217 protein-coding genes and 4 tRNA genes (1 of these 221 running past the window's edge) are annotated in these 224,596 nt (G+C 65.0%); 113 read left to right on the forward strand and 108 right to left on the reverse strand.

Annotated elements, in window-relative coordinates; translation table 11 throughout:
* Nucleotides 1-40: 40 nt before the first annotated feature.
* The 3 genes from kduI to QOL79_RS03720 all read left to right on the forward strand — a co-directional run bounded on the left by kduI (nt 41) and on the right by QOL79_RS03720 (nt 2,810).
* A complete protein-coding gene (gene kduI, locus QOL79_RS03710) occupies nt 41-883 on the forward strand; it encodes a 5-dehydro-4-deoxy-D-glucuronate isomerase (RefSeq protein WP_283418660.1) in 843 nt (280 codons plus the stop codon).
* Between the two features lie 139 nt (nt 884-1,022).
* Nucleotides 1,023-1,790 (forward strand): 2-dehydro-3-deoxy-D-gluconate 5-dehydrogenase KduD, encoded by a 768-nt coding sequence (gene kduD / locus QOL79_RS03715; RefSeq protein WP_204993950.1) that lies wholly within the window; start codon nt 1,023-1,025, stop codon nt 1,788-1,790.
* 9 nt (nt 1,791-1,799) lie between these two features.
* On the forward strand, nt 1,800-2,810 hold the full coding sequence (locus QOL79_RS03720) for a sugar kinase (RefSeq protein ID WP_283418661.1): 1,011 nt from the start codon (nt 1,800-1,802) through the stop codon (nt 2,808-2,810).
* 6 nt (nt 2,811-2,816) lie between these two features.
* On the opposite strand, the gene QOL79_RS03725 is transcribed toward QOL79_RS03720, so the two are convergent.
* A complete protein-coding gene (locus tag QOL79_RS03725; RefSeq protein WP_283418662.1) occupies nt 2,817-3,869 on the reverse strand; it encodes a LacI family DNA-binding transcriptional regulator in 1,053 nt (350 codons plus the stop codon).
* Between the two features lie 170 nt (nt 3,870-4,039).
* Between QOL79_RS03725 and QOL79_RS03730 the strand changes: the two genes are divergently transcribed.
* The 4 genes from QOL79_RS03730 to QOL79_RS03745 are packed head-to-tail and all read left to right on the forward strand — an operon-like array spanning nt 4,040 to nt 8,882.
* Entirely contained in the window at nt 4,040-4,828 is a 789-nt protein-coding gene (locus QOL79_RS03730; protein WP_349306413.1) for a 2-keto-4-pentenoate hydratase, read from the forward strand.
* Nucleotides 4,829-4,852: 24 nt separating this feature from the next.
* On the forward strand, nt 4,853-6,160 hold the full coding sequence (locus tag QOL79_RS03735; protein ID WP_283418663.1) for an MFS transporter: 1,308 nt from the start codon (nt 4,853-4,855) through the stop codon (nt 6,158-6,160).
* Nucleotides 6,157-7,569: a glucuronate isomerase gene (gene uxaC, locus QOL79_RS03740; protein WP_282947152.1), complete on the forward strand. Its 1,413-nt coding sequence runs from the start codon at nt 6,157-6,159 to the stop codon at nt 7,567-7,569. Before QOL79_RS03735 ends, uxaC begins: the two co-directional genes overlap by 4 nt.
* The gene (locus tag QOL79_RS03745) at nt 7,566-8,882 is read left to right on the forward strand and encodes a mannitol dehydrogenase family protein (RefSeq protein WP_283418664.1); all 1,317 of its coding nucleotides are present in this window, start codon (nt 7,566-7,568) and stop codon (nt 8,880-8,882) included. The genes uxaC and QOL79_RS03745 overlap by 4 nt, the downstream gene beginning before the upstream one ends.
* A 262-nt stretch (nt 8,883-9,144) precedes the next feature.
* On the opposite strand, the gene QOL79_RS03750 is transcribed toward QOL79_RS03745, so the two are convergent.
* The 12 genes from QOL79_RS03750 to QOL79_RS03805 form a co-directional block, all read right to left on the reverse strand.
* The gene (locus QOL79_RS03750) at nt 9,145-10,485 is read right to left on the reverse strand and encodes a dicarboxylate/amino acid:cation symporter (RefSeq protein ID WP_502957467.1); all 1,341 of its coding nucleotides are present in this window, start codon (nt 10,483-10,485) and stop codon (nt 9,145-9,147) included.
* Between the two features lie 118 nt (nt 10,486-10,603).
* Entirely contained in the window at nt 10,604-11,986 is a 1,383-nt protein-coding gene (gene pgmG / locus QOL79_RS03755; RefSeq protein WP_283418665.1) for a phosphoglucomutase/phosphomannomutase PgmG, read from the reverse strand.
* Nucleotides 11,987-12,183: 197 nt separating this feature from the next.
* Nucleotides 12,184-14,295 carry a prolyl oligopeptidase family serine peptidase gene (locus tag QOL79_RS03760; protein ID WP_283418666.1) on the reverse strand — a complete coding sequence of 704 codons (2,112 nt, stop codon included), beginning with the start codon at nt 14,293-14,295 and terminating at the stop codon, nt 12,184-12,186.
* Between the two features lie 90 nt (nt 14,296-14,385).
* Entirely contained in the window at nt 14,386-14,808 is a 423-nt protein-coding gene (locus tag QOL79_RS03765) for a DUF4112 domain-containing protein (RefSeq protein ID WP_282947162.1), read from the reverse strand.
* Between the two features lie 42 nt (nt 14,809-14,850).
* Entirely contained in the window at nt 14,851-16,344 is a 1,494-nt protein-coding gene (locus tag QOL79_RS03770; RefSeq protein ID WP_283418667.1) for an ABC transporter substrate-binding protein, read from the reverse strand.
* 146 nt (nt 16,345-16,490) lie between these two features.
* Nucleotides 16,491-16,615: transfer RNA gene (locus tag QOL79_RS03775), tRNA-Leu, on the reverse strand.
* A 270-nt stretch (nt 16,616-16,885) separates the two neighbouring features.
* On the reverse strand, nt 16,886-21,706 hold the full coding sequence (locus QOL79_RS03780) for a thermonuclease family protein (protein WP_283418668.1): 4,821 nt from the start codon (nt 21,704-21,706) through the stop codon (nt 16,886-16,888).
* Nucleotides 21,703-22,560, reverse strand: coding sequence for a hypothetical protein (locus QOL79_RS03785; protein WP_283418669.1), 858 nt, complete (start codon nt 22,558-22,560; stop codon nt 21,703-21,705). Before QOL79_RS03785 ends, QOL79_RS03780 begins: the two co-directional genes overlap by 4 nt.
* Before the next feature lie 296 nt (nt 22,561-22,856).
* Nucleotides 22,857-23,309: a hypothetical protein gene (locus QOL79_RS03790; RefSeq protein ID WP_283418670.1), complete on the reverse strand. Its 453-nt coding sequence runs from the start codon at nt 23,307-23,309 to the stop codon at nt 22,857-22,859.
* Nucleotides 23,291-24,400: a hypothetical protein gene (locus tag QOL79_RS03795; protein ID WP_283418671.1), complete on the reverse strand. Its 1,110-nt coding sequence runs from the start codon at nt 24,398-24,400 to the stop codon at nt 23,291-23,293. The genes QOL79_RS03790 and QOL79_RS03795 overlap by 19 nt, the downstream gene beginning before the upstream one ends.
* 107 nt (nt 24,401-24,507) lie before the next feature.
* Nucleotides 24,508-24,750 carry a hypothetical protein gene (locus tag QOL79_RS03800; protein WP_283418672.1) on the reverse strand — a complete coding sequence of 81 codons (243 nt, stop codon included), beginning with the start codon at nt 24,748-24,750 and terminating at the stop codon, nt 24,508-24,510.
* Between the two features lie 758 nt (nt 24,751-25,508).
* Nucleotides 25,509-25,835, reverse strand: coding sequence for a hypothetical protein (locus tag QOL79_RS03805; RefSeq protein ID WP_283418673.1), 327 nt, complete (start codon nt 25,833-25,835; stop codon nt 25,509-25,511).
* Between the two features lie 179 nt (nt 25,836-26,014).
* Between QOL79_RS03805 and QOL79_RS03810 the strand changes: the two genes are divergently transcribed.
* The 3 genes from QOL79_RS03810 (at nt 26,015) to QOL79_RS03820 (ending at nt 27,586) form a co-directional block, all read left to right on the forward strand.
* On the forward strand, nt 26,015-26,689 hold the full coding sequence (locus QOL79_RS03810) for a hypothetical protein (protein WP_283418674.1): 675 nt from the start codon (nt 26,015-26,017) through the stop codon (nt 26,687-26,689).
* A gap of 112 nt (nt 26,690-26,801) precedes the next feature.
* The gene (locus QOL79_RS03815) at nt 26,802-27,215 is read left to right on the forward strand and encodes a hypothetical protein (protein ID WP_283418675.1); all 414 of its coding nucleotides are present in this window, start codon (nt 26,802-26,804) and stop codon (nt 27,213-27,215) included.
* Nucleotides 27,212-27,586, forward strand: coding sequence for a hypothetical protein (locus QOL79_RS03820; RefSeq protein ID WP_283418676.1), 375 nt, complete (start codon nt 27,212-27,214; stop codon nt 27,584-27,586). The genes QOL79_RS03815 and QOL79_RS03820 overlap by 4 nt, the downstream gene beginning before the upstream one ends.
* A 486-nt stretch (nt 27,587-28,072) precedes the next feature.
* On the opposite strand, the gene QOL79_RS03830 is transcribed toward QOL79_RS03820, so the two are convergent.
* The 9 genes from QOL79_RS03830 to QOL79_RS03870 form a co-directional block, all read right to left on the reverse strand.
* Complete coding sequence (locus QOL79_RS03830; protein ID WP_283418678.1) at nt 28,073-28,489, reverse strand: type II toxin-antitoxin system PemK/MazF family toxin; 417 nt, start codon at nt 28,487-28,489, stop codon at nt 28,073-28,075.
* A 101-nt stretch (nt 28,490-28,590) separates the two neighbouring features.
* A complete protein-coding gene (locus tag QOL79_RS03835) occupies nt 28,591-28,926 on the reverse strand; it encodes a hypothetical protein (protein WP_283418679.1) in 336 nt (111 codons plus the stop codon).
* 195 nt (nt 28,927-29,121) lie between these two features.
* Nucleotides 29,122-29,295, reverse strand: a complete 174-nt coding sequence (locus QOL79_RS03840) for a hypothetical protein (RefSeq protein WP_283418680.1) — start codon at nt 29,293-29,295, stop codon at nt 29,122-29,124.
* Complete coding sequence (locus QOL79_RS03845) at nt 29,292-29,495, reverse strand: hypothetical protein (protein WP_283418681.1); 204 nt, start codon at nt 29,493-29,495, stop codon at nt 29,292-29,294. The genes QOL79_RS03840 and QOL79_RS03845 overlap by 4 nt, the downstream gene beginning before the upstream one ends.
* On the reverse strand, nt 29,488-29,679 hold the full coding sequence (locus QOL79_RS03850; RefSeq protein WP_283418682.1) for a hypothetical protein: 192 nt from the start codon (nt 29,677-29,679) through the stop codon (nt 29,488-29,490). The genes QOL79_RS03845 and QOL79_RS03850 overlap by 8 nt, the downstream gene beginning before the upstream one ends.
* A 10-nt stretch (nt 29,680-29,689) precedes the next feature.
* Nucleotides 29,690-30,055 (reverse strand): hypothetical protein, encoded by a 366-nt coding sequence (locus QOL79_RS03855; protein ID WP_283418683.1) that lies wholly within the window; start codon nt 30,053-30,055, stop codon nt 29,690-29,692.
* Nucleotides 30,048-30,236 (reverse strand): hypothetical protein, encoded by a 189-nt coding sequence (locus QOL79_RS03860; RefSeq protein WP_283418684.1) that lies wholly within the window; start codon nt 30,234-30,236, stop codon nt 30,048-30,050. Before QOL79_RS03860 ends, QOL79_RS03855 begins: the two co-directional genes overlap by 8 nt.
* Complete coding sequence (locus QOL79_RS03865; RefSeq protein ID WP_283418685.1) at nt 30,233-30,433, reverse strand: hypothetical protein; 201 nt, start codon at nt 30,431-30,433, stop codon at nt 30,233-30,235. Before QOL79_RS03865 ends, QOL79_RS03860 begins: the two co-directional genes overlap by 4 nt.
* Before the next feature lie 272 nt (nt 30,434-30,705).
* A complete protein-coding gene (locus QOL79_RS03870; RefSeq protein ID WP_283418686.1) occupies nt 30,706-30,951 on the reverse strand; it encodes a DNA-binding protein in 246 nt (81 codons plus the stop codon).
* A 148-nt stretch (nt 30,952-31,099) separates the two neighbouring features.
* Here QOL79_RS03870 and QOL79_RS03875 point away from each other — a divergent pair, with 148 nt between their 5' ends.
* Together QOL79_RS03875 and QOL79_RS03880 are read left to right on the forward strand one after the other, a co-directional pair.
* On the forward strand, nt 31,100-31,912 hold the full coding sequence (locus QOL79_RS03875) for a hypothetical protein (RefSeq protein WP_283418687.1): 813 nt from the start codon (nt 31,100-31,102) through the stop codon (nt 31,910-31,912).
* Nucleotides 31,912-33,126, forward strand: a complete 1,215-nt coding sequence (locus QOL79_RS03880) for a tyrosine-type recombinase/integrase (RefSeq protein WP_283418688.1) — start codon at nt 31,912-31,914, stop codon at nt 33,124-33,126. Before QOL79_RS03875 ends, QOL79_RS03880 begins: the two co-directional genes overlap by 1 nt.
* Nucleotides 33,127-33,155: 29 nt before the next feature.
* Here QOL79_RS03880 and QOL79_RS03885 read toward each other — a convergent pair.
* Nucleotides 33,156-33,241 (reverse strand) — tRNA-Leu (locus tag QOL79_RS03885).
* Between the two features lie 89 nt (nt 33,242-33,330).
* Here QOL79_RS03885 and QOL79_RS03890 point away from each other — a divergent pair.
* The gene (locus QOL79_RS03890) at nt 33,331-34,275 is read left to right on the forward strand and encodes an ABC transporter ATP-binding protein (protein ID WP_283418689.1); all 945 of its coding nucleotides are present in this window, start codon (nt 33,331-33,333) and stop codon (nt 34,273-34,275) included.
* On the forward strand, nt 34,272-35,039 hold the full coding sequence (locus QOL79_RS03895; protein WP_058454099.1) for an ABC transporter permease: 768 nt from the start codon (nt 34,272-34,274) through the stop codon (nt 35,037-35,039). The genes QOL79_RS03890 and QOL79_RS03895 overlap by 4 nt, the downstream gene beginning before the upstream one ends.
* A gap of 133 nt (nt 35,040-35,172) precedes the next feature.
* Here QOL79_RS03895 and QOL79_RS03900 read toward each other — a convergent pair whose 3' ends face one another.
* Entirely contained in the window at nt 35,173-35,451 is a 279-nt protein-coding gene (locus QOL79_RS03900) for an integration host factor subunit beta (RefSeq protein ID WP_204993938.1), read from the reverse strand.
* Nucleotides 35,452-35,659: 208 nt separating this feature from the next.
* On the reverse strand, nt 35,660-37,375 hold the full coding sequence (gene rpsA, locus QOL79_RS03905) for a 30S ribosomal protein S1 (RefSeq protein ID WP_058454098.1): 1,716 nt from the start codon (nt 37,373-37,375) through the stop codon (nt 35,660-35,662).
* Nucleotides 37,376-37,808: 433 nt separating this feature from the next.
* Between rpsA and QOL79_RS03910 the strand changes: the two genes are divergently transcribed.
* On the forward strand, nt 37,809-39,095 hold the full coding sequence (locus QOL79_RS03910; RefSeq protein ID WP_283418690.1) for an adenylate/guanylate cyclase domain-containing protein: 1,287 nt from the start codon (nt 37,809-37,811) through the stop codon (nt 39,093-39,095).
* On the opposite strand, the gene QOL79_RS03915 is transcribed toward QOL79_RS03910, so the two are convergent.
* On the reverse strand, nt 39,079-39,708 hold the full coding sequence (locus tag QOL79_RS03915; protein WP_283418691.1) for a (d)CMP kinase: 630 nt from the start codon (nt 39,706-39,708) through the stop codon (nt 39,079-39,081). The genes QOL79_RS03910 and QOL79_RS03915 overlap by 17 nt on opposite strands.
* Nucleotides 39,705-41,033, reverse strand: a complete 1,329-nt coding sequence (gene aroA / locus QOL79_RS03920) for a 3-phosphoshikimate 1-carboxyvinyltransferase (protein WP_283418692.1) — start codon at nt 41,031-41,033, stop codon at nt 39,705-39,707. The genes QOL79_RS03915 and aroA overlap by 4 nt, the downstream gene beginning before the upstream one ends.
* Nucleotides 41,034-41,158: 125 nt before the next feature.
* Between aroA and QOL79_RS03925 the strand changes: the two genes are divergently transcribed.
* Together QOL79_RS03925 and QOL79_RS03930 are read left to right on the forward strand one after the other, a co-directional pair.
* Entirely contained in the window at nt 41,159-41,482 is a 324-nt protein-coding gene (locus QOL79_RS03925) for an FYDLN acid domain-containing protein (RefSeq protein WP_282947180.1), read from the forward strand.
* Nucleotides 41,483-41,625: 143 nt separating this feature from the next.
* Nucleotides 41,626-41,701, forward strand: a tRNA-Ala gene (locus QOL79_RS03930).
* Nucleotides 41,702-41,752: 51 nt separating this feature from the next.
* Here QOL79_RS03930 and QOL79_RS03935 read toward each other — a convergent pair.
* Nucleotides 41,753-42,199: an RrF2 family transcriptional regulator gene (locus tag QOL79_RS03935; protein ID WP_283418693.1), complete on the reverse strand. Its 447-nt coding sequence runs from the start codon at nt 42,197-42,199 to the stop codon at nt 41,753-41,755.
* Between the two features lie 146 nt (nt 42,200-42,345).
* Between QOL79_RS03935 and QOL79_RS03940 the strand changes: the two genes are divergently transcribed.
* The 3 genes from QOL79_RS03940 to QOL79_RS03950 are packed head-to-tail and all read left to right on the forward strand — an operon-like array spanning nt 42,346 to nt 44,248.
* Nucleotides 42,346-42,912, forward strand: coding sequence for a hypothetical protein (locus QOL79_RS03940; protein WP_283418694.1), 567 nt, complete (start codon nt 42,346-42,348; stop codon nt 42,910-42,912).
* Nucleotides 42,896-43,612 carry a COG3904 family protein gene (locus QOL79_RS03945; protein ID WP_058454091.1) on the forward strand — a complete coding sequence of 239 codons (717 nt, stop codon included), beginning with the start codon at nt 42,896-42,898 and terminating at the stop codon, nt 43,610-43,612. The genes QOL79_RS03940 and QOL79_RS03945 overlap by 17 nt, the downstream gene beginning before the upstream one ends.
* Nucleotides 43,613-43,645: 33 nt before the next feature.
* Complete coding sequence (locus tag QOL79_RS03950) at nt 43,646-44,248, forward strand: HD domain-containing protein (RefSeq protein ID WP_283418695.1); 603 nt, start codon at nt 43,646-43,648, stop codon at nt 44,246-44,248.
* A gap of 59 nt (nt 44,249-44,307) precedes the next feature.
* Here QOL79_RS03950 and QOL79_RS03955 read toward each other — a convergent pair whose 3' ends face one another.
* Nucleotides 44,308-45,114 carry an enoyl-CoA hydratase-related protein gene (locus QOL79_RS03955; protein WP_204993932.1) on the reverse strand — a complete coding sequence of 269 codons (807 nt, stop codon included), beginning with the start codon at nt 45,112-45,114 and terminating at the stop codon, nt 44,308-44,310.
* Nucleotides 45,115-45,386: 272 nt separating this feature from the next.
* Between QOL79_RS03955 and QOL79_RS03960 the strand changes: the two genes are divergently transcribed.
* The 3 genes from QOL79_RS03960 (at nt 45,387) to QOL79_RS03970 (ending at nt 48,562) form a co-directional block, all read left to right on the forward strand.
* Nucleotides 45,387-46,742: a phosphotransferase gene (locus QOL79_RS03960; protein ID WP_283418696.1), complete on the forward strand. Its 1,356-nt coding sequence runs from the start codon at nt 45,387-45,389 to the stop codon at nt 46,740-46,742.
* 19 nt (nt 46,743-46,761) lie between these two features.
* Nucleotides 46,762-48,051, forward strand: coding sequence for an acyl-CoA dehydrogenase family protein (locus QOL79_RS03965; protein WP_283418697.1), 1,290 nt, complete (start codon nt 46,762-46,764; stop codon nt 48,049-48,051).
* A gap of 202 nt (nt 48,052-48,253) precedes the next feature.
* Nucleotides 48,254-48,562, forward strand: coding sequence for a helix-turn-helix domain-containing protein (locus QOL79_RS03970; protein WP_283418698.1), 309 nt, complete (start codon nt 48,254-48,256; stop codon nt 48,560-48,562).
* A 27-nt stretch (nt 48,563-48,589) separates the two neighbouring features.
* Here QOL79_RS03970 and QOL79_RS03975 read toward each other — a convergent pair whose 3' ends face one another.
* Nucleotides 48,590-49,261: an OmpW/AlkL family protein gene (locus QOL79_RS03975; protein WP_058454086.1), complete on the reverse strand. Its 672-nt coding sequence runs from the start codon at nt 49,259-49,261 to the stop codon at nt 48,590-48,592.
* A gap of 166 nt (nt 49,262-49,427) precedes the next feature.
* Here QOL79_RS03975 and ccoN point away from each other — a divergent pair, with 166 nt between their 5' ends.
* From ccoN to hemN, 10 genes are read left to right on the forward strand one after another with little or no spacing between them, the layout of a single operon-like run.
* Entirely contained in the window at nt 49,428-51,086 is a 1,659-nt protein-coding gene (gene ccoN / locus QOL79_RS03980; protein ID WP_283418699.1) for a cytochrome-c oxidase, cbb3-type subunit I, read from the forward strand.
* 12 nt (nt 51,087-51,098) lie between these two features.
* The gene (gene ccoO, locus QOL79_RS03985) at nt 51,099-51,860 is read left to right on the forward strand and encodes a cytochrome-c oxidase, cbb3-type subunit II (protein ID WP_058454085.1); all 762 of its coding nucleotides are present in this window, start codon (nt 51,099-51,101) and stop codon (nt 51,858-51,860) included.
* Entirely contained in the window at nt 51,857-52,015 is a 159-nt protein-coding gene (locus QOL79_RS03990; protein ID WP_283418700.1) for a cbb3-type cytochrome c oxidase subunit 3, read from the forward strand. The genes ccoO and QOL79_RS03990 overlap by 4 nt, the downstream gene beginning before the upstream one ends.
* On the forward strand, nt 52,008-52,931 hold the full coding sequence (gene ccoP / locus QOL79_RS03995) for a cytochrome-c oxidase, cbb3-type subunit III (protein ID WP_283418701.1): 924 nt from the start codon (nt 52,008-52,010) through the stop codon (nt 52,929-52,931). The genes QOL79_RS03990 and ccoP overlap by 8 nt, the downstream gene beginning before the upstream one ends.
* The gene (ccoG, locus tag QOL79_RS04000; protein WP_283418702.1) at nt 52,918-54,375 is read left to right on the forward strand and encodes a cytochrome c oxidase accessory protein CcoG; all 1,458 of its coding nucleotides are present in this window, start codon (nt 52,918-52,920) and stop codon (nt 54,373-54,375) included. Before ccoP ends, ccoG begins: the two co-directional genes overlap by 14 nt.
* The gene (locus QOL79_RS04005; RefSeq protein ID WP_282947203.1) at nt 54,372-54,842 is read left to right on the forward strand and encodes a FixH family protein; all 471 of its coding nucleotides are present in this window, start codon (nt 54,372-54,374) and stop codon (nt 54,840-54,842) included. Before ccoG ends, QOL79_RS04005 begins: the two co-directional genes overlap by 4 nt.
* Nucleotides 54,839-56,953 carry a heavy metal translocating P-type ATPase gene (locus tag QOL79_RS04010; RefSeq protein WP_283418703.1) on the forward strand — a complete coding sequence of 705 codons (2,115 nt, stop codon included), beginning with the start codon at nt 54,839-54,841 and terminating at the stop codon, nt 56,951-56,953. Before QOL79_RS04005 ends, QOL79_RS04010 begins: the two co-directional genes overlap by 4 nt.
* The gene (gene ccoS / locus QOL79_RS04015; RefSeq protein WP_283418704.1) at nt 56,950-57,102 is read left to right on the forward strand and encodes a cbb3-type cytochrome oxidase assembly protein CcoS; all 153 of its coding nucleotides are present in this window, start codon (nt 56,950-56,952) and stop codon (nt 57,100-57,102) included. The genes QOL79_RS04010 and ccoS overlap by 4 nt, the downstream gene beginning before the upstream one ends.
* Nucleotides 57,099-57,329, forward strand: coding sequence for a hypothetical protein (locus QOL79_RS04020; protein ID WP_058454078.1), 231 nt, complete (start codon nt 57,099-57,101; stop codon nt 57,327-57,329). Before ccoS ends, QOL79_RS04020 begins: the two co-directional genes overlap by 4 nt.
* A 58-nt stretch (nt 57,330-57,387) precedes the next feature.
* On the forward strand, nt 57,388-58,680 hold the full coding sequence (gene hemN / locus QOL79_RS04025; protein WP_283418705.1) for an oxygen-independent coproporphyrinogen III oxidase: 1,293 nt from the start codon (nt 57,388-57,390) through the stop codon (nt 58,678-58,680).
* A gap of 152 nt (nt 58,681-58,832) precedes the next feature.
* Here hemN and lysA read toward each other — a convergent pair whose 3' ends face one another.
* Genes lysA through QOL79_RS04045 form a run of 4 tightly spaced genes read right to left on the reverse strand, consistent with a single transcriptional unit; the run spans nt 58,833 to nt 61,191 of the window.
* Nucleotides 58,833-60,116, reverse strand: a complete 1,284-nt coding sequence (gene lysA, locus QOL79_RS04030; protein ID WP_283418706.1) for a diaminopimelate decarboxylase — start codon at nt 60,114-60,116, stop codon at nt 58,833-58,835.
* Nucleotides 60,117-60,143: 27 nt separating this feature from the next.
* The gene (locus QOL79_RS04035) at nt 60,144-60,404 is read right to left on the reverse strand and encodes a hypothetical protein (RefSeq protein WP_282947214.1); all 261 of its coding nucleotides are present in this window, start codon (nt 60,402-60,404) and stop codon (nt 60,144-60,146) included.
* A complete protein-coding gene (locus tag QOL79_RS04040; RefSeq protein ID WP_283418707.1) occupies nt 60,401-60,913 on the reverse strand; it encodes an SAM-dependent methyltransferase in 513 nt (170 codons plus the stop codon). The genes QOL79_RS04035 and QOL79_RS04040 overlap by 4 nt, the downstream gene beginning before the upstream one ends.
* An 11-nt stretch (nt 60,914-60,924) precedes the next feature.
* On the reverse strand, nt 60,925-61,191 hold the full coding sequence (locus QOL79_RS04045; RefSeq protein ID WP_283418708.1) for a hypothetical protein: 267 nt from the start codon (nt 61,189-61,191) through the stop codon (nt 60,925-60,927).
* Nucleotides 61,192-61,751: 560 nt separating this feature from the next.
* Between QOL79_RS04045 and QOL79_RS04050 the strand changes: the two genes are divergently transcribed.
* The 7 genes from QOL79_RS04050 to QOL79_RS04080 all read left to right on the forward strand — a co-directional run bounded on the left by QOL79_RS04050 (nt 61,752) and on the right by QOL79_RS04080 (nt 69,850).
* Nucleotides 61,752-61,841 carry a potassium-transporting ATPase subunit F gene (locus QOL79_RS04050; protein ID WP_283418709.1) on the forward strand — a complete coding sequence of 30 codons (90 nt, stop codon included), beginning with the start codon at nt 61,752-61,754 and terminating at the stop codon, nt 61,839-61,841.
* A 12-nt stretch (nt 61,842-61,853) separates the two neighbouring features.
* Complete coding sequence (gene kdpA, locus QOL79_RS04055; RefSeq protein ID WP_283418710.1) at nt 61,854-63,557, forward strand: potassium-transporting ATPase subunit KdpA; 1,704 nt, start codon at nt 61,854-61,856, stop codon at nt 63,555-63,557.
* 12 nt (nt 63,558-63,569) lie between these two features.
* Nucleotides 63,570-65,606: a potassium-transporting ATPase subunit KdpB gene (gene kdpB / locus QOL79_RS04060; RefSeq protein ID WP_283418711.1), complete on the forward strand. Its 2,037-nt coding sequence runs from the start codon at nt 63,570-63,572 to the stop codon at nt 65,604-65,606.
* 10 nt (nt 65,607-65,616) lie between these two features.
* Nucleotides 65,617-66,207 (forward strand): potassium-transporting ATPase subunit KdpC, encoded by a 591-nt coding sequence (gene kdpC / locus QOL79_RS04065; protein WP_283418712.1) that lies wholly within the window; start codon nt 65,617-65,619, stop codon nt 66,205-66,207.
* The gene (locus QOL79_RS04070; protein ID WP_282947227.1) at nt 66,204-68,873 is read left to right on the forward strand and encodes a DUF4118 domain-containing protein; all 2,670 of its coding nucleotides are present in this window, start codon (nt 66,204-66,206) and stop codon (nt 68,871-68,873) included. The genes kdpC and QOL79_RS04070 overlap by 4 nt, the downstream gene beginning before the upstream one ends.
* Nucleotides 68,870-69,607, forward strand: a complete 738-nt coding sequence (locus QOL79_RS04075) for a response regulator (RefSeq protein ID WP_058454070.1) — start codon at nt 68,870-68,872, stop codon at nt 69,605-69,607. The genes QOL79_RS04070 and QOL79_RS04075 overlap by 4 nt, the downstream gene beginning before the upstream one ends.
* A 99-nt stretch (nt 69,608-69,706) precedes the next feature.
* Nucleotides 69,707-69,850, forward strand: a complete 144-nt coding sequence (locus tag QOL79_RS04080) for a hypothetical protein (RefSeq protein WP_156416547.1) — start codon at nt 69,707-69,709, stop codon at nt 69,848-69,850.
* A 3-nt stretch (nt 69,851-69,853) separates the two neighbouring features.
* Here the strand turns inward: QOL79_RS04080 and QOL79_RS04085 are convergent, their stop codons facing one another.
* Nucleotides 69,854-71,755, reverse strand: coding sequence for a potassium transporter Kup (locus QOL79_RS04085; RefSeq protein ID WP_283418713.1), 1,902 nt, complete (start codon nt 71,753-71,755; stop codon nt 69,854-69,856).
* A 220-nt stretch (nt 71,756-71,975) separates the two neighbouring features.
* Between QOL79_RS04085 and QOL79_RS04090 the strand changes: the two genes are divergently transcribed.
* Together QOL79_RS04090 and QOL79_RS04095 are read left to right on the forward strand one after the other, a co-directional pair.
* Nucleotides 71,976-72,278, forward strand: coding sequence for a hypothetical protein (locus QOL79_RS04090; RefSeq protein WP_283418714.1), 303 nt, complete (start codon nt 71,976-71,978; stop codon nt 72,276-72,278).
* 153 nt (nt 72,279-72,431) lie between these two features.
* Complete coding sequence (locus tag QOL79_RS04095) at nt 72,432-73,250, forward strand: TorF family putative porin (protein WP_283418715.1); 819 nt, start codon at nt 72,432-72,434, stop codon at nt 73,248-73,250.
* A 137-nt stretch (nt 73,251-73,387) separates the two neighbouring features.
* On the opposite strand, the gene QOL79_RS04100 is transcribed toward QOL79_RS04095, so the two are convergent.
* From QOL79_RS04100 to QOL79_RS04115, 4 genes are read right to left on the reverse strand one after another with little or no spacing between them, the layout of a single operon-like run.
* Nucleotides 73,388-74,638 carry an acetyl-CoA C-acetyltransferase gene (locus tag QOL79_RS04100; RefSeq protein ID WP_283418716.1) on the reverse strand — a complete coding sequence of 417 codons (1,251 nt, stop codon included), beginning with the start codon at nt 74,636-74,638 and terminating at the stop codon, nt 73,388-73,390.
* A 17-nt stretch (nt 74,639-74,655) separates the two neighbouring features.
* Entirely contained in the window at nt 74,656-75,861 is a 1,206-nt protein-coding gene (locus QOL79_RS04105) for an acyl-CoA dehydrogenase family protein (RefSeq protein ID WP_283418717.1), read from the reverse strand.
* Nucleotides 75,858-76,952, reverse strand: coding sequence for an acyl-CoA dehydrogenase family protein (locus QOL79_RS04110; protein WP_283418718.1), 1,095 nt, complete (start codon nt 76,950-76,952; stop codon nt 75,858-75,860). Before QOL79_RS04110 ends, QOL79_RS04105 begins: the two co-directional genes overlap by 4 nt.
* Nucleotides 76,953-77,010: 58 nt before the next feature.
* On the reverse strand, nt 77,011-77,811 hold the full coding sequence (locus QOL79_RS04115; RefSeq protein ID WP_283418719.1) for an enoyl-CoA hydratase/isomerase family protein: 801 nt from the start codon (nt 77,809-77,811) through the stop codon (nt 77,011-77,013).
* A 90-nt stretch (nt 77,812-77,901) separates the two neighbouring features.
* Here QOL79_RS04115 and QOL79_RS04120 point away from each other — a divergent pair, with 90 nt between their 5' ends.
* Together QOL79_RS04120 and QOL79_RS04125 are read left to right on the forward strand one after the other, a co-directional pair.
* Nucleotides 77,902-78,993, forward strand: coding sequence for an acyl-CoA dehydrogenase family protein (locus QOL79_RS04120; protein WP_283418720.1), 1,092 nt, complete (start codon nt 77,902-77,904; stop codon nt 78,991-78,993).
* A gap of 1 nt (nt 78,994) precedes the next feature.
* A complete protein-coding gene (locus QOL79_RS04125) occupies nt 78,995-80,218 on the forward strand; it encodes an acyl-CoA dehydrogenase family protein (protein WP_204993910.1) in 1,224 nt (407 codons plus the stop codon).
* Nucleotides 80,219-80,250: 32 nt separating this feature from the next.
* Here QOL79_RS04125 and QOL79_RS04130 read toward each other — a convergent pair whose 3' ends face one another.
* Nucleotides 80,251-81,738 (reverse strand): class I adenylate-forming enzyme family protein, encoded by a 1,488-nt coding sequence (locus QOL79_RS04130; protein WP_283418721.1) that lies wholly within the window; start codon nt 81,736-81,738, stop codon nt 80,251-80,253.
* Between the two features lie 75 nt (nt 81,739-81,813).
* On the opposite strand from QOL79_RS04130, the gene QOL79_RS04135 reads away from it, so the two are divergent.
* The 3 genes from QOL79_RS04135 to QOL79_RS04145 are packed head-to-tail and all read left to right on the forward strand — an operon-like array spanning nt 81,814 to nt 84,731.
* Nucleotides 81,814-83,100, forward strand: coding sequence for an FAS1-like dehydratase domain-containing protein (locus QOL79_RS04135; RefSeq protein ID WP_283418722.1), 1,287 nt, complete (start codon nt 81,814-81,816; stop codon nt 83,098-83,100).
* A 46-nt stretch (nt 83,101-83,146) separates the two neighbouring features.
* Nucleotides 83,147-83,941, forward strand: a complete 795-nt coding sequence (locus QOL79_RS04140) for an enoyl-CoA hydratase-related protein (RefSeq protein ID WP_283418723.1) — start codon at nt 83,147-83,149, stop codon at nt 83,939-83,941.
* Nucleotides 83,934-84,731, forward strand: a complete 798-nt coding sequence (locus tag QOL79_RS04145) for an enoyl-CoA hydratase/isomerase family protein (protein ID WP_283418724.1) — start codon at nt 83,934-83,936, stop codon at nt 84,729-84,731. The genes QOL79_RS04140 and QOL79_RS04145 overlap by 8 nt, the downstream gene beginning before the upstream one ends.
* 2 nt (nt 84,732-84,733) lie before the next feature.
* Here QOL79_RS04145 and QOL79_RS04150 read toward each other — a convergent pair whose 3' ends face one another.
* Nucleotides 84,734-85,525, reverse strand: coding sequence for an acyl-CoA thioesterase domain-containing protein (locus QOL79_RS04150; protein ID WP_283418725.1), 792 nt, complete (start codon nt 85,523-85,525; stop codon nt 84,734-84,736).
* 97 nt (nt 85,526-85,622) lie between these two features.
* Between QOL79_RS04150 and QOL79_RS04155 the strand changes: the two genes are divergently transcribed.
* Genes QOL79_RS04155 through QOL79_RS04175 form a run of 5 tightly spaced genes read left to right on the forward strand, consistent with a single transcriptional unit; the run spans nt 85,623 to nt 91,188 of the window.
* Nucleotides 85,623-86,834: an acyl-CoA dehydrogenase family protein gene (locus QOL79_RS04155; protein ID WP_283418726.1), complete on the forward strand. Its 1,212-nt coding sequence runs from the start codon at nt 85,623-85,625 to the stop codon at nt 86,832-86,834.
* A gap of 3 nt (nt 86,835-86,837) precedes the next feature.
* Nucleotides 86,838-87,824, forward strand: coding sequence for an acyl-CoA dehydrogenase family protein (locus QOL79_RS04160; protein WP_283418727.1), 987 nt, complete (start codon nt 86,838-86,840; stop codon nt 87,822-87,824).
* Between the two features lie 3 nt (nt 87,825-87,827).
* Complete coding sequence (locus QOL79_RS04165) at nt 87,828-89,198, forward strand: wax ester/triacylglycerol synthase domain-containing protein (protein ID WP_283418728.1); 1,371 nt, start codon at nt 87,828-87,830, stop codon at nt 89,196-89,198.
* The gene (locus QOL79_RS04170) at nt 89,195-90,253 is read left to right on the forward strand and encodes a DUF7064 domain-containing protein (RefSeq protein WP_283418729.1); all 1,059 of its coding nucleotides are present in this window, start codon (nt 89,195-89,197) and stop codon (nt 90,251-90,253) included. Before QOL79_RS04165 ends, QOL79_RS04170 begins: the two co-directional genes overlap by 4 nt.
* Nucleotides 90,254-90,258: 5 nt before the next feature.
* Nucleotides 90,259-91,188, forward strand: coding sequence for an NAD(P)H-dependent flavin oxidoreductase (locus QOL79_RS04175; RefSeq protein WP_283419038.1), 930 nt, complete (start codon nt 90,259-90,261; stop codon nt 91,186-91,188).
* Here the strand turns inward: QOL79_RS04175 and QOL79_RS04180 are convergent.
* Nucleotides 91,185-92,183 carry an NADPH:quinone oxidoreductase family protein gene (locus QOL79_RS04180; protein WP_283418730.1) on the reverse strand — a complete coding sequence of 333 codons (999 nt, stop codon included), beginning with the start codon at nt 92,181-92,183 and terminating at the stop codon, nt 91,185-91,187. The genes QOL79_RS04175 and QOL79_RS04180 overlap by 4 nt on opposite strands.
* A 69-nt stretch (nt 92,184-92,252) precedes the next feature.
* On the opposite strand from QOL79_RS04180, the gene QOL79_RS04185 reads away from it, so the two are divergent.
* Nucleotides 92,253-93,233, forward strand: coding sequence for an NAD(P)H-dependent flavin oxidoreductase (locus QOL79_RS04185; RefSeq protein ID WP_283418731.1), 981 nt, complete (start codon nt 92,253-92,255; stop codon nt 93,231-93,233).
* A 61-nt stretch (nt 93,234-93,294) separates the two neighbouring features.
* On the opposite strand, the gene QOL79_RS04190 is transcribed toward QOL79_RS04185, so the two are convergent.
* From QOL79_RS04190 to QOL79_RS04215, 6 genes are read right to left on the reverse strand one after another with little or no spacing between them, the layout of a single operon-like run.
* Nucleotides 93,295-94,041, reverse strand: a complete 747-nt coding sequence (locus QOL79_RS04190) for an SDR family NAD(P)-dependent oxidoreductase (RefSeq protein ID WP_058454048.1) — start codon at nt 94,039-94,041, stop codon at nt 93,295-93,297.
* The gene (locus QOL79_RS04195) at nt 94,038-95,318 is read right to left on the reverse strand and encodes an acyl-CoA dehydrogenase family protein (RefSeq protein ID WP_283418732.1); all 1,281 of its coding nucleotides are present in this window, start codon (nt 95,316-95,318) and stop codon (nt 94,038-94,040) included. The genes QOL79_RS04190 and QOL79_RS04195 overlap by 4 nt, the downstream gene beginning before the upstream one ends.
* 13 nt (nt 95,319-95,331) lie before the next feature.
* Nucleotides 95,332-96,399, reverse strand: coding sequence for a phosphotransferase family protein (locus QOL79_RS04200; RefSeq protein ID WP_283418733.1), 1,068 nt, complete (start codon nt 96,397-96,399; stop codon nt 95,332-95,334).
* A complete protein-coding gene (locus QOL79_RS04205; protein WP_283418734.1) occupies nt 96,396-96,857 on the reverse strand; it encodes a MarR family winged helix-turn-helix transcriptional regulator in 462 nt (153 codons plus the stop codon). The genes QOL79_RS04200 and QOL79_RS04205 overlap by 4 nt, the downstream gene beginning before the upstream one ends.
* 42 nt (nt 96,858-96,899) lie before the next feature.
* On the reverse strand, nt 96,900-97,322 hold the full coding sequence (locus QOL79_RS04210) for a nuclear transport factor 2 family protein (protein WP_283418735.1): 423 nt from the start codon (nt 97,320-97,322) through the stop codon (nt 96,900-96,902).
* Nucleotides 97,315-98,175 carry an SMP-30/gluconolactonase/LRE family protein gene (locus QOL79_RS04215; protein ID WP_283418736.1) on the reverse strand — a complete coding sequence of 287 codons (861 nt, stop codon included), beginning with the start codon at nt 98,173-98,175 and terminating at the stop codon, nt 97,315-97,317. Before QOL79_RS04215 ends, QOL79_RS04210 begins: the two co-directional genes overlap by 8 nt.
* Nucleotides 98,176-98,259: 84 nt before the next feature.
* Between QOL79_RS04215 and QOL79_RS04220 the strand changes: the two genes are divergently transcribed.
* The 5 genes from QOL79_RS04220 (at nt 98,260) to QOL79_RS04240 (ending at nt 102,875) form a co-directional block, all read left to right on the forward strand.
* Nucleotides 98,260-99,141: an SDR family oxidoreductase gene (locus QOL79_RS04220; protein WP_283418737.1), complete on the forward strand. Its 882-nt coding sequence runs from the start codon at nt 98,260-98,262 to the stop codon at nt 99,139-99,141.
* Entirely contained in the window at nt 99,138-99,641 is a 504-nt protein-coding gene (locus QOL79_RS04225) for a Rossmann-fold NAD(P)-binding domain-containing protein (protein ID WP_283418738.1), read from the forward strand. The genes QOL79_RS04220 and QOL79_RS04225 overlap by 4 nt, the downstream gene beginning before the upstream one ends.
* The gene (locus QOL79_RS04230; RefSeq protein ID WP_283418739.1) at nt 99,634-100,494 is read left to right on the forward strand and encodes an SDR family NAD(P)-dependent oxidoreductase; all 861 of its coding nucleotides are present in this window, start codon (nt 99,634-99,636) and stop codon (nt 100,492-100,494) included. The genes QOL79_RS04225 and QOL79_RS04230 overlap by 8 nt, the downstream gene beginning before the upstream one ends.
* A gap of 123 nt (nt 100,495-100,617) precedes the next feature.
* Nucleotides 100,618-101,373, forward strand: coding sequence for a FadR/GntR family transcriptional regulator (locus QOL79_RS04235; protein ID WP_167541751.1), 756 nt, complete (start codon nt 100,618-100,620; stop codon nt 101,371-101,373).
* A gap of 14 nt (nt 101,374-101,387) precedes the next feature.
* Complete coding sequence (locus QOL79_RS04240) at nt 101,388-102,875, forward strand: AMP-binding protein (RefSeq protein ID WP_283418740.1); 1,488 nt, start codon at nt 101,388-101,390, stop codon at nt 102,873-102,875.
* On the opposite strand, the gene QOL79_RS04245 is transcribed toward QOL79_RS04240, so the two are convergent.
* From QOL79_RS04245 to QOL79_RS04260, 4 genes are read right to left on the reverse strand one after another with little or no spacing between them, the layout of a single operon-like run.
* Entirely contained in the window at nt 102,872-103,666 is a 795-nt protein-coding gene (locus QOL79_RS04245) for an SDR family oxidoreductase (protein WP_283418741.1), read from the reverse strand. The genes QOL79_RS04240 and QOL79_RS04245 overlap by 4 nt on opposite strands.
* On the reverse strand, nt 103,663-105,147 hold the full coding sequence (locus QOL79_RS04250) for an aldehyde dehydrogenase family protein (protein ID WP_282947293.1): 1,485 nt from the start codon (nt 105,145-105,147) through the stop codon (nt 103,663-103,665). Before QOL79_RS04250 ends, QOL79_RS04245 begins: the two co-directional genes overlap by 4 nt.
* A gap of 23 nt (nt 105,148-105,170) precedes the next feature.
* On the reverse strand, nt 105,171-105,605 hold the full coding sequence (locus QOL79_RS04255; protein ID WP_283418742.1) for a VOC family protein: 435 nt from the start codon (nt 105,603-105,605) through the stop codon (nt 105,171-105,173).
* 4 nt (nt 105,606-105,609) lie between these two features.
* On the reverse strand, nt 105,610-106,797 hold the full coding sequence (locus QOL79_RS04260; RefSeq protein ID WP_283418743.1) for a cytochrome P450: 1,188 nt from the start codon (nt 106,795-106,797) through the stop codon (nt 105,610-105,612).
* Between the two features lie 62 nt (nt 106,798-106,859).
* Between QOL79_RS04260 and QOL79_RS04265 the strand changes: the two genes are divergently transcribed.
* Nucleotides 106,860-107,423: a TetR/AcrR family transcriptional regulator gene (locus tag QOL79_RS04265; protein ID WP_283418744.1), complete on the forward strand. Its 564-nt coding sequence runs from the start codon at nt 106,860-106,862 to the stop codon at nt 107,421-107,423.
* Nucleotides 107,424-107,447: 24 nt separating this feature from the next.
* On the opposite strand, the gene QOL79_RS04270 is transcribed toward QOL79_RS04265, so the two are convergent.
* From QOL79_RS04270 to QOL79_RS04295, 6 genes are read right to left on the reverse strand one after another with little or no spacing between them, the layout of a single operon-like run.
* Nucleotides 107,448-108,491 (reverse strand): NAD(P)-dependent alcohol dehydrogenase, encoded by a 1,044-nt coding sequence (locus QOL79_RS04270; protein WP_283418745.1) that lies wholly within the window; start codon nt 108,489-108,491, stop codon nt 107,448-107,450.
* A complete protein-coding gene (locus tag QOL79_RS04275) occupies nt 108,488-109,390 on the reverse strand; it encodes an acyl-CoA dehydrogenase family protein (RefSeq protein WP_283418746.1) in 903 nt (300 codons plus the stop codon). The genes QOL79_RS04270 and QOL79_RS04275 overlap by 4 nt, the downstream gene beginning before the upstream one ends.
* A 4-nt stretch (nt 109,391-109,394) precedes the next feature.
* Complete coding sequence (locus QOL79_RS04280) at nt 109,395-110,546, reverse strand: acyl-CoA dehydrogenase family protein (RefSeq protein ID WP_283418747.1); 1,152 nt, start codon at nt 110,544-110,546, stop codon at nt 109,395-109,397.
* Nucleotides 110,546-111,301, reverse strand: a complete 756-nt coding sequence (locus tag QOL79_RS04285; protein ID WP_204993879.1) for an enoyl-CoA hydratase/isomerase family protein — start codon at nt 111,299-111,301, stop codon at nt 110,546-110,548. The genes QOL79_RS04280 and QOL79_RS04285 overlap by 1 nt, the downstream gene beginning before the upstream one ends.
* Nucleotides 111,298-112,209 (reverse strand): SDR family oxidoreductase, encoded by a 912-nt coding sequence (locus QOL79_RS04290; RefSeq protein WP_204993878.1) that lies wholly within the window; start codon nt 112,207-112,209, stop codon nt 111,298-111,300. Before QOL79_RS04290 ends, QOL79_RS04285 begins: the two co-directional genes overlap by 4 nt.
* The gene (locus QOL79_RS04295) at nt 112,210-112,989 is read right to left on the reverse strand and encodes an enoyl-CoA hydratase/isomerase family protein (RefSeq protein WP_282947310.1); all 780 of its coding nucleotides are present in this window, start codon (nt 112,987-112,989) and stop codon (nt 112,210-112,212) included.
* Between the two features lie 95 nt (nt 112,990-113,084).
* Here QOL79_RS04295 and QOL79_RS04300 point away from each other — a divergent pair, with 95 nt between their 5' ends.
* The 8 genes from QOL79_RS04300 (at nt 113,085) to QOL79_RS04335 (ending at nt 122,723) form a co-directional block, all read left to right on the forward strand.
* Complete coding sequence (locus tag QOL79_RS04300; RefSeq protein ID WP_283418748.1) at nt 113,085-113,843, forward strand: SDR family NAD(P)-dependent oxidoreductase; 759 nt, start codon at nt 113,085-113,087, stop codon at nt 113,841-113,843.
* Between the two features lie 8 nt (nt 113,844-113,851).
* Nucleotides 113,852-115,342 carry a class I adenylate-forming enzyme family protein gene (locus QOL79_RS04305; protein ID WP_283418749.1) on the forward strand — a complete coding sequence of 497 codons (1,491 nt, stop codon included), beginning with the start codon at nt 113,852-113,854 and terminating at the stop codon, nt 115,340-115,342.
* On the forward strand, nt 115,342-116,160 hold the full coding sequence (locus QOL79_RS04310) for an SDR family NAD(P)-dependent oxidoreductase (protein WP_283418750.1): 819 nt from the start codon (nt 115,342-115,344) through the stop codon (nt 116,158-116,160). Before QOL79_RS04305 ends, QOL79_RS04310 begins: the two co-directional genes overlap by 1 nt.
* Nucleotides 116,160-116,951 (forward strand): SDR family oxidoreductase, encoded by a 792-nt coding sequence (locus QOL79_RS04315; RefSeq protein ID WP_283418751.1) that lies wholly within the window; start codon nt 116,160-116,162, stop codon nt 116,949-116,951. Before QOL79_RS04310 ends, QOL79_RS04315 begins: the two co-directional genes overlap by 1 nt.
* Nucleotides 116,952-116,977: 26 nt before the next feature.
* Nucleotides 116,978-117,772 (forward strand): SDR family oxidoreductase, encoded by a 795-nt coding sequence (locus tag QOL79_RS04320; protein WP_283418752.1) that lies wholly within the window; start codon nt 116,978-116,980, stop codon nt 117,770-117,772.
* 142 nt (nt 117,773-117,914) lie between these two features.
* Nucleotides 117,915-118,802: a DUF2889 domain-containing protein gene (locus QOL79_RS04325; protein WP_282947321.1), complete on the forward strand. Its 888-nt coding sequence runs from the start codon at nt 117,915-117,917 to the stop codon at nt 118,800-118,802.
* A gap of 119 nt (nt 118,803-118,921) precedes the next feature.
* Nucleotides 118,922-121,390 carry a TonB-dependent receptor gene (locus QOL79_RS04330; protein ID WP_283418753.1) on the forward strand — a complete coding sequence of 823 codons (2,469 nt, stop codon included), beginning with the start codon at nt 118,922-118,924 and terminating at the stop codon, nt 121,388-121,390.
* A gap of 82 nt (nt 121,391-121,472) precedes the next feature.
* Nucleotides 121,473-122,723, forward strand: a complete 1,251-nt coding sequence (locus QOL79_RS04335) for an MFS transporter (protein WP_282947325.1) — start codon at nt 121,473-121,475, stop codon at nt 122,721-122,723.
* Between the two features lie 143 nt (nt 122,724-122,866).
* Here QOL79_RS04335 and QOL79_RS04340 read toward each other — a convergent pair whose 3' ends face one another.
* Nucleotides 122,867-123,982 carry an amidohydrolase family protein gene (locus tag QOL79_RS04340; protein WP_282947327.1) on the reverse strand — a complete coding sequence of 372 codons (1,116 nt, stop codon included), beginning with the start codon at nt 123,980-123,982 and terminating at the stop codon, nt 122,867-122,869.
* A 130-nt stretch (nt 123,983-124,112) separates the two neighbouring features.
* On the opposite strand from QOL79_RS04340, the gene QOL79_RS04345 reads away from it, so the two are divergent.
* The 7 genes from QOL79_RS04345 (at nt 124,113) to QOL79_RS04375 (ending at nt 132,212) form a co-directional block, all read left to right on the forward strand.
* A complete protein-coding gene (locus QOL79_RS04345) occupies nt 124,113-124,823 on the forward strand; it encodes a FadR/GntR family transcriptional regulator (protein ID WP_282947329.1) in 711 nt (236 codons plus the stop codon).
* On the forward strand, nt 124,820-126,046 hold the full coding sequence (locus QOL79_RS04350) for an alpha/beta fold hydrolase (protein WP_282947331.1): 1,227 nt from the start codon (nt 124,820-124,822) through the stop codon (nt 126,044-126,046). Before QOL79_RS04345 ends, QOL79_RS04350 begins: the two co-directional genes overlap by 4 nt.
* Before the next feature lie 67 nt (nt 126,047-126,113).
* Nucleotides 126,114-127,331, forward strand: a complete 1,218-nt coding sequence (locus tag QOL79_RS04355; RefSeq protein WP_283418754.1) for a thiolase C-terminal domain-containing protein — start codon at nt 126,114-126,116, stop codon at nt 127,329-127,331.
* A 5-nt stretch (nt 127,332-127,336) separates the two neighbouring features.
* Nucleotides 127,337-127,765, forward strand: coding sequence for a Zn-ribbon domain-containing OB-fold protein (locus QOL79_RS04360; protein WP_283418755.1), 429 nt, complete (start codon nt 127,337-127,339; stop codon nt 127,763-127,765).
* Nucleotides 127,766-127,768: 3 nt separating this feature from the next.
* Complete coding sequence (locus QOL79_RS04365) at nt 127,769-129,976, forward strand: CoA transferase (protein ID WP_283418756.1); 2,208 nt, start codon at nt 127,769-127,771, stop codon at nt 129,974-129,976.
* On the forward strand, nt 129,976-131,349 hold the full coding sequence (locus QOL79_RS04370) for a phosphotransferase family protein (protein WP_283418757.1): 1,374 nt from the start codon (nt 129,976-129,978) through the stop codon (nt 131,347-131,349). Before QOL79_RS04365 ends, QOL79_RS04370 begins: the two co-directional genes overlap by 1 nt.
* 35 nt (nt 131,350-131,384) lie before the next feature.
* Entirely contained in the window at nt 131,385-132,212 is an 828-nt protein-coding gene (locus QOL79_RS04375; RefSeq protein ID WP_204993862.1) for a coniferyl-alcohol dehydrogenase, read from the forward strand.
* A gap of 139 nt (nt 132,213-132,351) precedes the next feature.
* Here QOL79_RS04375 and QOL79_RS04380 read toward each other — a convergent pair whose 3' ends face one another.
* Complete coding sequence (locus QOL79_RS04380) at nt 132,352-133,014, reverse strand: TetR/AcrR family transcriptional regulator (RefSeq protein ID WP_283418758.1); 663 nt, start codon at nt 133,012-133,014, stop codon at nt 132,352-132,354.
* Between the two features lie 118 nt (nt 133,015-133,132).
* Between QOL79_RS04380 and QOL79_RS04385 the strand changes: the two genes are divergently transcribed.
* From QOL79_RS04385 to QOL79_RS04400, 4 genes are read left to right on the forward strand one after another with little or no spacing between them, the layout of a single operon-like run.
* Nucleotides 133,133-133,915 (forward strand): SDR family oxidoreductase, encoded by a 783-nt coding sequence (locus QOL79_RS04385; protein WP_283418759.1) that lies wholly within the window; start codon nt 133,133-133,135, stop codon nt 133,913-133,915.
* A 1-nt stretch (nt 133,916) separates the two neighbouring features.
* On the forward strand, nt 133,917-135,317 hold the full coding sequence (locus tag QOL79_RS04390; RefSeq protein WP_283418760.1) for an MFS transporter: 1,401 nt from the start codon (nt 133,917-133,919) through the stop codon (nt 135,315-135,317).
* Nucleotides 135,314-135,709 (forward strand): Zn-ribbon domain-containing OB-fold protein, encoded by a 396-nt coding sequence (locus QOL79_RS04395; RefSeq protein ID WP_283418761.1) that lies wholly within the window; start codon nt 135,314-135,316, stop codon nt 135,707-135,709. Before QOL79_RS04390 ends, QOL79_RS04395 begins: the two co-directional genes overlap by 4 nt.
* Complete coding sequence (locus tag QOL79_RS04400) at nt 135,706-136,875, forward strand: thiolase family protein (protein WP_283418762.1); 1,170 nt, start codon at nt 135,706-135,708, stop codon at nt 136,873-136,875. The genes QOL79_RS04395 and QOL79_RS04400 overlap by 4 nt, the downstream gene beginning before the upstream one ends.
* Here QOL79_RS04400 and QOL79_RS04405 read toward each other — a convergent pair.
* The 5 genes from QOL79_RS04405 to QOL79_RS04425 are packed head-to-tail and all read right to left on the reverse strand — an operon-like array spanning nt 136,872 to nt 143,332.
* Nucleotides 136,872-137,990, reverse strand: coding sequence for a Gfo/Idh/MocA family protein (locus tag QOL79_RS04405; RefSeq protein ID WP_283418763.1), 1,119 nt, complete (start codon nt 137,988-137,990; stop codon nt 136,872-136,874). The two genes, QOL79_RS04400 and QOL79_RS04405, sit on opposite strands and share 4 nt — an antisense overlap.
* 14 nt (nt 137,991-138,004) lie before the next feature.
* Nucleotides 138,005-139,237, reverse strand: a complete 1,233-nt coding sequence (locus QOL79_RS04410) for a CaiB/BaiF CoA transferase family protein (protein WP_283418764.1) — start codon at nt 139,235-139,237, stop codon at nt 138,005-138,007.
* A gap of 11 nt (nt 139,238-139,248) precedes the next feature.
* Nucleotides 139,249-140,724, reverse strand: coding sequence for an aldehyde dehydrogenase family protein (locus QOL79_RS04415; RefSeq protein WP_283418765.1), 1,476 nt, complete (start codon nt 140,722-140,724; stop codon nt 139,249-139,251).
* Nucleotides 140,725-140,746: 22 nt separating this feature from the next.
* On the reverse strand, nt 140,747-142,015 hold the full coding sequence (locus tag QOL79_RS04420) for a cytochrome P450 (protein WP_283418766.1): 1,269 nt from the start codon (nt 142,013-142,015) through the stop codon (nt 140,747-140,749).
* Nucleotides 142,016-142,018: 3 nt separating this feature from the next.
* Nucleotides 142,019-143,332: an amidohydrolase family protein gene (locus QOL79_RS04425; protein ID WP_058454004.1), complete on the reverse strand. Its 1,314-nt coding sequence runs from the start codon at nt 143,330-143,332 to the stop codon at nt 142,019-142,021.
* Nucleotides 143,333-143,439: 107 nt separating this feature from the next.
* On the opposite strand from QOL79_RS04425, the gene QOL79_RS04430 reads away from it, so the two are divergent.
* Both QOL79_RS04430 and QOL79_RS04435 read left to right on the forward strand, forming a co-directional pair.
* Nucleotides 143,440-143,853 (forward strand): Zn-ribbon domain-containing OB-fold protein, encoded by a 414-nt coding sequence (locus QOL79_RS04430; protein WP_283418767.1) that lies wholly within the window; start codon nt 143,440-143,442, stop codon nt 143,851-143,853.
* On the forward strand, nt 143,850-145,034 hold the full coding sequence (locus QOL79_RS04435; RefSeq protein WP_283418768.1) for a thiolase family protein: 1,185 nt from the start codon (nt 143,850-143,852) through the stop codon (nt 145,032-145,034). Before QOL79_RS04430 ends, QOL79_RS04435 begins: the two co-directional genes overlap by 4 nt.
* On the opposite strand, the gene QOL79_RS04440 is transcribed toward QOL79_RS04435, so the two are convergent.
* From QOL79_RS04440 to QOL79_RS04460, 5 genes are read right to left on the reverse strand one after another with little or no spacing between them, the layout of a single operon-like run.
* Complete coding sequence (locus QOL79_RS04440; protein WP_283418769.1) at nt 145,031-146,365, reverse strand: amidohydrolase family protein; 1,335 nt, start codon at nt 146,363-146,365, stop codon at nt 145,031-145,033. The two genes, QOL79_RS04435 and QOL79_RS04440, sit on opposite strands and share 4 nt — an antisense overlap.
* On the reverse strand, nt 146,362-147,327 hold the full coding sequence (locus tag QOL79_RS04445) for a CoA transferase (protein WP_283418770.1): 966 nt from the start codon (nt 147,325-147,327) through the stop codon (nt 146,362-146,364). Before QOL79_RS04445 ends, QOL79_RS04440 begins: the two co-directional genes overlap by 4 nt.
* Nucleotides 147,324-148,316, reverse strand: a complete 993-nt coding sequence (locus tag QOL79_RS04450; protein ID WP_283418771.1) for an enoyl-CoA hydratase/isomerase family protein — start codon at nt 148,314-148,316, stop codon at nt 147,324-147,326. The genes QOL79_RS04445 and QOL79_RS04450 overlap by 4 nt, the downstream gene beginning before the upstream one ends.
* A 9-nt stretch (nt 148,317-148,325) precedes the next feature.
* Nucleotides 148,326-149,831, reverse strand: a complete 1,506-nt coding sequence (locus tag QOL79_RS04455; protein WP_283418772.1) for a class I adenylate-forming enzyme family protein — start codon at nt 149,829-149,831, stop codon at nt 148,326-148,328.
* A 5-nt stretch (nt 149,832-149,836) separates the two neighbouring features.
* On the reverse strand, nt 149,837-150,145 hold the full coding sequence (locus QOL79_RS04460) for a hypothetical protein (RefSeq protein WP_058453997.1): 309 nt from the start codon (nt 150,143-150,145) through the stop codon (nt 149,837-149,839).
* A 133-nt stretch (nt 150,146-150,278) separates the two neighbouring features.
* On the opposite strand from QOL79_RS04460, the gene QOL79_RS04465 reads away from it, so the two are divergent.
* Together QOL79_RS04465 and QOL79_RS04470 are read left to right on the forward strand one after the other, a co-directional pair.
* Nucleotides 150,279-151,829 (forward strand): acyl-CoA synthetase, encoded by a 1,551-nt coding sequence (locus tag QOL79_RS04465; protein ID WP_283418773.1) that lies wholly within the window; start codon nt 150,279-150,281, stop codon nt 151,827-151,829.
* Between the two features lie 66 nt (nt 151,830-151,895).
* Nucleotides 151,896-152,657, forward strand: a complete 762-nt coding sequence (locus tag QOL79_RS04470; protein ID WP_204993844.1) for a crotonase/enoyl-CoA hydratase family protein — start codon at nt 151,896-151,898, stop codon at nt 152,655-152,657.
* A gap of 93 nt (nt 152,658-152,750) precedes the next feature.
* Here the strand turns inward: QOL79_RS04470 and QOL79_RS04475 are convergent, their stop codons facing one another.
* On the reverse strand, nt 152,751-153,077 hold the full coding sequence (locus QOL79_RS04475; RefSeq protein ID WP_283418774.1) for a hypothetical protein: 327 nt from the start codon (nt 153,075-153,077) through the stop codon (nt 152,751-152,753).
* Nucleotides 153,078-153,416: 339 nt separating this feature from the next.
* Here QOL79_RS04475 and QOL79_RS19570 point away from each other — a divergent pair, with 339 nt between their 5' ends.
* The 3 genes from QOL79_RS19570 to QOL79_RS04495 all read left to right on the forward strand — a co-directional run bounded on the left by QOL79_RS19570 (nt 153,417) and on the right by QOL79_RS04495 (nt 155,744).
* The gene (locus QOL79_RS19570; RefSeq protein ID WP_283418775.1) at nt 153,417-153,809 is read left to right on the forward strand and encodes a type IV toxin-antitoxin system AbiEi family antitoxin domain-containing protein; all 393 of its coding nucleotides are present in this window, start codon (nt 153,417-153,419) and stop codon (nt 153,807-153,809) included.
* 111 nt (nt 153,810-153,920) lie between these two features.
* A complete protein-coding gene (locus QOL79_RS04485) occupies nt 153,921-154,184 on the forward strand; it encodes a hypothetical protein (RefSeq protein WP_204994454.1) in 264 nt (87 codons plus the stop codon).
* Nucleotides 154,185-155,048: 864 nt separating this feature from the next.
* Nucleotides 155,049-155,744 carry an RNA polymerase sigma factor gene (locus QOL79_RS04495; RefSeq protein ID WP_283418776.1) on the forward strand — a complete coding sequence of 232 codons (696 nt, stop codon included), beginning with the start codon at nt 155,049-155,051 and terminating at the stop codon, nt 155,742-155,744.
* Nucleotides 155,745-155,782: 38 nt separating this feature from the next.
* On the opposite strand, the gene folE is transcribed toward QOL79_RS04495, so the two are convergent.
* Nucleotides 155,783-156,430, reverse strand: a complete 648-nt coding sequence (gene folE / locus QOL79_RS04500) for a GTP cyclohydrolase I FolE (protein ID WP_283418777.1) — start codon at nt 156,428-156,430, stop codon at nt 155,783-155,785.
* A 163-nt stretch (nt 156,431-156,593) separates the two neighbouring features.
* Between folE and QOL79_RS04505 the strand changes: the two genes are divergently transcribed.
* The 3 genes from QOL79_RS04505 to QOL79_RS04515 all read left to right on the forward strand — a co-directional run bounded on the left by QOL79_RS04505 (nt 156,594) and on the right by QOL79_RS04515 (nt 159,101).
* Nucleotides 156,594-157,181, forward strand: a complete 588-nt coding sequence (locus tag QOL79_RS04505) for a ferritin-like domain-containing protein (protein WP_283418778.1) — start codon at nt 156,594-156,596, stop codon at nt 157,179-157,181.
* A 69-nt stretch (nt 157,182-157,250) separates the two neighbouring features.
* A complete protein-coding gene (locus QOL79_RS04510; protein ID WP_283419040.1) occupies nt 157,251-157,613 on the forward strand; it encodes a c-type cytochrome in 363 nt (120 codons plus the stop codon).
* Between the two features lie 228 nt (nt 157,614-157,841).
* Entirely contained in the window at nt 157,842-159,101 is a 1,260-nt protein-coding gene (locus QOL79_RS04515) for a Glu/Leu/Phe/Val family dehydrogenase (protein ID WP_283418779.1), read from the forward strand.
* A 450-nt stretch (nt 159,102-159,551) separates the two neighbouring features.
* On the opposite strand, the gene QOL79_RS04520 is transcribed toward QOL79_RS04515, so the two are convergent.
* The 4 genes from QOL79_RS04520 to QOL79_RS04535 form a co-directional block, all read right to left on the reverse strand.
* A complete protein-coding gene (locus QOL79_RS04520) occupies nt 159,552-160,133 on the reverse strand; it encodes a LysE family translocator (RefSeq protein ID WP_283418780.1) in 582 nt (193 codons plus the stop codon).
* A gap of 45 nt (nt 160,134-160,178) precedes the next feature.
* A complete protein-coding gene (locus tag QOL79_RS04525; RefSeq protein WP_058454216.1) occupies nt 160,179-160,871 on the reverse strand; it encodes a VIT1/CCC1 transporter family protein in 693 nt (230 codons plus the stop codon).
* The gene (locus QOL79_RS04530; RefSeq protein ID WP_283418781.1) at nt 160,868-161,347 is read right to left on the reverse strand and encodes a helix-turn-helix transcriptional regulator; all 480 of its coding nucleotides are present in this window, start codon (nt 161,345-161,347) and stop codon (nt 160,868-160,870) included. The genes QOL79_RS04525 and QOL79_RS04530 overlap by 4 nt, the downstream gene beginning before the upstream one ends.
* 63 nt (nt 161,348-161,410) lie before the next feature.
* The gene (locus QOL79_RS04535) at nt 161,411-162,085 is read right to left on the reverse strand and encodes a cytochrome b/b6 domain-containing protein (protein WP_283418782.1); all 675 of its coding nucleotides are present in this window, start codon (nt 162,083-162,085) and stop codon (nt 161,411-161,413) included.
* Nucleotides 162,086-162,306: 221 nt separating this feature from the next.
* Between QOL79_RS04535 and gntA the strand changes: the two genes are divergently transcribed.
* From gntA to QOL79_RS04550, 3 genes are read left to right on the forward strand one after another with little or no spacing between them, the layout of a single operon-like run.
* On the forward strand, nt 162,307-162,966 hold the full coding sequence (gntA, locus tag QOL79_RS04540; protein ID WP_204994386.1) for a guanitoxin biosynthesis heme-dependent pre-guanitoxin N-hydroxylase GntA: 660 nt from the start codon (nt 162,307-162,309) through the stop codon (nt 162,964-162,966).
* Nucleotides 162,963-163,553 (forward strand): DUF1989 domain-containing protein, encoded by a 591-nt coding sequence (locus tag QOL79_RS04545; protein WP_082657583.1) that lies wholly within the window; start codon nt 162,963-162,965, stop codon nt 163,551-163,553. Before gntA ends, QOL79_RS04545 begins: the two co-directional genes overlap by 4 nt.
* On the forward strand, nt 163,540-164,409 hold the full coding sequence (locus tag QOL79_RS04550) for an ATP-grasp fold amidoligase family protein (RefSeq protein ID WP_283418783.1): 870 nt from the start codon (nt 163,540-163,542) through the stop codon (nt 164,407-164,409). The genes QOL79_RS04545 and QOL79_RS04550 overlap by 14 nt, the downstream gene beginning before the upstream one ends.
* A gap of 109 nt (nt 164,410-164,518) precedes the next feature.
* On the opposite strand, the gene QOL79_RS04555 is transcribed toward QOL79_RS04550, so the two are convergent.
* The 8 genes from QOL79_RS04555 to QOL79_RS04590 all read right to left on the reverse strand — a co-directional run bounded on the left by QOL79_RS04555 (nt 164,519) and on the right by QOL79_RS04590 (nt 172,997).
* A complete protein-coding gene (locus QOL79_RS04555; RefSeq protein WP_283418784.1) occupies nt 164,519-166,813 on the reverse strand; it encodes a TonB-dependent receptor in 2,295 nt (764 codons plus the stop codon).
* Complete coding sequence (locus QOL79_RS04560; RefSeq protein WP_283418785.1) at nt 166,779-167,717, reverse strand: FecR family protein; 939 nt, start codon at nt 167,715-167,717, stop codon at nt 166,779-166,781. Before QOL79_RS04560 ends, QOL79_RS04555 begins: the two co-directional genes overlap by 35 nt.
* Before the next feature lie 8 nt (nt 167,718-167,725).
* Complete coding sequence (locus QOL79_RS04565) at nt 167,726-168,322, reverse strand: RNA polymerase sigma factor (protein WP_283418786.1); 597 nt, start codon at nt 168,320-168,322, stop codon at nt 167,726-167,728.
* A gap of 40 nt (nt 168,323-168,362) precedes the next feature.
* Nucleotides 168,363-168,977 (reverse strand): class I SAM-dependent methyltransferase, encoded by a 615-nt coding sequence (locus QOL79_RS04570; RefSeq protein WP_283418787.1) that lies wholly within the window; start codon nt 168,975-168,977, stop codon nt 168,363-168,365.
* A gap of 4 nt (nt 168,978-168,981) precedes the next feature.
* Entirely contained in the window at nt 168,982-169,626 is a 645-nt protein-coding gene (locus QOL79_RS04575) for a tetratricopeptide repeat protein (RefSeq protein ID WP_058454209.1), read from the reverse strand.
* Between the two features lie 21 nt (nt 169,627-169,647).
* On the reverse strand, nt 169,648-170,403 hold the full coding sequence (locus QOL79_RS04580; protein WP_283418788.1) for an SDR family NAD(P)-dependent oxidoreductase: 756 nt from the start codon (nt 170,401-170,403) through the stop codon (nt 169,648-169,650).
* Complete coding sequence (locus tag QOL79_RS04585) at nt 170,390-172,315, reverse strand: AMP-binding protein (protein ID WP_283418789.1); 1,926 nt, start codon at nt 172,313-172,315, stop codon at nt 170,390-170,392. Before QOL79_RS04585 ends, QOL79_RS04580 begins: the two co-directional genes overlap by 14 nt.
* 130 nt (nt 172,316-172,445) lie before the next feature.
* Nucleotides 172,446-172,997 carry a thermostable hemolysin gene (locus tag QOL79_RS04590; protein ID WP_204994374.1) on the reverse strand — a complete coding sequence of 184 codons (552 nt, stop codon included), beginning with the start codon at nt 172,995-172,997 and terminating at the stop codon, nt 172,446-172,448.
* Nucleotides 172,998-173,218: 221 nt separating this feature from the next.
* Between QOL79_RS04590 and QOL79_RS04595 the strand changes: the two genes are divergently transcribed.
* On the forward strand, nt 173,219-173,758 hold the full coding sequence (locus QOL79_RS04595) for a phosphatase PAP2 family protein (protein ID WP_283418790.1): 540 nt from the start codon (nt 173,219-173,221) through the stop codon (nt 173,756-173,758).
* Between the two features lie 303 nt (nt 173,759-174,061).
* On the opposite strand, the gene QOL79_RS04600 is transcribed toward QOL79_RS04595, so the two are convergent.
* Nucleotides 174,062-174,148: transfer RNA gene (locus QOL79_RS04600), tRNA-Leu, on the reverse strand.
* 306 nt (nt 174,149-174,454) lie between these two features.
* Here QOL79_RS04600 and QOL79_RS04605 point away from each other — a divergent pair.
* The 15 genes from QOL79_RS04605 (at nt 174,455) to QOL79_RS04675 (ending at nt 191,039) form a co-directional block, all read left to right on the forward strand.
* Complete coding sequence (locus tag QOL79_RS04605; protein WP_058800345.1) at nt 174,455-176,083, forward strand: beta-helix domain-containing protein; 1,629 nt, start codon at nt 174,455-174,457, stop codon at nt 176,081-176,083.
* Between the two features lie 89 nt (nt 176,084-176,172).
* Nucleotides 176,173-178,965, forward strand: a complete 2,793-nt coding sequence (locus QOL79_RS04610; protein WP_058457355.1) for a TonB-dependent receptor domain-containing protein — start codon at nt 176,173-176,175, stop codon at nt 178,963-178,965.
* A 174-nt stretch (nt 178,966-179,139) separates the two neighbouring features.
* Nucleotides 179,140-180,021, forward strand: coding sequence for a type II secretion system protein N (locus QOL79_RS04615; RefSeq protein WP_283418791.1), 882 nt, complete (start codon nt 179,140-179,142; stop codon nt 180,019-180,021).
* An 8-nt stretch (nt 180,022-180,029) separates the two neighbouring features.
* Nucleotides 180,030-182,240: a type II secretion system secretin GspD gene (gene gspD, locus QOL79_RS04620; protein WP_283418792.1), complete on the forward strand. Its 2,211-nt coding sequence runs from the start codon at nt 180,030-180,032 to the stop codon at nt 182,238-182,240.
* Nucleotides 182,237-183,730: a type II secretion system ATPase GspE gene (gene gspE, locus QOL79_RS04625; protein WP_058457327.1), complete on the forward strand. Its 1,494-nt coding sequence runs from the start codon at nt 182,237-182,239 to the stop codon at nt 183,728-183,730. The genes gspD and gspE overlap by 4 nt, the downstream gene beginning before the upstream one ends.
* A complete protein-coding gene (gspF, locus tag QOL79_RS04630; protein WP_058457357.1) occupies nt 183,723-184,940 on the forward strand; it encodes a type II secretion system inner membrane protein GspF in 1,218 nt (405 codons plus the stop codon). The genes gspE and gspF overlap by 8 nt, the downstream gene beginning before the upstream one ends.
* Nucleotides 184,941-184,952: 12 nt before the next feature.
* Nucleotides 184,953-185,432, forward strand: a complete 480-nt coding sequence (gene gspG, locus QOL79_RS04635; protein ID WP_167541772.1) for a type II secretion system major pseudopilin GspG — start codon at nt 184,953-184,955, stop codon at nt 185,430-185,432.
* Between the two features lie 7 nt (nt 185,433-185,439).
* Entirely contained in the window at nt 185,440-185,949 is a 510-nt protein-coding gene (gene gspH, locus QOL79_RS04640; protein WP_283418793.1) for a type II secretion system minor pseudopilin GspH, read from the forward strand.
* Nucleotides 185,939-186,316 (forward strand): type II secretion system minor pseudopilin GspI, encoded by a 378-nt coding sequence (gspI, locus tag QOL79_RS04645; protein ID WP_283418794.1) that lies wholly within the window; start codon nt 185,939-185,941, stop codon nt 186,314-186,316. The genes gspH and gspI overlap by 11 nt, the downstream gene beginning before the upstream one ends.
* Nucleotides 186,313-186,924 (forward strand): type II secretion system minor pseudopilin GspJ, encoded by a 612-nt coding sequence (gene gspJ, locus QOL79_RS04650; RefSeq protein ID WP_283418795.1) that lies wholly within the window; start codon nt 186,313-186,315, stop codon nt 186,922-186,924. Before gspI ends, gspJ begins: the two co-directional genes overlap by 4 nt.
* Nucleotides 186,921-187,928 (forward strand): type II secretion system minor pseudopilin GspK, encoded by a 1,008-nt coding sequence (gene gspK / locus QOL79_RS04655; protein WP_283418796.1) that lies wholly within the window; start codon nt 186,921-186,923, stop codon nt 187,926-187,928. Before gspJ ends, gspK begins: the two co-directional genes overlap by 4 nt.
* A 1-nt stretch (nt 187,929) precedes the next feature.
* Nucleotides 187,930-189,075, forward strand: a complete 1,146-nt coding sequence (gene gspL, locus QOL79_RS04660) for a type II secretion system protein GspL (RefSeq protein WP_283418797.1) — start codon at nt 187,930-187,932, stop codon at nt 189,073-189,075.
* Between the two features lie 8 nt (nt 189,076-189,083).
* Nucleotides 189,084-189,554, forward strand: coding sequence for a type II secretion system protein M (locus tag QOL79_RS04665; RefSeq protein ID WP_283418798.1), 471 nt, complete (start codon nt 189,084-189,086; stop codon nt 189,552-189,554).
* Nucleotides 189,551-190,267 carry a type II secretion system protein N gene (gene gspN, locus QOL79_RS04670; protein ID WP_283418799.1) on the forward strand — a complete coding sequence of 239 codons (717 nt, stop codon included), beginning with the start codon at nt 189,551-189,553 and terminating at the stop codon, nt 190,265-190,267. The genes QOL79_RS04665 and gspN overlap by 4 nt, the downstream gene beginning before the upstream one ends.
* A gap of 1 nt (nt 190,268) precedes the next feature.
* The gene (locus QOL79_RS04675) at nt 190,269-191,039 is read left to right on the forward strand and encodes a prepilin peptidase (RefSeq protein WP_156416636.1); all 771 of its coding nucleotides are present in this window, start codon (nt 190,269-190,271) and stop codon (nt 191,037-191,039) included.
* On the opposite strand, the gene pal is transcribed toward QOL79_RS04675, so the two are convergent.
* The 15 genes from pal to QOL79_RS04750 form a co-directional block, all read right to left on the reverse strand.
* On the reverse strand, nt 191,026-191,544 hold the full coding sequence (gene pal, locus QOL79_RS04680) for a peptidoglycan-associated lipoprotein Pal (protein ID WP_282949988.1): 519 nt from the start codon (nt 191,542-191,544) through the stop codon (nt 191,026-191,028). The genes QOL79_RS04675 and pal overlap by 14 nt on opposite strands.
* Before the next feature lie 96 nt (nt 191,545-191,640).
* Nucleotides 191,641-193,014 carry a Tol-Pal system beta propeller repeat protein TolB gene (gene tolB / locus QOL79_RS04685; protein WP_058457335.1) on the reverse strand — a complete coding sequence of 458 codons (1,374 nt, stop codon included), beginning with the start codon at nt 193,012-193,014 and terminating at the stop codon, nt 191,641-191,643.
* Nucleotides 193,014-193,850 (reverse strand): cell envelope integrity protein TolA, encoded by an 837-nt coding sequence (tolA, locus tag QOL79_RS04690; RefSeq protein WP_283418800.1) that lies wholly within the window; start codon nt 193,848-193,850, stop codon nt 193,014-193,016. Before tolA ends, tolB begins: the two co-directional genes overlap by 1 nt.
* 6 nt (nt 193,851-193,856) lie before the next feature.
* Nucleotides 193,857-194,357, reverse strand: a complete 501-nt coding sequence (locus tag QOL79_RS04695; RefSeq protein WP_204991533.1) for an ExbD/TolR family protein — start codon at nt 194,355-194,357, stop codon at nt 193,857-193,859.
* The gene (gene tolQ, locus QOL79_RS04700) at nt 194,357-195,055 is read right to left on the reverse strand and encodes a protein TolQ (protein WP_058457337.1); all 699 of its coding nucleotides are present in this window, start codon (nt 195,053-195,055) and stop codon (nt 194,357-194,359) included. Before tolQ ends, QOL79_RS04695 begins: the two co-directional genes overlap by 1 nt.
* Entirely contained in the window at nt 195,049-195,528 is a 480-nt protein-coding gene (locus QOL79_RS04705) for a YbgC/FadM family acyl-CoA thioesterase (protein WP_283418801.1), read from the reverse strand. The genes tolQ and QOL79_RS04705 overlap by 7 nt, the downstream gene beginning before the upstream one ends.
* Nucleotides 195,529-195,630: 102 nt before the next feature.
* Nucleotides 195,631-196,659, reverse strand: coding sequence for a Holliday junction branch migration DNA helicase RuvB (gene ruvB, locus QOL79_RS04710; RefSeq protein ID WP_283418802.1), 1,029 nt, complete (start codon nt 196,657-196,659; stop codon nt 195,631-195,633).
* Nucleotides 196,656-197,057, reverse strand: a complete 402-nt coding sequence (locus QOL79_RS04715) for a GFA family protein (protein WP_058457340.1) — start codon at nt 197,055-197,057, stop codon at nt 196,656-196,658. The genes ruvB and QOL79_RS04715 overlap by 4 nt, the downstream gene beginning before the upstream one ends.
* Complete coding sequence (locus tag QOL79_RS04720) at nt 197,054-197,797, reverse strand: ParA family protein (protein ID WP_283418803.1); 744 nt, start codon at nt 197,795-197,797, stop codon at nt 197,054-197,056. The genes QOL79_RS04715 and QOL79_RS04720 overlap by 4 nt, the downstream gene beginning before the upstream one ends.
* Nucleotides 197,794-198,393: a Holliday junction branch migration protein RuvA gene (ruvA, locus tag QOL79_RS04725; RefSeq protein ID WP_283418804.1), complete on the reverse strand. Its 600-nt coding sequence runs from the start codon at nt 198,391-198,393 to the stop codon at nt 197,794-197,796. Before ruvA ends, QOL79_RS04720 begins: the two co-directional genes overlap by 4 nt.
* Before the next feature lie 126 nt (nt 198,394-198,519).
* Nucleotides 198,520-198,993, reverse strand: coding sequence for a crossover junction endodeoxyribonuclease RuvC (gene ruvC / locus QOL79_RS04730; RefSeq protein WP_283418805.1), 474 nt, complete (start codon nt 198,991-198,993; stop codon nt 198,520-198,522).
* 148 nt (nt 198,994-199,141) lie between these two features.
* Nucleotides 199,142-199,888: a YebC/PmpR family DNA-binding transcriptional regulator gene (locus tag QOL79_RS04735; protein WP_204991526.1), complete on the reverse strand. Its 747-nt coding sequence runs from the start codon at nt 199,886-199,888 to the stop codon at nt 199,142-199,144.
* 55 nt (nt 199,889-199,943) lie between these two features.
* A complete protein-coding gene (locus QOL79_RS04740; RefSeq protein ID WP_283418806.1) occupies nt 199,944-200,261 on the reverse strand; it encodes a YbjQ family protein in 318 nt (105 codons plus the stop codon).
* Between the two features lie 48 nt (nt 200,262-200,309).
* Entirely contained in the window at nt 200,310-200,552 is a 243-nt protein-coding gene (locus tag QOL79_RS04745; protein ID WP_003039223.1) for a DUF2312 domain-containing protein, read from the reverse strand.
* Between the two features lie 63 nt (nt 200,553-200,615).
* Complete coding sequence (locus tag QOL79_RS04750; protein ID WP_058457346.1) at nt 200,616-200,936, reverse strand: DUF1244 domain-containing protein; 321 nt, start codon at nt 200,934-200,936, stop codon at nt 200,616-200,618.
* 108 nt (nt 200,937-201,044) lie between these two features.
* Here QOL79_RS04750 and pyk point away from each other — a divergent pair, with 108 nt between their 5' ends.
* The 6 genes from pyk to QOL79_RS04780 all read left to right on the forward strand — a co-directional run bounded on the left by pyk (nt 201,045) and on the right by QOL79_RS04780 (nt 209,932).
* Nucleotides 201,045-202,499 carry a pyruvate kinase gene (pyk, locus tag QOL79_RS04755; protein ID WP_283418807.1) on the forward strand — a complete coding sequence of 485 codons (1,455 nt, stop codon included), beginning with the start codon at nt 201,045-201,047 and terminating at the stop codon, nt 202,497-202,499.
* A gap of 283 nt (nt 202,500-202,782) precedes the next feature.
* Nucleotides 202,783-203,556 carry an arginyltransferase gene (locus QOL79_RS04760; RefSeq protein ID WP_058457348.1) on the forward strand — a complete coding sequence of 258 codons (774 nt, stop codon included), beginning with the start codon at nt 202,783-202,785 and terminating at the stop codon, nt 203,554-203,556.
* 222 nt (nt 203,557-203,778) lie between these two features.
* Nucleotides 203,779-206,214 carry a cyclic nucleotide-binding domain-containing protein gene (locus QOL79_RS04765; protein WP_058457349.1) on the forward strand — a complete coding sequence of 812 codons (2,436 nt, stop codon included), beginning with the start codon at nt 203,779-203,781 and terminating at the stop codon, nt 206,212-206,214.
* Nucleotides 206,214-207,095: a hypothetical protein gene (locus tag QOL79_RS04770; RefSeq protein WP_283418808.1), complete on the forward strand. Its 882-nt coding sequence runs from the start codon at nt 206,214-206,216 to the stop codon at nt 207,093-207,095. Before QOL79_RS04765 ends, QOL79_RS04770 begins: the two co-directional genes overlap by 1 nt.
* Nucleotides 207,096-207,105: 10 nt before the next feature.
* Nucleotides 207,106-209,043, forward strand: coding sequence for a cytochrome c3 family protein (locus QOL79_RS04775; RefSeq protein ID WP_283418809.1), 1,938 nt, complete (start codon nt 207,106-207,108; stop codon nt 209,041-209,043).
* Nucleotides 209,044-209,083: 40 nt separating this feature from the next.
* Nucleotides 209,084-209,932, forward strand: a complete 849-nt coding sequence (locus QOL79_RS04780) for a phosphodiesterase (RefSeq protein ID WP_283418810.1) — start codon at nt 209,084-209,086, stop codon at nt 209,930-209,932.
* Here QOL79_RS04780 and QOL79_RS04785 read toward each other — a convergent pair.
* From QOL79_RS04785 to QOL79_RS04820, 8 genes are all read right to left on the reverse strand, one after another.
* Nucleotides 209,929-210,687, reverse strand: a complete 759-nt coding sequence (locus QOL79_RS04785) for a haloacid dehalogenase type II (protein WP_283418811.1) — start codon at nt 210,685-210,687, stop codon at nt 209,929-209,931. The two genes, QOL79_RS04780 and QOL79_RS04785, sit on opposite strands and share 4 nt — an antisense overlap.
* A 76-nt stretch (nt 210,688-210,763) precedes the next feature.
* Nucleotides 210,764-211,708, reverse strand: coding sequence for a D-2-hydroxyacid dehydrogenase (locus tag QOL79_RS04790; protein ID WP_283418812.1), 945 nt, complete (start codon nt 211,706-211,708; stop codon nt 210,764-210,766).
* Nucleotides 211,705-212,199, reverse strand: a complete 495-nt coding sequence (locus QOL79_RS04795; RefSeq protein ID WP_349306414.1) for an endonuclease domain-containing protein — start codon at nt 212,197-212,199, stop codon at nt 211,705-211,707. Before QOL79_RS04795 ends, QOL79_RS04790 begins: the two co-directional genes overlap by 4 nt.
* Nucleotides 212,200-212,288: 89 nt before the next feature.
* Entirely contained in the window at nt 212,289-213,755 is a 1,467-nt protein-coding gene (cysS, locus tag QOL79_RS04800; RefSeq protein WP_502957468.1) for a cysteine--tRNA ligase, read from the reverse strand.
* Between the two features lie 34 nt (nt 213,756-213,789).
* The gene (locus tag QOL79_RS04805) at nt 213,790-221,700 is read right to left on the reverse strand and encodes an autotransporter outer membrane beta-barrel domain-containing protein (protein WP_283418814.1); all 7,911 of its coding nucleotides are present in this window, start codon (nt 221,698-221,700) and stop codon (nt 213,790-213,792) included.
* 29 nt (nt 221,701-221,729) lie between these two features.
* Nucleotides 221,730-223,553 carry a ShlB/FhaC/HecB family hemolysin secretion/activation protein gene (locus QOL79_RS04810; protein WP_283418815.1) on the reverse strand — a complete coding sequence of 608 codons (1,824 nt, stop codon included), beginning with the start codon at nt 223,551-223,553 and terminating at the stop codon, nt 221,730-221,732.
* 180 nt (nt 223,554-223,733) lie between these two features.
* Nucleotides 223,734-224,498, reverse strand: a complete 765-nt coding sequence (locus QOL79_RS04815) for a hypothetical protein (RefSeq protein ID WP_058457537.1) — start codon at nt 224,496-224,498, stop codon at nt 223,734-223,736.
* Nucleotides 224,485-224,596, reverse strand: the end of a protein-coding gene (locus QOL79_RS04820) for an adenylate/guanylate cyclase domain-containing protein (RefSeq protein WP_283418816.1). The gene runs 1,964 nt beyond the window's last position; only the last 112 of its 2,076 coding nucleotides appear in the window; the start codon falls outside the window, past its right edge; the stop codon is at nt 224,485-224,487. Before QOL79_RS04820 ends, QOL79_RS04815 begins: the two co-directional genes overlap by 14 nt.

The raw sequence follows: 224,596 nt of genomic DNA on the forward strand, positions 1-224,596 counted from the left end.
CTATTCCTGTCGCAAACCAATCTCATTCGAGGATGCCGCCATGTTCGATCGCACCTATTACGCCACCCATCCCGTGATGATGGAGGACGTATCGAACGCGGAGCTTCGCGACCGCTATCTGATCCGGAGTTTGTTCCGGACCGGCGAGTGCGTTCTCAACTACACCCACGCCGACCGCTTCGTGATCGGCGGGGTTGCCGTCGGCGGCGCGCCGGTCAAGCTGCCGGCGCAGACCGAGCCGCCGTCGGCGGCCGGGCACCCGTTTCTCGAGCGGCGCGAGCTCGCGATCGTCAACATTTCGTCTGTGGAAGGCACCATCACCGTCGACGGTGAGGTCTTCACGCTCGGCAACAAGGATTGCCTCTATGTGACGATGGGCGCGAAGGACGTCGAGTTCGCGGGGCAGGGTGCGCGCTACTATCTGGCGTCGTGCCCGGCGCACAAGGCGTTCACGACGCGCAAGCTCGGCATCGCCGACGCCAATGCGCTCGACCGCGGGAGCCTCGCCGAATCGAACGAACGCACGATCTACCAGCTCGTCATTCCCGGCGTTTGCGACAGCGCGCAGCTCGTCATGGGGCTTACCGTGCTAAAGGAAGGCAGTGTCTGGAACACGATGCCGCCGCATATCCACGAGCGCCGCAGCGAGATCTATTTCTATTTCGAACTCGACAATGTCGAGACCGACCGCGTGATGCATTTCATGGGCGAGGGCGAGGCGACGCGCCACATCGTCATGCAGAATGAGGAAGCGGTGATCTCGCCGCCCTGGTCGATCCACATGGGGGCGGGTACGAAATCCTATGCCTTCATCTGGGCGATGGCGGGCGAGAATCAGGATTATACGGACATGAACGTCCTCGACATCTGTCAGCTATCGTAAGGAAACTCCCTATACTCCTCGTCACCCTGAACTTGTTTCAGGGTCCAGGGCCGGACCCTTCCCAAGTTGCCGCGCCGGATGAGGGGACCGACCATGGATGCTGAAACAGGTTCAGCATGACGAGAGGATGAGACAACCGATGTCATTGTTCGACCTAAACGGAAAAGTCGCCCTGGTCACCGGCGCCAACGCCGGCATCGGACAGGGGATCGCGGTGGCGCTCGCCGAGGCGGGGGCCGACATTGCCGCTGCGGGCCGCACGCCCGCTGACGAGACCGTCGGCAAGGTGCGCGGACTCGGACGGAAGGGCGAAAATTTTGCCGCCGACCTGTCGAGCGTCGGCGCGGTGCAGCCGCTCGTCGATGCGGTGCTCGCCGAATTCGGCCGCATCGACATTCTCGTCAACAATGCCGGCATCATCCGCCGCGCCGACGCGGTCGATTTCACCGAAGAGGATTGGGACGCGGTGATGGACACCAATCTCAAGACGCTCTTCTTCCTGTGTCAGAGCGTGGGTCGCCACATGATTGCGCGTATCGAGAAGGAGGGGGGCTCGGGCAAGATCATCAACATCGCCTCGATGCTCACCTTTCAGGGCGGCATCCGCGTGCCGAGCTATACCGCGTCCAAATCGGGGGTCGGTGGGCTCACCAAGCTGCTCGCCAACGAATGGGCTGCGAAGGGCGTGCAGGTCAATGCGATCGCCCCGGGCTATATCGCGACGAACAACACCGCCGCGCTGCAGGCCGACGAGACGCGCAATCGCCAGATTATGGAACGTATTCCGGCGGGGCGCTGGGGCGATCCCGCCGACATCGGCGGTGCCGCGGTGTTCCTCGCTTCCTCGGCGTCGGACTATGTGCAGGGCCATATCCTCGCCGTCGACGGCGGCTGGCTCGCGCGCTAGCATCGCGCCATGACCGCCCGCCTTGTCTTCTTCGGCGAACTGCTGATCCGCCTGACCGCGCCGGGCAACGAGCTGCTGATGCAGTCGCCCGCACTTTCGCTTCATGTCGGCGGCGCCGAAGCGAATGTCGCGATCGGCCTCGCGCATCTCGGCCACGACTGCGCGATGGTCAGCTCCATCCCACCCAACGCGCTGGGTCGCGGAGCGGTGGCGGCGGTACGCGGCGCTGGTGTCGATTGTACCGCCGTCACCAGTCATCCCGGGCGGATGGGCCTCTATTTCCTGAGCGTCGGCGCCGGGCTGCGCGCGTCGGAAATCGTGTACGACCGTGCGGGATCGAGCTTCGCGGCGACCGGCCCCGACGATTATGATTTCGACCGATTGCTGGCGGGGGCGGGGCTGCTGCACCTGTCGGGGATCACCCCCGCGCTCGGGCCACGCTCGGCCGAAGCTGCGCTGGCGGCGGCTCGCGCGGCGAAGCGGCTGGGCGTGCCGGTCAGCTTCGACGGCAACTATCGTGCCATGCTGTGGGACGCGTGGGGCAGCGATCCGCGTGCGATCCTGTCGGAGCTGATCGGCACCGCGGAAATCCTGTTCGGCAACCACCGCGACCTGTCGCTGGTGCTTGAGCGCGCGTTCGGCGGCGAGGGAGAGGATCGGCGACGGGAAGCGGCCGACGCGGGTTTTGCGGCCTTTCCGAACCTCAGACTGATCGCATCGACCGCGCGGCACACCGTCACCGCCGACCATCATCGCATCGCGGCACGCATCGACCTGCGCGACGCAAGCCACCAGACGGCCGACGTCGATGTGACGGGCATCGTCGACCGCATCGGTGCCGGTGACGCCTTCGCAGCGGGGGTGCTTCATGCGCATCTGTCGGGCGGCGATGCGCGCGCGATGGCGGAAAGCGGACTCGCGCTCGCCTGCCTCAAACATTCGCTGCCGGGCGATGCCAGCCGCTTTGGGCAAAGCGACATCGACGCCTTCCATTCCGGTGCGCTCGACGTCCGGCGATAGGGCAGGTCAGCCGCGCGGCGGCGCGACCGACTGGCGTTCGATGAAGGTCGACGGCATCACCGGATTTTCATCGTCGGCGGCCTTGGCGCTGGAGCCGAGGAAATCGGCAACGAGCGTGCGCGCGGCACGCGATCCCATCTCGCGGATCGGCCAGCGCACCGTGCTGAGCGCAGGCCAGATATGCGTCGCGGTTGGCGAATCGTCGAAACCGATGATCGACAGGTCTGCGGGAACCGACAGACCCTTGCCATGCGCAACGCTCATCACGCCTGCTGCCATTTCGTCGTTCGACACGAAAACGGCGGTCGGCGGTTCCTTGAGCGACAGCATCGCCTCGCCCGCCTCGACTCCTGCGGTGTAGCGATAGTTGCCGGGCGCGTAGAGTTCGTCGGGAAGCGACAGGCCCGCCGCGGCGAGCGCCGCGCGGAATCCCTCTTCGCGTTCGGCGGCCGAGCGGAAGCCGGCGGGGCCGCGCACGAAGCCGATGCGGCGGTGGCCAAGCGCGATCAGCTTGCCGACCGCCTCGGCGACGACCTCGCGATCGTTCGACGATACGCAATGCCTTGCATCGTCGAGCGGCGCCGATCCGACCCGCACATAGCGCACGCCCAGATCCTCGCAGAGTTTCGCAAGATCGTCATTCTCCGAAATCGGCGGCAGCAGCATCGCACCGATCGGGCGCTGCTTTTCGAGGAACAGGCGCACGTCGTCGAGCAGCTTGTCCGAGCCGCGATCGACCGGGCGGACGAGCAGCGCCAGATCGCTGTCCTTGATCGCGTCGAGAACGCCCTGCTGGAAATTGAGCACCGTCTGCGCGTTCGGATTGTCGTGGAGCAGCGCGATGAGGAAATTGCGGCGAAAGGCGAGCGCACGCGCCTGCGGATTGGGAACGAAGCCGAGCGTTTCGATCGCCTGCTGCACCGACTTGCGGGTTTTTTCGCTGATGAACTCGGACCGGTTGATGACGCGGCTGACCGTCTTTTTCGAAACCCCCGCGAGCGCCGCGACATCGTTGATCGTCGGTTGCTTGCCACCTTGTCCGCCCGCGCGTGCCGCCATGATAACGCTTTCTCTCCACCGCGCCGCGCACCTGAAGCGCCAAGCCCAGTTTTCGGCCGGTACCGTCCCTAGTGAAGGCTTGGCCGCGCAAAATCAACCACGGCCACGGCTATTCGCTTGCTTTTGACACCGGTGTCTTTTAGAACATTCTGCGGAAGAGGGATATCGCAATGATGCCGGCAACGAACGAACAGCAGAATATCGCCAAGGCGTTTCTCGCGGCGCGTCAAAAAAAGACACCGCTTACCTTGTATCCCGGCACGATGCCCGCGAGCATGGCGGAGGCCTATGCGATCCAGGATGCGGCGATCGCGTCCGACGGGCGCCGTGTCGGCGGCTGGAAGGTCGGCCGCATCGCCGCCGAACTGGTCGGCACCTATGGCGACAACCGCTTGACCGGCCCCATTTTCAGCGACGAGATTTTCGACGGCAGTGCGGGGCAGCGCCCCGCAATGCCGGTCTATGCCGACGGTTTCGCGGCGGCCGAGGCCGAAGTCCTGCTGCGTCTGGGTGATGTCGGTACGCGCGATCATGACATGGATTCGGTGAAGGATTGCATCATCGAGGTGCGCACCGGCATCGAGATCGCAAGCTCGCCCTTTCGCGCGATCAACCAGCATGGCCCGGCGGTCACGGCCTCCGACTATGGCAATAACAAGGGGCTGATCCTCGGCCCCGCGATCCCCGGCTGGCGCGATGCCGACCTGATCCGCATGCCCGTCGAATTTTTCGTCGATGATGCACCGGTCGGCGCCGCGACGATGGAGACGATGCTCGACGGTCCGTTCGGATCGGCGCTTTTCCTGATCCGCATCTTGCGCGCGCGCGGTATCGCGATCACCCCCGGCACCTGGGTGTCGACCGGGGCGATCACCGGAATCCATGAAATCCGGCCCGGCCAGCGGGGCGATGCGCTCTTTGGCGGAGAAATCCGCGTCGGCTGTGCAATTACAGGATAAGAGACAGACCAGCGGGAGAGATATATGGCACAGGCAATCGCGGACGAAGGCGCTGTACCGCGGACGGGTCGCTATCGCTGGCTGATCGTGGCGGTGCTCTTTGCCGCGACGACGGTCAACTATATCGACCGCACCATGCTCGGCCTGCTCGCGCCGACGCTCGGCGACGAGCTCGGGTGGAGCGAGAACGACTATGGCAACATCGTCACCGCCTTCCAGGCCGCCTATGCGCTCGGCTTCCTGCTCATGGGCTGGCTGATCGACCGCTTCGGGCCGAAGATCGGCTATGGAATCGCGATCGCGATCTGGACGATCGGCCATGTCGCGCACGGCTTCGCGTCATCGGTGGTCTCCTTCATGATGGCGCGCGTGATCCTGGGGGTCGGCGAGGCGGGGCATTTCCCCGCGGTCGTCCGCGCGTCGAGCGAGTGGTTTCCGCAAAAGGAGCGGTCCTACGCGATCGGCTGGGTCAACAGCGCGACGACGATCGGCGTGATCCTGACCGCCCCGACGATCGCGCTCTTCATGCGTATCCTCGGCTTCGACTGGCGTGAAACCTTCATCGTCACCGGTGTGTTCGGCGTCGTCCTGCTGCTCCTGTGGCTCTGGCTCTACAGCAATCCGCGCGAGAGCGGGAAGGTCAGCGCCGCCGAACTGGCGTGGATCGAGCATGATCCGCCGGAGAAGATCGAGCGGCTCGGCTGGGGCGCGGTCGTCACCAAGCGCGAGGCATGGGCCTATGCTCTGGGCAAGTTCCTGACGGACCCGGTCTGGTTCCTGATGCTCTTCTGGTTGCCGAAATATTTCAGCACGACCTATGACGTCGACCTGAAGGTCGTGCTGCTGCCGATGGTCGTCATGTACCTGCTGTCGGACGCCGGCAGCATCCTGGGGGGCTGGGTGTCGTCGAAGTTGATCCAGACGGGGCACAGCGTCAATTTCGCGCGCAAGGCGACGATGCTGGGCGCGGGATGCTGCGTGCTGCCGCTGCTGTTCGTCTCGGGGCTCGACAATATGTGGCTCGCGGTTCTCCTCATCGGGATCGCGCTGGCGGGGCATCAGGCCTTTTCGTCGACGATCCTGTCGATCCCGCCCGACATGTTCCCGAAACGCGCAGTCGGTTCGGTGGTCGGGCTCGGCGGTTTCGCGGGCGGTATCGGCGGAATGATCATGGCAAAGTCGACCGGGCTGGTGCTCGATGCGACGGGGGGCAATTACACCATCATCTTCGCTGCCTGCACGGTGGTCTATTTCCTCGCGGTGCTGGCAATCCACCTGCTCACCCCGCGCCTTGCGCCCGTTGCAATAGAGAGCGAAGCTGCCGCGGCATGACGCGTCCGCTGACCCTGCATCCCGACCGCCTCTTTCCGTCCGATCCGGGGCAGCGCGACATTGCGCGCCGATTGTACGCGGAGGTGGCCAGCCTTCCGATCATCAGCCCGCACGGGCACACCGACCCAAGCTGGTTCGCGGATAACGCGCCCTTCGGCAATGCGGCGGAGCTGCTGCTGCATCCCGACCATTATCTGTTCCGGATGCTCTATTCGCAGGGCATATCGCTCGATGCGCTCGGCATCGGCAATCGCGACGCCGATCCGCGCGAAAGCTGGCGGTTGTTCGCCCGCAACTATCATCTTTTCCGCGGCACCCCTTCGCGAATGTGGATGGACTGGGTGTTCGCCGAGGTTTTCGGTTTCGACGTACAATTTTCGGCCGAGACGTCGGACCTTTATTACGACCGCATCACCGAGGCGCTGGCGACCGACCCCTTTCGCCCGCGCGCGCTGTTCGACCGCTTCGGGATCGAGGTGATCGCGACGACCGAAAGCCCGCTCGATACGCTGGATCATCACGCCGCGATCCGCGCCGCCAATGCGAGCGGCGAATGGAGCGGGCGTATCATTACCGCCTATCGCCCCGATCCGGTGGTCGATCCCGAGTTCGAGCGCTTCCGCGACAATCTTGCGCGCTTCTCCGAGCTGTCGGGCGAAGATGCCTTTAGTTACGCCGGTTATCTTGCCGCGCACCGCAATCGCCGCGCCTATTTTGCGGCGATGGGTGCGACCTCGACCGACCATGGCCACCCGACTGCAGCGACCGCCGACCTGTCGGACGCCGAGGCCGAGGCGCTGTTCGCGCGCGTTACGGGCGCCGAGGTCAGCCCCGCCGATGCCGAGCTGTTCCGTGCCCATATGCTGACGGTGATGGCGGGGATGAGCCTCGATGACGGGCTCGTCATGCAGATACACCCCGGCGCGTTCCGCAATCACAACTCTTGGCTGTTCGAGCATTATGGCCGCGACAAGGGCGCCGATATCCCGACGGGCACCGATTATGTCCATGCGCTGCGTCCGCTGCTCGGCCGCTATGGCAATGAGGCGGGGCTCACGATCATTCTCTTCACCCTCGACGAGACAAGTTACGCGCGGGAGCTGGCGCCGCTCGCGGGCCATTATCCGGCGCTGAAGCTCGGCCCGGCGTGGTGGTTCCACGACAGCCCCGAGGGGATGCGCCGGTTCCGCAGCCAGACGACCGAGACGGCGGGGTTCTACAATTTGGTGGGCTTCAACGACGACACGCGGGCTTTCCTGTCGATCCCGGCGCGCCACGATGTCGCGCGGCGTATCGATTGCGGCTTCCTTGCCGGACTCGTCGCCGAGCACCGGATGGAAGAATGGGAGGCGGCCGAGCTTGCGATCGACCTGAGCTACAATCTCGCCAAGGCCGCGTACAAGCTGTGAGGCTGTCGGCGCAGACGCCGCTCCCTGTGTCGGTGCAGGTGCCGGACTATGACCGCGCGGATCAGAAGCCGGGAATCGTCCATATCGGCATCGGCGCGTTCCACCGCGCGCATCAGGCACTCTATACCGACGCTGCGATGGGGACCGGCGACCGCGACTGGGGCATTATCGGCGTATCGCTGCGCTCGGGCGACGTCGCCGCACAGCTGAACCCGCAGGACGGGCTCTATACGGTGAGCAGGCGCAGCGCCGCAGGAACCGCCCTGCGCCTGATCGGTGCGGTGCAAAAGGTGATCGTTGCGGCCGATGATCCGCAGGCGGTTGTCGATGCCATTGCCGCGCCAACGACGCACATCGTCAGCCTTACCGTCACCGAGAAAGGCTACATGCGCCGCCCCGGCGGTTCGCTCGATCTGGACGCTGCTCGGGGGTCATCGAGCCTCTACCGCTTCGCCGGCGCCGGTCTGGCGGCACGCAAGGCGGCTGGCCTGACCGGCCTGACCCTGCTCAGCTGCGACAATCTCACGGGCAATGGTGCGGCCTTGCAGACACTGATGCGCCAGTATCTCGCCGCCGAACATCCCGATCTGATCGATTGGTTCGACCGCGAATGCCGTTGCCCCGCGACAATGGTCGACCGCATCGTTCCCGCGACAACCGACGCCGATCGTGCCGCCGTCGAAGCGGCGCTCGGCGTCCGTGACGAGGGCGCGGTCATCGCGGAAGACTTCAGCCAGTGGGTGATCGAGGATGATTTTGCCGGCCCGCGCCCGCGCTGGGAAGCTGTCGGCGCCGAACTGGTCGCCGACGCCGTGCCCTATGAGACCGCAAAGCTGCGGATGCTCAACGGCGCCCATTCGGCGCTCGCCTATATCGGGCTGGGTAGTGGGCATGAATTCGTCCATCGGGCGATCGCCGACCCCGCGATTCGCCCGGTCATCGAACGGCTGATGCGCGTCGAAGCCGCACCGACGATCGACGCGGCGCGGGGGCAGGATCTTGGCGCCTATGCCGATGCGCTTCTCGATCGTTTCGCCAATCCGGCGTTGCATCACCGGCTGATCCAGATCGCGATGGACGGCAGTCAGAAGATTCCGCAGCGCTGGCTCGAAACGCTGGCGTGGCATCAGGCGCGGGGCGGGCGTTGCCCGGCGCTGGAGACGGCGGTCGCCGCGTGGATCGACCTTCTGCGGAGCGACCGCCCGATCGACGATCCGCTCGCCGCGCCGCTCAAGGCAGCGGCAGCCGGCGCCGATGCGGTACAGCGGATATTCGGGCCGTCTGGACTGATCGCCTCGCCCTGGCGGCCCTAGGGTCAGGACCCCTTCATTCCACGTTCGAGGCGTCGAAATGGCGAAGATATCGGGCCTGGGCGGGTGCAGCGGGTAGCATCGCTACCCGCAAGGTCGCGCGAGCCTGAGATCGAAGCCATTTCGGCGTCCCTGCGGGATTTGACCGATTTTGCCCATGGCTTCGTCGAAAAGTCTCGAAATATTGACATATTCCTTCGCCTTTTCTCCTCGCCCTGAGCAAAATCGCTTCAAACCTCGAACGTGGAATGAATGGGCCCTGACCCTAATCCATGTCTTGCTCGGTTGGCGCCGCCGCAAGCGTCGAAGGGGGATTGCCATCGAGCGCCCGCCGCAGCCGGTCGCGGTCGAGCGCATTGTCCCAGCGTGCGACGACGACGGTCGCGACGGCGTTGCCGATGAAATTCGTGAGGCTGCGGCATTCCGACATGAAGCGGTCGACGCCGAGGATCAGCGCCATGCCGGCGACCGGGACCGACGGCACGATCGACAGCGTCGCGGCCAGCGTGATGAAGCCCGCGCCGGTGACGCCCGCGGCGCCCTTCGACGAAATCATCGCGATCAGCAGCAGCGCGATCTGGTCGCCGAGCGACAGGTCGACGTTGCACGCCTGCGCGATGAACAGCGCGGCGAGCGTCATATAGATGTTGGTGCCGTCGAGATTGAACGAATAGCCGGTCGGCACGACCAGCCCGACGACCGACTTTGCGCAGCCCGCGCGCTCCATCTTCTCCATCAGGCTCGGCAGCGCGCTTTCGGACGACGAGGTGCCGAGCACCAGCAGCAGTTCGGCCTTGAGGTAGCGGATCAGCTTCAGGAGCGAGAAACCCGCGAGCCGCGCCGCGGCGCCGAGCACGACGAGCACGAAGATCAACGAGGTCAGGTAGAAGGTCGCGACCAGCCCGGCGAGATTGGCGAGCGATTCGATGCCATATTTGCCGATCGTGAAAGCCATCGCGCCGAACGCGCCGATCGGCGCCGCGCGCATCAATATCCCGACGAGCTTGAAGACCACCAGCCCGACGCGTTCGAACAGGTCGCGCACGGGAGCGGCCGGTTCGCCGACCATCGACAGCGCGATGCCGAACAGGATCGACACCAGCAGCACCTGCAGCAGCGATTCCCCCGTCAGCGCCGAGATCAGCGTGGTCGGGATGATCGCCATCAGGAAATCGACGATGCTGTTGTGCGCCGCCTTCTCGACATAGCCGCTCACCCCCGCGGTATCGAGCGTCGCGGGGTCGACATTCATGCCGGCGCCCGGCTGGACCGTATTGGCGACCACCAGCCCGACGATCAACGCGAGTGTCGAAAAGAAGAGGAAATAGATGAAGGCCTTACCCGCGACGCGGCCGACCGAACGCAGTTCGCTCATCCCCGCGATACCGGTGACGAGGGTCAGGAAGATCACCGGCGCGATGATCATCTTCACCAGCTTGATGAAGGCGTCGCCGAGGGGCTTCAGCGCTTCGCCTGTCGCCGGCCAGAAATGACCGATCAGCGCGCCGAAAAAGATCGCGGCGAGCACCTGAACATAGAGGTGACGGTAAAAAGGCTTGGCCTCGACCGGCGGCTGCCCGGTTTGATCGATCGTAATAGCGGCCACGCGTGATACCCTCCCGAGCGCGGCACTTTGCCGCCGCTGCACATCCCGCGCAAGACGCGCCATGATCAGGCCGCGCGCTGCCCGATCGAGCCGGAACCAGACGGTACGGAAGCGTTGGTCAGTGCGCTGCTTGCGGGCCGCGCACGACACCCGACTGTTCAAGCTGGTCGTCGATCGCCGCGATCAGCCGTTCGAGCGCCGCTTCGTCCTTCGCCTCGGCACGCGCGACGAGAACGTCCTGCGTGTTCGACGCACGAAGCAGCCACCAGCCGTCATTCGTCATAACGCGCGCGCCGTCGGTGCGGTCGACATTGGCCCCGGACGAGGTGAGCCGCGCGAGAACCTCGTCCACAATGGCGAACTTGCGTACCTCGTCGACCTGGAAGCGCATTTCGGGGGTATTGACCATCGCCGGCATGTCGCCGCGCAGTTCGGTAACGCTCTTGCCCAGCTTGTGCGCCGCCTCGATCAGCCGCACCGCGGCATAGGGCGCGTCGTCATAACCGTAATAGCGGTCGGCGAAGAAGATGTGCCCGCTCATCTCGCCCGCCAGCGGACTGCCGGTTTCCTTCATCTTCGCCTTGATCAGGCTGTGGCCGGTCTTCCACATCAACGGCTTGCCGCCCATTTCGGCGATGCGGTCGAACAGCGCCTGACTCGCTTTCACGTCGGCGATGATCGTCGCGCCGGGAATCTCCTGCAGTGCGGCCTCGGCATAGATCTGGAGCAGCTGGTCGCCCCAGATTACGCGGCCCTGACCGTCGATCGCGCCGATGCGGTCGCCGTCTCCATCGAAAGCGACGCCGAAATCGAGGCTCTTCTCCGCGACCAGCTTGCGCAGGTCGGCCAGATTGGCCTCGACCGTGGGATCGGGATGGTGGTTGGGGAAATGGCCGTCGATGTCGGTAAAAAGAAGATGATGCTCGCCCGGAAGCCGCGCCGCGAGCTTTTCGATCACCGTGCCCGCCGCGCCGTTGCCGGCGTCCCAGCCGATGCGGAAGGTGCCGCCGGCGAAGCCTTCGACGAGGCGGTCGACATAGGCGTCGACGATGTCGATGCTCTCCGACGTGCCTTCGCCGCCCTCCCAGTCGCCGGCGGCGGCGATTTCGCCGATCCGCTGGATGTCGGCGCCGAAAAAGGGACGCCCCTGAAACACCATCTTGAAGCCGTTATAGTCGGGGGGATTGTGGCTGCCGGTTATCTGTATGCCGCCGTCCACATCCTCGGTTGAGGCGGCGTAATAGAGCATCGGCGTGGGGCCGAGCCCGACGCGCAGCGCGTCGATGCCCGCCGCGTTGATCCCCTCGACCAGGGCAGCCTCGAGCATCGGCGACGACAGGCGCCCGTCATAGCCCACGGCGATCCGCTTGCCCCCCGCACGCTTGATCAGCGTCGCGAAGCTGCGCCCGATCGCATAGGCGTCGGCCGCCGACAGCGTGTCGCCGACCACCCCGCGGATGTCATATTCGCGGAGCATCGAGGCGTGAAATATATGGGTCATCGGGTTTTGGCTCGCTGGCTTGTTTCGGTAATCGCCGGATTGCCTGCCATCGCGACAGGTCGATGACAAGTCACTGCCAAAGTATGCGGCGGGCGAAACCCCAAATTCCTGCGGGTGGAGGCAATCTGCGATGGGACTGCGGCGGGCCGCGCGCAGCGCCACCCAGCCAATGACGGTGCCCGCCGCAGGGGCCGACCCTATTTCTTCCCGGCGAGTTCCATCGTCAGGAAGGCGTGGAGCATCGCCGCGCGCACCGCGTCCTCGGCATGATCGGCGCCGACCGAATGGCCGCCCTCCAGATATTCGTGGTAATAGACCGTGTTGCCATATTCGGTCAGTCGCGCGGCAAATTTGCGCGCGTGGCCGGGATGGACACGATCGTCCTTGGTCGAGAGATAGAGGAAGATCGGCGGATATTTCACGCCCTTGCGGATGTTCTGATAGGGCGAATATCTGGACATGAACGTCCAGTCGTCGGGGTTGTCGGGATCGCCATATTCGGCAACCCACGACGCGCCCGCGAGCAGCTTGTTGTAGCGGCGCATGTCCTTGAGCGGCGAGCCCGAGATGACGGCGCCGTAAAGGTCCGGCCGCTGCTCCATCGCCGCGCCGACGAGGACGCCGCCGTTCGAACGGCCCGAGATCGCGATCTTGCCCTTCGCGCTGACGCCGGTCGCGACGAGATCCTCGGCGACGGCATGGAGGTCGTCGAAGCTGTTCTGACGCTTCTCGCGCAGCGCCGCCTGGTGCCATGCCGGGCCATATTCGCCGCCGCCGCGGATGTTCGCGAGCACATAGGCGTTGCCGTCCTCGACCCAGAACAGGCCGAGCGGGCCGGCGCGATAGGGCTGGCCGGTGAGGTAGCCCGGCGTCTGCGCAGCGCGGAAGCCGCCATAGGCGTGGACAAGCGCGGGGACCGGGCCGGTCGCGCCTGTCTTGCTGACGAGGAAATAGGGTATTTTGGTGCCGTCCTTCGAGGTCGCGAAGCGCTTTTCGACGCGCATGTCCTTCGCATCGAAGGTCGCGGGGAGGCTCTGCACCACCTGCGGCGCGCCGCTCTCGCCTACGGCATAGAGCGTCGGCGGCATCAGCATCGTCTCGGCGGTGACAAAGGCGAGGTCGCGGTCGTCGACGGTTCCGGCAATGCTCATCGTTGCATTGGCGGCGACCGGCACTTCCGTCTGGCTCCAGCGGCCGTTCGGCTGGTCGCGGCGCAGCGCGAAGAGCTTGCCCTCGACATCGTCGAGTGCCTTCACCCACAGGACATTCTTGCTCGCGGCGACATTTTCGATCGCCTGCGATTTCGTCGGCGTCATCACCGGCACGAAGGGCACCTGACCGCCGCTGGCGAGGATATCGAGCGGCAGCGCGAGGAGCGAGCCCGCGGGGAAATCGGCGTAGGGCTCGTTGAGGAAGATGATCACCTGACCGTCGATGACCGCGCGGATGTCGGCGGTGTCGGGGATGACGCTGCGGTCGAAATCGCCGTCGCCGGGGTGCGGCAACAGGATGTCGCTGGTGTAGAAGGTCTTGTTGCGGCTGATCATCGTCCAGCGCTTGTCGCCGTCCATGAAGGCGAAGACGTTGATGCCGACGTCCGCGGGTTCGCCCTCGGCGACCGTCACGGCGGCCGAGAGCGGCGTGCCCCGCTTCCAGCGCTTGACGATCCGCGGATAGCCCGATGCGGTCATGCTGCCTGCGCCATAGTCGGTCGCGACGAGCAAGGTGTCGGCATTCTCCCATGTCACGCTGCTCTTCGCCTGCGGCAGGGTGAAGCCGTCCGCGACGAAGCTTTTTGTCGTGCGGTCCCACTCGCGGACGATATCGGCGTCGGTGCCGCCGGGGCTGATCGAGACGAGGCAGCGCTTGTAGTCGGGGGCGAGGCAATCGGCGCCGTGCCAGACCCAGCTCTGCTTCTCGGCCTTGCCGAGCGCGTCGACGTCGATCAGCGTCGTCCAGACGGGCTTGCCCGCAAGATAGGCGTCGAGCGGGCTCTGGCGCCAGATACCGCGCGGATTGGTGGCATCGCGCCAGAAGCTGGTGATCGCGTCGCCCATCACCTCGCCCGGTTCGGCGATCTGGCGGTCGTCGTCGAGGATCGCCTTCGCGCGTTCGCGGTCCTTCTCGAAACCGGGGCGGCCGCGGATCAGCTTGTCGGTGGCGGCATTTTCCTTTTTGACCCAGTCGAGAGCCTTTTGCCCTTCGATATCCTCGAGCCAGAGATAGGGATCTTGGGTGTCCTGTGCCGCCGCGGCGGCCGCGAGGAGGGAGGAGCCGAGGGCAAGCGCGGCGAGGGTAGCGCGGATCATGTCTTGGAATTCTCCCCTGGGGTATGGCGGCGCGTATGGCAGCGCTGTGCTAGCACCACCAGACACCCAAGGGGAAGGGGGAGGGCGACCCTATTGATCGATGATGATCGTGCCCGGATGATGCTTGTCGAGATGCTTCTTGATGATCTTGAGGTTGCGCGTGTTCGAGCGGAACAGGAAGTCGAAAGCATCGCCGACGAGCGGCACCGCGCCGAGCGCGGTATCGACGCCCAGATTGCCCACCATCCGCCAGATCTGCCATTTCGACATGCCGAGATTGCGCGCCTCCCAGATCAGATAAGCGCCCATCGTCGCGGTGATCACATCGCCGACGACGGGAACCAGGCCGACGATCGCGTCGAGGCCGACTGGGCGGTTGATGCCGGGAATGACGAAGCTGCGTTCGAGCAGCATTTCCAGCGTCTCGACCCGCTTGCGCAGCGAAGCGGGATCGCGCCGGTTCTGAATCAGCGCGTCGAAAATGGCGTCGGGATTGGGAGTCGAAGGGGCCATGCGGGTCCTTTCAAAAGCGCTCGGGGGTGAAGCGCCACCACATTAATTGGGGGGCGTAATCAGGCGATTCAATGGGTGCGCGCCGCGCGCGTTCGGGCGCAGGCCGGTCAGCCGCTGCGAGGCGACCGACCAGCGGAGCGGCGCGGCGAGCGCGATGAAGGGGGTATAGCGCGCGAGCACCGCTTCGGCTTCGCTGACCTGTTCGGCCCGCTGGCCCGCGTCGATGTTCGCCATCGCCTGGTCGATCAGTTCCTGCGCCTCGCGATTGCACAGCGTGTCGCGCTGGCACGACAGGCGGCGCAGCGCCCACAGCGCGTCGTCGTTCGGCGCGACCTCGTCGATCAGGCGAAGGTCGGATGTCGAGGCCATGTTGACGCGCCGCGTCTCGATCCCCAGCCGCGCGATATCTGCCGCGACATAGGCGTAGAGGATGCGGCCGCCCGGCGTGTCGGGAACCGCGATGCGCAGCGGATCGATCGCACGTCCCCCGCTGCGCCAGGCGTTGACCACGCGCTGCGCCTGCACGAGGCGCGAGGGATCGTCATAATCGTTCCAGGCCGGCGGGATCGGTGCCGGGCCGCCGTCGCGGCGGTGCGCGGTGGGGCGCATCGCGACCTGCGATTGCCATTCGGCGAGCCCGAAGGCGTCGACCAGCCGCTCGCGCCGAATGACGCGCGACAGCGCGTCGCGGTTAGCATCGATTGCGAGAAATCCTTCGGCGCGGGTGAAGACCAGTCCGAACAGCCCCGGCGCGGGATCGACGACCAGCCGCGACCGGCCGATGTCCGAGGCGATGAAATAGGGGAGGGTCGAAAAGCGCCCGCCGAGGACGCCGTCGGCATAGCCGTTCTTGAACCGCGCGAGCGCGCCCTCCGGCGAGGTACCGACAAGTTCGATCGACGCCTTGGGATCGTTCGCCGCCGCCTCCGCCGCGTCGGGATCTTCGGCGAGCGGGTCGGGAACGGGCGACAGCAGCACGGCGCGGCCGATCCGCTTCGCGCGCATGGGCCCCCAGCCCATCCCCTTGTAGACGATCGCCATCGTCGGCTGCGCGAGCAATTCCAGCATGTTCGGCTGCGGCACGGTCAGGCGGATTTCGATTACGCTGTCGGTCATCGCCTTGATCGTGTCGATCTCGGGAAAATCATCCTTGAGCAGGTTGCGGCTGGCGGGCGCGAGATAAGAGCGCAGCGTCGCCGCGACATCCTCCGCCATCACCTTGCGCCCGTTCGTCCATTTGGCCTCGCGGATGCGGAAGATATAGCTGCGCCCGTCGGCGGTGACCGTCCAGCGATCGGCGAGCCCGACGTCGATCTGGCCATCGCCGTCGAAACCGACGAGCCCTTGCGCCGACGCGTCGAGCAAGGCGGCATTGGCGGCCGAGAGTTCCCCGCTCAGCGGCGTGGAAGCGGGGTTGAGCGATCCGATCGCCGCGATCTTCACGGGCCCGCGCGACCCGAACAGCCCGCAACTCGCGAGCGCGAGCGAGGTGGAGGCGGCGAGCAGAAGGGCGACAGCAGAACGAATTGGGCGCATTATGGCCTTATCCTAGGACGGCACCGGAGCGAAGACCACGGCTTTGTCGTATCCGTGGTGGCCGCTCTGTCGGCCGGCGGATCCGGATCGAGCGCGTCAGGCGAGCCGAAACGCGGCCGCGGCGATTCGACCTCCCGATATGACTTTGGTGCGGACGGCGGGACTTGAACCCGCATGTCACTAGGACGGCAGATTTTAAGTCTATCATGGAGACTGTCTGGCTCGTTCTATGTTCACCCCATTGGCAGGCAAACTCACGAGTCGCACCCGCCGATGGGGTGCTGGAACATTCCCGAAACGTCTGTGTAATTCCCGGCGCGATTACACACGGATTGCACCGGGCGCTTTGAGCCACGGCCGGGGTCGCAATGTATCTTATCGAGAATAACGATTGAATTGCGCTCATTAATCGACTTCATCAATGAGAAGGTTTCAGCTATAGGGTTGGGCAGGGGAAGCGAGCGCCGACCGAAGAAGGCCCCCGCTGGATTATCGGCTCAGCCGATCCACTCCGCCAGATCGTCGCGCCGCTTCCCTCAACTCATTGCGCAATCTGGAACCCTTCGGGGATCGGAGGCAAAACAGCCGGGGCATTGCGTCGGCCTTTCTTCGTCGGGCGCTCCGTCGCCAGCGGCTCACCACCGAGGACATGAGCGCGCGCGGCCTTGCGGGCAGCGGTCATCGCTTTTTCTATTGCTTCGGCCTGATCGTCGCTCGGCATCGCCTGATATTCGGGGCTATTGATGACGTCGCCCACCCAGCGGCGTGCGAGCTGGCCGGTGACTTGCTGGTATCGGTCGTAAACCGGCCCGCTCAGCTTTTCGCCCCCGACAGTTCGCGAAGGCGGGGAGACGGTGGCACCCACCCGCAGCGCCTCGTCGGTGATCGCGTCTTTGCGGTCGGTACTGGTCCAGATCGGCGAAATGATATCGGGGCCGACGCCGCCTTCGTTGACGATAGGCTGGCCCCATACATCCCGCTTGGGCAGGAGATTGTCAGACAGGCCGGGGATGCGCGACTGGATATAGCTGAGCGCGTCGGGAGTTTCACGAGCCGTAGGATCGAGCGTGCGCGCAACTTGTGCAACGCCGGTAGGAACAACCGTGCCGAGCGTCCGGTTGACGAACGTGCCCGCGCTCCGGTCAGGGTCTTCCAGCGCCTCGACCAAGCTCGAAATCCCTGAGAGCCACGTCTTGTCCGAAAGCTGCCCCATGATCGAGGCCACGACGCGAGACGCGCCCATTTCGCGCTGCGTGTCCGTCATGCCGTCCTGCAAGGTGGCGAGGTCGGCGGCCGCGCCAATAGTCAGAGCGAAAGGATCAAGCCGCTTGTAAGAATAAAATTTGTCGCCAATCTTGATCGAGTAGGGTTGCCAGCCATCGGCATATTTCAGGCCCTTGGCGTTGCGATCCGAGGGGGCCGCCCCGGTGATCAGACCTTTCCCGGCAAGCTCCGCAACGACCGCCCCGACCGACGAGCCGACAATCGCCCTGGCAATCGCTGTGTCGCGCCGCGCTCCCCCGGCAGCAAAGTCCTTTCGCCATTCGCGCAGCAGGGGCGCCAAAGGCGAACGCTCGACCGAGAATTTCATAAGGTTGGTAGGCGTGCGGACGAACGGCAGGATCAGTTTCAGGACCGGCATGTCATTGGTCATGGCCGACACCTTGGACGCAACCGGGCCAAGCGGGCGCTGAAACGTCAGATAGCGGGCGTAATCCAGAACATCGGCCATCATCTCGTCGCTCGGATTGAAGATCAATTCGGCAGCGCGGTCTTTCGCCTGTTGCCCCTTGAGCCCTTCCTGCCTCGCCTTGCGCATGGCAAGAACATGAAGCTCGGAACGGCGGGCCATAGCCTTGAAAAATTCATCTTCTGCGGTGAGCGCCGAGGAGGGGAGGCGGGCAATCTTCCCCTTGACCCCGCTAATGGCGTGCTGCCCCTGTCCTTCGACTTTGGTAATCATGTCCGAAGGCTCAACGTCGGCAACAGCGTTGCCCCAGCGCTTTGCGGTAGCCCACAGGCCAGAGGGGTCGCCGTCCTGCTTTCGGAACCGCTTGGCGATTTCAATCAAGCCCTCTTTCGCACCCTGCAACATGCCAGTCGCGCGCGCGCCGACTTCTGAGAAGGTGACGCGATCCGCCACCTCGCGCGAGATGGCGCGGCGCGCAGCCCCGACGCTGGCGGCAACAGCGGTTTCGGGAAGCTGACCGATCGACGTGAGGGTATTGGATAGCATATTGACGGCATGGGTTTGCGGGCCGCTCAGGAGCCAATTGTAATATAGCTCAATCGCCTTGTCCCGAAACCGCGGCTTGCTCGCTTTCTCGACGAACAGGTTGAGACTGGCAGGGTCGCGCTCCAGATCAATAATGGCGTCGGCGAGGTCGGCAACACGCTGGCTGCCGCCGTGCCGGTTAACCAGCGCCTCAAGGACGCGGCCGGGGATTTCCTTACTATCGGCGACCATCTTGAATTGAGCCAGCGCGCGCCCAGCTTCCGCCCTGATCGCTGCCCCATGTTCCATAATGGCTGCGTGACGCATGACCGCCTGCATAAATCCGGCTTTCGCCTCAGCGCCGGGATCATCGCCCATGCGCTTTAGGCGCTTCGCCATCTTCACCAGTTCATCAGACGACTTCGCTTCGAGCAGGCGAGCGGCGTAGGCATCTTCGGCATTGTAGGCCTGTCCTTTGCGCCGGGTCAGCAGTTCCTCGACCGTAAGGCCGCGACTCTGTGCGAGCGCCCGCGTTTCGGCTTGAGCGATCCGACCCCTCGTTGCGGCATCGAAACCGCCAGCCACTCGGCGGGCCGATTCAATGGCCCGCTGAATGTCCTCGGACGAATTGAGCTTATCGACGCGAATGTTGCCGACCTTGCCCGCGACGGCATTGCCCCAATCCGCAAACTCGGTGGCGGGCGGGGTGTTGGCAATAATGTCATCAAGGGTTGCAGGCTGGCCCATGTCCTCAGCCAGCGGCGCGCCTTCCTGCCGCGACCGCTCGACTGCAAGCCGCTGATCGCGGGCTGCGTTGAAGGCGTCGATCTCGGCGAAGTCGTCGGGCCGGAACGTGCGATTGACCCCGCGATATGTGTCCCCCAAGGCCGTGACAAATTCGTCAATCGTCGGGCGCGTGGCGTGATCGGGGAAATATCCCGCTTCCCATGCCCGCTGTGCCATATCGTCAAGCGTGCTGCCGCTCTCGTCGTTCAGGAGCGGGCCTAGACGATTCTCGCCCCCGGCAAAGTCATCGCCCTTGCGTGGAGCGTTCGACAGCCCAGCGGCCTTTAGCTCGCCCCGGAAGTCCGCAACGCCCCCTTGCGAACGTACATAGGCCGCCAGATCAAGCGGGCCTTTCCGGTTCAGCATGTTGTCAGGGTTCGCGCGCGAGGGGAATTGCCGCGTCTCAAGATAGTCACGCTCGCGGGCGGGCTTCACTTCGGGGTAAGGCCCTTGGCCAAGCTGCGCGGCCTCTTCGGGGGTTAGCTCATCGCGGGGGCGCGGCAGTACGTCGTTAGGACGCACGTCCGCCGCATTCGCCCGCAACATCGCGTCCGTCGGCCCGTCGAGCAGGCGCGTGGTGCGATTGGCGTTGACGTCGATCACATCGGGCAGGCGGGGGCCGTTGAGGACCGGGGCGCTCTCGGCTGCCATATCTGCCCGCATGATCGGGCTAGCGGGCGAAGGGGTCTCGACTTGGAACCCCGGAGGAATGGGCGGGAGATCGTTCGCCGCCTCTGGTAGCGCTCGCCGGGTAAATTGGCCCACAGCCTTGCCAAGAACGGGTGCGGCAAGATCGATACCCTTGCCGATAGCGGCGCCGCCGATGCCGCCGCCTATCGCGTTCAGGGGCACGTTCATCAGGCGAGTGCCTAGACTGCCGTCGCCCGAGCCGAACCCGTAGATACCGCCCTCGATTGCGCCAGCCTTCGCGAACCCGGAAGCCCCACGAACCCCAGCCGAACCGGGGATGAAAATCCCGCCGACAATCTGGCCACCGAGACGGGCATAGGGGTGCCGCGTCTCGTCATAATCAAGGATCGATTCGTTCTGGCGCCAGTTGTTGTTCACGATGTCCAGAAAGGGCCGGTCGCTGTTGTAGATCGTTTCGCGGTGCTTGAAGCCCTCAGACCCTCCAGAAACGCTCTGTGCCGCTTCCTGCATCCATTGCGGGGCAACCGTATCCACCAGCCCGCCGACCTCGCCAGCAATGCCCAGCGTGTCGATGAACCCGCGACCGGCAGCACCGCCCGCGCCGTCTCCGGGGTTGATGATCGGGATCGGGATGTTCGGGTTGCCGCCTTTGGCCTTCGCTTCCACGAACGCGCGCAGGTCGCGGGGATCAAACGTCATCCCGTACTGCTCGCCCCACTTCTGAATTGCCTCAGGGCTAGTTGCCGATTGCAGGAACGAATTATACTCCTCCCGAATCTCGGGGCGCATCCCGGCAAAGGCGCCTTCCATCTTGAAATCGCGAAGGGTCTGCGCATCCCAGCTCGAATAGTCGAGCGCGCCATATCTCTCGCCGTTGCGGATGCTCTCGATGAACTTTTCATCGGCGGGTGTGGAGCCCTGATAGCCCTTGGCTTTCCAATAGGCATCAAGATCGGCCTGGCTGAAATTCTTGTCGCCTGCCTTACTGGCTAGGAAGCCGTAAAACTCCTGTTCCTGCTCGTTAGTCAGGCGCTTGAAGTCGGGCCGGAAGTCGGGAAGATCGCTGTTGAACTGGACTTCCTCGTCAGGTCGCAGCTTGAGATTCCATCGATCGGCAAGCCGATTGGCGCGGGGGGTGATGGTTTGCGCGCCGTGACCGCCTTGCAGATTGAGACGGCCTAGGCGCTCGCTTTCCATGTACGCCGCACGGCGCTGGGGATCGTCTTTTAGATACTCAGGCGCGGCCAAGCCTTGCCCGCCCATCAGGAGCGAGTTGACCGGATCGACCCCGTTATTCTGGAGGGACACAACAGGGCGGCCATAAGTCTCGCGGCCAATCCCGAAAACCGAAGTCTTGGGAGTAATGAGCCCATCCAGCGCCGTCGTTGATTGCTGGCCTATCGCGATAGGGCCGCGACCGGGGCGATAGCCGAATTGCCCGCTCTCCCAAGCATCATAGCCGAGCACGCGCGCGTTACGTTGCGGCGTGCCATTGGACGGCGCAAGCCGGAGCGTGTCGCCGTCCACAACCTCGCCGGTCGCCTCAAGGCGAAACCCGTTCGGGATAGGCGGAAGCTGGCCATTGGTCGCCGGGCCGAGATCCACGATATCGGAACCCGGATTGTAATCATCCAAGCGCATCTTGCGCGGCTTCGGATTTGGCTGGCGCTCAATCTGGAAACCCGGAGGAAGCGGGGGGAGGTCGCTCACTGAGCGTCAACCCACTTGCCACCGCGAACCACTTGGCGCTTGCCGCCGGGGCCGACGATAACGGTTTCGCCCGGAACGATCTTCGCGCCCCGACCAGCGCCGGAAGGCCGGGGGTGCGTATCGCGGAAGGTCGGGGAGCGACGAAGCGACATGCGGTTGCCCTGCCGTACGCCCTCGATACCGATCCGGTTTTGCTGGCGGACGCCCTCAAGGCCAATCCTGTTCGTCTGCCGGTTGTCCTCTTCCTGCATCGCGTTCGCGGTCGCTGTGGGGCCGCTGTGGCGAAGCACATAGTCGGCCATCAGGGTTTCATATTCCTGCGTCCCCGGCTCTGCCCCGAGCGCAGCCGCATAGTCCTGCGCCTCGCTAGGAGCGACGTAGAGCGTCTGAGATTCCCCGGTGGCCGGATTGTAAGCGAAACGCCGATTGCCCACCGTGGCGTAATCCGGCTGGCTATTCCGATACTGCCATTCCTGCTGCTGTTCGGCGAGGCGGCGTTGGTGATCCGCCATCGCCTGATTTTCCTTGATCCGCGTCATGGCATAGAGCGGCTGTTGCCCGTTGAGGCCTAGCAGGGCATCGCCCACGATCCCGGCGACCATGCGCCAGTCAAAGCCCTTCTTGCCCTTGCCGTTCGCGTCCATCGGGAGCGTGGCACCGTTGGCGATCTTTTCCGACATGGGCAGGCTGGCAGCGTTCCCGAACATGCCGAGCGGGCGATTAGGAGAACCGAGCATCCCGGCGCGCATGGGCGGGGCAGGCAACAGCGGCGCCGTTTGAAGGGGCTGCGTAGTGTCGCCATTGGCAACCCGCGTGCTGTTGCGTGCCAGCGTCTTGGGAAGCTGAGCCATCATGTCGGGGCCAAGGGTCTGTTGCCAATCGGCCGGCGGCGGCGGGGCTTGATCGATCGACGGCGGGGCATTCGGATCGGAAACAGCGGGAGAGGGCGTCAGCGTTCCGGCATATTGCGGCGGCAGGCTCGCACCGGCACGGCTCGGCGCCATCGCATAGGGACGGCGGACAGCGGACCCGAACAGGCCTCGCGAACGGGTCATCGTGGGGAAGGACAGCAGGCCCAGAGGGTCAAGCATGGCAGCTTCATGCGGGGTCTGCGGCTGGCGTGCGGTCATCTTGCTTTAGTCCTTTGCTGTCATTCGAAGGCGGGCGCCCAGTTGGCGCGCTGAATTGCGGCAATTGCCATTGTTTCCGGGTTGGCAGCGCAAGCCGCTGTCGTGAGGCTCGCCATGATCGAATCGGATTCAGCGGGGGGCAGCGCGTCCGTCGCGAGGTCCGCGAGCGCGAAGGCTTCGGCGCGGTAGGCGTTGGCAAGGCCTACGCAATCGGCGGCGTCGAGTATGTCGGCCAGCCGTCCGCAGATCGAGACGACAGCCCCGACGCCTTTCATGTCCCCGGTTGCTGCGACGACGCGGGCCAAGGCCAAAGCCTCAACTGTGGCAATCAATGGGTCGCTCTCGCCGCTGTCGGCTATCGACAGGCAATGATAGACGAGGGTCAAGGCAGCGTGCATGTCACCGGATGACATGCGCTTAAGCCACTCGATTTCGTGCGGGGCGCAGTCCTCCGTCATCGTGCCGGAACCCACTTGCCGCCGCTCAGCACCATCCGTTCCCCAGTCGTCGGGTTGACGATTGTCGCCGCGCCGACCTTTGACCCCTTGCCACGCTTCCCCTTCTTGCCCCCGCCAGTCCCGGCGGCGATGCGGCGTTCGCGCTCAGCAGCCTGAGCGGTGCGCGCATCGCGGTTGGCAATCAGGTTGTCGGTGTTGCGATCCTGCCGCTCGTTATCGGCTTCCATGTCTTCTACGTGGGCCTCTGCCTCGAAGCGTCGGTCGATTGCCGCAAGCTGCTCCTGCGCTTCCATCGCCTGCATCAGAAGCTGTCGGGTGCCTTCGGGGCCGGGATAGTTGGCTGGCACCGTCTCGCGAATGTTGACGCCCAGCGGCGCCAGCAAGGCATCCACCTGCTGCAACGTCTGCTGATAACCGGCCTCGTCCTTCACCAAGGGCAGGCGGGCAACGGCGAAGCGATAGGCCTTGTTTGCATCCTCCAGCCGATCCAGCGCGGCGTCCCGCATTTCGCTATCGATCTTCATTGCTGCCATCGGGTCGATCTTGAGCATCGCCTGAAACGCCCGGTTGCGGGTTTCCATGTTCGGGCTCTGCGCCGCAGTCGCGATTGCGGCTGGCATTGTTGCCGGGGCGGGTGCAGCAGTGGGGGCGGGCGCAGCGCCAAGGTCCGAACTGGGATCAATGCTCTGCAAAGGCTGGCCGCCGAACGAAGGCGTCACAGGGCCGGTTTCGGGCATCCCGTTGGCCCCGCCCGATGCTGTCGACGTCAGCGCTTTCATGGCTTCGGGGCCAAGCCGAGCTTGCCAATCCGAAGGGGGCGGGGGCGCGGCGCTGATCGGAGGAGCGCCGTCGCTCCCGGCAACGCCCTGCGGGACCGCGCTGAGGGTTGCGCTGTCACGCGGCATCAACGCATTGATCGGCCCGAACGTTGACACGTAGGAGGCCTGTGCGTCCCGATATTGCACGTCGCGTTGGCGGTCCTGCTGCTTTTGCTGGAGCTGGAGCAACGCAACGGCCTTGTCGGGCGCGACCTTGGCAAGGGCATTGATTTGCGCGCTCGCCCCGTTGGGGTCTTGCAGGAGTGCGTTCAGCGCCTCGCCCGTCATCGCCTTGGCACGGCGGGCTTCGCCCTGCTCCCAGCCTTTCAGAAAGGCGGCGCCAGCATCGACAGGCTGTAGCAGTCCCCAATTGATTTCGGACATTCGTGAGGCTCCTAATGGATTGTGGGGAGAAGCGCCGTCCCGTCCTCAACCCCGAGAGACGAGGCGAGGTAGAAGGCGACAGCCGTCAGACCCTGAGGATTGCGGGCGTTCTCGATGATGGAAGCGGGCGCGGTCTCGATTTCGTCGAGAACGTCGCAGGCCGATAGGTCGTAGTGATCGGCAATCACCCCGGCGAAATGGAACAGCGCCAGATTGTCCCAGTGCCGGTTTTGCATCTCGGCCTGCTCGATCATTGCCCGAAACATGCGGGCAAGGGGGCCGTCAGTGGGGATAGCCTGCAAGATTCGCCTCCCGGATGAATAGGCGCCGACCAGCGAGCGCGGGGCATGGAACAAGGGGCGGGTGGCGTCGTACCCCTTGCCAATAATCTTTGATTTCGCTGATCGACGCCATGCCGGGAAAGGTATCATAATACCGCCGACTGTCAAGGAATCGGCACGCCATATGCCACTAAAATCCTAGGTTTTCTGCCGCGCTGGCTAAGGTATCGCGCGCGTTTCTATATATTAGAGAAGGGACGCTTGCCGGTCGGATAATCGCCCCCGCTTGCCAGGCGCCGGGGTCCAGGCGCATAAGGCTTCCATGAGGGGAATTGGGATCACCGTTGCAATCATGGTTGCGGTCGCAGGCTGTAGCGAAGCGCCCGCATCCAAGGACACGCATCGCCGCGTAAGCGAGAACGTCGTAAAGGTGATGTGCGACAGCGATCCAGAAGAACGGGCGCAGGCCCTTTCCCGCGTTGTCGAGTTGACGAAAGACGTCGGAGATTCGCCCGAACAGGCGGTTTATGATGAGGCGTCAACCTACGCTGACGACGGCTGCCCTAACGCGCCGTCACTTTGATCTAGCCGCGCGCTCGATGCTCCAAAGTGGACTAAAGCCCCGAGCCAACGCCCCCACACGTCGCGGCCTGCTGCGGTCAACGGCGCGGGTCGCGAGCGCCGTTCCCCCCGACAGCACGGCAGATTGATTCAATAGGTTTGCGCGCCGGTCAAGAGCCGCCGACGTCATGCTTGAGCTTGAGCGCGTCGTCGATCTCGACAACGGCGCGGATCGCGAGCGCCTCATCAGGCGAACAGTCGGGGTCATTGAGTAGCTGACGGCAAATTGTGACCAGCTCGTCCCCCATAAACTTGCCGCGCCAATCCTCGAATTTCGGATGGTCCACAACGGACGCGTCATTCACGCGGTTGAACAGCGCCCACAGCGCCGCAGCGGCAGCATCAGCCGCCGCCCTCGCTGCTGAACCGGGATCGGTGGCGCGGGCTTTGAGATTGCGGCGGTAGCGGGCCTGCCGCTCAGCGTTCGATAAAACCATGACCGTTACATAACGGAGCGGAGCAGTCGGCGCAATAGCGTTACGTAACAGGGTTGACTGCTATCGTTAATGGCGTTACGTAACGAACTGCCAAGGCCAGAATCCGAGGCGGGCCGAGGAACGGACGGCAATCCGAACCCCAGCCCTATCGCAAACCCTGACCTAGAGGGAATGACGACATGAAAGCTGATAGCACCAGTGCGCCCGAACGCGCCACCACGTTAAGCACGAAAGAAGCATGGGACGCGGCGTTCGCAGCATGGGAGGCCGCCAAAGCCGCCTACGACGCAGCCGCGAAACTCCACGATGACGACTTCGCCGCCGCAAAGGCGCAGGGCCGCCCGTTTGACGATGACCTCGCCAAACAATGCGACGACGCTGGCACCGTCGAGAGCAACGCACGCTTTGCCCTGATCCAGACCCCCGCGCCTGACTTCCGCGCGCTGCTCCACAAGACCAAGCTGCTCTGGGCGCGAGAGGATGCGACTGGCGAGCGCGAGGAGCATACCGAAGGCTGGCACCGCAAATACCCTGACGCGGTGATTGCCGACATGGTGCGGCTGCAAGCCGAATATGCGGAGGCATGGCTGGCACCGTGGGAACGGGACGGCGGCGTTGCCCTCGTTTGCCCTGACGGCAAGCTGCATCTGTCCTTCCCGACCTATGAGCTTTCGCCCCGCTATGTCGCGCCCGCTGATCACATGGACGAGAGGTTCGCACAGGACTTCATCAGCACAAACGCCCAGCACTACCATTCGACCATGAACGCGCGTGTCGATGCGCTCAAGGCCGTTCCGGGCGGCGTCGATATGGTCAAGGCCCACATCGCTGCCAAGCGGAGCATTTGGGCATGAGCGCGCGCCGGGAAGCCGAGAGCCCGTTGATGACGGCAAAGGCATGGGCGGCCTGTCTGTTCGTCTCATGGCTGGCAATGCAGACCGTCGATCTTGCTTTCTCGGTGCTGCAATGAGCGCGCTGTCCATTCGTATCGGTCGGGGGGCTTCGCGGCTCCCCGCCGACATCGCCCTTGCGCTCATCCCGTCGCTGCCGCGACCGCACCTCGAGCGACTGGTTCAATCCCTCATCGATCGCATGGACGAAGCCGACGGCGATCCTGACCTTGAGGACGCGCTCGACAGCGAGGACGACGTGCCCACCGAGCTTGCGCTTGCTGTAGCCAGTGACGGGCCGGGGTGCGCCATTTCGGACAGCTACGGCATTGACGACGAGGACGGTTGCAACATGCCGTCGTCATATGCCCACGCCGAACGTGGCCCCGGCTGCACAATCAGCGATCCCGACAGGGGCGCGGACGATGACGGGGAACTGACCGGCGACGAGAGCGAGCGGGACGTGACCCCCGCAGGGCGGTTCGGATGAGCGCCGCCGTCGTGAAGCTGCCCACGGCAGCACCGCGCAAGGTCGATAATGGCCGATGGGCGCAGCAGCGGCGCGCGGGCATGGCGATGCGCGAGCAGCAGGGGGTTTTTCACTTCCCGCTCCACCACGACCGCGAAGCCGTCATCAAGGCCGAGCGGCTGGCGGACTTCATGGAAGCCAATCTGCCCTTGCGCGCCGAAATGGCCGTGATCCTTGGGCTGGTCCAGATACTCTCCCCGGATCAGCTAGAGCGCCTTGTCAGTCACGTTATGTCCAGCGCTGACGCTTTGACACTGGTCGAGCTGGCGCGCGCAGATCAATGCACCAGGCATCTGGTTTGGGCCGTAATGCAGCGCCGGGGGCTGGTATGATCGGGGACGGCGCACCCGCACCCGGCCTTAACGCGGGCCTCGTCAAGCGCATCAACGCCTTCTTGCGGGAAGCGGATATGCCGCCGAGCGTCTTTGGCCGGTCCGTGGATCGAGACCCGCGATTGGTCAGTGACCTTCGCAACGGGCGCGAAGCCGGTCCTTCCCTTGTTCGGCGCGTCGATGTTTTCATGCACGATTGGCGCAGAGCCTATGAGGCGGGGCAGGTCTACCGCGCCGGGGACCGCCGATGCAGGAGGGAGGCGGCTTAACAATCTCACGCCAGCGTGAGGTTTCAGGGCAGCGGGTTTCGGCTCGCTGCCCTTTTTTCGTCTGTGATGTGACAAAGCCCCAGCCATCTCTGGCCGGGGCTTTTTGACAAAAAGGCCAACAGCTTGTCATCGCCAGATGGCCCCGCCTAGCAAGCTAGGACTTAAGCCTGATGCCGCGAGGCAGCGCAGGAACGACGTCAATATAAGGTTGATTCGGTTAATTTTCAACGTCGAACCCAAGGGCGCGCCGGACGCAGTTTCTAACCTCTTCTAAATCCTCAGGGTTCAGCCGCATGGAAATGAATTTCCGTCCGCTATCATATGCAACGCGCTGCTCGTATGGCATTGTTAGCCTAGAAAATGCCACTGTAGCGAGCATGTCGCATTTCGCCCACTTTTCTCGGCCCTCATATTTGGGAATGTCGCGGGGCAAGGTTACGAGATGGTGATACTCTTCCACGGGTTGCGGAGGTGTCGTCGACAGCGGCACGACAGTGCAAAGATTATCACGACGCTTCAAGCGCGGCGACACCACGACACAAAGACGTATTTTGGTCATCTCGGGCGCGCGAAACCCGCTGTCGTAGTTGCAAATCAACACCGTCCCGATCTCGGGATGAACCGTAAGAGCCACCTGATAATCCCCTGTCGCCTATTCACTTAATGGGGACAACCTAAAGCATCCGCAACATTTCGGCACTTTAACGATTTCTGGCTCAATTACGGCGCGGTTGCTCACGCGCGAGGGACTTCGTCGCCTTTCGAAGCCAGATAGCTGGCAAGAGGCACCCACGTCGCCCGCCATGCCTTGAACGCGGCTTCATCGGCCGGTGCATGTCCGGCATCGCGCAGAGCCTTTCCGCGAGCAGCGATCCGCGCCTGTAGATCGTTGTCGGCTTCCTGCGCAGCTTCGAGGCTGGCAAACGTCTCTTCGTTGATGTTTTCAGGATCGGCGGTGATGAAGCGCATCAGCTCGCCGTAGGCCCAAGCCTGATTGCGAAACTCGTCCAGCAGAGCGCGGTCGGTGGGATCGTCGCTGGCGATGATGTAATCAACCCATCCTGTCATCATCGCGGGATATCAAGGGCGGCCTAGGAGTGCATCAGGAGATGGAACCAGCGCGGTCCCTTTTACGGTGTCAAAAAATTTAGCGCCGCGGCGCATCGCAATACGCTTCCGAGATACGGCGCACCCCTTTTTATGGTGTCCGAAAATTCTGCGCCGTGGCGGGTGCAACGCGCTTCCGAGACACGCCACGCCCCCTTTTTAGGGCCTGCAAAAATTCCATCCGATGCGTTCGGTGATCAACTGCAACCCCAGTTCGACAGGCGGCGGCCCATCGCGCTTTACCGCCTCGTTGAATTGCGCGCGCGTCATGCCCCGCAGGCGCTCCATCGTCCACACGCCAGCCGGAGCCGCGCCCAATTCAGATTCGTTCATGGCTTCGCCCCTTCGATGTAGCCCGCCCGTGTTTCGCACCATCGGACAATATCCCGGCAGAGCCTCCGACGCTGGCGCAGTTGCTTCGCCTCCCGCTTCGTCTTTGCCGCCGCAATCTGTTCGTCGAGCTTCGGGATCATGGCGCGGCAATCTTGAGCCATCGCATACCCATGCTGGCGGTCTCTCGTGTTGTCAGCCATGCGATGCTCCCTTGTGCTGCGTCTGATCGACGACGGGAAAGCCGGTGGCCTCTGCCAACAGGTGCGCCGTGTCGAACGCGCCCCGGTGGCTGGTGTATGTCGAAGGGCGGACGAACGAGGGCGGCAGGGCATCTACCGGATCGACCCCGACCCGGTAGAAGCTCCCCGCGCGTGAGATGGTCACGCGGCCCACGTTATGCCGCCTGCTCGAACAGATCGCGCTGGCCGTCCTCGACGGGCGGACGCAGGGCAATGTCTTTCCAGACCGTGACCGTCACGCCATGCCCGCCATCGCGGCGACCATCACCGAAGATCAGGCCTTTCTTGTGCAGGCCAGCGAGGCGGGCGCGGATGATGTACAGCTCGATGCCAGTAGCTTCCGCGACTTCATCGCTGGTTGCACCGACAGCGCCGCGCTCCCGTATGAAATCCATGCAGAGGCCTTCCTGCGTGGGCTTTTTGGGATTGGCCGCTCTGGCGCCATCCTTTGACGCCTCGCTGTGTCGCTGAAAGCCGACGCCCTCGTCGGGATAGTCGGGCAGATCGTCGTCATCATGCATGGCGGCCAACCTTTCCTGCCTTGTCGATCGCTCGCGACGTAATGCGGTCGATCCACGCCATCTGCGCTGCCGAAGGGCGCTCGATCCGGCACATTTCGCCCAGGAATTTCCGTTCCTTCGGGCCGAGGGTTGCAGCGAGGGCCATCAGCCAGCGCGCGGTTTGCTGGTGCGGGGCGGTCATGCGTCCACCTCCGCGCCGATCCCCGCCCTCTCGGTCAAGGTCTTGAGCCAGTCCGATTGAGCAGGAGACAGGGGCCGGTCGGGCAGGCCGACGACTTGGCCAAGGAACTGTGCGGCTTTCCATGAAAGCCCGTCGTTCCGGTTCCAGAGGATTTCCTTTGCCGCATCACGCGGCGACAGTTTCGTTGCGACGTTCATTTGCGATATTCCCTTGAGGATGCAGGGCGAACGGGAAGGCTGGCCGCATCGCGGTCAGAGTATCGGCGCCCATGTCGGTTTGAATCGGCCCACGCATCGCGGGCCATCAACAATGCGTTGCCCCACCGACGTGCGTCCTCTAGATGAGTCGGGTCGAGAGGGAGATTGCTGCCGAGCAAAGTCTGTTCGACAAGGGGATTGCGTGAGGTCAAGGTCACGCGATCCCCTAGACGTTTATGGGCCGTCGCCCTTTCGTTGCCACCCATGACGCATTACGCCGCTCTGGCGAGAGGCTTGATCGGGACTTCGCCCCGCGCCATCGCCTGACATTCGGCAAAATTGTGGAAGATGCGCCCGCCAACCGAAATCGGCTGCGGCCCCCACCCCTTTGACGCCCACATGGTGACTGTCTTGGTCGTGCGGTTCACCATTTTCGCCCAATCAGCCCGCGTAATGCGGTTGTCGGGGAAGAGGCGGACATTAACCCGCTCGACGCCAATAGCGCTTTCATTGTCCATACTGTGCTCCTCGACCGGCAGCGGGCCGGTATGCCGGTATCAATGTCTAGGTATGCCCGCATAGCGCTTTATAGTTCTAGGTTGGGTTGCGGACAAGCTGCACGCGTGATATTGGCATATCGGTTTAATCACGGTGGCAGGATTGAAGATGAGCGAATCAAAGAGAGGGCGGCCCGCGCTGCCCGTCGAGCAAAAGCGCCAGCAGATCGGCGTGAGAACGTCCCCCGCTTTGAAGGGCAATCTGGAGCAGGCGGCCAAGGCGAACGGGCGTAGCGTCGCGCAGGAGGCTGAGTTTCGCCTGCTCCAATCTTTCGATGATGAGCGCAGAGCTGGCGGGGAACATACCGACCGGCTGTTGCGTCAGGTCGCCGCAGAAATCGAGGAGATCGAGGCCGTAACGAAAAAGCGTTGGTCGAAAGATTTGACGACTTGGGCGGCAGTCGCTCGCATGTTCGAACGCGGCCCCGTGCGTCGTGCAAGACCGGACAGAACCAGCGACGACGAAATCATTATGGAGGCCTTCGGGCGCTTGCATCAAGCAGAGCAAGAAAAGCGCGAGCTATGTGCGGTTTTAGGCGCGCATCACATCTACGCCCTTGCGGACCTCCCAGAAGATCAGGCTCCACTCAGACGCGCGGCCGGCGGCATTTTTGGCAGCACGATAAACGCGCTGGCGGTCGGGACCGTACCCCCAGGACCACCCGACAGAAGTCGGGAACGCAAGGCGTTGGCAGCGATGGTGGACGACAAGGACACCGCTGCCGAGTTGTCTAAAGTGATCGACCGGATCGAGGAACTGGACGAGATACACAGAAAAGCGAAGGCCGAATGGGAAGCGGCCCGCGAGCCTTACGACCGGGCCGAGGCGGCGGGCCGAGAGCTTTATCGCCAGATGTGGCAGCGGCGAGCGCAAGAGCTTTTCCAGCAGGGTGATTACAGCCTTATGGGCGAGGCATTCTAATGGCACTCCGGTTCCAGCGTCTCACGCGGCCCGCTATCCGAGCGCTCGACAAGGGGCAGCGCATCAACGAGCATGGCATAACTGCCGAACGCATGGGCAACGGCGATGTCCGGTTCTCGGTCAACATCATGGCCGACGGGGTGCGCGTTCACCGCGTTATCGGTCGCGAGAGCGAGGGCGTGACCCGTGAACAGGCGGAGCGCGCCATTGAAGCCCTGCGGACCAAGGCAAGGGAAGGGAGGCTAGACCTACCAACCGGGCGCAAGGTGCATCGCCTGTTCCGCGAGGTCGCGACTGACTATCTTACCCGCCTCACCGACACGCTAGGCCCGAACGACAAGGGGTTTCGCGATCTGCCGAACAAAAAGCGGCACATTGAGCAGCACCTTATCCCATATTTCGGCAACACACGCGCCGACAAGCTCAAGGACTTCGCGATCAAGCACTATGCCCGGCACCGGGAAGAGCAGGGGGTGAAGCAGGCGACCATCAACCGGGAGCTATCGACGCTCAGCCACATGCTGCGTCGCGCGATCCAGTGGAAATGGATCAAGGCCGAGGACCGCCCGGCCATCACCAAGGGCAAAGAGGCAAAAAAGCCCATCACCGTCCTGACCGCGAAGCAGCAAGCGGCATTGATGAAAGCCGCAGTTGCCGATCAAGACCCCACGACATGGCTGTTCGTCGCGTTCGGCCTCAATGCCGCCATGCGCCACGGCGAGATATTGCGGGTGCGCTGGGCCGATGTCGATTTCGCACAGCGCCGCATCCACATCACCGAGGCGAAAGCGGGGGAGCGGTGGCAACCGATCACTGCCAGCCTGACCGCCATGCTGGAGCGCGAGCGCGGGCAGCGCAACGATTCGGATGTCTATATCTTCCCGACGACCCGGAGCGATGCGAAGCGCCCCCACCGATGCAGCATGGCGAAGCAGTTTGCCCGTGCGGTCAAGAACGCTGGCCTCAGCACAAAGAAGGTGACACCGCACGTCATGCGACACACGGCCATCACGGCGCTGGTTGCCGCCAAGGTGGACTTGCCGACCGTGCAGCGGATCAGCGGCCATAAGACTATGCAGATGGTCCTCAACTACACGCACATCTCTGACAGCCATGTTGATGCCGCCATCGACGCCATCGACACCGGGAATCTTGACGCGGTTACACCAGAACTACACACGGCGCCGAAAAGGGCCGCGAACAACGCCGCATAGGGGAGGCCATTTCTCCCCTATTATCAATCTGGTGCGGACGGCGGGACTTGAACCCGCATGTCACTAGGACGGCAGATTTTAAGTCTGCTGCGTCTACCGATTTCGCCACGTCCGCTTGGCTTGCGGGTCAAGCCGATGGTCCGGTGGAGGTCAAGCGATGTTTGCGGCTTCCCGCTGCGCGGCCGCTCGGCTAGACGCGATGGCATGACTGCCGTCCTCGACATTTCCGGCCTCGGAAAGACTTACAAGAGCGGGCACCAGGCGCTGGCCGGTGTCGACCTTACCATCAACAAGGGCGAGATTTTCGCGCTGCTCGGGCCGAACGGCGCGGGCAAGACGACGCTGATCAGCATCGTCTGCGGCATCGTCACGCCGAGCGCGGGGACGGTGACCGTGGGCGGGCACGATCATGCGCGCGATTATCGCGCCGCGCGCTCGATGATCGGGCTGGTGCCGCAGGAACTGCATACCGACGCGTTCGAGAAGGTAATCACGACGGTGACCTTTTCGCGCGGGCTGTTCGGCAAGCCCAGCGATCCGGCCTTCATCGAGCAGTTGCTCAAGGATCTGTCGCTCTGGGACAAGCGCAATGCGAAGATCATGGAGCTGTCGGGCGGCATGAAGCGCCGCGTGATGATCGCGAAGGCGCTGAGCCACGAGCCCGATATCCTGTTTCTCGACGAACCCACCGCGGGTGTCGACGTCGAGCTGCGCCGCGACATGTGGAACATGGTGCGCGGTCTTCGCGAGCGCGGCGTCACGATCATCCTGACCACCCACTATATCGAAGAGGCCGAGGAGATGGCCGACCGCGTGGGGGTGATCAGCAAGGGCAGGCTGATCCTTGTCGAGGAGAAGGAGGCGCTGATCAAAAAGCTGGGGCGCAAGACGCTGACCCTCAACCTCGCCGACCCGCTGGATGCGGTGCCCGCCGAACTGGCCCAGTGGAATCTGGTGCTCGCCGGCGAGGGACATGAGCTGGTCTATGAATTCGACAGCCAGGCCGAGGCGACGGGCGTGCCGTCGCTGCTGCGGCGGCTGAGCGACCTCGGCATCCAGTTCAAGGATCTCCACACCGAACAGAGTTCGCTCGAGGATATCTTCGTCGGGCTGGTACATGAGACGAAGACCGAGGAACGCGCCGCATGATCAAGAATTTACGCGGCATTCGTGCCATCTATCTGTTCGAAATGGCGCGCTTCGGGCGTACGTTCTGGACCAGCCTGATGCTGCCCGTGATCACGACGACACTCTATTTCGTTGTCTTCGGCTCGGCGATCGGCAGCCGGATGAGCGACGTCAGCACCGTGCCCTATGGCGCGTTCATCGTGCCGGGCCTGATGATGCTGACGATGTTCACCGAAAGCATCAGCAACGCGAGCTTCGGCATCTATATGCCCAAATGGACGGGGACGATCTACGAGATGCTATCCTCGCCGATGTCGCCGCTCGAACTGCTGATCGCCTATGTCGGCGCGGCGGCGACGAAATCGGTGATCATCGGTGCGATCATCTTTGCGACCGCGCATTTCTTCGTCGATGTGCAGGTGGCGCACCCGCTGCTGATGGTCGCCTTCATGATCCTGATGGCGGTGACTTTCTGCCTGTTCGGCTTCATCATCGGTATCTGGGCGCAGAGTTTCGAGCAGTTGCAGGTGATCCCGCTGCTCGTCGTCTATCCGCTGACCTTTCTGGGCGGTGCTTTCTATTCGCTCGACATGCTGCCCGCGGCGTGGCGTGCGGTCACGCTGTTCAATCCCGTCGTCTATCTGATCAGCGGCTTTCGCTGGACCTTCTTCGGGCAGGGAGATGTCGGGATCGAAGTCAGCATGGGGGCGGTTGCGCTGTTCCTGGCGCTATGCCTGGCGGTGATCTTCTGGGTGTTTCGAACGGGTTACCGCCTCAAGAATTGAGACTGCGATCCTGCCTCTTCCGCGGCATTGCCAGGCGCGAAGCGATGCGTCGATCCACGGTGTGCGCTCACCGTTCGGGTTGCTTCGCCCGGCTTTCGCCGGGTTCGCAATGACGAAGGTTTGAGACGCGCGATCAGTCGTTCAGACGCTCGCGCATTTCCTTGCCCGGCTTGAAATAAGGGACTGCCTTGGCTTTCACAGCCACCGGAGCGCCGGTGCGCGGGTTGCGGCCGGTGCGCGATTCGCGGGAGCGGGTCGAGAAGGCCCCGAAGCCGCGGAGTTCGACGCGGCCGCCTGCGGCCAGTTGATCCACGATCGAATCAAAAAAGGCGTCGACGATGCGTTCGACCTCTTCAAGGCGCAAGTCGCTGTTTTCGCTCGCGATCTTTTGAACCAGTTCCGACCGGATCATTTGCTTCCCCTTGACATATCACGCGCACCCCGCGGGATGCAGGCCATCCGGTCTTTGCCGGTTCGGATTGCGTGAGGACCCCTCCCAACGCGGGCTGGAGAGTATCATGAATCACTGTTCGGTCAAAATATATCACTGAAAGAAAAAGGCCCGCGAAGGGACACTTCGCGGGCCTTTTCTGTTGCCTGACGGCAGAGGGACGAAATTATCAGTCCTTCTTGCCAGCCTTCAGCGCTTCGCCGAGGATGTCGCCGAGCGATGCACCCGAGTCCGACGAGCCGTACTGCGCGACGGCTTCCTTCTCTTCGGCGATCTGCATTGCCTTGACCGAGAAGCTGGGCTTCTTCGAACGGTCGAAGCCGGTGACCATTGCGTCGAACTTCTGCCCGACCTGATAGCGCTCGGGGCGCTGTTCGTCGCGGTCGCGGCCGAGGTCGGCGCGCTTGATGAAGCCGGTGGCGCCATCTTCGCCAGCCTGCACTTCGAGGCCGTTGTCGCGGACTTCGAGGACCGACACGGTGACGACGTCGTTCTTCTTCAGCGAGCCCGAACCGGCAGTGTTGGCGCCGCCAACGGCCGGAGCGCCCTTTTCAAGCTGCTTGATGCCGAGGCTGATGCGTTCCTTCTCGACATCGACGTCGAGCACGACGACCTGCACATTCTCGCCCTTGCGGTGGAGGTGCAGCGCTTCTTCGCCCGAGATGCCCCAAGCGATGTCCGACATGTGAACCATGCCGTCGACGTCGCCCGGAAGGCCGATGAACAGGCCGAACTCGGTAGCGTTCTTGACTTCGCCTTCGACGACCGAACCGACCGGGTGAGCCTCGGCAAAGGCGCCCCAGGGGTTCGACTGGGCCTGCTTGAGGCCGAGCGAGATGCGGCGCTTGTCGCTGTCGACTTCGAGAACGATGACATCGACTTCCTGGCTGGTCGAAACGATCTTGCCGGGGTGGACGTTCTTCTTGACCCACGACATTTCGCTGACGTGGACCAGGCCCTCGATGCCGGGTTCGAGTTCGACGAACGCACCATAGTCGGTGATGTTCGTGACCGTGCCCGACAGCTTCGCACCGACCGGGTACTTGGCGGCGACGCCTTCCCACGGATCGCTTTCGAGCTGCTTCATGCCGAGGCTGATGCGCTGCGTGTCGCGGTTGATGCGGATGATCTGGACGCGGACGGTGTCACCGATGTTGATGACTTCGCTCGGGTGGTTGACGCGCTTGTAGCTCATGTCGGTGACATGGAGCAGGCCGTCGATGCCGCCCAAATCGACGAACGCACCATAGTCGGTGATGTTCTTGACCGCGCCTTCGATGATCTGGCCCTCTTCGAGGTTCTGGATCAGGCCCGAACGCTGCTCGGCGCGGGTTTCCTCGAGGATGGCGCGGCGCGACACGACGATGTTGCCGCGGCGGCGATCCATCTTGAGGATCTGGAAGGGCTGCGGAAGGTCCATGAGCGGGCCAACGTCGCGCACGGGGCGGATGTCGACCTGGCTGCCGGGAAGGAACGCGACGGCGCCGCCGAGATCGACGGTGAAGCCGCCCTTGACGCGGCCGAAGATAACGCCTTCGACGCGGGCTTCCTTGTTGAATTCTTCTTCCAGGCGGTCCCAGGCGGCTTCGCGGCGAGCGCGGTCGCGCGACAGCATGGTTTCGCCATTGGCGTTTTCGACGCGGTCGACATAGACTTCGACTTCGTCACCGACCTTGAGGTCGGCCTTCTGGCCCGGCATCGCGAATTCGCGAAGCGGCACGCGGCCTTCGCTCTTCAGGCCGATGTCGATCACTGCCAGGTCATTTTCGATCGCGGTCACGGTGCCCTTGACGACGCGGCCTTCAAAGCCGCCATCAGCACCACCCAGCGATTCGTCGAGCATCGCGGCGAAATCGTCGCGCGACGGAAAAGCCGTAGAGGCCATATGGGTTCTTCCTTACTTCATCTGTTCCGGCCAAGCGGTTGGTTCCGCTGGTCTTTTGGCCGATCTGTCCTGCCCGCCGGATGCGATGCAGGACATCCTTCCAGCCTTTGCCAATCGGGGCAGGAGCAAAGCAAAAAGGGCGCGACGAGTGCATCCCGTCACGCCCGACGCTCATGTTCGAAGAGCGGCGGTTTGTCCGTGCCTCGACCGGCCAAAGCCTGTCGGACGGCGGGCATATATGGCGGAGGGTGCGCAAAAGCAAGGCGAAACCTTGCTTTCATCGTCACCCCGGACTTGATCCGGGGTCCATGCCCTCGCCGCTGGAATCGACCCCGGGTCAAGTCAAAGGCGACGAGGAGGGGCGCGCGCCGAAGGTAAACTCCATCGTAAGACCTTGCTTATAGATTATCCCACGCAATCGAGAGGGGTCTCCATGCAGGTGATGTCGCACGGCCAGTTCGCCGATCCGGCGGTCGAGGCGCGATTCCAGGAAACGGCGCGCACGCTGCGCCTGCCGTTCGTGCGCATCTATGGCGTGTTGTTCATGCTGGTGGCGCTGGCCTACACGATCGTCAATCCGCTGCTGGTCAATCCGGTCGATACGGCGAAGCTGGCGGTGCTGTTCGGGGCGATGATCGCGCTCGCGGGCGCCTATATCGCGTCGACCTTCTGGTCGGGCTATATCGCGCGGCCGGGGTTGGATTTTGCGGCCCTGCTCGGGATCGTCTTCCTGCTCGGCCATATCAACCTGATCCTGTTCGACGAACTGATCGACATGCAGGAGGAGATGCACGCGGTCGGGGTGATGAACCGGCTCGGGGTCAGCGCCTTTGCCGCCGTCGTGCTGGCGGGCCGCCCGCGACTCTTCCTGTTGTGGCTCGGGCTCGACCTGTTCGTCTTTCTCGCAACCGTGCTGCCGGTGCAGAGCCATGACGCGGGGATGTGGTACGCGCTGCTCAGCTATTCGAGCGGGGCCGTCATCATGCTGGCGATCAACGTCGCCATCGACCGGTCGAGCTGCGGCGCCTTCGCGCTCGCCGAGGCGCTCGAGGCCGAGCGCCGGAAGAATGAGGAACTCGTCTATAACATGCTGCCGCCCGCCGCGGTCGAGCGCATCCGCGATGGACGGATGGTCGCCGACGCCTATGCCGACGCGAGCGTGATCTTCATCGACATGGTCGGCTTCACCAAACTCGCGAAGCGCGTGTCGCCGGGGCATCTGGTCGAAGTGCTCAATGCCTTCTTCAACCATGCCGACGCCTGCGCGGCAAAGCATGGGGTCGAGAAGGTCAAGACGATCGGCGATGCGTATCTCGCGATCGCGGGTGGCAATGTGACGAGCGGGAACAGCGCCGATTCCGCCATCGCCTTCGCGCGCGATGTGCTGGCGGGCGTCGCCGAGTTGCAAGCAGTGGCGGGCACCGACGTCGGCCTGCGCGTCGGCATCCACAGCGGGCCGGTCGTCGGCGGCGTCATCGGCGCGACGCGGATGGCCTATGATTATTGGGGCGAGACCGTGAACATGGCGGCGCGGCTGGAAGGCACGGCGCCGGTCAACGGTATCGCGATTTCGGAAAGCACCTGGCTGCGCGCCAAGGATCGCGCCGCTTTCGGGCCGCCGCACAACGAGATGCTGAAGGGCATGGGCGAGACTTGCGTCTATCACGCCGGGCCTGCCCCCGAGCGTCAAACGCTGCCCGAGATCAGCTGGGTCGCCTGACCCTTTCCTCGACGAAGGCGATCGCCGCCGCGATCGCTTCGTTGATATCCATATCGCTGTTGTCGAGCAGCAGCGCGTCGTCGGCGCGGAGCAGCGGTGCGTCGGCGCGGCCGGTGTCGCGCGCGTCGCGGGCGTGGACGTCGGCGAGGACCGCGTCATAGGTCGCATCGACCCCGCGCGCGCGCATTTCGGCATGACGACGGCGCGCGCGTTCTTCGGGCGAGGCGGTGACGAACAGCTTGGCGTCGGCGTGCGGCGCGATGACCGTGCCGATATCGCGCCCGTCGAGCACCGCGCCGCCGGGCTGGTTCGCGAAATCGACCTGCCGCTGGAACAGCGCCTTGCGTACCGCCGGGTGGATCGACACGCGGCTCGCGAGGCCGCCGGTGCTTTCGTAGCGGAGTGCGGGATCGTCGAGCAGCGTGTCGGGGAAGTGGCAGGCGGCGAGTGCGTCGGCGGCGTTGTCGGGATCGCCGTGGCCGAGCTGCGTCTGATAGCCGACCGCGCGATAGAGCAGCCCGGTGTCGAGTACGGGCAGGCCGAAATGGGCGGCCAGCGCGCGCGCAATCGTGCCCTTGCCCGACGCGGTGGGGCCGTCGACGGCGATGATCACGCCTGCAGCCCTTCGAGCAAAGCCTCGAAATTCGGGAAGCTGGTCGCGACGGGCGCCATGTCGTCGATTTCGACCGGCGCCTTGCTGACGAGCCCCGCGACCGCAAAGCTCATGCAGATGCGGTGGTCGAGATGGCCGGCGATGGTGGCCCCGCCGGGCACCGGGTCGCCGCCGGTGCCGTCGATGATCAAGCCGTCCTCGCTTTCTTCAACCCGCGCGCCGATGGCCTGCAGACCCGCCGCCATGACGGCAAGGCGGTCGCTTTCCTTGACGCGCAGTTCGTCGAGGCCGGTCGTGACGGTGCGACCCTCGGCAAGCGCAGCGGCGATAAAGAGGATCGGGAATTCGTCGACCATGCTCGGCACGACGGCCGGGTCGATCTCGATACCTTTCAAGGCACTGTGGCGGACGCGAAGGTCGGCAACGGGCTCTCCGCCGACTTCGCGCGCGTCGAGCAGGGCGATATCGCCGCCCATCGCCTGCAGCACCTCGACGAGGCCCGCGCGCGTCGGGTTGAGCCCGACATTCGCGATGGTGACGTCCGATCCGGGGACGATCAGCGCGGCGACGATGAAGAAGGCGGCCGACGAGGGGTCGCCAGGCACGACGATCGTCTGCGGCTTGAGTTCGGCCTCGCCGCGGATGCGGATGTGGCGCGTGCCGTCGGTGTCGGTCTCGACGGTCAGGTCGGCGCCGAAGCCCCGCAGCATCCGTTCGCTGTGATCGCGCGTCGGGACGGGCTCGATCACTTCGGTGATGCCGGGGGTGCTGAGGCCGGCGAGCAGCACCGCGCTCTTCACCTGCGCCGACGCCATCGGGAGACGGTAGGAGAGAGGAACGGCCGGCGCGAGGCCTCGCACCATCAGCGGCAGGCGGCCGCCCGGCGACGCGCCGATATCGGCGCCCATCTGTGACAGCGGATCGATCACGCGGCCCATCGGGCGGCCCGACAGGCTGGCGTCGCCGATAAAGGTGGTGGTGATCGGGTGGCTCGCGACCAGGCCCATCAGCAGACGGGTCGAGGTGCCGCTGTTCCCCATGTCGAGCGCTTTGCGTGGCTGGAGCAGCCCGCCGACCCCTACGCCGTCGATGACCCATTCGCCATCGCCCCGCCGCTCGATGCCCGCGCCCATCGCGCGCATCGCGGCGGCGGTTGCCAGAACATCGTGACCTTCGAGGAGCCCGGTGACGCGACTGGTTCCGACCGCGAGCGCCGACAGCATCAGCGAACGGTGCGAGATGCTCTTGTCACCGGGAATCGCGATCCTACCTTTGAGCGGAGCGGAGGCGGAAAAGCGGCGCGGGCGGGCGGTCTGGTCTGTCATGGCGTGCGGCTTTTGACAGCGGGCAAACAATCTGGCAAGGCGCACGCCAATTTGGCGGATGGCCCTGTCGGCGCTGTCTCTCTTCCGAAATTCCTATCCTTTCTTCAGAGGTTTACGAGGCTGTTATGGTAAAGGCTGAATGGGGCGCGAAGCGCAGCTGCCCGAAATGTGCCACCCGATTCTATGATCTGACCAAGGACGATCCGGTCACCTGCATCAACTGCGGTTATGCATGGCTGCCGGAATCGGTCCTGAAATCGAAGCAGCCGATGCCGTTCGAGGAAGTCGAAAAGCCGGGCAAGGTCGCGGCCGAACCGGCGGCGGATGACGATCTGGATCTGGACGTCGATGTCGATGAGGACACCGATTCGCCCGATAACGACGTCGATCTGGGCGGCGACGACGATCTGGGCGTCGCGACCGGCGACGACGAGGACGAAGAAGGCTGATCTTCTGGAGTTCGATACGCAGGGGATCAAAAAAGCGTCCTCGAACGCATTTGGCCCCTTGCATAACGGACGCGCGCTGGTAAAGGCGGCGTCCCGGTCGCACTAGCCAAGAATATTGGCCAGGGCGATCCTGAAAATGGCACGGGGCCTTAGCTCAGCTGGGAGAGCGCTACAATGGCATTGTAGAGGTCAGCGGTTCGATCCCGCTAGGCTCCACCATTACAAAAGGCCCGCGAAAGCGGGCCTTTTTTGTTGCGTTGACTGGAGCGGCTATTCCGCCGCCTCGTCCTTCTCGAACAAAGGTTCGAGCTCGATCGGGTCGGCGAGGGTAATGCGGTCGAGGATCGAGGCGGTGTCGTCGCGGACCTTCAGCATCAGGCTGCGCAGCCGGCATTCGGCTTCCGGCAGGCAGTTCTTGCAATGCTCGTGCGCGTTGCGCGCGGCACAGGGGACGAGCGCGAGCGAGCCGCGCGTCAGGCGGACGAGGTCGCCATAGCTGATGTCGATCGGCGGCAGCGCGAGCTGGTAGCCGCCGTCGCGCCCGCGCTGCGAGATGAGCAACCCCTCGCGCGCCATTTCGGACAGGATCACGGTCAGGAATTTGGGCGGGATATTCTGCGCTTCCGCAATATCCGCGAGCTGGACCTGCCCCTTGCCCCAGTGATCGGCAAGATGCTGGAACGCGCGGATCGTATAACGGGTCTTTTGCGAAAGCATGGGGCGTTACTGTGACATATTCAGCCTTAATTCAACCTGTCTGCATGACATTTCGCCGGTTGTTGATGAAAATCACAGCAGATGGCATGAATTGATGCGACAGGGGTCGCGAGTTGCCCGATAAGGGTGCGGTGAGGGACGGTTCGATGAAGCACAGATTATGGGGTGCCCCGGCCATGATGGCGGCCTGCATACTCGCCGTGGCTCCGGCGCAGGCGCAGTTCGGCAGCATCTTGCGCAAGGTGACGACGCCGAGCCCGGCGCCGACGTCCAGCGACAGCGACAATGGCGGCTGTCCGAAGGGCAAGAAGGGAAGCGGTGCGGGCCGTGCGATCATCGGCGGCGTACTCGACAGCGCGATCGGCAGCGCGGCGAGCAAGGCCGGCGTCTACAGCTATGTTCCGATCGCCGAGGTCAGCGGCACGCTGACCAACGCCATCGCCTGCAAGCTCGACCCGAAGGAGCAGGTGCAGGCGGCAGCCGCGACCGAGCAGGTGACGCGCAGCGGCGACGTCGGAGAAACCGCAAACTGGACCAGCACGACGCGCGAGAATGTCAGCGGATCGTCGACCGTCGCGTCGAAGAACCAGCTCGCCGACGGCACCAGTTGCATGAACGTTACCGACGTGGTGATCGTCGAGGGCGAGGAAACGCGGGTTTCCAAGAAAATGTGCCGCGGTCCGGGACAGTCGCGCTATGTCCTTGCGGCCTAGGATCGCGCGCGTCGCGCTGGCGGCCGCCTGCCTCGCTAGCCTGACCGGCGCAGCGAAGGTCAAGATGGACCCTGCGAACCCGACCTGTCCGGCCGCGCCCGGCTGGTCGGCGAATCCGACGATGACCTTCACGCCGGCGACCAAGGGCGGCACGAAGGTGCTGCTCGCCGAGGGGCGGATCGATGCCGGCGCCCCCGACCGGCTCAAAAAGGCGCTCGAGGCCAATCCCGATGTCGGCGAAGTCTGGCTGAGCTCGCCCGGCGGCGATGCGCGCGCGGGCAACGCGGCGGGGCGCATCATCCGCTCGAACTTCGGGTTGATGACGCGAATTCCGGCGGGATGGGCGTGTTTCAGCGCGTGCAACTTCATCTTCATGGGCGGACAGCCGCGCGTGATCGATCCCGGCGGGCTGTTCATCGTCCATATGTTCACGCGTACCGGCGATCGCCAGTCGATCGACATGAGCGTAGCGATGGGGACCGACGCGACCAAGGAGCTGATCGGCGACATCGAACAGGATGCCGCACTGCTGGCGAGCGAGGACAATGATTTCCTGATCCGCATGGGGGTGTCGCGCAAGCTGCTGACCGAGGTGATGTACCGGCAGAAGGCGATCGCCAATGCCGAGGACAAGTCGACGCGCCGCTGCCTGACCCAGGCCGAGGTCAAGACCTATAACGTTGCAAATAACAACGAATAGGATAGGCTCTCCGCCAATTCAGGAGAGGCTGCCATGGCCGACATGACGCACGAGCATGCGACGTTCCGCTCGATGATCGACGGAACGCAGGAAGACTGGGACATCATCGCGCGCGAGCAGAAGGAATTCGCGCCGAACAACGGCACCCGCATCCTCGAGCATCTGAAGCTGCTCGGCGGCGATTACGGCGGCTTTCCGGTCGACCGTCTCGAACATTGCCTGCAAACCGCGACCAGAGCACACCGCGACGGCCGCGACGAGGAATATGTCGTGATGGCGTTGCTCCACGATATCGGCGACACGCTGGGCGCGTTCAACCATCCCGATGTCGCGGCGGCGATCCTAAAGCCTTTTCTGTCGGAAGAGAATCTCTGGATCGTCCAGCATCACGGCATCTTCCAGGGCCATTATTTCTTCCACTATATCGGCCTCGATCGCGACATGCGCGACCAGTTCGCCGACAGTCCCTATGCGGCCGCCTGCGCCGAATTCTGCGAGAAATATGACGCGCCGGCGTTCGACCCCGACTACGACACCCTGCCGCTCGAGTTCTTCGAGCCGATGGTAAAGCGCCTCTGCTCTTATCCGCGCACGAGCATCTACAAGAAAGTGATGGTCGAAGAAGCGGCGGAGTAAAATCCGTGCACCCCGGCGAAAGCCGGGGACCACAGGCATTTGCGCCGATGCGCCCCGGCTTACTTGCCCTTGAACTCGGTCTTGCGTTTCTGCTGGAACGCCAGGATGCCCTCGGCGGCATCGGCGGTGCCCCCCGCGATGAACTGGCCCCTGGCTTCGGCGTCGAGCGTGGTCGCGAAATCCTGCGTCAGCCCGTCGCGCAGTATCTTGCGCATCGTGCCGAGGGCGATCGTCGGGCCGTTGGCAAGGCGTGTTGCCAGCGCCTTGGCTTCCGCCAGCAGATCGGCATCCTCGACGCATTTGTAAATCATGCCCCAGTCGGCCGCCTGATCGCCCGTAATCTTCTCGCCCAGCATCATCATCTGCAGCGCGCGCGGCACGCCGACCAGGCGTGGGAGAAGCCACGACGAGCCGCCGTCGGGAACCAGGCCGATGTTGACGAAGGCCTGCAGGAAATAGGCGCTTTTGCCCGCGATCGTGAAATCGCCCGAGAGGGCGAAGCTGCAGCCGACACCGGCCGCCGGGCCATTGACCGCGACGACGACCGGGATGTCGAGATTCGCGAGCGCGAGCAGCATCGGGTTGTAATGCCCACGCAGCGCGTTGCGGCTCCGCGCTCCCCCGCCGACCGCGCCACCACCCGACCGGTCATCCGCCAGATCGGCGCCCGAACAGAAGCCGCGTCCTTCACCCGTGATCAGCAACGCGCGCGCACCGAGGCTCGGCAGATGATCGAGCGCGGCGCGAATATCGTCGGCCATCGCGGGCGGCATCGAATTCAGCCGATCGGGGCGGTTGAGCGTGATCGTCGCGACAGTGTCGGCGATTTCGAGCTTGATGCTGTCGAAGCTGGGGACGTCGGTCATGGGGAAGAAATCCTCTCGGCTGTTCGCTGGTCTTTACCTTTACGTTCACGTAAAGTTGTGGCTTAATTGGCGGACGAACGCAAGGGGTGTTGGATGGCGATGTCCGCGCGGTCTGCTGCGGCCGAAGGGATGCCTCTCGCAGGGTACCGGTGTACGAAAAGCGTCCGGATCTGCGGAATGATACCTCCGGCCCTTGCATCGGTCGGCCGGCGGGGTTTGTTTAATCGTGATGCCAAGTAAAGATCGATGGGGGGGATGCGACGGTGGGGGCGATGGCTGATCTGCACGAGAAGCTCGGCACATTCATGACCCGTATTCTCGGCCGGGGCGCACTGTCGGGCCTGGTTCGGTTGTCGGGCGGTGCGAATATGGAAAGCTGGTCGTTTGACTGGTCGGGCCCGGCGGGATCGGCGGGCTATGTCCTGCGTCGCGCACCGTCGGCGGACTATATGGCGGGCCGGCCCTATGGCCATGCCGACGAGGCCGCGCTGGTGATCGCGGCGCACGCGGCGGGGGTGAAGGCGCCCGAAGTCGTCGGCGTGCTGTCCGATGCCGACGGCATGGGCACCGGCTATGTGATGCGCCGCATCGTCGCCGAGGTGAGCCCGGCGAAGATATTGGCGGACCCGCCGCCGTCCCTGCTCGCCGACCTCGGCCGCGAGCTCGCGCGCATCCACGCGATCCCGCGCGCGGCGATTCCCGCCGCAATCCCGCTGATGGACACCGCCGAGGCGCTCGCGGAGCTCAAGGCGCGGTTCCTGTCCTATGGCGGCGATCGTCCGGCGATCGCGCTCGCGATCCGCTGGTGCGAGGATCATCTGCCCGCGCCTGCCGAGCCCGTGCTCGTCCATGGCGACTATCGCATGGGCAATGTGATGGTCGATCTCGCGAAGGATGGGGGCGGCCTCGCCGCGGTGCTCGACTGGGAGCTCGCGCATCTGGGCGACGCGCACGAGGATCTCGCCTTCGGCTGCATGGCGGTGTGGCGCTTTGGCCGGATCGAGCGGCCCGCCTTCGGCCTCGGCAGTCTCGAGGATTATTTCGCCGCCTATCGGGCGGCGGGTGGCCGCCCGGTCGATTCGGCGCGGTTCCGCTTCTGGCTTGTCTATCGCACGCTCTGGTGGGCGCTCGGCTGCCTGCAGATGGGGCAGGCGTGGCGGAACGGAGCCGACCCGACGGTCGAGCGCGTCGTCATCGGGCGGCGAACGGCGGAGCAGGAACTCGACCTGGTCGAACTCATCGGGGTGGATGCACCCGAAGCGGAGAGGGCGCGGGTGCTGCCGCCGTCGCCCCCGGCCATGTCCGTGCCGTTCGGCGAGCCGACGAACCGCGAGATGGTGCAGGCGGTGCGCGACTGGATCGAGGGTGCGGTCAAGCCGAAGTCCGAAGGCCATGACAAATTCGAAGCGGTGGTCGCAATGAACGCGCTCGGCATCGTGATGCGCGATCTCGATGCCGGCGTGCGCGCGGAGGACAAGGCGCTGTCCGACGCGCTGATGTCGGGCGAGCGAACGCTGGCGGAACCGGGCCTGCTCGCGCGCCTGCGCCGCGCGGCGCTCGACAAATGCACCGTCGACAGCCCGAAATATGCCGCGCTGGCGGCGGCGCGCGCCGCGTGGAACGGATAGGATAAGCGGGAGAGAAACGATGGATTTTGCGGTTCCGGCCGATTTGCAGGCCTATCTGGACGAACTCGACGCCTTTATCGAAGCCGAGATCAGGCCGCTCGAGAATGCCGACGACAATATCCGCTTCTTCGACCACCGGCGCGAGCATAGCCGCACCGACTGGGACAATCAGGGCCTGCCACGGCACGAGTGGGAGCAGCTTTTGCGCCAGGCGACGCGGCTGGCCGATGCCGCGGGCCACTGGCGTTTTTCGGCGCCGAAGAAATATGGCGGCAAGGACGGCAGCAATCTGTGGATGGCGGTGATCCGCGAGCATTTTGCCGCAAAGGGCCTCGGCCTCCACAACGACCTGCAGAACGAGCATAGCATCGTCGGCAACTTCCCCTTCGTCGAGATGTTCGAACAGTTCGCGACGAGCGAGGAACAGAAGCAGGAATTCATCCTCGGCGGCTTCGAGGGCAAGCGGCGCACCGCCTTCGGCCTGACCGAACCCGACCATGGATCGGACGCCACGCATATGGAGACACGCGCGGTGCGCGAAACCCGCGATGGCGTCGACGGCTGGCTGATCAACGGCCGCAAGATGTGGATCACCGGCATGCATGTCGCGACCCACTGCGCGACCTTCTGCCGCACCGACGGACAGGATGGCGATGCGCAAGGCATCACATGTCTGCTCGTGCCGACGGGCACCGAAGGCATGACGGTCGACGAATATATGTGGACCTTCAACATGCCGACCGATCATCCGCGGATGACCTTCAGCGGCGTCTGGGTGCCCGACAGCGCGCGGCTGGGCCCGGTCGGCGGCGGGCTGTCGATCGCACAGAGCTTCGTCCACCAGAACCGCATCCGGCAGGCGGCGTCATCGTTGGGCGCGGCGGTCTACTGCATCGAGGAAAGCGTGCGTTATGCGCGGTCACGCAAGCCGTTCGGCGAAGCCCTCGCGAAAAACCAGGCGATCCAGTTCCCGCTCGTCGAACTCGCGACGCAGGCCGAAATGCTGCGCCTGCTGATCCGCAAGACCGCGTGGGAGATGGACCGCACGCCGCACAAGGAGATCGAGCGAACGCTCTCCGACAAGGTCAGCATGTGCAATTACTGGGCGAACCGCCTCGTCTGCGAAGCCGCCGACCGCGCGATGCAGGTCCACGGCGGCATCGGTTATTCGCGGCACAAGCCGTTCGAACATATCTATCGCCACCACCGCCGCTACCGCATCACCGAAGGCGCGGAGGAAATCCAGATGCGGAAAGTCGCCGCCTATCTGTTCGGCTATATGGGGCCGCGCAAGGGAACGCTGGGGTAACCCACCGAAATTTGCTCAGGAGACCTCGAAGCACCCGGAACTGCAACGCCGATTATCATTGCGAGAGCGTACAATCGATCTGGCGAAACGGAGCGAATTTCCGGACGAAAGATTTGGAGGCCATCGGCGTTCCCGGGCAATATCCTCCCATGTTGTGCAGCGAAGGGCTTGCTATTCGAGTTGGCTACAATTGCTCCGCCGCATGCTCGATGAACGCGACCGCGCACGGCATTGGATGATGCTGCTTGGACGCAAGTCCGCGTCGGAGAAGGTGGCGTCCTTCCTGCTTGAGATGTCGGAACGATTATCGGGGCAGGGGTGTCATGCCTACACGCAGGCCGGGGTCGAACTGCCCTTCGGCCGCCAGCAGATCGCCGACATATTGGGCCTGACGATCGCGACGACGAGCCGTCAATTCACCAAAATGGGCGCCGACGGCCTGCTCGGCCTGCCATCTCGCCGCGAAATCGTGATCAACGACCGCGCGGCGATGGAAATGACGGCGGGCTGACCGGCCGCCGGCGCCAGTTCGGGGGAACTAGAAGCGGAACGCGACGCCGGCGCTGATCACCCAGGGGTCAAGCCTGTGCCGCGTCTTGATCACCTCGGTCGTGCCCGCATACCAGGTTGCGGTCGGGCGCAGGAAATAGCGCTTGGCGTCGAAGGACAGCGCGAGCCCGTGGTCGTTTACCGGAATGTCGATCCCTGCCTGCAACGCCGCGCCCACCTTGTCCCCCATCTTCTGGCGCGTCGCGCCGAGCGAGCGGGTCGTGGCGCCGGGCTTTTCGTCGATGAAGATGAAATAGCTCGGCCCCGCGCCGATATAGGGGCGGATGCCGCCATCCTTGCCGAAATGATATTTGAGGGTGAGCGTTGCCGGGACGATCTTGGCGTTGGAGACGAGCGTTGCGCCATCGAGCGCGCCGCGGCCGTCGACGTCATGCTGCGTCACGCCGGCGATCGTCTCGACCGAGACGGCGTCGGACACGAAATATTCGATCGCGACCGTCGGCGTCACATTGTCGTCGGCCTTGGCCTGAGTTCCGGCCGGCAGGCCGATCCGGTCGGTCTTGACGTCGGTGATCTTGCCGTCGGGCGCCACGTAGGTGGCGAAGATCTTGAACTGCACGTCGCCCGCCTTCGCAGCCGCCTGACCGGGAACGGCGGCCATGGTCGCCAGCGCGAGCAGGGAGAGATAGTCTTTTTTCATAGGTAGGTTCCTCCGTTGACGGGCGGTCTCTGCGCCCGTTGCGGTCGGTTCACATTGATGTGGCGCAACCTTTTCTTTGATCCCGATCAATGTTTTCGGGCGCCACCACGCCCAGAGCGGTTCCGAACCGCGCGGCTTTCGACCGCGCTCGATGGGGACTTGCGATATGGACGGTCTGGTAACGAAAGCGGGCGGCTGGCTGGCGCTTGCCCTGTTGGCGCTGGTGGCGGCGGCGGTTGCGGTCGATGCGCCCTTCGCCGTGCATATGGTGATCGTCGCGCTCGCCTGTCTGATCGCGTTATGGGCGACGGTATCACGTGCCGATTTCGACGGCATCGCGCGCGGGATACTGAAAATGCCCGCCGATCAGGGCGTCTATGACGATGACCCGATCCGCTGGGGCGTCATCGCGACCTTGTTCTGGGGCATCGCGGGGATGGCGGCGGGGCTTTATATCGCGCTGCAACTCGCCTTTCCCGCACTTAACCTGGGGTTCGAATATACCACCTTCGGACGTCTGCGCCCGCTGCACACGTCGGCGGTGATCTTCGCGTTCGGCGGCAATGCGCTGATCGCGACGAGCTTCTACGTCGTGCAGCGTACCTGCCGCGCGCGGCTCGCCTTTCCGACGCTCGCGCGCTTTGTCTTTTGGGGCTATCAGCTCTTCATCGTACTCGCCGCGACCGGCTATCTGATGGGCGTGACCGAGGCAAAGGAATATGCCGAGCCCGAATGGTATGTCGACCTCTGGCTGACCATCGTCTGGGTCGCCTATCTGGTTGTGTTCGCCGGTACGATCGTCAAGCGCCGCGAGCCGCACATCTATGTCGCGAACTGGTTTTACCTGAGCTTCATCATCACCATCGCGATGCTGCACCTCGTCAACAATCTGTCGATGCCCGCCAGCATCTTCGGGTCGAAGAGCTACGCCGCTTTCGCCGGCGTCCAGGATGCGCTGACGCAGTGGTGGTACGGGCATAATGCGGTCGGCTTCTTCCTGACCGCGGGCTTTCTCGCGATGATGTATTATTTCGTGCCGAAGCAGGCCGAACGGCCGGTCTATTCCTACCGCCTGTCGATCATCCACTTCTGGTCGCTGATCTTCCTCTACATCTGGGCGGGGCCGCACCACCTTCATTACACCGCGCTGCCCGACTGGGCGCAGACGCTGGGCATGGTCTTTTCGATCATCCTGTGGATGCCGAGCTGGGGCGGCATGATCAACGGCCTGATGACGCTCAACGGTGCGTGGGACAAGATCCGCACCGACCCCATTATCCGCATGATGGTGATGGCGCTCGCCTTCTACGGGATGAGCACCTTCGAGGGCCCGATGATGTCGATCAAATGGGTCAACTCGATGTCGCACTACACCGACTGGACGATCGGCCATGTGCACAGCGGCGCGCTCGGCTGGAACGGCATGATCACCTTTGCCTGCGTCTATTATCTGGTGCCGCGCCTGTGGGGCCGTCCGCGGCTGTACAGCCTGCGCATGGTCAACTGGCACTTCTGGCTCGCGACCGTCGGCATCGTTTTTTACGCCGCGTCGATGTGGGTCGCGGGCATCATGCAGGGGCTGATGTGGCGCGAATATGGGGCGGACGGCTACCTCGTCTACAGCTTTGCCGAAAGCGTCGCCGCGATGCATCCGATGTATCTGATCCGCGCGACGGGCGGGGCCATGTATCTCGCGGGCTTCCTGATCATGATCGCAAACGTCTGGGCAACGCTCGGCGGGAAGGTCCGCGCTGAAAAGCCGATGACCGAAACCCCCTACAACGCCGCGGCGGACCGTCCGCTCGTGCCCGTTCCCGCCGAATAAGGAATCCGGACCATGGCCACCAAACCCGCCGAAAAGGGCTTCAGTCACAAGAAAGTCGAACGAAATGTGACGCTGCTCGGCGCGCTAGCGCTGCTCACCGTCGCGATCGGCGGCATCGTCGAGATCGCGCCGCTCTTCTGGATCGACAACACGGTCGAGAAGGTGGAGGGGATGCGGCCCTATACCCCGCTCGAGCTCGCCGGGCGCAATATCTACATGCGCGAGGGCTGCTATACCTGCCACAGCCAGATGATCCGTCCGTTCCGCGACGAGGTTGAGCGTTACGGTCACTACAGCCTCGCTGCCGAGAGCATGTACGACCACCCCTTTCAATGGGGATCGAAGCGCACCGGCCCCGACCTCGCGCGCGTTGGCGGCCGCTATTCGGACGAATGGCACAAGGCGCATCTGATCGACCCTCGCAGCGTGGTGCCCGAATCGATCATGCCGCCGTACGCCTTCCTTGCGGATCGCGACCTCGATACGGGCGACATGGCGAACCACCTGACTGCGCTCTATCGCGTCGGGGTTCCCTATACCAAGGCTGACATTGCGAAGGCGAACGATGATCTTGCGGCGCAGGTCGATCCAGCCGCCGGACTGGACCTGCAAAAACGCTATCCGAAAGCGCAGGTCCGCGACTTCGACGGCGACCCCGACCGGCTCACCGAAATGGACGCGCTGATCGCCTATCTCCAGATGCTCGGCACGCTCGTCGACGTCGAAAAGGCCGCGCCGCAGGAGCGGCCGTCCGAAACGGAAGTGGCGCAATGACTTATAACGACCTCCGCCATTTCGCCGACAGCTGGGGGCTGCTCGCGATGGCGCTGCTGTTCCTCACCCTCATCGCCTGGCCGTTTCGGCCAAGCGCCCGCGCGCGCAACGAAGAGGCCGCGAACATGATCTTCAAGGACGACGAGCATGGCTGAGCACAAGCGTATCGACGAAGCCACCGGGACGACCACGGTCGGTCACGAATGGGACGGGATCGAGGAGCTCAACACGCCGTTGCCGCGCTGGTGGCTCTGGACTTTCTACGCGACGATCGTCTGGGGGCTGGCCTATGTCGTCCTCTATCCGGCGTGGCCGATGGTGAACCGCGCGACCGAGGGCGTGCTCGGCTGGTCGAGCCGAGGGGACCTTGCGAAGGAAATGGCGGCCGACGCCAAGCGCCGCGCGCCGACAATGAACGCGATCGCCGCGACTGCGCTCGCCGACCTGCCGGCGAAACCCGAATTGATGCAGGCGGCGGTGCAAGGCGGCGGCGCGGCGTTTCGCGTCCATTGCGTCCAGTGCCACGGCGCGGGCGGCGCGGGGGTGAAAAACCTCTACCCCAGCCTGACCGACGACGACTGGCTGTGGGGCGGCGACCTCGCGAGCATCGAATATACGGTGACGCACGGCATCCGGAACCCCGATCACAAGGACACGCGCACCAGCCTGATGCCCGCCTTCGGCCGCGACGGCATTCTCGACGCGGCACAGATCGGCGACGTCGTCAGCTTTGTGCGGGTTATCAGCCGGCAGGAAAAGGCGAGCGCCGCGTCGGCGCGCGGCGCGGCGCTGTTTGCGGACAATTGCGCGGTCTGCCACGGCGCGGGCGGCCAGGGCGGACGCCAGTTCGGCGCGCCGAAACTGACCGACGCGATCTGGCTTTATGGCGGCGACCGCGACAGCCTGACCGCGACGGTCAACCAGCCGCGCAACGGCGTGATGCCGCGCTGGGGCGGCCGGCTCGATCCCGTGACGATCAAGATGCTGTCGGCCTATGTCTATTCGCTGGGCGGCGGCGAAAAGGGACTGGCGCCCGTCGCCGAAGGGACGGGAGCCGATGGCCAGCCCTGAGGATCTCTCCGGCCAGTCGGCGCCGCTCTACGCGGCGCGGAAGGGCATTTACCCGAAGGCGGTGAACGGCCCCTTTCGCCGCTTCAAATGGGCGATCATGGCGGTGACCCTCGCGATCTATTATGCGACGCCGTGGATCCGCTGGGATCGCGGGCCCTATGCGCCCGACCAGGCGGTGCTCGTCGATCTGGCGAACCGGCGTTTTTACATGTTCCAGATCGAAATCTGGCCGCATGAATTCTATTATGTCGCGGGCCTGCTCATCATGGCAGGGATCGGCCTGTTCCTCGTCACCAGCGCCGTGGGGCGTGCCTGGTGCGGCTATACCTGTCCGCAAACGGTGTGGACCGACCTGTTCCAGCATGTCGACCGGCTGGTCGACGGTGATCGCAACGCGCAGGTGCGATTGGCGAACGGTCCGTGGACCTTCGAAAAGCTGTCAAAGCGGACGGTCAAATATCTGATCTATCTAACGATCGCTTTCTGGACCGGCGGCGCCTGGATCATGTATTTCGCCGACGCGCCGACGCTGACGGTGGATTTCTGGACCGGGCAGGCGGCGCCGATCGCCTATGGCACCGTCGCTGTCCTCACCGCCACGACCTTCATCCTCGGCGGCTTCATGCGCGAGCAGGTGTGCATCTATATGTGCCCCTGGCCGCGCATCCAGACCGCGATGATGGACGAAAAATCGCTGCTGGTGACCTACAAGGACTGGCGCGGCGAGCCGCGCGGCAGCGTCAAGAAAGCACAGGCGCATCCCGGCGCCTTCGGCGACTGCATCGACTGCAACCAGTGCGTCGCGGTCTGCCCGACCGGGATCGACATTCGCGAAGGGCCGCAGATCGGCTGTATCACCTGCGCGCTCTGCATCGATGCGTGCGACGGGGTGATGGCACAGGTCGGGCGGGCGCGCGGCCTCATCGACTATTGCACGCTCGACGATGCGGCGAGCGAAAAGGCGGGCGGCGCGGGGCGGCCGATCCGCAAGACGCTGCTGCGCCCGCGCACCTTGCTCTATTTCGGCGTCTGGAGCGCGATCGGCGCGGCGATGCTCTTCTCGCTCGGCCAGCGCACGCGTCTCGACCTTGCGGTCCAGCACGATCGCAGCCCGCTCTACGTCCAGCTCTCCGACGGCCAGATCCGCAACAATTACACGCTGAAGCTGCGTAATATGGAAACGCGGCCGCGCCGGGTCGCGGTCACCGTCAGCGGGCTTCCCGGCGCGGTGCTGTGGACGAATGCCGGCATGCGCGAAAATGCGGCGCAGCGGATCGAGTTGGCGCTGCCCGCCGACAGCGTCACGAGCATCAAGCTCTTCATCGCCGCGCCCGGCGCCGGTCCGGCGCGGCAGGATTTCACGATCGCAACGCGCGGGCTCGACGGCGATCCGCGCGGCGACAGCGACACCATCCAGTTCGACCGGCCGGAGGCAGGACAATGACCGACACATCGACACCCCGGCGTTTCACCGGCCGGCATATGGCGGCGATCCTCGTCGCTTTCTTTGCGGTCGTGATCGCGGTCAATGTCACCATGGCGCGGTTCGCCATGTCGACTTTTGGCGGCACGGTGGTCGAGAACAGCTATGTCGCGAGCCAGAACTACAACCGGTGGCTTGAACGCGCCGACGCGCAGGCCCGGCTGGGATGGGATACGGGGGTGACGCTCGACGCGGGCCGGCATGTCCTGCTGACCATCCGCAAGGAGGGCCGGTCGCTGGAGGGGGTTCGGGCCTCCGCGACCGTCAATCACCCCGTTGGGCGCACCGCGTCCGTCGCGCTTCGTTTCGAGCCGGCGGCGGGCGGGGGGTTGCGCTCGGTCGAGCCGCTGGCGATGGGGCGCTGGCGGCTCGACCTCATTGTCCGACGCGGCGCCGATGAGGCCCGCTATCGCGAGGATCTGCAATGAGCGCTGCCGCTCTCGTCGAACGCGACTTTGCCGTGCCCGACATCCGCTGTGCCGGATGCATCGCCAAGCTGGAGCAGGGGCTGGTGCGCGACAAGCGCATCGCCGCGGCGCGCGTCAATTTTACCGAAAAGCGCGTGCATCTGTCCTATCTGCCCGACACTGACATGCCCGCCCTGATCGGCGCCTTTTCCCACCTGGGTTTCGAGGCGCATCCAATCGGGACCGGTCCAGACGAAGCCGACGCCGAAGCCGAAACGAGCCGCGAACTGCTGCGCGCCGTTGCGGTGTCTGGCTTTGCGATGATGAACATCATGCTGCTGTCGGTGTCGGTCTGGTCGGGGGCGGCGGGGGCGACGCGCGACCTGTTCCACTGGCTGTCAGCAGCGATCGCGCTGCCGACCGTCGCCTATGCCGGGCGGTCCTTCTTCCGCTCGGCGTGGCGGGCGCTCCGCCACGGCCAGACCAATATGGACGTGCCGATCAGCATCGGCGTCGCGCTCGTCTGCGCGATCAGCTTGTATGAGACCGCGACCGGCGGCCAGCACGCCTATTTCGACGGCGCGGTCATGCTGCTCTTCTTCCTGCTTTGCGGCCGCTGGCTCGACAGCGTGATGCGCGACCGCGCGCGCGGCGGCGTGACGGCGCTGCTGCGCAACATGGGAAGCGGCGCGACGGTACTCGGCGACGACGGCCGCAGCCGCTGGGTCGACGCGACCGCGCTCGAGCCCGACATGGTCATGCTCGTCGCGGCTGGCGAGCGGCTGGCGGCCGACGGTGTCGTGGTCGGCGGAGCCAGCCAGCTCGATCTCTCGCTACTCACGGGCGAGAGCGCGCCGCAATCGGTCCACCCCGACGAGAGGGTTCATGCCGGCACGTTGAACCTCGACGCACCGATCCGCGTGCGCGTGACGGCGGCGGGCGCCGACACCGCCATCGCCGACATAGCGCGGTTGATGGGCGAAGCGGCGCAGGGCAAATCGCGCTATGTCCGCATCGCCGACCGCGCGGCGCGGCTTTATGCGCCGGCGGTCCATTGCCTTGCGCTGATGGCATTTGCTGGCTGGATGGTCGCGGGAGCGGGCTGGCACGACAGCCTGCTGATCGCCGCCGCCGTGCTCATCATCACCTGTCCCTGTGCGCTCGGCCTTGCGGTGCCCGCGGCGCAGATCGTCGCGGCGGGCGCGCTGATGCGCGCGGGCGTACTCGTCAAGGACGGCTCGGCGCTCGAACGGCTGGCCGAAGTCGATCTTGCGTTCGTCGACAAGACCGGCACGCTGACGCTCGGGCGCCCCGAGGCCATCGGCCTCGATCGGTTCGACATCGGCGTGAAGTCGCTGATTCTCGCGCTGTCGCAGGCGAGCCGACACCCGCTAAGCGAGGCGTTGACCCGCGGGCTGCGGCGTTTTGACGTGCGTCCCGCCGAAGTGACATCGATGGCGGAGACCCCCGGCTTCGGCATCGAGGCGCGATGGGCAGGCAGCACCGTCAAACTTGGGCGGCCGCAGTGCGGCGATCTGGGCGACGCGCTTGCGACCGAGCTGTCGGTCGATGGTAAGGCGGTCGCGACGATCCGCTTCGCCGACCGGCTGCGGCCCGACGCCGGCGAAGCCATCGGCGCATTGGCACGCGAAGGCGTCGAAGCGATGATCCTCTCGGGGGACCGGGCCGAGGCCGTTGCGCCGGTGGCACGCCAGCTCGGCCTGACCGCGCAGACGGGGATGAGCCCGCAGGACAAGCTGGACGCGATCGAACGCCAGGCCGCGCTCGGCCGCAAGGTGCTGATGGTCGGCGACGGCCTCAACGACGGCCCCGCGCTTGCCGCAGGTCATGCGTCGATCGCGCCGGGATCGGCGAGCGACGTCGGCAAGAACGCGGCCGACTGCATCTTCCTTGGCGACCGGGTGATGCCGGTGGTGCAGGCGGTGCGAATGGCGCGGCGAACACAGGCGGTGGTGCGACAGAATTTCCTCCTCGCCATCGGCTATAACGCCGTGGCGGTGCCGCTCGCCTTCATGGGGCTCGTCACGCCGCTCGTCGCCGCTATCGCGATGTCGGGATCGTCGCTGATTGTCGTGGGCAACGCGCTGCGACTGAAGGGGGCGATCCGGTGAACGGGCTGGTATTCCTCATCCCGATCGCGCTCGGCCTGGGGCTGCTCGGTCTCGCCGCCTTCTTCTGGTCGCTCCGTATGGGGCAATTCGACGATCTCGACGGCGCCGCTCTGCGTATATTCGTCGAGGAGGAAGAAGAGTCGGTATGAACATCCGCAACATCTTTGTCGCGATGGGCGCGGCCGCGCTCATGCAGCCGCCGATTGCGGTCGAGGCGCATATCCTGACTGTGCCGTCGTGCGGCGGCGCGGCGCGACGGATGATCGTCCCCGGCGATCCCGCCGACCCCGATAACCGCCGCGACTGTGCCAAGGCGTGCCACGCAGTCGCCGACCGGCGGAGCAAATCGGACGGCGTCAAAAAGCGCTGCTGTTGATTCGTCTGTGTTGATCCCGGTCAATGACCGGGCGCGGGCACGGGCCTAGCAGGTCCATATGTGGTCCTATCACCCCGATCTGCTCGCCAAGCCGGTGCCGCGTTACACCAGCTATCCCACCGCCATGGAATTTACCGGCGATGTCGGCGCCGCCCATTATGCGCGCGCGCTCGACGCGATCGAGGCGGCGACCCCGATCTCGCTCTACGTCCATATCCCCTTTTGCGAGCAGATATGCTGGTATTGCGGCTGCAACACCGGGGCGGCGGGGCGGAAGCAGAGACTGGCCGACTATCTCGTCGCGCTCCGCGCGGAGATTGCCCTCGTCGCGAAAAGGCTGGGCGGGCGCGGACGCGTCCAGCGCATCGCGTTCGGCGGCGGCAGCCCGAACGCGATCGCGCCGGTAGAGTTGGTACGCCTGCTCGACCGCATCCTCACGGTCTTCGACGCGCACCGGCCAGACGTGTCGATCGAGCTCGACCCCCGCGGCTTCTCGGCGGAATGGGCATTGGTGCTCGCGGCCGCAGGCATCACGCGCGTCAGCCTCGGCGTCCAGACGTTCGCGCCGCATGTCCAGCAGGCGATCGGCAGGATCCAACCCTTGTCGCATATCGAACGGGTCGTCGCGGCGCTACGCCTGCGCGATATCGACGCGATCAATTTCGACCTGATGTATGGCCTGCCCGGTCAGTCGCTCGCCGACCTCGACGCCACGCTCGACGAGACGATCCGCCTTGAGCCGAGCCGGATCGCGCTGTTCGGCTATGCGCACCTGCCCGACATGATCCCGCGTCAGCGGCAGATCGACGCCAGCGGACTGCCCGACCAGCGGCTTCGGTTCGAACAGGCAGCGCACGGATACCGGCGCTTGACCGACGCGGGCTATATTCCCGTCGGGTTTGATCATTTCGCCTTGCCCGATGACCCCTTGGCCATTGCGGCCAAGGAGCAGCGCGTGAGCCGCAATTTTCAGGGCTTCACCGACGACGACGCGCCGGTGTTGCTTGGTTTCGGCGCAAGCGCGATCAGTCGCTTTTCAGACCTGATCGTGCAGAATGAAAAGCGGGCGGGACCATACCGCGATCTGGTCGGAGAGGGGTGCCTGACTGCGGTGCGCGGTGTCACTATCGACGATGTGCAGCAGCTGCGGGGACAGACTATTCGGGACATTCTATGCAACGGGCGGGCGTGTATCGAAACAGACAAGAATCGCGTCCAAGATGTTCTCGCCGATTACGAGCGCCGAGGCATCATCGAATGGGACGCCGACGATCTGATGATCAGCGACGAAGGCTTACCCTATGCGCGCCATGTGGCAGCCCAGTTCGATAGCGTCCGAGGTGCGATATAAATGCGGGATTAAGTCGGCTTTCGCCTGTCCAACGCCAAAAGCTGCCAGGGAGCAACCGGCCACCAGCCTCCACCTGATCCGCGCCAAGGTAAGGCGTTTGCGTTGAGGAGTCGCGCGGAGGTGCGTGCCGCGGTCCCGCTCTGAACGGGGAATTAGGCCGCGGATGCGAGTGGTTCTTTGACCGTCATCCAGGGCGCCAGTCGCTGCGGTCGCAGGTCATTCGGGGCGACGCGTTCGGCGACCACGGCGAAGCGGTTGCCATCTACGAGCACTTCCGGGACGAGGGGCCGACAATTATAGGTCGACGCCATCGAGGCGCCATAGGCGCCGGCAGTATGGAACAGCGCGAGGTCGCCTTCGTCGACCATGTCGATCATGCGCTCCGTCGCGAAAGTATCGCCGCTCTCGCAGATTGGGCCGACGATACTCGCCGTAAAACGCTTTCCCGACGGGCGCACCGCCCCGAACTCGTGCCACGCATCGTAAAGCGCGGGACGGGCGAGGTCGTTCATCGCAGCGTCGACTACGACGAACGGAAGGCGGGCGCCCGGCTTGACCCAAAGGACCCGCGTCAAGAGCACACCGGCGTGGGCGGCGATGAAGCGTCCGGGCTCGAACAATAATGTCACATCCCAATCGCGAGTGACCTTGGCCACCATCGCGCCATAGGTCTCGACGTCGGCATCGACCTGTCCCGGCTTGTAAGCGACACCGAGCCCTCCGCCGAGATCGACATGATAGACGCGGTGCCCCTTCTGTCTCAGCACGCGGATCAAATCGCCGATCTTGCGATAGGCGGTCTCCAGCGGTCCGATATTGGTGATCTGGCTGCCGATATGGACAGCGAGGCCGTGGAGATCGAGCCCGGGAAGGGCGGCGAGCCGGTCGTACATCCGCGTTGCTTCGTCCAACGGAATGCCGAACTTGCTGTTGCTGCGTCCCGTCGTGATCTTGGCATGCGTGCTGGCATCGACGTCGGGATTGATCCGGAGCAGTGCGGGAGCGCGCCGCCCGCGCTGGGTAGCGAGCGCCGACAACAGTTGCCCCTCGCGTTCGAGTTCGAGGTTGAAACGGCCGATTCCGGCGTCCAGCGCCGCGATGAGTTCTGGAACGGTCTTGCCGACGCCCGAATAGACGATGTGGTTATCGCTAATACCGGCGCGAAGCGCAGAGGAGAGCTCGCCCCCCGATACGATATCGGCGCCGTAGTTCTGGTCGGCGAGAACGCGCAGCACGGCGAGCGACGGATTGGCCTTGACTGCGAACATCAACTGCTTGCGCGGTATCTTGCCCAGCGCGCCGCGAAAGCGCTGCGCCGAACGGCGCAAGGCGTCGGCCGAATAGACATAGGCCGGCGTGCCCACCGCGGCAGCGATCGTATCGAGCGAAACCGATTCGGCGTGCATTTCGCCGCCGCGCAAATGAAAAGAGGACATGAAGTCGATCCTTGGAAAGCGTTGCAGTTAGAGTTCGTCCCGTCGGGCGCGGCGCGAGGCGCGGATCGCGCCCGGCAGTTCGCGGTGGCGGCTCCGCTCGACGCGCAGCGCGAGCGCGGCTTTCTTTCCGGCGAGGATGAGAAGGAGACCGGCGGCTGCGGCCAGGAGGCCCACGATGCCGACAATATCGCCGGCGCCGCCGGCTCCGGTTGCAGCACGGGTCAAGCCATAACCCATGCCGACGAAGACGGCCCCGGCAGCGCGCCACCAGAGGTCACGCTGGGTCATGCGTCCTCGCCTCCGTTTTTTGCGGTGCGGTCCCACAAGACTGTTTTCGCCGCGGTTCGCGCCAGTGCTGCAAGCTCGCGTGCCTCGGCATCGGTTGCCGAGCAAAGCAGGAGGTCGGCCGGATATTCGGCTTCTTCGCGCATCACGCGATCCTTCTCGGCCTGTTCAAAGACGAGGCCGATCGCGGGATCGGGCTGCCGCGCCGCCGCGCGGCGGGCGCTGGCGACCAGGCTTGGATCGGCATCGATGCCGCGGCCTTCGATCGCCAGGAAGCCCATTTCGCGCGCACGTCGGACGGTATGCAACAGCAATTCGCCGGTGCCGCAATCGGCGTCGACGATGCGGATGCTCCGACGCCCGCGCTTGTGCAGGCCCTTGAGCTTGCGAAGCACCGCGGGCCAACGGCGGTCCTTCTCGGCCCGGCTTTGCGCGCTTGGCGCTGGCATCCCCCAACCGCTCGCGGGTGCCATCCAGATGATGCCGGCGGGTGCTCTATACGAATAATGCATCACGAGCTTCCTCAAGCCGCGCGGTCGATTGCAGATTCGTCGGGCCGCAGGGGTTCGAACGATACGGTCGGGATCAGCGGACGCAGTGCGTCGACGATCCGCGCGTCCGGAAGGCCACGGCACTCGGCGCGGGCAAAGGCCCAGGCGGCTGTGCGCGAAATGAACCGGCCTTCGAGCTGTCCTTTACAGCCTTGAACAAGCCAGTGGCCGGCCGCGTCGCGGCCGACGAAGACGATGCACCCTTCTGGGTCGGGCTCCGCGGAAATCGCAGAAATCATGGTGAGATGCTCCTTGGCTACTCAAATCGATGCCCGAAGATCGGGACTCGATGCCGGCAATCTATGGGGTCGCGCATAGGGATTCGAGATCGAGGAAGCGCGCCGCCCATTGTATTTTCATTTGTTTTCAGCGGTGGATTTGTGCGTTGTACGTAAGACCCTCCGGCCGAGAGGGGCGACCGGAGAGTCCGGACGCGATCATGCGCGGGCGGCGCATATTTTCTCCAGATCAGCGCGGCGATTGCGGCGTTGAGATTTTCCTATGTCGCCGAAGAGCGCGGCGGTCGACGCCGCGACGAAGCGGGGCTCCGGCGCGCCACAACGTGAAAATCGGTAGAATCATATGGAAATACTATGCATCAGTAAGTTTGCGTATCTCGCATTCAAATGCCGACCATCACTATTGAGGTATGAGCAGACGACTCGTGCCACCTCCCGTGGCCAGCGCCATGCTGGAGCAAACCCATGCAGGATCTTCTCTGGATCGGCATCATTCTCGGGCTGGTCGCCGCAAGCCTTGGCTACGCGCGGCTGTGCGACGACGCATAAGGATTGATGCAATGACACTCGACCTCTGGCTAGCGGGCGCCACCGCGCTCGGCCTTCTCCTCTATCTCGTCGCCGTGCTCGCACGGCCCGAACGCTTTTAAGGGAGGCGCGCCATGACCTTTCAGGGCTGGCTTCTGATCATCGCTTTCGTCGCCATATTGCTGGCGCTCACCAAGCCGCTGGGCAAGTGGATGTACGCGCTCTACGCGGGCGAGCGGACGCCGCTCCACCGGATCCTCGGGCCGGTCGAAGCCGGCTTTTACCGGTTGTCGGGCATCGACCCGAACGAAGAGCAGGGCTGGCGCCGCTACGCGGTCCACATGCTGATCTTCAACGTCGTTCTCTTGCTTTTCACTTACGTGATTCTGCGGTTGCAAGGCGTTTTGCCCGGAAATCCGCTCGGCTATGCAGGCGTTGGGAGCGACGGCGCTTTCAACACCGCGATCAGCTTTACGACGAACACCAACTGGCAATGGTATTCGGGTGAGGCAACGCTGTCGAACCTCAGCCAGATGCTCGGGCTCACGATCCACAACTTCCTGTCGGCGGCGACGGGCATCGCGCTCGCCTTCGCGTTGTTCCGCGGTTTTGCGCGGCGCGAGATGAAGACGATCGGCAATTTCTGGGCCGACGTGACGCGGATCACGCTCTACCTGCTGCTGCCGATCTGCGTCGTCTATGCGATCTTCCTGATCGCGAACGGCGTGCCGCAGACTCTCGCGGGATCGGTAGATATATCGACGCTCGAAGGCGTGAAGCAGACGCTCGCGCTCGGCCCGGTCGCGTCGCAGGAAGCGATCAAGATGCTCGGCACCAACGGCGGCGGCTTCTTCAACGCCAATTCGGCGCATCCGTTCGAAAATCCGAACGCGGTGACCAACCTTGTCCAGATGCTGTCGATCTTTGCGATCGGTTTCGGCCTGACCTGGACCTTCGGCAAGGCGGTCGGTAACCAGCGCCAGGGCTGGGCGATCCTCGCCGCGATGGTGACGATCTTCCTCGCCGGCGTTACGGTCACCTATTGGCAGGAAGCTGCGGGCAACCCGATCCTTCATCAGCTTGGCGCGGCCGGCGGCAATATGGAGGGCAAGGAAGTTCGCTTCGGCATTGCCGCTTCGTCCCTCTTCGCGGTCGTAACCACCGCGGCCTCGTGCGGTGCGGTGAATGCGATGCACGACAGCTTCACCGCGCTTGGCGGGATGATCCCGCTGCTCAACATCCAGCTCGGCGAAGTCGTCATCGGCGGCGTCGGCGCGGGCATCTATGGCTTCCTGCTCTTCGCCATCCTCGCGGTGTTCGTCGCCGGCCTGATGGTCGGGCGTACTCCCGAATATGTCGGGAAAAAGATCGAGGCGCGCGAGGTCAAGCTCGCGGTGCTCGCGATCGCAGTGTTGCCGCTCATCATCCTTGGTGGCACCGCGATTGCGTCGGTGACGGAGGCGGGGCTCGCGGGCCCCTTGAACAAGGGTCCGCACGGCTTCTCGGAAATCCTGTACGGGTTCACGAGCGCGGTCGGCAACAATGGTTCGGCCTTCGCCGGCCTGACCGCCGGTACACCATTCTACAACGGGATGCTTGGCGTCGCGATGTGGCTTGGCCGCTTCTTCATCATCATTCCGATGCTGGCGATCGCGGGTGGTCTCGCGGCGAAGAAATACACGCCGGCGACGGCGGGCAGTTTCCCGACCACCGGACTGCTGTGGACTGGCCTTCTGATCGGCATCGTGCTGATCGTCGGCGGCCTGACCTTCCTGCCCAGCCTCGCGCTTGGTCCCATTGCCGATCATCTCGCGATGATCAACGGCCAGCTCTTCTAAGGACATATGCAAATGGCTCGGTCCGAAACCAAGTCTCTCTTCACGGCTGACCTGATCGTCCCGGCGATCGGCGACGCCTTCCGCAAGCTCAACCCGAAAGAGCTGATCCGCAATCCGGTGATGTTCACCACCGCGGTCGTCGCGACGTTGCTGACGGTGCTGCTTGTCGTCGGTCACGATGGGCTCGCCACCGGCTTCAAGCTGCAGCTTGTCATCTGGCTTTGGCTGACCGTGCTCTTCGGCACCTTCGCCGAAGCGCTCGCCGAAGGGCGCGGCAAGGCGCAGGCCGCCTCGCTGCGCGCGACCAAGGCCGACCTGACCGCCAAGAAGCTGAAGGGCGACGGGAATGCCTATGAAAGCGTTCCGGCCAGCGCGCTCAAGGTCGGCGATATCGTTCTCGTCGAAACCGGCGACCTGATCCCGTCGGACGGCGAAGTCGTCGCGGGCGTCGCCTCGGTCAACGAAGCGGCAATCACCGGCGAGAGCGCGCCGGTGATCCGCGAGGCGGGCGGCGACCGCAGCGCGGTCACCGCGGGCACGCGCGTTATTTCGGACGAGATCCGCGTCCAGGTGACGGTCAATCCGGGGCAGGGCTTCCTCGACCGGATGATCGCGCTTGTCGAAGGCGCCGAGCGGCAGAAGACGCCGAACGAAATCGCGCTGACCCTGCTGCTCGTGGGGCTGACGATCATCTTCCTGATCGCAGTCGGCACGATCCCGGGCTTTGCCTCCTACGCGGGCGGCAGCATTCCGGTCGCGATCCTTGCGGCGTTGCTCATCACGCTCATCCCGACGACGATCGCGGCGCTTCTCTCGGCGATCGGCATCGCGGGCATGGACCGCCTCGTCCGCTTCAACGTGCTCGCCAAATCGGGCCGCGCGGTCGAGGCGGCGGGCGACGTCGATGTGTTGCTGCTCGACAAGACGGGCACGATCACCGTCGGCGACCGTCAGGCGACCGAGTTCCGTCCCGTCGGTGGCCAGTCGATGTCGGTGCTCGCCGAAGCCGCGCTGCTCGCCAGCCTCGCCGACGAAACCCCAGAGGGGCGCTCGATCGTCGCACTCGCGCGCGAGAAATTCGGGCAGACGATGACCGATCTGCCTGCGGGGGCCGAGGTGATTCCCTTCACCGCTCAAACCCGCATCTCGGGCATCAAGCTTGGCGAAAGCGTCATCCAGAAAGGGGCTGTGGATTCGGTCTTGAAGGCCAACCCCGGCGCGGGTGCAACCGCCGCAGCAACCGAGCTTCGCCGTGTCACCGACGAGATCGGGCGTGCGGGCGGGACGCCGCTTGCCGTGGCGAAGGACGGCCAGCTACTTGGCGCGATTTTCCTGAAAGACATCGTCAAGGCGGGCATCCGCGAACGCTTCGGTGAACTGCGCGCGATGGGCATCCGTACCGTGATGATCACCGGCGACAATCCGCTCACCGCCGCGGCGATCGCCGCCGAGGCCGGGGTCGACGATTTCCTCGCGCAGGCGACGCCCGAGGACAAGCTCGAGCTGATCCGCAAGGAACAGCAGGGCGGGCGGCTCGTCGCGATGTGCGGCGACGGCACCAACGACGCCCCGGCGCTCGCGCAGGCCGACGTCGGCGTCGCGATGAACACCGGGACGCAGGCCGCGCGCGAGGCGGGCAATATGGTCGATCTCGACAGCGATCCGACCAAGCTGATCGAGGTCGTCGGCCTCGGCAAGCAGTTGCTCATGACGCGCGGCGCGCTGACGACCTTCTCGGTCGCCAACGACGTCGCCAAATATTTCGCGATCATCCCCGCGATGTTCATCGTGCTCTATCCGGGGCTTGGCGTGCTCAACGTCATGGGACTGACCAGCCCCGAAAGCGCGATCCTGTCGGCGATCATCTTCAACGCGCTGATCATCCCGCTGCTCGTGCCGCTCGCGCTGAAGGGCGTGACTTATCGGCCGATGGGGGCAGGACCGCTGCTCGCGCGTAACCTCGCCATCTATGGTCTCGGCGGTCTCGTTGCGCCTTTCATCGGCATCAAACTCATCGACCTGGCCGTTGGCGGCCTGGGTCTGGTCTGAGGATAAAGACATGAACAAGGATATCATCAGCTCGCTGCGCCCCGCGCTCGTCATGACATTGCTCTTCGCCGTGCTGCTCGGGCTCGCCTATCCGCTGGCACTCACCGGCCTCGGGCAGGCGCTCTTCCCGAGCCAGGCGAACGGCAGCCTCGCCGAGGAGAATGGCAAGATCGTCGGCTCGACCGTCGTCGGCCAGGCTTTCACGTCGGAGCGCTATTTCAACACACGGCCGTCGGCGGCGGGCAAGGGCTATGACGGGCTCGCCTCGTCGGGCTCGAACCTCGGCCCGACGTCGCAGGCGCTCGCAGACCGCGTGAAGGGTGACGTTGCAAAGCTTTCCGAAACGGCGCCAAGGGCCAATGTCCCGCCTGACCTGGTGACGACCTCCGCCTCGGGGCTCGATCCCGATATCAGCCCCGAGGCGGCTTTTTATCAGGTCGATCGGATCGCAAAGGCGCGCGGCATCGACCCCGCCGCGGTTCGCGGACTCGTCGAACGGAGCGTCGAAGGCCCGATTCTGGGTTTCCTCGGCGAGCCGCGGGTGAATGTGTTCGAGCTCAATCGACGACTCGATGCCTTTGGGGCTAAACCCGCCGCGTGACAGGAAACGACCGACCATCACCCGAGGCCTTTCTGCGTCAGGCGGCGCAGGAAGGCCGCGGCCGTCTGAAAGTCTTCCTCGGCGCCGCGCCCGGCGTCGGCAAGACGTGGGAGATGCTGACCGACGGCCGCCACCGGCGCGAGGCCGGGGTCGATGTCGTCGTCGGCGTGGTCGAGACGCACGGCCGCCGCGAGACCGAGGCGCTTGTCCACGGCCACGAGATCATCCCACGGCGACAGGTCGAGCATCAAGGCCATAGCCTCGGCGAGATGGACATCGACGCGATCCTCGAACGGCGGCCGCAGCTGGTCCTCGTCGACGAACTGGCGCACACCAATGCGCCGGGCAGCCGCCATCCCAAGCGCTATCAGGATGTCGAGGAACTGCTCGACGCCGGGATCGACGTCTATTCGACGCTCAACATCCAGCATGTCGAAAGCCTCAACGACGTCGTCGCATCCTTCACGCGCGTCCGCGTCCGCGAAACCGTCCCCGACAGCATTCTCGAAAACGCCGAGATCGAGGTCGTCGACATCCCGCCTGACGAGCTGATCGAGCGGCTGCGCGACGGCAAAGTCTATATTCCGCAGGAAGCGACGCGCGCGCTCACCCACTTCTTCTCGAAGTCGAACCTGACCGCGCTGCGCGAGCTCGCGCTCCGCCGCGCCGCGCAGGCGGTCGACGCGCAGATGCTCGACCATGTCCGCAGCCACGCGCTCGCGGGCAGTTTCGCGGTCGGCGAGCGGATCGTCGTCGCGGTCAGCGAGCTGCCCGTCGCCGCCGAGCTGGTGCGCGCGGGCAAGCGGCTCGCCGACGCGCTGAAGGCGCCATGGACCGCGGTCTATATCGAGACGCGGCGCAGCCAGGCGATGACCGACGACGACCGCAGGCAGCTTGCCGATACGCTCGCGCTTGCATCGCGGCTCGGCGCCTCGACCGCGACCGTTCCGGCGGCGAGCGTCGTCGAGGGGCTGCGCGCCTTTGCCGAGGATGCACGCGCGACGCAGATCGTGGTCGGTAAATCGGCGCGCCCGTGGTGGTTCGAGCTGCGCCACGGCTCGGTCGTCGACCGGCTCGTGCGGACGATCGACGATGTCGCGGTACACGTCCTGCCCGGCGAGCCCGATACGCGGACGGTCCAGCACCGCGCGGCCGCGGTTCCCGGCCGCTGGGGCAAGCCATCGCACTATGTCGTGTCGCTTGCGCTGGTCGCCCTGATGACCGTGCTCGGCCGCCTGCTGCTCGAAGTCATCGATCTCGGCAATATCTCGTTGCTCTATCTCATCCCCGTGATGTTCGCCGCTGCGACCTTCGGCGTGCGCGCCGGGCTGTTCGCGGGGCTCGCGTCGAGCCTCGCCTATAATTTCTTCTTCCTGCCGCCGACTGGCACGCTGACGGTCAACAATCCCGAAAATGTCATCAGCATCCTCGTGCTGCTCGGCGTCGCTGTGGTGACCAGCCAGTTCGCCGCGCGCGTCCGCGCGCAGGCCGATCTCGCGCAGTCGAGCGCGCGCCAGAACGCCGCGCTCGCAAGCTTCTCGCGCCAGCTCACCGCCGCCCCCGATCAGGACACGCTGATGCAGGCGATCTGCGCCGAGGTCGGACGCCTGCTCGACGTCCGCACCGTACTCCTCCTGCCTTCCGCCGACGGCCCGATGCTCCGCGCCGCGGTGCCGCCCGAAGACCGGCTCGAGCAGATCGAGCGCGCGGCGGCGCAATGGGCGATGGACAATGAGCAACCCGCCGGACGCGGTTCGTCGACGCTCACCGCGTCGGACTGGCTCTTCCACCCGCTTCGCACCACGCGCGGCGTGCTCGGGGTACTCGGCATGACGCGCGACGATGCGCGCGAACCGGTGCGGTCGGATCAGGTGCCGCTGCTGATGAGCCTGCTCGATCAGGCGTCGATCGCGCTCGACCGCATGGAACTCGAAGAAGCCTCGCTCCACGCGCGGCAGATCGAAGAGCGCGACCGGCTGCGTGCGGCGTTGCTCTCGTCGGTCAGTCACGACCTCCGCACCCCGCTCACCACGATCCTCTCCGCCGCGCAGGAAATGCGCCGCCATCCCTCGCCCGAAATGGCCGAGACGATCGAGACCGAGGCGCTGCGCCTCAATCGCTTCGTCTCGAACCTGCTCGACATGGTGCGCGTCGAGGCGGGGGCGCTGCCGATGAAGGTCGAGGCGACCGAACTGTTCGACGCCGCGGCAAGCGCCGCTCACGACACGCGGGCATCGCTCGCGGGGCATGAGGTGAAGATCGACATCAGCTCGAATATCCCGCTGGTGCGCGTCGATCCGGTGTTGCTCCACCATTGCCTGATCAATCTGCTCGACAATGCCGGCCGATATGCCGACCCCGGCACACCGATCATCATCCGCGCCAGCCGCACGGCCGACTCGATTGCGCTGTCGGTGATCGACCAGGGGCGCGGCATCGCGCCCGGCAACGAAAAGCGCGTCTTCGAAACCTTTACCCGGCTCGAGGGGAGCGACCGCGCCAAGCATGGCACCGGACTCGGTCTCGCGATCGTCAAGGGCTTTGCCGAGGCGATGGGGCTGACGGTCGAGGCGGGCAACAATGCCGAACCGCACGGCGCGCGCTTCACGATCCACATTCCCGAAGCGCTGATCATCTCGAATCTCACCGACAAGGATATCCCATGAAAGTCCGTCACAAGGTCCTCATCGTCGATGACGAACCCCATATTCGACGGTTGATCCACGCGGCACTGGCACGGGCCGACTATGCGATCGTCGAGGCCGAAAATGCGCGCGAGGCGACCGAGCGGCTGCGCGAGGAGCGACCCGACATCACCTTGCTCGATCTGGGGCTGCCCGATCGCGACGGGCTCGAACTCGTGCCGCTGTTCAAACAACAATCGGACACGACCCTGATCGTCGTGTCGGCGCGCGACGCGACCGACGAGAAAGTGGCGGCGCTCGATCTCGGCGCCGACGACTATCTGACCAAGCCGTTCGACACCGACGAACTGCTCGCCCGCGTGCGCGTCGCGCTGCGTAACCGGCTCACCCGCGACGGCGGAAACCTGACGCTGTCGGTGGGCGACGTAATGATGGATCTGATCGCGCGAACCGTCACGAAGGGCGGCAAGGAAGTTCATCTGACGCCCAAGGAATATGCGGTGCTCGCCCAGCTGGCGCGCTTTCCGGGCCGCGTCATCACGCACAACCAGATCATGGCCGAAGTCTGGCCGAACGAGCATGAACATCATGTCGAATATCTGCGGGTCCTCGTCCGCACATTGCGCCAGAAACTCGAAGCCGACCCGCAACGGCCGCAAATCATCTGTAACGAGCTCGGTATCGGCTATCGCCTTCGGCTCGGCAGCGAGGGAGAGAGCGACCGCGTCGCCGAGGAAGGCGCTTCGACCAACTGAGAAGGTCCGGGCGCATCGACGGCGAATATATGGAAATTCTATGCGGTCAGGGCTTTCCCGCTCTCGAATTCAAATGGCCGGATCGCCTAAATGCATCCCATGAACAGAAAGGAAATCGAGTCCCCGTCGGGCACGCGCGAGCGGGTCGTCGACTGGCTTGGCGCCCAGGGACCGCTGCTGCTGAGCGTCTATATGTGCAGTATCGTGGCGCTTGTCGCCTTTGTCGCCGAAATGGTCGGGTGACTGTCAGATCTCGACCTGCGATCCGAGCTCGACCACGCGATTGCTTGGAAGCTTGAAGAATTCCATCGGGCTTTCGGCGTTCTGGACCATCCAGGCGAAGAGCTTCTCGCGCCAGATGGCCATGCCTGGCTTGCTGGAGGCGATCAGTGTCTGGCGGCTGAGAAAATAGCTGGTCTCGAAGCCGTTGATCGGGCCGCCTGCGCCATCGAAAGCGCTTAGCGCGGCCGGGATATCGACGTCCTCCATGAAGCCGTGCCGCAATCGCACGCGATAAAAGCCTTCGCCCGAAGCGATTACGCTGACGCCTTCTTCCGGCGGAAGGTGCGGCACGTCGTCGGTGACGACTGTCAGGATGATCACACGTTCGTGCAGGACCTTGTTGTGCTTCACATTGTGCAGCAGCGACGGCGGCACGCCATCCACCGAAGAGGAAAGGAATATCGCCGTTCCGGGGACGCGCTTGACCGAGGTTGCGGTGGCTTTGACGAACAGGTCGAGATCCATCGCGCCGAGCTGGAGGTAGCGCCGCATGATCTTGCGTCCGGTCGACCAGGTGGTGAGCAGGACGAACGCAGTCGCCGCGACGAGAAGGGGAAACCAGCCGCCGTCGGGAATCTTTGTCACATTCGATGCGAAATAGGCGCCATCGATCAAGAGGAAGAGGCCCGTCACGCCGCCGGCAAGCAAGGGATGCCAGCGCCAGACCTTGAACGTCAATATGCCGAGCATGCAGGCGGTGAGAACCATCGTTCCGGTAACCGCGATGCCGTAGGCCGCGGCAAGGTTGCTCGAACTGCGGAAGCCCAGCACAAGCGCGATGACGAGCACGAGCAGCGTCCAGTTGACGAACGGCACATACACTTGTCCGACGGTCGAAGCGCTCGTGTGGAGAATCCGCAGGCGGGGAAGGAAGCCGAGCTGAACGGCCTGCCGCGTGACCGAGAAGGCCCCCGAAATGACCGCCTGGCTGGCGATGATGGTGGCTAGCGTCGCGAGGACGACAAGAGGAAGTCGCGCCCATTCGGGTGCGAGCAGGAAGAAGGGATTGGCTACCGCAGCCGGATTGTCGATGAGCAGCGCGCCCTGGCCCATATAGTTGAGCATGAGGCAGGGGAGCGCTGCGTAAAGCCATGCGATGCTGATCGCCTTGCGCCCGAAATGCCCCATGTCGGCATAGAGCGCCTCGGCGCCTGTCACTGCGAGAACTACCGAGCCGAGTGCCAGAAAGGCCAGTTGCGGATCGAGCGTGAAAAAGCGCAATGCCCAGATCGGGTTGACGATTTCGAGTATCTCGGGATGACGAACGATATTGGAGACGCCGAGCACGGCCAGAACGAGGAAATAGATCGCCATTACGGGACCAAATAATGCTCCGACCCTTTCCGTGCCGCGTCGCTGGATCAGAAACAAGCCCAGAAGGATAACCATCGCGATCGGCAGGACGAACTGTCCGAGCGAATTCTCGACGACCGTCAGCCCCTCGACAGCTGAAAGCACCGAGATGGCGGGGGTGATGATCGCGTCGCCATAGAAAAGCGCCGTTGCAAGCACGCCGAGCATGGCGATCGCGGGCGTCCAGCGATTTTCACCAAGCGTGCGGGAAATGAGTGCAAGAAGCGCCATGCTCCCGCCCTCTCCATCATTGTCGGCGCGCATGACGATGAAGACATATTTGACCGTGACGATCAACATCATCGTCCAGAAGATCAGCGAGAGCACGCCATAAATATGGACATGATCGACAGTCAGCGGATGGTGGCCGACGAAGCTTTCCTTCAAGGCATAGAGCGGGGAGGTGCCGATATCGCCGAAGACCACGCCGAGCGCACCAAGCGCCAATGTCGAAAGACGCGCTTTCGCATGGGTGCCGGTTCCGGTTTCGGCATCGCCGCTCTTCGTGCTCATCGTGCGCCCCATAGTATCCCAACACGTCGGCAATGACATGGATCGGCATATATTCTCCATGTTGGAAGAGCGAATTTTGCATATGAATTACATATGATTCACCAACAGCCCCCGCGTTTTCCGGCCGATCATATGCAATCTCAACGCCGGACGGCGTTTCCCTATCTCGATTTCCTACGCAGCCATGCGTAATTGAACGGCCTCCTTCTGGAGGTCTGACATGAAGAAATGGCATGAAACGCTCGCTGCCAACTTGGGCCTGCGGGCCGGCGGCGTCGCACTTCTGGTACTGGGTTGGTCGGTTGCCGTCCGGCTTCATCAGATGGCGCTGGCCACATCGCCCCGCGAGCCGTCGTCGTTCATGATGCTCCTCTCTGCGATCGTCTTCCTGTGCGGCAGCGGCGGCAGCGCGCTCCTGTTCGTCGGGCCCGGCTTGTGGGAGACCCTCGAGGTTTCGGAGCGCTGGCGGCGTTTGCCGATGTCTTCCTTCGACTCTCCGGACGGGTTCGACCGCGATATGTGACCATGCGCGCAGGATTGAAATCCGCCGGATCGCATAATGAAAACACTATGCAATCGGGGCTTTGCCGCTCTCGATTTTCAACGTGGCTTCAATCTAGTGGGGCGTCCTCGCGAGCTTCCGCCATTTGCGGCGAAGCGCTTTCAAGAGGACGATATGAAAAGCATCATCACGGTCATCGCCATCACGGCGGGATTCTTGCCCGTTGCCGCTGGGGCTCAGGAAGAGGAAAAACAGGCGGTCACCATCTCGGGGTCGGCAACGCTCGCTTCCGATTACCGCTTCCGCGGCGTGTCGCAATCCGACAAGGAAATGGCGATACAGGGCGGACTGACTGTGACGCATGAAAGCGGCCTCTATGCTGGCGTCTGGGGCTCCAATCTCTCCGGCTGGGGCACGTTCGGCGGCGCCAATATGGAGCTCGATCTGATCGGCGGATACAAGGCGTCGATCGCGGACAATACGACGCTCGATGTCGGACTGGTCTGGTACATGTATCCGGGCGGCGCCGACGACTCCGACTTCGCGGAGCCCTATGTGAAGCTGACGGGGGCCACGGGGCCGGCGACGCTTACGGCTGGCGTCGCATATGCGCCCAAGCAATATGCGCTTGCGAATGTATCGGCGGCGCCGAACAGTCGCGGACAGAGCGAGGATAATCTCTATCTTTGGAGTGACGGCGCCGTCGCGATCGGCGGAACCCCGCTGACGGCCAAGGCGCACATCGGCTATTCGGACGGCAATCCGGGTCTCGGACCCAACGGCACGAGTGTCGCGCCGACCGGCCGCTATTGGGACTGGTCGCTCGGGGTCGACGCGACTTGGCGCAACCTGACGCTCAATCTCTCTTACGTCGATACCGACATCAGCAGATCCGACGCGGCGCGCCTGCAGCCCAATTTCAGCAAGGGGCTGGATGGCACCGGCTCCATCGCCGATGCCGCCGTCGTGGCGAGCGTTACGGCATCCTTCTGACAGCAAGGGCTTCGGATGGCTGATCGCCGTCCGAAGCCTTGATCAGATGGAGGTTCATTCTGTGGCTAAACTCCGCTTGCGCGGCCGAACGAAACAGAGCGAAATGTCGTGAAACTTCGCCTCGAAGCGAAACATCCTCAGATCCGCTCGATGATGATGGCTGGAGCCATGCCGCCCGCAGCGCACATGGTGACGAGGCCGTAGCGGCCCCCCGAACGTTCGAGCTCGTCGAGCGCGGTGCCGATCAGGATCGATCCCGTCGCGCCGATCGGGTGGCCGAGCGCCATCGCGCCGCCGTTGATGTTGACCTTTTCGCGATCGAGATCGAGGTCGCGAATGAACTTCTCGGCGACGACGGCAAAGGCCTCGTTGATTTCCCAGACGTCGATATCATCCTTCGTTAGTCCGGCCTTTTCGAGGACCTTTTTTGCCGCCGGAACCGGCGCGTTGAGCATCAGCGTCGGATCGTCGCCGACATTGGCATAGGCGACGACGCGGGCGCGGGGTTTCAGCCCGTGCTTGTCGGCATAGTCTTTCGACGTCAGCAGGATCGCCGCGGCCCCGTCGACGACGCCCGAGCTGTTACCTGCATGATGAATGCCTTCCCATTCGAGGCCCGGATAGACGCGCTGGATCTGCTTGGCGAACGTCACGCCACCGCCAAGGTCGAAATCCTTGAGCGCGCCGAAGCTCGCCTTGAGCCCGGCGAGCCCTTCGGCGGTCGTTTCGGGGCGCGGGAATTCCTCGCGGTCGAGCGCAACGCTGCCGTCGGGATTGAGGACCGGGACCACCGACTTGTCGAAGCGGCCTTCGGCAATCGCGACGGCGGCGCGCTTCTGGCTTTCGAGCGCCAGGGCATCGACAGCCTCGCGGCTGATGCCCTCGCGCGCGGCGATCGCGTCGCCGCAGACGCCCTGGTGCGACTGGGGATGGATCGCATCGAGCGCGGCATGGCCCGATCCCATGCCGAGCGGCTTGATCCCGGCATTGGCTTCCTCGGCGGCGAGGGTTGCCGTATAGCTCATCATCTCGGTACCGCCGGCGATGACGCAATCTTCCATGCCCGACATGACGGTCGCTGCGGCGAAGTTCACCGAGCTGATGCCGCCGCCGCAGAAGCGGTCGAGCGTGGTTCCCGATGCCTTGGTGTCATAGCCGGCCGAAAGCGCCGCCATGCGGCCGAGATCGCCGCCCTGCTTGCCCTTCTGGGTCGAGGTCGACCAGATGATGTCGTCGACCGTCGCGGTATCGAGATTGTTGCGGTCGCGGATCGCGGCGAGAACGGTCGCGGCGAGATGCTGGGGATGCAGATGCGACAAGGCGCCCTTGCCGGGCTTGCCGATCCCGCGCGGGGTACGGACGGCATCGATGATATAGGCTTCGGTCATGGCGTGAATCCTTGTGGTCAGGCGGGGATCTGGTTGAAGGGGACGCCCTTGTCGGGGCGATGGTCCTGCGGCAGGCCGAGGATTTTCTCGGCGATGGTGTTGAGCAGCATCTCGTCGGCGCCGCCCGCGATGCGGCCGGTGGGCGCGTTGATCCAGCTCGACGTCCAATCCTCCTTTTGCGAGGCGTGGTCGTCGAAGGCGAAGCCGTTGTTGCCCTGAAGGTCGATCGCGAGTTCGGACAGCTTCTGGCGCGACCGCACCGACACCAGCTTGTTGAGCGAGCCCTCGGGGCCCGGGACCATACCCGCCTGCATCATCGCCATCGCGCGCGCGGTGATCGAATTGAGACCGTTCCGCATCGCATAATTGCGCGCGATCTGCTGCCGGATGCGGCCGTCGTCGATCGCGGGCTTGCCATTGAGATTTATGTCCCAGGCAAGCGCGACGAACAGGTCGAGATGCGGGCCGAAGCCGCCGCTGTCGGTCGCGACATAGCGTTCGATCATCAGCGTCGCCATGGCGACGGCAAAGCCGCCGCCAACGGGCGACATGCGGTGATCGTCGTCGACCTTCACATCGTCGAAGAACACCTCGTTGACGTGGCTGTCGCCACCCGCAAGCCTGATCGGACGCACGGTGACGCCGGGCGCTTTCATGTCGACCCAAAAATAGGTGAGTCCCTTGTGTTTTGGCACATTCGGGTCGGTGCGGACGACGATGACGCCATAATCGCTATATTGCGCCCAGCTCGTCCAGACCTTTTGCCCGTTGATTTTCCAGCCGTTGCCGTCGGGTTCGGCCTTGGTCCGTAGCCCGGCGAGGTCGGATCCGCCCGCGGGTTCCGAAAAGAGCTGGCACCAGATTTCCTCGCCGCGCAGCGCCTTCAGCACGCGCTCCTTCACAAAGGCCTTGTCTTCGCCGAACTGCATCAGGATCGGCACCGGCATGCCGAGCGAGATGCCGAAATAGGCGTTGGGGAAGCCGTGCTTCATTTCCTCGCTGTCGAAGGTCACCTTCTCGAGATGCCCGAGCCCCTGACCGCCATATTCGACCGGCCAGTTGATGCCCGCGTAGCCAGCTTCGAACTTTGCGGCCTGATAGCGGCGGGCGAGGGCAAGGTCGTCGGCTTCGGACAGGCCTTTGCGCGCTGCTTTGCCGAACGCTGGCACCATCGATTCGAGCCAGGTGGCAGCCCTGGCGCGATAGGCTTCGAGATCGCTCATGCCGCTTCTCCCGTCAGGCGGTCGACCAGTATATCTTCCCAGAACAGCCCGTTGCCCTGTTCGATCGCGAGGCTGCGCGCGCGGCGCATGTGGAGGTGAAGTCCGATTTCCCAGGTCACGCCGATGCCGCCATGGATCTGGATGCAATCGCGGGCGGCGGTGTCATAAGCCTCGGTCGCCGACAGGCGCGCCGCAGCCGCCGCAATGATGAAATCATCTTTGCCTTCCCGCGATGCGGCATGAATGCAGTTCGCGCGCGCCAGTTCGACCAAACCGTAAAGTTCGGCGATGCGATGCTTGACCGACTGGAAGGCGCCGATGACCTGGCCGAAGGCGCGGCGTGTGAGCGCATAGTCGCGCGCGATTTCCATCATCGCCTCGGCGCCCCCCGTCTGCTCGTGCGCGGTAATGACCGCTTGGAGCGAGAGGATGTGGAGCGCGGCTTCGCGCGCTGCGCCGTCGATGGCGAGCGGCTGCGCCGGGATATCGGTGAAACCAAGGTGGGCGTAGCAGCGGCTGTTGTCGAAGCCGCCGATGGCGCTGCGCTCGACATCGGAAAGTTCGGCCACGACGAGAACGGGGCCCAGGGACCCCATGGCGTAGACCACCGCGATGTCGGCGACGAGGCCGCCGGTAACCCCGGCCGCCCGCCCGCTGATCCGGCCATCGGCAAAGCGGATTGCCGGATAGGCGGGCAGCGGATCGGAGCCCGACGCAAAGGCGACGACGCCGACGATTTCGCCGCTGGCAAGCGCGGGCAGCCAGCGCGTCTTTTGCTCGTCCGACCCGTAAAGTTCGATCGCTTTGGCGCAGCCGAAACCCGAAGTCAGGAAAGGCGCGCCGCTCAGGGTACGGCCCGCCTGATGCGCGATCAGGCCGAGCTCAACGAGGCCCAGTGCAAGCCCGCCATATTCCTCCGGCAATGCGAGGGCGGTCCAGCCCTGTTCCTTGGCAGTGTTCCAGAATCCCTCGTGATAGCGGCCCGTCATCTCGAGCAGCGGCAACAGCTCGTCCTTGCTCATCCGCGCCTCGAGCACGCGGCGCGACTCGGTTGCGATCGCCTGCTGGCCTTCGTCATACAAAATCGACATGCCCGTCCAATCTTTTGCTTTTTGCCCGTCTATTCCTCGGTCCGACGCGACGCTTCCGCTAGCGGATCGTAAATTTCTTGGCCTTGTCGGCCATCAGCGCCGCGCGGTTTACCTGCGGCACGCCGACCGGGTTGCCGATCTGGCAATATTTAAGCCCCTGCTGGAGTGCGAGGCTGCGCGGCAGGTCGAGCGATTCCCATATCGCCTTGATCGAACCGGCGGTCGCTGCCGGGGGTTTAGCCGCGATCGCCGTCGCCAGTTCGTGCGCGCGCGGCCACAGCTCGTCCAGCGTCGTGATTTCGCTCACCAGTCCGATGCGCAGCGCGGTACCGGCGCCGATGCGCTCGTCATTGCCGAGCAACACCATACGCAGCACGTCGTGCAGCGGCATGTGATACGTCATGCCGATCGGCTCGAGCGCGCTCGTCATGCCATAGGTAACGTGCGGGTCGAAGAAGGTCGCTTCCTCGGAACAGATGATGATGTCGCTCTCGTTGAGCCAGTAAAAGGCGCCGCCCGCCGCCATGCCGTGCACCGCGGCGATCACCGGCTTCCAGCAGTTCATCGACTTGGGCCCAAGGTAATTGCCGGGGTCTTCGCAGTGCCAGATGTTGGCGAGGTCGACGACGGTGCCGCCGGGCTTCTGCGATTCCTTGACGTCGACCCCGGTGCACCACGCCTTGCCCGGCGCGGCGCGTAGCACGCAGCAATGGACATCGTCCTCGCGCGCGATCCACTTCCACAGATGTTCGAATTCGTCCATCATCTGCTTTGTGAAGCTGTTCATCGCCTCGGGCCGGTTGAGGGTGATCGTGGCGATATGATCGGCGACATCGACCAGAATGGTTTCATACTGCATGGGCTGGGCTTCCTCTCCGGCCGTTCTCATGGTTGACCTAGTTATACAACTCGCTATGACATAGTCCACAACAAGAGGGCAAGGCCTGCGATGAATTTCGACCTTAGCGATGAACAGAAAATGCTCGGCGAGCAAGCGCGGTCGCTTCTGGCCGATATGTCGTCGTTCGACCGTCTGCGAGCACTGATCGATTCGGGCGCCGAATGGGACGAGCCGTTGTGGCACGCGCTCGCCGACATGGGCTTTCTCGGTGCTGCGATTCCCGAAGAGCACGGCGGGCTCGGCCTTGGCGCGCTCGACCTTGGCGTGATCATGGAAGCGCTCGGCGCTGCGAATGCTGCGGTGCCGTTCATGAGTTCGATCATCCTGGGAGCCGAGGCGATCCGCCTCGCGGGAAGCGAGGCGCAGAAGGCGGCGTGGCTTCCTAAGCTGGCGAGCGGCGAGGCGGTCGCGACCTTCGCCTATGCCGAAGGGCCGGGGCCGGTCTTTGCGACGGGCGCATCGCTCGCGGGCGGGCGCCTTTCGGGAAGCAAGTCTCCGGTCGCCGATGCCGGCATCGCCGATATCGCGGTCGTCCTCGTCGCGGGAGGCAGCTTTGCGCTGGTCGAATTGGATCAGCCCGGCGTGACGCGGACGAAGCTCGACAGCTTTGACCAGCTCCGCCCGCACTACCGCCTCGATTTCGCCGACGCCGTGGCGGAGGCAATGCCGGGAGCAGGCAAACTCGACCGGCTGATCGACCATGCGGCGGTGCTTGCGGCGTTCGAAGCCGTGGGAGCGTCCGGCGCCTGCCTTCGCATGGCGCGCGACTATGCAATGGAACGCCAGATGTTCGGACGCCCGCTCGCGGGGTATCAGGCGATCAAGCACAAGCTCGCCGATGTCGCGGTGGCGACCGAACTCGCGCGCTCCAATGCCTATTATGGCGGTTGGGCGGCCGAATCCTCGCCCGACGATCTGCCGGCAGCGGCGGCGGCAGCGCGCCTGTCGGGCATCAAATGCTTCGAACTCGCGGCGCGCGAGAATCTGCAGGTGCACGGCGGCATCGGCTATACCTTCGAGGCGAACTGCCATTTCTATTACCGGCGCGAGCGCATGCTCAGCGTGCATCTCGGCAACCGCGGCTTCTGGGCCGACCGGTTGCTGAATGCGCAGCCGGGCAGCCAAGTGAAAGCGGCGTAAGATGGATTTCAACGACAGCTCCGAAGAAGCCGCCTTCCGCTCGCAAGCGCGCGATTGGCTCGCTGCGCATGCCCCTGCGCACGAGCTGACGCCGGGCGAAAAAATACCCGACACCGAAGAGGCCGATCGTGGCCGGGCGTGGATGCGCGCGCTTTACGAGGGCGGCTGGTCGGGGCTGACCTTTCCCAAGGCGCTCGGTGGGCGCGGCCTGTCGGGCGCGGAGGCGGTGATCTTCGCCGAGGAAGAGGGCAAATATCACCTGCCGAAGGGGCCTTTCACTTCGATCGGCACCGGCATGGCGCTGCCCGTGATCGCGAAACACGGCACGGACGCACAGCGCGCGCGCTTTATCGAAGCGACGCTGAAGGGCGACTTGACCTGGTGCCAGCTCTTCTCCGAGCCTGCCGCGGGCTCGGACCTCGCGGCGCTGCGCACCAAGGCGGTGCGTGCCGATGACGGCAGCGGCGACTGGATCGTCAACGGCCAGAAAGTCTGGTCGAGCTGGGCGCATTTGACGGACTGGGGCATCCTGGTCGTGCGGACCGATCCAACCTTGCCCAAGCATAAGGGGCTAACCTTCTTCGTCGTCGACATGAAGACGCCGGGAATCGAGACGCGCCCGATCCGCCAGATTTCGGGCGCGAGCGAGTTCAACGAAACCTTCCTCACCGACGTCCGTATCCCCGACGCCAACCGGATCGGTGCTGAGGGCGAGGGCTGGGCCTGCTGCATGACCGTCTTGATGGGCGAACGCCTCGGCTCGGGAGCGCATCGCAGTGGGATCGGGCCTTTGCTCGATTATGCCGCAGCGACCCCCGATGGCCATGGCGGTACGATGCTCGATGACCGTGCGGTACGCCAGCAACTTGCCGAAGCGCTCGCCGAGGAACAGGGCGAACGATTCTTTCAGGCACGGCTGCGGACCATGGTCTCCAAAGGCGAAAATCCCGGCGCACTCGCGGGGATGGTCAAGCTTGCCTATGCGGGGCGCTACCAGAAGACCAATGGCCTCGCGCTCGAGCTGCGCGGGCTCGCGGGCATTGCCCCCGAAGCGGGCGACACCGCGACCGGTGACGTTCAGTATGATTATATCTATTCGACCGTGATGCGCATCGCAGGCGGCGCCGACGAGGTGCTGCGCAACCAGATCGCCGAACGCGTTCTGGGGATGCCGGGCGAAGTGCGAATGGACAAGGATGTGCCATTCGAGACGTTGAAGGGGTAATTTGTCTCCCTCTCCTTTAGGGAGAGGACGGGCTAGGCCGCCCGTCGCCGCTCCGCCGCGGCCTTCGCCAGCGGGGCAGCCAGATCCTTCTTCAAGATCTTCCCGTTCGGATTGAGTGGCATCGTGTCCATCACCACCAGCGTCCGCGGAACCTTGTTGTCGCCCAGATGCTCCCTGCAAAAGGCGATGATCTCGTCGCCTGTCGCGGCCTGGCCGGGGCGAAGCGTCACCGCCGCCGCAATATCCTCGCCCAGCACCTCGTGCGGCACGCCGACGACCGCGGCCTGCTGGACCGCCGGGTGCAGATGCAGCACGGTCTCGATCTCGAGCGGCGTGATGTTGTAGCCGCCGCGGATGATCAACTCTTTCGACCGGCCGGCCATGATCAGGTCGCCATCTTCATCCACGTAGCCGAGATCGCCGGTCTTGGTCCAGCCGCCCTTGAAGCTCTCGGCGGTCGCCTCTGCGTCGTTCCAGTAGCGACGCGGGTGCTTCTGCCAGCCGTAGATTTCACCGACGACATTTGGCTCGGATATGACATTGCCCGCTTCGTCACGAATCTGCATATGCGCCGGCAGCTTGCCGACGCAGCCGGGCTTCAGCACCTGCTCCTGGCTGGTCGTGCCAAGCCCGACCCCGCCTTCGGACATGCCGTAACTGTTGCGGATGCGCAGGTGCGGCCACAGTTCGGCCGCGCGTTTGACCGAATCGTGCGGAAGCGGCGCGGTGCCGGTCATCAGATATTTGACCCCCACCATGTCGTAATCGGCGACGTCGGGATGATCGAGCACGAGACGCAGCATCGATGGCACCAAATAGATCAGGTTCGGGCGCTTTTGCCTCGCCAGCTCGAGAAAGCCCTTGGGATCGAACTTCGGCTGGGTGATCGCGGTTGCGCCACCGCGCGCGGGGAGCATCACGATGCCGATATTGCCGCCGGAGCCGGTGAGAGGCAACGCGTTCAGCGTCGAGCGCGAGCGGTCCTGATTATAGCCGGTAACCCCGGTCATCAGGTCGGGATGCGAGACGACGACACCCTTGATCTTGCCCGTCGTGCCCGACGTGCCGAGGATTTCGGCATCGGCGTTGGGGTCGAGGCTGGCCTGATCGGGAAGCGCGGACAGGTCGCGCGGCATTGCGTCGACATGCCAGCAGCCGTCGAGTTCCAGGTCCTTCACCAACTCGGGGGCGTCGGTCAGACAGAAGCGCGGTTCGCATAGAGCCGCATAGTCGGAAATCTCGCGCGGGTTCAGGCGAGTGTTGATCGGGCAGGCGATCCCGCCCGCGCGGAACACCGCAAACACCGCGATCGCCATTTCGACCGCGCGTGCATTGCTGATCGGCAGGAACACGCGGTCGCCGGGAACGAGGCCCGCTGCGGTGAGGCCGCCGCCGATCTCGTCGGCCTCGCGATCCCATTCGGCGAAGCTGATCTGGCGCCGTGTATCGTCGTGCGCGATCTCGCTCGCCTGATGCTGCGCACGCACCTTCAAAGCATCGCTGATGCGGCGAACTTCCATTACGGCACTATCCCCTTGCTTCGCTATTGGGGATGTATTACCTAGTTATACAAGTGGTGACAAGGGAGATATGCGATGGCCGAGGCGAAAAACGACATCAAGGAAAGCGAAGAGTGGCAGAAGGCCGTCGCCTACGAGATTACCGACGCGGACATAGAGCGGCAGCGCAAGCTGTTGGGGTTCGACCAGGCGGCGAAGACGCGCGAATATATCCAGGTCGCGACCGAGGATAATATCCGCAACTTCGCGCACGGTATCGGCGACGACAACCCGCTCTATACCGATCCGCACTATGCTAAGAAGACCCGTTGGGGCAGCGTCATCGCGCCCGGGATGATGGCGGGCGTCATCAACCGGCCGATGCTGGGCGACCCCGTTCCCGACGAGATCAAGGCGCTCCGCAAGAGTCTGTTCAAGGGCATCCACGTCTTCGTGTCGGGCTCGCAATGGGATTTCTATCGCCCGATCTATCCGGGCGACACCATCTACAGCTTCAACGGCGACGAGACCTGCGAGGTCAAGCAGTCCGAATTCGCCGGGCGTTCGGTGATCGGCGTGCGCCGCGACGTGAAAATCAACCAGCGCGGCGAGGTCGTCGCGGTCTATCGCATCCTGCGCGTACTGACCGAGCGCAAGACCGCCGCCAAGAAGGGCAAATATTCATCGATCGAGCCCGCGACCTACACCGACGAGGAAATGCAGGCGATTGAGGATATCTATGCCGCCGAACGCGTCCAGGGCGCCGAAAAGCGCTGGTTCGAGAGCGTCGAGAAGGGTGATTCGCTGGGGCTGCAGGCCAAGGGCCCGCTGACCGTCACGGACGTGATCTGCTTCCATGCCGGCGGTTACGGCTTCGTGCCCTATGCGCCGACCGCGAACCGCCTCGCGCACAAGAACCGCCAGCGCATCCCGGCCTTCTATGTGAAGAATGAATATGGCATTCCCGACGTCGCGCAGCGGCTGCACTGGGACCCGACCTGGGCGCAGGCGATCGGCAATCCGATGGCCTATGACTATGGAGTCATGCGCGAAAATTACCTGTGGCAATATCTCAGCGACTGGGCCGGCGACGATGCGGTCATCACCCACATTCACGACGAGATCCGCAAGTTCAACTATATGGGCGACGTCCAGCGCGTGACCGGCGAAGTGCTCGCGAAACGGGAGGAGGGCGGCCAATGCTTCGTCGATGTGGCGGTGAAATTCACCAACCAGCGCGACGAGGAAACCGTGCGCGCGACCGCGACGATCGCATTGCCGAGCAAGTCCCGCCCGCTGCCGCTTTATCCCGCGGTGCCCGACGACCTCGCCGAAAAGGCAGTGCGCATGCTGGCGCGCCACCGCGAACTTGGCGGGGATTGATTCGCCCTCCATTCCCTTCGACAAGAACGGAACAGGGGAGGAATCCATGTCCGAAGTGCTGATCGACGATGATGCGGGGGTCCGCACCATCACCCTCAACCGGCCCGACCGGCTCAACGCGCTAACAAGCTCGATCATGGCGCCGCTCGCCGACGCCTGCGCCGACGCGGCGCGCGATGCGTCGGTCGGCTGCGTCGTCGTGACCGGCGCGGGCAGGGGGTTCTGCGCCGGCGGCGATCTCAAGGAAGGCGGCGCCGATAAGGCGGTCGTGCCCGCCAATTCCGACGTCGGAAGCCGCAACGAACAGAGCTTCGTCCGGCTGCGCGGGTTCATGGAAACTTCGCGCCTGCTCCACGAAATGCCCAAGCCGACGATCGCGATGGTCAACGGTCCGGTCGCGGGCGCGGGGATCGGCATCGCCGGGGCGTGCGACCTGCGCTTCGCCGGCAAGAGTGCGAGCTTCCTGACCGCCTTCGACCGCATCGGGGCGGGGGGCGATTTCGGATCGACCTGGTTCTGGACCAAGATCGTCGGCACCGGCTTGGCGCGCGAACTGTTCCTGCTCGGCGAGAAGCTCTCCGCCGAAGAGGCTTTTGCAAAAGGCATCTATACGCGCTTGTTCGACGACGAAGCGCTGCACGACGCGACGATGGCGGCGGCGCGGCGCCTCGCCGACGGTCCGCGCATGGGCTATCGCTATATGAAAACCAACCTCAACAATGCCGAAGACTGGGCGTTCGAGGCCGCGCTCGATGCCGAGGCGCTGAACATGGGCCTGTCGACAAGCGCGACCGCGATGATCTGGCGCGAGAAGAAGAAGGCCGAGAATCCGGATGGCTGATTTCATGCATATCCGCATCGATCGTCATGAGCAGGGCGTTGCGGCGGTGGTCGTCGCGCGGGCCGATATCGGCAACGCGTCGTCGCCCGAAATGCTCGGCGAGATTCGCGACGCCTTTGCCGCGCTCTCGGGTGAGCGCGACGTGCGCGCGATCATTTTCGCCGCCGAAGGAAAGCATTTCTCGGTCGGCGCCGATTTCGCGTTTCTGCAACGGCTGACGGGCATGTCGGCCAGCGAGATCAAGGACACGGTCTACGCGAACTTCCAGGGCGCGGCGCGGGCGATCTATCGCTGCCCAAAACCGACGCTCGCACTGGTGCAGGGGGCTGCGGTGACGGTTGGCTGCGAACTTGCACTCGCGTGCGATTTTCGTGTCGCTGCCGACAGCGCGATGTTCCAGGAAAGCTGGATCAAGCTCGGCATCATGCCGCCGCTCGGCGGAACCTTTCTGTTGCCCCGCATCGTGGGACTGGGCCGCGCGATGGAGATGTGCCTCCGCGGCAAGCAGGTGCGCGCCGAAGAGGCGCTTGCTATCGGACTGGTCAGCGAAGTCGTCGCGCGGGACGATCTGGATGCGCGCGGCATGACGTTGGCCCGCGAACTCGCGGCCTCGGCGCCGCTCGGCTATGCGACGGTCAAGCAATCGATCCAGCGCGCGCTTGAAAGCAGCATGGAAGCCGAATGGAAGGCGAACCTGCCGAACCAGGCGCTGCTCCTCGGCAGCCATGACCATCGCGAGGGGCTGGCCGCGGCGACCGAAAAGCGCGCGCCGCAGTTTCGCGGCGAATAGTCTCAATCGCGCGGGCGACCCGGCCCCACGAACACCGTCTGCGTTCCCTTGGCATAGACGCCGTCCTCGTCCGCGAAGATCGTCTGCGCCACCGCATGGCCGTTGCCCGCACCTTCGGTATGCGCGTCGAGCAGAAACCAGTCGCCACGAGGCATGCGCAGGAACTGCACCGAGATGTCGAGATTGGCATAGCTCCATTCATGCGCGTGCGTCGCGCTGCCGACACCATTGCCGAAATCGGCGAAGAGGCACGCCTTCACGAACGGCGACGTCGGAACGCCCGAAACGACCTCGCCATCCATTCGCATCCACGATACGCCGCGGCCGGGTTCACGGACCCGGCCCATGATCGGGCGCGTCTTGACTGCCCCTGCCATGCTGGCGCCAATGAGAAAATTATCCTCGGGCACGTCTGCGGGTGCCGGGTGCGGTTGGGGCGGCGGGAATTCGGGAGTGTCGAGGTGCCGCGCGCGAAGGACATGCGCCTGCGCGACGAGCTTGCCGCCCGCGATAAGTTCGATGCGGTGAAGCTGCGCCTGCCGCCCCTGCCGCACCGGCACGATGCGGGGTACCAGCAGCGTCCGCGGGACAATTCCCAAAATGTCGATCGTCAGGCGGCAGATCTCGAAATCGGGATCCAAGCCCGCATCCTCGACGATATGCCCGATCAGCGCCGCGATCGGCCCTCCCGCGACAGCGTCGGCGAACCAGGGATTGCGCGCGAGACCCGACGGGTCGAAACCTTCGCCATCGGCGATGAAATAATGCGGAACGGTAATCGTATCGAGGCTCATCAATCCCTCCTAATCAAGCTCGCGCAAGCGCACAACATATTTGACGTAGTTATATAACTCGGGCATAGGATTCGCCAGATTCGAGGGAGAGCGTGCGATGGACCTGAGCTATGGCGAGGCCGCCGAAGCCTTTCGCGCGGAGGTCCGCGCCTTTCTGTCGTCGCACTGGCCGCCCGCCGCGGACTTGCGCGGCGCCGATCTCAAGGCCTTCATCCGCGACTTCCGTGCCGCCGCAACCGAAGCGGGCTATCTCTATCGCGCGGTTCCGAAGCGTTATGGCGGGTCGGAGCAGCCGGTCGACGTGATCAAGGCGCAAGTGATCCGTGAGGAATTCGCCCGCGCCCGCGCGCCGATGGAGGTTGGCGGCAACGGCATGAACATGACGGTGCCGACGCTGCTCGAAAAGGGAACCGACGAGCAGAAGGAGCTCTTCATCCGCGGGACTGTCGAGGGCGATTATATCTGGGGACAGGGATATTCCGAGCCCGGATCGGGATCCGACCTGGCAAGCGTGCGGACCAAGGGCGAATTGTCTGCCGACGGCAGCAAGTGGATCATCAACGGCCAGAAGATCTGGACGTCGCAGGGGATGCAGTCGACGCACATGTTCATGCTCGTGCGCACCGAGCCCGACGCGCCGAAGCATGACGGCATCACCTATCTGCTCATCGACCTGAACCAGCCCGGTGTTACCCGGCGGCCGATCCGCCAGATGACGGGCGAGGAGGGCGATCACACCTTCTGCGAATTCTTCTTCGACAATGCCGAAACGCCGGTGTCGTGGCAGGTCGGCGAACGCGGGCAGGGCTGGTATGTCAGCCGCACGACGCTGAAGCATGAGCGCGCGAGCATCGGCAGCGCCGACGGACTCGGGCGCCAGTTCGCAAAGCTGGTCGAACTGGCAAAGGAAGTCGATCGTATCGGCGACCCAGTGATCCGCGACAAGCTCGCGCAGATCGAGGGTTTCGTCCTCTCGCACCGCTACACCAGCTTTCGCCTGTTCAGTTGCGCCGCGGCGGGCGAGGATCCGGGACCGGTGTCGCTGATGATGAAGCTGCTGCTCACCGAGATCGGGCATGAGATGGCACTTCTGGCGCAGGAACTGATCGGCGAACATGCCTTCATTGAACCCGCAGGGGCGGGCGGACGCGGTAATCGCGGGCCGCGCGGCCCCGAAAAATGGCTCGACCAGATCATGGGCAGCCTCGGCAATTCGATCGCCGGCGGCGCATCGAACATCCAGCGCAACATCATCGGCGAACGCGGCCTCGGCCTGCCGCGCGATATTGCGATGAGCGGGGAACGCTGACCGATGCATTTTCACCTGACCGAAGAACAGAAGGCGATCCAGGAAGCCGTGCGCGGCACGCTCGCCGACAGCTGGCCGATCGAGCGTATCCATGCCTTCGCCGACGGCGACGCCGATTTCGACCGCGCAAGCTGGGATGCGCTGATGGCGCTCGGCCTTGGCGGCATCTTGTTACCCGACAGCGGTATGGGGTTGCTCGACGCCGCGCTGGCCTGCGAGGTGGCGGGTGAGGCGGCGGCGGCAGGGCCGCTCATCGGCCAGCTCCTCGCCGTCGCGGCGGCTGCGGCGAGCGGCAGAGCCAATCTCGATGCCCTGGCGAGTGGCGAAGCCGTCGCGACGCTGGTGCACGGCGGCAGCGCGTTCGTCCCTTGCGCGCGCGCCGCCGATATCTTCCTGGTCGTCGACCGCGCCGCGGGCGTGCGGCTGGTGCCCGCGGGTGACGGCGTGACGATCGAAGCGGTCAGGGCCTCGGATCGCACGCGGCCGGTGTCGAAGGTCGCATTCGCCGAAGGCGCGGGCGCAATGCTGTTCGCCGCCGCCGATCCGATCACCGCGCGCCTTGCCGATGCGGCACTGGTGCTCTGCGCCGCCGACGCGCTCGGCGGCGCGCAGAAGGTCACCGACATGAGCGTCGCCTATGCCAAGGAGCGCGAGCAGTTCGGGCAGCCGGTCGGGCGCTTTCAGGCGCTGAAGCACCAACTCGCGCATATGGCGCTCGACGTCGAGCCCGCGCGGGCGCTCGTCTGGTACGCCGCCTATGCGTGGGATGCGGAGCTTCCCGATGCGCCTAGGGCTGCAGCGATGGCCAAAGCGCATCTGTGCGACGTCTATGTCCGCGCGACGCGCGCTGCGGTCGCCGCGCATGGCGGTATCGGCTACACATGGGAATATGGCCTCAATTACTGGTTCCGCCGCGCCTTGTTCGACCGTGCCTGGCTCGGCAGCCCGTCGGAGCATCGCGCGCGGGCGGCCGATCTGGCCAGCTGGTAAGCGGTGAACGCGCCGGACAGCCTGCAATTGGCGCCGGGGGTGCGGAGGCTGCGCCCCGACGATCATTTCATGATCCTGTCGGAGACCGACGCCTCGCCGATGCACGTCGGCGCGCTGATCATTCTCGACGTGCCGCTGGACGCGCAGGAAGGGCTGGCCGCCGTGCTCCGCCGCCAGCTTGCCGATCGGCTCCCGGCGACGCCGCTCCTCGTGCGCCTGCACGAAGCGCCCGACGGCTATGACAGCGACGTCTGGGCCGATATCGCGCGCGCCGATCTCGAAATGCTCGTCGCCGTCGAACCGCACGACGGCGCCTGGAGCGAGGCCGAGCTTTACGACGCGGTCGCGTCACTCAACATGCGGCGGCTCGACCTGTCGGGGCCGCCCTTCGCGGCCCATGTCTTCGAACAACTCGCGGCCGGCGGCAGCGCAATCTATCTCAAGGTTCATCACAGCGTTGCCGATGGCATCGGGTTTCAGGCCATCCTCGGCCTGCTCAGCGACGCGGCGCCGCCAGCAACCGCGCGCTTCGCCGATGCGCGACTGCCCGAGCCCGAAAAATGGTGTCAGCGTGCCGAGGCACGCTTTGCGACCGAGGCCGATTTGCGCGCCGGCCAAGCCGCGCGCCGCAAGGAGGCGCTCGCCGCGCTCGAAGCGTTCAAGGACGATCGCGAACCGACGCCGGAGCTCAAAATGTCGGGGCCAACCTCGGACCGGCGCCGCTATACGACGATCAGCATGCCGCTCGCGCGGGTGAAAGCGGCAGGCGCCAAACTCGACGCGACCGTCAACGACATTTTCCTGACGCTCGCCAGCACCGCGCTGCGCAATTATCTGATCGAGATCGATGATCTCCCCGCAACCCCGCTGGTGGTCAATTCGGCGCGTTCGTACCGCCGCGACGCGCACGGGACGTTCGGCAACCGCATTGTCGCCCTGCATCCGCACCTCGCGACGCATCTCCCCGATCCGGTCGAGCGGCTTCGCGCAATCCAGGCGTCGATGGCATCCGAGATGCAGCGCACCGGCCATGACGAGGCGCTTCTCGACGCCGCCGAGAAGCCTTTTGGCGCGCGCGACCGCCGCGCCGCCTTCGCCGAGCGCATGGCGGGCGGCAAGCGGCTGCTTCCCGGCAATCTGACGCTGTCGAACGTCCCCGGCCCCGCGGAAGCACGCAGCTATGCCGGCTTTCGCCAACTTCATAATTACCCCGTCCCGATTATCGGCTCGGGCCGCTTTCTCAACATCACGTCGCGGCGCAGCGGCGACAATCTCGACATGGGTGTCATCGCCGATGCCGCGAAGATCGCCGACGTCGGCCGCATCGCCGCGCTCTTCACCGCCGCTCTCGACGAACTGGAGTCTCTTGCATGACCGACGACCTCGCCTTCAAGCCCGAGGACGACCGCTACCACCAGCTGTCCGACGATCCTTACGAGACCGAAACCAACTGGTGGTCGTTCAGCATCCCCGAACGCAAGATCGGCTGCTGGATCCACGCGCCCTATTATCCCAACCGCAAGAGCGTCACTTGGCGTATCTTCGCGTGGGACGACGAGGGGTATGACCAGGCGCGCATGGCCTATTATCGCAAGGTCGAGGAAGCGCCGATGCCCGATGCGCCCGATCTCACCGACATCGTCTTTCCGGGCGACAAAAACGGCGGCGGCTACAGCCTCAAGATGCTCGAACCGGGCATGAAATATCACCTCCAGTATGAGGACCCGGCGCGCGGCTTCGCGCTCGACTTCACGCACACGGGTCTCCACGAACCACACCGCTTCCCACCGGGCAAGCCGCCCTTCATGGCGACCCCACATTACGACCAGCTCGGCCATGTCGAGGGCTGGATGACGCTGCGCGGCGAGCGCATCCGCATCGACGGGATCGGCGTGCGCGACCGCACCTGGGGCCCTCGCGGCGGGCCTTATGCCGCGAGCCCCAAAGTCTATGCGAACGACATGGAGCGGGTGAAGCATCCCGGCGGCGCGCGCTGGCGCGAGATCGAGCGCGAACGCGGGCGCGGGCGCATCCAATATATCTTCGGCCATCGCCGCGACGGCACCGGCTTCCTCGGCTTCGTGCGCGTACAGGATGGCGGCGCCGACGGCTGGGCGCCGATGAACGCCGGCTGGATCCGCCGCGACGGCACCTTCGGCAGCCTCGATCCCGTCCGATCGCGGATGCGCACCTTCCGCAGCCCCAAGACCGGCTGGAGCACGCATATGCAGGTCGAACTCGTCGACGAGCTGGGCCGCGAAATGGTCAGCGAGGGTTTCGTCGTCAGCACGATGAGCGAAGCGGGATATGGCGTGAACCAGCTGATGCGCTGGGACATTGACGGCGGGATCGGCTGGGGCGAGGATCAGGATGTGTGGAATCCGCAGCACTATACGCGCATGCTCGACGCATTGAAGGCGACCGCTTGACCGCGATGCTGTCGAATCTTGTGCTGCCGCTTATGTGCGCCCCGATGAGCTTCGCCTCGTCGGTGCCGCTCGCGGTGGCCTGTTGCCGTGCCGGGGTGATCGGGGGTTGGCAGGGCGGTACCGTCACGTCCTTTGCCGAGTTCGAGGCCTATCTGAAGGCGCTGGCCGCCGTGGGCGGTGCGCCGCCGATCGTCAATATGCCCGCCCGCTGGGGAACCGATCCGAAGGCCGCGGACCGGCTCGATCTGCTCGAACGATACCGCGTGCCCCTTGTGCTCTCGAGCCTCGGCGATCCCTCGGCGCTCGTCGCGCGCGTGCACGGTTGGGGCGGGCGTGTCGTCCATGACGTGACGACGATGAAGCATGCCGAAAAGGCGATCGCCGCGGGTGCCGACGGGCTGATGCTGACTTGCGCCGGAGCAGGCGGGCATACCGGCTTTCTGACGCCGATGGCGTTCGTCCCCGCGGTGCGACGCATCTTCGACGGGCTGCTGATCGTCGCGGGCGGCATCGCCGACGCGTATGGCATTGCTGCGTCGCTCGCGCTCGGCGGCGACATTGCCTGCATGGGTACCCGCTTCATCGCAACGCCCGAAAGCGGCGTCGTCGAGGGGCATCGCGCGATGATCCCCACGGTGGGCGCCGACGATATCGTCGCATCGGCCGCGATGAACGGCGTCCCGGCGCACTGGATGCGCCAGTCGATCGAAGCGGTCGGTCTCGACGCCAAGGCGCTGCCCGCCGTGCGTTCGCCGATGCCCGAGGGCGTCATGCCGTGGCGCGACATCTGGAGCGCCGGGCAAAGCGCGGGGCTGATCGACGCAGTCGAGCCGGTCGCCGATCTCGTCGCGCGCTTGACGAGGGATTTCGACGCGCTGCCTGCGGTGCCCGACTGGCGCGGGCGCCTTTCCGGCCTGACACGCGGCTGGGGCTAATCCATCGTCAGCACGATCCGTCCCGCACTTTTTCCCGCCGCCGCATCCTCCATCGCCGCCTGAAAGTCCGCGAGCGCATAGCTTCGCGCAATCGCAGGCCTCAGTATGCCTTCCACTGCCAGCCCAAACACCGCATCGCGATTGGCGGCGCTTTTTTCGGGCTCGAAGATTCCGAACTGGCGAATGTCGACTCCGATCAGGCTGGCGCCTTTGAGCAATGGCAGGTTGGTGCGCAGCGACGCGATCCCCGCTGGGAATCCGATCACCAGATGCCGGCCGTTCCACGCCAGCGACCGAAACGCCGGCTCGGTCACCTCGCCGCCGACCGGATCGAAGACGACATCGACTCCCTGGCCGCCGTTCGCCGCCCTGACCTGATCGCGCCAGTCGTCGGCGCGTGCATCGATCACCGCATCGGCGCCGCCCGCGGCCGCGAGTGCGCGCTTGCTTTCGCTCGACGCCGATCCGATCACGCGCGCGCCCAGATATTTGCCGATCTGCACCGCCGCATAGCCGGTTGCGCCCCCCGCGCCGAGGACGAGGAGCGTCTCGCCCGCCTGGAGCCGCCCGCGGTCGACGAGCGCGTGCCAGGCCGTCGCGTAGCTCACCGGGAACACGGCAGCTTCCTCGAACGACAGTGCCTGCGGCATCGAGCGTATCGTGCGAGCGGGCAGGTTTACAGCGTTGGCGAACATGCCGCCCCAGCCGCTCCCGACAACCCTGTCGCCCACCGCGAAATCGCGCACCTCGTCGCCGGTCGCGTCGACAACCCCCGCGCATTCGCTGCCGGGGATATAAGGGACCGGCGGTTTCACCTGATAGCCACCGGCGGCGGTCAGCACATCGACGAAGCTGATCCCCGCCGCTCGGACGGAAATGCGGACTTGCGTCGGCGAAGGCGGCCCCGGGTCATGATCGACAAGCCGATAGGCGTCGGGCGGTCCCAGTTCGTCCGCCATGACGGCGCGGCGAATGGCTGTTGGCAGGATCGTCATAGGACACCTCTTGTCACGCGAATATAAGAAGTATAACTAGGTTAGATAAGTATAGGAAGGGGTAGGCTGATGGGTTTCAAGACGCGGATCACCGAAATGCTGGGGATCGAACATCCGATCGTTCAGGGCGGGATGCAGGCGGTCGGCACCGCCGACATGGCGAGCGCGGTATCGAACGCCGGCGGGCTCGGCATCATTACCGCGCTGACCCAACCGAGTCCCCAAGCGCTGCGTGACGAGATCGAGCGTTGCCGATCGCTTACCGACAAGCCGTTCGGCGTCAACCTGACGGTCTTTCCAACGATTAACTCGCCCGATTACAACGCTTACGCCGATGCGGTGGTCGAGAGCGGCGTCAAGATCATGGAGACCGCCGGCACCCCGGCGGTCCGCGAGATCTGGGCACGGGTAAAGCCGCACGGTGTCACCATCCTCCACAAATGCACCGCGGTGCGCCACGCACTGTCGGCCGAGAAAGCTGGCTGCGACATCATCTCGATCGACGGCTTTGAATGCGCAGGGCATCCGGGGGAAGACGATATCCCCGGCCTGATCCTGATTCCGGCGGCGGCCGACAAGGTGAAGATCCCGATGCTTGCATCGGGCGGTTTCGGCGACGGCCGCGGTTTGATCGCCGCGCTCAGTCTCGGCGCCGAGGGCATCAACATGGGCACGCGTTTCTGTGCGACCAGAGAAGCGCCCGTGCATGACAATGTGAAGCAGGCCTATGTCGACAACGACGAGCGCGGCAGCTTCCTGATCTTCCGCAATTTCAAGAACACCGCGCGCGTCGGCAAAAGCGAAGTCAGCGAAGAGGTCGTTCGCCGCCTGTCGCAGCCCGATGCGAAATTCGGCGATGTCCAGGAACTGGTCGCCGGCACGGCGGGACGCGAGTTGCTGCGGACCGGCGATCTCAGCAAGGGCGTCTTCTGGGCGGGCATGGTCCAGGGACTGATCCATGATATCCCGACCTGTCAGGAACTGATCGACCGCATAATCGGCGAAGCCGAAGCGATCCTCGATCAGCGGCTCGCGGGCTTCCGGCGCTGATGGCCGCCGCCGAACTGATCGGCTATCGCCCGCAGCATGGCTGGCGCGACCGCGCGCAGCCCTAACGCTGCCCACCGTCGACGCGCAGCAGCGCGCCGGTGGTGTAGGATGAAGCCGGACTCGCGAGCATCAGCGCGGCAGTGACGATCTCGGGCGGATTGCCCGGACGGCCCAGCGCGACAGGCTGCTTCTCGCGCTTCTTCGCGTCCCAGGCGTCGGCGATATCGGTCAGGAACGGCCCTGCCGAAATGGTGTTCACGCGTACTTTCGGGCCATATTCGCGGCTGAGCGATACAGTCATCGCGTTGAGCGCCGCCTTCGCCGCGCCATAAGGGACTACGCCGGGCAACGCCATCAGCGCGCCCGTCGAGCTGATGTTGATGATCGCCCCGCCGTCGCCGTCGGCCATGCGCTTGCCGATCTGGCTGGCGAGGCGGAATGGGCCCTTGAAATTGAGGTTCATCACGCTGTCGAACAGGCTTTCGGGCATGTCGTGGCTCGGCATCGGCGGCGACATGCCGGCGTTGTTCACCAGCACATCGACGCGGCCGAACTCGGCGTAGGCGGCATCGATCAGGGCGTCGCACTCGGCCCATTTGCCGACATGCGCGGCAAAGGGCAGCGCGCGGCGCCCGAGCGCGCGGCACTCGGCGGCGACCGCCTCGCAATTGTCGAGCTTGCGGCTCGCGACGATGATATCGGCGCCGCGCTCCGCAAAGGCCTTGACCATCTGATAGCCGAGCCCGCGCGAACCGCCGGTGACGAGGATGATTTTCCCGGTGAAATCGAACAGCGGGTCGGGGATCATGCCGCGCTCCTTTGCTTCAGGGCGGCGAGCCGCGTCGGGATATGCTCGCTCGGGAACAACCCCGCCGCGGGCTTGGCGTTCTTCAGATGCGCCTTCGCAACCTGCGCCTTGTGCACTTCGGTCGGACCGTCGGCGAGCGCGAGGCTGGGCAGCCCCATCCACATGTCGGCAAGCGGCGTTTCGAGCGTCACCCCCAGGCTGCCGTGCAGCTGGATCGCGCGCTGGACGATGTCGTGATAGACCTTCGCCATCTGCACCTTGCACATCGCGATATGTGTGCGGGCGGCGCCATGCGGCTCATTGTCGATGATCCACGCGGTCTTGAGCACGAGCAGGCGGAACTGTTCGAGCTCGATGATCGAATCGGCGATCGCCCCCTGCACGAACTGGTGTTCGCTCAATTGCTTGCCCTGCGTCCGCCGCGACACTGCGCGTTCGAGCATCATGTCGATCGCGCGCTGGCATTTGCCAACGGTGCGCATCGCATGGTGGACGCGCCCGCCGCCGAGCCGCGCCTGCGCCACCTTGAACCCTTCGCCGGGCCCGCCGAGCATCGCGTCGAGCGGAACGCGAACTTTGTTATAGCGGATATAGGCGTGGGTTCCGTCGTCCGCGCCCTTGCTGTCGCCCATCGTTTGCGAATGGCGAACGAATTCGATTCCCGGCGTGTCGGTCGGCACGATCAGCATCGACATCCGGCTATGCGGCGGGTTTTTGGGATTGGTCACTACCATGACGATCAGGAAGGCGGCGTAGCGCGCGTTCGAGGAGAACCATTTCTCGCCCTCGATCACCCATTCGTCGCCGTCCTGATACGCACGACAGGTGAATTCCTTGGGATCGGCGCCGGCTTGCGGCTCGGTCATCGAAAAGGTCGAGACGATCGTGCCCGCCATTAGCGGTTCCAGGAAACGGGCCTTCTGCTCGCCGGTGCCGAACATCGCGAGGATTTCGCTGTTTCCGGTGTCGGGCGCGGCGGTGCCGAATATCGTCGGCGCCCAATAGCTGCGCCCGAGGATTTCGTTCATCAACGCGAGCGTCAGCTGGCCATGGCCCGGCCCCCCCAAGTCGGCGCCAAGATGGCAAGCCCACAACCCCTGCGCTTTCACCTGCTCCTGCAGCGGCGCCATATAGGCGCGCGATTCCTTGTTCGCGACGTCATAGGGCGCCCCGTGGCCGGGAAAGAGGATATCCATCGGCTCGCATTCGTCGCGGACAAAGCGTGCCATCCAGTCGAGCTTCGCCTGCAATTCGGGTTCGATGCGGAAATCGATCATGGACTGTCCTCGGTTAGCCGATCAGGCGGATGAGTTTTTCGGCTTCGGCGAAATTGCCGCGCACCAGCCGGTCGAAGAAGCGGCCGGTTTCGGCGCTCAAAATGCCCTTGGCCGCCTGCGCGACCTTATATTCGAGGATGCAGCCGCCCTTGAACATCGCGAGCACGAGATAATAATCGAAGCTCGCCATGCTGCGCCCGGTGCCCGTGGCATAGTGCGCCATCAATTCCTGCCGCGTCGGCCAGTCGCCGACATTGTATAGCGCCTTTTCGGGCACATGGCCCGGGAAACGATCGTCGCGAATGCCGTTGCAAAACCAGGCAAGGTCGAGCAGCGGGTCGGCGATCGTCGACAGCTCCCAGTCGATCAATGCGGTCAGGCGGCACGGCGGATCGAAGGCGAACAGGGCGTTGGGCGTGCCGACGTCGCCGTGAATGATTCCCGGCCGGAAGTCGTCCGGGATATTGGCGCGCAGCCAGTCGCGAGCGAGCGCATAGCCTGGCAGTTCGCGCCATTCATGGTCATAGAGCTGTTTGTAGCTCCTGATCTGCCCTTCCCAGCGATCGACCTGCCGCTCGAGAAAATTGTCGGGGCGCCCGAAGTCCTCAAGGCCCACCGCCTTGTAATCGACATTGGCGAGCGCGATCAGCCCGTCGACCATCGCGTAGGGCACCTCGCGCGCATGCGGCGGTTTGTCGAAGGGCGGGCGGTCGTGGATTTTCCCGCCGCTAAGGTCAGCCGGCCAGCCCTCGACGAGATCCATGACGTAGAAGGGCGCGCCGATCACGCCGGCATCGGCGCAGCTGCCGTGACAATAGGGGTGCGGGACATCGGTTCCGCGGAGCGCGGTGAGTACCCGCGCCTCGCGCATCACGCTCTTCTCGCTGCCCGGCGGCGGCACCGCGGGCGGGCGGCGGAGGATCAGCGTATCGCCGCCGCGGTTCAGCGACAGGATGACGTTCGACGTGCCGCCGTGGATTTTCTTTGCCGTCAACGGACCGGCGCCGAGCGACGGAATATGCGCGTCGAGCCACGGCGTCAGCCGTTCGGGATCGGCGAGCGCCGCGACATCGTCCTTCATTCGTCGCGCTCCCGCAAATAGGCCTCGATACCGGCGCGGATCGCGTGCAGCTGGCTCGCCGCCGCAGCGAAGGTCGCGCTGTCGATCCGCGCCAGCAATGCGTTGGTGACGGCCTGAGCACGCTGATGGTCGACCGCCTTGAGCGTGCGGCCGGCGTCGGTCGCGACGATCAGCGAGGCGCGCTTGTGATCGGGGTTGTCGGCGAAAGCGACGAGGCCCAGTTCGGCGAGCCGGTTGGCGGCGCGCTGCACGACCTGCCGCGGATGGCCGAGGCTGCGACCGATCTGCGCCACCGTCGGCGCGTCGGCGGCGTTGACGACGGCGGTGAGCACGGTGAGCTCCATTTCGGCAAGCCCGCTTTCGGCGCGGGTATCCGCGTACAGCGCGCGCATCCGGCCGCGCAATCGCGCGACCTCGTCGGCGAATCGTTCGAAATCGGTGAAGCGCTGTGCGATCATGACACTCAGATGTCAAAATGACATCATAGTGTCAATATTAATTCAGCGCGTCGCCATCCGCCGGAACAGCGACGTCTCGGCCTGCCAGTCGACCCGGACCCTCCTGTAAGCGAAGCGCCAGCCGCTCTCGGTGCGAACCAGCCGGTCGTCATAGGTGCCGCTGTGGTCGGGCCCGAAATTGCTGTGCACCGCGAAATAGCTGCGCGCCGTTGCTTGATCGCCGTCGATCGCGATCAGCGGATTGGTGATATGGTGGCGAACGAACGTCAGCCGCGGATCGCGCGTTCCGGACCCGAGCGAGGCAGCGATCGCTTCGGGGCCCGTCGGGCTCGCACCCGGATAGTCCAGCACGCCGTCGTCGGCGAAGCACGCCGCCAGTTCGGCCAAGCGCCCCCGGTCGCCGTTATAGGTATAGCGTGCGAGAAGGTCGCGGATCGCGTCGCGGTCGGCGGCAACGTCAGCCATTATGGTTCAACCTCAGCCCCGGTTCGCCCCAACGCATCTTCGCCAGTCGTCCCGTTTTCGACAGGGTGATATAGGCATCGCGCATATCCTCGCCGCCAAAGGCGATATTGGTGACATAGGGTTCGCCCTCGATGGCGAATTTCGACACATCGCCGCCGGGTGTGATCGTCGAAATCCCGCCCTCATACAGCGTCGCCACGCAGATATTGCCCGCCGCGGTCACTGCCAGGCTGTCGAACCCGACCGGCCCCGGCGCGGTTGCAATCCACGTCGGGCGCTGCGCTTCGACCTTGCGATCATAACGCCATAGCCGAGCCTGATGCGTGTCGGCGACATAGACATGCATACCGTCGGGCGAGAGGCCGACGCCGTTATACGACACCGCGTGCCGGTTGATCGCGGCGATCGACGATCCGTCGGGCAACGCGCTGAACAACCCGCTCGCAGAGCGGATCCCGTCGTGAGTCTTGCCGAGGTCGGTGAACCATATCCGCCCGTCGGCGTCGAAGACGATGTCGTTCGGCGCTTCCAGTGCGACGCCGGCGCAGCTATCGTAGAGGCGTTCGAATTTGCCGGTCGACAGATCGACGCGCTCCACCCGCCCTTCGTGCCCGGGGCCGCGCGCATTCTGGAATTTGACCAAGTCGAGCCCGCCATTGTTGCAGACATAGAGCGCACCGTCGGGTCCAATCTCTGCGCCGTTCGGTCCGCCGCCGATCTCGCAGACGGCTTCGGTCCTGCCGTTCCAGCAGCGGGTTATGCGTCCCCCTGCGAGTTCGACGACGATCACCGACCCATCGGCCATGACGACCGGGCCCTCGGGAAAGGCAAGGCCTTCCGCGACGATCTCCATCCGACCCTCTCCTGTATAACCTAGTTATGTATGTCTTGACACGTGGCGGGGGAGCGCGCAACCCTCGGCGCCGGGAGAGAGACATTGCCTGTACCGCAGCATCATATCGTGGCGACATCGCCACCCTTCGACCAGCCGCCTTATCCGGCGGACATATTTGCCGGGCAGACCGTGCTCGTCACCGGCGGCGGATCGGGGATGGGGCTCGCCATGGCGAAGGCCTTTGCACAGGGCGGCGCGCAGGTTGCTGTCATGGGTCGCAGCATGGAACGCGCCGAGGAAGGCGCGGCGCAGATCGCGGCGCTGGGCGTTCGGGCCCATGCGATGAGCTGCGATGTTCGTCAGCCCGAGGCGATCGCTGCCGCTTTCGACGAGGCCGAGCGCGAATTGGGCCCGATCGGGCTGCTTGCCAATAATGCCGGCGCCAATTTCCCGATCCTTGCCGAGGACATTTCGCCCAACGCATGGAATGCGGTCACGCGGATCGCGATCGACGGTACCTTCCTCTGCTCGGCCGAATTCGCGCGGCGCCGCATCGCGCGCGGCGAGGGCGGGGCGATCGTCAACAACAGCGCGCAATATATCTGGACCGGTTTCCCCGGCGACGCGCACAGCGCCGCAGCGAAGACCGCGCAGGCGACGATGACGAAGAAACTCGCCGCCGACTGGGCGCCCCATGGCATCCGCGTCAACGCGATCGCCGCGGGTTTTTTCCCCCACGACACGTCGACCGCAGGGCGCCGCGAGGGAGGCATCGCACCACTCCAGAACATGATCCCCGCCGGTCGCACCGGCGATATCTGGGAATTCGGGTGGCTGTCGGCGATGACCTGCACCCCGCTGTTCGGCGACATGACCGGGCAGGTGATCGTGCAGGATGGTGGCGAAAGCCTGCGCCGCTCGCTGATGATGCCCGATTTCGTCCCGCCGCGCGAACGCGCCGACGGGCCTTGGGGGTGGCAATGAGCGGCTGGCTGAACGGTAAGCGCGCGCGCATCGAGGGCGAGTGTCCGGCAATCGCGTCGGCATTGGCTGCGCAAGGCGCTTCGCTCGTCGATGTGGGTGACTGCGACATCTGGGTTCACATTGCACCGCCGCCTCCGATCAAGCTTGCGCACGAACTGACGCATGCCGAATGGCGCGCCAGTCTCGACGCCGGGCTCGACCGCCGCTTCCTCGGTGCGAAGGATTTTGCCGGGCAATGCCGCGCGCGCGGTACGGGCGGCGCGATACTCTTCGTCGGCGCCCCCGAACAGGCGCTCGGCGCCGATCAGGCGGCGGCCGCGGGCGCGCTCGGGAACCTCACCAAGACGCTCGGGGTCGAATGGGCGCGCGACGGCATTCGCGTGAACAGCGTCCTGACCCGCGACGCGGGCGACACGCTCGGCAATCTCGCGGCTTATCTGGTCAGCGATTATGCCGCCTATGTCACTGGCGCGGTGATGGGGATCGACCTCGATGACTGATCGCGCGCGCCTCGACGGGCAGGCTGCGTTCGTCACCGGCGGCGGCGGGGGCATCGGGCGCGCCATCGCGCTGCGGCTTGCCGAGGCGGGCGCGGACGTGGCGATTTTCGACATTTTTCCAGAGCGCGCCGAGGAAGCCGCCGCGCGGGTGCGCGAACAGAGCCGACAGGCGCTGCCGATTGCCGGCGACGTCATGGACAGCGACGCGTTGCGCGCCGCGGTCGATGCCGCCGCTGCGGAGTTCGGGCGGCTCGATATTCTGGTCAACAATGCCGGCGGCGTATCGGCGCGGCCGTTCCTCGAGCAGAGCGAGCGCAGCATGCGCAAGCATATCGACATCAATCTGATGTCGATGCTGATCGCGACACAAGCCGCCGCGAAGCACATGGTCGACGGCGGGCGTGGCGGCGCGATCATCAATGTCGCGAGTATCGAGGCGAGCCGCGCGGCGCCCAATTTCGCGGTCTATGCGGCGTGCAAGGCCGGGATGCTCAGCTTCACCAAATCGATGGCGGTCGAATTGTCGGGGCACGGCATTCGCGTCAACTGCATCGCACCCGACCATACGATCACCCCGGGCAATCAGGGCAATCGCGCCGGGCCCGTCGATCCGGCGACGTGGAAGCGGCGCAGCGACGACGATATCGATGCGATGAACCGGCTGATTCCGTTGGGCCGCGAGGGCGTCGATACGGAATGCGGCGATGCGGCGGTTTTTCTGGCGAGCGCGATGTCGACCTATGTCACCGGCATATTGCTGCCCGTCGATGGCGGCACCTGGGCGTCGTCGGGCTGGGTACGCGGGCGCGACCGCCGGTGGACGTTGAACGAAGGACTGGCTTTTGGCGCTTGAGCGACGGATCGGCGCCCGGCATTGCGAAATTGCGCGGGGCACCATAATGACGCAGCAAGGAAAAACCCCGATCTGACGGGTTTTGGCAAAGGGGCAGATGCATTGCAGAGCGATAGGGACAACGTGCGAATTCGGGTTCCCAAGACGTCGGAATTGGTCGCGGACCAGATCCGCGCGCAAATCATCCGCGGCGAATTGACCGAAGGCGATTCGCTCCCGCCCGAAGGCGTGCTGATGACGACGCTCGGCGTGTCGCGCCCGACGCTGCGCGAAGCCTTCCGCATCCTCGAAGCCGAAAGCCTGATCAGCGTCGTGCGCGGATCGCGCAGCGGCGCGCGCGTCCATCGCCCCTCGACCGAACTCGTCTCGCGCTACGCCGGCTATGTGCTCGAATCGCAGGGTACGACCATCGCCGACCTTTACGCTGCGCGCCTTGCGATCGAGCCGACGGTCGTCCGCTGGCTGGCGACGGCAAAGGGCGAGACGCCGGGCATGCCGAAGCTGAAGACGGTGCTCAAGGAATTGGGCGATATGCTGACGAACGAACAATATGACGAGTTCATCGACAATATCGCCTATTTCCACCAGGTGCTCGTCGAGGCGACCGGAAACAAGACGCTCAGCTTCATGAATCGCATGCTGCTCAATCTCGCGCGCACCCACCAGAACGACTATCAGCGCCGCCACCCGCGTTCGACCGAGGAACGCATGAAGAGCATCCGCGCCGGTTTCAAATCATACGACAAACTGATCGGCCTGATCGAAAAGGGCGAGGTCGAGGAAGCCGTCGCGCATTGGCGTCTTCACCTGCGCAACGCCAACGAAACCTGGGCCGTGCGCGGCGAGGGCGAGCGGATCGTCGACTCGCTCCACGGATGAGCTTTATCGAGGCGATGACCGCTGCGGCGGCGCGGGCGCCCGATGCGCCGCTCACCGTCGCCTCCGATATACGACCCTGCACCACGACATTGGGTGAGGTGGTCGCGGCGGGCCGACGTATGGGCACGCGAATGACGGCGGCGGGCGTCGGCTCCGGCGATATCGTCGGGTGCATGATTCCCAACTGGCGCGAGTGGCTCGTGGTGGCAGTGGGGGCGGCGCAGTCGGGAGCCGTGATGCTGCCGATCGTCACCATCTATGGCGCCAAAGAGCTTGGCTTCATCCTGCGCCAGTCGGGCGCCAGATGGCTATTTACCCCCGACCGCTTCCGCCATGTCGAATATGATCGATTGGTGGCGGATTGCGGCGACCTTCCTGCGCTCGAACGCCATGTCGCAACGGGCCCCGATTTTGACGCGCTCGAGGCCGAGGGTCCCATCGGCGACCCGGTGCCGGTCGACCCCGGCGCTCTGGCGCTGCTTGTCTACACCTCGGGAACGACCGCCGATCCCAAGGGTGTGATGCATTCGGCGCGCGGCCTCCTCGCCGAACTGGCGACGATGCAGGCGATGCGCGGCGGCGACGGAAACGATGCCGTGATCTCGCCCTGGCCGCCGGGGCATGTCGCGGGCGCGCTGTCGATGTATCGCTACCTGTGCCAGGGAGCGCCGCTGGTGCTAATGGATCAGTGGGACCCCGCAGTGGCGGCGGAGCTGGTCGATCGGCATCGCGTGACCACATCGTCGGGCACGCCGTTTCACCTGTCGGGCATGATCGCGGCGGCTGATGCCAATGGCAACGACCTGACGTCGCTGCGCCAATATCTCGTCGGCGCCGCGCCCGTGCCGCCGTCGCTGATCGAACGCTGTCAGGCGCAGGGCCTTGCGGTCTATCATTGTTATGGGTCGAGCGAGCATCCGACGGTGACCTCGGGCGTCGTCGACGACCCCCTCGACAAGCAGCTCCACACCGAAGGCCGCGCGATCGCAGGGTCGGAGATGCGCTTCGTCGATGACGATGGCACCGACGTCCCGGCGGGTCAGGATGGCGAAATCTGCACGCGCGGACCCGAATTGTTCATGGGATATCTCGACCCCGCGCTGAACGACACCGCGTTCCTTCCGGGCGGCTGGTACCGCACGGGCGACATCGGTCGCCTCGACGAGAGCGGCTATCTGCTGATCACCGACCGCAAGAAGGATATCATTATCCGTGGGGGCGAGAATATCTCGTCGAAGGAGGTCGAGTCAGTGCTTCTGTCGCACCCGGCGATTGTCGACGCTGCGGCAGTCGCGGCGCCCGATGACCGGATGGGCGAAGTCGTGCGTGCATGCGTCGTACTCGCCGAGGGCGCGGGGTTGACCCTGGACGACGTGCGCAGCCACTTTGCTGGCGCGGGGATTGCCCGGCAGAAGACCCCCGAGCGCCTCACCATCCTGCCTGCGCTTCCGCGAAATGCATCGGGCAAGGTGCTGAAGCACGAACTCCGGCGAAGCGCTTAGTTGCGCATGATAAACCCGCCGTCGACGTTCAGCGCCTGACCCGTAATCCAGTCGCCCGCCGGAGAGCAAAGCAACAACAACGCCCCGACCAGATCCTGCGGCTCGCCGCGCGGCTGCTTGACCACGCGCGCCATCGCCGCTTGCACGAATGGGCTCTCTTCCGGCGTCAGCGCCTTGCCCGCGTCGGACATCGTCATCCCCGGCGCGATCGCATTGACGTTGACGTTCATCCGGCCAAGCTCGGTCGCGAGCGTCGTCGTCAGCCCGAGCAGCGCGACCTTGCTGATCCCGTAAGTGGTCTGGGCGGGGAATCCTCCCGCCGACAGCTGATTGACGATCTTGCCGCCTCCGCGCGCCTGGAACAGCGGTACCGCGGCCTTTGAACTGATCAGCGCGCCAGTCAGGTTGACGCGCATCAGCTTTTCGAAATCGGCGATGCTCGTCTGGATAGCAGGGGTCCCGACCGCCTCGACCATCAGAGCGGCATTGTTGACGAGAATATCGAGCCCGCCGAACGCCGCCTGCGTCGCTTCCATCATCGCCGCGACCGATGTTTCGTCGGCGATGTCGGCCTGCACGGCGATCGCCTTGCCGCCCGCATCGTTGATCTCGGCGGCCACGCGCTCGGCGCCTTCCTTGTTGAGGTCGGCGACGACGACGCTGGCGCCCGCATTCGCCAACCCGACCGCATAGGCCCGCCCGATGCTGTTGCCGCGCCCGCCCGCGCCCGTGACGATCGCAACCTTGCCGTCGAGGCGGAACTGGTCGTTGGTGAAATCGGCCACGCTCATGCCTCCTGCTTCGGGAAGATCGGCGCGCCGACGCCGATAGTGACGGTCTTGTAGTGCAGGAACTCGTCGATCCCCGCCTTACCGCCTTCCTTTCCGAACCCCGAAATGCCGACGCCGCCGAAGGGGGTGTGCGGATTGATCTGGAACCCGCCATTACTATAGACGCCACCCGCGTTCAGCCGCTCAGACAGGCGGTGGACGCGCTGCAGGTCGTTCGACTGGATATAGGCCGCAAGCCCATATTCGCTGTTGTTGGCGATCGCGACCGCCTCGTCCTCGTCGTGGAACTTGATCACGACGACGGCGGGCCCAAAGATTTCGACCTGGCTGATTTCATGGTCGGGATCGGCATCGACGATCAGCGTCGGTTCGATGAAATTGCCGCTCGCCAGATCGCCGCCGCACCGTCCGCCGCCGAGCAGGAAAGTTGCAGCATTGTCGGCCTTGGCCCGGTCGAACATGCCGGTGATGCGGTCGACCGCGGCCTTGTTGATCACGGGCCCGACCGCGACGGTCGGGTCCATGGGATCGCCGACCTTGAACTGGCCGATGATCGCCTTCAGTCGCGCTACGAAATCGTCGTAGATGTCGGCGTGAACAAGCTGGCGGGTGGGGAGGGCGCAGCCCTGACCCGACAGACAGCCAACGGTCCAGAACACCGCGCGTTCGGCTGCCGCCTGAATATCGCAGTCGGGGAAGACGAGGCTCGCCGATTTGCCGCCCAGTTCCATCACCGACGGCTTGATCTCCTCGGCGCACGCGGCAAGGATCTTGCGCGCGGTGATCGGCCCGCCGGTGAAGCTGATCTTGCGGATCTTCTTGTGCCGCACGATCGCATCGCCCGCTTCGGCGGTGCCGGGCAGGATCGACAGCACGCCATCGGGCACCCCCGCTCTTGTGCACAATTGCGCGAACAGCTCGGGCGCGAAGGGGGTGATTTCGGCGGGCTTGCAGATGACGCAATTGCCCGCGGCGAGCGCCGCGCACACCTTCATGCCCAGCGAGATCAGCGGACCGTTCCAGGTGATGATGATCCCGACGATGCCGATCGGCTCGGGCACCGTGTAGGACAGCTCGCCGCGCGTATCGAAAGTGCTCAGCAGGTCGCCCGACAATTTGTCGCACCAGCCGGCATAATAGCGCGTCCAGCCCACCGCGGTCTCGACCCCGCGTTCGCCAACCATCAAGGTCGTGCCGCCGTCGAGCGCCGCCGCGCGCGCAAGGTCCGCCTTGTTTTCCTCGAGCAGGTCGGCGAGGCGGTTGAGGATATTGCGGCGCGTCTCGGGCGGCGTTCGGCGCCATTGCTCGCGCACCGCTTCCGCCTTGGCGACCGCTTCCTCGACCTCTTTCGTCCCGGCGAGCGGGATGTCCGCCTGCACAGACTGGGTGACGGGGTGGAGATGCGGATGTGTCCCGCCGCTGCCGCTGCTGCGTTGCTCATGTCCCAGATGCAGGTGAACTGCGGGTGCTGCGCTTGCCATAATGGATCCTCTTCTCGTTTCTATCAGTCGGTTTGGGGCAGGGCGAGCGTCAAGCCGCCGTCGGCGCCCGGTCGCATCGCCGGGCTCCAGACGATTTCCCAGCCATTGCCCTCAGGGTCGGCGAAATAGCCCGAATACAGCCCGCCATCGCGATCGCGGATCGGGCTGGTGATTTTAGCGCCGGCCGCGATAGCCCCGGCAAACTGCGCATCGACGTCGGCCTTCGTCTCGACAAAGATCGCATTGACCGCGCGCGGCGTCGCCGACAGGTCGATGCCGCTTTCGGCGGCCAGATAATCGCGCGGGACGAAGACGATCACCGCGGTCCCGGCGCGCAGCATCAAAGACCCCGGCATGTCGGGTCCCCACGTCTGCCAGCCGAGATCGTCGACGTAGAATTTGCGTAGCTTCGCCGTGTCGCCTGCGGGCACCATCAGCATATGCAAGGCTTGATCCATCGCTTCAACTCCACGCCAGATGCAGATGTTCGAGCGCCATCACGCTGCCGCCGCGGCACGTCTCGTCGCCCTTTTCGATTCGACGGAAATGGCCGATGCGGGCGAACCAGGCGCGATAGAAGACGATCAGCTCCATCCGCGCGAGGTGGAGGCCGAGGCAAGTGTGGATGCCCGATCCGAACGCGGCATGGCGATAGAATTGCCGCTCGACCGATACGGTTTTTGGATCGGGATTGAGCCCTTCATCCCAACCGACGAGTGGCAGCGGGGCGAGGATGCAGTCGCCAGCGAAGAGCTTTACGCCCTCCAGCTCGGTATCCGCGACGATGTAGCGCGGCGTCGCGACGAAAGCGTATCGGCGCAGCAATTCTTCGACGAGATCGGGGATCACATCGGGATCGTCGATCGCGCGCTGGCGCAGCGTCTCGTCATGCGCGAGGTGGCGCATCCCGAAGCTCATCGCATTGGTCACGGTGTCGAGCCCCGCGAGAAACATCAGGAAGCCGATCGACATCAGCTCCTCGAACGTCAGCCGGCGCCCCTCCACCTCGCTGACGATGATCTTCGAGATCATGTCGTCGCGCGGTTCGGCCATGCGCTGCTGGATCAGCTCGGCGAGATGGCCGAGGATCGTCTGTGCCAGCGCGTTGCGCTCATCGGGGGTCGCGCGGGCGTTGAAAAAGCCGACGACGAGATGGCGGAATTCGTCGAACTTCTCCATCGGAAAGCCGAACAATTCCATAAACACCGCGACCGGCAAGCGCGACGCGATGCTCGATACGAACTCGCATTCTCCGGCATCGGCGATGTCGCCGAGCAGCTGGTCGGTCCATTCGACGACGCGCGCCTCTAGCGGCGCGATTGCCTTCGATTCAAAAAAGGGGCGCAGCATTTGCCGGTAAGGGCGATGCTCGGGCGGATCGAGCATCTCGGGGATCATTGCCGGCTGGTTCGGATTGGGCGGGATCGACAGATAGCGACTCGAATAAATCTCCGGATGCCGGATTACCTGAGACACCGATGATGCGGTGTTGCACATCCAGTGCCCGCCATGCGCATTGGTCCAGAACACCGGCGGCGCGGTCTCCTTCAGTTCCCAATAGCGATCATGGACGTCGGCCAGCAAACCGGGATCGGCGATATAGTCGAACTCATAGACCGGCGAACGCGCCGGGGTCTGCGACTCGGTCATGTTCCTCTCCTCTTGCGCTCAAGTAAACGGCTGTTTACATCAAGAGTCAACGGGGAGGCAGCATGGCAACGGCAATCAACGACAAGGCACGCGACGCCGACCGGACGCGGCAAGCGATCCTTTATGCTGCGCAGCAAATTTTCGCGGAAAAAGGGTTTGCCGAGGCTGGTGTGCGCGACATTACCGCGCGCGCCGGGGTGAACCCGTCGCTGGTCAGCCGCTACTTCGGCGGCAAGCTGAAACTGTTCGAGGCCGCGCTCGATGCGGCGCTCGATGCGCGGATGATGACCGACTTGCCCAAGCAGGGGTTCGGCCGCGCGATCATGGCGCGCTTCGCCGACGAGGAGAAGGGGCGGGTGCAGCCGCTGCCGATCCTGTTCGGCGCGGCGCCCGACAGCGAAGCGCGCGCCGTCGCGCTCCGCCTGTTGCACGATCATGTGCTCGCGCCTTTGTCCGAATGGTTCGGGGGCGAGGCCGGCGAGGTCAAGGCGGCCGCCTTCATGGTCGTTTCGCTCGGCTTTTTCACCTATCGCGACCAGTTGCCGCTGCGGCAGTTTGCTGGGCCGGTCGAGCCCGGCCTGCGCCGTTGGCTGGAAGACACGTTTCAGGCTATCGTCGACGACTAGGGTCCTGGCCCTGGGCCGGACATGTCACAGCGTCGCCATGTCGATCACGAAGCGATATTTGACGTCCGATTTCTCCATCCGTTCGTAAGCCGTGTTCACGTCGGCCATCGCGATGGTTTCTGTCTCGGGCAGGATGCCATGCTCGGCACAGAAATCGAGCATCTCCTGCGTTTCCTTTATCCCGCCAATCGCCGAGCCCGCGACCGATTTGCGGCCGCCGAGCAGCAGCCCCGAATGAAAGCCGGGCATCTGATCGACCGCGCCCACGATCACCAGATGGCCCGATGCTTTGAGCAGGCGCAGGTAGTTTTGATACTCGTGCGCGACCGGGATCGTGTCGAGGATGAAGTCGAAACGGCCCGTCGCTGCCTTCATCGCCTCCTTGTCCGTCGCGATCAGCACATGCGATGCGCCGAGTGAACGGGCATCGTCGGCCTTTGACGGCGAGGTGGTAATCATCGTCACCTCGGCGCCGAGCGCGGCGGCGAATTTAACCCCCATATGACCAAGTCCGCCGAGGCCCGCCACCGCGACCCGCTTGCCGGGACCGACACCCCAATGCCGCAGCGGCGACCAGGTGGTAATGCCGGCGCACAACAAGGGTGCCGCCCTAGAGAGATCGAGCGCGTCGGGAACGCGCAGCACGAACTTGTCGCGCACGATCACGCGTTTCGAATAGCCGCCCTGCGTCTGGCTGCCGTCGTGCCGGTCGCGGCCGTTGTAGGTGCCGACGCTACCGGGGCAATATTGCTCCTGATGCTCGGCGCAATTGGGGCATTCCAGGCAGGCATCGACGAGGCAGCCGACAGCGACCGCATCGCCGATCGCGAAGCCGTCGACCGCGCTCCCAATTGCGTTGACGCGCCCGACGATCTCGTGCCCCGGAACGACGGGGTAACGTGTCCGTCCCCAGTCGTTGCGCGCGGTGTGAAGGTCCGAATGGCAGACGCCGCAATAGAGGATGTGGATCGCGACATCGTCGGCGCGCAGCTCGCGGCGCTCGATCGGCATCGGGGCAAGGGCGGCATCGGGGGCGGTTGCGCCCCAGGCGGCAACAGCTTCGGTCATGCGGCATCCTCCAGTAACAAAGCGGCGTCGGCGGGGGCGATGAACTGCAGCAGGTGCGCGCGCTTCAGGCAGAGATGCGGCGCGGCCTCGTCGGTCATGCCGATGCCGCCATGGACCTGGATATTGGCGCGGCCGTTGTCGAGTGCGGCCTGGTCGCCGAGGCGCTTGGCGGCGGCGATATGAAAGGCGGCGTCGGTATCGCGCGCGTCGAGCGAACAGGCGGCATAATAGAGCTGCGAACGCGCCACCGCGGCGCGCACCGCCATATCCGAACAGATATGCTTGAGCGCCTGGAACCAGCCGATCGGGCGGTCGAACTGGTGGCGAAGCTTGGCATATTCGGCCGCCATGTCGCGCGCCGCGTCGGCGCAGCCGACCGCATAGGCTGCGGCCAGCAGTTGCAGGTGCAGCGGCGCGGCGGCATCCTTGGTCCCCACCGAGGCCGTCCATTCCTGCCGGCTCTGGTCGGTCGACGGGTCGATCGTTGGCGCGTGTGTCCGGCCATCCTGCATAGCGAACAGACGCAACCCGCCGGCTGTCCACATCAGCGCGGCATGCGAACCGCCCGGATCGAGCACGCGCATATCGCTTGGTTCTTCGGTAGGCAGCGCAAGCGCGACTTTGCCGTCGAAGCCTTCGGCGAACCATCGACGGGCCGCTGCAGTAGAGATCAGCCCGATCGGCGCGAGGACGCGGCCGAGCTCGGAGAAGACAACTGCCTCCGTCGCATGGTCCAGGTCCATTCCGGGTGCGGTCATGCCCGTCCAGCCCATCGTTTCGAGATCGCCCCAAAGACCGGCGGGACGCGACCGCGCTCCCTCCAGCGGCATATGGTCCCGGCACCAGTCGGCGGTCGCGGTGCGCAGCGCTTCCTGCTCGTCGTTCAGAGTCAAATCCATCGCGTCACCTCGACTTGGGCAGGCCGAGCAAGCGCTCGCCGATGATGTCGCGCTGGATCTGCGCCGTGCCGCCCGCGATCGTCGAGGCGAAACCGCGGAGATAATCCTGCACCGCATTGTCGTCGCCATAGGCAAAGTCGATCAAGTCCTCGCCCATCAACAGCACGGCCATCCGCTCGAGCCGCTGACCGAGCTCCGCGGTGAACAGCCGGATCACCGACGCTTCGGGCCCCGGTTGCCCGGTGCGCACGACTTCGGAAATATTGCGGTAGGTCATTGCGCGCAGCGCCGCGACCTCGGCGCGCATCTGCGACAACTGGTCGGCGATGCGGTCGTCCTTGATCATTCCGTTCGCGCGCGCAGTCGTGACCAGCTCGGCAATCTCCTGCCCCGCCTTGACCTGTTCGGCGATAAAGCCCGTTCCACGCTCGAAGCTCAGCGTCGACATCGCGACCTTCCAGCCGTTGCCGAGCCCGCCGACGACATTTGAAAGCGGTATGCGGACATCGTCGTAAAAGACTTCGGCAAACTCGGTCTGCCCCGACATCTTCCTAATCGGCCGTACCGTGATCCCCGGCGCATGCATGTCGCAGATCGCCCAGCTCAACCCGGCGTGCCGCTGCGACCCTTCCTCGGTCCGCAGCACCAGTTCCTGCCAGTCGGCGACATGCGCAAAGCTCGTCCAGATCTTCGACCCGTTGACGACCAATTCGTCGCCCTCGATTCGCCCGCGCGTCTTGATGCCGGCGAGGTCGGAGCCCGCGCCCGGCTCCGAAAAGCCCTGGCACCAGATCGCTTCGCCCTTCAGGATGCGGGGCAGGTGATAGGCCTTTTGCTCTTCGCTCGCGTTCAGGATCAGCGTCGGCCCGCCATGGTTGATCCCGACGAAATTGGCGCCGATCCATGGGGCGTGCGCCTTTGCATATTCCTCAAGCCAGATCACCTGCTGGACGATCGACAGTCCGCGGCCGCCATAATCGGCGGGCCAGTTTATCCCCGCCCAGCCGGCGTCGAACAGCCGCCGCTGCCAGGCTTTGTCGAAACCGATCGCGTCGGCCGCGTCGAGCGGACGTTTCTCTGCGGGCACATTGGCGTGCAACCAGTCGCGGCACTCCTCGCGAAAGCGCGTCTCTTCGACGGAAAAGCCGATGTCCATCAATCGGCCTTTTTCGCGCTGCCGATGGGCTCGCCCTTCTTGCGCATCGCGGGATCAAAGCCCGCGTTGCGCATCAATTCGTGGTTCAGCCCCGCGCCGAGCGCCATGCCGTCGGTGTCGTAAATCAGCCGCTTGTTCTCGGCATTGCTGTGGCGGCTGTTGCCGAGGATCAGCGCGGCGAGCTCGGACACCTTGGCATCCAGTTCGTCATCGGCGACGCAATAATTGGCGAGCCCCATCGCGGCGGCCTGCTCGCCAGTATAGGGCTGGCACGTCAGCATCATTTCGAGCGCCTTCGCCTGGCCGACGCGGCGCGGCAGGCGCTGCGACAGGCCCCAGCCCGGAACCAGCCCCCAATTGCCATGCGTATCGGCGAAGCGCGCGCTGGTATCGCAGACGATGAAATCGGCCGAGAGCGCGAATTCGAGCCCGCCAGTGTAGCAACTGCCGCGCACCTTCGCGATCACGGGTTGCGGCAGCGTGGTCAGCCGTTCGAGGATCAGCATCTCCTGCCGCAGCCAGCCGAGCGCATCGGCGTGCGGCGCCTGCTTCAGATCATGCCCGGCGCAGAAATGCCCGCCCGCGCCCGTCACGACGATCAGGCCGACCTCGCTGCCATCGGCTTCGATATCGCGGATATGCGCGCGGAATTCGCGAAACAGCTCGCGGTTGATCGCGTTGCGCTGGGCGGGCCGGTTCAGCGTCAATGTGCAGATGCCGCCAGCATTGTGCCGCAGGACGAGCGCTTCGCTCATGCCACGTCTCCCCGCGTTTTGGCGATTGCCGCCGCCGCCGTGCCGCTTTCGCGTGCGCGTTTGCCGAACTGCTCGCGGATCGGCACGAATTCGGGCATCACCAATGACCGCCGCAGCCAGTTCGCGGCATCGACGACCAGCGTGTGCCCGCTGATATAGGTCGCATAGGGCGAACAGAGGAAGGTCGCCGCCCAGCCGAGTTCGCGCACCTCGCCAACGCGCATTCCCGGGATCGTGTTGTCGCCGCGCTCGCCGACGCGGTGGCGCGTCATATGGTCGGGCAGATCTTCATGCGGGAAACGTCCGGGCGCGATGCAATTGACGCGGATGCCGTCAGGTGCCCATTCGACCGCAAGGCTCTGCGTCAGGTTGGTCACACCCGCCTTCGCCGCCGCCGAATGCGACGTGCCCGGTCCGCCCGTCCAGCTATAGGTCGCCCCGATATTCAGGATTGCGCCGGGCAGCCCCGCCGCGAGCCGCCGGATCGCAAATTCGCGGCTGCAATTATAGGTGCCGTTGAGGACGATATCGACGACGGTGCGAAAACCGTTCGGCGTCATTTCTTCCGCCGGCGCGGGGAAATTTCCTGCTGCATTGTTGATCAGCACGTCGACCGGGCCAAGCTTCGCCTCGATCGCGTCGAACGCCGTCGCGACAGCGTCGGGATCGCGCACGTCGCACGCGACGGCGATCGCCTCGGCGCCGACGTCGCGGATCGCCGCGAGCCCGGCTTCGAGGTGCTCGGGCTTGCGGCTCAGCACCGCGATCTTGGCGCCCAGCCGGGCAAATTCGACCGCCATGCCCTTGCCCAGCCCGGTGCCGCCGCCGGTCACGGCGACAACCTGTCCGGCATAGGTCCCATCGGGCAGCGCTTTCGCGCCAAGCGGGGGCGGGGCGGGGAGGGCCATTTATTTGCCTTTATACTGCGGCGCGCGCTTCTCGCGGATCGCGGTGCGGGCCTCGTGATAATCGTCGGTCTTGAACAGATAGCTTTGCGCATAAAGCTCGGCGCGCGTGCCGGTGCGGATCGTCGCACCGTGCATCAGGTTGATCATCTCCTTCGCCATCGCGAGGTTGATCGGCGGTTTGGCGGCGATATCGCGCGCGACCGCCAGCGCCCGGGCGTCGAGTTCATCGGGTTCGACAACGAAATCGACCGCGCCCCATTCCAGCGCGGTCGCAGCGTCGATCTTCTGCCCGGTCATCACCATATATTTGGTCCGCGACGGACCGATCAGCGCGGTCATCATCTGCGTCCCGCCGGTATCGGGGAGCACCCCGTACAGGATCTCGGGCAACGCCATTTTCAGCGTCGTGTCGCTCATCCGAATATCGGCGGCGAGCGCGAGTTCGCACCCGCCGCCGATAGCGCCCCCCTTCAGCGCGGCGATGATCGGCTTGGTCGATTCCTGCATCCGCAGGCGGCCTTCCTGGTGGCGGCGTACGAAATGGAAATCGCTCTCGTCGCGCGCGCGCTGGCCCAGCACGTTGGTGTCGCGCCCCGAGCAGAAGCTTTTTCCGGTCGCGCGGATCAGGATTGCATTCGACTCGGTCTCGTCGAGCGCCTCGCCAACGAGCTGCTGGAACAGTGTCGACATGTCGTCGTCCATCGCATTGTGCCGCTCGGGGCGATTCAGCGTGATGATGCGCAGCGAACCGTCGCGCTCGCTCAAGATCTGATCGGCCATAACCGCGCTTCTCCCAAAAGCATTTCGATATAGGTCTTGCACGAGTTATATAACTAGGTCAATTATGTCGCGACAAGGAAATGGGGAGAAAGCGGATGTTCGAAGGCAAGACCGCACTGGTCACCGGCGGTTCGCGCGGCATCGGCGCTGCGATCGTGCAGCGACTCGGCGCCGCGGGCGCGCATGTCGCGATCAACTACGCCGGCAGCAAGGAGGCCGCAGAAACGCTTGCTGCCGGGATTGTCGCGGCGGGCGGCAAGGCGTTCGCGGTACAGGCCGACGTTTCGATGCTCGCGGGGATCGAGTCGCTGTTCACGGCGTGCGATGCGCAGTTCGGCGGCGCCCCCAATCTCGATTTTCTGATCAACAATGCCGGCGTCGGCCGCGGCGGGCGCGACGGCACGCTCAAGGGCGCGGGCGAGGAGCTGTACGACGAATTGTTCGCGGTCAATGTGAAGGGCCCGCATTTTGTCACGCAAGCCGCGCTGCCGCGGCTGCGCGACGGCGGGCGCATCGTCAATATCGGGTCGATGTCGGGCAAGGTCGGCCAGCCTTTCGCCGCCGCCTATGCGATGACCAAGCGCGCGGTGCAGAGCCTGACCTTCTCGACCGCGCTCGCGGTCGCCAAGCGCCAGATCACCTGCAACTGCATTGCGCCCGGTGCCGTCGCCACCGACTTCATCACCGCGCTGCGCGAAACGCCCGGTTGGGACGAGGCCACCGCGAAGCACACGCCGATGGGACGCCTTGGCGAGCCTGACGACATCGCGGGCGCGGTCATGATGCTGCTGGGCGACGATGCGCGCTGGGTCACCGGCCAGATCATCGAGGCGAGCGGGGGCCTTGCGCTCTGATGGCGTTGATGACCGAAAAACTGCGCGCGATCATGGCGCTCGATCCGGATCGGACCGAGATCGACTTCGAAGGTCACGACTATAGCTGGCGCCAGATCGCGGAGACGGTCCGCGCGATCGAGAATGCGCTCGAAACAATGGGACTGCCCGCGGATACGCGCGTCGGCGTGATGCTGCGCAACCGTCCCGGCCATGTCGCCGCGATCGTCGCGGTGCTTTCGACCGACCGCTGCCTCGTTACCCTCAACCCCATCCTGCCCGACGCAAAGCTGTTCGACGACATCGAAGGGCTCGGGCTTCCGGTCGTCATCGCCGACGCGACCGATCTCGCGCGGCCGGGCGTCACCGATGCGCTCGAGCGCGCGGGCTCGGCTGTCGTCGAGATCGGCGCGCGCCTCGAAGGTGCGCGCGTCGTCCCGAGCGGAAGGCGCGCCGCGGTGCAGACTTCACCCGGCGTCGCGATCGAAATGCTCACCAGCGGCACCACGGGAACGCCGAAACGCGTCCCCTTGAGCCGCGACTCCTTCGATGCGAGCTTTCGCGGTTTCACGAAATATGAGCGCGGCCGCAGCTTCGACGACCCGCCGAAGCTCAACTCGGGCTGTACGATGATCGTCAATCCGCTCACGCATATCGGCGGCATCTATGGCTGCATCGGGGCGCTCGCGGCGGGACGGAAGATTGCGCTCCTTGAAAAATTTACCGTCGAGGCGTGGGTTTCTGCCGTGAAGCGCAACCGTCCTGCGGTCGCTCCCGCAGTCCCTTCGGCGGTGCGTATGCTGCTCGACGCCGATGTCGACCCCGCCGACCTGTCGAGCCTCAAGTCGCTAATCTCGGGCACCGCGCCGCTTTCACCCGATCTCGTCGATGCCTTTCTCGCCAAATATGGCATCCCGATTTGCGGCAATTATGGTGCGACCGAATTCGCCGGTGCGATTGCCGGGTGGACGATCGACGATTTTCGCCGGCTCTGGACGGAAAAGCGCGGCGCCGTCGGCCGCGTCCACGGCGATATCGAGGCGCGCGTCGTCGATGCGGAAAGCGGCGCGGTCTTGCCACATGGGACCGAAGGCTTGCTCGAGCTCAAGGGGCGCCAGCTTGACAACGACATGCAATGGCTGCGCACGACCGATCGCGCGGTGCTCGATGCCGATCGTTTTCTTTATATCCGGGGACGCGCCGACAATGCGATCATCCGAGGGGGATTCAAGATCCATCCCGACGATGTCGCCCGTGCGATCAACGATCATCCCGCCGTGCGCGAAGCCGCGGTGGTGGGCGTGCCCGACGCGCGGCTCGGGGCTGTGCCCGCGGCGGCAATCATCCTCAAGGACGGCGCAGCCGAACCGGAGGTCGAAGTTCTCAAGGCGTGGCTCAAGGAGCGGCTGATCGCGTATCAGGTTCCGGTACACATCCGCTACGTTCCCGACTTTCCGCGCACTCCTTCGATGAAACCATCCGCGCCGGGATTGCAGTCCCTGTTCGAAGGAGCGTCGTGATGGAAGATTTCAGCGGCAAGTCGGTCATCGTCACCGGCGGCGGGCGCGGCGTCGGGCGCGGGATCGCCAAGGCCTTCGCGGCAGCAGGCGCACAGGTCATGCTCGGCGCTCGTACCATATCCTACGCCGAGGATGTGAAGGCCGAGATTGAAAAGGCGGGCGGCGTCGCCGAATGTTTCGCCGCCGACATCGCGCGTCACGCCGATTGCCGTGCGCTCGTCGAAGCCACGGTGCAAGCCTTCGGTACCATCGACATCATCGTCCACGCCGCGGCCGACATTCCGCACGGCGGGGTTGGCCACGTCGACGACGAGCGTCTGGAAGCGGGCTTTGCGAGCATCGCGAAAGCCGCCTGGTGGCTGCTCGACGCCGCGCGGCCCCATCTCGCCGACGCGAAGGATGGCGGGCGATTCATTGCGATCGGTTCGATCAACGGCACCTTCAACGTCGTTCCCAACATGACCGCTTACGGCATGGCGAAGGCTGCGCTCGACGCTTTCATTCGCGCCGCTGCCGGCGACGTCGTGGGCGAGGGGATCACGGTCAACGCGATCAATCCGGGCCTCGTCGCCAGCGACCGCGCCAAAGCCGTGCTCGGCGACGAGGGCCTCGCCGCTTATGGTGCCACCGTTCCCGTCGGCCGCGCGGGTACGCCGGCCGATATCGCGCACGCCTGCCTGTTCCTCGCCTCGGCAAAGTCCGACTATATCACCGGTACGACGATCAAGATGGACGGCGGCTCGACCGTTGCGGCGTCGCCGGGTCGCAACGACATCTTGCAGGAACGGCTCAAGCTCCAGCAGGGAAAGGCGCCCTGATGGACCTCGGGATTGCCAGAAAGGTTGCGCTCGTCTTCGGCGGATCGAAGGGTATCGGGCTTGGCTGCGCGCACGAGTTCGCGCGCGAAGGCTGCAAGACCGTGATCGCCGCGCGGACGCAGGCGACGATCGATACTGCGGTTGCCGAGGTGCGAACGGCGGGCGGGCAGGTCGTCGGCATCTCCGCTGATTGCACGACCAGGGACGGGATAGCATCGGCGGTTAACGCCGCGACCGGCGCGTTCGGGGCGCCCGACATTTTGATCTTCAACGTCGACTCCGGCCCCAAAGGTGCCTTCCTCGACGTCGACGACGAGACTTTTGTCGCCGCGAACAACAACAATGTCATGGCGTTCCGCTGGGCCGTGCAGGCGGTGTTCCCGCATATGCGCGAGCAGGGCTGGGGCCGCATCCTGACGATCGGCACCAACTCGGTGAAGGCGCCGCACCGCAAGCTCCCGCGTGCGGCGCAGAACACCTACCGCGTCGGCGCGCTGGCGCTCTCGAAAACCCTGTCGGCCGAACTCGGGCCCTACGGCATTACCGTCAACACGCTTGGCACCGGTGCGATCGCGACGCCGCAATTCCGCGACGTTTTTACGAAGATCGCCGAGGCCCAAGGCCAGACCTACGAAGACTATATCGCCGAGCGCGTCAGCGCGTGGCCCGTCCAGCGAATGGGAACGCCAGAGGATATGGCGGCTGCCGCGGCCTTCCTCTGTTCGGATCGTGCCGGGTTCATCACCGGTCAGGTGCTGATCGTCGATGGCGGCAATCTTGAAGTTCTGTAATAATCTGAAAGCAAGGAAACAAGGGCATGAAACTCGACAAGAATTTGGCTGCAGTCGTCACTGGCGGCGCCTCGGGCCTTGGCCGCGCCAGTGCCGAAGCGCTTGCGGGCGCGGGGCTGAAGGTCGCGATCTTCGACGTCAATGAAGAGGGCGGAAAAGCGGTCGCCGACGCGATCGGTGGGATTTTCTGCAAGGTCGATATCACCAGCGAGGACAGTGTCGTCGCGGGGTACGAGGCCGCGCGCGCCGCGCACGGCCAAGAGCGGGTGCTCGTCCACTGCGCGCAAATATCGAAGGGCGGAAAGACCGTCCGTTACGACAAGGCGACGGGCGGCTATGTCCGCTACTCGACCGAAGACTACGCCTTCTCCGCACAGGGCATCCTGATCGCCAGCTACCGGCTGGCATCGCTGTCGGCGCTCGGCATGGCGAATGCCGAGCCGCTGAACGACGATGGCGAGCGCGGCGCGATCATCCTCACGGCGTCGGCCGCTGCGCAGGATGCGCAGATCGGGCAGGTCGGCTATGGTTCGCTCAAGGCCGGGGTCAACGGGCTCGTCCTGCCGCTGGCGCGCGATCTGATGGACCTTGGCATCCGCGTCAATTCGATCATGCCCGGCATTTTTGCGACGCCGCCGATGCTCGCGGTCAAGGATCGCGCGCCAGCTGTTTTCGAAGGTTTGGCGGCATCGGTGCCGTTCCCCAAGCGCCTCGGCCATCCCGAAGAGTTCGGTTCGCTGGCGCTGGAGCTTGTCCGCAATGGCTATTTCAACGGCCAGAATCTGCGGCTCGATGGCGCCATCCGTATGCCGCCTAAATAGGATCAAGGTCTTGAACGCTCCCCAGCAATTTCCCTTTGCACGGCAGTCGGCGGGCCCGGCGCCCGCGCGTCGGCCAGGCTCGATCCGGCGCACGACTTCGATCGACTCCGACTGGCCCGATGGCTTCGGCCAGGCGTGGATCATGGCCGGGCGTGCTCGCGATCTACTGACCTCTTTCAAGGGCGAAGCGGTGGAACTCGCCCGCGGCGACTTTCGCATCCGGACGTCGCCGATCCGCGAGATACTCGAAATATCGGCCACGCCCGATCACCCGCGTCTTCAGGAAATGGTCGGGGTACGCGCAGGCGGCGCCAGCCGCCACGCGCTCGCGGCGACGCTGGGCGACATCCGCGGCACGCCCACCTTTCAGCTCCTCGATGATTTCGCGGGCGCCAGCCTCGTCGCGGGTTGGATATGGTCGCGGTGGATCGACGACTGGCAGGCGGCGATGCGCAGCAAGGGCACGCAATCGACCGCCGGGAACAAGGGACGGATGCTCAACATCTGCACAGGCTTCACCGAAGGCGCGAGTTCGTTGTCGGAAGGTGGCGGGGTCGACCATGAGCATCAATCATCGACCGAGGTCGGTCCGCTCGCCAACCCGAACGATCCTGCCGGCTGGCACACCATGCCTGAACAGGTCGCCCGCCCCCTGGCACGGCGCGCGCGCCGCATCGACATCTGGCGCGCCGAGGGCGTGCTAAAGGTCGACGCGGGCTTTCAGGACAGCGGGCCCAATCCGGAGGGGACGCGGACCGCGATCCACGAGTATCGGGTCTATGCGGAGATCGACGAAGCGAGCGAAACCCTGCTTTCGCTTCAGGCCTTGCCGCTGATCCTGCCGTTTCGCGAATGCCCCGGTGCCTCGATGAAGGCGGCGCGGATGGTCGGCCAGAATGTCCCGGAATTTCGGCAGGCGGTTCTCGATACGCTCGCCGGCACGCTCGGCTGCACCCATCTCAACGATGTCCTGCGCGCCCTTGCCGACGTGCCGGCCCTCGCACGATTATTACCCAAAGCGCCGGATTGAAGGGAAAAATCTTACGATTTCCGCAACGGAAAGCGCAATTCACTTGTCTATCTTGTTAGACCTAGTTATACAACTGACGTAGCGAGGACATATGAAGCCTCGCGGGGAGGATGTTGACCATGAATTTCAAGCAGAAGCGCGATTCGTTCCGGATGCTCACCGCGGTCTCGCTGACGGCCATTGCCTTGTCATCGACACCCGCGTTCGCGCAAACCACCCCGCCGCCGTCGGCAGAGAACGAAACCGTCGGTCTCGAAGACATCATTGTCCAGGCGCGCAAGGTGAACGAAAATCTGCAGGATGTTCCCGTTGCGGTGACCGCCTTTACTGGCGAGAGCCTTGAAGCTCAGGGCGTTATCCGTGTCCAGGACATCGCGAACTTCACCCCGGGGCTTTATATCCGCTCGGGGTCGAACAGCCCCGCTGGCATCACCGTTGCGCTCCGCGGCCAATTTCAGAACGACACGCTTGCGACTCTCGACCCCTCGGTCGGCACCTATGTCGACGGCGTTTACTGGGCGCGCGCCTATGGCCTCAACACGACCTTGCTCGATATCAGCTCGGTCCAGGTGCTCAAAGGTCCGCAAGGTACCTTGTTCGGGCGCAACACCACGGGCGGCGCGATGCTGATCAACTCCAACGACCCGCGGCTCGGCGAATTCAGCGGCAAACTGTCGGCAACCTACGGTCGCTTCAACGAGTTCGAGCCGACGGCGGTTGTCAACATCCCGATCGGGGACAAGGTCGCTATCCGTCTTGCCGGCAAGCGATTCAGCCGCGACGGTTATACGACGAACAGCGTTCCGGCAAACGCGGCCAGCGCGGTGACTGCGGTCACCACCGCCGTCGCGCGTCGCCCGGTCGGCGGCAATCTCGACGGCCTCAAGCTCGACAACCGCGACCGCTGGCAGGCGCGCGGCAAGCTGCTCATCCAGCCGACCGACAACCTCAGCCTCCTGTTTTCGGGCGAATATTTCAAGATGGACGAGGCTGCGCCTAGCCGCAATCTCGTCTATGCGACGCGGGCGTTCAGCGGCGCCAATTCGACCTACAATACCGCCGCCACCAGCGGAACATTCGTCGGCATATTGAACGGCAATCCGCCGGCTAGCGCGACGGCGCCCGGCCTGGCGATTCTCGCAACGGAAGCGGCGCGGCTTGCGGCGGGGGGACGGATCACCGCCAACAACGAGATTCCCTATGTCTACGCCAAGACGCAGACCTATAATTTTACCGGCGCGCTCGACACCAGCTTCGGTCAGGCGAAACTGATCGCTAGCTATCGCAAGGTCAGCGCCAACGCCGGCTTCGATCTCGACGGTTCGGCCTACCCGATCCACTTCACCGAAAGTCAGCAGGAGCTGAAGCAGCAATCGGCGGAGCTCCAGCTCACCGGCAAGATGTTCGGCGATGCCGTCGACTTTGCAGCGGGCGCGTTCGTCTTCCATGAAAGCGGCTTTGACCAGTCGATTTCGATCACGGTCCCGGTCCTCAATCCGGTGACGTCGCATTTCTGGGGGTATATCGATAACGACAGCATCGGCATGTATGGCCAGGCGACCTGGCATCTCAACGACAAGCTGTCGTTCACCGGCGGCCTGCGCTATTCGGTCGACGACAAGGGTCTCGAAACGCGCAGCAACAATTTCAACCGCACCAGCGGGTTGACGACCTGCGCGGTGGTTGCCGGCGTTCCGGCATTCAGTGCCGGCGAGATCGTCGATCCGGTCCAGTGCGCCTTCAAGCGCCGCGACAGCTTCGGCGGATGGTCCTATACGGCGAGCGTCGATTACAAGCTCAACGACGATATCCTAGTCTATGCCAAGACCGCCAAGGGTTTCCGGTCGGGGGGGCAGAATCTCCGCGCGCCGAATACGGCTGCGTTCATCCCCTTCGCACCCGAAGTGGCCTACTCTTACGAAGTCGGTTTCAAGGGCGAGTTTCTCGACAATCGCGTGCGGTTGAACGTCGCGGCCTATACGAGCGACGTGAACGACATTCAGCGTTCGACGCTGGTGTCCGTCCCACCCGTGCCCCCGGCGACCGTTCCCGGCACCGCGACGCTGCTCGGCAACGCGGGCAAGGCTCGCATTCGCGGTCTAGAGGCCGAACTGACCGCCGTGCTGTTCGAAGGCTTTACCGTCCAGGCGTCCGGCGCGCTGGTCGATCCGAAATATGTCCGCTATTCGGATTTGACCGGCGACCGCTCGTTCGAACGGTTCAGCGGTGTGTTCAAGAAGCAATATTCGCTCGCCGCGGACTATACCACGCCGGTCGGCAGCCGCGCGCGGGTCAACCTTCACGTCGATTATTCGTGGCGCAGCAAGGTGCCGCTCGACATCTACAACTATGCGCCCAATCCCGACAATAACGCGATCATCGCTGCGACCACCGGGCCGGCGCTCGGCCTGCTCGGCGCGCGCGCCTCGGTCGAGTTTCTCGACCGGTTCGAGATCGGCGTGTTTGCGCGCAATATCACCAACGAGCGCGAATATGTTCAAAACCAGCTGGTTGCGCCGGTCGGGTATATTTCGGCGACCTACAACGAACCGCGCACTTATGGCGTGACCGCCAGCGTCGAATTCTAGGGACCACAGGGCGCTCCTCGGAGCAATGGGGAGGGGACGGCCTGGCCGGACCCTCCCTCTTTTTTTCCGGGAAAGGAAAAACATGACGTCGGAAGCCTCCAGTCGCCGTGGTCTGACGCTTGGCCTGCTCGTGATCGTTGCGATCCTGAGCTATGTCGATCGTCAGGTCTTCACGCTCTTCCAGGACGACATCAAGCTGGAGCTTGGCCTCGATGACGGCCAGCTCGGCTTGCTCACCGGCATCGCTTTTGCCGCCTTTTACGCGATCGCCGCCTTTCCGATCGCGCGCTACGCCGACCGCGGCGACCGGCGGCTCGTGATCGCGGTTTGCGTGTCGATCTGGAGCCTCGCGACTGCGTTGTCCGGCTTTGCCCATAGTTTCTGGCAAATGCTCCTCGCGCGCATCGGCCTTGCCGCGGCGGAGGCAGGCGCTGGCCCCGCCGGCATGTCGCTGCTTACCGATATCTTCCCCAAGGATCGCCGCACGACGGTCATCTCGGTCATGCTTGCCGCCAACGCCGTCGGCCTCTCGGGTGGGCTCGCGCTCGCAGGCTGGCTTTCGCAATGGTATGATTGGCGCACGGTCTTCCTGATCGTCGGTCTGCCCGGCGTCGGCGTCGGCCTGCTGGTCTATCTGCTCGCCGCCGAACCGCGCCGCCGCGGTATTGTGGGGCCTGCGCTACCGCCGCAGACGAGCCTCGGCGAGGTGCTGCGCACGATGGCGTCGAACCCTTCGCTGCGCTGGGTCGGGCTTTTGCTCTGCATGGTCCCGCTCACCGGTTTCGCCTTCATCCTGTGGGGCGCGTCCTTCTTTCAGCGCGTACACGGGCTGGACAAGACCGAGACCGGCTTCTGGCTCGGTGGCGCGATGGCCGCGGGACTGGTGATTGGCAATCTCGTCGCGGGCTGGGTCAGCGACAAATATGGCCAGGCGAACCCGCGCTTCAACGGCTGGTTCGCCGGCATCGGCTTGCTGATCTCTTGTCCCTTCGGCGTCGGTTTCGCGTTGACCAGCAACGCCTGGCTGGCGCTCGCCTGCTTCGTCGTTGTGAAGTTCATGATGACGCTGCACCTCGGGCCGATCATCGCACTCTGCTTTGTACAGGTGCCGGTTCAGATGCGCGCAATGATGTCGGCGACGATCAACATGTTCATCGGGCTTGCCGGGGTCGGCCTAGGCGGTACGGTGGCGGGTTATCTCAGCAAGGCATTTACGCCGGCTTATGGCGAATTGTCGCTTCAGCCGGCGCTGGCGATCCTGTCGGGGTGCCTGCTGGTCGGCGGTATTGCGGCGATCATGGCGGGCAGGACGGCGAGGCCGCTGGTCGAATAAAAATCCTCCCTGTCGCGAAGCGATGGGGAGGGGGACCGCTCGCGTAGCGAGAGGCGGAGGGGCCGCGACGTCGCGTTATAGCCCCTCCGTCAGCCCTACGGGCTGCCACCTCCCCATGCCTGCGGCCACAAGGAGGATTTACGTTACGCCACCACCCGCTCGCTCGTCGCCACCTTAGGCTCCAACCCGAACAGCCGCGCGGCGTTCAATCCCAATATGTTGCGGCGCACCTCTTCGCTGACGTCCAGCCCTTCGAACAGTTCGTCGACGATGCGGCGGCTGATCGGGAACGTGCCCTCGGCGTGCGGATAGTCCGAACCCCACATGATATTCTTCGCGCCGGGCAGGCCGGCGGCGGCGGACGTGATGCAGGCGCGGTCGTGCTGGAAACTCGCCCAGACCTGGTCATCGACGATCTGGCTCGGAGCGCGGCTCAGCTTCGGAAAGACGAAATTGGCATGCGCGACCGACACCTCGTCCATGCGCTCCGCGAGCGCGACGAGCCAGCTAGCGCCGCTTTCGATAAAGGCGACCCGCGCGCCGGGATTGCGGTCGAGCACCCCGCCCGACACCAGATACATCGCGGTCTGCTGCGCGTCGGTCATCTGGTTGGTATAGTTGATGATGCCCGCGCCCGGACCGCGCTCGATCACGACGGTTTCAAGCCCGGTACCGGTGTGCATGACGAACACGATCCCCAGCTTTGCCGCCCTGGCAAAAACCGGATCCCACGCCTCGCTGTTATATTTGGGCAGGTTCGGCGGCGACACCGCCGGTAACATCGCGGCGGTGAAACCCTTCGACGCCAGATAGTCGAGTTCGGCGAGCGTGTTCGAAAAGTCGAGCACGGGCAACATGCCGCAACGCACGAAACGATTGGCATGGCCGCCGAGGAAGCTGTCGTTCCAGTCGTTATAGAGGCGCGCCGACGCCGCTTCGGCATCGGCATTGTCGAGGCAATAGAGCCAGAGACCAAGCGAGGGGAAACAGATTTCGCTATCGATCCCTTCCAGCTCCATATCTTCGAGCCGGCCCGAAATCTCGCGAATGCCCCTGCGCTCGTTATCCCCCAACGCCTTTTCGCGGTGTTGGCCGACGCGCAGGCGATAGATGATCTTATCCTTGGTGCCGGTGATCAGATATTCGCCTTCCTTGCGGGCGTGGATCGCATGATCCTTCAGCGACGCGGGCAGGCCTTCCAGGAAAATATCGGCCGGTTCCATGATGTGGCTGTCGGCGCTGAACACAAAGGGTTTCATGGCAGTCATCCTCTCGACTCGGGTGGTCCAATCTCGCTTAATAACTACCTAGTTATACAAGTCGGAGCAAGTAGATTCTAGACATCGGCCGATTTATCCCATAAACAGATACCTGTTAAGGGGGATGTTGATGCAGGCCACTGGCGCTAACGAAACGCTCGCAAGCCGCACCGCGCGCGCGCTGGCAGGCTTGAGCCTTGCCGCCAATCCCGGCGATTACCTTGGCGCCGAGGACGAACTGCTCGGACGCTTCGGGGTCAGTCGGCCGACCCTCCGCCAGGCGGCCAAGATGGTCGAACGCGACCGGCTGATCAGCATCCGGCGCGGGACCAAGGGGGGGTATTTCGCCGAGCGCCCCGACGCCCGCGACGCGATCCAGTCGCTCGCGCGCTTTTTGCGCATGCGCGGCGCGAACCTTGGCGATGTCATCCAGGTGACGCGCCCCGTGTCGGAGGAGGCCGCGGTCGCAGCCGCGCGCCTGCGGACGCCCGAGGATGCCGAACGGATGCGGGATTTCCTGGACCGGATCGACGGCCATGACACCGCGCGCGAACTGATCGTGGCCGAGGTCGAGCTGGCGCGGATGATCGCGCGGATGAGCGGCAATCCCGTCGTCGAGCTGGTGATGGAGATCGGCTACAGCTTTGGCCTCGATGAGCGCGGCAGCGATCTCTATGCCGACGCCGATCGGCGCGAACGCACGCGCGCGATGCAACGCAGCCTGTGTCAGGCGATCATCGACGGCGACGCCGATATCGCGCGCCTGATGATGCGGCGTCGGTCGGAGCAATTCGATATTTGGCTGAGCCTAGGCGAAGCCATGCAGGAGGCCAAGGCATGAGCGTCGTTGAATATCGCGGTTTCGCCGGCGTGCGGCTCGAGGCGGAGGTGATCGGGGTAGACGAAGATCCGTCGGTGCTGCTGATCCACGGCGCAGGACAAACCCGCCGCGTTTGGGACAGCATAGCCAACGCGCTGCAACAGGCCGGGCGCCGCGTCGTCAGCCTCGACCTGCGTGGCCACGGCGGCAGCGAGTGGCCCGAGGACGGCCGCTATGATTTCGAGGCGATGGTCGAAGATTTGCGCGCGGTGCTCGCGCAGCTCGGCACGCGCCCGGTGGTCGTCGCCTCGACGCTTGGCGGATGGATCGCAGCCGCGGCACTGGAGCGCGATGCGGCGATGCTCGCGGCCGGGTTGGTGCTTGTCGACCTCCCGCTCAACGTCGATCCCGCCGTATCGCAAAAGATCGGCGCGCGGCTCCGCGACGTCGCGGCGCTCGCGCCGGGCCAGGCCCAGTGGGACATCCGGATGCTGGGAGCCTTTGACGCAGCAGCGATGACCGAGCGGCTCGCCGGCGTCGCCGAGCATATCGCGCTCCCGACGCTCTATGTTCGCGGCGCAATGAGCGAGATCGTGTCGCGTGAGGACGCAGAGGCGTTCGTCGACAGGCTTCCCGATGGCGAGTTCGTCGAAGTGGAGGACGCGGCGCTTGTCGTGACCGATGACCGGGTCGATGCGCTCGGCGGCCATCTGATCGATTTTCTCGAGCGCCGCGCGCCCCGCGGCTCGCCCGAATATCGCGCCGGCTCCGATGCGCGGACCTTCCGCGACGCGCTCGGCTGTTTTGCGACCGGGGTCACCGTCGTCACCGCCTTCTGTCCCGACGGCCGGCCGATCGGGCTGACGGCGAACAGCTTCACGTCGGTGTCGCTCGACCCGCCGCTGCTGCTCGTCTGCATCGCCAACAATGCCGGCAGCGCGCCATTTCTGCGCGAGGCCGAACGCTTCGCGGTGAACGTGCTCCAGATCGGCCAGCAGCCGACATCGAACCGCTTCGCGGGGAAGGGAGAGGATCGCTTCGCCGCGACTCCGTGGGAGGTAGGGGAATTTGGCACGCCGGTGCTGACCGGATCGCTGAGCAGCTTCGAGTGCGTGCGCGACGCGGTGCACGACGGCGGCGACCATTTCCTGCTCGTCGGCCGTGTCGTTAAAGCGATTTTCGAACCCCGCCGAGACCCCTTGCTCTACTTCCGCGGCAAATATCGGAAACTCCATTTCGCTTGACGGCTGGACAAGCGGTGCTCGGCATCATATTAAACTTAGTTAGATAACTGAGAATCGGGAGAGAAGCATGGCCTGGGCCAATCAGGACAAGTGCGCGATCGTCGGAATCGGGGCGACCGATTATTATGTGCGCGGCAAAAGCTGGCCGCGCACGATCAACGACATGGCGGCCGAGGCGATCATGAACGCGTGCGCCGATGCGGGGATCAGCCACAAGCAGATCGACGGCTTTTCCTATTATTCGACCGCGGGCGCGGGCTATCTCGACAAGTTCGATACCGCTTCCCTCATGGAAACGCTTGGAATGCCGCACATCAGCTGGTCGGCGACGCTGACCAGCGGCGGCGGCGGCTGCCCCGGCGCGATCGGCCTCGCCACCGCGGGGCTGATGAACGAGGATTGCACCTATACGGTGACGCTGATGGCGTTGCAGCAACTACCGCAGCACCGCCTTGGTGTCGTGTTCGGTTCGGCAGCGCCCAATCCCGAAAACAGCTTCCTCCAGCCCTCGGGCCTTGTCGGCCCCGGCCATCTGATGTCCGTGCTCGCACGCCGTCACATGCACCTTTACGGCACGACGCAGGATGCGTTCGGCGAGGTCGTGATGGCGACGCGCGCCAACACCCACAACCGGCCGAAGGCGGTTCGCAAGGAGCCGCTGACCAAGGAACAATATGACGCTTCGGTGATGCTCGCCGATCCGCTCCGGCGGCTCGACTTCTGTCTTGAGACCGACGGCGCCGTCGCGGTGATTACGACGACGATGGACCGCGCGAAGGACTGCCGCCACAAGCCGGCGGTCGTCCACGCCGCGGCGCATGGCGGCCAGCGCGAATGGGGCCGCGCCTTTGCGTGGATGGGAATGCCCGACCCGCATTTCGCCAGCTCGGGGCATAAATTCACCGCCGACCGCGTCTGGGCACAGTCGGGTCTGTCGGCCAAGGATATGGACGTCGCGCTGATCTACGATCATTTCAGCCCGATGGTGCTGATGCAGCTCGAAGATTATGGCTTCTGCGAAAAGGGAGAGGGCAATGACTATGTCCTCTCCGGCAAGCTGCGCTACGATCCAGCCACCGGCAAGGGCGTCAATGGCGGCATCCCGGTGAACACCCATGGCGGTAACCTCAACGAGGCCTATATCATCGGCATGACGCATATCGTCGAGGGCGTGGAACAGGTGCGCGGCACCGCGATCAACCAGGTCAAGGACGCCGAATTCGCGCTCGTCTCGGGCGGCCCGGCGTCGCTTCCCGTCTCCAGCCTCATTCTGCGCAAGGACTGACCCATATGACCTACGGCCCCGCCCGCGCGCTTCCCGGCGACCAGATCCGCATCACCACCAACCCCGATACCGAACCCTTCTGGCAGGCGGCGAAGGAGGGCAAGCTTACTGCGTGCAAATGCGGCGACTGCGGCCATTTCCGCATGCCGCCGACCGCGGTCTGCCCCGAATGCGGGAGCCGCGCCAAGGAATGGCCCACGCTCCCCGGTACCGGCACCGTCTTCAGCTACGCGATCTGCAACAAGAACCCCAAGAATGGCGAGGACTATGTTTATGTCCCCGTCGTCGTCGACCTCGACGGCGCGCCGGGCGCCCGCCTCAACGCGAACGTCTCGGGCTGCGATGCAGAGGATGTTCATATCGGGATGAAGGTCACGGTCGACTGGACCCCGATCCAGGACGACTGGGTGCTTCCCAACTTCAAGAAGGCCTGAGCGATGCTTGGCGACCTTCGCATCGTCGAGATCGGCGAGGGGATGGCGGTGCAGGTCGCGGGGCTGATGCTCGCCGAGCTCGGCGCCGATGTCCTGAAAGTCGAGCGCCCCGGCGGCGATCCCGCCCGCGGCACCGCGCCCTTCGCCAACTGGAATCGCGGCAAGCGCAGCTTCGTCCTCGACCTCGACACCAACGAAGGTCTCGCCGCACTGACCGACCGCCTCGCTGACGCAGACGTCCTGCTCCACCAGTTCACGCCGAAACAGGCAGAGGCGTTGGGTCTCGACGACGCGTCACTCGCAGCGTCTTTCCCGCGCCTCGTCACCTGCGGCATCACCGGCAGCCCGCACGACCACCCCGACGTCGAGCGCGGCGCCGACGACCTGCTCGTCGCCGCGCGCGTCGGCGCGCTATACGAGAATGACGGCTACCGCGGCGGCCCGATCGTCTACCGCTATCGCCAGGGCAGCTGGGCCGCCGCGCACCTCGCCGCATCGGGCATCCTCGCGCGGCTCGTCATGCGGCTTCAATCGGGGCAGGGCGGCGCAGCGCATACATCGCTGTTCCAGGGTTTCCTTTCGACGCTGCCGCTCGTCTGGGCGCGCAACAGCGAAGGGCCGATGCCCAATCCGCCGACCTATGCCCCCGATGTGCCCCGCGCGATGGCGCAGCAGCTGTTCCAATGCCAGGACGGCGACTGGCTCCAGATCATGGACCCGACGCGCCAGTTTGATTATGCCACCATGCCGACGATGTGGGAGGTGATGGCCGAGACCGACGTCGATCTCGAAACCCCCGAAGGCGTCGAGGACGCCTTCCGCCGCCGCCCGCGAGATCGCTGGATCGCCGACATGCGCGCCGCCGATATCGCGGTCGAACCCGCCTATCCCATGGGCGAAGTCCTGCGCCATCCGGAGGTAGAGGCGAACGGCTTCGTGATCGAAGTCGACGACCCCGATCTGGGCAAGACGCGCCAGCCGAACGTGCCCTTCCACACCGATGCCGACCTGCCGCAGGGTCGCCCCGCCCCGCGTCTCGGCGAGGGTGGCGACGCGGACTGGACCCCGCCCCCCGCAGCGACCGGCAACGGCGCCGCGCCCGCCGAAATCCTCGAAGGCGTCCGCGTCCTCGACCTCGGCATGTTCCTCGCCGGCCCGATGGGTCCGTCGATGATGGGCGACATGGGTGCCAATGTGATCAAGGTCGAGGCGCTGACCGGCGACCGTATCCGTTTCATGCACCGCTATTATCAGGCCGCGGCCCGCTCGAAACGCAGCCTCGCGCTCGACCTGACGAAGCCCGAAGCGCAGCCGATCCTCGAACGGCTGATCCGGTGGGCCGAAGTCGTGCACCACAATATGCGCTTCAAGGGCGCCGCGAAACTTGGCCTCAGCGAAGAGGGTATCCGCAAATACAACCCCGACGTCGCATTCAACTATGTCAGCGCCTACGGCCAGCGTGGCTCGCGCGGCAACTGGCCGGGCTATGACTCGATCTTCAACGCCATCGCCGGCTGGGAATTCGAGAATGCCGGCGAGGGGAACAAGCCCGTCTTCAACCGCCCCGGCACGATGGACGTCACCTCGGCGCAAAGCTGCCTCGTCGAGATCATGGCGTCACTCTACGCAAAGCGCGCGGGGGGCAGGGGGCACACGACCCACACGTCGCTCCTCGGCGTCGCCGCGTTCACGCAAGGCGAGCGGCTGATCGGGCCCGACGGGAACCTTACCGAAACCTATCATCTGGCCAGCGACCAGACGGGCTTCTCGCCGTACCACCGCATTTATGAATGCGCCGACGGCCAGTGGGTCGCGGTCGCCGCGCACAAGCCTGAACAACAAGCCGCCTTGCGCAATCTGCTCAGCGATGAAGCGCAGTTCGAGGCTGCCGCAAAAGGCCGAACCGCCGCCGACCTCCTCGCCGCGCTCGAAGCCGCCGGCGTGCCCGGCGACATGGTCAATTTCGAGGATGCAATGAACCGCTTCTTCGACGATCCGAAGAACCGCGACCTGAATCTCGTTTCGGTCCTGCCGCAGCCGCTTTACGGCATCGTCGAACAGCCGGGCGCCTTCTGGCATTTCGGCGATGTGCCGATCGTCTTCAAGCGTTGCGCGCCCGCGGTCGGCCAGCATAGCGACGAAATTTTGCGCGAAATCGGCTATTCGGACGCCGAGATCGCGGGTTTCCGCGAAGCGAAAATCGTCGGCTGATGGCGCCAGCCGACCTCCTTCCCGAAGGCCTTGCCGCCGCAGTCGAGCAGGCCAGCGGCGCACGCGTGACCGCAGTCCGGCCGCGCGGCGGCGGCGGCGCTTCGCGCGACGGCGCCGAACTCGACCTTGCCTGGCCCGACGGGCGCACCGCGCGCGCCTATATGAATTACGACGTGCACAAGGCAGGGGCGGGCGACGATGCGGCCTTCCTGCGCGAAGCTGCGGTGTTGCGCGCGCTCTCGGGATCTCTCGCGGGCGCGGGCGTCCGCGTCGCTCCCTATTTCGCGTCGGTCGCCGACCAGCGCGCGCTCGTGTGCGGCATGGTATCGGGTAACGACCGTTTTGGCGGCATCGCCGACGCAGGCCAGCGCAGCGCACTCGCGCGCGATTTCATGGGCCAGCTCGCCGCACTCCACCGCATCGATGTGGTCGAAACCCCGGTCGCGGGCATGGGCCCGGTCGAGCCCGCCGAAGCCTTTGTCAAACGGCGCCTCGCTGCGCTGCGCGCCGCGAACAGCGGAAAGGTGTGGGACCCGCTGATCCACCTGTCGCTGAACTGGCTCGAGGCGAATATTCCCGCCGACATGCCCGCGCCGGTGATCGTCCATGGCGACGCCGGGCCGGGCAATTTCCTTTTCGAGGGCGAGCGGGTGACCGCGCTGCTCGACTGGGAACTCGTTCACTACGGCGACCCGATGGCCGACCTCGCGATGCTCTGCCTGCGCATGTTGTTCCAGGGTTTCGTCCCGCTTCCCGAAGCGTTCGCGGCCTATGAAGCGGCGGGCGGGCACAAGGTCGATCTGGCGCGAGTCCGCTATTGGCGGCTTCTTTTCCAGACGGGCTTCGCACGGCGCTCGCGCTACGACGATTCCGACGCGCCGCCGCCGCCCAATCTCGGCATGAACCTCGTCTATTCGACGATCCATCGGCGCGTTCTGTCGCAGGCGTTGGCCGAAGCGGCGGGAATTGATCTGCCGCCGGTCGCACTGCCCGAAGCGCCCATCGGCGCGCACGACCGCAGTTTCGCTATCGCGCTTGCCGACGTCCGCGACAGCATCGTGCCGCGCATTTCCGACCAGCAGGCGGCGGTAAAGGCCAAGGGCATGGCGCGCCTGATCAAATGGTGGCGCGCGATCGAGCGTTTCGAGCCGGGATTCCATGCGGCGGAAAAACGGGAGATCGAGGCGGCGCTGGGTCTTGATTTTGGCAGCCATGCTGCCGCCTGGTCCGCGTTCCGCGACGAAGTGGCGGGCGATCGGATCGCCACGGAGCGCGCGATCATCCTCTGCAACGCGCATGAAACGCGCGATGCGGCACTGTTGGCCGACGCGATGGGCGGGCTTGCCGGCACGAAATTCGCGCCGCTGGAATAATGGTTTCTCGGGAAAGATCAGGAAGGTCTGGGTCAATGGCTAGGGATATTTTGGGCTATAAGGGCAAGCGTGTCGTCGTCATGGGCTGCTTCTCGGGAACCGGCGAAGCCGCGGCCCGCTTGCTGGTCGATCTCGGTGCCGAAGTGCATGGCGCCGACATCAAACCCTCCCCCGTGAACCTTGCCAGCTTTACCGAAGTCGACCTTAAAAAGCCCGACGCCATCGCCGCCGGGATCGCCAGCATCGGCGGCAAGATCGACGCCGTGTTCAACGTCTCGGGTCTGCCGCAGACCTTCCCCGGCGAGGATGTCGTCACCGTCAACTTCCTGGGCATCCGCGCGTGGACCGAGGGCTGGATTCCGCACCTCAATCCCGGCGCCGCGATCGTCAGCGTTTCGTCGCTTGCCGGCATGGGCTATCTGGCGCGGCAGCCGTTGCTGCGTGAATTTATGGGCATCACCGACTTTGCCGAAGCGCGGCAGTGGTACGCCGACCGCGCCGCTGACCTTGGCGATCCGTACACGCTGTCGAAAGAGCTCATCAACACATGGACGCAGGTCAGCGCGCCCGACCTGATCGGCCGCGACATCCGCATCAATTGCACGATGCCCAGTCCGATCGATACGCCCATGCTTGGCGAATTCCGCAAGATTGCGGGGGACGCGGTGCTCGGCGCATTCGCCAAGGCGAAGGGGCGCTATTCGACCCCCGAGGAACAGGCGTTGCCGCTGATCCTGCTCAACAGCGACGCGGCGCGCTTTGTCAGCGGGGTCTGCCTGCCGGTGGATGCTGGCCTCGCCGGGGGACTCGCCACCGGCGTGCTCAACATCCAGCAAATGATTGCGGAAGCGTCCGCGGCATGACGAATCCTCCCTGTCGCGAAGCGATGGGGAAGGGGGCGCTCGCGCAGCGAGTGGTGGAGGGGCTGCTACGCTGCGCTATCGCCCCTCGGTCAGCGCTCCGCGCTGCCACCTCCCCAAGCCTCCGGCATAGGGAGGTTCACTACAGGTATTCCCGCGCCCCCAGCATCATCGCGATACTATGCGCCGCCGCGGCTTTGAGATCGGCATAGCCGACCCCATCGTCGTCGCGGCTCATCGGTCCGATGGCCGACAGCCGTTCGAGCATCATCAGCATCGTCCCCGCGCACGACCGTGGCGAAAGGTCGACGGGAATGCGGCCCGCCGCCTGCGCGCGCTCGACCTGTTCGCTGATCGCGCCCATGATCGGCCGCGCCAGGTTCATGCGTGCCTCGTAAAAACGCGCGTCGCCCTCTTCGGCGGCCAGGTTGCGGACGACGAAGATCGTGCGGTTGCGGTTCCAGATTTCGGTGTAGTGATCGACGAACATCCGCGCGTCCGCCGCGGCCCCCGGTTTCAACCAGTCGCGTGCGATGATCGCTTCGAGTTCGGGCGAGGTCTGCGTCGCACTTTCGAGCGCCGCAAGAACGACCTCGGGCACGCCCTTAAAATAGACATAGAAAGTGGCCGGCGAGGTTTGCGCGGCGCGCGCCACGTCGACCACCGACACGTCGCGCAGCCCATGCGTTTCGAGCAGCGCGACCGTCGCGTCGATCAGCTGCTGCCGCGTGCGCTGCCCCTTGGCGCCCAGCTTGCGGCGAATCGCTTCGGGCGCGTCCTGATCCACCAGCGCCTGTTCGGTCATCGAAATCCGGTCCTGCCCCTGTTTTTCATGCCCAATCCTACCAGCAGGCTTGCGATATGGCAAAAAATTGACGTATCATCAAAAATGATAAGAAACAGACGGAAATCGGGGATTCGGGATGGAGAGGCTGGCGGGCAAGGTCGCGGTAGTGACCGGCGCATCGAAAGGGATGGGGCGGCATTTCGTCGCCGCTTTGGTCGGAGCAGGAATGCGCGTGGCCTGCCTTGCCCGCCCATCGGACGAACTGGCGTCGCTCACCGAGGAATTTGGTGAAGCCGTGCTCGCGCTGCCCTGCGACGTCACCGCCTCGGACGCCGTCGATGCCGCGGTCGCGCAGATCGTCGAACATTTTGGTCGCATTGATGTCGTCGTCGCCAACGCCGCCGTCTATCACCCCTTCGCTTTCGAGCATGGCAGCGACGACATCGTCCGCAGTCATGTCGACATCAACATCCTCGGCGTCGCGTGGCTGATCCGCGCCAGCATCCCGCATCTGCGCGCCAGCAAGGGGCAGATCGTCGCGATCAGCAGTGAATCGGTCCGCATGCCGTTTCCGATGCTGGCGCTTTACGCCGCCACCAAAGCTGCGGTCGAAACGCTGTGCCAGGGGCTGCGCGATGAACTGCGCGCCGACGATATCCGCGTCACCATATTGCGCTCGGGATCGGTCAAGGGCGGTTCGGGCGGCAAGGCCTGGTCGCAGGAGACGGTCGCGGCCTTCTACAAGAAGATCGTTGAAACCGGCCACGCCGCGATGACCGGCGAATCGGCCACGCCCGAATCGATGGCCGAGGCGCTGCTCGCCGTCATCGGACTTCCCGTCGACATCGGGATCGACCTTGTCGAGGTGCGCGCGGCGCAGGTCGGGGTGCCCGACGGGGCGAAACAGGCCGCCGATTAGGGTGGAGGGGCGCCGCAACCTCCCGCTGCTGATCGGCGCGCTCTGGATTGCCGAGGTCACCGGTTCGTTCGAGACCGCTATGATCCTTGCGGCACTGAAGAGGCTGATTCAGGATTTCGGCAATCCCGCGATGATCGGCTGGCTGATCACCGGCTATCTCATCGTCGGCGCCGCGATTGCGGCGGTGGTGGGCCGGATCGGCGACATGTTCGGGCGGCGCCGGACGCTGATCGTTGTCCTTGCGATCGGCGCGGTCGGTTCGCTGATCAGTGCGCTCTCGACCAATTTTGCGGTGCTGCTCGCCGGCCGCCTGATGCAGGGGGTTACCGGCGCCATCCTGCCGCTCTGCATCGGACTCGTACACGAAAATATGGCCAAGGACCGCGCCCCCATGGCGATCGGGCTGATGATTTCGGGTGCGTCGATCGGCACCGCGGCGGGGCTTGTCATCGGCGGCATGATCGTCGACCGGTTCAGCTGGCACGGCATTTTCTTCACCAGCGCGGGCCTCTGCATCACCGCTGCGCTCGCGCTGCTCGCCTTCGTTCCGGTATCGCCGCGCCGCCTTTCGGGACCACCCGTCGACTGGTTCTCGGGGCTTGCGTTCGCGCCAGGGGTTGCGCTGATTCTCGTCTATTTCAGCACCGGAAAGGATTGGGGATGGGGAGATCCTTGGTCGCTCGCCGCGCTCGTCGCCGGTATCGCGCTCGTCGCCTGGTGGGTGCAACGCAGCCTCGCCAGCCCCAATCCGTTGATCGCGATCCGCAGTTTCGGCAACCGCACGATTGCCGTCGGCGGCGCCGTCACCGCGCTCGTTTCGATGAGCACGCTGCAGATTACCGTTTTCTTCTCGTTGCTGCTTCAGGCGCCGGCATGGACCGTTGCCGGGCTCGGCTTCTCGGCGACCGTGGCCGGGCTCGCCAAATTGCCATCTAACCTCAGTTCGGCCTTTGCAGGACCGCTCGGCGGCTGGCTCGCCGGACGGGGAGGGGGACGCTTCGCGATAGTCGTGGGCGGGCTCGTCACAACCGTGGGCTGGCTCCTCTATTTCGTCCTCGACGTGAACAGCTTTGCGGTTGTCGTCGCCCAGCTCATCGTGATCAGCTTCGGCGCGACGATGCTCTTTTCGGTCGCCCCGACGATCATCGCGCAGGCGTCGCCGCCCGAGCGGATCAGCGAGATTTCGGGGATGCTCACCGTCATCCGCCAGCTTTTCCTCGGCATCGGCGCGCAAATGGTGACGACCTTGCTCGCGGTCGATGTCGTCCGCCGCGGCGACGAAACCTATCCCTCGCCCTTCGCCTACGACCTCACCGTCGCCGTTATCGTCGCCCTGTGCATTGCGGCGATCCTCGTCGCCTTTGCGCTGCCGCGCAACATCCAGCCGCAGGAACAACCATGAGACCGCTCCCCGAACTCACCCCCGAAAACACCGCCTTCTGGACCGGCGGTGCCGAGGGCAAGCTGATGATCGCTTTCTGCGCCGATTGTCGGCACGCGATCCACCCGCCGCAGCTGATCTGCCCCAAATGCTGGAACGACAAGGTCGAAAGCCGCGCCGTCCCCGGCACCGGCACGGTCTACACCTATACCGTCAACCATCAGCCATGGGCGCCCGGAATGGCGGTGCCCTTCGCGCTCGCGGTGGTCGATATCGACGGCGCCCCCGGTGTGCGCGTCACCGCCGAGGTGGTGAACGCCGACCCCGAAAGCGTAGCCATCGGACAGACAATGAAAGTCGGTTTCCTCAACATCGACGACATATGGTTCCCCCGGTGGGAGCCCGCGCAATGACCCTCAACGCCGCGATCACCGGCGTCGGCATGTCCGACATCGGGCGCAAGACCGGGCGCCCCGCGATGGTGCATCTCGCCGAGGCCGCGCGTCGCGCGCTCGAATGCGCGGGCCTGACGAAAGACGATATCGACGGCATCTCGACCTATCCGGGCAAGGCCGACAACTCGCCCGGCATGTCGCCGCTTGGCACCGGCGAAGTCCGTAACGCGCTTGGCCTCAAGACCCGGTGGCATAGCGCCGTCCCCGACGGCCCGTCGCAGATGGCGCCGCTGATGGTCGCCGCAATGGCGGTTGCCACGGGGCAGGCGCGCCACGTGCTTTGCTTTCGCGCGCTTACCGAAAGCAGTTCGCAAACCGCGACCCAGCGCGCGAGCATTCCCGGCGCGGGGCGCGCGCGGCTCGGCGGCTGGTACAGCTATCTCGTTCCCGCCAATGCGATGTCGGCGTCGAACTGGGCAGGCTGGATGGCAACGCGCTATTTCCACGAGTTCGGCATGACCCGCGAGCATCTGGGCATGATCGCAACCGGCCAGCGCGCCTTTGCGCAGCATAACCCCACTGCCGTTATGCAATCGCCATTGACGATGGAGGATTATCTGGGCGCGCGGATGATCTCGTCGCCGCTCGGCCTGTTCGACTGCGACGTGCCGATCGACGGTGCGTGCGTGATCATCGTCTCGGCCGCTGACGCAGCAAAGGATTGCGCGCGCCCACCGCTGGCGATCGAGGCGATGGGCGCGGCGCTCGGCTCGCAGGAAAGCTGGGATCAACGCGCCGATCTCACCACGATGGGCGCCCATGACGCGGCCGCGGAGATGTGGAAGCGTACCGAAATGAGGCCTGCCAACGTCGATGTGCTCGCGCTTTACGACGGCTTCAGCATCTTCGTGCCCTATTGGCTCGAGGCCTTCGGTTTCTGCGGTCACGGTGAAGCGAAAGATTTCATAGCGGAGGGTAACATCGGTCCGGGAGGGCGTTTCCCGGTGAACACGGGCGGCGGCCAATTGTCGGGCGGACGGCTCCACGGATTTGGATTGCTGCACGAGGCTTGTACGCAGCTGTGGGGCCAAGCGGATGGCCGACAGGTGGAGGGCGCCAAGACCGCTGTGTGCGGCATGGGCGGCGGCTTTATCGCGGGGTCGATGCTGCTGCGGAGGGACTAGACGGCAAGGTCGATCCAGCGCCGCTCGCCCGCGGCCTGAGTGGCGGCTTCGACGATGGCATGCACATGGTACGCTTGGGCGAAATCCGGCGCGGCTTGACCTATACCGTTGATCGCATCGCGCATCGCCGCAAAGATCGACGCCAACGCGAGCAATCCGGTCTCGGGTCTGTCATGAATGGCGTGGCAGCCGGATATGTGCAGATATTCCGCCTCAATTTCGACTGGTTCCATCTTCGCGGTGCCCAGCGCTGGATCGCGCGTCCCCGATAGAATTGTGTCGTGCGCCATCGGGAACACCGGCGCGCGTGCTTCCAGCCGGCCGTTCGATCCCCAGACCGAAAAGCGAAAGCCATCGCCGCCGATCTTCGACCAATTCGCCTCCAGCCGCGTCGGCAAACCCGACGCATGGCGCAGCAACATCGAGGCGCGGTCGGGGACTTCTGGGCGAATGATTTCCCCCGCGAGCGGCCATTCTTTTAGCGCCAGCGACATATCCGAAGCGACCGATGCGACGGGCCCGAAGAAATGGACGAGGAGGCTCAGCATATGGCTACCGAGGTTGCGTTCCGCGCTGGCGCCATTGGCGGCATCGGCGAACCAGACATAGCCCGGCACGTTGGTTTGTGCGGCGCTGAACAGCGGCACTTCGAACGCGATATCGGCGCCGAAGACTTCGCCGATCCATCCCGCGTCGACCATCGCTTTCATTTGCACCATCGCGGGCACGGCCTGCATGAAGGCATCGACCACCGCTACAGTGCCCGCCTTATGCCATGCGTCGACCATGGCTTTTGCGTCGGCGAGATCCTTCGCAAATGGAATGCCGTTATAGACATGCTTGGCCGCGCCGAGCGCCGCCATCACCATGGCAAAGCGCAGCGGCGGCCGTGTCCCGCAATCGACGATATCGATTTCGGGGTCGGTCGCCATTTTGCGAAAGTCATGAAACGCGCGCGCGATGCCGAAGTCTGATGCCGCCTTGGCGGCCGTTTCGGGGCGCGAGGTACAGATCGCGGTGACTTCGATCCCGTCGAGGCTACGCCAGGCAGGCAGATGTGCTCTGGCGCCCCAAGCCGCGCCAATGATACCGACGCGAAGCGGAGGGACGGCCATGCCGCCTTTGCCCGTCAGGCGATCGCCTTTTTGTTCTTGAGATCCTCGATGCGGTCCCATTCGAGCCCCAATTCCATCAGGAACAGCTCGGTATGCTCCGATGCCTCGGGCGCGCGGGTATTTTGGACGCCGGCATGGTTGAACTGGACCGGGTTGGCGACGAGCCGGATCGGCGCACCCCCATCGGCGCTCTCGACCTCGAAGATCAGGTCGTTCGCCAGTACCTGCTCATCGCTCGAGACGTCATGTACGGACTGGTACGCGGCCCATTGCCCCTTCATCGTCTTGAGATGCTGGATCCAATAGGCATAGGGCTGCGCCGCGATCGCTTGCTGGACCAGCGGATAGGCTTCGGTCGCATTCGCCATGATCGCCTCGGCTGTCGAAAAACGCTCGTCCTGCGCCGCCTCGGGGATACCGAGATGGCCGAAGACATCCTCGATATAAGGGCCGGGCGACAGCACGGTCAGGTTGATGAACTTGCCGTCGGCTGTCTTGAACACCCCCATGAAGGGATTGGTGCCCACGGCCTGGCTGCCACCGGGCATCTGGTTTTCGAACGGATCGGCGCCCAGTTCCATCGCGACATCGACCGAGCAGGCGGTCGCCCAAATGCCGGAGGACAGCAAAGACACATCGACTTCGGTCGCCTCGCCGGTGCGCTCGCGGTGGAACAGCGCCGCGGCGATGCCGCCCGCGATGTTCATGCCGCCGATGGTGTCGCCATAGGCCGGTCCCGGCTGCGTCAGCGGCCCGTCGAGCTCCTTCGGCGTCACCAGCACCGCCGAGCCGCCCCGCGCCCAATAGGCCGTGCTGTCGAACCCGCCCTTGTCGCGCTCGGGTCCCTTGTCGCCGAAGGCGCTGCCGCGGACATAAATGATGTCGGGGTTCACCGCGCGGATATGCTCTATGTCGATCCCCAGCTTCTGCCGCGCCGAGGGGAGATAGTTGGTCAGGAAGACGTCGGCGGTCTTCGCGATCTCGTAGAGCAGTTCGCGGCCTTCCTCGGTTGAAATGTCGATCCCGACGCTGCGTTTCCCCCGGTTCGGATGTTGCATCAGCGACGAACGCTGCGGATTGACCGCAAGCCGCTGCAGCATCTGGATACCGCGCTGCGCATCGCCGCGCACCGGATGCTCGATCTTGATGACATCGGCGCCCCAGTCGGTCATCACGCCGCCCGCCGCGGGCACGAAGGTGAATTGCGCGACCTCGAGGACGCGGATGCCGGACATCACTTTGGTCATGCGCGTTCTCCCTATTCGGCGTGGAAACCGATCACCTTTTGATAGGTGAATTCGTTGAGGCCATCCTCGCCATATTCGCGGCCATAGCCCGAGCGCTTGATCCCGCCGAACGGAGCGTCGGACTGCATCGTGCCGGCGCCGCCATTGATCGATACACCGCCGGTGCGCAGCTTCAGCGCCATGCGATAGGCTTCGCCTGCATCGGCCGAAAAAATCGCGCCCGACAGGCCGAAATCGCTGTCATTCGCCATCGCAATGGCTTCGGCATCGTCGTCGAAGCCGATAACCGCGCCGATCGGCCCGAACACTTCTTCTTGCGCCAGACGGCTATCGTTCTTCACATTGTCGAACAGCGTGGGCTCGTAATAGAAACCCTTTTCGAGCTCCTCGGGTCGTTTGCCGCCCGCAACGAGCGTCGCGCCTTCATCCTGCGCGATTGCGACATAATCCTCGGTGCGCTTGCGCGCAACTTCGCGGATCAGCGGACCGTAATTGACCGTCGGATCGGCCGGGTTGCCGATCTTGAGATGGCCGAGCATCGCTTGCATCGCCGCGACGAATTGCGGGCGGATGCTGTTGTGGACCAGGTGCCGTGTGGTGAGCGCGCAGCCTTGGCCGCCATGGGTGGTAAAGCCCATGATGCCCGCTGCCGCAGCCTTCTGGATATCGGCGTCGGCGCGGACGATCAGCGCCGATTTGCCGCCCAGCTCCATCACGATGCGCTTGAGCGTCGGCGCCGCCTGCGACTGGATCATTGACCCAACCTTGTCCGAACCCGTGAAATGGACGAGATCGACACGGGGGTCGGTTGTGAGCAGCTTGCCGGTCTCGATGTCGCCGGTCACGATGCTCAGCACGCCTTTGGGTAGCCCGACCTCGTCGGCGATCTCGCCGAGGACCAGCGCCTCCATCGGCGTGTAGGGCGAAGGTTTCAGCACCACGGTACAGCCCACAGCAAGCGCGGGGATCACCTTGCCAATGTTGAGGAAGAAGGGGAAGTTGTACGGCGAAATCGCGGCGACGACGCCGACCGGTTCGCGGCTGACCACCCCGGTGCCCAGCGTCGTGCGGCCCTGCGCATTGGGGGTCAGCTCGACCGGTAGCGAGGACACCGCGGGACGCGAGGCGAGCTCGACCGTCCGCCGCGCATGCTTCATCGGAATGCCATATTGCAGGAACTCGGCGAGCATCCGCGTGGCTCCCGCCTCTGCGACGATCATATCGATAATCGCGGCCTTGCGCGCGTCGAGCGCATCGAGGAAGCGGGTCAATATCGCCTGCCGCTGGGACACAGGCATAGAGGCCCAATCTCCCTGATCGAACGCCAGACGGGCCGCGCCGATCGCAGCATCGACCTGCGCCGCGCTGCCGACCGGGGCTTCGATCAACAGGCTCTCGTCGGCCGGATTGATCACCGCCTCGCGCTGGTCGGTCTTCTGCCATTCGCCGCCGACATAAATGGCGTCGTCATATTTCAAAAAGGCCATGCTTCTGTCCTTGTCAGGCGGTCTAGCTGTTCCAGACGATCGGCAGGTTGCGGATCGACAGCAGGCTGGGGACGACCGTCGTGTCGGTGCCCTCCTTGATACGGAATTCGTGCGGGATGCGGTCGAACCATTCGTCGAGCAACACGCGCAGCTCGCGCCGCGCAAGATGCGCGCCAAGGCAGATGTGGACCCCGCCCGCGAGCGTGAAATGGCGATTGTTCTTGCGGGCTGCGTCGAACTGGTACGGGCAAGCGAACTGCGCGTCATCGAAATTGCCGGACGTGTTGAACACGCTGACCCAGTCCCCCGCCTTGATCTGGACACCGTGCCATTCGAAATCGCGCTTCACCTTGCGGCCCGAATTGACGAGCGGCTGGGTGCGCAAGAATTCCTCGACGGCCGAGTTGATCAGCGACTTGTCGCCCCGGATTTGTGCCTGCAAGCCGGGGTGCATCGCAAGGCGCCGGAACATCTGGCTGACGGTGGAGGCGACGGTGTCGAGCCCGCCGAGCCACAGGAACCAGGTCATGCCAATGATCTCGTCGTCGGTCAGCGGCTGGCCGTCGATCGACCCATTGGCGATATAGCTGCCGAGCGTATTGTCGGGAGCCGCTTGTTTTTCGGCGATGAAGCGACGCAGATAGGCGAGGATGCCGCGCACCGCCTCGGCCTTCTTCTCGATCGCCTCTTCGTGCAGGATATTCCATTCCCAATCGAGGAACTGATCGAACATCGAAAAGGGAAAGCCCATCAGGTCGAGGAAGACCTTGACGGGAAAGACCCGCCCGAAATCATAGGCGATGTCGACTTCGCCCTTGCCCGCGAATTCGTCGATCATCCCGCCGATGATTTCGCGGATGCGCGGTTCGCGTTCGTTCATCGCCACGGGGGTGAACCATGGGTTCAGGAATTTGCGATAGCGGCCATGGTCGGGCGGATCGATGCCGAGCGGGATCGAAGGGAAGGTTTCTCCCGCGAGCATTTGGAACTGCGCGACGCCTTCGGAGGAGAAGAGGTCATTGTCTTCATAGACGCGGCGGATGTCCTCATATCGCGTCACGACCCAGGCGCCGTGGCGGTTGCCGCTGATCGGCCAAGGGTAATAATGGATGGGCGGGAAGGCCGCGTCGCGCACAATGTCCCCGGGGCGATACGGCTCCACAAGGTCGTTGGGCACGATCCCCGCGGCAAAGCGGGTGTCGAGTACCAGCTCGGGCGGGACATGCGCCGGCGCGGGCGGCGCATCGGCCCCGGCGCGCGCAACCGGGCAGCGTTCGGCGATCGTTGCCATCGATCAGGCCGAAGCGAACATGCGTTCGATGTCGCCCGACGTCACCGGACGCCGCGCCTGGCCGATCGCATCCATGCTGTCGGTCTTGAGCCCGCCCAGATTGTGCCTTGGGCTGACGTCGACGTCCTTGCCGAGTTCGCGCAAGTGCGCGACGGTGCAATTCTCGCGCCCGCCGTTCAGCGCGAAGGCGTCGAAGCTATATTCGCGCATCACATTGAGGTGCGTGATCTTGTCGATCGTTTCTTTGGGCAACCCATTGACCGATGCCCAGAGATATTCGGGAACATTGGGCCATACCGTATCCGAGTGCGGATAGTCGCACTCGTAGCAGACCATGTCCTCGTTCATATATTCGAGGTTCTTCACCCCGAACTGGTCGTCGATGAAGCAGCAGATGATGTGGCGCTTGAACAGGTCCGACGGACGCTCGCCGCCGAAATCGGTGAAGGTCCATTCGTGATGATGCTCGTGCGTGAAATCGGCGCGCTCGAGGAAATAGGGGATCCAGCCGATGCCGCCCTCGCTCAGCGCCATGCGTAGATCGGGGTAGCGTTGCCAGAATTTGGCGAAGGTCCAATCCGCGGCCGAGTTGGCGATCGAGATCGGCATCGCGGTGATCCACGCGTCGATCGGGCTTTCGGGCGAGGGATGCATCGCGCGCGCGCCGGTGCCGATATGGCAGTTGATCACCATCTTGTAGTCGCTGCACGCTTTCCAGAACGGCTCCCAATATTCGTTGTGAATGCTCGGCAGGCCGATGTTCGACGGATTGTCGGAGAAGCTGACCGCATGAACGCCCAGATCGCGCATCCGCTTCAGTTCGGCGAGCGTGTCGTCCATGCTCCACATCGGGATCAGGCACATCGGAATGAAGCGGCCGGGCGCGGCGGCGCACCATTCCTGGACATGCCAGTCGTTCCACGCGCGGCAGGCGAGCAGTGCCTCTTCGGGATCCTTCTGCGCCATGCCGACGAAGGTGCCACCAGCGAAACTGGGCATCGTCGGGAAGTTGAGCGACGCAAGCACGCCGTTCGCGTTCATGTCGTCGACGCGCAGCTTCGGATCATAGGTGCCGGGGCGCAGCTGCTCGAACGAGCTCGGCTCCATCCCATATTCGCTGCGCGGCCGGCCGACCACCGCGTTCAGCCCGATCGTCGGAAAGCGCTGGCCGTTCCACAGCCAGACGTCCTTGCCCTTGTCCTGGACGATGCGCGGCGCGCGATCTTTCTTGCCCTCGGGATAATGGCGAATGAACGCCTCCGGCGGTTCGATCGCGTGATCGTCCACACTGATGATGACCATATCGTCCATCCGCATGGCGACTCTCCTCTTCCAGCTGATTTGTTGTTGCGCGCATCATCGCAAAAATTGACGATATGTCAACTATTGGTTTATGACCTGGTGTTATGAGTGGGAGAGTCAGAATGACTGAAGCACCGCCGCGCATCCTGCCCGTCATTGACCGCGACAGCGAAGCCTATTGGACGTGGGGGCGAGAGGGCAGGCTTGCCATCCATCGTTGCGGGGACTGCGAATATTACGTGCACCCGCCGGTCCCGTTCTGCCCACAATGCGAAAGCAGCAGGGTCGCGCCCGAAGCGGTGTCGGGGCGCGGGCGCGTCGTCACTTTCACGGTCAATCACAAGGCGTGGGTACCGGGTCTGCCGGTTCCCTATGTGCTCGCGCTTGTCGCAATCGACGAGCAGGACGATGTCCGCATCCCCTGCAATATTGTCGACTGTGCGACCGAGGACGTGACGTTCGACATGGCTGTCGAAGTCGTTTTCGAGCCGTCCGGCGATCTGTGGATCCCGCTTTTCCGGCCAGTCCAATCATGATCCGCTTCGCCGAAAAGAATACCGCGATCAGCGGCGTCGGCATGTCCGACGTGTCGCGCGGCGCGACCAGGTCGGCGCTTGCGCTGACCGTCGACGCCGCGCTCGAGGCCATCGCCGATGCGGGCCTAACACGCGCCGATATCGACGGCATTGCGACTTGGCCCGGCGAGCGCGCGGACGGCTCGGGTTTCTCGCCGGTCGGCTGCGCGGCATTGCAGGACGCGTTGCGGCTGGAGGTGAACTGGTATGCGGGCGGCGGTGAAGCACCGGGCCAATATGGTGCGGTATTCAACGCGATCGGTGCGATCGCAGCGGGGCTGTGTCGCAATGTATTGATCTTTCGGACGATGTACGAAGCGACCGCGCGCAAAACCGCTTATGCCAACTCGCTGCTCCGCGAAGGGCAGCGGCAGGCTGGGCCTTTTTCGTGGTACGCGCCCTATTACACCTACGCCGCAGCGCTGCAGCAGGCGCTGTTCTTCAACCTTTATGTCCACAAGAGCGGGATTACTCCCGAGCAGGTCGGGCAGATCGCGGTCAACCAGCATCGCAATGCCGCGCTCAATCCCAAGGCAATCTACCAGACGCCGATCAGCCTCGACGATTATCTCGCTTCGCCGATCATCGCGACGCCGCTGCGCTTGTACGATTGCGACGTGCCGATCGACGGCGCCGCTGCGATCATAGTGTCGCGGATGGATGTAGCGCGGGGCCTAAGGAACCCGCCGATCCGGATCGAGGCGATCGGCTCGTCGATGCGTTACCGCAACAGCTGGACACAGCTGGGCGAACTCGACACGCAAGCGCAGCCGAAGGTTGCGGAGATGATGTGGGGTCGCACCGACCTCAAACCCGCCGACGTCGACATCGCGCAGCTCTACGATGGCTTCAGCTTCCACACGATCAACTGGCTTGAAAATTTCGGCTTTTGCGAGCGCTACGGCGCCAAGGATTTCATCGAAGGCGGAAGGCGGATAGCGCTCGATGGTGACCTCCCCGTCAATACCGGCGGCGGCGCGCTGTCGGGCGGCCGGCTTCATGCCTACGGCGCGGTGCACGAAGCCTGCACGCAACTATGGGGACGCGCGGGGGCGCGGCAGGTGAAGGGCGACCCAAAAATTTGCGCTACCTCGACGTCGGGCGGCCCGCTCGCGGGTGCGATGCTGCTGGTCCGCGACTAGGTCTGCCAGACGATCTCGCCGCCGATCAGCGTCAGCGCCACGGTGCCAAGCGCGTCGCTATCGTCGGGCCAAGCGTACAGCATCAGGTCCGCCTGCGCCCCGACTGCGAGCGGCCCCTCATATAGCGCCAGCGCTTCTGCCCGGCCGACCGCTTCGCCGCCCCCGATCACATCACCGCCCCGCGTCCGCCGATCGGTGGCCGCGCGCAGGGCCACCCAGGGGTTCGCATCGCCATAAGGTGCATCCGACCCCCCGAGCACCCGCACCCCGCCACGCGCCAGCGAGCCGAGCCGATAGAGGTCGACCAGCATATCTCCGTCCATCTGCGCCCGATAGCGGTCCCCGCGATCATGGATAAAGTTGGGCTGCGTCACCACCGTCAGACCCGCCGCTGCGATGTCGCGGATCAGGCTCGCCGCTATCACCCCGCCATGCTCGATCCGGTCGCCGGGTTTCGCGCCGCCTGCAACCTCCAGCGCCGCCAGATAGAAGACCAGTTCACCCAGCGTCACGCAATGCGCCGCGACATTCCGCGCCAGCGCCCGCGCCGCCACAATCCGCGCCGCCACCGCCTCGACCGGCGGCAGATCATTTTCGTCGAGCAGCAGCTTTACGGGCCCAAGAGCATAGCCGTCGCCCACGGGCAAAGCCTCGGTTCCCATCATCACCAGCCGCTGTGGCATCGCCCCCGACAGCAGTGCCGCCTCGGCCGCGCCGTTCGAAGCCCCGGCATCGGTCACGCCGGTCACACCCCATTTGACGAACTTTTCTCCCAGCGCCGCCAGCGAAGGCGGCGCGGCGCCGATCCGGTCGCGCAGCCACGCATCGCCGCGCCAGATTCGCCCATTCGGCCGTTCGTCCGCGCCAAGCTCGACACATGCGGGAAAGGGGGCTTCGCCGAGCAGCGTCACCCCCGCGCTGTTGAGCAGCCAATAACCCCCTGTGCGATCCTGCACCCGCAGCGGCCGGTCAGCCAGCCAGTGGTCGAGCGTTGCGCGGTCGGGCAACCCGGCCACCCGCTCGTCATAGCCGATCGCGCGCACCCAAGTCCCCGGTGCGCCGGCACCCGCACGCAGCCGGGCGATCACCACATCGACGCTGCGGCAATCGGTCAAATCGACCGACTCCATCCGTGCCGCGGTCGCCAGCAAATGCAGATGGTGATCGCGCAACCCGCCGCCGAGCGTCAGCCCGCGCGCATCATATTCGGGGCCATGCCCGGCCACCGCCGGGCCCAGAGCGGCGATGCGCCCATCGCGCACCCCCGCCGCGAGCGGGGCGCCGTCGGCGCCGCGTGCATTGCGGATGATCAGGTCGAAACTGTCGCTCACGCCACCGCTTTTGCGAAAGTCGCCGCCGTCCTTGCAAGCGAAACGTCGATCACCCCGCCTTGCTGCCCCGCCAGCGCCTCGAGCGTCAGCGTCGCTGCGGTCAATCCCGTCAGCGGATCGGCGAGGGCATCGCCGACGAACTGCGGTCGCTCCTCGGCCCAGCGCACCAGCCCGCCCGCCGCAGCGCAATCGTCGCCGAACCCCACCCGCATCGCCGCCTCGCCGCGCCAGCCATGCGCGGTGATCGCGATCCACAACAGGTCGGGATTGATGCGGAACAGACGCTCTTCATCGAGTCCCAGCCGCGCCAGCGCATGCGGCCGCGCGGACGTGATCAGCACCCGCGCCTCGCCGATCATCGAGCGCAGTTCGGCGCCGTCGATTTCGGCCGACACGCGCCGCTTGGCCCCATTCAGGCGCGCATCGAGCTGCGGCGTATGCAGCCGTGTCGGGTCGGGCCGCCCGTCGCTCTCGACCTTGACCACCGCATGCCCCGCCGCTGCGAGCAGCGCCCCGCAATAGGGACCCGCCCACAGTGCCGACAGGTCGAGTACGATCCCGTCCTTCGCCGCGCAGTTCCCGAGCTCGGATGGCACCAGCGGCGAGGCTTCGCCGACCCGTGCCACCGGCATATGCAGCTCCACCGCCGCCGTCACCATCGCGTCCGCCGCACGCCCCCCGGCCGCTGCCAGGATCGCCTGCCACGGTTCGTCGTCGAGTCCCGCGCCCGTCCACGCCGGCACCAGTTCGCGGTCCTCCGCGCGGGCCAGCGACACCGCCATCCAGCCCTCGCTGCACTTCACCATCCGGCAATGGCGGTTCGGCGACCACTCGCCCGGCGCGGCGAGCGTCAGGTCATCGTGCCGTGACAGCGCGCGGCGCGGGTCGAAGGCGATGCGCCCGCCCGATGCGGCGACCAGCCGCTCGCCAGCCGCCGCCACCGCATCGAGCAGCGCAGTCATGCGCCGCCCTCGATCGCATGCACCAGTCCCCAATTATGCGCCTGCGCCGCGCCGACGCGCTTGCCCGACAGCAGCATCCACAGCGTCCGGTGCCGTCCGATCGCGCGCGTGACCGTCGCTGTGCCACCCGCACCCGGGATCAGCCCCATCGAAAGCTCGGGCAGCTGGAACCATGCATCTGATGTCGCGATCCGCCGATGCGCGGCAGCAGCGACCTCGACCCCCGAGCCGACGCAGGCGCCGTGCAGCCGGACGGTTGCGCGGGCGCCGAGCGCGTCGAGCGCGCGGGCGCAACTGTGCAGCGTCCGTACGGCATGGGCCTCTGCCAGATCGCGCGCGGTACCGAATTCGGGCAGCGCGCCGCCGGTCGAGAAGCATTTTCCGGCGCCGCGCAGGATGAGCTCAGGTCGGGTGGGGTCGTCGAGGGCGTTGGCGAGCGCCTCATACAGTGCGTCGCGCATCGTCGCCGTCATCGCGTTGCGATCGGCGCGATCGTTGAGCGTCAGCGTGATACGGTTGTCCGTGCGTTCGATCAGGACCGGCGCAGGCGGAACCGGTGCGCCCGCATCGATCTTCGCCGCTGCGTGCCAACGCGCAAATTCGCCACCGCCGAGCAGCGCGGAATAGGCCAGCGATTCCACCGCGAGAGCATCGGCCATCGTCAGCTTTTCTGCCAGCCGCAGTACCTGCGCTGCGATTGTCGCCGCCAGCGGATTGGCCGAGACCGCCGCGCCCAATCGCTCGACGCCGGCATTAAAATCGCGCGCGCCGAGCGAAACCCATGGCCGGGGGGCGTCGGCAGTCGACGTCAACAGCAGGTCGAAATCGTCCGTGCGGGTGTCCGGGAGGGTGCCCGCGCGATCGATCCCGATCACCACCGCCTGGATGGGGGGTACGGGCCGGCGCCAGGCCGCCGCATCGACCAGCCACAGAGGATGTCCGCCCGGTGCGGAGAAGTGGTCGGCATCGAGATGGTCGGGCCCGGTCATCGCGCCTTCCTATCCGGCGCAGACCTCTTCCGCCAGTTCGGCCTTGAGGACACGGCGCAGCAGCTTGCCGGTCTCGTTATAGGGCAGGGCGTCGCGCACGAACCATTGCTCGGGCGTCTTGGTCGAGCGCAGTTTCGCGCGTATCGCCGCCGCCATCGCCACCGTATCGGGTTGACCCGACTTTGAGACGATAACCGCCACCACCTTTTCGCCCCATTGGACGCAGGGAATACCGAGTACGGCGCAATCGGCGATATCGTCGAAGCTGCGCAGCACATCCTCGATTTCGCCCGGCGAGATATTCTCGCCGCCGCGCACGATGACATCGTCGAGCCGTCCCTCGACGAACAGGTAGCCGCCCTCGTCGAGCCAGCCGGCGTCGTTGGTCGCGAACCAGCCGTCGTCGGCGATCGCCTTTTTGTGCAAATACTCGCCCGACACCTGCTCGCCGCGGACATGGATCTCGCCCTGCTCGCCGGGCGCGCACGGGCTGCCGTCCTCGCGCCGGATCTCGAGCTCGATGCTCGGAAGCGGCTGGCCGACCGACGCGATCCGGCGGCGAACAGACGGGTCGTCCGACGCGAAGGCGGCGCGATGATCCTCGGCGCCGAGCAGCGCGATCGTCGAACTGGTTTCGGTAAGGCCATAAGCATTGACAAAGGCCACATGCGGCAACTTCGCCAGCGCGCGCGCGATGACCGGTTCGGGCATCTTGCCGCCGCCATAGGAAAGTGCGCGCAGCGCGGGCAGCGTCTCGCCGGTCCGTTCCATGACGTCGAGGATACGGTCGAGCATTGTCGGCACGACCATCGCATGGGTGATCGCTTCCGCGGCGCAGGTCGCGACCCAATCTTCCGCAGTGAACGCGGGCAGATAGACGATCCGCCGCCCGCCATAGGCCGCGGTCAATATCGCCGAGATTCCCGCGATATGATAGGAGGGGACGCTAATCAGCGCGGCTTCTTCTTCGCCCGCGCCCAGAAACTCGACCGTCGACATGACATAGGATGTCAGATTGGCGTGACGCAGCACCGCGGCCTTCGGGTCGCCCGTCGTGCCGCTGGTAAACAGCAGGACGGCAATTTCGTTCGCGGCTTCCGGCAGGTCGATTTTTTCGGGGGGCGCCCCCGCCATGAACTCGGCCTCGAAATCGCTCCGGGCGATGAGGGTGACGCCGTCGGTTGGCGCGATGCGTGGCAGCATGTCGTCGTCGACGATCAGCGTCGATGGCGCGCTTCGGGCGACGAGCTTGTTGAGGTCGTCGTCCGCGAGGCGGTAATTGAGCGGAATAAAAGGCGTCCCGGCCATACCGCAGGCGAAGAGCAGCACGGGCAGCGCTGTGCCGTTCATCCCCAGAAAGGCGGTGTTCGCCTTTCCCTGGGCTGCGAGCCATGCTGCGACGCAACTGGCACGGGCGCGATAGGAAGCGAAATCATCACCTTCCTCGCCGCCGCCGAGCGCAGGGCGATCGGGACAGGCATCGGCGGCAATATCGAGGAGCAGCGGCGTCCGCATCGATATCAGTCCGAGGCCGGCAGCGGCTTAGCACCCTTGATCGCCATCGCGACCCCGTTGAAGGCGAGTGAGCCCGCACCGGCCTTGGCACCGAGCACTTCGAGTCCGCTTGCTTCATCGACATAGCGTTTTCCGATCGCGACGCCGTCCGCGAACCGCGGGTCGATCGCGCCGGTCGGTGCCCTCATATCGTCGATAGGGACGACCGCGACGCCGCCGCACTGCAGTTCACCGGCGCTGCTCGGCGGGCGGACCACTACCAGTTGCGCGTCGCACACCGCGCTCTTCCATCGCGATCCCGGTCTCAAATCCATCCTCTTCCATCCTTTCCCGTCGCCGTTCGGATCCGGCCACCTGTCGCTTTCCCGACATCAATAAGTCAATCGACAAAGAAAGTAAACGTAGTTATATAACTCAAAAAGCCTATGCACGGAGAGGGGGACAGGGATGCATCCAAGGCAATTTGCGCAGACAGCCCCCGATCGGCCGGCAATCGTCATGGCTGCGAGCGGTGTCTCGGTCAGCTATTGCGAACTGGAAACCATTGCCAACCGCGGTGCGCAGCTCTTCCGTTCACGCGGTATTGCCGCGGGCGACACGATCGCTATCTGGCTGAAAAATTGTCTCGAATATTTCCAGATCTACTGGGCAGCCCAGCGGGCGGGCCTCTATATCTGCCCGATATCGAGCCAGCTGACCGCCGAGGAAGCCGCCTATATCGCGAACGACAGCCAGGCACGGCTGCTCGTAACCCACGCCGATATCCCGGCAGCAGCCTCCCTCGTTCGCGATCGCGCCGTGCTGGTCCCCGGGGTGGCCGACATTTTCGACCTCGGTAGCGGACTTGATGGGCTCCTGTCCTGGCAGAAGGCTCTTGTTGCCCAACCGGCGGATCGCATCGCGGATGAATCGGCCGGCTTTCACATGGTCTATTCGTCGGGCACTACGGGGCGCCCCAAGGGAATACGCCTGCCGCTGACAGGCGGTCCCGCCGACGAGCCGCACATGCTCGCCGAGCGCATATCGGGACGTTATGGTGTCGGGGAGGGCAGTGTAATCCTGTCGCCGGCTCCGCTCTACCACACCGCGCCGCTCGCTTATGGCATGGTCGCGCACCGCCTCGGCGCAACGCTCGTGGTCATGGACAAATTCGACGCCGAAGAGACGCTCCGCCTGATCGAGCGCTACCGGGTGACCTTCATGCAGATGGTTCCGACGATGTTCGTCCGCCTGCTCGCGCTGCCCGAGGCTGTCCGGTCGCACTACGACCTCTCGTCACTCGGCAAGATCGTCCACGCCGCAGCGCCTTGTCCCATCGGAATTAAGCGGCAGATGATCGAATGGCTCGGGCCGATCATCTACGAATATTACGGTGGATCGGAGGGTAATGGATCGACCTTCATCACGCCTGAGGAATGGCTCGAACGCCCGGGATCGGTCGGACGCGCCGACTGGGGAACGCTTCATATCTGCAATGAAGCGGGCGAGGAGGTGGCCCCGGGCGTCGATGGCCTCGTCTATTTTGAAGGCGGCTGGGATTTCCAGTATCTGAACGATCCCGAAAAGACGCGCGATGCGCGTCATCCCGCGCATCCGGAGTGGAGTACGCTGGGTGATATCGGTCATGTCGATGCCGATGGTTACCTGTTCCTGACCGACCGGAAGAGCTTCATGATCATTTCGGGCGGTGTGAATATCTATCCGCAGGAAACCGAAAATCTGCTCATCACGCATCCGCGCGTCGCCGATGCCGCAGTGATCGGTGTTCCCAATTCCGATTTCGGCGAAGAGGTGAAGGCGGTGGTGCAGCCATTCGACCCCGCTGATGCGACGCCCGAATTCGCGCAGGAACTGATCGCCTTCTGCCGCTCGAACCTCAGTCCGGTCAAATGTCCGCGCTCGGTCGATTTCGATCCCGCGCTGCCGCGGCTCGATACCGGGAAATTATACAAGAGGCTGATCCGTGATCGATACTGGGCGGACGAGCGCACCGGTTGAATCGGGGACATCGGCGCGAAGGTCGCCCGGGCGGACAGCTTACCCGGTTATCAAGGAGGAACATTTATGAGCGAAGAGCTAGCGACGCGCGTTGAAGACGGGATTCTTGTCATCACGATGAACCGGCCCGAGGCACGGAACGCGATGAACAAGGCGGTCGCCGAAGGCATTGCGGAGGCGCTCGACCGTCTCGACGCCGAACCTGCGTTGCGCGTGGCCATACTGACCGGCGCCGGCGGCACTTTCTGTTCGGGCATGGATCTCAAGGGCTTCCTGCGGGGGGAGAGCCCGGTGGTCGACGGACGCGGTTTCGGCGGACTGGTCTTGAAGCCGCCCGTGAAGCCCCTGATCGCCGCCGTCGATGGTTATGCGCTTGCCGGCGGGCTCGAACTGATGATCGCTTGCGATCTCGTCGTTGCCAGTGCCGGAGCGAAGTTCGGGATACCCGAAGCCAAGCGGGGCCTCGCAGCGGGCGCAGGCGGCTTGATGCGTCTGCCCGACCAGATTCCCTATCGTGTCGCCATGGAGTTGGCGCTTACGGGCAATTTTGTCGATGTCGAGCGGGCCATGGCGCTGGGGCTAATCAACCGGATCAGCAAAGGGCCGGCGATCGAGGGGGCTATGGCACTCGCCCGCGAAATCAAGGACAATGGGCCGACTGCGGTACGCGTGTCGAAGCAGATCATCAGCGAGTCGCGCGGCTGGCCGCAGGGCGAGCGATGGGAAAGGCAGGACGCGCTTCTGCCGGAGGTGTTTCAGTCGCCCGATGCGCGCGAAGGCGCTGCAGCTTTCGCCGAGAAGCGCAAGCCGAACTGGACCGGGCAGTAAGGGAAAGCGGCCGGGCCAGCCATCCTCATTGCCGGGCATGCTGCCGGCAGGAATGCGGGCCTGCGGGCTTTCGCCCGAAGCTGGTTCGCGTGCCTAGTCGTCGATGTCGACCGGACCCCGGTCGATGCCGATCTGCGGATTGACGCCCCCGATGCTCTCGAAATATCCCGCTATCGCTGCTCCTTCGCCGGCAAGCCATTCAGCCGTCGGCGCGCGGTTCTGGACTTCGACGAGGATATGGCGCCGGCCAACGCCCCGAGCTTCCACGCCGCAGGCTTCGGCCTGGGCGAGCGCCGATGGCAGATTGCGGCTTCCGCACGAGAAAAGCAGGCGCACGCCTTCGCCGAAATCCTCCGGCCTTCTGGCAGCGTGCGCCGAGAGCTCGATCAGCTGGGATCGAAAATCCGCGATGTTGCTCATGCTCGGGTCTCCGGCCGACGGTTGCGGCGACCATAGATGGCTATGATCGAAGCGGTCAAATCTTTCGCCGAACGGCGACGCGGGTTCTTGCTCCAGGTGACGGCGGAGCATGCTCCGGACGCAGGCGAAGCGGCGGCTCGCGTTCACCGGATCGGAATATCATGACGCTGACGGGATCAATGAAATTGCACGACTATTCAGCCAGCAGAAAGCGAGAGGGCGTCAAGCGGCTTCGCGCCGCAGACACGCTTCCGGATGTCAGTCCATCAAGTTTCTCGGCCGCCTTTGTCGATGAGGCGAAGGCTTTGTGGGAGCCACACTATGGACGACCTCTGACCGATGACGAGGCGAGATAATTTCAGAGAAGTTGGCTCCCCGCCGACCACGGTGACGAGTACCTGTGGTCGGAAGATCTTGAAAAACGACAGAAATATAGGTGTACTCCAGCGAAAGTTGGTTTGGAGAGCTCCAAGCACCCCTGAACCGCAACCCCGATTATCATTGCGGGAGCGTGCAATCGATCTGGCCAGAAGGAGTGGAACTGTCCGGACCAAAGATTTGGAGGCCGTCGGCGTTCCCCGGCAATATCCTCCCATGATGTGCAGGGAAGGGCTCCTTATTAGAGTTGGCTACGGCGTCTACAGAGCCGCTGCCGAAGACAGCAGGTCAGAGGAATCACGCACCTCGCAAATGACACGACACGACAAACCGTCCGATTTTTACTCCGAATGAGGGCTACCCGTTTTCGAAGACGTCGCTTCCCTACGCCCCCATGCTTTTCATCTCTCTCATCGGTCCGAAGCCCTCAGTCGACAATGCCGTAGCACTTTCTATCCTGATGCCATGGAGCGGAAATTTCAGATCATTGATGGACGTGCTGTGCGGACCGACATCGTCGTGACGGAATATGACCTGTTCGACTATTATAGCACGGCGCGCAGACGGCGGGATGCCAAGGAGTGGACCGTTGTTGCCGACCTTCCGGACATCATGCCGATCGACGCTCAGCTTCTCGACGTTCTCGAAACATGGTTCGGTGACATATTGGACGACCTCTTGGCCGAAGGCTCAAGCCGTGAGCATGGTGACCATGCTCACGGGGATTAGGAGATATCAGTCAGACCCATGACTGGACGAGCTGGTACGGATATCCTGATCCGCCCATTCTTGCAGGTCCTGAATGGAATACACCACGCTGCCTCCAAGCTTTCGATACCGCGGCCAGGTGCCGTAAAGGCGGTGCTTTTCCATCGTTCGCGGCGAGAGGCTAAGGAAACGCGCCGTCTCGGACGTACGCAGATATCGGAATGGTGGGGTTTTCTAAGTCATCGTAAGCATCCTTGAGACAAGCGCCGAATTGGCGCGCCTGACTCAACTCACGTGCACTCGCGACATATTCCGATGGCGGCTTTGCGCCTGATGTTGGCCATTCCGACCCCGACCGGGCTGTGCTGGAAAGCAGTCATTCATCTGGGCTCGAACCGAGGCCGGTTTGCGCCTCTTGTGGGCCGCTTCGTGCAACCGACCAGTGGCGCGGTAACGAACCTCGCCCTGTGCCCATAGGGCATTCCGCGGCGGGGATCAGAGGGCGTTGCACCCACAAGGCGCGCTCCTCCGAATTTTGAGTTCGCCCTTTTTGCTCGGGATCGTCATCCAAATTGACCGGAACTACAGGCCCGGTCGGTCATCTGCCCCCTTCTGAGCGGTCCAAAATTGATGATATTTTGGATGACGAAGGAGAATATGAATGTCGGCCAAGAAACACCGCCCGGAAGAGATTATCGACAAACTTCGTTAAGCGGAGGTCGTTTTGGTGCAGGGGGCGAGGTCCGCCGAGGCGTGTCGCCGGATCCCCTCGCGATGACCGCCGACGCCTAGGGGGCGACGAAGAAGCCAGCCTCTGAGAGAAATTCAAGCGGGAACCTGATTGGCTTAATTGCATCTAATGTGGGAATGTAGCCAGGAACAGCCATGCGCAGTCGTCGACCCACGCCAAAACCCACATCCGAATGGGTTGCCGAAACGCGATTGGTCGGCAGGATCAACGCGGGCGAAGAATCCGCCTTTCGACAGCTGATGGAGAGCTACAATCAGAGTCTTTACCGTGTGGCGCGGGCAATAGTCTCCGACGATGTCGAAGCAGAAGATGTCCTCCAGGAGAGTTATACCCGCGCTTTTGCCGCTATGTCCGGGTTTCGCGGTGACTCGAGTCTGGGCACCTGGCTGACGCGGATCGTGATCAACGAGAGCCGGGGTCGGCTACGCCGGCGTCGAACCGTGGCCCAAGCGGCCGACGCGCTTAAGCAACAGAGTGCGACGGTAATAGGATTCCCTGCGGGGCAGCCGGTCGAAAGCCCCGACACGCATGTCGCTCGAGCCGAAACGCGCATGTTGCTGGAGCAGGCCATCGATTCCTTGCCTGATGTTTTTCGGCCGACATTCATTCTTCGGGACATTCAGGAATTTACGGTGGAGGAAACCGCGGAAATTCTGGGCGTGCAGCCTGAAACAGTAAAAACCCGGCTCTATCGGGCACGCCGACTACTGCGAAAATCGCTGGACGCCACATTGGCGGACGCGGTCCGTGGCAGCTTTCCGTTTCTTGGGAAGCGATGTGAAAGGCTGACCGAAGCAGTCCTCACGCGTCTGATGCACGCGGGCAAGTAAGGCGAAACGCTGCCCCTGTGCGTGCAGATTTTCATGTTTCAACAGCCGCTTGCGATGGACATCAGCAACTCACGTCGTAGCTCGGCATCGTCGGCAAAGTCGCCGAGCCAAGCCTTGGTCACCATAGCGACACCGCGCTGGTTTACTCCGCGGCTGGTCATGCAACCGTGGCTTGCTTCGAGAACCACGGCCACGCCGCGCGGCTCTAGGATGTCGTTCAAGGTCTGAGCGATTTGCTGGGTCAGACGTTCCTGCAATTGTAGTCGGCGGGCAAACCCGTCGACAAGTCGGGATAGTTTCGAAATTCCCACCACCTTGCCGCTTGGTCGGTAAGCCACATGGGCATGACCAATGATAGGAGCCATGTGATGTTCGCATGTCGACGTGAACGGGATCGCTTTTAGCAAGACAGTATCCTCATAGTCGTTCGATTCATCGAAAACCCTAAGCAGATGTTGTGCGGGATCGATCTGGTAGCCTGAAAACCATTCCTCATAAGCCCGGGCGACGCGTGCCGGAGTTTCGATCAGACCTTCGCGATACGGATTGTCTCCCGCCGCTGCGATCAGCGTTCGGACGGCAGCTTCAATTGCTGCCCGGCTCGGTCGATCAGAGGCAGCGAGATCACCCAGATTTTCCGTATGAGGCTTATTTTCGGTCAGCTCATTCGCCGTCACGAGATCCATTTTCGTCCTTTCCTAGCAGCGGACCCATTCGATGAAGCCGACGCAGCGAGGTTCCCTTCGAGGAAGAAAAAGAAGTTCGGGAACCTGAAACGCGGTGCCGCATCGAATGCAGGCCCAAGGCGGCAATCGTCTTGCTGTGGGTCCATTTAGGAAAGGGTTTCGAATGACACAGATGCAACAATCACGCCGCAACCTGATGCGCCTTACCGGAACGGGTGTATTGTCTGCGGTCGCCGTCGGCATCCTCGGCGATGCTCCGGCACTCGCTCGATCCATGGGCAAGGGCCCCGGTGTCACAGCGAGCCAAGGCGACATTGATATCCTGAACGTGGCTCTGGGTCTCGAACATGAAGCGATCGAGGCATATCAGATTGGGGCTGAAAGCGGTCTTTTGCAGAAGCCCGTGCTTGACCTCGCGGTGATTTTCCAAGGGCACCACAAAGGGCATCGAGACGCGCTTGCACGTGCCGTGCACGACCTGGGTGGGAAGGCCGTCGAACCGAAGACCCGTGCCGCTTATGTCGAAAGCCTTAATGTGGCGGCGATCAAGAATCAGAACGACATTCTGCGTCTTGCGCAGTCGCACGAGATGGGCGCGGCCAACGCCTACATCGGTGTGATGCCGTCGCTTGGTGGCAAGGAGCTCGCCCAAGTGTGCGCGAAAATCGCCGCCGACGAAGCATCACACTGGTCACTGCTGACCACTGCGTTGGGACAGCCGATCCCGGCTACTGCTTTTCTGTTCGGCTGAAGCGCCGATCCCTAGCGCTTTGATGATTTCGGAAAGGGATTGGGTATGCGTGTCACCGCAACCGCAATTATGTTGGTCGCCGGCTTCAGTTCGTCAGTCGCCGCGCAAAGCAGCGCGACGGGCGACGCTGCGCGGGGCGCGCAAATCTACCAAGCGAGCTGCGGCAGCTGTCATTCGATAAACGCGAACCGAGTGGGCCCAGCCCATCGCGGTGTTGTCGGGCGTCGCGCCGGAACGATGGCAGGATATAACTACTCGGCGGCCCTGCGCGCGTCGCGCATCATATGGGATGCCCGAACGATCGATCGCTTTCTTCAAGATCCACAGAAGATGATACCGGGAACGAAGATGGGCTTTCGGCTGACAGACCCAGCTCGTCGCACTGATGTCATCGCTTATCTGCGCCAACAGAGCAGACCGGTTCCAAAGTAGCATTGCAACGTACTTCAGTAGCCGGGTCTCGGTCGCGACCCGACTAGATGGCGAGTGCCTCGCCACCCCCTTCGAAGAGGCACTCGCCATCATCCCCTTCGCACGCGGACGCATAAATCGTTCGGCCTGCCGAATGATCGGATGCCGCGTCGCTTTTTCTTCTTTGGTCGCCAACGGCGCGCAACCTGTCAGCCCGACGACTCTCCCTAGTTCCAAGGCAATACATCAATGCAAACTATGTTTAGCGGTCCGATATTTGAAATGGCGCGCCGCCAATTTGAGGATGCCGCCGATATAATCGGACTTGATCTGGACGTTCGTGACAGAGTTTTTCTGCCCAAGCGGGCCATAGCCGTTTCATGTCCGATTCACTTGGACAACGGATCGATCGCGGTGTTTCCCGGTTATCGTGTGCAGCACCACTTGACGCTTGGCCCCACCAAAGGGGGCACCCGCTTTTCACCCGCGGTCGATGTGAGTGAAGTGGCTGCACTCGCAATCTGGATGAGCTGGAAATGCGCGTTGGCCGGCCTCCCTTACGGCGGAGCAAAGGGCGGCATCACCGTCGATCCCAAATTGCTCTCCTATGCCGAACTGGAGGCACTTTCGCGGCGCTATATGCAGGAAATGATCCCCTTCGTCGGACCCAACATTGATGTAATGGCGCCGGACATGGGCACCGACGAACAGGTCATGGCTTGGTTCATGGACACATATTCTATGCATCACGGGAGCACGGTCACCGAGATCGTTACCGGAAAGCCGCTGGAATCTGGCGGCACCGCCGGCCGCAGAGAGGCGACGGGCCGTGGTCTCGCATTCTTGGTCGACAAAGCCATGGATCGTATCGGTTTGACTCCAAGCGGCGCCACCGCAATTATCCAAGGCTTCGGCAATGTTGGATCTGTTTCGGCACTGGAGTTGCGAGAACGCGGGATTAAAGTCGTGGGCGTAAGCGATCATAGCGGGGCGATTTATGATCGCCGCGGCTTCGATGTAGAGGCACTTTTGCGCCACGTTCGTATAAATGGAAGCTTGATGGGTTTCGCTTTCGAAGCAGCAATCGATCCCCAATCGCTTCTATTGATGCCATGCGACATTCTTGTTCCCGCAGCGATCGAACAAGTCGTAAATGGCGAAAACGCGGGCAAACTCCGCTGCCGGATCTTGGCCGAAGGAGCCAATGGTCCGACCACCCCGGAAGCCGATCAAATCCTGACCAATCGGGGCGACATTTTTGTGCTTCCGGACATTTTGTGTAACTCTGGTGGCGTGATTGTCAGCTATTTCGAATGGGTGCAGGATATTCAGCGGCTTTTTTGGGACGAAGTAGAAATTCGCAATCGCCTCAACCAGATTTTGGAAAGGAGCTTCGAAAAAATGATGGCGCGTGCGGCTGTCGCTGGAATTTCGAATCGAATGGCGGCGCTAGCGATCGGAATCGAAACCGTGTCGCATGCCAAGCAGCGCCGCGGCCTATTTCCTTAGTTCTTCAGGGCACGAAGCTCATCACGTGCCGACAAGATCAGAGCAAGCAGTGCCGTCACGAACAGGCTGGTGACGTGATGGGGTGGACGGCCCCTGCACCGAGGTAAGTATGCGATGATGCGGCTGTCGGCAGCCACGTCTGGGCGAAGCATAGCACTGATCGCCAATATGATAGCGCGCAGCAGCCCGGCCACCTGCAGTAAATGATTTGGGGTCCGCTACGGCTCGCACCTGCGGCAGAGGCAAGCGCGATGCCGACTGAAGCATTAATAGGGGCATTGGGCCGGTTACCAGTCCCCTTTTTGGGACGACGATCTTCTGCAATTGGTCCCTAGCTGTGTCGGCGGCCGGACGGGCCAGAAATGTCTCCATTTAACGCTTCCCCGCTACAAGCGGACTGACCGCCGTCGGCCAGTCCACGCCATGGTGAGCGACCGCGCAAGAATTCCGTTAGCCCAGATCGGTCAGAAGAAATGACAGCGCCACAGCCAGCATGATTGCCGCGAACGCGCGTCGCACGATCTTGGTGCGCTGCGGATCGGATAGCCATTCATGCGCCGCGCTTCCGGCGATGACTATCGACAGGTGAATCGATGTCGCGATGGCGACGCTGATAACCGACAGGATAAGAGCATTGCGGATGCCGAGCGCCTCGCCGTTCAGGAACTGCGGCGCCACAACGAGGAAAAAGATATAAGCCTTCGGGTTGAGCAGATTGATCAAGGCGCCGGTCGCAAAGGCGCGGCGGGGCGAGCTGACGGGCCGTGTGGATCGTGATCCATCGCCGGTGCCGCGCCATGCTTCGATAGCAAGCCACAGCATCATTGCCGCGCCGGCGAAGCGCAGGATGTTCCAGAGCTGCGGGGCAGCCTGCAGCAATGCCGCCAGCCCCAAGGCTGCCAGAACGCCGTTCGCGAGCAGGCCCAGCGCGACGCCTGCGACGGCGGACAGGCCGCAACGCCGGCCTTCGGTTGCGGCAAGCCCGGCGAGCCAGGCCATGTTCGGGCCCGGCGTCAACTCGATCAGCAGCACCGCCAGCGCAAACCCGATAATGTCCAAGCGCCTGTTCCTTCGCGGTTAGACGGCGGTTCCGACCAGTCGTCCGATACCTGCCGTCAGCGCCATGGCGAGCGCCCCCCAGAAGACGACGCGCGCGACAGGCTTCAACGGCCTCGATCCGCCCGCCGTTGCCCCAACCCATCCGAGCAGAGCAAGAAAGAGGAGCGATGCAACGGCCTCGCCGGGCACAAGCCAGTCGTGTGGGAGCATCGCCGCCGCCAGCACAGGGAGCAGGGCGCCCAGTGTGAAGGTCCCGGCCGAGGTGAACGCGGCGGTGATCGGCCGCGCCGCTGTCATGTCGGTGATGTGAAGCTCGTCGCGGGCGTGGGTGCTGAGCGCATCGAACGCGGTCATCTGCATGGCGACGGTTTTCGCGACATCGGCATCGACGCCCCGTGCTCGATAGATGCCGGCAAGTTCGGCAAGCTCCGCATCGGGGTCTGTCGCCAGTTCGAGCCGTTCGCGTTCGAGGTCCGATCGCTCGGTGTCCGACTGGGAGCTCACCGAAACATATTCTCCGGCGGCCATCGACATCGCGCCCGCGACAAGCCCGGCAATCCCCGAGACAAGCACCGCGGAGCGCGGGGCCCCCGATGCTGCGACGCCCATGATGAGGCTTGCGGTCGACACGATGCCGTCATTGGCACCGAGCACGGCGGCTCGCAGCCAGCCGATGCGCGACACAAGATGGCTTTCGCGGTGGCTTCTCATCCATTGTTCCCCTGCGGTTTGGCTTCGGCCGGTTTGATCGCGTCGCCGTCGACAAGGTCTTCGACCATCAGGGCTATCAGGCCGACTTGCGAATGCACTCCGGCCTTGGCGTAGATGCGCGCGAGTTGCGCCCGGATCGTCCCCGACGCCGCGCCGCGGAGTTGCGCAATCTCGGCTGCATCGAAGCCCTTGAGCGCGAAGAGCGCGACATCGGCCTCGGCAGCAGTCAGTTGCCAGTCGAGAAACCGCTGCCTGACAAGGTCCGACATCGCGCCGCGCGCCGCCGCGACCGCCGTCTCGTCAAGTCGGGCGCGAAGGATCAGCCAGCGCAGCTGGAGAGCGCCGAAGCCGACCCCGGCGAGAAGTGCGACGGTCGCGCCGCTTTCGACAAGCAGGTGCATGTTCCAGCCATCAGCGGCGATGTCACCAGCGACATCGGCGATGAAGAAGATCGCCGCCACGGACTGGAGGATCACCAGAAAGGTGGTCGCGACCGCCCGGCGTTCCAGCGATCTTCGTCTTTCCTGCATGGCCACGGTTTACGCGCGGCCGGGCAACATAGCCAACAGGATTTCCCGGCCGCTGCGGCGCGTCTCGAAGGCCACCCCGGCGACATGCAGTGCGATGAGAATGTAGAGCAGATTGACGGCCGTCTCGTGGACTTCTTCCCACACGCTGTCCTCGCCGCCTGCGCCTTCGGGCACATCATCGTCGTCATGATCGCCCTGTTCTACAACCAGCTGCCGGCCGACATCGCCGGACCGCTCTGCGCGATCGAGAAAAGCCGTCGAAGGAGGCTCCGCCATAGCTATGCCGCTGGCGATGATGACGCCGAGCATGCTCCAGATCGCATAGACCATCAGCGCGCCGAGCGGATTGTGCGAGCGATGAACCTCCTTTTTGCCGACCCTGATATCGCGCAGGTGGGCAAGAGCCCGGCGGGGGCTCGGGAGAAAGGCCGAGAAGCGAGCCTCGGCGGGTCCAATCAACCCCCAAAGCAGGCGAAGCGCGAGGATGGCGGCCAGTGCATAGCCGACCCAAATATGCGCGCCCGAACCTTCCTCGGTGAACAGCGCGTTGGCGATGATCGCGGTTACGATCGACCAGTGGGTCACTTTGACGACAGGGTCCCAGCGTCGGCGCGGGCGAACGGGTTTCCCGAAACCTTCATCGGGATTTGAAGGAGGCGAAATCGACATGAGGCGTTCCTTCATTGGTTGAAGGTGTTGATCATGATGCGCACGCCTAAGCTATCGGCAAACTGCTTAGGGTCTTAGGTGTAAGCGCCTGCTTATGTCCGCGCATCGGGCCGCCAATGCCGGTCAAAGACGATTTCCAGCCCCTCAAGCCGGCAGCATTTCCTTGGCCTCAAAAGTCCTCTCTGAACCATTTTCGGCGGCAAACGTTCAGCATTTGGACCACTCAGGGAGAGCCAATGTCCAAGCCCGGCGCCGCCGAATTCCTATCCTATGTTTCTGACCCGAGCTTTCCCTGCGTCGGCGCCAAATCGGCGGTGGCGCGGGGTAATCTGCGGATCATCGAAGCGCGAGATATGACGAGCGCATGGAACGATCTGGAGATACACCGCGCCTTGCTCGACTGGGCGCGCGATTTCGGAAGCGCGCGAGAGGGCCTGCGCAGTCTCGTCGTTCTATTCGATGGGCCTTCTAACTTGTCCGAGCAGGATTTTGAGGCCGCCATGTGGACGCGGCTGCAGTCGTTCGCTGACAAGGATGCCTGGCTCGGTCAGCCGTACGACGAGGCCGTCAGCTCCGATCCGGAGGATCCGCATTTTTCGTTGAGTTTCGGCGGCGCTGCCTTTTTCGTCGTCGGGCTGCACCCCAACGCTTCTCGCCCGGCGCGCCGGTTCTCGCGGCCGGCGCTCGTCTTCAATCTCCACGACCAATTTGAACAGCTACGCACAAAAGGAAGCTACGACAGGATGCGCGACATCATCGTCGAACGCGATGTGGCCCTCGCGGGCTTTGCCAATCCGATGCTCGCCCGGCACGGTGAAACCAGCGAGGCGAGGCAGTATAGCGGGCGGCAGGTCGAGGCCGACTGGACCTGCCCGTTTCGGGATCCGCGCCGTTGAAACCCGGGCAGCTCGAGATCGCTCCGCGAAGCGGCGTCGCCTTTACCATGGCGGCGGGACAGGCGCTGACGGTCTGGGATCCGGAGGGCGAACAGGTGTCGGACATGGTTGCCTATGCATCCGGCGACACGGGCGAATATCTGTCGAACGGGCGCACCTTCGATTATGAGGAGACGATCCGGCTGACGACGGGCCATCGCCTGTGGTCGAACCGTTCGCGGATCATGTTCGAAATCGAGGAAGATCGGGTGGGTACGCATGATTTCCTGCTTACACCCTGCAGCGAGGCGACCTTCCGGCACTTCTATCCCGACAAGCCGGTGCATCGCGGCTGTTTGGGGAATCTCGCTGAAGCCCTCGCTCCTTTTGGGATCAAGCCGGATGCCATTCCGGTGGCCTTCAACATCTTCATGAATGTGCCGATCGATCCCTCGACGGGCAGGGTGTCGGTCCTGGCGCCGCGCAGCCGGGCAGGCGATTATATCCGCCTTCGCGCATCCATCGATTGCATCGTCGGGCTCACCGCCTGTTCGGCCTATGCTTCGAACGGCGGCAGTTTCAAACCGATCCACTATGCCGTCGACTGATCTGGCCGTCTTGCCGACCGAACGGGCGGCATCCTCGGCGATCGGGGACATCGTCTCGGCGCTTTCTCGCTGGCGGGTCGCCGTCAGTTACGGCTGGCGCCATCGCCGCCTGCTCAATCTCGATGCGCCGATCCGGTTCACCGAACTGGTTCAGATGCGCAAATTATATGATCGGTCTCCCGGCCAAACGCTGCTGATGGACAAGGTCGAGTCCAAGCGCCTCGCCGGGGCCGCGCTCGGAACGGAATGGGTGGTTCCGACGCTCTGGTCGGGGAAGATGTTGTCCGACGAGATTCCCTTTGCGGTTCCTGCCATGCTCAAGGCGCGTCATGGCTGCAATCAAAATGCTGTGCTGTGCGAAGCGCCCTCCGCGGCGCAATGGCGCCGGCTGCAACGCCGGTCGCAGCGCTGGCAGCGATCGCCATATGGCCTATGGCTCGACGAATGGGCCTATCGCGACGTACCGCGCGGTCTGATTGCCGAACCGTTGCTCGGCGGAAAATTGCCGCTGCCGATCGATTACAAGATTTACGTTTTCGGGGGTCAGGCGACCCATGTGCAGGTCCATTTGGATCGCGGTGGCCGACACCGCTGGATTTTGCATGATCGCAATTGGCGGCCTTTGGTCGACAATATCGATCGCCCTCAAGCGCCCTTCTCCTTGTCGGCCATGCTCTCCGCTGCCGAAACCCTGGCGCGCGGCATGAGCTTTCTTCGCGTCGATTTCTATGAAGTCGAGGGCCATCCCTATTTTGGCGAATTCTGTCTGTATCCCGGTTCAGGGTTCGACCCTTTCGCTGCAGACTGGATCGACCTCGAACTGGGCGCCTTATGGCTAGATGCGATGGCAAGTTGATACTCGATCATCAGCATTCGAGGCGATTGCGCGCATAGCTGGAATATTCCCTTGCCCGCCGCGTGCCGCGCGAGTTTTCAATCGGCACGCGAATAGCGGGGATCACGCGCTAAAAGTGTTTTGAAAGCGCGATACTGAATTGCCGGGGCGCCATGGGCGTATATTGCCGCATCGTCGCGAAACGGAGCGAATTGCCGAACGCAAAACTGTCCTCGTCCTCGCCGAACAGGTTTTCGACGCGTGCGGTCAGATCGAGCCCCGCGACTTTCAGATGTCCCTCCAGCCCGCCCTCGATCAGGTTCCCCATCGGTCGGTCGACCAACGGGTCGAAACTGAGCCTTGAAGGTCCCACGTAACGCAGGCGCAGCGCCAGCGAGGCTTCGGCTCCAGCGATTTCGAAGTCACGGCTGATCGCGGTGCGGACGACATAAGAGGGGACGACGGGCAGGCGCCGGTCATCGAGCGCGATGCCAAGGTTGTTGCGCACCAAGCGAGCCGAGACGAGATTGGCGCCGCTTTCGAGCTTCCAACCTCTGCCGAGCGGTAGGGAAAGGCTCACCTCGGCGCCGACGATCCGGCCTTGCCCTGCATTGCGGGTTTCGATCAGCCCGTCGCTCTCGAGCAGGTCGGACTGGATATGGTCCCAGCGGCTGTACCAGAGGCCGGCGTCGAGCTGCCCGCTGCCCAGTTGCTGTCGCCAGCCGGCTTCTAGTGTTTGCAACTCGTCGCCCTTGAGCAATTGCAACTCGCCCGCCGGATTGATGTCCGACCCGCCTTGCCGGACGGCCGAGCCATAGCGCAGGTAGATCAGCCGATCGCTCCGCGGATGCCAGGACAGCGCAACGCTCGGGGTGAAGCCGGTTCGCCCGAAGCGTTCATATTCGGTCCCCACAGGAACAAGCCGCGATTCCGAGACGCGGGTGTGGAACGCGCGGCCGCCGACGTCGAGGCTGAACCTGGGTGTAAGTGCGAAGCCGACATCGCCGAACAACGCAAGATCGCTCGTCGTGCGCCGATCGTCGTCGATAAGCAGCGCCGCATTGGCCGACGCCAGCGATGCGACGAAGTCTTGACTGGCGCGAACATACGACAGGCCGACGAGCCAGCGGATCGGTCCGCGATCGCTGCTGATGCGCAGTTCATTATCGAGCACGCGATATTGCCTGTCGTCGCTCAGGATGAGCGGATCGGCGAGCCCGAACTGGCCGGCGCCCATTGTTGCATCGAGTTGGTCGCCGACCTCGTGCCAGGTCATGCCGCTGACCAGTTCGACAGTCACATCGCCTTCGCGAGCCAAGCGTGCGGCAATGTGGCGCAGGTCGTTGTCATGCGGCTCGGGGCGTTGGGCAGCGCGCGAGCGCGCGCCGGGAGCATAGACATATTGGCTGTCGCGCGACCTAAGAAACTGGACAACTCCCGACAGGTCGAGCCGCCAGCGGTCACCCAGTTCGACGCCAAGCGCCGCGCGGGCTCCTTCGACGCGGGTGCGATTGGCGTTGCGACGCCTACCGGTCTCTATCCACCCCGGCTCTTCGGCGCGGTAGCCGACCAGCCGCAACGCGGCAGATCCTTGGGCGAGCGGCAGATTGACGATCGCCGATCCCGAGAGGCCGGTTCCGCCGCCGGACACGAGTGTGGCGCCGCCGGTCATGCTGGCCGTGAAGCTCTCGGGATCGGCACGCCGGGTTACGATATGATAGGTGCCGCCGAGCGCCCCGGTCCCGTAGAGCGATCCTTGCGGCCCCTTGATCACCTCGGCCCGCTCGACGTCGACGAGCCTAAGATCGGGGTCCGGCGCGGAATAGGTAAGACGCGATCCGTCGAGGACGATCGCGACCGTCGACTGGCTTTCGCCGTTGAAGGCGCTGTCGGCGATACCGCGCAGGAATATGCGGTTGCGGCCCGGCCCGAGACCCGTCATCGAGAACCCGTCCACCGCCGATGCGACGCGCGCGGTATCCGACGCCGCGTCCCCCGCGTCGGATGCGGATGGAATGAAGACCGACACCGCCAAAGGCAAATTGGCGAGCGGGGCCTCTCGTTTCGTCGCTGTGACGATGATCGTTGCTGGATCGTTCGAATCTTGAGGCTTAGAACTGTAGGGCGGTGGGTGCGTGGCAGTGGAAACGGGCACGCGCTCGATCCGCCACGCATTGCCGCCGACCCGTCGGGCGACATAGCCGGTGCCCGCCAGCAAGCGCGCGAGTGCCTGATCGACGGTCAATTGGCCATGAATGGCGGGTGTCCGCAAATTGGGAAGCCGTCCCTCGATGCCGATCGATACGCCCGCTTCGCGCGACAGTTGATCGATCGCCCGCGGCAAAGTGGCGGCTGGGATGTCTATTGTCTGCCGCGCTGGTTCGCGCGCGTCAGCGGGTGGGCAATTCCAGGCGATAGCCGTCATCGCGGCGGTCAAGCCGAAGGCCCATGAGCCGCGAAAGATCGCGAAGCGCCGTCTGTCCATCGCCAATGACCAACGTCCCCGAAAACTGCCGGGCGGCGACGGCGTCGGCGACCACGACCTTGACGCCCGCATAGCGGGACAGGTCGGCCGCGACCAGCGCCAATGGCGCGCGGTCGTAACTGAGCCTGCCGCTGCGCCAAGCCCCGACCTGTTCGCCGGGGATGGCGCGAACCTGCGCGATATGCGTCCTGCCGTCGACCTGCAAACTGCGGCCCCCGGACAATTCGATGCTGCGCGCTAGGCGCGCTCCGGACACTTTCACCTTGCCGTCGGCCACCGCGACGCGCACGCCGGCACCGGCAGTCTGAATGTCGAAGCGCGTGCCGATGTCACTGATCGTCAGGCCATCGGCGGTGATCGCCATTTTCCGGCCGGGGTCGTGGCGAATATCGAACCACGCCCCGCCGGCCAAGGCGAGGCGATCCTGGTGGCGCCCCGCCACTTCGAGCCGGCTGTACGGCGCGAGTTCGATGCGCGATCCGTCGTCAAGCGCGATCGCGCGTGTTGTCGCGCCGGTGACGTAGATGGCGGGGTCGGGTTGGGCGAGGCGTGGCACGAGCAGCGTTGCGACCAACGCTGCGGCAACAGCGCCGCCGCCCCAACCCAGCCACTTTGCGCGGCGAGGGACCGCCGGCGCCGCTTCTTCATCGTTGGCGGGCACAGCGATGCGCGGTGCCAGCGTCTCGCGATGGTCATCGATGATGGCGCCTGTCAGCATTATTTGATCATAGGCTGCGGCATGGCGCGGATCGGCCTCCAGCCATAGCGTAAGGCCGTCCCAATCCATGTCGTCGGTGTCGCTCGCGGCATGCCATGCGGCGGCCTCGGCGACGATCCTGTCCATTTCCCCATTCATAGCTTTTCATCCGGTCGCGGCCTGGCCGCGTCTGACCGCCCCTGCCACTGTAACGCCGCGGCGTCGAAAAATCCGCAGTCGGCCAGCGCATCGCGCAAATGTCTCATCGCGAGCGCGAGATGTTTCTCTACCCCGCTGCGGCTAATGCCCATGATGGTTGCAACTTCCGCCTGACCGTGCCCATCGAAGCGGTGCAGTCGCAAGGCGCGCTGTGCTCCCGGAGGCAGCGCTGCGATCGCCTGCGCCAGAAAGTCGGCTTCCTGCTGCCGCGCCAATATTTCATCGGGGGGAAGCGCCGGATCGGCGCGTAGTTCGCTTGCCACGGCTTCGCCATCGCCTTCCAGCCAACGCCGGTCGCGCTGCATCGCGCGATACTGACCCCGGCGCCGATCGAGCAAAAGATTGTTCGCCATGCGAAACAGATAGGCGCGCCCATTGGCTACCGGACCGCTTGGATTGTTGGCGGCCTTCAGCCACAATTCCTGCAAACAGTCGTCAGCTTCATAGGCGTTGCCGCAGCGCGCGCGTAAGAACCGCAGCAATTCGCCGCGATGCCGATCGAACAGTGATGCGAGACCAGCAGTCGGCTCCATTGCGGCAACTGTCTCCCGACCGGGGGCGCCGCGCCGAAAATCATCGGGTCGCAATGGCGAAAAGCCCCGTAACAGACTTTGTGATCGGCTGCGCTTGCACTGAAATACAATCATGCGCAAATCCCGCCGCGACGAAGACATCGAAAAGCGCGTTTTCGTCATAGAGCCGGTGAAGGCCGGCGCGGGTGAACGACCAGCCGCGCATTGCGTCGCGATGGGTGACATAAGCCACCACCCGCCCACCCGGTTTGAGGGTCCGATGCAGGCGAGAGAGGGCAATCCCGTCCGCCTTGCAGAAGTAGAGCATGTTAAGGAGCAGCGCGGCGTCGAAACTTGCATCGGGAAAAGACATCGTCTCCAAACTCGCGCGATGCACCGCGCCGACGCCATCGAGCCGCGCGGCGGCCATGCGCGCCATCAGGTCGGATGGATCGACCCCGGTGACGCGCGCAGCGGCGCGTCGCCGCAAAGCGACGAGCGCCGAACCGGTGCCGCACCCGACATCGAGGATATGCTCACCCGCGCGCGGCGCGAGCAGATCGAGCGCGAGCCGGGTCGGCTTGCGGTTCGCCAGGTCCATGGCAAGGCCGACGAACCGCCCGGCCGCGCCGTGCGGCCGCGCGAGCTGTCCGGCAAATGCTGTCGCCAGCGCCATGGCCCTACTGGGCCTTGGCGAGCAGCGTCTGAACCTCGCGGCGGCGACCGGCGTCCCACACCGGGCGAGTTGCATCGTGCGGCGCGCGTAGAGCCTTTTGCAGGAACAGTCGCGCGCCCTTGGTATCGCCTTGGTCGAGCAGAAAGTCGCCGTAGAAATAATTGGCGTCGAGTCCGCCGGGATCGAGCGCCAGCGCTTCCTTGAGCAGCTTGCGCGCCTTGTCATCGTCGCCGAAGCCGATCGGTGATCCGGGCACCTTGTAGTAGAGGACGCCGAGGCTCATCGCGGCGCCGCCATTGGCCGCGCGCGGATTGATCGCATAGGCGCGGGCGATGATATCGCGCGCCTTGGTGGCGAGCCCGAGCTTGTGCAGGAAATTCGCGCGGTTGGCCTGCTCGCTGGTGACGATCCCCTGCCACAACAGCGGTTCGGCCTTGCCCGGATTGCGCGCAACGATCTGCGCGGCCTGTTTCGCGAGCGCATCAAGCGCTTTGGTCTGGGTGCTCGATCCGCGCACTTCGTAGACGATATGCGCCCAGCCGTCGTTGATCGATTTTACATCCTCGGTGACGCCGGCGAGGACGGCGACCGGCATCGTGGCGAGAAGGATTGCGGCGACTGTGCTCGACAGGGTGAGGCGCTTGTTCATCTTATGCTCCTTTGTCTTGGGTCAGGAAAATTCGGCGCGGGCGCGCTTGATCTGCGGCGCCAGGCCGGAATCGATCAGCGCCGGAGACACGGCATTGAGCGCCGCATAGACGCGCTCGATCAGGCCGATGTTGACTGTCGCGCGCTTGGCCAGGATCGCCGCGACGATACGCTCGGCCACCCAGTCGGGCGCATCGGCCTTCATCCCCGTGATTTCGAGGAAGCGGTGGACGTCGGCATTGTTGAAGGCCGTGCGTGCGGCGCGCGGATTGATGTGGGTGACGGTGACCCCGGTGCCGCCCAGTTCGCGCCGCAATCCTTGGCTCAGCGCGGCGAGGCCTGCCTTGCTGCTCGAATAGGCCGCGAACCACGGATAGGGGATCGACCCCAGAACCGATCCGATGTTGACGATCTGGCCATGACCGCGCCGTCGCATCGGTCCCGCCACCGCGCGCGCCAGTACCGCCGGGACGAGCAGGTTGACGCGGTAGCATAGAGCGAGCGCCTCGACCGGTTGGCTCTCGTGCAGGCCGAAGCGCTGGATGCCGGCGATATTGACCAGGATGTCGGGCGGGTCGTCCGCGAGCCGGTCGGTGAGCGTAGCGAGCGCGATGTCGTCTGCGAGGTCGGTGACGATATTGGCGTCGCAGGCCACGCTTTCGATACGGTCGATGCCGATCGTCTGCGCGCCCGCCGCAGCGAGCAAGCGCGCGACGGGCGTGCCGAGCCCGCCCGCGGCGCCGGTGATCGCGACGCGTTTGCCTTCAAGCGTGCGCATGCGCGGGCTCCAGTTCGATCGCAGCAAAGATGCCGCCGAACAGGCCGAATATCTCCTGCGCCATCGACAGGATGGCGTCGCGGTCCGCGGGATCGTCGAGCCCGTTCACCAGATTGGCGAAGAAGGTCATATGCTCCTGGTCAAGCGCACCGTGCGAGGTCAAATAGGTGAAGGCTTGCGGGGGAAGACCGAGCTTCTTGGCGACCGCCGCGGCCCCACGTGTCGCGAAGGCGACGCTGACGCTTTCGAGCACATAGACCATCCCGAAAAAGGCCATCGCATTGCCGTTCGCGATCCGGGCATAGGCGTGATCGACCATCGCCGCCGTGGCCGGTCCCGGCTTGCTGGCGCGCACAGCCTCGGCATCGCCGCCTGCTGCTGCGATATCGGACAAGATCCATTCCTCATGCCCGGTTTCCTCGGCGATATAATCGTCGAGCGCGGCGACGATATCGGCGCGATCGGTCAGCCGTGCGCGCGCGGCCTGCATCAGAGGGACAGTGTGGCGAACATGGTGATAGGCCTGCTCCAGATAATCGAGATAGGCGCCGCGACTGATCGTGCCGTTGAGGCCCGCCTGTAATTGCGGAACTGCGAGGAAGCGCAGCCGTTCGCGGACGGTGCGCGCTTCTAGCTCGGTGAAGAAAAGGGGCGGACCATTCAAATAGGCGGCGGCGATTGCAGCGCGGCGCAGGCGGCCATTGCCCGTCAGTTGTCCGTTCATCGGCGTGAAGTGCGCGGCCTCGCGCCACGCGCTTATCTGGGCATAAGCGGGCAGCTTCTCATTTGCTCGTGCGACCGCTGCCGCGAGATCGGCATCGGGATGGCTTGGCACCAGCAATGCGGCCGGCGTCGGCAATCCGTCGCCATAAGCCATCGCCTGCATGATTTCAGGTTGATCCATGAGCGCGGCTTCGATCCATTCGGGCGAGATATTGCGGCCGAAGCTGGTGATGATCAGGTTCGACTTGCGCCCTTCGATATGCAGCCGGCCTTCGCTGTCGATGAAACCAATATCGCCCGTGTGGAGCGGCGATGCAGGCGCTTCGCCGCCCACCGCGCCGAGGCAGACCGGGCCGTCAAGGATGATTTCGCCATCGTCGGCGACCCGTGCGGTCATGTGGGGCAGGCAACGGCCGACCGAAGACGGATCGTCGTCGCCTGCGTCCTGAAGCGAGACGACCGACGCGCATTCGGTCAGGCCATAGCCCTGCCGGATGGGCAGGCCTAGCCGGCGGGCGCGGTCCATCAAGGGGATCGATGTCCGCGCACCGCCGACCGCGACGAGCGTCAGGAGCGGCAGGCGCAGGCCCGTCGTCTCCATGACGCGAACCAGTCCCTCAAGATATTCGGGAACGAGGATCAGCGAGGTGATGCGCTGTTCGGCGATGATCGTCGCCGCCTTGACGAAATCGGGGCGAAAGGGATCGGCGAAGCCGATCATTGCCTGCGGCGGACAGACATAGCAGCCGCCTGCGAGCAGCGTCGGGAAGAAGCCGGCAACGGTCTCCAAAAGAATACCGGGCGGCAAGAGCGCGAGATGCCGCCCCGCATGTTCGGCGCCCACAGCTGCGACGATCGATTGCGCCACGGTAAGCATATGATCGGCGGAGAGGCAGATGCCCTTCGGCGTGCCCGTCGATCCCGAGGTGAAGGTGATCCGCGCCGTCCCGCTTGGCAGCGGGACGGACGCGGACCTGCGGGACCGGGCCGTTCCCGAGGGGCTTTGTATCGGGTCGGGATCGGCGCCGCAGAGGGCGATGGCGTGGCGCGATTGCTCGCGGGTGAAAAAGGCTGGCAACGACAGCACCGGGATCTTCGCTCGGAGCAGGGCGAGTTCGACGATTGACGTTTCCGCGCCGTGATCGCTTTGTAACGCGACTGCGCGGTCGGTCTCAAACCGAGCCATCATAGCGAGCGACCGCTCGCCCAACTCAGCCCACAAGGCGCCGTAAGTGATCGGAGCACCATCGAGTGCATCGAGTGCAATGCGCTGAGGATCGGCTGCGGCGTGGGCGGCAATGGCTTGGAATAACGGCATGTCAGGCAACCTCACGGCGAAATCGGCGGTCGAGAAAGGCGTTGATGGCGTGCTGACCGTCCGAAATGACGCCGGTGCAAATCCGGGGATCCTGATCGAAATAGCCGCCCCAGTCGGCCGCGGCGGGTCCGAGCCGGTCGGGACGCGCTTCGGCGATATCGACGATCGGCACGCCGATGCGCCGGAACATGTGCCGCAAAGGACGCGTCAGGGTGGCGACCGCAACCTCGCCGAGCGCCGACAGGTCGTTCGCCGCGGCGCCCCACAGCAGGATCATCGCCTGCGGGCTGACTGCAGCGAAATTGCCGATCTCGATGATCTCCGTCCGCGCGACGGGGCGCGAATGAGCCGCGCTCACCAGTGCCTCGACCGGCTGATCCAGATAGGCTTCTAGAAAGAGCGGATCGGTCCCGGCGCGGGCATAGCCAAGCGCTGCAGTCGATTCCCGCTCGGTACGGCAACTGATATAGGCGGCAAAGTTCGGCGAAAGGTTGGCCCCGAAGGCTTCGCGATAGCGGTGGCCGATCATCTGCAATTCTGCGTGGTGCGACATGCATATCTCCTTGCACTCACACGAACGACGCCGCCGCGCCGCCACCTCCACAGTCGCGAAAATGCAATTGCGGAAAAAATGTATCAGCGCGCGCTACCCTGCGCCGCGTGGTCACAAGACCTTGCTTTGCATATCCGCCGGTCTAATATCGCGCTTGGCAGTCAAGGGGCTTTGCTTGCCGTGTGCGGGCCCCTTTGGTCCTCGAAACGAGGGATATTGCTATGCATAAATTTCTGACCTCGGTCGGCGCTGCGACTTTGTTGTCGATCGCCACGCCAGCTCATGCCAGCGACAAGAGCTGGGACGATGCCGGTTCGATCGCGCGCGACGCGCTCGTCGTCGCAGCGTTCGGCGTACCCGCCGTGCAGGGCGATTGGGACGGCGCATTGCAGGCTGGCGGCAGCGTCATCGTCGCCGGCGGCCTGTCCTACGGGCTCAAGGAAGCGTTTCCTGAACGCCGCCCCGACGGCAGCGACAACAAGAGCTTCCCGTCGGGACATACGTCGGTGTCGTTTGCCGCGGCGGCGACGTTGCAGAATCGATACGGCTGGAAGGTAGGCGTACCCGCGCAATTGGTCGCAGCCTTCGTCGGTCTGAGCCGTGTCGAGGCGAACAAGCATCATGTCCATGATGTGCTGGTCGGTGCAGCGATCGGAGAAGCTTCCGGTTTCCTGATTACGCGCAAGGCCAATGATCGCGTCCAGGTACTTCCTTGGGGTGACACCAAGAGCGGCGGCATCGCGCTAACGATGCGGTTCTGAAGCGCCTTGGAGGCATCGATAGTACCGCAATGATCTTTTTCCTCGACAGCGAACGCTTGCCTGCAAACGTCCGCTCTCGTCATTTGTCCACCAAAAGCCGAAAGTCTCCTAACGGCCAGTTGCTGCCATATTTGTTTGCGATGCGTTCAAAAATAACAACAATTTGAATGAGATATCCTGGCGACATCGCGCTGACGCCGGAAGGTCGATGCTGGACTGCATTCACAAGGTGGACCATAAGGTGGACTGCAAATTGCAAAAATCGACCTAAGACCTTGAAAATACGCCATATTCTGGCGATGATGGTGCGGTCGAGAAGACTCGAACTTCCACGGCCTTTCGGCCACAACGACCTCAACGTTGCGCGTCTACCAGTTCCGCCACGACCGCACATCATGATGGTCCGGATCGCGTCCGGCACCAGGTAGGAGCGGGCGCCTAGCAAAGCTTTTCGGGCGATGCAAGCGAGCTGGGGCGCTTTTATTTTTTTGCAGGTGCGAAGCCAGAAGTCCGCGGCTTCGGCGGGTGTCACCAAATGGACTCCAAAGAGTCATCCAACTGTCATCGCTCTGGCGTCAGACCGTCATCGAATCACCCTAGTGGCGGCGGCACCGGGGGCAAGGTGGTGCTCATCCTTCGTTCGCCGGTGGTTTATCACAGCGCCCGACGCGGCGCACACCGGGAACGGAGAATTTCATGGCGGCTTTCGCACGCGTTCGTTTGATCATGCTTACCAGCGTGGCCTGTTCCACCCTTGCCGCGTGCGGCGCCGACGACATCGCGTCGCCGGGTGAAGGTGGCACGATCATTATCAACCCGACCCCGACCCCGACCCCGACGCCGACCCCCACGCCGACCCCGACCCCGCCGTCGGTGACTCCGGCTGCGGGCTGTCCGACGATCAGCGGTGGTTCGCTGACCGACAGCGGCACGATCAACAATCCGTCGATCGGCAGCTTCCGCGTCTGCACCCTGCCGTCCGTCATCACCGGCAGCACCACGCTGCCCAAGATCGCCGGCTTGGTCTATCGCATCAACGGCCGCGTCGATGTCGGTTCGGACCAGGGGCCGACCGAAGAAACGTCCGATCCGGCCGACGTCGTGCTGACGATCGAACCGGGTGTCATCCTTTACGGCGAATCGGGTCCGTCGTGGCTGAACGTCAACCGCGGCAACCGCATCTCGGCCGTCGGCACGCCCACGCGCCCGATCATCTTCACCAGCCGTGACAATATCCAGGGCCTGAACACCGAGAATTCGTCGGGCCAGTGGGGCGGTGTGGTGCTGAGCGGCCGCTCGCAGATCACCGACTGCGCATCGGGCACCGCGACGCCGGGCACCAACGCCTGCGAACGCCAGACCGAAGGCGCGGTCGACCCCGCGCTCTATGGCGGCGTGCTCAACAACGACAACAGCGGCCGGATGAGCTATGTCCAGATCCGCTTCTCGGGCTATATCCTGTCGGGCAACAGCGAACTCCAGTCGCTGACGCTGCAGGCGATCGGTTCGGCGACGCAGATCGACCATATCATGTCGTACAACAGCTCGGACGACGCGCTCGAAGTCTTCGGCGGGCACGCCCATGTGAAGCATTTGATCGGTATCGGCGCCGAGGACGATAACCTCGACACCGACGTCGGCGCGAAGGCGAACTTCCAGTACGGCATCATCGTGCAGCGTCCGAACGTCGGCGACGCGATGATCGAGGCCGACACCGACAATGCGTTCGACGGCAACACGCCGCGCCAGAACACCCGCGTCGCGAACTTCGTCTTCTACCAGAATTCGCAGAACGCCTCGGCGGACCAGGCGTCGATGCTGCTGCGCGGCGGCACCGACTATGGCGTGTACAACTCGGTGCTGGTCAGCCCGAACAACCCCTGCCTGCGCATCAGCCGCACGCAGACTGCCTCGGGTACCCAGGATGCGGCGATCGACGAGTTCGGCGCCCCGATCTTCCGTTCGGTGCTGATGCAGTGTTCGTCGACGAAATATATCGACAGCGGCATCACCGCCGGTGCGACGGCGGCCATCTTCGGCACGGGTACGAACGGCAACAATGACGCCTATACGCCGACGCTGACCAGCCTCTACATCAACGGCGCGACCGAAACGGCCGTGACGCCGTTCAACGTCTCGACGCTCAACGGCCAGACGTTCAACTCGATCGAACTGACCCGCGCCGGCTTCTTCGACCAGACGACCTATATCGGCGCGGTCAAGGATGCGACCGACACGTGGTTCCAGGGTTGGACCTGCAACAGCGCCACCGCCAACTTCGGTACGGGCAACACCGGTCTGTGCACCTCGCTGCCGACCTTCTGAGGCTTTTGGCTTCGACCGGGAGGGAGCGGCGCGCGCCGCTCCCTCTCGCATATCTTCCAGATTTTTAAGGATCCCAAGGGGTGATCGCCATGTCCAAGCCGCTCCCGCTCGCCAGCCTGTTGTTGATTTCCACGGCGCTCGTCGCGCCCGCCACGGCCATGGCGCAGTCCGAGCCGGGCACGGAAACCCCCGCGCCGCCCGCGGCCGACCCCGCCGCCGAAACGCCGGTCGATCCGGCCGACCCCGCCGCCGAAACGCCGGCCGACGTGGCCGCCGAAGAGGCCGCCCAAGACGAAACCGACGTGTCGATCCCGGGGGCCGAGATCGTCGTCACCGGCCGCCGCAACGCCAATATCGAGCGCACCGCGCCGCAGGTCGTCTCGGTACTCGGCGCCGCCGATATCGCGCGGACGGGCGAGGGCAATATTGCCGGCGCGCTGGGGCGCGTCACCGGCCTCAGCGTCGTCGGCAACGGCTTCGTCTATGTCCGCGGCCTTGGCGACCGCTATTCGCTCGCGCTGCTCAACGGTTCGCCGTTGCCGAGCCCCGAGCCGCTGAAGCGCGTCGTGCCGCTCGATATCTTCCCGAGCGGCATCATTGCCTCGTCGCTGGTGCAGAAAAGCTATTCGGCGAATTTCCCCGGCGAGTTCGGCGGCGGCGTGATCAACCTCACGACCAAGGCAGTCCCCCGCGATCCCTTCCTGACGATCGGTGGCAGCATCGGCGGCAATTCGGAAACCACCGGCCAGCTCGGCTACACCTATTACGGCACCGGCAGCGACTGGACCGGCTTCGGCGATGGCGGCCGCAACCTGCCGTCGGCCTATCGCGCGTGGCGCGCCTCGGGCCTTCGCATCAACGATCCCAGCGTGAACCAGCAGGCGATCGCCGGCCAGTTCGTGACCGCGCGCAATGCGCTCGTCCAGACGAACAACGACATGCCCGTCAACTGGGGCGCGAACATCACCGGCGGCAAGTCGTGGACGATCGGCGGCACCGAGATCGGCCTGATCGCGACAGCGGGCTATACCAGCAAGTGGCGCACGCGCGACGTGACGCAGCAGACCGCGAACGCGCTCGACCTGTCGTCGCTCAACACCAATATCAATCGCGTGATCACCGACAACCGCGTCGTCGTGAACGGCCTGCTGGGCCTCAGCGCCGAATTCGGCGAAAACAAGGTTCGCTGGACCAGCCTTTATATTCGCGACACGATCAAGCAAGCGCGTCTCGGCGCCGAGGATCGCCCGTTGACTGCCGACTCCAACCCTGGTGTCAGCTTCCAGTACCAGGACACCGCCTGGTATGCGCGCCAGTTGATCGACACCCAGTTCGTCGGCGAATTCCAGCCGTTCGACGACCTCGATATCGACGTCCGCGCGAGCTATGCCAATTCGCAGCGCGAAGCACCGTTCGAGCTGAGCTTCCTCTACAGCCGGTCGAACAGCGCGACCGATCCCTTTGGCCAGTTCTTCACCAACACGCTGAACACCGGCCAGCGTCCGGGCAGCGCGTCGATCGCCTTTTCGGACCTCAACGAAAACCTCTATTCGGCGGGGATCGACTTCACCTACGAGATCGCGCCGGGCATCAAGGCGGTCTATGGCTATGCCTATAGCGACACGAACCGCGTCACCGAACGCCGCGACTTCCTGTTCCAGGGCAACAACGATATCCCGCTGGCCGTGTCGCTGCTGCGTCCCGACCTGCTGCTGTCGCAGGCGGTGATCTGTTTCCCGCCGCTCAATCCGCCGACCGACCCCAATTGCCCGGCCAACCCGAGCCCGACGGGGATCAGCCTGGTCGACAGCACGGGTTCGAACCCGACGTTCCGCGCGATCCTGCGCAACCATGCGGCCTATTTCCAGATTCAGGCCGACCTTCTCGACGGGCTGAACGTCAACATCGGCGCGCGCTACGAAACCGCGGTCGAGCGCGTGAGCGCGGTGCAGGTCTATACCGTCAACCCGACGCTGCCGCCCGACACCAACCTCAATCGCAATTACCTGCTTCCCGCCGCGACGATCACCTACGAAATCCAGCCGCAGATGCAGGTTCGCCTCAGCGCCTCGAAGACGATCGCGCGTCCGCAGTTCCGCGAACTTGTGTTCCAGTCCTATTATGACCCGGACACCAACCGGAGCTTCCAGGGCAACCCGCAGCTTGTCGACAGCCAGCTCTACAATGCCGAAGGCCGCCTCGAATGGTATTTCGCGCCCGAACAGCGCGTGTCGATCGGCGGCTTTTGGAAGAAGATCAAGAATCCGATCGAAACCTATGCCAGCTTCGACGGCAACAGCGTGACGACGCGCTTTGCCAACGCGCCCGAAGCGACGCTCTATGGCGCCGAGTTCGAAGTGCAGAAACATTTCGATCTCAGCGGCTGGGGCGACGGCTTTTTCGCGACGCGCCGCGGTGTGTTCATCGGCAACTATACCTGGTCGAATTCGAAGCTGAAGGTCGGCGCCGACGATCCGGTCAAGGCCTTCCCCTTCACCGGCGCGACCCTGGCCAGCCAGTTCTTCCGCGACGGGGCGCCGCTGACCGGCCAGTCGGACCATCTGGTGAACGTCGAATTTGGCCTCGAGGATACCGAAAAGCTGTCGCAGCAGACGATCCTGATCTCCTACGCGTCGGACCGCATCACGCGGCGTGGTCCGTCGGGTCAGCCCGATATCTTCGAAAAGCCCGGCATCCAGGTCGATTTCGTCGCGCGGCAGGGCTTCCCGCTGTTCGGCAAGGAGCTGGAGATCAAGTTCGAGGCGCGCAATATTTTCGGGACCAAGTACAAGGAACTGCAGCAGAATGGTGACAACACCATCTACTACAACCTGTACAAGACCGGCACGACCTTCTCGCTTGGCGGGTCGCTGAAATTCTGAAGAAATCCCCGTGCGTGATCCCGGCTACGGCCGGGGTCACGCCCGAGGCAAGCCGTGCAGGGCGGACTCGCCCGGCTGACAAAAAACTGTAATCTTCCTGTCAACTGATTGTCACCGATCGTCCCTAGGCGATTCGCGAGACCGTTTTTCAGTCTGGGGGACAGGGACAAGTTCATGGCAACGCTGATGTCCGGATCGGCCGTTCGGTTGCCGCGCGCGCTGCCCGCCTGGCTCCGCGCGGGCAAGCGGTCGCCGCGCGCGATCCTCCCGCTGCTCGTCATCGGACTGCTCGGCGCGCTGCTCGTCTGGCAGAGCGTCCGGCTCTTATGGACGCTCGTCGTGCCGCTGTCGCCGCTCGGCGCATGGCAGCCGCAGACCGCGGTGATCGCGTCGCCCGCCGAACGCCGCGCGCTCTTCGCCGGCTTCGATCCTTTCTTCCGTAACGCCGCGCAGGGGCCCGCGAGCGCCACCGTCACCTCGGCGGGGCTGACCCTGTTCGGGGTCAACATCAACGAAGCGACCGGCGGCGGTTCGGCGATCATCGCGGGCGAGGACGGAATCCAGACCAGCTATGCCGTCGGCGACGAGATCGCGCCGGGGCTGAAGCTCGTCGGCGTCGCCTTCGACCATGTGCTGCTCGACCGCGGCGGGGCGCGCGAAAGCCTGTTCCTCGACCAGAGCGCCGCGGCGCCGGTCGCCACCCCGGGCACGGCGCTTCCGGCGCCGACGCCCGAGCCCGGGGCGGCGGGCGCGAACGGCGTCTCGCCGAGCGGCGAGATTTCGCCGGAAGCGTTGAAGGCGGGGGTTGCCTTCGCGCCGCGGGCCGAGAATGGCAAGGTCACCGGCCTGCTCGTCCAGCCGCAGGGCGACGGCGCCGTCTTCCGCGCCGCTGGCCTGCGCCCCGGCGACGTCATCCGCTCGGTCGGCGGCCGCCCGATCGGTTCGGCCAGCGACGCTGCCTCGCTCGCGAACCAGCTTTCGCCCGGCGCGCGGATCTCGGTCGAGGTCGAACGCGGCGCCAGCGTCGTCCCCATCGCACTCATTCTCTCGAAATAACGGATATCATGCGCCTCAAACTGTCACTGATGCTTGCCGCCGCGCTCGTTTCCGCTGCGCCAGCCCCCGCGTTCGCGCAATATACGCTGAACGTGCGCGACGCCGATATCCGCGCCTTCATCCAGGACGCGGCGCGGATCACCGGGCGCACGTTCGTGATCGACGGCCGCGTCAACGGCAAGGTCTCGGTCGTGACCGACCGGCCGCTGTCGCGCAGCGAATATTTCGAGATTTTCCTTGCCACCTTGCGCTCGAACGGGCTTGTCGCGGTGCCGGGTCCGAACGGCAGCTACCGTGTCCAGCCGATCGACGGCGCCGCAGCGCAGCCGGGCCGCATCGGCAGCAGCGGCGCGGCGCAGAACCAGTTCGTGACCGAGATCATCCGCCTGAAGCATATCGACGCCGTCGCGGCGGTCGAAACGCTGCGCCCGCTGGTCAGCCCGCAAGGGTCGCTCACCGCGAACCGCAACGCGAACAGCCTGGTCGTTGCCGATTTCGCGGACAATATCCGCCGCATTCGCGCGCTCGCGGCGAGCATCGACCGCGACAGCTCGACCAGCCAGATCGTGACGCTGAAAAACGCCGGCGCGCGCGAGATCGCCGCCGCGCTCACCGCGCTCGTTCCGGCGGCAGGCGAGGGGGCGAAGGCGCCGATCGCGATCGTGCCGGTCGACAGCAGCAACGCGATCGCGCTGCGCGGCGACCAGGCGCTCGTCGCGCGTTTCGTCTCGATGGCGCACGACCTCGACGCGAAGGCGGCGGGCGGCACCGAGTTGCGCGTCTATTGGCTCGAACATGCCAATGCCGAGACCTTGCTGCCGACGTTGCAACAGCTCGTCGGGGGCGGCAGCGACCCCGCGCAGAAGGCCGGCCTGCCGCCGGCATCCTCCTCCTCGTCGACGACCACGGGCGGCAGCACGCCGGCGCCTGTGGCTGCCACCACCAGCACCCCGACCTCGGTCAGCGGCTCGGGGGGCAGCATCGCGACGCGCGGCCCTGCGATCGTCACGCGCTATGAGGGCGCCAACGCGATCATCGTGGCGGCGAACAGCGAAGTGCAGCGGATGCTCGGCGAGCTGATCCGCCAGCTCGACAGCCGCCGCGAGCAGGTTCTGGTCGAGGCGATCGTCGTCGAGATCGGCGACGACGCCGCGAAGCGCCTCGGCGTCCAGTTCCTGCTCGGCGGCAAGAATATCCCGTTCGTCGCGACCAATTACAGCAATGCGCAGCCGAACATCTTCACCCTCGGCGGCGCCTATGCCGCGACCAAGCTCACCGAGGACAAGACGACGGTCGACGGCACCACGGTCGTCACGGAGACGTCGAGCGCGCTCGGCAGCAGCCTGCAGGAAGCCGCAGCAGCTTCGCTGCTTTCGGCGACCGGCGGCTTCGCGGGGTTCGCGGGCGATATCGGCAAGAACACGATCTTCGGCGCGATCATCAATGCGGTGAAGTCCGACACGACGTCGAACCTGCTTGCGACGCCGCATATCGTCACGCTCGACAATCAGGCCGCGAAATTCCTCGTCGGCCAGGAAGTGCCGATCACGACGGGCGAAGCGCTCAGCGACAATTTCGACAACGCCTTCCGCACCGTCCAGCGCGAAGAGGTCGGCATCAAGCTGGAGGTCACGCCGCAGGTCAATGGCGCCGGCGAGGTCAAGCTGTTCCTCCGTCAGGAAGTGTCGAGCGTGGCAGGACCGGTCTCGTCGCGCAACAGCGACCTGATCCTCAACAAGCGCTCGTTCGAAACCGTGCTGACCGTCGACGACGGCGAGATCCTGGCGATCGGCGGCCTGCTCAACGACGACGAGCGCAAGACAATCGAGCGCATCCCGCTTTTGAGCGACATTCCGCTGCTCGGCGAACTGTTCAAATCGCGCAGCCGGAGCCGGTCGAAGACGAACCTGATGGTATTCATCCGTCCGACGGTGCTGCGCAATCGCGAGGATAATGCCGCGCTGACCGCGCGCCGCTATGGCTATATCCGCGACTTCCAGCTCCAGCGGAATCCGGGCGAGGAGCCCGCGATCGATACGCTGGTGCGCGATTATCTGGGCACGGTGCCGCCGGTTCCGAGCGCGGCGACCCCGACCGACGTCACGGTCGGTCCCGTCAACCTGCAGGAACTGCGCGGTCCCGACGGCAAGGTGATCAGCACCGACGTGCCGCCCTCGATTTCGCAGGCGCCCGCCCCTCCCGCCGGAGACTATCCGTGAGCGACATCGAACCGGTGGCGCCTTCCCCGGCGCCGGTTGATATTCCCTATGGCTTCGCGCGAAACCACGGCGTCGTGATCGCGCAGGAAGAGGGCGGGCGCTGGCTCGCCACGCTGCGCGAAGGCAGCGACCCCGCGGTGCTGATCGAGGTCAAACGCTTTCTCGCGCAGCCGATCCGGGTTGCGACCGCGAACGCGGCGGATTTCGACCGGCTGCTTTCGGATCATTATGCGGTCGACGCCTCCGCAGCGGCGATGGCGGGGACGCTCGATGGCAGCGACCTCGAACTCGGCATCCCGAGCGCCGAGGATCTGCTCGACAGCGCCGACGACGCCCCGGCGATCCGGCTGATCAACGCGATCATCGCCGAAGCGGTGCGGCAGGGCGTCAGCGACATCCATATCGAACCCTATGAAAGCGGGCTCGTCGTGCGGATGCGCACCGATGGCGTGCTGCGCGAGCATCTGCGCATGCCGCCGCACGTCGCCCCCGTCGTCGTCAGCCGCATCAAGGTCATGGCGCGCCTCGACATCGCCGAGCGCCGCGTGCCGCAGGACGGGCGCATCGCGCTGACGCTGGCGGGCAAGGCGGTCGACGTTCGCGTCTCGACCCTGCCGAGCCGTGCGGGCGAGCGCGTCGTGATGCGTATCCTCGACAAGGACACGGCCGGGATCGACTTCGACGTTCTTGGCCTGTCGGGCGAGGCGGACCGGATTTTGCGCGAGGCGCTGGCCGAACCCAACGGGATCATCCTCGTCACTGGCCCGACGGGTTCGGGCAAGACGACGACGCTCTATGCGGCGCTGAAGCAGCTCAATGACGGCCAGCGCAACATCCTGACGGTCGAGGATCCGGTCGAATATGCCGTCGACGGCATCGGCCAGACGCAGGTGAATGCGAAGGTCGGCCTCGACTTCGCGGCGGGGCTGCGCGCGATCCTGCGCCAGGACCCCGACGTCGTGATGGTCGGCGAAATCCGCGACCGCGAGACCGCCGATATCGCGGTGCAGGCGTCGCTTACGGGTCACCTCGTGCTCTCGACGGTCCACACCAACGATGCGGTCGGTGCGATCACGCGCCTGAAAGACCTGAAGGTCGAGCCCTTCCTGCTCGCCTCGACCCTGCGCGCGGTGCTGGCGCAGCGGCTTGTCCGCAAGCTGTGCGACCATTGCCGCGAGCCGGTGCAGGCCGACAACAGCGTCGCGGCGATGCTCGGGCTCGACATCGGCACAGTGATCTGGCGCCCGAAGGGCTGCGACCAGTGCGGCCACACGGGCTTCAAGGGCCGGATCGGAGTGTTCGAGGCAATCAAGGTCGACGAGACCGTGCGCCGCTATATCTATGCCGGCGGTGATGAATCGATGATCGCAAAGCACGCCTTCCTGAAGGCCCCGACGCTGGCGTCGGCGGCGCGCGCGATGGTCGCCAAGGGGCTTACCACGCCCGAGGAGGCGATCCGCATCGCGCGGCGCGAGGATGTCGATGCCTGATTATCGCTATGTGGCGATCGACAGCCAGGGCCGCGAGCGCAAGGGGCGGCTGGCCGCCGCGAACGACGATGCCGCCCGCGCCGACCTGGTCCGCCGCAAGTTCCATATCGTCGCGGTCGAGGAGGCGGGGACGAAGCCGACAACCGGCCGCTCGTTGCTCGCCTTTCGCCGGGGCAAGCTTTCCTCCAAGGAACTCGCGCTGTTCACGCGCCAGCTCGCCACGCTTGTCGAGGTCGCGCCGCTCGAAGAGGCGCTGCGCACGCTGACGCGGCAGAGCGAGGCCGAAAGCGCGCGTGCGGTGATCGGCGACGTCCATGCCGGCCTGCTCGAAGGGCGCCGTCTTGCCGACGCGATGGCCCGCCAGCCGGGCAGCTTTCCGCCGCTCTATCGTGCGATGGTCGCGGCGGGGGAGACGACGGGCAGCCTGACGACGATCCTCGCGCGGCTTGCCGACCTGCTCGAACGCCAGGCCGAGGTGCGCGGCAAGTTGATAGCCGCGCTCGCCTATCCGGTGGTGCTCGCGGTGGTTGCGATCGGCGTCGTCGCCGCGTTGATGATCTTCGTCGTGCCGCGCGTCGTCGAACAGTTCAACGACGTCGGGCAGCAGCTTCCCTTCCTGACCCGCGCGGTCATCGCCATCTCGAGCTTCGCCGCGAGCTGGTGGTGGCTCATCGCGCTGCTGATCGCCGTCGCCACCTTCGGCTGGGTCAGCGCGATGCGCCGCCCGGCGTTCAAGGCCGCGGTCGACGCGCGGTTGCTGGGGCTGCCGCTGTTCGGGCGCCTGCTGCGTGATCTTTACGCCGCGCGCTTCGCGCGCACGCTGTCGACGATGGTGTCGAGCCGCCTGCCGCTGGTCGAGGGGCTCAGGCTTACCGTGCCGACGATCCGCAACGCCGCGCTCGCCGGCGCCACTGCCAGCATCGTCGATCAGGTGCGCGCGGGCGGCAGCCTGTCGGCCGCGCTCCGCGACGCCGGAGTCTTTCCGCCCTTGCTCGTCTATATGACCGCGAGCGGCGAAAGCGCCGGGCGGGTCGAGCAGATGCTCGAGCGCGCCGCCGACTATCTCGAACGCGAGTTCGACCGTTTCACCGCCGCGTCCATGGCCCTTCTCGAACCTGTCATAATTGTCGTTATGGGGTCGTGCGTCGCACTCATCATCCTCGCCATCCTGCTTCCGATCCTCCAGTTGCAGAACCTTGCAGGGCTATAATACATGTCGCTGATGCAGCTTTTCCTTCGCCTCATGATCGATCCCGCACGTCCCGACAGCCGTCGGCGCAAGAAGGACGAGCGCGGCTTTACCCTGACCGAACTGATGGTCGTCATCTTCATCATCGGCCTGCTTGCGACGGTCGTTCTGATCAACGTCCTGCCCAGTCAGGACAAGGCGATGGTCACCAAGGCGAAGGCCGATATCGCCACGCTGGAAAGCGCGCTCGAGCAATATCGCCTCGACAATCTCAGCTATCCGGCGACGACCGACGGCCTGAACGCATTGACCACCGCGCCGCCGGCGCTCGCGCAGCCCGAGCGCTATCGCCGCGGCGGTTACATCAAGAAACTGCCGCAGGATCCCTGGGGCCGCCCCTATAATTATCAGGCGCCCGGCGCGAACGGAAAGGCGTTCGACGTGTGGTCGATGGGCGCCGACGGCGCGCCCGGCGGGACCGACGAAAATGCGGATATTCGCAGCGAAGGATAAGACGCCGATGTTCGACTGGGCCGTGTCCGGAGTCACGCGCCTCCGGACACCCTTCGCGGGGGCGCGTTCGCCGGTAAGCGAACGCGGCTTCACGCTCGTCGAACTGATGGTCGTGCTGGCGATCATGGCGCTCGCAGCGACCGCCGTCGTGCTGACCATTCCCGGCGAAGAGCGCAATGTGCGCAGCGAGGCCGACCGGCTCGCCGCGCGCCTTGCCGCCGCGCGCGACGTCGCGGTGATCGAGGGGCGCAGCGTGTCGGTCAATCTCGCGCCGTCCGGCTATGGCTTCGAGCGGAGGGTCGAGGGCGCCTGGCAGCCGCTGCCCGGCCGCGCGTTCGAACAGCGGAACTGGCCGTCCGATGTCCGCTTCGTCGCGGGCGACGGGCAGGGCGCGGCGCGCATCCTGTTCGACCGCGTCGGCACCAGCCCGACCCCCCAGGCGGTCGTGCTGTCGGGCGGCGACGCGCGCGAGATCGTCCGCGTTTCCGCGGCGGGGGATGTCAGTCGTGGAGAATAACCGTACGTCGGCCGACCAACGAGGCTTCACCCTGCTGGAAATGCTGGTGGCGCTCAGCATCATCAGCATCGCGGCGCTGACGCTGGTCCGGCTCGATGCCTATGCGGTGCGTACCGCCGGCGATCTCGACGAAAGCACGATGGCGGGCATCGTGGCGCAGAACCGCGCCGTCGAACTCTGGACCGACCCGTCGCCGCCGACGATCGGTGCGAGCGCGGGCAGCGTCGCCAATGCGGGGCGCAACTGGCGTGTCGAACAACGCGTCGCGAAGACCGCCGACGACAGCCTGCTGCGCATCGACCTGATCGTCCGGCCCGAAAGCGGGCGCGGGCAGGCGACGCTGACGATCATCAGGCCGTCGCGATGAAGGACGAACGCGGCTTCACGCTCGTCGAGATGCTCGTCGCGCTATCGATCTTCGCGGTGATCGCGGCGATGGGGGTGAGCCTGCTGCGCAGCAGCGTCGACACGCAGGATGCCGTGCAGGCGCGGCTTCAGGGCATGAGCGGGATCAACCGCGTGCGCGCGGTGATGGCGAACGACCTTGCGCAGGCGGTGCAGCGGTCGACGCGCGGGCAGGCGGGCGAGCCCGTCCCCGCCTTTGTCGGATCGCCCAATGGCTTCGCCTTCGTCCACGCGGGCGCCGGATCGCTGGACGGCAGCCCGCGCCCGAACGTCGAGCGCGTCGGCTATGCGCTGACCGGCGGCGAATGGCGCCGCGCGACCCAGCCGATGCTCGACGGCACCGCGCTGTCGGATGGCGACCGGCTGATCGGCGACGTCACCGCGGCTGCGGTGCGCTATCGCGATGCGCAGGGGAACTGGAGCGAAAGCTGGAGCAGCGATCCCGGCGACCGGCTGCCGCGCGCGGTCGAGGTGCGGCTGACGCGGACCGGCCGCGCGCCGCTGGCGATGCTGTTCCTGACCGGGCCGACGCTGCCGCCGCCCCTCGCTGCGGGAGCGCCGCCGGCATGACCCGCCATCCGAAAGGCGAACGCGGCGCGGCGCTGCTCACGGTGTTGCTGCTCGTCGCGGTGATGGCGGTGATCGCCGCGACCGCGCTCGACCGCCTGACGCTCGCGACGCGGATCGCGGGCAGCGCATCGACGGTCGATCAGGGGCGCGCCTATGCCTTCGCCGCCGAGCAGATTGCGCTGCGCCGGGTTTCCAGCCTTGTGTCGCGCGATCCGACGCGGCTGACGCTCGACGGGGGGTGGCTCGGGCGCGATTTCACCCTGCCGCTGCCGGGCGGGCAGGGGCAGGCGCGGCTGACCGATGCGAACAATTGTTTCAACCTCAACAGCCTCGCCGCCGAAACCGCACCGGGAAGGCTGAGCCAGCGGTCGGGTTCGGTGCGCCAATTCGCCGCGCTGATGAAACTGATCGGCATCGGCGAGGGACAGGCGCAGCAGATCGCCGGCGCGGCGGCCGACTGGGTCGACAGCGACAGCAACGACGGCCCGCTCGGCGCCGAAGACAATGTCTATCGCGGGATGCAGACGAGCTATCTCGCGGCGAACCGCAAGATGGCGGACGTCAGCGAACTCCGCGCCGTGCGGGGGGTGACGCCGAAAATCTATGCGCAGCTCAAACCCTGGGTCTGCGTGTTGCCGGTGACCGACGCGGTGAAGCTCAACGTCAACACGCTGACCCCCGAACAGGCGCCGCTGATCGCGATGCTGCTGCCCGGCCAGATCAGCGTCGCCGACGCGCGGGCGGCGCTGGCGGCGCGGCCTGTGGGCGGCTATGGCAGCAGCGTGCGATTCTGGGAGGGCCGGGCCTTTGAGGGCCGCGAACCGCCGCAGGATGTCGCCGAACAGGCCGGGGTGAACAGCCGCTGGCTCGCGCTGACGACGAATGTTACGATAGGGGACGGGGTTTTGACGGCAAGATCGCTCATCGACGCGAACGGCGGGGCGGCCAGCGCCGGCCAGGCCGCCCCGACGATCGTCCGCCGCGACTGGGGCGAGACCGACTGACGTGAGCCGCACGCTTGTTCTCTGGCTGCCCCCGCTGGCGGCGTTGTCGGGCGAGGATGCATTCCGCCCCGCGTGGCTGCGCGTCGATGATGGCGTCATCGTCGATTCGGGTCAGGACGATGGCTGGATCGACGCCTGGGAGAAACCGGCGGACGGCGAAGCCGAGGACCGGCTGGTCGCGCTGGCCCCCGCCGCCGATATTCCGGTTCGCTGGTATCATTATCCCGACGCCGCGCCCGCGCAGGCGGCCGCCGCGGCGCGGATAGACGCGCTGCGCGGCAGTCTGGGCGACGCGGCGGCGCTCCACGTCGTTGCCGGGCAGCCGACGGAGGACGGGCAGGCGGTTCCGGTCGCGGTGACGACCCATGCGGCGATGGCGGCCTGGCGCGACTGGCTCGCGGCACGGGGGCTGTCGGCGGCAGCGATCGTTCCGTCGGCCGCGACCGTCCCGCCGCCCGAGCCCGATGCGCTGTGGACCGCCGATGTCGGCGGTGAAGCGATTGTGCGCACCGCCGATCGCGCCTTCCTGTCCGATCCCGAGCTCGACCAGCTGATCGCGGGCGAGCGGGTGATTGCGCCGCTGGCGGCCGAGCCGATGCGCGAGGCGCTGATGCTGTCGCTTGCCACGCCGCCGATCGACCTGCTGACCGGCGCGTGGAAGCCGAAGCGGAGCTGGTCGCTCGATCCCGCGCTGGTGTGGATCGGCAAGCGGCTGTTGATCGCGCTCGTCGCGGTGAGCCTGCTGATCCCGATCGTCCATGCGGTGCGGTTGACGAGCGATACTAGCCGTGCCGACGAGGCGACTGTCGATCTTGCGCAAAAGGCCGGCATCAAAGCCCAGGATGCCGAAGCGGCCGAGGCCGAACTCGACCGCCGCCTCGCTGCGGCGGGCGGCGGACCGCTCGCTTTCTCCGTACCGGCGTCGGCGCTCTATGACGCGATGCGCGATACGCCGGGGGTGGCGCTGAAGACGCTGTCGCACCGCACCGACGGCACGCTGTCGACCACGCTCGCCGCGCCGCGCGTCGAAGACATCAACAAGGTGCTGCTGGCGCTGCAGGCGCGCGGATATCGCATCACCGCGCAGCCGATGGCGGGCACCGACGGCCAGCAGATGGCCAATGTGACGATCCGGGCGGTACCATGATGGAAGCGATGAAAAACTGGTGGAGCGGGCTGTCGACACGCGAACGCTGGCTGGTTGGCGTCGCGGGCGCGCTGGCGGTCGCCGTGCTCGGCTGGGCGCTCGGGCGCCCGGCGGTCGCAGCGTTCCTTGACCTCGAAAGCCGCCATCGCGCCGCGATCGAGCGCGAAGGGCGCGTCGCGGCCAAGGTCGGGCTGCTTTCCCGGCGCCCGGCGAAGTCGGTCGCGGCGGCGGTCGATGCGGTGGCGATCGACCAGTATCTTGCGCAGTCGGCGGGAGAGATCGGTCTGACGCTCGACCGCAACGAGGCGCGGGGGCAGCGGCAGGTGACGATCGCGATCGCGACGGCGAAGGCGCCGGTGCTGACCGACTGGCTCGCCGGCCTGGAAGCGCAGGGTTTCGTCGTCGACCAGCTGACGATCACGCCGGCCGCGGACGGAACCGTCGGGATGACCGCCGAACTCAGAAAGGGCGGGGAATGAGCGCGCGGCGACGCTTGGCGATCGCGGCCGCGCTGTTGGCGCTACTGCTGATCGTCGCGACCTTTCCGATGCGGCTGGCGCTGTCGCTGGCCGGCGCCGCCGACGCGGGCGTATCGGCGCGCGAAATTCGCGGCTCGATCTGGTCGGGCGCGCTGATCGACGCGCGGCTTGGCGCTCTGCCGCTCGGCACGGTGCGTGCGAGCCTGTCGCCGATCGCCTTGCTGGGCGGCAGCACCGAACTGACCTTCGAACGCGCCGACGAACGGCTTGGCGCACTGTCGGGGCGCCTCTATGGCAGCGACCCGCGCGGCATGTCCGATGTCAACGGCACGACCTCGCTTGCGGGCGGCCTAGGCCTGATCCCCGCCGACACGATCCGCTTCGAGGGCGCGACGGTGCGTTTCGACGATGGCGGGAAATGCGCCGAGGCGACGGGACGCATCCAGCTGTCGGTCGCGGCGCCGATCGCCGGGCTCGACCTGTCGCAGGGGCTGTCGGGGCCGCTGCGATGCGCGGGCGGGCGGGCGCAGGCGGCGCTTGCGAGCCAGTCCGGGATGGAGCGGCTGACGCTCGCCTTCGACGGCAAGGGCGCCTATCGCGCCGAGTTCGCGATCAACGTCGACCGCGATCCGGCGATGGCGGCGGCGCTGGCGGTACTCGGCTTCAAGTCCGGAGCGAACGGGTTCGTGCTGGCGACCTCGGGCCGCTTCTGACGTGACCATCCTCGACGCCTTGCCCATCGGCGCGGGCGTCTTTCTGGCAGGGCTGATCGGGCTTGTCCTCGGCAGCTTTATCGCGACGCTGGTATTGCGCTGGCCGGCAGGCAGGTCCGTCCTCGGGCGGTCGCAGTGCGATGGCTGCGGGCGCCAGCTAGGTGCGCTCGATCTCGTGCCGCTGCTGTCGGCGCTCGCATCACGCGGGCGATGCCGCGAATGCGGTCGAGCCATCGATCCCTTTCATTGGCGCGTCGAGCTCGGGTCGGCGCTGCTGGGCGTCGCGGCGCTGGCGATCATGCCCGGCACGGCAGGATGGCTCTGGGCGCTGTTCGGCTGGCTGCTCTTGCCATTGGCTTTGCTCGACGCGCGGCATTTCTGGCTCCCCGACGGGCTCAACGCGCTGCTTGGCGTTGCAGGGCTGCTCATCGCGGGGCCGTTGCTGCAAACGACGCTCGTCGACCGCTGGGTCGGCGCTGTAGTCTGCGGGCTGACGCTTGCCGGAATCGCGGCTCTCTATCGCAAGCTGCGCCTGAAGGACGGGATGGGCGGCGGCGATCCGAAGCTCGTCGCGGCGATCGGCGCATGGCTCGGCTGGCAGGCGTTGCCGCTCATGCTGCTGCTCGCGAGCCTCGGAGGGGTTGTTTTTGCGGTGCTCGGCAAGAAAAAAGGGGACCGGCCGCTTGGTGAGCAGCAGATCCCCTTCGGTCTTTTCGCGTGCGCCGCGGCGTGGGTCGCGGTGCCGCTGTGGCCTGTCCTTATCGCCCGATGACGACGGTCACCGCGCGGCGGTTCTGCGCCCAGGCTTCCTCGGTCGAGCCGAGCGCCGCCGGACGTTCCTTGCCATAGCTGATGACGTCGATGCGCGACGGATCGACGCCGATCGAGGCGAGATAGTTTTTCGCGGCATTGGCGCGGCGTTCGCCGAGCGCGATATTATAGTCGCGGGTGCCGCGTTCGTCGGCATGGCCCTCCAGCGTTACGCGGACCGCGGGGTTGCGCGCCAGCCACTGCGCCTGGCTCTGCAGCGTCGCCTGATCCTGCGCATCGACATTATACTGGTCGAGATCGAAGAAGATGCGGTCGCCCATGGCGCCGACGCTGGCGAGGAAGTCTTCCTGCGATCCCGGAACGACGCCGGTGCCGGTTCCGGCGCCCGCGTCGGTGCCGCTGCCATCGGGAGAGGGCGGAAGCGTATCGGGCGCTTTTTTCGCGCAAGCCCCGACAGTCAGCATGGTGATCGCCGCGATCATCGCGGTGGTTTTGCGTATCGTCATGGGTTCTGTCCTCTTGTTGCTCAGTCTTCAGTCGTGCGGGTCGGGGATGAACTCAAGTTGAACCCCCCGGTTTTCCTTTGGTTCCGCGCCCGCGCTTCAGGGCAGGATCGGCCCCCAGCTCGGGTCCGATCCGTCCTGCGGCGTCGGCAGTCGGCGCAGGTTCACGCCGGTCAGGTCGACCTGCCACAGCGTCGATTTGCCCTCGCGCCCCGGCGAGGTGCGGAAGAACTGGATGACGCGGCCGTTCGGCGACCAGGTCGGTGCTTCATCCTGCCAGCTGTTGGTCAATAGCCGCTCGCCGCCCCCCGACGGCGTCATGACGCCGACGCGGAACTCGCCGCCGCCCATCCTGGTGAAGGCGATCAGGTCGCCGCGCGGCGACCATTCGGGGGTCGCATAGCGCCCGCCGCCAAAGCTGATCCGCTGCTGGTTCGAACCGTCGATATTCATCGTATAGATTTGCTGGCTGCCCGACCGGTCGCTTTCGAACACGATCTTGCGCCCGTCGGGCGAAAAACTGCCGCCGACGTCGATCCCCGGCGTGCTTGTCAGCCGAACCGGCGTGCCGCCGTCGGCCGAGACGCGATAGATGTCGGTGTTGCCGCCGACCGCCATCGAATAGAGGATCTGCCGCCCGTCGGGCGACCAACGCGGCGCGAAGGTCGCGTTGCTGCTTTCGGTGACGAGCTTCTGCGTCCCCGCGTTGATGTCATAGATGAACACGCGAACGCGGTTGTTCAGGTAGGAGACGTACACGATCTTCTTGTAATCGGGCGAGAAACGCGGGCTGATCGCGAGCGCCTGGCCATTGGTGATGAAGCGGTGGTTGCCGCCGTCCGAATCCATGATCGCGAGGCGTTTGATGCGGTTCCCCTTGGGTCCGCTCTCGGCGATATAGGCGACGCGGCTGTCGAAGAAGGGCGATTCCCCCGACAGGCGCGAATAGATGGCGTCGGCGCATTTGTGCGCGGCGCGGCGCCAGTCGCCGGGCTGAATCTCGTAACCCTGGCGCACCAGTTCGGTCTGGAGCGCGGTGTCGTAGAGATAGCAGCCGACGACGAGCCCACCGGTACTGCTCGCCTGGACGAAGCCATGGACGACATTGTCGGCGTTGCGCGCCTGCCAGTCGGCGAACTGCGGCGCGCGCACTTCGCCCATCGTGATCGCGCGCACGCTGCCGGGGCCAAGCGGCGCGTAGAGTCCGCTGCGTTCAAGGTCGGCGGCGATGACGTCGGCGATCTGGCGGCCGAGCGTACCGGTGCTGAGGCCAGCGACATTGACGACGGCGGGGGTCGCGAAGGCGGGGACAGCGATCACCGTGCGCTCGGTCGAGACTTCGGCGACGACCTCGGCGGTGCGCGGCGTGTCCTCGGTGGTCGCGGGCGGCGTCTGAGCCGCCGCGGGAAGCGCTGCGAACGCGCCCATCGCGGCGGCGAGAAGGGTGAGCCGGGTGGCCAGCGAGCGTTTCATCACATTCCTTTCGCTCGGAAGGTCACGTCCCAGACCCTCCACTGATCATAATATTCGTCGGGCAGGTCGAACGGCGAGGCCTGCCGGATCGACCGCTCGGCGCGCTCGACGAACAATTTCTGCTGCGGCGCATTGCTGTCGGTCTTGCCGGTGAGTTCGCCGACCTGGGCGATGCTCGTGATCCGCCCGTCGCGGCTGAGCTGGATGCGCAGCACGACGCGGAGCTGGTCGATATCGACGCCCGAGGGCACGTTGCGGCGCCAGAAGGGCAGGATCTTGCCGTCGATCGCGACGTCGATCGATCGTTTGACCTCGGCCGCGGTGGCGGCCGCGGGCGCACCCTTGGTTTGCGTCGACTTGCTCGGCGCCCTGCTCAGCCCTTCGGCGATGCCGTCGAGACGGCCGGTCGGGCGCGTCGGTGTTTTCTTCGGCGGCGGTGCAGCCTTGGGCGCGGGTTTGGGCTGCGCCTTCTGCGCGGGTGGTTGCTTCTTCGCGGGTGTCGGGGTCGGACGCTGCACCAGCCTGGGCGCGGGCGCCGGGGTCGGGCGGACGATCGGCTCGGGGACCGGAGGAGCGGGCATGGGTTCGGGCGCGGCGATGTCGGTCGCGTCTTCTTCGCCCAGGCGGGTGGCTGGAGCCTCCTCGGTGATCACCGGCGCGGTCGATTGCGGCGCGGTCTCGGCGACCAGATCGACCTCCATCGGCGGATTGTCGAAGCGGCGGTCGCCGCGCGTCCATTGCACCGAGAGCAGGCCGATCACGACGACATGCAGCAGCACCGCCACCGCGATGCCGATCCGCTGATTTGCCCCTGGCGCCGTATCCGCAACCATCATCCGACCCTATTGAGCGCTGTCTGAACCGGCGGTGACCGCCGACGGCGCGTCGTCCGACCCTGTGGTGACAATCGCGATCCGTGTCAGCCCTGCCCGATTGAGTTCGCCCATGACTTTCGCGACCCGACCAAAGTCGAGGGTCTTGTCGGCGCGCAGCATGATCTGGCGCGGCTTGTCCTGGCCCTCATTCTCGCGCGCGATCGCGTCGAGGCGCGCGGGAAGCTCGGCCTCGGGCACGACCTGATCGCCGATGTAGATCGTGTCATCGCCATTGATCGATAACTGGACCGGTTCCTGCTCCTCGGTCTCGACCGGCTTTGCGCGGCTTTCGGGAAGGTCGATCGGCACCGCGGAGGCGAGCAGGGGCGCGGTGATCATGAAGATGATCAGCAGCACCAGCATCACGTCGACGAGCGGGGTGACGTTGATGTCGGCCATCGGCGCACGGCGTCCGCCGCGACCGCGCCGCCGTCCGCCGGCGCCGCCGGAAGGGCCCGACATCGCCATCAGGCGTCCGCCTCCAGCTCGCGGCTGAAGGTCGCGTGCAGCCCGTCGGCGAAGCGGCCGAGGCGCGATTCGAGGCGGTTCAGCCGCTGCGAGAAGGCGTTGTAGGCGATCACCGCCGGGATCGCCGCGAACAGGCCGATGGCGGTCGCGAACAGCGCCTCGGCAATCCCCGGCGCGACGACCGCGAGGCTGCTGTTATTCTCCGCCGCGATCGCGGTGAAGCTGCGCATGATGCCCCAGACGGTGCCGAACAGACCGACGAACGGTGCGACGGCGCCGATGGTCGCGAGCGTGCCGATCTTCTCGGCGAGGCGGTCGACCTCGCCCTCGACCGCCGAATTCATCGCGACGCCCAGCCGCTCGCGCGTTCCGTCGCGGTCGATCACCTTGCCCTTGGTCGAGCGGCGCCATTCGCTGATCCCGGCGCCCAGCACCTTCGCGCTCGGCAGCTCTTCGCCGCCATTCTTGTCGAAAAAGGCGTCGATATTCTCGGCGCGCCAGAAATCGCGCTCGAACTGCTCCGACGCGCGCATCAGCTTGCCGACGCTGCGGCCATGGGTGAAAATCACCGCCCAGACATAGATGGACGCGAGCAGCAGCCCGATCATCACCGCCTTCACGACGATGTCGGCCTGGATGAACAGCGCGACGGGGGACAGCGTCGCCGCGTCCGCGGCCAGCTTGATATTGTCTAGCAAGGGTTCGTCTCTCCATTCATGATCGCGGTAAAGCGTTCGGCCCAGCCCGCGGGCTGACGGCGCGGCCGGCCTCCGGGCGACAGGAAGGCCGCGGTAACACGTCCGCCTGTCAGCACTTCTGGCGTTAACTCATCCTGACCGCGAAGGATGCGCTGCGCGATGATGACGCTCGCGCCGCGCACCGCCTCGACGGTGCTGACGACGGTCAGGTCGTCGTCGAGCTTCGCGGGGCTCAGATATTTGATGGCAAGGTCGGTAACCGCCCAGGCGCCTTCGCCCGCTTCCATCGCCGCGCGCTGGTCGATGCCGGCAAGGCGCAGCATGTCCGAGCGCGCGCGCTCCATATAGCGCAGGTAATTGGCGTGATAGACGATGCCGCTGAGGTCGGTGTCCTCGAAATAGACGCGCAGCCGGTAAAAATGCGCCGGCCCGACGAAGGCGCCGGGGACGAAGGGGGGAGGGCCGCTGACCATGGTTAAGACCGATAGCGGGTGGGTGAGTCGGCGGGAACCCCTCTTCAACGGTTCGTCGCACCCGAGAGCCGGTTGGTGGAATGAAAGGCGCAGGATTCGGCGCTATTTTCCCTCGTCGAATAGCCCGTCCTGCGTGCCTTGGGGCGGATTGAGCCCAAGGTGCTTCCACGCGCTGGCGTTGAGCATGCGCCCGCGTGCGGTGCGGGCAATGAGGCCGACCTGCAGCAGATAGGGCTCGATCACATCCTCGATCGTATCGCGCGGTTCGCTGAGCCCGGCGGCGAGCGTCTCGACCCCGACGGGGCCGCCGCGATAGATGTCGGCGATCATGGCGAGGTAGCGGCGGTCCATCGCGTCGAGCCCGAGCGCGTCGACCTCGAGCCGGTTGAGCGCGGCGTCGGCAGCTTTCGCATCGACGACCGCGTGCCCCGCGACGGTCGCGAAATCGCGCACGCGGCGGAGCAGGCGGCCGGCGATGCGCGGCGTCCCGCGCGAGCGTTTCGCGATCTCCAGCGCGCCGTCGGCGGCGATCGGCAGCGCGAGCAGCCGCGCGGCGCGCGATATGACCTGTTCGAGCTCGCCATGCGTGTAGAAATTGAGCCGCACCGGAATGCCGAAGCGGTCGCGGAGCGGCGTCGTCAACAGGCCCTGCCGCGTCGTCGCGCCGACGAGGGTGAATTTCGGCAGGTCGATCCGCACGCTGCGCGCCGACGGCCCTTCGCCGATCATGATGTCGAGCGCGCGGTCCTCCATCGCGGGATAGAGGATTTCCTCTACCGCGGGCGACAGCCGGTGGATCTCGTCGATGAACAGGACGTCGCCGTCCTCCAGATTGGTGAGCAGTGCCGCGAGGTCGCCGGCCTTCGCGATCACCGGGCCGCTGGTCGACCGGAACCCGACGCCGAGCTCCTTCGCGACGATCTGCGCCAGCGTCGTCTTGCCGAGACCGGGAGGACCATAGAAGAGTACATGGTCGAGCGCATCCGACCGGGCTTTCGCGGCCTCGATGAATATCCGCAAATTCTCGCGCGCCGCCGCCTGTCCGACGAATTCGGCAAGCGACTTCGGCCGCAGCGCGGCGTCGGCATCCTCGGGGGTACGGATCGGGGTCGTGAGGGCGGGCTCAGTCATAACCGTTCTATTGCCTCGCCGACGATGCAAACCCAAGGTTCCTGACGATCCTCATAGACCGAAAATTGAAGTTCGAAATCATGGCCGGGTTCGAAATTGCCGATCGGCACCGCGTAACTGTCCATCTCTGGGCGGTTGAGGAACCAGAGCGTCGAGCCGCAATTGCCGCAAAAATAGAAATCCGCGAGAGTGCCGCTGCCACCGGCATGTTGGTAGAGCTTCGCTTCGCCTTCGGTGCGCACATTTGCTGCGGGAAAACGCGCCTGCGCGGCAAAGGCGCTGCCGCTTCGCGCCTTGCAGTTGCGACAGTGGCACACCGACACGCGGATCGGCTCGCCGGTGCAGGCGATGCGGATCTGGCCGCAGCGGCAGGAGGCGTGGCGGATGCGGTCGCTCATGATGCGCTGGCTGCCAGCCGCTTTTCGACCGTCTGCCAGAGGGCGGCGATCGCCGCGACGGGAGCGCTCTTCCGGCCACCGAGCATCCCGATTGGCGCGCGCGCTTCCGTCATCCGCTCGTAGGCGCTCGCCATCGGTATGACGGGCCAGTCGGGCGCGTCGGCGAGAGTCTCGCGGTGGAGCGCGCGGCGGCGGTCGACCATCGAGAACACCGGGAGCAGCGGGACGCGCAGCGCTTTCCTGCCGCCCATATGCTCCTCGATCGCCTCCAGCGCCCGGCGCGCGAGCGGTGACGGGATGACGGGGACGATTACAAGATCGGCGGCGCGGAGAATCTGTTCGGAGGTGTCGGTAAGCCCCGGCGGGCAGTCGATGAGGATACGGTCGAATCCGCGCGCAAAGTCCCCAGCAATCTTCGCGAGCCGCTTTTTCTTGTCGAGCTCGTGAAACTCGACGTCGAGCCCGCGCAGCGACCGGTCGGCGGGAAGCAGGCTCAGCCGGTCGGTTGCGGTCGGCGCGATCAGCTTCGCCGGATCGAGATCGCGGCGGATCGCGGCCTGCGCCTTTTTGCCCGTTCCGTCGTGGCCGAGGATGTAGGTTGCGGCAGCTTGCCCGTCGAGGTCCCAGAGCAGGGTGCGGCGGCTCGACAGGCTGGCAGCCGCCCAGGCGAGATTGACCGCGAGCGTCGTCTTTCCGACTCCGCCCTTGAGGCTATAGACCGCGATCGTCCTGCCGTTCATTTCGCCGCTTTCTTCAGCGCCACACGAACCAGCGCGTCGAGGCTGGCATCTGCGCCCAATTCATCGCTTGCAGCCGCGACCGCCGCGCTTGCTTCGCCGGGCTTGAAGCCGAGGCCGGTAAGCGCGGTGATGGCGTCGGCGAGGGGGCCGGAGGTGGCGGACAGGGCTGGATTCGAACCCATGATTCCGCCCAACGCCCCCGCCTTGTCCTTGAGCTCATGCGTGATCCGCTGCGCGAGTTTCGGGCCGACGCCATTGGCGCGCGCGATCATCGCGCTGTCGCCGCTGGCGAGCGCGCGTTGCAGGTCGCCGATCTCGAGCGCCGAGAGAATCGCGAGCGCGACCTTCGCGCCGACGCCCTGGACGCTGGTGAGCAGGCGGAACCAGTCGCGTTCCGCGGCCTTGGCAAAGCCGAGCAGGCGGAGGAAATCCTCGCCGACCAGCATTTCGGTGTGGATGGTGACGTCGCCGCCAACCGGACCGAGCGCGTCCAACGTGCGCGCCGATGCCTCGACCAGATAACCGACGCCGCCGACGTCGATCACCGCATGGCCTGCGCCGCTTGAATCGAGCCGTCCCGTCAGTTTTGCGATCATGCGTCCGTGCTAGCGCGGGGAGAACGAAAAGGGAATCAATTTCCCGTCCTCGTCATGCCGGACTTGATCCGGCATCCATCGCGGCGCTGGGTATGGACCCCGGATCAAGTCCGGGGTGACGAATGTCTAGACGCGCGGCCGGTGGTTCGCGTGGCAGATCGCGACCGCCAGCGCGTCGGCCGCATCGGCGCCCGCGACCTTCGCACCGGGCAGCAGCACGCGCAGCATCGCCTGCACCTGTTCCTTCGCCGCGCCGCCGGTGCCGACGACGGCTTTCTTGACGAGGCGCGGAGCATATTCGCCCACCGGCAAGCCGCCGCGCGCGCAGGCGAGCAGCGCGACGCCGCGGGCGTGCGCCAGCTTCAGCGTCGATTGCGGATTGTCGTTGACGAAAACTTCCTCGACCGCCGCACACGTCGGCGCATGATCGGCGATCACCGCTGCGAGCACGGTGTCGAGATGCGCCAACCGGTCGGGCAGGGGCGCCTTGGTGTCGGTCTTGATCTGGCCGTTGGCGATATGGCTGATCCGGCTGCCGTCGGCGCGGATCACGCCCCAGCCGGTGCAGCTGAGCGAGGGGTCGAGACCGAGGATGATCATATTTTCAATCCTCCCTGTGCCATAGGCATGGGGAGGTGGCAGCGCGAAGCGCCGACGGAGGGGCTTTGGCGCGAACGTCGCCGCCCCTCCACCACTCGCTTCGCGAGCGGTCCCCCTCCCCATGGCTTCGCCACAGGGAGGAAATTCATCAACCCAGTTTCTCCATCACCGCGTCGGGGATTTCGTAATTGCCCCACACGGTCTGGACGTCGTCGTCGTCGTCGAGCGTGTCGATCAGCTTGAACAGCGTCTGTGCGATGCTCTCGTCGGCCACTTCGCTCTTCAGCGTCGGGCGCCACGCGAGCTTCACGCCCTCGGCTTCGCCGAGCTTCGCCTCGAGCGCCTTCGCGACCTCGTGCAGGCTGTCGACGCTGGTCCAGATGTCGTGGCCTTCATCGGACGATTCGACGTCGTCGGCGCCCGCGTCGAGCGCGGCTTCGAACACCGTGTCGGCGTCGCCTGCGCTCGCCGGATAGTTGATCAGGCCGAGGCGGTCGAAGCCGTGGCTGACGCTGCCCGAGGTGCCGAGGTTGCCGCCATTTTTCGAGAAGGCGGTGCGGACGTTGGTCGCGGTGCGGTTGCGGTTGTCGGTAAGCGCCTCGACGATCAGCGACACGCCGCCGGGGCCATAGCCCTCGTAGCGGATTTCCTCGTAATTCTCGCCCTCGCCGCCCGACGCCTTGTCGATCGCGCGCTGGATATTGTCCTTCGGCATCGACTGCGCCTTCGCCGCGTTCACCGCGGCGCGCAGGCGCGCGTTCGCATCGGGATCGGGCAGGCCCATCTTCGCCGCGACGGTGATTTCACGCGCAAGCTTCGAAAAAAGGGCGCTGCGCTTTTTGTCCTGCGCGCCCTTGCGGTGCATGATGTTCTTGAATTTACTATGGCCGGCCACGGCCTACCTCCATCGAAACGGGAAATGTGGCGTCGCCCTAGCGTGCCGACGCCGATCAGACAACCACGGCGGTTCCCGACGCGCTGACCATCAGCATCGAGCCATTCTGGCCGAGCACTTCATAATCGAGATCGACGCCGATCACCGCATTGCCGCCGAGGCGCGCGGCTTCGGCTTCCATCTCGCCGATCGCTTCCTTGCGCGCGCGGGCGAGGACGTCCTCATATTTGCCCGAGCGGCCGCCGACGATGTCGGTGATGCTGGCGAACAGGTCGCGGAACAGGTTGGCGCCGACGATCACCTCGCCGGTGACGATGCCCAGATATTCGCGGACCGGATGGCCTTCGATAGTATTGGTCGTGGTGCTGAACATCGTCACTCTCCCTGGCTGGTTGATCGGGGGGGGGCTGGTTGATCGGGCTCAGACGATGCCGAGCGCCGATTTGTAAACGTCGAGGATCGCTTCCATTTCCTTGCGGTCGTGGACGGGCATTTTGCGCAGGCGGACGATCTGGCGCATGATCTTGGGATCATAGCCCTGCGACTTCGATTCCAAATAGACGTCGCGGATATCGTCGGCGATGCCCTTTTTCTCTTCTTCCAGCCGCTCGATGCGCTCGATGAAAAGGCGCAGTTGTTCGTCGGCAGTCGTGGCTTCGCTCATTGTGTACTCCGCTGGGATGGATGGTGGGTTGGCGAGAATCGCCCCGGCGCCCGATTAGCGGGGTCAGGGATTCTTGGCCATGCTTTCTTCCATCCGCTTGAGCTGTTCGGGGGTCGCGGCGACATGAAAGCGCGCTTTCCAGTCGGCGGTCGGCATGCCGTGGACGATCGCGCGGCCGGCTTCCTTGTCGATGCCGCCGGCTTCGGCGATCCAGTCGCCGAGGCAATTGCGGCAGAAGCCGGCAAGCCCCATCAGGTCGATGTTCGCCGCGTCGCTTCGGTGCTGGAGCAGGCGGACGAGGCGGCGAAAGGCCGCTGCAGCGACCGCGTCGTCGAGCGTATCGAGTGCGTCGGTCGGGGCGGTCGTATCGTTGCTGCAGGACATGGTGGCTTTCCTTCTGCTCGGCGGATGAATAGCTATACGCGGCTTGCCTTGGCCGGGGCAACGCGACTAGGCAAGCGGTCTGAATTCCCCCACGTCATCGGAGCATTTGTGGCCCAGAGTTTCACCCCCCGCCAGCGCAAGGTGCGCATTCTGGCGACCCTCGGCCCCGCCAGCGCGAATCCCGAAATGATCGCGGCGCTGCATCGCGCCGGGGCCGACGCCTTCCGGGTGAATATGAGCCATGGCGACCATGAGGGCCACGCGCAGGTCATCGCCGCGATCCGCGCGCTGGAGAAGGAAACCGGCCGCCCGACGACGATCCTCGTCGACCTGCAGGGGCCGAAGCTGCGCGTCGGGACGTTCAGGGACGGTCCCGCCGAGCTGGTGAAGGGCAAATCCTTCGTCCTCGACACCGACAAGGCGCCGGGCGACGCGACGCGCGTCCACCTGCCGCATCCCGAGCTGTTTGCCGCGCTCGAACCCGACACACGCCTGCTCGTCGACGATGGCAAGCTGGTGCTGCGCGTGAGGAGCGTCGCGAACGACCGCATCGAGACGATCGTCGAGGTCGGCGGCAAGATCTCCGACCGCAAGGGCGTCAACGTCCCCGACGTCGTCGTGCCGCTCGCGGCGCTGACCGAAAAGGACCGCAAGGACTTGGCCTTCGCGCTCGAACAGCATGTCGACTGGATCGCGCTGTCCTTCGTCCAGCGCCCCGAAGACGTCGCCGAGGCGCGGCGGCTGATCGGCGGCAAGGCGGCGCTGCTCGTGAAATTCGAGAAGCCCTCGGGGGTTCAGCGGATGGACGAGATATTGGAGATCGCCGACGCTGCGATGGTCGCGCGCGGCGACCTGGGCGTCGAGCTGCCGCCCGAGGCGGTGCCGCCGCTGCAGAAGCGCATCGTCGCGACCGCGCGGCGGATGGGCAAGCCCGTCGTCGTTGCGACGCAGATGCTGGAGTCGATGATCGTCTCGCCGACGCCCACCCGCGCCGAAGTGTCCGATGTCGCGACCGCCATCTATGACGGCGCCGATGCGATCATGCTGTCGGCCGAAACCGCGGCGGGCGCGTGGCCGGTCGAGGCCGTCACCATGATGGATTCGATCGCGCGTTCGGTCGAAGGCGATCCCGACTATTTCCGCCGCCTGCATTTCACCGAGACGCAGCCCGATGCGACGACCGCCGACGCGCTGGCCGAGGCGGCGGGCGACATCACCGCGACGGTGGGCGCCGACGCGATCATCTGCTTCACCTTTTCGGGATCGACCGCGCGCCGCGTGGCGCGCGAGCGCCCGGGAGCGCCCTTGCTCGTCCTGACCCCGAAGAAGGAGGCGGCACGGCGCATGGGGCTGCTGTGGGGCGCCCATGCGGTGCCGACGAAGGATATCGGCAGCTTCGAGGAGATGATCGCCAAGGGCAAGCGCATGGCGCTGCGCCATGGCGTCGCGTCGGCGGGGTCGAAGCTGGTGATGATGGCGGGCGTTCCCTTCGGTACGCCGGGGTCGACCAACGTGCTGCACGTGGCGACGCTGACCGGCGAGGAACTGCGCGGATATAGCTGACCGGAGGCTCGCCCGCCTTCGCCGTCCCGCCTTCGCCGGGGTGACGATCTGAGAAGCATGGTCCGGACCGGCGATGCCGCTGACCTCTTCTGTGCCTTTTTGATTCAGTCCGGCACAAAAGTTACCGCGCGATTCAGAAAATTTCGGGACTGATTCAGTTCGGCACGAACAAAAATGGTAAATAGACTTTGCACCATTGACCGGGCACGGCATATTCGCTGCATGTCGTGCATCGGACCCGCATCGGGGGGATCCGCATCATCAGCTGGGAGGTCCAATCCGCGTGTCCGCACCGTTCCGTTTCCCACGCTTTTTCGTCACGAGTCCCGCGCCGTGCCCCTATCTTGAGGGCAAGACCGAGCGGAAGGTTTTCACCGAACTCAGCGGTAACAATGCGAGCGAGCTCAACGACGCGCTCGGCCGCATCGGCTTTCGCCGCAGCCAGTCGGTCGCCTATCGTCCGAGCTGTGCCGATTGTTCGGCGTGCGTGTCGGTGCGCGTGTGCGCGAGCGAGTTCGTCCCCAGCAACTCGCAGAAGCGGACGATCCGTCGCAACCGCGATCTCGTCGCCACCGCGTGCAAGCCGTGGGCGACCGAGGAGCAATATGCGCTGCTCCGCGCTTATCTCGGCTCGCGCCATCCCAATGGCGGGATGGCCGACATGGACGAGCAGGATTTCGCCGACATGGTCGAACAGACCCCGGTCGACAGCTATATGATCGAATATCGCGAGCCGACCACCGACGGCAGCCGCGGCCGCCTTGTCGGTTGCTGCCTGACCGACCGGCAGGGCGACGGGCTGTCGATGATCTACAGCTTCTTCGATTCCGCGCATCCGATGCGCGAAGGGCTCGGGACGTACATCATCGCCGACCATGTCCTGCGCGCGGCGAAGGCTGGGCTGCCCTATGTCTATCTCGGCTACTGGATCGAGGGGTCGTCGCGCATGGCGTACAAGGCGCGTTTCCGCCCGCTCGAAAAGCTGGGCCCCGACGGCTGGTCGCGCTTCGAGCCGGCGACGTCGGACCGCATCGCCGCGATGTTCGAAGTCGCGTGAATCCGCGCTATTGCGAACGTCTCGCAGCAGCGGAAAACTGTCCCTCGCCGGTTGACCTTTTCCCGCTTTCAAGGGCATAGCTCTTCGTCCAGGACATAGTCCGGGTCGCATCCAGTTTGGTGGTCGTCCAGGGGTGGGCGATAGGGGGATCAGGATGCCCGTTCGCGCGTTCGTCTGCATCAGGGCCGGGAACAGCCGCAGGGGCGACGAGGGCGCGCGCGCATGAGCGAGCCCGTCAAGGTCGCGATCATCGGCTCGGGCCCCGCGGGCCTCAGCGCCGCGTCGCGCGCGGGCCAGCTCGGGCTCAGCCATATCCTGCTCGAAAAAACCGATCACCTCTCCGACACCATCTTCAAATATCAGAAGGGCAAGCGCGTCCTCGCGACGCCCGAACGCCTCGACCTCCGTTCCGACTGCCGCTTCGCGGAGGGCGCGCGCGAATATATTCTCGGCAATTGGGACGAGGATGCGGTCAACAACAAGGTGAATGTCGTCAAACATGCCGAAGTCACCGCGGTGACCGGGCAGAAGGGGGCGTTCGAGATCAAGACCGCCAAGGGCGACGTCTATCATGCCGAGACGATCGTGCTGGCGATCGGGACGCAGGGCAATCCCAACCGGATGCGCTGCGAGGGCGCCGACCTGCCGCACATCATCTACCAGGTCGACGATCCCGAGGATTTCAAGGACAAGCATATCACCGTCGTCGGATCGGGCGACGCGGGGATCGAGAATGCGCTGGGCGTTGCCGAGGAGGCGCTGGAAAACACCGTCACGATCCTCAACCGCTCAAAGGATTTCGCGCGCGCCAAGGCGAAGAATGTCTCCGACATGATGGAGGCGGCCGAGAACGGCTTCATGTCGATCCGCACCGAGACGCAGCCGAAGCAGGTCGAGCCCGGCTGGCTGACGCTCGAAACCCCGACCGGCGACGAGAAGATCCCGTGCGACGTCATCGTGGCGCGGCTGGGATCGGTCGCGCCGCGCGGCTTTGTCGAGTCGATGGGGATCGAATTCACCGGCCCCGACCGCGAAGCCTTTCCGAAGCTGTCGCCGACCTTTGAATCGACCGTGCCCGGCATCTTCGTCATCGGCGCGCTCGCGGGCTATCCGCTGATCAAGCATTGCATGAACCAAGGCTATGACGTCGTCGAGTTCATCAACGGCAACAAGAACCTGACCCCCGCCGACGAAAAGGATCTGGCGGCGATCTTCGCGAACCTGCCGCAGAAGAAGTCGGTCAGCGAATGGCTCGACTATCTGCGCGAGCGGGTCCGCATCTTCGCCGACGTGTCGCCGCTGCAGATGCGCGAATTCATGCTCGATTCGAAAGTGGCATATTATCGCAAGGGCGACGTCGTGTTCGAAAAGGGCGAGCCCGGATCGTCGCTGTTCGCGATCGCCGACGGCCATGCCGAGGTCGAGGTCGGTCCGGGCATCACGGTGCCGATCGAACAGGGGTCGATTTTCGGCGAGGTCGGCCTGATCTCGGGCCGCAAGCGCGGCGCGACGATCCGCGCCGGCGCCGACAGCATCTTCGTCGAGGTGTCGCGCACTGCCGCGCTCAAGCTGATGGCGGCGGTGCCGGGCGCGAAGCGCGTGATCAATCGCATCTCGCTCGAGCGCCAGCTCCTGCAGATCTTCAAGGGCGGGCTGACGGTCGAGGATCTGGCGCCGGTCGTCGACGCCGCCGAGGTCGAGCGCGTGCCCGCGGGCAAGGTGGTGCTGACCGAGGGCGAGCAGGGCGACGATGTCTATGTCATCCGCTCGGGCTCGATGGTGGTCGAGAAGGATATCGGCGGCAAGCCGATCTTCCTGCGCTACCTTCCCGCCGGCAGCTTTTTCGGCGAGATGGGTGTGCTCAGCGGACAGCCCCGAAATGCAACGGTCAAGGCCGCAGTCGGCGCCGAACTGATCAAGCTGACCGGCGAGAGCTTCCGCAAGATGCTCGCGGCGCGGCCGCAGGTGCGCGAGGCGACCGAGGCGGCGGTCGCCGAACGCGCGCAGATGAACAATTTCATCGAATCGCGCAAGGCGACCTATTCGAGCGCGGTCGATCTCTATTCGGACACCGCGAGCTTCATCATGAAGGAGGGGCTGGGCGAGGCGACCGACGCGCTGCTGATCGACGAAAATCTCTGCGTCGGCTGCGACAATTGCGAAAAGGCCTGCGCCGACAGCCATGAAGGCCTGTCGCGGCTGGACCGCGAGGCGGGCAAGACGTTCGCGCACCTGCATGTGCCGACGAGTTGCCGCCACTGCGAACATCCGCACTGCATGGCCGACTGCCCGCCAAACGTGATCCATCGCGGGCCCGATGGCGAGGTGTTCATGGAGCCGGGGTGCATCGGCTGCGGCAATTGTATGCGCAACTGCCCCTATGGCGTGATCCGCATGGAGGCGGCGCCGCCGCCGAAGCCCGGCCTGCTGCGCTGGCTGCTCACCGGTTTCGGCCCCGGCCCGGGCGAGCCCTCGCCCAAATGGACGAAGAAGCAATTGGGTGACGAGAAGCCCAAGAAGATCGCGGTCAAATGCGATATGTGCAAGGGAATCGCGGGCGGCCCCGCCTGCGTGCGCGCCTGCCCGACCGGCGCCGCGATCCGTGTCTCGCCCGAGGAATTCCTGTCGATCGCGCGCCTGCAGGAGGACGCGGGCTGATGGCGAGCCTGTTTCAGCGCCGTCGCGGCAAGGCGACCCAGACCGAGCGCGTTCGCGAGCGGCGGCACGAGGGGTTCCTGCGCTACGCCAATTTCCGCTGGGCGAAGATTTCGGGCGGGCTCTGCCTGCTCATCATCGTCTCCTATGCGCTGATCGACGTCACGCCGCGGCCCAATGGCGGGAGCTGGTACGGCTATACGCTCGGGACGATCGGTGCGGGGCTGATCCTGTGGCTGACCGCGCTCGGCTATCGCAAGCGCAAGATGACCAGCGATCACTGGTCGCTGAAGGCCTGGACCTCGGCGCATGTCTATCTTGGGCTCAGCCTGATCGTCATCGGGACGTGGCACACCGGCTTCCAGCTCGGCTGGAACGTCCACACCCTCGCGTGGGTGCTGATGATGCTCGTCATCCTGTCGGGGCTCTATGGCGTCATCGTCTATTCGACCTTGCCCGCCGCACTGTCGAACAACCGCGACGAGATGACGCAGATGCAGATGCTCGAGGCGATCCGCGCCTTCGACCGCCAGCTTCACGCCGCCGCGCAGCCGCTGACGCCGCAGGATACGGCGCCGGTGCTCGCCGCGCTCGATGAGGACCCCTTCGCGGGTGGCATCATGGCGCGGCTGTCGGGCCGCTATCCTAATTGTGCGACCGCGGCGGCACTCCGGGCGCTCGGCGTCTCGCGGAGCAGCGATGCCGAGGCGCGCGAGAAGGTGGTCGGGCTGCTCTCGCAAAAGGAGGTCGCGCTCGCGCGGCTGCGCCAGCATCTCCGCATTCGCGCGCTGCTCGAAATCTGGCTTTACGTGCATGTGCCGCTGACCTTCGCGTTGATCGCGGCGCTGTCGGCGCACATCATCAGCGTCTTCTTCTACTGGTGAGGCGGCGACGATGAGCTTCATCCTGCGCCGGATCTCGACCACCAAGACGGGCAAGCAGATCGTCCGCGACCAGCCGCTGCCGGGCGATACGATCACGCTGGGCCGCGAGGGCAGCAATGTCATCCACATCGCCGATCTGGCGGTGAACCCGCATCATGCGACGATCACCAGCACCGACGGGCGCCACGTCCGCGTGCAGGCGAGCGAGGGGCTGGGCTTCGACATCAACGGCCGGACGGTCGACACGGCGGACATCGACAGCGCCGCGGGCGCCGAGCTGCGGTTCGGCGGGCACCGCCTGACGATCGCGCGCGAGGATGAGAAGATCATCCTGCTCGTCGAGCGCATCGACGAACTGTCGCAATCGTCGAAGGACGTCGACGAGGCAAAGGCCTTCTCGCTTGCGGGCGTGATGCCCGGCAAGCGCATGGGTGCGTGGGTGTTCGGCGTCCTTGTCCTGCTGGCTTTCCTGATCGGCCCGATCTGGGCATGGAGCAGCTTCAGGAATGTCGACGAGCGCCCGCAGGGCTATCATGCCGACCAGGCTTGGCTCTCGGGGCCGCTGTCGAGCGCGCACAAGAGCCTGAAGAACGACTGCCAGTCGTGCCATGTCGAGCCCTTCGTGGCGGTGACCGACAAGGCGTGCGTCGGCTGCCACACCGGCGAGCACAAGGCGATGAGCATGGCGCATGCCAATGCGCCGACCGCGATGCTGCTCGCGGCGCGCCATCCGCCGGGGGTCGGCGAGCGCATTCTTGCTGGCTTTGCAAAGACCTTCAACAAGCCGCAGGGGCGCTGCGTCGGTTGCCATACCGAGCATGAGGGGGCGGGGCCGATGCCCGCGACGCCGCAGAAATTCTGCGCCGATTGCCACGACGGCATGTCGGCGCGGCTGATCGATGCGGGCTTCAAGTCGACTGTCGCCGATGCCGCCGATTTCGGCACCATCCATCCCGAATTCCGCCCGCTCGTCCGCGCTTCGCCCGGTGCGAAGCCGGTGCGCGCGATGCCGGGCAAGGGCGCGCTCGTCGATTATGACGGCCTCAAATTCCCGCACGACCTGCACCTGCAGGCGACCGGCGGCGTCGCCCGGATGGCGGCGAGTTTCCGCGGCCGGTACGACTTCGGCAACAAGCTCGAATGCGAAAATTGCCACCGCGTCGAATCCGACGGCGTGCGGGTCAAGCCGGTCGAAATGGAGCGCGACTGCGCGATGTGCCATAGCCTCGCGTTCGAGACCGTCGGGGGCGTGACGCGCACGCTGCGCCACGGCGAGCCCGACCAGGTCGTCGCCGACCTGATGGCCTATTACCGCTCGACGCCGCCGACGCGGCCGCTCCAGCTTGGCGGGATGGAGCGCCGGCGCCCCGGCAACTATGCCGAAGGGCAGGTCTATAATATCTATTTCCGCGAGGTTGCGGTGCGTCCGAACCGCGCCGAGGATGCGGTGCGGGCGGTCTTCTCGAAGGGCGGGGCCTGTTACGACTGCCATACCATCTTCATGCCGCAGGCAGGGACCGGCTGGCGCGTGATGGCGGTCGACCAGACGCCGCGTTTCCTGTCCAAGGGCTGGTTCGACCATGATGCGCACAAGGAGACCGATTGCGCCGACTGCCATACGGCGGCGCGGGGATCGAAGGCGGCGACCGACCTGCTCGTACCCGGTCTCCGCCAGTGTCGCGACTGCCATGTCGGCGAGGGCGGCGCGCGGCTGGTGAAGGTCGAAACGGCGACCGAATCGCCTTGCGCGATGTGCCACGAATATCACTCGGACGGGGGCAAACCGTGGATGCCGGCGCGTCAGCGTAAGGTAAACAGCGCGGCAATCACAAATAAACCTCTTCGCGCTACCTATGGTGTGAGCATGATCACAGGCCCGGCGGAGCGGGGGCTCTATGATGTGACGTGGCGCACACCCGCCCTGCACGGGGCAAGGCGGGGCGGCTAGGATTGGGTCCGGGGTCGACCGGCGGGAGCAGGGGGCGGATATGCTGATCGCGCAGATCACCGATATCCATATCGGGTTCGATCCCGACAATCCGGCGGAATATAACCGCAAGCGGCTCGACGACGTGCTCGACGTGCTGATCGAGGGGCCGAACCGTCCCGACCTGTTGCTGGCGACGGGTGACATCACCGATCGCGGTGATCCCGACAGCTATCGCCGGCTCGCCACCGCCTTTTCGCGCTGCCCGTTCCCGGTCTGGCCGAGCGTCGGCAATCATGACCTGCGCGACAATTTTCATGCCCAATTCCCGGGTTTCGACGACGGCAACGGCTTCATCCAATATGTGATCGACCTGCCCGAACTGCGCCTCGTCACCGTCGACACGCTCGAGGAAGGACGCCATGGCGGGGCCTTCTGCGAAACGCGTGCGGAGTGGCTCGATGCCGAACTGGCGAAGGATCGCAGCAAGCCGACCTATATCGTCATGCACCACCCGCCGGTCGAAAGCGGGATCGAGTGGATGAACACGCACCCCGACGAGCCGTGGGTCGCGGCCTTCACCGACGTCGTCACCCGTCATCCGCAGGTGCGCGGGCTGATTTGCGGCCATCTCCACCGCAGCGTCACGGTGGCGTGGGCGGGGCGCACCGTCGCCATCTGCTCGTCGACCGCGCCGCAAGTGTCGCTCGATCTCCGGCCGATCGACGAAAATCATCCCGACGACCGCCCGATGATCGTCGCCGAGGATCCCGCCTATGCGCTGCATCGCTGGAACGGGCGCGAACTCGTCAGTTTCTACGACCATGCCGGGGCGCACACGATGCTCGCCAAATATGACGAGCGGCTGCAACCACTGGTGCGCGAACTCAAGGCCGAACGGCCCGGTTAGGCGACCCCGGCGAGGGCAAGGACACCGTCGATCCCGCGTGAGGTGATGGCGGGGGCGACATCCAGCGTTTCGGCCGGCACGTCCAGGCGGTTGACCCATGCGGTGCGATATCCGAACCACGTCGCGCCGACCGCGTCCCAGCCCCCGAACGCCGCGAAGCCGATCTCGGCGCGGGGCAAACCCCATGCATCGACCGCCATCGCATAGGCTTTGGGCGACGGTTTGAACGCGCGGACGCGGTCGGTGCTGAGCGGGGGGTCGAAATATTGCGCAATGTCGTTGCGCAGCATATTCGCGGTGAGCGTATCGGCGCCCAGGTTCGAAACGAACGCCAGACGGATGCCGGCGGTGCGAAGTTTTTCGAGGGCGGGGCGCACGTCGGGCCAGATCTCGAGCTCGCCATAGGCTGCGACAAGGGCGGCGCGCTGGGTCTCTCCGAGCGGTATCTGGAGCGCCGCCGCGACATGGCGCAACGATGCGTCGGCGAGGGTGCCGAAGTCCTGATATCGGCCCGCCGCGGTTTCGAGCCAGCTGTAGCCGAATAATTTCGTCGCCCATTGCGCGGCCAGCATTTCGCCCTTGTCTCCGATGATCGCCTTGGCGCGTGCGGCGACGCTGCGGGGATCGAAGATCGGGAAGCCGTCGAAGCCGATGGCGCGGATCGTGGCCGGCGCGGCGCGAGCGGGAATGGGGGCGATCAGCGAGGAAGCCGCAGCGCCGATCAGGAGCGAGCGGCGATCGATCGAATTATCCATGAATATCCTCTGCAAAGTGGGAAGCGCGCTGCTTCCCGTTCGCAGTCGGGACCGGAAAGGTGACAGGTGATCGCGATCAGTAGCCCAGCGCCAGGTCGACGCGCGGTTCGACGGCCTCGCCCCGTTTCCAGCGATCGAGATTCTCGAGGAAGCGCTGCGCCGAGCGCAGGAACATCTTGTCCTGCGCGCGGCCCGACAGGTGCATGGTGATATGGGCGTTGTCGAGGCTCCACAGCGGGTCGCTGTCGGGCAGGGGTTCGGGCGTGGTGACGTCGAGGAAGGCGGCGGCGATCTGCTGCGTGTCGAGCGCCGCGACCAGCGCGTCCTGATCGATCACACTGCCGCGGGCGATGTTGATCAGCGTCGCGGAGGGCTTCATCGCCGCGAGTTCGGCGCTGCCGATCATGCCATCGGTCTCCGGCGTGGCGGGGACGGCGAGAATTACCCAATCGAAATCGCCGAGCCGCGCGCGCCACTGGTCCGGGCCAAGAGTGTTGGCCCCGGGAGAACGGCGCACCACGGTCACGTCGACGGCAAAAGCCTTCAAGCGCTCCTCGACCAGTTTGCCGATCGCGCCATAGCCAAGCAGCAGCGCTTTCGACCCGAACAGTTCGACCTTGCCGGGCGAGTCCATCAGCCACTCGCGCCGGTCCTGCGCGCGGACGACCTCGCGATACCCCTTGGCGACCGTCAGCATCCCCATCACGACATATTCGGCGATGGTGATGGCGTTGATCCCGGCCCCGTTGGTGACCACGGTGCGGCGTTCGCGGAGCAGGTCGAGCGGCATCCCGTCGACCCCGGCATAGATCGAGTTCAGCCATTTGAGGTTGGTTGCGGCGGTGATGACCGCGGCCATGTCCTTCTTGTCGTACATGTCGAACCAGCCGATCTCGGCCTCGGGCGCGAGGCTCATCGCTTCCTCCTTGCTCGCGAAGAAGCGCGGCTCGACCCAGTCGGGCAGGCGGTTTTCGACGAGCGGGCGGATCAGGCCGGACAGGACGGTGACGGTTTTGGTCATAAACGATCCTTCTGATCCTCCCCATCGACTTGCGATGGGGAGGTGGCATCGCGAAGCGATGACGGAGGGGCTTTGCCGAATGCCTTCAGACGGCTTTCGACGATGTCGACAACAGATTGAGCGACTGTTTCGGCGCTGTCCAGCACGTCGCGCGCGCTGATGCGGAGCGTGTCGATGCGATTTGCACAAAGCCATGCGTCGCGTTGTTCGTCGTGCGAGGGATTGTCGCCCATATCGTGCGCAATGCCATCAATTTCGACCGCGAGATTGGCGCGGGCGCAAAAGAAATCGAGGATGTAGGGGCCGGCGGGATGTTGCTTGCGGAATTTATGGCCGTTCGGCGAGGCGCGGAGGAGCTGCCAAAGCATTGCTTCCGGGAGTGTTAGAGTATGCCGCAAGCGTCTGGCGCGGCGCACCGATCTTGCCGGTTTATCAGGACGCATCGTTATTGCCCCTCCACCACCCGCTTCGCGGGCGGTCCCCCTCCCCATCGCAAGTCGATGGGGAGGATTGGCTATTAACGATCCTTCCTAACAACTTGCAATGTGTGGCAGCGGCGAAGCGCTGACGGAGGGGCGGGCTACGTCTCCAGCCGCCAGTCCCAGCCGAGCGGGTCGCCGTCCATGACCTCGACGCCCGCCGCGATGAGTTCGTCGCGGAGCTTGTCGGATGTTGCGAAGTCCTTGGCGGCGCGCGCCTCTTTGCGGCGGGTAAGGATGGTTTCGATTTCGCCTTCGGTGATTGTCGCGGTCTTTGGCCGGACGCGGAGGTCGGCGCGCGACAGCGACAGAAGCTGAAGGCCGAGCACCGCGTCCATCACCGCGATCGCACTGCGCTTCTGTGCCGCGTCGACCTTTTTCATCCCGACGGCCTCTTCGAGCAGGGTGAGCGCGACCGCCGTGTTGAGGTCTTCGGACATAGCCGCGTCGAACTTTGCGAGCAGGTCGACGAGGCGCTTGTCGGTAACATCCGCTGCGTCTGCATCGCGCAGCGGGGCTGTCGCCATCACCAGCCGCTTCAGCCGCGTCAACGCGGCGCCAAGGCCTTCCCACGAAAACTCCAGCTCGCTGCGGTAATGCGCCTGCAGGCACATCAGGCGGTAGGCGAGGGGGTGATAGCCCTTGTCGACGAGCAATTGCACGCGCAGGAACTCGCCGCTCGACTTCGACATCTTGCCCGATCGTTCGACGAGGAAATTATTGTGCAGCCACATCCGCGCGCCGCTGTCGGTCGAGCAGCTGTGCGCCTGGTTCTGCGCGATCTCGTTCGGGTGGTGGATCTCGCGGTGGTCGATGCCGCCGGTGTGGATGTCGAAGGGAAAGCCGAGCAGCGCCTCCGACATCACCGAACATTCGAGGTGCCAGCCGGGAGCGCCGCGCCCCCAGGGCGAATCCCATTCCATCTGGCGCGTCTCGCCGGGCGGCGTCTTGCGCCAGATCGCGAAGTCGGCGGGGTGGCGTTTGCCCTCGACCGGGTCGATACGGCTTTCGCCTTCATCGGTGCCGTGGCGCGCGAGGCGTCCGTAATTGCTGACAGTTGTCGTATCGAAATAGAGGCCGCCGTCGAGCTCGTAGCAATGCCTGTCGGCGATCGCCTTGGCGAACTCGATCATCTGCGGGACATAGTCGGTCGCGATCGACCAGTGCGCGGGCTGGCGGATGCCGAGCGCCTTCACGTCGGCCCAATAGGCCTCGGTATAATGCTTCGCGATGTCCCAGATCGACTGCGCACGTTCGGCCGCGGCCTTTTCCAGCTTGTCCTCGCCCGCATCGGCGTCGTCGGTCAGGTGGCCGACGTCGGTGATGTTGATGACGTGGGTCAGCTTGTACCCCTTGTACGACAATGTCCGCCCCAGCGTGTCGGCGAAGACATAGGCGCGCATGTTGCCGATGTGCGGGTAATTATAGACGGTCGGGCCGCACGAATAGACGCGCGCCTCACCCGGGTGGACGGGCTGGAACTTTTCCAGTTGGCGCGTCAGACTGTTGAACAGCCGGAGAGGGGCGCCAGAAGGGGGGACAGGGGCGTCGATCATCACCGCGCCCATGCCTTGCCCCGAGGCGGTCCGTCAACCGAAAGGCTTAAGGCTGCTGTGTGTCGGGCGCCGGCGTCCACAGATCGTCGTTGCCCGCGCCCGTCACCGGATCGTCGAGCAGCGGCTCGCCGGTGAGCGGGTCGAGGTCGCGCATCGTGATGAGCGCGGTCGGCAGGCTGGTGCCGTCGCCCTCATCCTCGCTGCCGTCGCCGACTTCGTCCTCGATCACGTCCTGGACCGGGAAATTATTGTCGAAATCGATGCGGACGGTCGTGCAGGATGCGACGTTCGAGATGAAGCAGCCGTTCAGCGTCGATTCTGGATCGTAGCTGCCCGTCGCGGTATTCGCAGGAACGCCCGCGACCGTCAGGAACTGGAGCGTGTCGAGGCCGGTGACCTGTCCGCTCGCCCCGAGCTGCACGCCGTTGAGGACGATCCGCGACGAAGGCCCTTCGGTCAGGACGTCGAGCCCGCCCGCGCCGAAGGTCAGGCCACGGCGCAGGCCGAAGTCGGTGCCCGTACCGCTGTTCTGGACATAGACGCCGCCGATGACGTTGAAACGGATTCCGCGCGCAAAGAGCGCGCCTTCGTCGATCGTGACGCCGTCATTCTGGCCGAGACGGGTGTTGATCGCCGCCATCGAGCTTGCGTTGGCGACGTCGGCGATCGCGGCGGTCGTTGCGACGATGATATCCTCCGATGCCATGTTCAGCTGTCCGCCCGGCGCGTTGTTGGCGCCCAGCAACCGGACGCTGCCCTGGCCGAGGATGACTTCAAGCGCTTCGTCGGCGAACAGGTTGAGCGCGTTCGTATCCGAAAGCCCGGTCAGTTGGACGTTGCCGATCACCCGCATCTTGCCCGGCGTGCGGATGGTCAGCGAGCCGCCCGCACCAAGATTGGACCCGGCGGCGCCGCCCGCGAGCGTGAAGCTGTCGACGATCACGTCGGGCGGCGCGCTGCTCCCGACCGATTGCTGGCTTACCGCGCCGACCTCGGGCGCGAAAATGACCATATCGGAACCGAACAGGCGTGCCAGTTCCGCGGCGTCGATATGATAGCCATTGCGCGTGCCGGTGCCGCCGACGAAGGTTTGCCGCTGGTCGTCGGTGTTCATGACCGACAGCGCTTCGGTCGTCCCGGCCGTGCCGACGCGCGCCGCGGTGTCGATCGTGATGTCGCTCGACCCCAGCGAAATGCTGCGGCCGGTTACGATGCCGCTGATCAGCAGCGATCCGCGGGCGGTGGCGGTGAGGTCGTCGGTGACCGAGACGCTGTTCAACGTGACGAACCCGCCGGTTGCCTCGATCGAAGCGCTGTCGGCGGTGAGCGCGTCGACGCCGACCCGTTCGCCGGTGCCGCGAAGGGTGGCGCGGCCCGCGATGCTGCCGTTCTGGACGAAGAGGTCGCCGCTGGAGACCAGCGATGCGTCGCCGACATCGGTGACCAGATTGGCGAAGATCATGTCGCCGCCACCCGCGACGTTGATCGTGTCGCCCTGCGCATCGATCTCTCCGGCCGAGAAAAGAGCGCCGATATCGATCGCGCCGCCGGTGGCGAGCAGCGTCGTCGTGCCGATGCTATCCAGCCGGCGGACCGAGAGGTCTTCGGCAGCCGAAATAACGGTATTTCCGCCGCTGGCCGTGCCGGCCAGGTCGACGAATGTTCCGGCGTCCAGATTGACGTCGCCCTGCGCGAAAAGGCTGCCTCCCTCTATGGCGTTCGCCGATGCGAGGCTGATCGTTCCATCGGCAACCAGGGTCGGTACTGGCGTCCCGTTGGCTTCGGTCAATTCGGCGATCCCGATGCTGTCGGCATTGATCACGATGTCGCGGCCTGCATTGACCACGCCATCGGCGCTCGCCGCGCCGGCTGCGTCGATGAGCACGTCGTCGAAGGCATCGAGCCCGGTCACACTGGTGTCGCCGCCCTGTGTGCGAATGTTGCTGCCGCCGGTCGTAACGCCGAGGCCGAGCGTCGTCGCACCGCTGAGGCCGATGGTTCCGCTTGCCAGCGCGATGATATCGTCACCCGCCGACAGGGTCGTCGCGTCGATACTGCTGCCCGACGACAGGACGATATCTGATCCGTCGGTCGCCGAGCTGCCTTCGCCCACCGTGATCGTGAAGCCGCCGAAACCCGACGAGGCGGGGGGCGTGTAGTTCAGGAATGCGTTATCGGGTCCGGTCCCCGTCGTGCGGACGTTGACGGCATCGATGGCGCCGGCCGCGCGGACGTTGACGTCGTCGCCCGCGCTGACGTCGTTCAGCGACGCCGTCGTACCCGCGACCACGAGGACGTCTTCGCCCGCGCTGGCGGCCTCGACGCTGGCCGATCCGCCAGCATTAATGCCGAGCATTCGCGCCGCCGCGCCGCCGGTCAGCGTTATATTGCCCGCCGCGTCGATATAGACGTTGCCATTAGTGCCGATCCCGTTCGGGTCGACATATGTCCCTGCCGCGCTCGCCGATACGGTAACGTTGCCATTTGCATTCAGGCGAACGTCGCCGCCCGCGGCATAATTGCCGGTAAGGTTGCCGTCGGCGAAGACCGAGATGGTGCCGTCGACATCGGCCTGGTTCACCGCCACATTGCCACCGGTCCCGAAGGCGAAGAAGGAATCGGTGCCGGTGACGTTGCCGCCGAGCACGATGCTGTTGCCGAACAGCGTGATCGTGCCGCCTGCGTCGATCGATCCGCCGCGAATACCCTCGGCGCCCGCCACGGTGCCGTTCGCGGTGAGGTCGACCGTCTGGCCCGCGTCGATGTTGGTAAAGACGATCGACTCGCCCGTTACCGAGACGAATCCGCCGGCGCTCGAATTGCCGAGGTCGACCGCGCCTGGCGAGGTGATCGAAATGTCGCCGCCGGTGATGATCGAATTGAGCCCGGTGCGGAAACTACCTGCGCTCGCGGTGAAGTCATCGTCGGCTTCGGCATGTTCGACGCTGGTCGCGCCGGTGCTGGACATGACGACCGTGCCGCCTTCGACATGGTCGACGCCGATGCGCCCGGCCGTGCCCAGCGCCGTCAGCGTGACGACGCCGCTTCCAGCCAGCAGCGAACCGGTTGCGCCGCGGATCGTGGTGCCCGCCGTGATCGACAGATCGCCGCCCGCGAACAGCGTCCGTTCCTCGGACGCACCGCGCATGTCGTGACGGATATCGACCTGGTCTGCGGCGTTGATCTGGAACAGGTCGCCGGCGCGCACCTGTCCGCCGCCTTGCGCATAGGCGCCGAACGACCCGCCGGTCTGCACGGTCAGGTCGTCTGCTACCTCGATCGACCCGCCGTTCGCCGCGAAGAAGACGCCATAGGCCGACAGATCGGTGTCGTTGTTGGTCGGCTGTGCGAAGCCAGCCGCATTCGCATCGAGGCTGGCGAGCGAGATGCTGCTCGAACTGCGCAGCTCAATCCGACCCGCGATGAAGCCGTTCGCCGCGATAGTGGTGTCGCCGAGCGAAATCTGGCCCGCGCCCGCCTCGGTCGTTTCCGACCGGAAGACGACGCGGCCGCCGAGATCGACGAAGCTGGTGCAGCACGACCCGGTGCCGCCCGAGCCGACCCCGCCGTCGCCGCCATTGCCCGAGATGCCGGAGACCGAGATGTCGACCGGCGCGCCATCCGATGTGATCGTTCCGCCGCGCGCGAACAACGTCACGGTGCCGCCGGTGCCGGCTCCGCCGAACCCGCCATTGCCGCCGGTCAGGCCGAGGAAGGTGTCGTCTGCCGTGAACAGCATCCCGTCGGGGCCGGGCTGCCGGATCGTGTTCGGATTGTCGGCGCCGCGGCCGCCGTCGCCGCCGTTGCCGACGCTGCTCAGCGTCCCGCCGCCGGTGCCTCCGATACCGAGGCCGACCGTGCCGCCATCGGTCGCGACGATGCGGATCTCGCCGCCGATACCTTCGCCACCGTCGCCGCCGCGGCCGGCGACTTCGGGGGTCGAGAAGAAGTCGGTGAAGGCCGATCCGCCGGTGCCGCCGGTCGCGACGGAGACGAAATTGGACTGCGAGACGATGACATTGCCGTTCGGTCCCCGCGCCTCGACCGCCGTGGTGCCCCCGCGCGCCGATCCGCCGTTCCCCCCCGCGCCGTCGTAGCCGATACCGCCGTTGCCGCCGGTCGCCGAGCCGTCGAGCGCGATCGACAGTTCGCCCGCATCGAAATCGTCGACCAGCACCTGCGCGACGCCGCCCGACGCATTGCCGCCGCCGCCGCCGGCGGTGCCCGATCCGCCGACACCCCCCGACGCCGTCGAATAGGTGGTGATGCTTTCGCTGATGTTGACCAGCGTCGGACCGAGGCCGATCGTCGCGAAACCGCCGAAGGCATCGCCGCCGCGGCCGCCGGTGCCGACGCTTGTCGAGGGGCCGGAGCTGCTCGACAGGAAGGCGCTGCCCCCCGCGCCCCCGAAACCGCTCGCGTCGACGGTCACGGCATCGCTGGCGAGCTCGCCGCCGTTCAGGCGGATCGTCGCGTTGCCGCCGCTGCCGAAGCCGGCGTTTCCGCCGTTGCCCGGCACGCTGCCGACGGTGCGATAATCGCCGCCGTCGCCGCCCCTGCCGCTTGCATAGGCGGCAAGGACGGTGGTGTTGACGACGGCGGTATCGGCGATCGAGATGCCGGCTCCGCCGCCCTGGCCGTTGCCGCCATCACCCGCCGCCGTCGGATTCAGGAAGTCGAAATCGTCGCCGTCGAAACCGCGTCCGCCTTGGCCCGATGCCGACAGGCTGACGTCGGATGCGGTGAAGGTGCCGCCGGTGATCTCCAATGACGTGTTGCCGCCGATCCCGTCGCCCGACACGCCGCCGCCCGCGGGTCCGGCGAAGTCACCGCCAATGCCGTCGGCGTTCAGGGTCACGTCGCCGAGCACCGTATCGCCGCCGATCTGCGTGAAGGTGACCGCGCCGCCACGGCCGGTGCTGTTGCTGCCGCTTGCGCCGCCATAACCGTTTGCGGTGAGGAAGAGGCTGCCGCCGGTCAGGCTGCCGCCGCTCACCTGGACGTCGATCGTGCCGCCCTGGCCGTCGCCCGACGTGTCGCGCGGCAGGCCGGGTGCGGCTTCGACGTCGACAAAGGTTCGGCCGTCGGCGTCCGCGCTGAGGCCGCCGCCGAGGTCGATGCCATGAGCTGGATCGAAGCCGGTACCGATCTGGATGAGCCCGCCGATCCCGACCACGCCGGTGGCGTTGGGGTCGGTCGCGCCGCCCGAAACCCCGCTGGCGGAGAAAACGGGGTTCGAAAACTGCATGTCGGCTTCGTTGGCGAAGATCGTGATGCTGCCGCCCGTCGCCGAGCTGCCCGCCGTACTGATGCCCGTCTGCGCGCTGACGTTGAGCTGGTCGACGCCATCGTTCGTCGCCCTGATGAGGCCGCCGTTGAGTGCGGTCATCGTGATGAAACCGCCCTGCGCCGGCCCGTTCGTGCCGCTGACATTGACCACCGACGCCCTTGCGTCGAGGCTGTAGTTGCTGGCGGAGATGGTACCGCTGAGATTGGCGAGAAGATCGATCGTACCACCCGTCCCGCTGCCGGCGACAACCGGGATGGCGCTGCTCTGGCTGCCGCCGAACGCCATGACGTCGATGGTGTCGCCGACGGAAATCGTGCTGCTCTCGATCGCCGACAGGCTGGCGCCGCCGCCGGTCCCGCTGCCGACATTCTCGCTGGACACGGCGCGCCCGCTGACGTCGATCGAAAGCCCCGTACTGATCGCGAGGGTTGAGACATTGCTCGTCCGGAGCAAGGCGGTCCCGCCCTGGGCGTCGCCGGAGCGCGCGGTGTTGCCCCCGCTGCTGGTGCTCGACGCGCCACCGCTGTTGGCGCTGGCGTCGATGGTGAGCTGGCTCAGCGCGACCGTGCCGCCGCCGTTGGCTTCGACCAGTATGTCGCCGCCGACAGCGTTGCCGCCGGCCGCACCGTCGCCATTGGCGCCGCCGCCCGTCCCCGACGCATTGACCGAAACCGCGCCGGCGCTGACCGAGGAGCCCGTATCGGTCCCGAAGCTGAGCAGCGCCGCGTTTCCGATGCCATCGCCGCCATTTGCCGACAGCACTGTTCCATAGACAGGATCCGAAATCGAGCCGCCGCCGACACCCGCGGCATTGACCGTCGTCTGCGGCGCAGTGAAGCTGGTGCCCGCACCCGTAACCTGGATCCGCGCATCGCCGCCGGTGCCGCTGCCCGATTGGTCGAGCCCGACGCGGCCCCGACCGGCGGCGCTTGCGACGACGCCGACGGTCGCCGTCACCTGCGCCCCGCCGCTGACGCTGATCGCCGCATTGCCGCCGATGCCGTCGCCGCCATTGTCGGCGACGATCGCATTGCCGGTGACGGCGTCGAGCGCGAGAGCGCCACCCAAGCCATCGGCGCTGGCGGAGATGGTGTCGCCGATCAGCAGGCTCCCGGTCCCCGAAACATTGATTGCCGCCGTCCCGCCGGTTCCCGAGCCCCCTTCGCCGCCATCGTCGAACCCGCCGAAGCCGTCGGCGGACACCGTGAGGTCCAGCCCCGCGCCCATCTGGCCGCCGTTCAGGACATTGAGCGTCGCGCTGCCGCCCTGGCCGATGCCCGTCGTGCCGTTCGGGGCGCCGGTTGCCAGCAGGTTGATGTTGCCGAGCGCCACCAGGCCGCCGCCATCGACGGTGATCGTGGCGCTTCCGGGCCCGGCGGCGGTGCCGTTCGCCTGCACGAGCAAGTCGCCGGTGACGATGCTCTGCCGTCCCGCATTGATGGCCAGCGTCGCGCTGTTCTCGCCGACGAAAGTGCCGTTGCCCTGGATCGAGAAACGCCCCTGCCACGCCGGCGGCAGGACCGTGAAGGGGCCGCCCGTCGGTACCACGCCGAGCGGCTGGCCGAGGAAGTCGTTGCTGGCGTGCGCGGTGACGTCGCTCAGGAATATGATGTCGTTGACCGAGATATTGGCCGCCGTGTTGTTGGCCGGCGTCTCGTTCATTGCGCCCGCGGTGACGTTATAGCCCGCGGACAGGACGATCGAACCGTTCGACACCGTCGCCGACGATGCGTCGTCATAGCCGACCTGTCCCGACACCAGCATCGTGACGGCGTCATTCTTGGGAATCGCCACCATATAGACGCGGTGCGCGAGCACGCCCGTCTGTTCGGGGCCTGTCGTGACGCCGCCGTGGGTGATGACATTGCCGCCGTTCGCGCCGGTGGTCACGTTGATGTCGAACAGGCCGTTGGCGGCGTTGATCGTGATATCCGCGACTTCCGCCGCGACATAGGCGGCCGATCCGTTGACGTTGACGATGCCGTTCTGGACGACGCGCGGCGCGACGAGCGCGACATAGCTGCCGCCCGCGACGCCGTTGTCGGCACCGATGAAGGCGTTGTTCGCCACCGTCACCGTCGCATTGCTGTTCGGCGCGCCGCGGAAGCGGATCGTGCCGCCGGGGGCGAGGCCGCCGGTCGTGTCGATGTCGTTGGTCGTCAAGACGAGGCTGCCGACGTTGATCGCCGCGCTCGAGTTGATCAGGATGCCGCCCGCGTTGTAGAACCAGATGTTGCCGCCTTGCGCGTCGGGGACGCCCGCCGCGGTGCGGAAGCTCTGCACCGTGCCGCTGAGCGCGATCGTGTCGCTGATCGAAGTCCCCGTGCCCGAAACGAAGCGGTTGAGGACCGTGTAGCCGCCGAGCCCGCCGCGGAATTCCAGCGTATTGCCGACCGGCAGGAAGTCGATGACCCCGTCGGTCGGCGTCCCCGAAGGGGTCCAGTTGACGATCGCCTCGTTGGTGGTGATCGTGACCGTCGTCTTGTTTGCGGAATCGGTGATCGAGCCGCCGACGCCGCCGGTCGTGATCACCCCCGTCCCGACCACGCCCTGCGCCATCGCGGGGCCGCCATAGGCCAGGGCGACCAGCCCGGCGGTGATCGCGCAGCTCTCGAGCAGGCGCCGTTTCCCTTTGCGGGCGGGCGAGAGGGCGGGGTGGGCACGCATGGCGGTCGTCCTTGATGCAATGGTCATGGTCAGCGCGCCTTCACGCCGAACTGGCTTGTGAACGAAATCAGCAGCCGCGGATCGGGTCTTTCGGTCAGGAAGCCGCCGCGGTTGAGCGGGACGGCCAGCGCGACGTCGAGCCGTGCCCGGTCGCCCCACGCGACGCGCATCCCGCCGCCGGCCGAATAGAGTTTTTGCGGATTGAGGCCGTTGAAGGCGCTGTCAGTGTTCCACACCCACGCCGCGTCGAAGAAGGCGAAGGGCTGGAAGGCGAAGGCCTTGCGGTTCGCGGGGACGAACGAGCCGTAGCGAGCCTCGGCCGAGACCGCGACGCCCTTGTCGCCGATGATCGTGCCGGGGTCGAAACCGCGCCCGACGGTGAAGTTGCCGCCCGAAAACTCCTCATAGGCGACGAGCGGGTCGCTCGCCCATTGCGCGCGCGGCGCGAGCGACAGCGTGAACAATTTTGTCGGGCGCCATTCGGCCTGCGCATTGGCGCGGACCAGGAAGGCGTCGGGTTTCGCCTCGATCCGTGTCAGCGGCACCGCGCCGGGCAGGAAGCAGGCCGCGCCGCCAGGGCCGCAGTCGTTGCTGGCACCGAGGAAATTGACGCCCTGCCGCGCCTCGACCGAGGCGCCGAGCGACCAGTGCGGTTCGGACGGGCTGTAGCCACGCTTGCCCGCGACCGAGGCGGGATCGATCCAGATGCCGTCGGCGCGCAGGTTGAAGACGCGGATGCGGTCGCGGTTCAGCGGCGTGCTGCCCAGTTTGATGTCCTGGTCGATGATGTCGAACCCGCCGCCGAGCGTGATGCGCCGCGCCTGCGTGAGGACCAGCGGATAGGAAGCGAACAGGCTGACGATCTGGGTGTTCGACCTGATGTTGAAGCCGGTGATGTCGGGGCGCGTCCAGGCATAGGTGTAGCTGGCGCCGAAACGCAGCCCTTCGCCGCCGACGCGGAATTCGTGCGCGAGTTGCAACACCTTCTGCTCGTCGAAATCGGGGGTCGAATAGAAGCTGACCGTGGTCATGTCGCCCATGCCGGTCAGGCCGGTGAAGCGCGCGCGGTTGATGCTGCCCCAACGGCCGACATCGCGCGATCCGTAATTCTGGGTACTGCCGTCGATCAGGATCGGGGTGCGCGTGACGGTCACCTCGCCAACAACCTCGCCGGGCACGGCGCCGGGGCGCAGCGTCAGCCGCGCGTCCATTCCGGGAATATCGCGCGCGAGCAGGAGATAGCGTTCGGCGTCGACGATGTTGAACACCGGCTGGTCATCGAGCCGTGACAGATAGCGCTGGAGCAGGCCTTCGTTGGCGCCGGCGTCGCCGCGCACCTCGACCCGGGTCAGCCGCGCCGACAATATATCGAGCTTGACGACGCCGTCGCTGATCGTTTGCGGCGGCACGCGGACCGCCGCCAGATAGCCTTTTGCGCGCAGCATCGTCGCGGCGCGGTCGCGAATGTCGCAGACGACCGAGACGGGCTGGTCCTGCCCGACCTTGTCCTGCCAGCTCGCGTCGAGCATCGACGTGTCGATCCCCTCGACCTCGGAAAAGCGGACGCTGCGCACGGTGACGCGGACATTGGCGAATTCGGGGTTGGCGAGCGGGCAGGGCGCGCGCTCGATGCCGTCGTCGGCGGTGACCACCTGTTCGCCCGGGGGGCTGGCGGGGGGCAGGGTCGGGCGCTGGATTTCTTCGCGCGTCGGGACCGAGGGGGCGATCTGTGCCTGCGCCGCGAACGATACCGACAGCGCCGCCAATCCCGCCGAACAGATCAGTGTCCGGCGACCCGTGCGCCGCGCCGCCCGCGCGACGCCGACGGACTCCATTACCCCCAAATCGATCATCACCACCCCTTGCGTACATATGCGCCGGCGGCTGCCGGGACGCACAAATTCATAAGGCTCTGCCGCCCATGCGACAGTACGAATTTTCGACCCAAGGAAAGGACTTACCGCATTTTGCGGCTGCTTTTCACACGCTTGTTACCAGATGGTCCAAAACGGTTCAATGCAAAGGCGATTCCGTTAACCACCCGCTGTCTCGGTTTCCGACATCGCATCGACGAGACGATTCAGCTGCGGGGTGCAGCCCTTGGCCATCAGCATGTCGACCGACCCTTCGACGGTGTCGGGCACGGTGCCCATCGCGGTAAAGCGGACGGTGACCGGCTTGGGCAGGCCGCCGCCCGACAGGCGATAGTCGACGCCATATTGCACCGGCAGCGTGTCGGTCGGCCATTTGCGGAAATTGGCGCCGTCGACGATGGCGACCGTCGCCTTCTTGCCGCCGCCTTCGATTTCGAGCGCAGTGTCGCCCTCCATGTTCGGGCGCCACAGCATCAGCGTCGCCGGATCGACGACGCAGAAGGTTCCCGCGTCGCGATAATCGAGCAGCCAGACGTTCGGCGCGCGGACGTTGACCGGGGCAGCCTCTTCGCCACCGCGCGAAAACCCACCGCGCGAGCGCATCGTCGGGCCGGTCGAAAGCATGCGCGTCACCGTCGCGCCCATCGACTGGTTCGCCTGGATCGTTGCGGTGGCGCCATAGGTGCCGGGCCCCGACAGCGTCCGGGTCTTGCCCGCCTGCATCAGCACGACCTTGTCGCCCGAGACGAGGGTCAGCTTGTCGGTCGATTTGAGCTTGGTCCCGCTCGGATATTTTCCGGCAGACGGCCCGGTCGAGCGGACCACCATCGACTGCGCGGAGGCGACGCCCGCGACGGCGATCGCAGCGATCGCGGCGGCGGCGGTCAGGCCGATGCGGCGCATCGAGAAGTCAGGAAAGGACATAGCTTTCTCCTTTTTGGGTCTCGTTCAGACGTTCTATCAGGAACATTATGGCTGGATCCTGACCGAACTCGCCGGCCAATGCTGTGGCGCAGGTCACA

The organism is Sphingopyxis sp. Geo48, assembly GCF_949769155.1.
GTDB lineage: Bacteria > Pseudomonadota > Alphaproteobacteria > Sphingomonadales > Sphingomonadaceae > Sphingopyxis.

What these genes read in the sequence shown, in the direction of transcription:
- QOL79_RS03935 (WP_283418693.1), bottom strand. Translation starts at nt 42,199, where the DNA reads ATGCTTTCGCAAAAGACCCGTTATACGATCCGCGCGTTCCAGCATCTT.
- QOL79_RS03895 (WP_058454099.1), top strand. Translation starts at nt 34,272, where the DNA reads ATGATCAAGAATTTACGCGGCATTCGTGCCATCTATCTGTTCGAAATG.
- QOL79_RS04170 (WP_283418729.1), top strand. Translation starts at nt 89,195, where the DNA reads ATGACCGACGACCTCGCCTTCAAGCCCGAGGACGACCGCTACCACCAG.
- rpsA (WP_058454098.1), bottom strand. Translation starts at nt 37,375, where the DNA reads ATGGCCTCTACGGCTTTTCCGTCGCGCGACGATTTCGCCGCGATGCTC.
- QOL79_RS04285 (WP_204993879.1), bottom strand. Translation starts at nt 111,301, where the DNA reads ATGAGCGAAGCGCTCGTCCTGCGGCACAATGCTGGCGGCATCTGCACA.
- QOL79_RS04740 (WP_283418806.1), bottom strand. Translation starts at nt 200,261, where the DNA reads ATGTTCAGCACCACGACCAATACTATCGAAGGCCATCCGGTCCGCGAA.
- QOL79_RS03725 (WP_283418662.1), bottom strand. Translation starts at nt 3,869, where the DNA reads ATGGCGGCACGCGCGGGCGGACAAGGTGGCAAGCAACCGACGATCAAC.
- QOL79_RS04785 (WP_283418811.1), bottom strand. Translation starts at nt 210,687, where the DNA reads ATGGATAATTCGATCGATCGCCGCTCGCTCCTGATCGGCGCTGCGGCT.
- QOL79_RS04405 (WP_283418763.1), bottom strand. Translation starts at nt 137,990, where the DNA reads ATGGCCGTCCCTCCGCTTCGCGTCGGTATCATTGGCGCGGCTTGGGGC.
- QOL79_RS04295 (WP_282947310.1), bottom strand. Translation starts at nt 112,989, where the DNA reads ATGGCCGATCAGATCTTGAGCGAGCGCGACGGTTCGCTGCGCATCATC.
- QOL79_RS04780 (WP_283418810.1), top strand. Translation starts at nt 209,084, where the DNA reads ATGCTGATCGCGCAGATCACCGATATCCATATCGGGTTCGATCCCGAC.
- QOL79_RS03845 (WP_283418681.1), bottom strand. Translation starts at nt 29,495, where the DNA reads ATGGCTGACAACACGAGAGACCGCCAGCATGGGTATGCGATGGCTCAA.
- QOL79_RS04035 (WP_282947214.1), bottom strand. Translation starts at nt 60,404, where the DNA reads ATGACCCAGCGTGACCTCTGGTGGCGCGCTGCCGGGGCCGTCTTCGTC.
- cysS (WP_502957468.1), bottom strand. Translation starts at nt 213,755, where the DNA reads ATGGGCGCGGTGATGATCGACGCCCCTGTCCCCCCTTCTGGCGCCCCT.
- QOL79_RS04445 (WP_283418770.1), bottom strand. Translation starts at nt 147,327, where the DNA reads ATGACTGCGCTGCTCGATGCGGTGGCGGCGGCTGGCGAGCGGCTGGTC.
- QOL79_RS03795 (WP_283418671.1), bottom strand. Translation starts at nt 24,400, where the DNA reads ATGACGGGCGAGGCGCTGAACGCACTCCTGCAAGACCCCAACGGGGCG.
- QOL79_RS04280 (WP_283418747.1), bottom strand. Translation starts at nt 110,546, where the DNA reads ATGGACATCGGCTTTTCCGTCGAAGAGACGCGCTTTCGCGAGGAGTGC.
- gspD (WP_283418792.1), top strand. Translation starts at nt 180,030, where the DNA reads ATGCGCCTCAAACTGTCACTGATGCTTGCCGCCGCGCTCGTTTCCGCT.
- QOL79_RS04145 (WP_283418724.1), top strand. Translation starts at nt 83,934, where the DNA reads ATGGCTGATTTCATGCATATCCGCATCGATCGTCATGAGCAGGGCGTT.
- QOL79_RS04215 (WP_283418736.1), bottom strand. Translation starts at nt 98,175, where the DNA reads ATGGAGATCGTCGCGGAAGGCCTTGCCTTTCCCGAGGGCCCGGTCGTC.
- QOL79_RS03870 (WP_283418686.1), bottom strand. Translation starts at nt 30,951, where the DNA reads ATGGACAATGAAAGCGCTATTGGCGTCGAGCGGGTTAATGTCCGCCTC.
- QOL79_RS04555 (WP_283418784.1), bottom strand. Translation starts at nt 166,813, where the DNA reads ATGACGGCTATCGCCTGGAATTGCCCACCCGCTGACGCGCGCGAACCA.
- QOL79_RS04255 (WP_283418742.1), bottom strand. Translation starts at nt 105,605, where the DNA reads ATGGATCAAGCCTTGCATATGCTGATGGTGCCCGCAGGCGACACGGCG.
- QOL79_RS04040 (WP_283418707.1), bottom strand. Translation starts at nt 60,913, where the DNA reads ATGCATTATTCGTATAGAGCACCCGCCGGCATCATCTGGATGGCACCC.
- QOL79_RS04315 (WP_283418751.1), top strand. Translation starts at nt 116,160, where the DNA reads ATGGACCTCGGGATTGCCAGAAAGGTTGCGCTCGTCTTCGGCGGATCG.
- QOL79_RS04595 (WP_283418790.1), top strand. Translation starts at nt 173,219, where the DNA reads ATGCATAAATTTCTGACCTCGGTCGGCGCTGCGACTTTGTTGTCGATC.
- QOL79_RS04225 (WP_283418738.1), top strand. Translation starts at nt 99,138, where the DNA reads ATGAGCGGCTGGCTGAACGGTAAGCGCGCGCGCATCGAGGGCGAGTGT.
- QOL79_RS04100 (WP_283418716.1), bottom strand. Translation starts at nt 74,638, where the DNA reads ATGACCGAAGCCTATATCATCGATGCCGTCCGTACCCCGCGCGGGATC.
- QOL79_RS04430 (WP_283418767.1), top strand. Translation starts at nt 143,440, where the DNA reads ATGACTGAAGCACCGCCGCGCATCCTGCCCGTCATTGACCGCGACAGC.
- QOL79_RS03860 (WP_283418684.1), bottom strand. Translation starts at nt 30,236, where the DNA reads ATGACCGCCCCGCACCAGCAAACCGCGCGCTGGCTGATGGCCCTCGCT.
- QOL79_RS04705 (WP_283418801.1), bottom strand. Translation starts at nt 195,528, where the DNA reads ATGGTCAGCGGCCCTCCCCCCTTCGTCCCCGGCGCCTTCGTCGGGCCG.
- ccoN (WP_283418699.1), top strand. Translation starts at nt 49,428, where the DNA reads ATGGACGGTCTGGTAACGAAAGCGGGCGGCTGGCTGGCGCTTGCCCTG.
- QOL79_RS03730 (WP_349306413.1), top strand. Translation starts at nt 4,040, where the DNA reads ATGATGCCGGCAACGAACGAACAGCAGAATATCGCCAAGGCGTTTCTC.
- pal (WP_282949988.1), bottom strand. Translation starts at nt 191,544, where the DNA reads ATGACGATACGCAAAACCACCGCGATGATCGCGGCGATCACCATGCTG.
- QOL79_RS03950 (WP_283418695.1), top strand. Translation starts at nt 43,646, where the DNA reads ATGGCCGACATGACGCACGAGCATGCGACGTTCCGCTCGATGATCGAC.
- gntA (WP_204994386.1), top strand. Translation starts at nt 162,307, where the DNA reads ATGTCCAAGCCCGGCGCCGCCGAATTCCTATCCTATGTTTCTGACCCG.
- QOL79_RS04535 (WP_283418782.1), bottom strand. Translation starts at nt 162,085, where the DNA reads ATGAAGGAACGCCTCATGTCGATTTCGCCTCCTTCAAATCCCGATGAA.
- QOL79_RS03815 (WP_283418675.1), top strand. Translation starts at nt 26,802, where the DNA reads ATGAGCGCGCTGTCCATTCGTATCGGTCGGGGGGCTTCGCGGCTCCCC.
- QOL79_RS04045 (WP_283418708.1), bottom strand. Translation starts at nt 61,191, where the DNA reads ATGATTTCTGCGATTTCCGCGGAGCCCGACCCAGAAGGGTGCATCGTC.
- QOL79_RS03970 (WP_283418698.1), top strand. Translation starts at nt 48,254, where the DNA reads ATGCTCGATGAACGCGACCGCGCACGGCATTGGATGATGCTGCTTGGA.
- ruvA (WP_283418804.1), bottom strand. Translation starts at nt 198,393, where the DNA reads ATGATCGCAAAACTGACGGGACGGCTCGATTCAAGCGGCGCAGGCCAT.
- QOL79_RS04505 (WP_283418778.1), top strand. Translation starts at nt 156,594, where the DNA reads ATGACACAGATGCAACAATCACGCCGCAACCTGATGCGCCTTACCGGA.
- QOL79_RS03945 (WP_058454091.1), top strand. Translation starts at nt 42,896, where the DNA reads ATGTCCTTGCGGCCTAGGATCGCGCGCGTCGCGCTGGCGGCCGCCTGC.
- gspG (WP_167541772.1), top strand. Translation starts at nt 184,953, where the DNA reads ATGCAGCTTTTCCTTCGCCTCATGATCGATCCCGCACGTCCCGACAGC.
- kdpC (WP_283418712.1), top strand. Translation starts at nt 65,617, where the DNA reads ATGAACAAGGATATCATCAGCTCGCTGCGCCCCGCGCTCGTCATGACA.
- QOL79_RS04245 (WP_283418741.1), bottom strand. Translation starts at nt 103,666, where the DNA reads ATGAGCGTGGCCGATTTCACCAACGACCAGTTCCGCCTCGACGGCAAG.
- QOL79_RS03820 (WP_283418676.1), top strand. Translation starts at nt 27,212, where the DNA reads ATGAGCGCCGCCGTCGTGAAGCTGCCCACGGCAGCACCGCGCAAGGTC.
- ccoO (WP_058454085.1), top strand. Translation starts at nt 51,099, where the DNA reads ATGGCCACCAAACCCGCCGAAAAGGGCTTCAGTCACAAGAAAGTCGAA.
- QOL79_RS04105 (WP_283418717.1), bottom strand. Translation starts at nt 75,861, where the DNA reads ATGAGCGATCTCGAAGCCTATCGCGCCAGGGCTGCCACCTGGCTCGAA.
- QOL79_RS04550 (WP_283418783.1), top strand. Translation starts at nt 163,540, where the DNA reads ATGCCGTCGACTGATCTGGCCGTCTTGCCGACCGAACGGGCGGCATCC.
- QOL79_RS03810 (WP_283418674.1), top strand. Translation starts at nt 26,015, where the DNA reads ATGAAAGCTGATAGCACCAGTGCGCCCGAACGCGCCACCACGTTAAGC.
- QOL79_RS04320 (WP_283418752.1), top strand. Translation starts at nt 116,978, where the DNA reads ATGAAACTCGACAAGAATTTGGCTGCAGTCGTCACTGGCGGCGCCTCG.
- QOL79_RS04230 (WP_283418739.1), top strand. Translation starts at nt 99,634, where the DNA reads ATGACTGATCGCGCGCGCCTCGACGGGCAGGCTGCGTTCGTCACCGGC.
- QOL79_RS04475 (WP_283418774.1), bottom strand. Translation starts at nt 153,077, where the DNA reads ATGAGCAACATCGCGGATTTTCGATCCCAGCTGATCGAGCTCTCGGCG.
- QOL79_RS04130 (WP_283418721.1), bottom strand. Translation starts at nt 81,738, where the DNA reads ATGGAAGTTCGCCGCATCAGCGATGCTTTGAAGGTGCGTGCGCAGCAT.
- QOL79_RS04265 (WP_283418744.1), top strand. Translation starts at nt 106,860, where the DNA reads ATGGCAACGGCAATCAACGACAAGGCACGCGACGCCGACCGGACGCGG.
- QOL79_RS03735 (WP_283418663.1), top strand. Translation starts at nt 4,853, where the DNA reads ATGGCACAGGCAATCGCGGACGAAGGCGCTGTACCGCGGACGGGTCGC.
- QOL79_RS04085 (WP_283418713.1), bottom strand. Translation starts at nt 71,755, where the DNA reads ATGAGCACGAAGAGCGGCGATGCCGAAACCGGAACCGGCACCCATGCG.
- QOL79_RS04175 (WP_283419038.1), top strand. Translation starts at nt 90,259, where the DNA reads ATGCTGTCGAATCTTGTGCTGCCGCTTATGTGCGCCCCGATGAGCTTC.
- QOL79_RS04340 (WP_282947327.1), bottom strand. Translation starts at nt 123,982, where the DNA reads ATGAAACCCTTTGTGTTCAGCGCCGACAGCCACATCATGGAACCGGCC.
- QOL79_RS04350 (WP_282947331.1), top strand. Translation starts at nt 124,820, where the DNA reads ATGAGCGTCGTTGAATATCGCGGTTTCGCCGGCGTGCGGCTCGAGGCG.
- QOL79_RS04765 (WP_058457349.1), top strand. Translation starts at nt 203,779, where the DNA reads ATGAGCGAGCCCGTCAAGGTCGCGATCATCGGCTCGGGCCCCGCGGGC.
- QOL79_RS04305 (WP_283418749.1), top strand. Translation starts at nt 113,852, where the DNA reads ATGACCGAAAAACTGCGCGCGATCATGGCGCTCGATCCGGATCGGACC.
- QOL79_RS04185 (WP_283418731.1), top strand. Translation starts at nt 92,253, where the DNA reads ATGGGTTTCAAGACGCGGATCACCGAAATGCTGGGGATCGAACATCCG.
- QOL79_RS03990 (WP_283418700.1), top strand. Translation starts at nt 51,857, where the DNA reads ATGACTTATAACGACCTCCGCCATTTCGCCGACAGCTGGGGGCTGCTC.
- QOL79_RS04805 (WP_283418814.1), bottom strand. Translation starts at nt 221,700, where the DNA reads ATGCGTGCCCACCCCGCCCTCTCGCCCGCCCGCAAAGGGAAACGGCGC.
- QOL79_RS04275 (WP_283418746.1), bottom strand. Translation starts at nt 109,390, where the DNA reads ATGGATTTGACTCTGAACGACGAGCAGGAAGCGCTGCGCACCGCGACC.
- QOL79_RS03805 (WP_283418673.1), bottom strand. Translation starts at nt 25,835, where the DNA reads ATGGTTTTATCGAACGCTGAGCGGCAGGCCCGCTACCGCCGCAATCTC.
- ruvB (WP_283418802.1), bottom strand. Translation starts at nt 196,659, where the DNA reads ATGACTGAGCCCGCCCTCACGACCCCGATCCGTACCCCCGAGGATGCC.
- pgmG (WP_283418665.1), bottom strand. Translation starts at nt 11,986, where the DNA reads ATGACCCATATATTTCACGCCTCGATGCTCCGCGAATATGACATCCGC.
- QOL79_RS03925 (WP_282947180.1), top strand. Translation starts at nt 41,159, where the DNA reads ATGGTAAAGGCTGAATGGGGCGCGAAGCGCAGCTGCCCGAAATGTGCC.
- hemN (WP_283418705.1), top strand. Translation starts at nt 57,388, where the DNA reads ATGTGGTCCTATCACCCCGATCTGCTCGCCAAGCCGGTGCCGCGTTAC.
- QOL79_RS04450 (WP_283418771.1), bottom strand. Translation starts at nt 148,316, where the DNA reads ATGACCGGGCCCGACCATCTCGATGCCGACCACTTCTCCGCACCGGGC.
- lysA (WP_283418706.1), bottom strand. Translation starts at nt 60,116, where the DNA reads ATGTCCTCTTTTCATTTGCGCGGCGGCGAAATGCACGCCGAATCGGTT.
- QOL79_RS04270 (WP_283418745.1), bottom strand. Translation starts at nt 108,491, where the DNA reads ATGACCGAAGCTGTTGCCGCCTGGGGCGCAACCGCCCCCGATGCCGCC.
- QOL79_RS04560 (WP_283418785.1), bottom strand. Translation starts at nt 167,717, where the DNA reads ATGGACAGGATCGTCGCCGAGGCCGCCGCATGGCATGCCGCGAGCGAC.
- QOL79_RS04775 (WP_283418809.1), top strand. Translation starts at nt 207,106, where the DNA reads ATGAGCTTCATCCTGCGCCGGATCTCGACCACCAAGACGGGCAAGCAG.
- QOL79_RS04770 (WP_283418808.1), top strand. Translation starts at nt 206,214, where the DNA reads ATGGCGAGCCTGTTTCAGCGCCGTCGCGGCAAGGCGACCCAGACCGAG.
- QOL79_RS04380 (WP_283418758.1), bottom strand. Translation starts at nt 133,014, where the DNA reads ATGACCGAACAGGCGCTGGTGGATCAGGACGCGCCCGAAGCGATTCGC.
- QOL79_RS04410 (WP_283418764.1), bottom strand. Translation starts at nt 139,237, where the DNA reads ATGACCAAAGTGATGTCCGGCATCCGCGTCCTCGAGGTCGCGCAATTC.
- QOL79_RS04575 (WP_058454209.1), bottom strand. Translation starts at nt 169,626, where the DNA reads ATGAACAAGCGCCTCACCCTGTCGAGCACAGTCGCCGCAATCCTTCTC.
- QOL79_RS04360 (WP_283418755.1), top strand. Translation starts at nt 127,337, where the DNA reads ATGACCTACGGCCCCGCCCGCGCGCTTCCCGGCGACCAGATCCGCATC.
- QOL79_RS04400 (WP_283418762.1), top strand. Translation starts at nt 135,706, where the DNA reads ATGACCCTCAACGCCGCGATCACCGGCGTCGGCATGTCCGACATCGGG.
- QOL79_RS04585 (WP_283418789.1), bottom strand. Translation starts at nt 172,315, where the DNA reads ATGATGGCTCGGTTTGAGACCGACCGCGCAGTCGCGTTACAAAGCGAT.
- QOL79_RS04495 (WP_283418776.1), top strand. Translation starts at nt 155,049, where the DNA reads ATGCGCAGTCGTCGACCCACGCCAAAACCCACATCCGAATGGGTTGCC.
- gspF (WP_058457357.1), top strand. Translation starts at nt 183,723, where the DNA reads ATGCCTGATTATCGCTATGTGGCGATCGACAGCCAGGGCCGCGAGCGC.
- QOL79_RS04155 (WP_283418726.1), top strand. Translation starts at nt 85,623, where the DNA reads ATGGACCTGAGCTATGGCGAGGCCGCCGAAGCCTTTCGCGCGGAGGTC.
- QOL79_RS04510 (WP_283419040.1), top strand. Translation starts at nt 157,251, where the DNA reads ATGTTGGTCGCCGGCTTCAGTTCGTCAGTCGCCGCGCAAAGCAGCGCG.
- QOL79_RS04790 (WP_283418812.1), bottom strand. Translation starts at nt 211,708, where the DNA reads ATGACCAAAACCGTCACCGTCCTGTCCGGCCTGATCCGCCCGCTCGTC.
- kdpB (WP_283418711.1), top strand. Translation starts at nt 63,570, where the DNA reads ATGGCTCGGTCCGAAACCAAGTCTCTCTTCACGGCTGACCTGATCGTC.
- ccoP (WP_283418701.1), top strand. Translation starts at nt 52,008, where the DNA reads ATGGCTGAGCACAAGCGTATCGACGAAGCCACCGGGACGACCACGGTC.
- QOL79_RS04395 (WP_283418761.1), top strand. Translation starts at nt 135,314, where the DNA reads ATGAGACCGCTCCCCGAACTCACCCCCGAAAACACCGCCTTCTGGACC.
- QOL79_RS04515 (WP_283418779.1), top strand. Translation starts at nt 157,842, where the DNA reads ATGCAAACTATGTTTAGCGGTCCGATATTTGAAATGGCGCGCCGCCAA.
- QOL79_RS04580 (WP_283418788.1), bottom strand. Translation starts at nt 170,403, where the DNA reads ATGCGCACGCTTGAAGGCAAACGCGTCGCGATCACCGGCGCCGCGGGC.
- QOL79_RS04435 (WP_283418768.1), top strand. Translation starts at nt 143,850, where the DNA reads ATGATCCGCTTCGCCGAAAAGAATACCGCGATCAGCGGCGTCGGCATG.
- QOL79_RS04420 (WP_283418766.1), bottom strand. Translation starts at nt 142,015, where the DNA reads ATGGCAACGATCGCCGAACGCTGCCCGGTTGCGCGCGCCGGGGCCGAT.
- QOL79_RS04525 (WP_058454216.1), bottom strand. Translation starts at nt 160,871, where the DNA reads ATGAGAAGCCACCGCGAAAGCCATCTTGTGTCGCGCATCGGCTGGCTG.
- uxaC (WP_282947152.1), top strand. Translation starts at nt 6,157, where the DNA reads ATGACGCGTCCGCTGACCCTGCATCCCGACCGCCTCTTTCCGTCCGAT.
- QOL79_RS03880 (WP_283418688.1), top strand. Translation starts at nt 31,912, where the DNA reads ATGGCACTCCGGTTCCAGCGTCTCACGCGGCCCGCTATCCGAGCGCTC.
- QOL79_RS04005 (WP_282947203.1), top strand. Translation starts at nt 54,372, where the DNA reads ATGACCGACACATCGACACCCCGGCGTTTCACCGGCCGGCATATGGCG.
- QOL79_RS04190 (WP_058454048.1), bottom strand. Translation starts at nt 94,041, where the DNA reads ATGATCCCCGACCCGCTGTTCGATTTCACCGGGAAAATCATCCTCGTC.
- QOL79_RS04310 (WP_283418750.1), top strand. Translation starts at nt 115,342, where the DNA reads ATGGAAGATTTCAGCGGCAAGTCGGTCATCGTCACCGGCGGCGGGCGC.
- QOL79_RS03910 (WP_283418690.1), top strand. Translation starts at nt 37,809, where the DNA reads ATGCAGGTGATGTCGCACGGCCAGTTCGCCGATCCGGCGGTCGAGGCG.
- QOL79_RS04090 (WP_283418714.1), top strand. Translation starts at nt 71,976, where the DNA reads ATGAAGAAATGGCATGAAACGCTCGCTGCCAACTTGGGCCTGCGGGCC.
- QOL79_RS03770 (WP_283418667.1), bottom strand. Translation starts at nt 16,344, where the DNA reads ATGCGCCCAATTCGTTCTGCTGTCGCCCTTCTGCTCGCCGCCTCCACC.
- QOL79_RS04050 (WP_283418709.1), top strand. Translation starts at nt 61,752, where the DNA reads ATGACACTCGACCTCTGGCTAGCGGGCGCCACCGCGCTCGGCCTTCTC.
- QOL79_RS04810 (WP_283418815.1), bottom strand. Translation starts at nt 223,553, where the DNA reads ATGATCGATTTGGGGGTAATGGAGTCCGTCGGCGTCGCGCGGGCGGCG.
- QOL79_RS04615 (WP_283418791.1), top strand. Translation starts at nt 179,140, where the DNA reads ATGGCAACGCTGATGTCCGGATCGGCCGTTCGGTTGCCGCGCGCGCTG.
- QOL79_RS03785 (WP_283418669.1), bottom strand. Translation starts at nt 22,560, where the DNA reads ATGATGGCTCAGCTTCCCAAGACGCTGGCACGCAACAGCACGCGGGTT.
- QOL79_RS04425 (WP_058454004.1), bottom strand. Translation starts at nt 143,332, where the DNA reads ATGCGGATGGACGATATGGTCATCATCAGTGTGGACGATCACGCGATC.
- QOL79_RS04240 (WP_283418740.1), top strand. Translation starts at nt 101,388, where the DNA reads ATGACCGCTGCGGCGGCGCGGGCGCCCGATGCGCCGCTCACCGTCGCC.
- kduI (WP_283418660.1), top strand. Translation starts at nt 41, where the DNA reads ATGTTCGATCGCACCTATTACGCCACCCATCCCGTGATGATGGAGGAC.
- kduD (WP_204993950.1), top strand. Translation starts at nt 1,023, where the DNA reads ATGTCATTGTTCGACCTAAACGGAAAAGTCGCCCTGGTCACCGGCGCC.
- QOL79_RS04720 (WP_283418803.1), bottom strand. Translation starts at nt 197,797, where the DNA reads ATGAACGGCAGGACGATCGCGGTCTATAGCCTCAAGGGCGGAGTCGGA.
- QOL79_RS04020 (WP_058454078.1), top strand. Translation starts at nt 57,099, where the DNA reads ATGAACATCCGCAACATCTTTGTCGCGATGGGCGCGGCCGCGCTCATG.
- QOL79_RS03975 (WP_058454086.1), bottom strand. Translation starts at nt 49,261, where the DNA reads ATGAAAAAAGACTATCTCTCCCTGCTCGCGCTGGCGACCATGGCCGCC.
- QOL79_RS04465 (WP_283418773.1), top strand. Translation starts at nt 150,279, where the DNA reads ATGCATCCAAGGCAATTTGCGCAGACAGCCCCCGATCGGCCGGCAATC.
- QOL79_RS04010 (WP_283418703.1), top strand. Translation starts at nt 54,839, where the DNA reads ATGAGCGCTGCCGCTCTCGTCGAACGCGACTTTGCCGTGCCCGACATC.
- QOL79_RS04370 (WP_283418757.1), top strand. Translation starts at nt 129,976, where the DNA reads ATGGCGCCAGCCGACCTCCTTCCCGAAGGCCTTGCCGCCGCAGTCGAG.
- QOL79_RS03875 (WP_283418687.1), top strand. Translation starts at nt 31,100, where the DNA reads ATGAGCGAATCAAAGAGAGGGCGGCCCGCGCTGCCCGTCGAGCAAAAG.
- QOL79_RS03840 (WP_283418680.1), bottom strand. Translation starts at nt 29,295, where the DNA reads ATGAACGAATCTGAATTGGGCGCGGCTCCGGCTGGCGTGTGGACGATG.
- QOL79_RS04110 (WP_283418718.1), bottom strand. Translation starts at nt 76,952, where the DNA reads ATGTCGATTTTGTATGACGAAGGCCAGCAGGCGATCGCAACCGAGTCG.
- QOL79_RS04565 (WP_283418786.1), bottom strand. Translation starts at nt 168,322, where the DNA reads ATGGAGCCGACTGCTGGTCTCGCATCACTGTTCGATCGGCATCGCGGC.
- ruvC (WP_283418805.1), bottom strand. Translation starts at nt 198,993, where the DNA reads ATGATCATCCTCGGTCTCGACCCCTCGCTCAGCTGCACCGGCTGGGGC.
- QOL79_RS04290 (WP_204993878.1), bottom strand. Translation starts at nt 112,209, where the DNA reads ATGGCCCTCCCCGCCCCGCCCCCGCTTGGCGCGAAAGCGCTGCCCGAT.
- QOL79_RS04345 (WP_282947329.1), top strand. Translation starts at nt 124,113, where the DNA reads ATGCAGGCCACTGGCGCTAACGAAACGCTCGCAAGCCGCACCGCGCGC.
- tolB (WP_058457335.1), bottom strand. Translation starts at nt 193,014, where the DNA reads ATGAAACGCTCGCTGGCCACCCGGCTCACCCTTCTCGCCGCCGCGATG.
- tolA (WP_283418800.1), bottom strand. Translation starts at nt 193,850, where the DNA reads ATGATGGTTGCGGATACGGCGCCAGGGGCAAATCAGCGGATCGGCATC.
- gspH (WP_283418793.1), top strand. Translation starts at nt 185,440, where the DNA reads ATGTTCGACTGGGCCGTGTCCGGAGTCACGCGCCTCCGGACACCCTTC.
- QOL79_RS04330 (WP_283418753.1), top strand. Translation starts at nt 118,922, where the DNA reads ATGAATTTCAAGCAGAAGCGCGATTCGTTCCGGATGCTCACCGCGGTC.
- QOL79_RS04150 (WP_283418725.1), bottom strand. Translation starts at nt 85,525, where the DNA reads ATGAGCCTCGATACGATTACCGTTCCGCATTATTTCATCGCCGATGGC.
- QOL79_RS04745 (WP_003039223.1), bottom strand. Translation starts at nt 200,552, where the DNA reads ATGAGCGAAGCCACGACTGCCGACGAACAACTGCGCCTTTTCATCGAG.
- QOL79_RS03890 (WP_283418689.1), top strand. Translation starts at nt 33,331, where the DNA reads ATGACTGCCGTCCTCGACATTTCCGGCCTCGGAAAGACTTACAAGAGC.
- QOL79_RS04210 (WP_283418735.1), bottom strand. Translation starts at nt 97,322, where the DNA reads ATGGCTGACGTTGCCGCCGACCGCGACGCGATCCGCGACCTTCTCGCA.
- QOL79_RS04205 (WP_283418734.1), bottom strand. Translation starts at nt 96,857, where the DNA reads ATGATCGCACAGCGCTTCACCGATTTCGAACGATTCGCCGACGAGGTC.
- QOL79_RS03835 (WP_283418679.1), bottom strand. Translation starts at nt 28,926, where the DNA reads ATGATGACAGGATGGGTTGATTACATCATCGCCAGCGACGATCCCACC.
- QOL79_RS03965 (WP_283418697.1), top strand. Translation starts at nt 46,762, where the DNA reads ATGGATTTTGCGGTTCCGGCCGATTTGCAGGCCTATCTGGACGAACTC.
- QOL79_RS04750 (WP_058457346.1), bottom strand. Translation starts at nt 200,936, where the DNA reads ATGTCCTGCAGCAACGATACGACCGCCCCGACCGACGCACTCGATACG.
- QOL79_RS04135 (WP_283418722.1), top strand. Translation starts at nt 81,814, where the DNA reads ATGGCCGAGGCGAAAAACGACATCAAGGAAAGCGAAGAGTGGCAGAAG.
- gspN (WP_283418799.1), top strand. Translation starts at nt 189,551, where the DNA reads ATGAGCGCGCGGCGACGCTTGGCGATCGCGGCCGCGCTGTTGGCGCTA.
- gspJ (WP_283418795.1), top strand. Translation starts at nt 186,313, where the DNA reads ATGAAGGACGAACGCGGCTTCACGCTCGTCGAGATGCTCGTCGCGCTA.
- QOL79_RS04095 (WP_283418715.1), top strand. Translation starts at nt 72,432, where the DNA reads ATGAAAAGCATCATCACGGTCATCGCCATCACGGCGGGATTCTTGCCC.
- ccoG (WP_283418702.1), top strand. Translation starts at nt 52,918, where the DNA reads ATGGCCAGCCCTGAGGATCTCTCCGGCCAGTCGGCGCCGCTCTACGCG.
- QOL79_RS03720 (WP_283418661.1), top strand. Translation starts at nt 1,800, where the DNA reads ATGACCGCCCGCCTTGTCTTCTTCGGCGAACTGCTGATCCGCCTGACC.
- folE (WP_283418777.1), bottom strand. Translation starts at nt 156,430, where the DNA reads ATGGATCTCGTGACGGCGAATGAGCTGACCGAAAATAAGCCTCATACG.
- QOL79_RS03800 (WP_283418672.1), bottom strand. Translation starts at nt 24,750, where the DNA reads ATGATCGAGCAGGCCGAGATGCAAAACCGGCACTGGGACAATCTGGCG.
- QOL79_RS04815 (WP_058457537.1), bottom strand. Translation starts at nt 224,498, where the DNA reads ATGTCCTTTCCTGACTTCTCGATGCGCCGCATCGGCCTGACCGCCGCC.
- QOL79_RS04140 (WP_283418723.1), top strand. Translation starts at nt 83,147, where the DNA reads ATGTCCGAAGTGCTGATCGACGATGATGCGGGGGTCCGCACCATCACC.
- QOL79_RS04485 (WP_204994454.1), top strand. Translation starts at nt 153,921, where the DNA reads ATGGAGCGGAAATTTCAGATCATTGATGGACGTGCTGTGCGGACCGAC.
- QOL79_RS04385 (WP_283418759.1), top strand. Translation starts at nt 133,133, where the DNA reads ATGGAGAGGCTGGCGGGCAAGGTCGCGGTAGTGACCGGCGCATCGAAA.
- QOL79_RS04415 (WP_283418765.1), bottom strand. Translation starts at nt 140,724, where the DNA reads ATGGCCTTTTTGAAATATGACGACGCCATTTATGTCGGCGGCGAATGG.
- QOL79_RS04115 (WP_283418719.1), bottom strand. Translation starts at nt 77,811, where the DNA reads ATGCAGTATGAAACCATTCTGGTCGATGTCGCCGATCATATCGCCACG.
- kdpA (WP_283418710.1), top strand. Translation starts at nt 61,854, where the DNA reads ATGACCTTTCAGGGCTGGCTTCTGATCATCGCTTTCGTCGCCATATTG.
- QOL79_RS03940 (WP_283418694.1), top strand. Translation starts at nt 42,346, where the DNA reads ATGAAGCACAGATTATGGGGTGCCCCGGCCATGATGGCGGCCTGCATA.
- QOL79_RS04460 (WP_058453997.1), bottom strand. Translation starts at nt 150,145, where the DNA reads ATGGATTTGAGACCGGGATCGCGATGGAAGAGCGCGGTGTGCGACGCG.
- QOL79_RS04590 (WP_204994374.1), bottom strand. Translation starts at nt 172,997, where the DNA reads ATGTCGCACCACGCAGAATTGCAGATGATCGGCCACCGCTATCGCGAA.
- QOL79_RS04470 (WP_204993844.1), top strand. Translation starts at nt 151,896, where the DNA reads ATGAGCGAAGAGCTAGCGACGCGCGTTGAAGACGGGATTCTTGTCATC.
- QOL79_RS03955 (WP_204993932.1), bottom strand. Translation starts at nt 45,114, where the DNA reads ATGACCGACGTCCCCAGCTTCGACAGCATCAAGCTCGAAATCGCCGAC.
- QOL79_RS04335 (WP_282947325.1), top strand. Translation starts at nt 121,473, where the DNA reads ATGACGTCGGAAGCCTCCAGTCGCCGTGGTCTGACGCTTGGCCTGCTC.
- QOL79_RS04180 (WP_283418730.1), bottom strand. Translation starts at nt 92,183, where the DNA reads ATGACGATCCTGCCAACAGCCATTCGCCGCGCCGTCATGGCGGACGAA.
- gspK (WP_283418796.1), top strand. Translation starts at nt 186,921, where the DNA reads ATGACCCGCCATCCGAAAGGCGAACGCGGCGCGGCGCTGCTCACGGTG.
- QOL79_RS04455 (WP_283418772.1), bottom strand. Translation starts at nt 149,831, where the DNA reads ATGCGGACGCCGCTGCTCCTCGATATTGCCGCCGATGCCTGTCCCGAT.
- QOL79_RS03855 (WP_283418683.1), bottom strand. Translation starts at nt 30,055, where the DNA reads ATGCATGATGACGACGATCTGCCCGACTATCCCGACGAGGGCGTCGGC.
- QOL79_RS03960 (WP_283418696.1), top strand. Translation starts at nt 45,387, where the DNA reads ATGGCTGATCTGCACGAGAAGCTCGGCACATTCATGACCCGTATTCTC.
- QOL79_RS04200 (WP_283418733.1), bottom strand. Translation starts at nt 96,399, where the DNA reads ATGAAGGACGATGTCGCGGCGCTCGCCGATCCCGAACGGCTGACGCCG.
- QOL79_RS19570 (WP_283418775.1), top strand. Translation starts at nt 153,417, where the DNA reads ATGACGAGGCGAGATAATTTCAGAGAAGTTGGCTCCCCGCCGACCACG.
- QOL79_RS03765 (WP_282947162.1), bottom strand. Translation starts at nt 14,808, where the DNA reads ATGGCCCCTTCGACTCCCAATCCCGACGCCATTTTCGACGCGCTGATT.
- QOL79_RS03900 (WP_204993938.1), bottom strand. Translation starts at nt 35,451, where the DNA reads ATGATCCGGTCGGAACTGGTTCAAAAGATCGCGAGCGAAAACAGCGAC.
- QOL79_RS04300 (WP_283418748.1), top strand. Translation starts at nt 113,085, where the DNA reads ATGTTCGAAGGCAAGACCGCACTGGTCACCGGCGGTTCGCGCGGCATC.
- QOL79_RS04120 (WP_283418720.1), top strand. Translation starts at nt 77,902, where the DNA reads ATGAATTTCGACCTTAGCGATGAACAGAAAATGCTCGGCGAGCAAGCG.
- QOL79_RS04715 (WP_058457340.1), bottom strand. Translation starts at nt 197,057, where the DNA reads ATGAGCGACCGCATCCGCCACGCCTCCTGCCGCTGCGGCCAGATCCGC.
- QOL79_RS04375 (WP_204993862.1), top strand. Translation starts at nt 131,385, where the DNA reads ATGGCTAGGGATATTTTGGGCTATAAGGGCAAGCGTGTCGTCGTCATG.
- QOL79_RS03760 (WP_283418666.1), bottom strand. Translation starts at nt 14,295, where the DNA reads ATGATCCGCGCTACCCTCGCCGCGCTTGCCCTCGGCTCCTCCCTCCTC.
- QOL79_RS04195 (WP_283418732.1), bottom strand. Translation starts at nt 95,318, where the DNA reads ATGATCGATTTCCGCATCGAACCCGAATTGCAGGCGAAGCTCGACTGG.
- QOL79_RS04795 (WP_349306414.1), bottom strand. Translation starts at nt 212,199, where the DNA reads ATGGGGAGGGGGACCGCCCGCGAAGCGGGTGGTGGAGGGGCAATAACG.
- QOL79_RS04605 (WP_058800345.1), top strand. Translation starts at nt 174,455, where the DNA reads ATGGCGGCTTTCGCACGCGTTCGTTTGATCATGCTTACCAGCGTGGCC.
- QOL79_RS04250 (WP_282947293.1), bottom strand. Translation starts at nt 105,147, where the DNA reads ATGGCAAGCGCAGCACCCGCAGTTCACCTGCATCTGGGACATGAGCAA.
- QOL79_RS03865 (WP_283418685.1), bottom strand. Translation starts at nt 30,433, where the DNA reads ATGAACGTCGCAACGAAACTGTCGCCGCGTGATGCGGCAAAGGAAATC.
- QOL79_RS04695 (WP_204991533.1), bottom strand. Translation starts at nt 194,357, where the DNA reads ATGGCGATGTCGGGCCCTTCCGGCGGCGCCGGCGGACGGCGGCGCGGT.
- aroA (WP_283418692.1), bottom strand. Translation starts at nt 41,033, where the DNA reads ATGACAGACCAGACCGCCCGCCCGCGCCGCTTTTCCGCCTCCGCTCCG.
- QOL79_RS04125 (WP_204993910.1), top strand. Translation starts at nt 78,995, where the DNA reads ATGGATTTCAACGACAGCTCCGAAGAAGCCGCCTTCCGCTCGCAAGCG.
- QOL79_RS04610 (WP_058457355.1), top strand. Translation starts at nt 176,173, where the DNA reads ATGTCCAAGCCGCTCCCGCTCGCCAGCCTGTTGTTGATTTCCACGGCG.
- QOL79_RS04260 (WP_283418743.1), bottom strand. Translation starts at nt 106,797, where the DNA reads ATGACCGAGTCGCAGACCCCGGCGCGTTCGCCGGTCTATGAGTTCGAC.
- QOL79_RS04075 (WP_058454070.1), top strand. Translation starts at nt 68,870, where the DNA reads ATGAAAGTCCGTCACAAGGTCCTCATCGTCGATGACGAACCCCATATT.
- QOL79_RS04355 (WP_283418754.1), top strand. Translation starts at nt 126,114, where the DNA reads ATGGCCTGGGCCAATCAGGACAAGTGCGCGATCGTCGGAATCGGGGCG.
- QOL79_RS04665 (WP_283418798.1), top strand. Translation starts at nt 189,084, where the DNA reads ATGAAAAACTGGTGGAGCGGGCTGTCGACACGCGAACGCTGGCTGGTT.
- QOL79_RS04570 (WP_283418787.1), bottom strand. Translation starts at nt 168,977, where the DNA reads ATGGCGCTGGCGACAGCATTTGCCGGACAGCTCGCGCGGCCGCACGGC.
- QOL79_RS04160 (WP_283418727.1), top strand. Translation starts at nt 86,838, where the DNA reads ATGCATTTTCACCTGACCGAAGAACAGAAGGCGATCCAGGAAGCCGTG.
- QOL79_RS04080 (WP_156416547.1), top strand. Translation starts at nt 69,707, where the DNA reads ATGAACAGAAAGGAAATCGAGTCCCCGTCGGGCACGCGCGAGCGGGTC.
- QOL79_RS04365 (WP_283418756.1), top strand. Translation starts at nt 127,769, where the DNA reads ATGCTTGGCGACCTTCGCATCGTCGAGATCGGCGAGGGGATGGCGGTG.
- QOL79_RS04325 (WP_282947321.1), top strand. Translation starts at nt 117,915, where the DNA reads ATGGCCGGGCGTGCTCGCGATCTACTGACCTCTTTCAAGGGCGAAGCG.